Genomic DNA, 229,193 nt, shown 5'->3' on the forward strand with positions numbered 1-229,193 from the left:
CATCGCCGAGGCCACCGCCCGGGTCAGCTACGAGCACGGCGGGGTCACATACCGCCGGGAGTACATCGCCAGCAACCCCCGTAACGTCGTGGTCGCCCGGCTCACCGCGAGCCAGGCCGGGCGGGTGTCGTTCGTGCTGCGGCACACCTCGCCGCACGCCGGCGCGGCGGTCACCGTCGCGGGCGACCGCATCACCGTCCGGGGCACGCTGCCCAACAACCGCATGGTGTACGAGTCGCAGTTCCGCGTCATCACCGACGGTGGCACCCGCACCAGCGGTACCGACCGGATCACCGTCTCCGGCGCCAACAGCGCGACGATCGTCTTCTCCGCCGGCACCAACTACGCCCAGGCGTACCCGAGCTACCGGGGCACCGACCCGCACGACCGCGTCACGGCGGCGGTGGACGGAGCCGCGGCTCAGTCGTGGGACGCGCTGTGGGCCCAGCACGTGACTGACTACAAGGGACTGTTCGACCGGGTGACGCTCGACATCGGACAGCAGATGCCGAACATCCCGACCGACAACCTCCGCTCGGCGTACACCGGCGGCAGCAGCGCCGCGGACCGCGCCCTCGAAGCGCTGTTCTTCCAGTACGGACGGTACCTGCTCATCGCCTCGTCCCGCGCCGGCTCGCTACCGGCCAACCTCCAAGGCGTGTGGAACAACTCCACGAACCCACCCTGGGCCGCCGACTACCACGTCAACATCAACCTCCAGATGAACTACTGGCCCGCCGAGATCACCAACCTCGGTGAGACGACCGCGCCGCTCTTCGACTTCATCGACGGGCTGCGGCCGCCGGGCCGGGTGACCGCGCAGTCGATGTTCGGGGCGCCCGGCTGGGTGGTGCACAACGAGACGACCCCCTTCGGGTACACGGGTGTGCACGACTGGCCGACGTCGTTCTGGTTCCCCGAGGCGGCCGCGTGGCTGTGCCAGCACCTGTACGACCACTACCGGTTCACCAACGACACGGCGTTCCTGCGCGACCGGGCGTACCCGGCGATGAAGGAGGTCGCCGACTTCTGGATGGCCAGCCTGCACACCGACCCGCGGGACGGCAGGCTCGTCGTCTCGCCCAGCTACTCCCCGGAGAACGGTGACTTCACCGCCGGCGCCTCGATGTCCCAACAGATCATCTGGGAGCTGCTGAGCAACACCGTCGCGGCCAGCGCCACGCTTGGCCTCGACGCCGCCGCGCGGGCGCAGTGGCAGTCCACACTGGACCGCCTCGACCCCGGGCTACGGATCGGCTCGTGGGGCCAGCTCCAGGAGTGGAAGGGCGACTGGGACAACCCGGGCGACACGCACCGACACGTCTCGCACCTCTTCGGCCTGCACCCCGGCCGCCAGATCTCCCCGCTGTCCAACCCCTCGTACGCCACCGCGGCCCGGGTCTCGCTCAACGCCCGCGGCGACGGCGGTACCGGCTGGAGCAAGGCGTGGAAGATCAACTTCTGGGCCCGGCTGCAAGACGGCAACCGCGCGCACAAGCTGCTCCGCGAGCAGCTCACCGGCTCCACCCTGGCGAACTTGTGGGACACGCACCCGCCGTTCCAGATCGACGGCAACTTCGGCGCCACCTCGGGCATCGCCGAGATGCTGCTCCAGAGCCAGACCGGCGTCGTCGACGTGCTCCCGGCCCTGCCCGGAGCGTGGGCGAACGGCGCGGTGACCGGGCTGCGCGCCCGCGGCAACGCCACGGTCGACGTCGCCTGGAGTGGCGGCGCGGCCACCCGGATCACGATCGCCGCCGGCAGCACCGGCAACCTGACCGTCCGCAATCCCTTGCTGGCTTCGGCGAACGTGGTCGACCTCACGACCGGGCAGCCGGTGACGCTGACCCGGAACGGTCCACAGGCGACGTTCGCCGCCGTGGCCGGACACCGGTACCAGACGGCGTCCGGGGCGACCCCGCCGCCCACGACCTCTCCCCGCCCACCACCCAGCCACCGACCTCGTCGCAGCGCGTCGAGGCCGAGTCGTACACCTCCCAGTCCGGCACGCAGAACGTCGCGGACGGCAACGCCCACGGCGGCACCCGGGTCGGCTACATCGACAACGGCGACTGGCTGGCGTACGCGTCGGTCAACCCGTCCGGCCGTACCGGCATCACGGCGCGGGTCGCTTCGGGCGGCACCGGCGGCACCATCCAGGTCCGCACGGGCTCGCCGACCGGCCCGCTGCTCGGCACGCTGAACGTCCCGAACACCGGCGGGTACGGCACCTTCGCCGACGTCTCCACGACGCTGAGCGCCGGCTCAGGCCCGCTGTACCTGGTGTTCAACGGCACCGGCACGGGTGGACTGTTCGATGTGGACGACTTCACCCTGACCGGCGGCGGAGGTCCGACCGACCCGCCACCAGCGCCGGTCAACCTGGCACTGGGCAAGCCGGCCACCGCGGACAGCTCCTGCGCCGCGATCGAAGGCCCGGAGAAGGCGGTGAACGGCAGCGTGTCCGGCGGCAACGCCGACAAGTGGTGCTCGGTGGGAGGGTCGAAGTGGTGGCGTGTCGACCTGGGCACGGCGACGACGGTGGGCCGCTTCGTGGTCAAGCACTCCGGCGCGGGTGGCGAGAACGCGGCCTGGAACACCCGTGACTTCGACATCCAGACCAGTGTGGACGGTGCCACGTGGACGACGCGGGTGCAGGCCCGCGCCAACACCGCGAACGTCACGACCCACACGATCGGGCCGGTGAGCGCCAGGTACGTGCGGCTGAACGTGCTGGCGCCCACGAGCAACACCGATATGGCCGCCCGCGTCTACGAGTTCGAGGTGTACGCCTCGTAGCTGTCAGACCGAACGCGTAAACGCGGTCGCGGCGCCCAGCCCGGTCGGTCCACGCAGGGCCGGCACGGGTGGCGCCGCGACCGCGCGGGTGCTCACCGCAGCGGCGGCGGGACGTCGCGGTAGCTGTCCGTGTAGTAGGTGCCCACCCGATCCCGGTACTCGGGCGTGGCGAACGTGTCCTTGTCGTACTCCGGCGAGGACTTGATCTGCTCCTTGGTACGGTCCACGTAGACCTTGCGCTCGACGTGGTCCACGTGCTGGACCGTGCCGGCCGGCAGCAGCACCTTGCGTCCGAAGATCCACGGGCCGGTGTCCACGACGAGGTACGCCTCGCCGACCGCGTAGCTGGCCTCGTCGATCGAGCCGATGCCGCCGTCGGTCGCCTCGACGTCGTAGCCGGCCAGGCTCGCGTGCGCTTCCTCGTCGGCCTCGAGGCTCTCGTCGCGCCGCTTTAGCAGCGTGGGGTCCTGGCCCATCAGCAGTCCCGGATCGCGCCAGGCCCAGGGGATGAAGGGTTGCATCATGACTACCTCCTCAACTTCCCCTTCGAGGTACCCGGCGGCGCGTCAGCCCAACCGTGGGGTGTACCGCACCTGGCCGTACCCGACGACCCCGAGCCCGCGCGGCCCGGGCAGGTCGAGGTAGGGACACTTGTCCACACCCTGCCGCAGGGTCGCCGACTCGTCCCCAGGAGTTATCCACAGGAGTGCACCGGTGCCGATCCACGGCTCCAGGTCGAAGTCGTACCGCTCCACGCCCGACCTCTCCCGCTCCCAGCCCGTCCACAGGCCGTCCTCGACCACCGGGTACGAGTCGCCGCCCCACAGGTTGACAAGCCTCGTACCGGCCGCCGGCCGCCCGAAGTAGCTGATCGCCCAGCCGGTGTGCCGCCCCACGGCCACCTCGGCGATCACCGCGCGCACCTCCGGGGCCGAGCCCAGGATCCGCGGCACCACGAACGGCGCGCCCGGCCCTGGCACCACCGGGAACGGGGTGTACTCCACCGGCTCGGCCAGCCGCATCGCCCCGGTCATCGCCACCCACGTCGGCGGCCGCGTGCGGGGGTGGCGGCGCGCTCCGCTCGGGTACTCCCAGAACCATCCGTCCAGCCCGGCCGTGTCGATCGGCCACCAGACCGGCGCGTCGGTGAACGGGCAGCGCGCGACCGGCACCTCGGGCAGCAGCTCCCGGTAGCGCTCGGTGACCTTCTCGAAGGCGCGCCACAGTGGAGCGGCTTCCAACGCCGGGCGGATCCGTGCCTCGGCGCGCAGCCGCTCACCCTCCTCCAGCAGGAGCGTCCGTTCCCGCACGGGCCCAGCGTGGCAGAGCAGGTGGCACCCGGTACACGGACGGAATCGGGCCATCCGGCGAAGCGTCAGGGCTGGTAGGTAACTATGTAGCGGAGGAATGCCGGCACGGTTACCGTGTGTCGTGCGCATCAACCACCTCGGCCTGCCGGTACGCGACCAGCAGCGGAGCGTCACCTTCTACCAGCGCTACTTCGGCTTCGACCCGGCCACCGCGCAGCGGTACCCCGACGGCACCGTGTTCGTCCGGGACGCCGACGGGTTCGACCTCGCCCTGCACGCCGTCGAGGAGGTCGGGCAGTCGCCGGAGTTCCTGCACTTCGGCTTCCGGCTGCCGGCGCCCGACGACGTCCGCGCGCTGCTAAGGCGGCTGGACGCCGACGGGGTCGAGGTCGTCGAGCGGTACGACGAGCCGGAGTACACCGCGTTCAAGTGCCTCGACCCCGACGGCCACCGCGTGGAGGCCTACTGGGAGCCACCCGCGCGCTAAGCCTGTTTGCCCGCCCGGGCGCCGCGCCGCCGGCACGGGCTTTCACCGCGGCGCCGCCCGGGGCCGGCAGGTCCGGCACGGGCTTTCACCGCAGCGCCGCCCGGGGCCGGCAGGCCCCAGGCAAGGGGCTTTCACGGCGGCGCCGCCCGGGCGCAGCATGTCCGGCGCGGGCTATTCGCGGCGGCGCCGCCCGGGACCGGTCCAGCAAGGGCTTTCGCGGCGCTGCCGCCCCGGGCGGCAGCTTCTCGGGAGCGGGGCCTAGGCCGCCGCGCGGTCGTCCACAGGGCGGCGGCGCCGGTTGACGTCGGCCAGGTACGGGGTCTGCCAGGCGCCGTCGGCCCGGTACAGGTCGGTGCCCGGCGGGACGATCTCGTCGATCCGGTCCAGGGTGGCGTCGTCGAGGGCCAGCGTCGCGCCCTTGAGCAGGCCCTCAAGTTGTTCCATCGTGCGCGGGCCGATGATCACCGAGGTGACCGCCGGGTGGGCCGCGGCGAACGCGACCGCCAGCTCCGGCAGCGTGCACCCCAGGTCCGCGGCGAGCGCCACGAGCTTTTCCACAGCCTCGAACTTGGCGGCGTTCCCAGGAATGGACGGGTCGAAGCGGCCCGGGTTGAGCCGCGCGCGGCCCGTGGTCATGTCGACGGGCTGGTCCTTGCGCACCTTGCCGGAGAGGAAGCCGGAGGCGAGCGGGCTCCAGGTGAGCACGCCCATGCCGTACCGCTGGGCGACCGGCAGCACGGCCGCCTCGATGCCGCGGGCCAGGATCGAGTACGGCGGCTGCTCGGTGCGGAACCGGCCCAGGCCGCGCCGCTCGGACACGTGGTGGGCCTCGACGATCTCCTCGGCGGGGAAGGCCGAGCAGCCGAACGCCCGGATCTTCCCGGCCCGCACCAGGTCGGTGAGCGCCGAGAGGGTCTCCTCCACATCGGTCGTGTGGTCCGGCCGGTGGATCTGGTACACGTCGATCCAGTCGGTGCGCAGGCGGCGCAGGCTCGCCTCGACCTCCTGGACGATCCAGCGGCGCGAGTTGCCACCCATGTTGGGGCCCTCGCCCATCGGGAAGTGCACCTTCGTGGCGAGCACGACGCTGTCCCGCCGGCCCTCCAGCGCCTTGCCGACAATCTCCTCCGACTCGCCGGCGGAGTACATGTCCGCGGTGTCGACGAAGTTGACCCCCTGGTCAAGTGCGGCGTGGATGATCCGGGCCGAGTCGTCGTGGTCGGGGTTGCCCACCGAGCCGAACATCATGGTGCCGAGACAGTGGACACTCACGTGAATACCGGTGCCCCCGAGTACGCGGTAACGCATGATCGTGAGCGTAGGAGTTAGAGAACGCTCGAAGTCAAGCGGCGACGCCCGCCGACGGCTGCGGGGCGCGGGCCGCTTCCACCGGAGCCCGGCGAAGCGCCAGCGGGCGGGCCACGGCGGCGGCGCCGGCCAGCGCGAGCACCGGCATCAGCGCGGTCACCGGGCGCAGGCCGCTCACCGGGTCGGCGGTCATGGAGAGCACGAGCGCGGCCGCCACGGCGCCGAACGCGAGCGGTACCGCCGGCTCGTCCCGCCAGGCCCGCACGCCCACCACCGCGACGAGCGCGACCACCGCGACCACCATGAAGTCGGAGGCGAGCGCTATCCAGGCGAGGACCAGCGCCGGGTCGCCCGCGGCCGTGCTGACCAGGTCGCGGCCGGAGGCGGCGCGCGACCCCAGCGCGACGGCGATAGCGATGGCGCCGGCGAGCGGATACGGCGCCCACGGGTTGCGCGCCCCCCGGTCCAGGCGGGTGGCCCAGGCGGCGAACGCACCGGCGACGACCACCCCGGCGAACGGGTCCAGCGCGGTCGCGAGCAGCACCCCCGAGCCGAACCAGAACGGGCCGCCCCGGGGCGCTCGCTCCTGCCATGGCAGCGCGCACAGTCCTGCCGCGACGGCGAGGGCGGCGAAGGGTTCGAGGAAGTCCGGCCGGGCGAGCGGCACCATCACCGTCGGCACGAGCATGAGCGCGCCGGCGACGAGCCCCGACCGGCCCCAGAGGCGGCTGCCCTGCCAGGCGACGAGCGCCACCGCCGCGCCGTACGCGAGGATCGGCGTCGCGCTCTCCGGCCAGGTCGCGACGATCGGGTCGGCCAGGGCGGGACCGCTGCCGACCGAGGCCTTGCGAATGTTGATATTGCGGAGGACGAGCGACAGCACCAGGTACCCGATGCCAAGGGCGACCCACGCGGTGACCGGCACCCGCGACGGCGTCTCGGGCGGCGGACCCGATGGCGGCGACTCGGTCGCGGTGGACGGGCGGCGGCCGGCGGTGAGGTCGGCGAGGAGGGCGACGGCGGCGAGCACGTACACCGGGTAGTTCGGGGTGTGGTACCGGAAGATCGAGTCGTCGTTGACGATCAGGTTGAGCGCGAGCGTGGTCCCGATCATGCCCACCACCAGCGCGGACAGCTCGCTGCGGAACCGCCACCCGACGCTCAGCAGCGTGGTCAGCAGTACGGCGGTGAGCACCAGGTCGGTGCGGATGTGGTCCCAGTCGCCGGCCACGATGCGCGCGGCGGTCGCCGGCACCGAGGCGGCCACCTCGGCGAGCCCCTTCGTGCCGGTGTTGGCCTCGTATGTGGCGAATGTGGAGAAGCTGCCCGCGTACGAGGCGGTCATCTGGCCCTGTACCCACACAATGGCGCCGGTGGCCGCGACGCCGGCGGCGGCGAACGGCGCCCAGGCGTTCCGCACCTGCCGGTCGCGCACCGCGACGACGAGCCAGGCCAGGGCGGTGCCGACGGTCACCGAGACCGCGAACTGCCTGGTGAACAGCCCGAACCCGAGCAGCACCACGAACGCCACCACGTCGGGCCAGCCGGTGCGGCGGCGCAGCGGCAGCGCGAGCATCGCCGCGGTGGTGAACGCCATCGCGAGCGCCTCGGTGTTCGCGTGCACCGCCCAGTTGGCGGCGAGCCACGGCGTGATCGCGAGCGCGCCGGCGAGCAGCCCCCACCGCGGCCCGAACATGCGGGCGGCGAGGACGGCGAGGCAGGCAACACCCGCCGCGTACGCGACGACGGAGAGCGCCACCATCGACCACGGCCCGAACACCGCGACGAACGGGACAGAGAGTAGCCGGGTCATCACCCGCGGACCGACGGTCGCGGCGTAGTCGCCGGCGAAGTACATCTGGTAGTTCTCGGCGTGGCACCACGGGAGGCTCGACGTGGCACAGTCGATGCCGTCCTTGTCGGCCAGGAACTCGACGGTGCGCCGCACCGCCTCCGGCTCGGAGTCACCCAGCAGCCGGAATGTCCACGCCAGATGGAACGCCGTGTCCGGGCCCCACTGCACCCGGGTCACGATCGTCACGTAGACCGTCGCGACGTACAGCACCGCCAGGAAGAGCCAGCCGAGCAGCGGAAGCGACGTGGCCGGACGCCTCGTCACCGCACGTCCTCTCGCCACCTCGACCGCACGACATCAAGCTATCAAGCCGGCCGATCTGCGGAAACGCCAAGGTGACGGGGATGTTTCGCGCTGATCGGTCATGGTGGAACGTTCTCACGCCCCGCGACTCCACGTGTTTTTGTGGCGACAGAAAGTAGCGTCCGGGTGACCCGGATTGTCGCTTTGTTGGTAGCGTGCCGCCGTGGGGTTCGAGGGACTGATCGAGCACGTGGCCCGCGGCTTCGAGCTGGCCGGCGTCGCGGTGCTGATCGTCGGCCTGGTCTGGTCGGCCGCCGTCGCGGTCCGGCTGTGGCGCCGCGCCGGGGGCCGCCGGGCATACCAGGCGGTGCGCGAGTTCTTCGGCGGCTCGCTCCTGCTCGGGCTCGAAGTGCTGGTCGCCGCCGACCTGATCCGCACCGTCGCGGTAAACCCGACGCTGGAGAGCGTCGCGGTGCTGGGGCTGATCGTGCTGATCCGGACGTTCCTCAGCTTCTCGCTCCAGATCGAGATCGACGGTGTACCCCCGTGGCGCCGCGCCATGACCAGCGGCGCGACGCTGATGGCGCGGGGCGCGTCGCGCGCCAACTCCTCAGCTGACCCCTCTCCTTCTGGCTCCTCTTCTAGCTCCGATTGACGGCATATACCGATCGACGGTACGTTGCTCGGCATGGCAATGCAGGAGCCGACGTTTTTCATCTTGACCGCGCTCGCCGAGGAGCCCCGGCACGGCTACGGCGTGATGCGCGCGGTGGGCGACCTCTCCGAGGGCCGGCTGTCGCTACGCGCCGGCACCCTCTACGCGGCACTCGACCGGCTGACCGAGGACGGGCTGCTCACCGTCGACCGCGAGGAGGCGGTCGACGGCCGGCTGCGCCGCTACTACCGGCTCACCGACGACGGCGCCGCCGCGCTGGAGCGCGAGGTGGCCCGCCTGCGGGCGAACGCGTCTCTGGCCGCCGCCAAGCTGCGCCGCGCCGGGTTCGCCTTCGGCGCGATCGGCTGAACGGGTGGAGACGCGCGGCCCCCTGGAGCGGGCCTACCGCCGGCTGCTGCTCGCCTACCCCCGGCGCTACCGCCGCGAGCGCGGCACCGAGATCCTGACCACGCTGCTCGACGCGGCCCGCCCCGACCAGCGCCGCCCGTCCCCGCGCGACGCCCTCGACCTGGTGCTCGGTGGCCTGCGCCGCCGGCTGGCCATCCCGCGCGGCCCGCTCCCGGCGGCGGCCGCCACCGTGGTCGCGCTGCTGGCCGCGCTCGGCGCCGCCGCCGGCACCGGCTGGCGCGCCGCCGCGCCCGAGCCCGACCCGGGGCGGCCCGCGCGGTGGTCGAGGCCGCGATCCCGCACGAGCCCGCCGGGGATCAAATCACGGACAACCAGCCGCTGTACCTCGCGCCCGGCGCCAACTTCGACCCGGCGTCGGCCTGGGTGGGCTTCTCCTACGCGGTACCGGCCAGCGCGATCCCTTCCGAGGTAGCCGGTGCACGCGAGCGCCTGGTGGCCCAAGGGTGGGAGGCGACCCCGATCCGCGACGACCACGGCCTGGTCTCCTTCTGGGCCGCCCATGGCGAGCACGTCGTGCAGGTCGGCGGCTACCCCGGCGGGACGGAGCCGCTGTGGGCGAACGTGCACGGCCGCGCCCCCGGCTGGTTCACCGCCGTGGTCCTGGCCGCCGCAGCCGCCGGCGCCCTGATCGGCTGGCTGGCGGCGGGATGGACACTGCGCCGCCGACGCCCGGCGGTCACGGTCCTTGGTGGCCTCGGCGTGTTGACCGGCATCCCGGTGCTGCTCTCCGCGACCAACCACGCCGTGGCCGCCGTCGTGACCGGCGGCTGGTCCACGATGGACGCTCTGTTCCCGGCGACCGCCGTGTCCGCGGTCCACCCGCTGGGCATCTTCGCCGCGGCGTGGCTGCTGCTTGCCGCGCTCACCGCCGGCCTGCGCGTCCGGTCATCCCGCGGCGTAAACCCCTGGCCGCTCAGCCTGTGGACGGCGGCGGCCGCGCACCTGGCGTTCGCCGCGGCATGGTGCCTGGTCGTCGGTCTCTATCTGACCCGCCTGGCCGCGAACGGCGGCGACCGCCAAGGCATGCTCGGCGGCGCGTACGACCCGAAGGACCTCGTGCCGTTCGGCAGTGGCCCGATGAACCCGTTCGTCTGGGCGTACGACCTGCTGAGCCTGATGTTCGTGCTCGGCTTCCTGGCCAGCCCCGGCCTGCTCAGCGTATCGGTACCGCTACTGGTGGCCAGCCGCCGCACGGTGGCCGCGGTCTCCGGCCGTGTGGCGTGGCGCGTGCTGCTGGTGGCGGCCGCGACCGCGCTCGCCCTGCCGCTGGCGGTGGCGACGCCGCTGGGCCGCGATGCACTGACGTGGTGGCTGGACTGACGGTCTTTGTTGGCTCACACCAGGATGGCTCCGCTCGCCTCCAGGACTTCGAGCGCGGCGGCGTCGAGGCCACAGTCGCGGGAGAAGGTCGCGCCTTCCAGGCGCGAGGTCAGGATCGCCCGGGACATGAGCTCACCGGTATCGAGCCTGCGTCGGACGATCTCGCCACAGTTAGTGGCATAGAGGAATGACTCCCCGTCCGGATGGGACGTGTATGCGTATGCGCCGAGCGCCAACGGTACCTGCCAGCGTGGTGGCCCTCCCCGCAGCGGCCAACCCTTGATAAGCCTTTCCCGGAAGGTGAGCACCGTGTCGCCCGGTGCGTAAAGTGCCAACCCTTCCCCGTGGCCATGCCGGGCTCCGATGCCCTCTGCCCGCCAGATCAGCACGCCTGCCATGTCGTACAGCAGTGCGGTGTCGCGGTCGTCCAGGCTGCACCACACGGTGTCCCGACCGAAGATCGTTCGTCCACGCGGGACCCGCCAGCGAGCCAACTCCTCCCACCGGCCGGAACCCTCATCATAGCGATCAACGACGATGTCCTCGCCGGCCATCGAAGCGTTGCAGATACCGTGCGTGTCGCCATACATGGAGTGGTAGATCCCCAGCGTCCCTGCTTTCTCCGGCGGGAACGGCAGTACGGCTTCCACCGCCAGATCGGGCAGCCTGTGGACGGCAAGGCGGGCCGGATCGCCCACGAGCATGGCGGGCACGCCCTGCCATCGAATGGGCCACGCACGCCGGATCGGGCCTACGGGCGTCATCTGCCCGGTGCCCGCACTCACGATCGCCTGGTAACGCGCACCGCCATAGAACCGATCACCGCTGAGCGCGAGAATGGTTCGTGACTTCGCGAGGACCAGTCCCGGGCGGGGTGTGGCGAGCTGGCGGGGAGCGCCACTGAGGTCGCCGCCGTCCCATGCGAACAATGCCTGGTCGGTGTCCGCGACGATCGTGCCGTCCTCGGTGACGACGACACCGTCCACACCGATCGGGCTCTCGAGGATCTCCGGGCTGTCGAGCCGCGCGCCGACGAGGCACGCCCCGCGCAGGTCGACCTCGGCGAGGCCGGCCTCTGTGAGATCGGTGTCCCGCAGGTCCGCGCCGGCCAGCGACAGCCTTCCCCGCGGGGGCACGAGCCCGACCAGACGCGCGCCGGCGAGCTTGAGCCGCTCCCCCGGCAGCCCGGCGGCCATAACGCAGTTGGCACCAGCCACACCGGCGCTGGCGCCGACCGGGCCTGTGGCCCGGGCGATCGCGAGCATCCGCTCCGCACCCTCCGGATGCGCCGCGACCATCGACCGCAGGAACCCGGCGACCGTGGGATTGACCCGGGTCTGGCCGAAGGTCTCCGCGAGCCGTGGCATCGCCTCGGTGGTGAAGCCGGACAGCGGCGGCAGCGTGCCATCCGGCCGCCGGTCGGCGAAGTAGGTCGACCAGAGCGCCGGCGCCCCGTCCGCGGAGACCGTGCCCAGCAGGTCGAGGAACGCCCCGCCGAGCACGCCGAGCTCGGCCGCGAACTTGTACGCCACGAACCATTCCAGAAGCGACCGGTGCGCCGGCGTGTACTGGCCGGCCGCGTCGCGGTTGAGCAGCGTCTGGGCCCGCATGTCGTGTTCCCAGTGGTCGAGGTCGCGCTCCGCCGCGACCGCCGCGCCGAAGTAGGCGCGCAGCCGCTCCGGGAACTCCCGGTAGTGCATGCTCAGCGTGCTCGTCGACTCCATCTCCCAGGCAAGCTCGCTCAGGAAGTACACCTTGTCCGCCCGGCTGGTAAAGGTCCGCTCCGCCTTGATGTCCTCGTCGAGCTTGTGCCGGATCGCGTAAAGGTAGACGTGCGACAGGTCGACCGGCCCGCCGGCCCGGATCTCGGGCAGCGCGGTGAGCACGAGGTCGGACATGACCGGGCGGCGAAGCAGGTCGCGCAGGCCGGGATCGCCGGTGACGAGCCTGATCACCTCCACGTCGGCCGTACGCCCGCGGATCATCCGGTCGATCTGCGCGTCGTCCAGCGGCGAGATCTCCACGACGTCGAAGCGGGGCTTCTCACCCTCGGGCGGGGCCGCCGCCGCATGCACCTCGCCGCTGAGCAGGCGGCGTGTCTCGTCGGCGTCCGGGAAGTGCTCGGTACGGCTGCTCAGCAGCACCTTAGTACCGGGGTGGGTGACCTTGGCCAGCTCCCAGAAGTTGGCCACCATGGTCTGCCGGTCGACGCGCGCGGCCATCTCGTCGAAGCCGTCGAAGATCAGCAGGAAGCGCCCGGTGCGGTTGAGGTACTCGAAGACGCGCTCGTTGAGCGCGATGTTGCGTTCGAAGAGGAACTTGGAGACGACGGCCGCCACGTCCGCCGCCTTCGCGTAGTCCCGCAGCGGGATCAGCAGCGGCAGCCGTGGGCGGACCCGGCGCTCCTCGCGCGCCGCCCGCCACAGCTTCGCGAGCTGCCACGCCAGGTGCAGGCTGAACCAGCTCTTGCCGCTGCCGAACTCGCCGAGCACCGACAGGTGCTCCCGCGCCGTGTCGTCCAGCCACCGCTCCGCGTACTTGTCGAGGCCGCCGCTGCCCCACGCGTACTCGCTCGACGTCCCGTCCGGGTCGTCGCGGTGGCAGGAGAGCGGGACGTAGCGGTCGGGCAGGCCGAGGCGCTCCACCTCCTGGTCCAGCCAGTCGACGTACGGCTCGAAGTCCGCCGCCATGTCGACAAGGTCGTCGAACGTCAGGCAGAGCACCGAGCCGTCCTGCTCGGCGGCTCTCTCCGCCGCGGTGCTGATGCGGCGGCGGGCGACAAGCCAGACGCCCTGCGCGCCCTGCCGTGCCTTCTCCGCGAGCGCCCAGGCGACCTGGCCGGCGAGCAGCTCACCGTCCACTCCGATCAGCACGACGCGGCCGAACCGACCTGGGGTGACCGGCGCCTTGACGAGCCAGCCGACCTGTCCGCCGGGCACCTCCAGGCGGTCGAGCACGGGATGGTTCGTGGCGGCGAGCCATTCGACGATGTCCGACTCCAGCCGCTCGAGGGACGTGGCCTCGCGGCGTGCCGGCTCCCGCTCCTGCCGGGCCTCCTCCTCGCTCTGCCGGACCTGCTCGATCCGCCCCAGCCCGGCACGGATGTCCTCCGCGAGCCGGTCGATCTTGCGGTCCGTGACAACCTGCGCGGGATTGCGGGTCCGCGCCACAAGACCCTCGAACACCGGGATGAACCCGTCGATCTCCTCGGCGTCCCGGTTGTGCAGGCGGCCGTACTCGCCCGTCTCCCGGTTGCGCTCGACCGCGTCCCGCACCTCGGCCCGGACCCGGTCCCAGTCGCCGGTGGCGAACGACTTCTCGAACGTGTCCCGCACCCACTCGTCGCCCAGCAACCGCACCACGGCCTCGGGCTTGCCGTCGCAGTAGTCCGCCAGCGCCCGAGCGTAGACGCTGCGAAAGTCGGCCGGCGGCACGTCGCCCGCCAGACCGAGCTTCTTGAGCACGCCGACAACTTCGGGACTGCGAAGCGCGCGCTTCTTCGCCGGGCCGGCAGCCACCGTCAGGAGGGCACGCGCCACCGCCAGGATCGGATCGGTCACCCCTCCGGGATACCACGCCATCCACAGCGGACGGCCGCTGTCCCGCCGCCGTGTCGAAGTCGGCCTTCTGACATCGCCGCCGTTGTGACGGCGCCCCGCCTGCCGCCCACCGCCTTGTGTCCGTCAGCCCTCCGACATCGCCGCCGTTGCGACGGCGCGCAGTGTGCTGCCCGCCGCGTCTCTCAGCCCTCTGACATCAGGGCCGTCGTGACGGCGCACCGCGTGCTGCCCGCCGCCTCCGACATCGCGGCCGTTGTGACGGCGCACCGCGTGCTGCCCGCCGCTACAGCGAAGTCGGCCCCTCTGACATCGTGGCCAGCATGACGGCGCACCGCTTTCTGTATCTGGTCCGGCACGGCGACGCGGTGGACGATGGCGACCTGAGCGACGCCGGTCGCGAGCAGGCCACGCTGCTTGGGCGGCGACTCGCCCGGCTACCGATCGCGGCTGTCCATCATGGACCGCTGCCGCGCGCCGCACAGACCGCCGCACTGATCGCCGATCATCTGCCGGGTGTCCCGGTGCGCAGCGCCGAGGAGGTAGGCGACTACGTGCCACCGGTGCCCGACCCGGCCGCGCTGCCCGAGCCGTACGCCCGCTTCCTCCTCGATGTGACTCCCGCCGAGTACAAGCGCGGCGCCGACCTGGCCGCCGCCGCGATAGCCCGGCATGCGGGCACAGAGGGCCGGTCCCACGAGCCGATCGTCACGCACAGCTTCACGGTCGCGTGGTTCGTGCGGCACTCGCTGGATGCTCCGGCCGCACGGTGGCTCGGCCTGAACGCGGCCAACACCGGCCTCACGACGATCCTCTACCGGCCGGAACGCCCACCCGCGCTGGTGGCATTCAACGACCTGAGCCACCTACCGGAGCGGCTCCGATGGACCGGCTTCGCGCCGGAGGTTCGCGCTGCCTTCGGCGCCTGACGCTCACCCTGCTCAGACCGCCATGAACATCGACGCCCACCATTTGCCGGTCGCGCAGCGGCGATTGCGTGGCCGCGTCCGGGCTGGACCCCACTGGCGCCGGGAGGCAGGTGCCCGCTCACCGTCCACATGCCCGGGGCGACGCGCCGCCCGGGCACTATCCACATGCCCGCGGCCACGCGCCCCGGGCGCTATCCACACCTCGGGCTCCTGTGCGCACTCTTCCCGCTCGCCACCGCCGGTCGCCCGGCGACGGCCCGATCCGCCCCGGCGCGCGCCTCACCAACTCCACCGCCACGCCGATCGCCCTGTCCCGGCTTAAGCTGCGGCACGGGGTTCACCCGCGACCGCGGCGCACCCGCTCCACACCTGGGTCGGCTGCGACGCGGTGACCAGGTGCGTCGTGCCGCTGTCCACACCCGGCGGGGCGCCGACGCCTAACTTGAGGTCGGCTTCACGAACGCGGCGGGCACGCTCCACGGCTCGTCGGCGACCGGCCCGGTGCAGCTGCGGGTGGCCAAGCGCGACAACACGCATTCGCGGAGGGGAACGACTACAGCTGGACGCCCGAACGCGCCGTCGACGGCGTCCGGATCGGCGGCACCGAGCCCTGACCGCGGTCACCCGTGTTGAGGTGAGTAAATGAAAGGTGCCTGTGGTGTGATTGCAGCGTGACGGCTCCAGCCTGGTACCAGGTGGCCGCCGAGCAGGCCGGCGACGGTTCGCTGTTCGCCGCGACCGTGCTCGTCCTGGCCACGATGACGACCGGCGTCGTGACCGGCGTCTTCGGCCTGTACGCGAACACGATCATGCCGGGATTGGGCAAAACGGACGATCGTACCTTCGTCGGCGCGTTCCAGCAGATCGACCGGGCGATCATCAACCCGCTGTTCATGGCGTTCTTCTTCGGGGCGCTCATCCTCACCGGGCTGGCCGGCGCGCTGCATCTCGGCGACGCCGGCCGCCGGGCACTGCCGTGGATCGCGATCGCCTTCGGGCTGTACCTGATCGTCGTGATCATCACGATCGCGGTGAACGTGCCGCTCAACGACGCCATCAAGTCGGCCGGCGACCCCGACCGGATCAACGACCTTGCACAGGTGCGCCGCGACTTCAACGAGGACCGCTGGCGGGCGTTCAACTGGGTGAGGGTGGTGCTGAGTACGAGTTCGTTCGCGCTGCTGTGCGTCGCACTGCTCCAGCACGGACGGCAGGGTTAGGCGCGTCGCGGTGCCCTGCGTCGCGCCGCTTTGGCACGGCCGGCACACGGACGTCCGGTGTCCCTGCCGCTCTGGCACGGCAGGAGCGCGGGCGTCAGGCGTCCCGGCGGGTGTACTCCGCGGGGCCGAAAAATACCAGCACCGTCAGGTCTTCGGTGATGTCGGTGAAGCGGTGCTCCTCGCCCGCCGGCACGAACACCACCGATCCCGGCCCCACGTCCACCGTTCCTGACTCTGCGGTCAGCCGGGCGCGGCCGGCGGCGACCACGTACACCTCGTCCTCGGTGTGTGGGCTCTGGGTGTCCTCGCCGCCCACCGGAATGCAGTATGTGCCGACGCTCAGGTCGGGCACGCGCAACTCCTCGGTGTACCGCCGTCCCTCCCCCGGGTCGGGTGGCGCGAATCGGCCGGCGCTCGACAACACCTGCATGGGCCGAGGTTAGCGGAATTGAGTCGCGGACCAGGCGGGTGTCCGGGCTATGGTCGGTGCCGTGGTCGAGTTGGTCGAGGTGGGTCCGGACGACTGGCGGCTCTGGCGCGAGCTGCGGCACAAGGCGCTCGGCGAGGCGTCGTACGCGTTCAAGAGCACCCTCGCCGAGTGGCAGGGTGACGGCGACCGTGAGCAGCGGTGGCGCGACCGCCTGGCGATTCCCGGCTCGTACAACCTGGTCGGCGTCGTCGACGGGCGGCCGGTGGGCATGGCCAGCGGCTATCCAGAGGACGACCCGGAGGTCGTGTGGCTGCATTCGATGTGGGTCGACCCGGCCGCGCGCGGCGTGGGCGTCGGCGATCGCCTCATCGCCGCGATAGTTGAGTGGGCGGCCAAGTCCGGCGCGCGGAAGATGATGCTCGGCGTGGTGGAGGGCAACACCAACGCCGAGGCGCTCTACGTCCGCCAGGGCTTCGCGTACACCGGTGAGGTCAACGGAATGATGCCGGACGGTGTACGGCGGGACCTGGCGATGGCCCGGACGCTCAACGCCTAGGGTGGACGTCGTGACACGCGAGGTGTGGGCGCGCGGAGACGCGTACGAGGCGTATGTCGGGCGGTGGAGCCGGCGGGTGGCGGCCCAGTTCGTGCGGTGGCTGGATGTGCCGGCCGGCCGCCGCTGGCTGGACGTGGGGTGCGGCACGGGGGCACTCAGCGCAACTGTGCTGACACTCACCGACCCGGCCGAGGTGACCGGGGTCGACCCCTCGGACGGATTCCTGGCCACGGCCCACGCGCAGGTCGCCGACCCGCGCGTGTCCCTTATGGCCGGTGACGCGCGGGCGTTGCCGCTGCCGCCCGCCCGCTTCGACGCGGTGGTGAGCGGGCTGGCGCTCAACTTCGTACCCGAGCCGGCGCAGGCGGCCGCCGAGTGCGCCCGGGTCGCCGCACCAGGCGCGGTCGTCGCCGCGTACGTGTGGGACTACGCCGAGGGCATGGAGCTGATGCGCCAGTTCTGGGACGCCGCGGCCGCCCTCGACGCGGCGAGTGTCGAGCTCGACGAGGGGCGCCGCTTCCCGATCTGCCGACCGGGCCCGCTGCGGGCACTGTGGACGGACGCGGGTCTGGCTGACGTGTCCGTCGAGGCAATCGACATCCCGACGGTGTTCATCAGCTTCGAGGACTACTGGGAGCCGTTCCTGGGCGGGCAGGGGCCGCGCCCGCGTACGCGGTGTCGCTCGGCGAGGAGCGCCGCGCCGCGGTGCGCGACCTGCTGCGCGACCGCCTACCGTCCAACCCGGACGGTGCCATCGTGCTCTCCGCCCGCGCGTGGGCGGTCCGCGGTCACGTCCCCTCCGCCTGACCGGTCGCTCAGCCCTCCGCCTTCCTGGCCGGTCGGCGTGCCCGCGTTGTCGCCCAGCGCCACACCCTTGCTGGTCGGTTGGTGTTACGCCTCACTGGTCGCACAGCGCCGTGCCCGGCTGGTCGGTCGGTTTTCCACCTGACTAGGCGCTCAGCGCCGTCCCTGGCTGGTGGGTCGGTTTTCCGCCTGATTGGGCGCTCAGCGCCCAGCCTGACTGGTCGGTCGGTGCCCGCCTGACTGGGCGCTCAGCGCCGTGCCTGAGGTGTCGCTTTGCGCGGTGCCTGACTCGGCGCTCAGGGCGGCGGCACGCTGGAGCGCGACCGCCGCGAGGAAGCCGAACGAGATCGCCGACCCGGCCACCAGGCGAAGGCTCAGGCTGTCGAGGTGGGGCCAGGCGGCAACGATGAGGTACGCCAGCGGAGCCAGCAGGCACGCGACGGCCCACCTACGCCGGCCCTCGGCGACGAACCGCCGCCGGAGCACGAAACACACGGCCAGCCAGGAGGCAGCCGTCGCCGCGAACCCGACCTCGTGCAGCGCGCCGTGCCAGCTGATCCGCTCCGGCGCTCCCTCCGGTGCCCCGGGCGGGAAGCCGGCCCCCGCGTCGGTCACGAAAACGCCGGCCAGGATCAGCCCGATCCCGTTGACCGCCACGAGTACCGGCCCCCAGGTACCCGCCCGGCCGGGGCGCAGCACCCGTCGCAGGCCGGCGGCGCAGGCCAGCAGCAGGGCGCCACTCGCCACGAACGTGGCGATTTGGACCCAGCCCAGGTCGCCGAGGCTCAGCAGGCTGATCGGGTGGCGGGCGGGGTCGTAGCCGTCCCGGGTCAGCGCCTGCACCAGCCAGGAGCCAAGGAACACCGGCCCGGCGAGCACTCCGCACCACAACAGCGAACGCGTCGACATCGCGCGCTCCTCTCCGCTCGGGCGCCCCGTCCTGAGGCGCCGCTCAGCGGGGACGTCGGAGCGGAGGTACGCGAACGGACATCAGAGGCCGCGGGCGCGCAAATCCTCGACAAGCTGGCCGGTGACCGGCACGTCGATTCCGTAGCGGGTCGCGGCGCGGAGCACCGCCCCGCCGATCGCGTCGACCTCGGCCGGGCGCCCGGCCTCGACGTCGCGCAGCATAGAAGACTTCATGACCGCCGGGACCCGGTCGAAGAGGCCGATCACCGCACCGGTGTCCACAGTGGCCCCGGCGGCCCGCGCCACCGCCACCACCTCGTCCGCGACAGCCTCCAGGTCGGCGCGGCGCTTCTCGCGTACCTCGCCGGCGGTCGCGCCGTACGCCGTAGTGAGCAGCGCCAGTGGCGCCAGGAAAGCGAGCTTGTTCCAGAGCAGGGCGGCCTCGAAGTCACGCACGGAGGCGTCGATACCGGCCGCGCGCAGCTGGACGGCGAAGTTTTCCAGCTGTGTCCGCTGTGTCTGGTCGCCGGCTACGTCGACCTCGCAGAACGGGCTCGTGTGCACAATCCTCCCGGCCGCCACACGAGTCGACTCGACCCGAATCGCACCGGCGGCCACCTACGCGGCCGGGAACGACCTGCGCAGGACCGTCATGTGGTCGACGCCGTTGAGCAGTGGCAGCAACAGGCTGTCGCCGAGCACCTGCGCCGGTACGCAATCGAGGGCCGCGCCGAGCGTGGTCGCCTTGACAGCGACCACGCACACGTCGACTGGCGAGGCCAGCCGCGGCACGGCGGCGGCTGGCACGTGGAAGTCGCCGTACTGGACGCTGGACACGTCCAGACCACTGGCGGTCAGCGCGGCCACGGTATCCGGCCGCGCCACGTACACCACGGGGTGACCGGCTCGGGTCAGCAGGGCGCCGACCAGACCGCCGACGCCACCCGGCCCGACTACCGCCACGCTCCACGGCGACTCCGTCACGTGTCCTCCGTCAAGCCGCGAACGGTGTCAGCCCTGGCGGCCGGCGAACCGCGGGTTGACCCGGTTGACCACACGCACCCGGCCGCCGCGGCGAACCACCACCGCGCCAGGCTTGCGGGCCAGCGAACGTAGCGAACTACGAACCTTCATCATGGTCCCCTTTCCGATCCGCGTCGACCTTGCGGTCGGCGCCGGGATACGGAACGTTGAGGGCCCCGTCAGGATTCCCCGGTACGCCGGAAGACCCCAGACGGGTCGTAGGCCGCCCGAATCGCGTGGAGGCGGTCCGTGTTACGCCCGTAGTACAGGCTGTCCGGCAGCCCGGCCTCCGGGAAGTTCGGGTACCTGCCACCCGTCCCGTACGGCTCGACGATCTCCCAGGCGCGCGCGAGCCACTCCTCGCCGGGGTCGCTGGCCGTCAGCTTGAGCAGGAAGCGCTCCGCCCGGTGTGGGAAGGCGGTCGCCTCCTCGGGCACAGCGTTGTACGCCCCGCCCCACGGCGAGAAGTCCAGCTCACGGGCCTGCCCCGGCACCCGCGCGGCGACCAGGTGGTCCACCAAAGCGGCGACCGCGCGGTCCGGCAGAGGACGGCGGAAGTACGACGACCGGCACCGGTCCGGCAGCTCGGGTGGCTTGACCGGACCGTCGCCGTGCACGTCCAGCTCGGAGAGGAAACGCTTGACGTCCCGGAACGTTCCGGGCCGCCGTACCCGCGTGCGAGGTCCGTGCCCGACCGCGGCCGTGACCCGCGCCTCCAGCTCGCCCAAAACCACCATGGCTTGTGCGGCGTCGGCCACGCCGCTTCGCGCGGCGGGGAATGCCGCGTTGACGGCGGCATTGCCTTGCGCGGCTTCGGCCACGCCGCTCCACGCGTTGGCGGTGGCGCTGTCTTGCGCGACGGGTGCGGCAGTGCCTTGTGTGGCGCGTTGGACGGCAGCGGCGGCGCTCCCTTGTCCCGCTGGCGCGTCGCTGCCCATCGCGGCGAGTGGGGCGGCAGGGTCGGCGCTGTCTTGTCCGGCCTCTGCGGCGGGTGGCCCAGCGGCCGCGTTGTCGTCTTGTGTGGCGATTGGTGCGATGGCGGCGCCGAAGAGGCTGACCACCGGCGGCCGTGCCGGGTCGGCGGCGGCCGAGACGACGAGGCTCGCGGCGACACTGGCGGGTGCGTCCGGCGCGATGGCCTGCCAGGCCACGGCAACGGCGGCCGCGTGCTCGGGCGCCCACGTCAGGTGGAAGGCGACGGCGTCCGGCGCCGGCACCGTCGCGAACGTCAGCCGGGTCACGACGCCCGGCGCTCCCCCGCCCCGCAGCATCCAGAAGAGGTCCGCGTGCCGCTCGGCGTCGCACTCCACCACGCTCCAGCGCCGGAACGGGCTCGGCCCGCCGCCTCCATCGCCTGCCGCGCGCCGCGAGAGCCCAGACTCGCCGGCGGCGGCCGCGGGTCGCTGCTGGTAACCAGTCCCACCGGAGCCGACCTCGCCGATGGCCGCCCAAGCACTGTCCTGCTCACCACGCCCGGCGTCGGCCGCCGCAGCGCAATCCGGATGGCCAGGCCCGCCGTCAGCGGCTGCGGCGTCCACCACGACGCGGGCAGCGCGGAGGAAGTCGCAGGTGAGGCCATGGGTCCGGCCGAGGATGCCGAGCCCACCGCCGAGCGTGAGGCCGGTGATCCCGACCGTCGGGCCGCAGCCGGCGGGGATCGTCAGGCCGTGCGGAGCGAGGTGGTCGTAGAGGTCGCCGAGGCGCACGCCGGCGCCGACCGTCACGGTGCCGTCACCGATCTCGACCGCGTCCATCGGCGATACGTCCAGCACGACGCCGGTCGTCGAGGAACGGCCCGCGAAGCAGTGGCCGCCGCTCCGCACCGCGACCGGCAGTCGAGCGGCACCAGCGAAGTTGAGAGCCGCCTCAACATCCTCCTCAGTTGCGCACAGCACCACCGCCGCCGGGCGCACCTCGCGGTACCGCACGATCGGCGGTCGCCGCGCCTCGTCGTAGCCGGGCCGCCCCGGCCACAGCACCATCCCCGTGATCGCGCCGTCCAGCGCCGCCCAGTCCGCCATCCACCAGAGGCTATCCCCTCGGATTCTTGCGAGAGTGTTGTCGCGAGATTTCGAGTATTGGTTCAACTATTGCGAACATGTGTCGAGTCCTGGCACGATGACCGTCGATCCCTCAAGCCCGCACACCCCCTGAGGAGCGCCGACATGGCGGTATCGCGCCGTACCTTCGTGACGTCCGTGGCCGCCGGCTCCGCCCTGGCCGCCGTCTCGACGACCGAGATCGTCTCGGCCCTGACCAGCGCGGCCAGCGCCGCGAGCCCGCCCGGCGACGTGGTCGGGAAGATCTCCGTCGGCTACCAGGGGTGGTTCGCCTGCCCCGGCGACAGCGCCTCGATCGGCGGGTGGTGGCACTGGAGCCGCGACCGGTTCCAGCCGCCCTCGCCGAGCAACACCACGATCGTCTCCTGGCCGGACATGCGCGAGTACACGCGCGGCTACACCACCGCCTACCCCAACCTAGGCAACGGGCAGCCCGCCCAGCTCTTCTCCTCGTACGACCAGCAGACCGTCGACACCCACTTCCGGTGGATGCAGGAGAACGGGTGCGACACGGCGGCACTGCAACGGTTCAACCCGTTCGGCGACGAGGGGCCGACCCGCGACGCGATGGCGGTCAAGGTGCGGGACGCGGCGGAGCGCTTCGGGCGCAAGTTCTACATCATGTACGACGTCACAAGCTGGACCAACATGCAGTCCGAGCTGAAAACTGACTGGACCACCAAGATGTCGGCGCACACCGCCTCACCCGCGTACGCCCGGCAGAACGGCAAGCCGGTCGTGTGCATCTGGGGCTTCGGCTTCAACGACTCCGGCCGCCCGTTCGCGCCGGCGCCCTGCCTCGAGGTGGTCAACTGGTTCAAGGCGCAGGGCTGCTATGTGATCGGCGGCGTCCCCACGTACTGGCGGCAGGGCATCAACGACTCCCGGCCCGGCTTCCTCGACGTCTACCACGCGTTCAACATGATCTCGCCGTGGATGGTCGGCCGCACCGGCACGCTCGACGGCCTGGACTGGTTCTACGCCAACGTCAATGTGCCGGACCAGGCCGACTGCAACGCGCACGGCATCGACTACCAGCCCTGTGTGATGCCTGGTGACCTGTCCACCGGAGCTCGCGCGCACGGCGACTTCTACTGGCGGCACTTTTACAACATGGTGCGGGTCGGTTGCCAGGGCATCTACATCTCGATGTTCGACGAGTACAACGAGGGCAACCAGATCGCCAAGACCGCTGAAACCGCGGCCACCGTGCCGGCCGGCAGCGGGATCCGGCCGCTGGACGAGGACGGCACGTTCTGCTCGTCCGACTACTACCTGCGGATCACGGCGGACGGCGGCCGGATGCTGAAGGGCCAGCTCGCGCTCACCCCGGTGCGGCCCACGCCACCGGTCGCCGGAGGCGGACCCGACCCGCAGCCCGGCGGCAATCTGGCGGCGGGCCGGCCCACGTCGGCCAGCAGTCAGAACGGTGCCTTCGTCCCCGCCAACGCGGTGGACAACAACGCCGGCACCTACTGGGAGAGCGTCAACAACGCCTTTCCCCAGTGGCTTCAGGTAGACCTTGGGACGGCCGCGCAGGTCAACCGCGTGGTGTTGAGGCTGCCCTCAAGTTGGGGGACGCGCACCCAAACGCTGTCGGTACGCGGCAGCACCAACGGCTCGACGTTCACCACGCTCGCCGCCTCAGCCGGCCGAGTCTTCGACCCCGCGTCGGGCAACACGGTGACGCTGACCTTCCCGGCGACCAGCGCACGCTACGTCCGGATCGAGGTCACGGCCAACACCGGCTGGCCGGCCGCCCAGCTCGCCACCCTTGAGGTGTACGCGGCCACGGGCCAGCCCACCGACCCGCCGCCCACCGCGCCGGGCAACCTGACCGTCACCGCGAAGTCGTCGACCAGCGTGTCACTGTCCTGGACCGCGAGCACGGACAACGCGGGCGTGACCGGATACCAGGTGCTGCGCGGCGGCGCGGTCGTGGCGACCACCGCGGGGACGTCGGCGACCGTGACCGGGCTGAGCCCCGCGACGGCGTACAGCTTCCAGGTCACCGCCCAGGACGCGGCCGGCAACACCTCGCCGCCCTCCAACACGGTCAGCGTCACCACCGACCCCGCGCCGCAGCCGGGCGGCAACCTGGCGGCGGGCCGGCCAGCGACCGCGAGCAGCCAGACTCAGAGCTACGGGCCGGGCAACGTCGTGGATGGCAACGCGGGCAGCTACTGGGAGAGCGCGAACAACGCGTTTCCACAGTGGATTCAAGTGGACCTCGGGTCGGCGCTCTCGGTCGGCCGTGTGGTGCTCAAGCTCCCGCCGCCGGCCGCCTGGGCCACCCGCACGCAGACGCTCTCGGTGCAGGGCAGCACCAACGGCTCGACGTTCACGACGCTGGTCGCCTCGGGCGGGCGCACCTTCAACCCGGCCACCGGAAACCTGGTGACGCTCACGTTCCCGGCGGCGGGCGTCCGCTACCTGCGCGTCCAGATCACCGCGAACACCGGATGGCCGGCGGGCCAGCTGTCCGAGCTGGAGGCCTACGCCTCCTGACTCTCCGCTCAGCCCGGCCGCGGCCGACGTCACCGCACTGGTGGTCGGCCGCGCCGCCCTTCGCACTCATGCCTGCGGCGCGCCTCCGCGCTGGCGGCAAGGGACAGACCGGCCCGGTCCAGCACGACCAGACATCGGTGGCAATCTCGCCCGTGGTGGAGACTGCACGACCGGACATCGGTGGCGGTCTCGCCCATTGGCGAGACCGACGCTAACCCCAAGGCGCCTCCACACCCAAGGAGGCGCCTTGCGCCACTGCGCACGCGAACGCCTCGCCCGCCGCCCGCCCGAGGCCTCCGGACTCGCGGCCGCCCCGGCGCCTCCGCGCCCCGGACACCTCGGCCATGGACTGTCGGTGCCCCACAACCCCGGACACTCCGTGCCTCCGCTCCTATGGACGTCTTTCCGTGGACGCCTGGCACCTCCGCGCCCGCACACCCGGCGCCTTCGCTGCGCGGACGGCCGCCATCCCTGCGACCAGCCTTTACGTCAACAAGACGATTAGCTAGCATGGCCGCCGTGAGCGGACCGCAGCCGCAGTTCTTTGGGATGGCCGTGACCGTCGACGTCGTCGTCCTGACGATCCGCGACGACGAGCTGCAAGTGCTCCTGGTCGAGCGGGGGGTCGAGCCATTCCGGGGAGCACTCGCGCTGCCCGGCGGGTTCATCGGGCCGGACGAGGACGCCGAGCCCGCCGCCCGGCGCGAGCTGGCCGAGGAGACCGCGCTCGATCGCGGCGGCCTCTATCTTGAGCAGCTCCGCACCTTCGCCGCGCCGGCCCGCGACCCGCGCGGCCGGGTCGTCACGGTCGCCTACCTGGCGATCGCGCCCGACCTGCCGGTGCCGGTGGGCGGCAGTGATGCCCGCGCCGCCCGCTGGCAGCCGGTGTGGTCAGTGCTCTCGGGCCATGTCAAGCTCGCCTTCGACCACCTCGGCATCGTCGAGTACGGGGTCGACCGCGCGCGCTCCAAGCTGGAGTACACGACCCTCGCCACCGCCTTCTGCCCCGAGGTCTTCACGATGACCGAGCTGCGCCGGGTGTACGAGGTGGTGTGGGGCGTCTCGATCGACGCCCGCAACTTCCATCGCAAGGTCACGAACGCCGCCGACTTCCTCGAGCCGACCGGCGAGCGGCGGGTCCTGGAGACCGGACGCCCGGCCGCCCTCTACCGCCGCGGGCCGGCGAGGACCTTGTTCCCCCCGATGCTGCGCGGAGCGTTCCCGCCGGTGCCGCTCGCCGACTCTGGGGCGTAGGGCAGCGCCACGGCGGCGGCGACGAACCGCTGGATCTCGTGGGCCCGCCACAGCCAGGCCACGTCCCGGCTGAAGGACCAGATCAGCAGCGCCAACGCCGTACCCACGACGGCCATCGCCATCGGGTACGGCAGTATTCCGGAACTCGCCGCCGCCAGCACCACACCCTGGATCGCGGCGACGGTCTTGCGGGACATCCGATGCGGCAGGGCGGCCCGCAGCCACGGCAGCGCCCAGCTGGCCGCCACGAAGGCGTACCGGAACGCGCCGATGGCGAGCACCCACGGGCCCAAGAACTGGGCGACGACCGCGCTCAGCACCAAAATGAGGACGGCGTCAACTTCCATGTCGAAGCGCGCGCCGAGCGCCGAGGTGCTGTTGGTGCGGCGGGCCACCTGGCCGTCCACAGCGTCGAGTGCGAGCGCCACCGCGGCCAGCGTCACGAAGACCACGACCGGCACGGCGTGCCCGGTGAGCCAGTCCGCGGCCAGCGCGGCCACGCCGCCGACGAGCGTCGCGCGGGCAAGCGTGACCTGGTTGGCCGGGCCGAGGAACGTGGTACCGGAGCGGCGGAGGGCCCGCCCGAGGAGCACCCACGTGCCGACCGCGTACACCACGCCGACCGCCCAACCGGCCGCGTTGAGGCCCACCCCGCGGCCAGCATGCTCAGGAGAACGAACTGCACCGCCAGTCCCGCTGTGTGCCCATCGACGGTGGGGTGGTTTCGAGGGGCCGGTCGCTGACAGTCAACGTTCCTCCGTAGTTGTCTGGCGGGTAGGGCCCCACCACGTATGGTTACCTGGGCCCTTGGACTGGAAAACGGGAAACGGGCCGGTTTGGTTCATCGGCCACGGAAGGAGATCCATGACGCTCCGTGGTCGAGCGTTCTGGCTCAGGTCTCCCGGCGCCGGTGAGATCCGCCCTGTCACCCTCGCGCCGCCGGGTCCGGACGAGGTGCTCGTGCGTTCGCTCTGGTCGGGCGTGAGCCGGGGGACAGAGACGCTCGTCTTCCGTGGCGGGGTGCCCGAGAGCCAGCACGCGGCCATGCGCGCACCGTTCCAGGAGGGCGATTTTCCGGCCCCCGTCAAGTACGGCTACCTGAACGTCGGCCTTGTGGAGGACGGGCCGGACGAGCTGCGCGGGCGCGCGGTCTTCTGCCTGTACCCGCACCAGACCCGGTATGTCGTCCCCGCGTCCGCCGTCACGCCGGTACCGGACAGCGTGCCTGCGCGACGGGCCGTCCTCGCCGGCATGGTGGAAACCGCCGTGAACGCACTGTGGGACGCGACCCCCTCGTCGGCGACCGGGTCACCGTGGTCGGTGGGGGCATGGTGGGGTGCAGTGTCGCCGCGGTGCTGGCCCGCTTCCCCGGTGCGCGGGTGCAGCTTGTCGACGCCGACCCGGCCCGCGCGGTGACCGCGGCCGCTCTCGGCGTGGAGTTCGCCGCGCCTGAGGGCGCGGCCGGCGACCGCGACCTGGTCATCCACGCCAGCGCGACGTCCGCCGGTCTGGCCCGTTCGCTGGAGCTGCTCGCACCGGAGGGCACGGTGGTCGAGCTGAGCTGGTACGGCGACCGCACCGTCACGGTCCCGCTCGGGGAGCACTTCCACTCCCGCCGGCTCACCGTGCGCAGCAGTCAGGTGGGCACGGTGTCACCGGCGGTGAAGGGGCGGCGGACGTACGCGGACCGGCTCGCGCTCGCGCTGGAGTTGCTCGCCGACCCCGCGTTCGACGCGCTGCTGACGGGCGAGTCAACTTTCGACGAGCTGCCCGCGCTGCTGCCCAAGCTCGCCGGCGGGGAGCTGCCCGCGCTGTGCCACCTCGTACGCTACGACACCGACCCGGCGCCGGCGCCGGCCGATCCGGCGAACCCGTCGACCGGAGCTGGCGGCGCACCCACCGACACTGCCCCAGGAGGTTGAGGGTTTGTTCAGCATCACCGTCCGGGACCACATCATGGTCGCGCACAGCTTCCGCGGCGAGGTGTTCGGCCCGGCGCAGCGGCTGCACGGCGCGACGTTCGTGGTCGACGCGACGTTCCGCCGGCCCGAGCTCGACGCCGACAACATCGTGGTCGACATCGGGCTCGCCACCGCGCAGCTCGGCGAGGTGCTGGGCGATCTGAACTACCGCAACCTCGACGACGAACCCGCGTTCGCCGGCATCAACACGTCCACCGAGTTCCTGGCCAAGGTGATCGCGGATCGTCTCGCCGACCGGGTGGCCGCGGGCGCGCTCGGCGAGGGCGCGCGAGGGCTGTCCGGGATCACGGTCACGCTGCACGAGTCGCACGCCGCGTGGGCCAGCTACGAGCGGCCCCTGTGAGCGAGCGACCGGGCCCAGTACCGCGAGGCGCCGCGGCCCGCGCACGGCGCGCGGGTCAGCGACGAGCGACCCCTTCGAGCGAGCGTTCCGGCCCGGCACCGCGAGGCGCCGCAGTACGAGCGGCAGCACGGCCGGACGCCGCGGCCCGCCCGCGTAGACCGCAACGGCGCGGCGTGGGGCGGAACGGGGAAGCGCCGTGACCACCCTGCACGTAGTGCTCCCGGCCGGTGTGGACGACCCGGCGGGCCCCAGCGGCGGCAACCGTTACGACCGGCGGGCCTGCGACGAGCTGGCCGCGCAGGGCTGGCGGGTCGTCGAGCACGCCGCGGACGGCGACTGGCCGCGCCCGGACGCCGCACAGGTCGCCCGCCTGGCGGCCACCCTCGCAGCGGTACCTGACGGTGGTCTCATTTTGCTGGACGGCCTGGTGGCGTGCGCGGCGCCCGACGTGGTGGTACCCGCGGCGGCGCGGCTACGGCTTGCCGTTCTGGTGCACCTCCCGCTCGTGGACGAGGCCGGCGACGGCGACCTGGACGCCCGCGAGCGGGAGACCCTCCGGGCCGCGGGCGCCGTCATCGCGACCAGCGAGGGCGCCGCCCGGCGCCTGGCCGCACTGCACGGTCTCGATGGCGTACGGGTCGCCGCCCCTGGGGTGGACCCGGCACCCCGGTCAGCGGGTACCGCCAACGGCTCACGCCTGCTCTGCGTCGCCGCAGTGATCCCACGCAAGGCGCAGGATGTGCTGGTCTCCGCCCTCGCCTCCGTCGCGGAACTCGACTGGACCTGCGACTTCGCCGGCGCGCTCGACCGCGACCCACCGTACGCCGCCCGTGTGGCCGCAGCGGCCGACGAACTTGGCGGGCGGGTCAACTTCGCCGGCCCGCTGGTGGGTGCGGAGCTAGATGCCCGCTACGCCGAGGCGGACCTCCTTGTCCTGCCGTCGCGCGCGGAGACGTACGGCATGGTGGTGACCGAGGCTCTCGCCCGCGGCGTCCCGGTGCTCGCGACCGACGTGAGTGGCGTACCGGAGGCGCTCGGCTGGGCACCGGCACCGCCGGATCAGGCCGACCCGCCCGACTCGGCAACCCCGTCCGGGCGACTCGCCGATGACGCCAGCCAGCCGCGGCCGGCCGACCCGTCATCGTGGTCGCTGACGAGGCCGGGTGGAGCCGGCGCCAGCCAGGCCGGCACCGGCGCGGTGGCGGGTGGTGGAGCCGGCGCGGCCGCGCGACAAGGCGTCGACACCCCGGGCGAGCCGGCCGGGTCGGGGTGGGTACGGCCGGGGATGCTGGTGCCGCCCGGCGATTCGGCGGCGCTCGCAGACGCGCTGAGGCGGTGGCTCACGCAACCTGAGGTGCGGGTCAAGTTGCGCGCGGCGGCCGCGGCTCGCCGCTCCACGCTGGACGGCTGGGACGCGACCGCGCGGGCACTCGCCGCCGTGCTGGACGCACTGTGACAGTCCACGCGGGCCGCGCCGCAAGCGGTGCGCCAGGCGTGACGAGATAGCAAACGACATGGGGACGCCACGCTCCGTGCCACTGAACGGCTCGGGAGGCTGGACGGCTGCGGCGCCCGGAAGCGTGACAACGGCGCGCTGCGCGGACCGCGCCGCGGAACGGCACCCGACGCGTGACAAAGGGTAGGGCGCACGCGGGGCCCGACCACCGAACGAGGGAGGCACGTTGAGCGAGTTCACCCCGGCCTGGCTGGCGCTGCGGGAGCCGGCCGACGCCGACGCCCGCGCTGTCGAGCTGCTGGACCCTCTGCGTGAGTACCTCGACGGCACCACCCGCCCGGTGATCCGCGACCTCGGCGCCGGCAGTGGCTCGATGGGGCGCTGGCTGGCGCCCCGCCTCGGCGGACCACAGCACTGGGTGATGCACGACCGCGACCCCGGGCTGCTCGCGCTCGCGGCGGCCGGTATGTCACCGTTCCCGATGGTCACCGTCGAGACGCGGCAGAGTGACGTCACCGGCCTGACCGCAGCGGACCTGGCCGGCGCCTCTCTGGTCACGGCCTCGGCGCTACTCGACCTCCTCACCGCCGAGGAGGTCGACGGGCTGGCCGAGGCGTGCACGGAGGCCGGCTGCCCAGCGTTGTTCACTCTGTCGGTGGCCGGACGGGTGGAGCTCTCCCCCGCCGACCCCCTCGACGACGAACTTGAGGCCGCCTTCAACAACCACCAGCGCCGTACGCATGGCGCTCGCGCACTGCTTGGGCCGGACGCGCCCGGGGCGGCGGTGGAGGCGTTCACCCGGCGTGGCGCGACCTTGGTCGAGCAGCCCAGCCCGTGGCGGCTCGGTCCCGAGCAGGCGGCGCTCGCCGCCGAGTGGCTGCGCGGCTGGGTCGGCGCGGCGGTCGAGCAGCGCCCCGAGTTGGCCGAGCCCGCGGCGGCGTACCTGCGTCGCCGTCTGGACGCGGTCGCGGCGGGCGACCTCCGCGCGGTGATCGACCACGTCGACCTGATCGCCTTCCCCTCGCGACCGAGATGAACCGTTCCCCTCGCTCTTCCCGTAGTTGCGGGAGAGATCTGAGCGAGGGAGAGCTGCGTGGCACGGTCGGTGTGGGCCTGGGTCAAGGTACTTGGGGGGTTGGCCATATTGGGCGCGCTCGTGTGGCGCCTCGGCACCGGCGCGTTCCTCGACGGGCTCTACGTGATCGACGGCAGCACCCTCCTCGCCGCCCTCGGCATCGGGCTGCTCACCACCGTGCTCAGCGCCTGGCGGTGGTGCCTTGTCGCGCGCGGCCTGGGGATCCAGCTCCCGCTGCGGGGCGCGGTCGCTGATTACTACCGCGCGCTGTTCCTCAACGCCGCGCTGCCCGGTGGGATCCTCGGTGACGTGCATCGGGCCGTCCGCAACGGCCGCGACACCGGCGACGTTGGCCGCGGCGTCCGCGCGGTCGTGCTCGAACGCTCCGCCGGCACCGCCGTCTTCGTCGTCGTCGGCCTGTCCGTGCTGCTGGTACTCCCGTCGCCGATCGTGCCCCGCAACCAGCTCGTCCAGATCGCGGCCGCCGTCGTGCTCGCCGCCGCGGTGACCGGCGGGCTGGTCGCGTGGGCCCGGCGGCGACAGGGTGCGTCGCTGGTCACCCGAGCACTTGGAACGGCCGCCGCCGACATCCGCCGCGGCCTCCTCGCCCGACACGTGTGGCCGGGCATCCTGGTGTCCTCGGCGCTGGTGATCGCGGGGCATTTGGCGACGTTCCTGGTGGCGGCGCGGGCGGCCGGTTCGACCGCGTCGTTCGCCCGGCTGGCGCCGCTGATGTTGCTCGCGCTGCTGGCGATGCTCCTCCCGCTCAACGTGGGCGGCTGGGGTCCGCGCGAGGGTGTGACGGCGTGGGCGTTCGGCGCGGCCGGCCTGAGCCCGAGCCTGGGCCTGACGATCGCCGTCGTGTACGGGGTGCTCGCCTTCGCCGCCAGCCTCCCCGGTGCGGCGGTCCTTGTGGTGCGGTGGCTCCGGCCGGCGACTCCGCCGGCTGAGCAGGCCACACCCGCGTAAGCCACGCTCCGAGCCAGCCCCGGCGCGGGCTGGGCCGTGCCGGCGTCCGCTGGAGTTTGCGGGGTGGGGTTCCGGCTGGAATCGCACCGAGGGATGCGCAACCAGCCGCGACACCGGCACCCGTGTGCGTAAGCCCCACTCAGGCCATTGGCGAAGGCTGCGGCAGTGCGAAGCCGCACCCAACAGCCACACGGCCACGCAGGGCGGGCCGCGCCAGCCCTCAGCCGGCCCAACCAGCCACACCCGGGGGCCAGATCATCCGGGACGGACCACGCCAGCGCGAAGCGGCACCAACCACCCACACGGACAGATCGACCGAAGCGGGCCGCGTCAGGGCTAAGCCGCGCCTAACGGCCACTTAGCGAGCCAGCCCTTAGCCACACCCAACCACGTACGGGCTTCGCATACGGATGCGGGCCGCGCCAGCGCTAAACCGCGCCTAAACAGCCACTTAGCCGCACCCAACCACGCACGGGCCGCAGGCCGACCGAAGCGGGCCGCGCCAGCGCTAGGCCAGACTGAAACCAGCCGCTCAGGCCAGGCAGGCCGCCCGTGCCGGCCTCATCGGCGTAGGCCGCGCCCAAGCCGGTGTCGACCGCGGCCATACGAGGCGGTCCCGTCCCCTCGCATGGCCGCGGTCTCTGTCGCAGGCCGAGGCTGGTCTCTTCCGAGCGCCGGCGGTGCTACTCGCCCGTCGTCGGCCAGCGCCGCGCACCCGGATCTGAGTCCTGCGTCAAGTCCTGCCAGCGGCTCTGCCGCTGGGTCGGCACCAGGCTGTGCGCACCCTCGCCCGACCACCGCGACGCGGCGCCCACGGGCATCCTCTCGGGATCCACGACGCGGTCCGGAGCCGGCAGGTCCAGCCCCTCCACACCGAGCGGCTGCTCTACCACGAGGTCGTCAGCCTCGCTCGCCGTCTCCGGGCGGCGCCACCGGCCCGCGCTCACCACCGCCAGCAGCAGCGCGGCGCCCAGCACCATCGCGGAACCCGTACGGAGCGGCGTCTCGAGGTCGGCCTCCCGGCCGGCCAGGGAGATCTGACCCGGCAGGAAGTTGAGGACCGCGTCAGGACTCGCCAGCAGCGCGAGGTAGCTGCCTGTGTACACAAGCCCGGTGAGCACCGCGCCCGCCGGGGAGACGCGCAGGGTCCCCAGGAGTCCCAGCAGCAACCCGGTGGCGGCCAGGCAGGACGCGGGACGGATGAAGTCGCCGTTCTGGAACGCCCCCGCGGCATCCTCGTTCAGGAAGGCCTGGATCGAGCGGTCCTGCCCGTAGGCGAGCAGCACCCAGGCGAGCGGCGCGATGAAGATGGCGGCAATCAAGGTCCAGAGGTGTCGCATGTCGGACACCGTAGTGCCATCGATATGGGCTCACACCAGGCGAAACCCCCAGTGGATCTCTAGTTTCGCGACTGGTGCGAACATCGCGCGACGGGTGTAACGCGGACAGCTCGCGGGACGCCCTTGCATCCGCGCCACCAGACTGCCGATAGCGTTTGGATCATGTTGCAGCGCTACGACGAACGGAACGCCGACATCCGGTACTGGGTCGACGGCGTGCTCCGCCACCGTGACGAGCCGGGCATCTCGCCCTTCGATTCCGTGGTACAGGGTGGTGACGCGGTGTGGGAAGGGCTCCGCCTGTACGAGGGGCGGATTTTCGGCCTCGACGCCCACCTGGAACGGCTGCGGCGGTCGGCGACCGCACTCGGCTTCGCCGGCATCCCCTCGCCAGCGGAGGTGACCGCCGCGGTCGCGGAGACGTTGCGGGCCAACGATATGCGCGACAATGTCCACATCAGACTGACACTGACCCGCGGCGTCAAGGTGACCAGTGGCATGGACCCGCGCCTCAACCAGAGCGGCTGCACTCTCATCGTGCTGGCCGAGCACAAGCCTCCGGTGTACGACACCAGCGGCCTCCGCCTGATCACCTCCAGCGTCCGCCGACCGGGACCGGACGTGCTCGACCCGAAGATCCACCACAACAACCTGCTCAACTCCATCCTCGCCAAGATGGAGGCCACCGTCGCCGGCGCGGATGACGCGCTGATGCTGGACGGCCGCGGCTTCGTCGCCGAGACGAACGCCACCCACCTCTTCGCCGTCCACAATGGATCGCTGTCCACTCCGAGCACCGCGGCCTGCCCCGAGGGCATCACCCGCGCGACGGTACTGCGCCTGGCCGAGGCCGCCGCCATCCCGGCCGCCGTCCGCGACATCAGCCTCACCGAGATGTACACGGCGGACGAGGTCTTCTGCACCGGCACCATGGGCGAGATCGCCGGCGTGACGGAGATCGACGGTCGGGTGATCGGCGCTGGCGAGGTAGGGCCCATGACGGGGCGGATCGCGGACCTCTACGTGACCCACGCCCGCGCGAACGGCACCCCCGTGGTCTGAGCTTCAGACACGGTGGGGGTACAGCTCCTCGTAGTACGGCTGGGCCGCCTCCACCAGCGGCACCAGCCGCTCCGGCACCGGCCCGTCGGGCGGTGCGTACGGCCCGAACCTGGTGGACGCCTCAACTCCCGCATACCAGTGCTGAGCCCACACCCCGTCAGTCTCCCGCCGCCCGGGTGCCCAGCTCAGCATCGCCTGGTCGTACCCGATGCCGAGCGCCACGCACAGCCGCTCCAGCACGCCGGCCGGGTCGCGCAGCAGGTCGGCCGCGTCCACCACAGGACCGCCGTGGGCGCGGAAGATCTCCACCTGCTGCGCGTACCCCAGGTCGGCCAAAGTTGGGGCACCCCTCACCTTGGCGTACGAGGCGACGACGTGCACCGGGTCGCGGATCAGGTACGCGTGCGCGAGCCCTACAAGCCAGTCGCGCCCGACGCCCGGCAGCAGGTGGTGCGCCATGTGCTTCTGGTAGAACACGGCGATGTCCGGCGGGAGCGGGCTGGTGAGGTCGGCTGCCACCTCCTCCCAGCGGCACGGTTGGCTGGCCAGCACATCGTCGCGGCCCGGGTGGTCGAGCCCGGTCGCGTCCAGGTAGTACGCGTACAGGGGCTCGTCGACCACGAGCGTGTCCGCCCGCGAGCCGAAGCTGCGCATCAGCGCCGTCGATACGTTCCGCGGCCCCGACCACATCGCCACCCGGGTCACCACAGGGTCAGCCCTCCTCGAACCGGCCGCACCCGGCACTCTCGTCGAACCGCTCGGACAGCGCGTACCGGAGCAGCACCACGTCACCGATCTGGCGCACCTCCACCAGCGCGGCCCGTCGCTCCGGACCCCATGGGAACGCCCCGTCGCCGACGAACCGCGGCGCCCGGGAGTCCCCCACGAAGAACGGCGCGATCACCAGGTGCAGCTCGTCCACCAGTCCCGCGGTGAGGAACTGGGTGTGCACGCGCCCACCGCCCTCGACCATCAGCCGGCGCACACCGCGTTCGTGGAGGTCGGTCAGCATCTGGCAGAAGTCGACCGGCTCACCGGCGTCCACCACGGTCGCCGCATCGCCCAGCCGCTTGCGGGCGCTGTCCACAGCCTCGCTGGCGCAGTACACAAGCTTGTCCACAGCCCCGGTACGGAAGAAGTCGGCGGACGGGTCAAGTTCGCCGCGCCCGGTCACCGTCACCTTGATCGGCGTGGGGTGCAGCCCGCGAGCCACCCGCTCCGAACGACGTTCGGCTGAGCGGACCAACAGCCGTGGGTTGTCCAGCCGGACCGTGCCCGCGCCGACCATAATGGCGTCGCAGCTCGCCCGCACGTCGTCCACCCGGTCGAAGTCGGCGTCGTTGGAGAGCAGCAGTCGCTTCCCACCCGCATTGTCCAGGTAACCGTCGATGGACATGCCGCAGCTGAGCAGGATGTACGGCCGCTCACCCACTTATCGAGCCCTCCTCGCGAATGCGTCCACAGATACACAGGATGGTCTACAGATACACACGTACGGGGAAGACAACCCGATCACGAACTTACCTGGGGCACGCGTCGCGGCGCCGCCAACCGGCGACTGCCAGCCGGAAGAGACAGCCCACCGAACAAACCGCCGTCAGGCCCCAGCACGACGACCGAGCGCGGGACTCATCCCCCGACAAAGGCGCGGGGCGGCCGACCGGCGGCAGAGACGGGTCACTGAACAGGCGGTCATTGGCCGGCGAGGGCGACCCGGGCAGCGAACATACCCGGACACAGTGCGACACCGCCGACCTGCGCAAGAAACCGGTCCCCAACAGGCGTTCATAGACCCCGCCGAGAGCGGCCGGGCAGCGAACATACCCGGACACAGTGCGACACCGCCGACCAGCGAAAGAGACCGGTCACCGAACAGGCGGTCATAGACCCCGCGAGTGTGGCCGAGCAGCGAACATACCCCGGACTCCTCGAACAGGTCAGGCAGGTCGGCGAGCGTGGGCTGGGGCGGTCAGGCGCGTCCTCGGTCAGGTCGTCGTCGCGGGACATAGGTGCGGCGCCGCCGATTGGCGAACGGAAGCAAGGGTCACCAAACGGGCCGACCAGGCCCGGCGCGAAGGCCGAACAGGGAAGATTCCGGGTCGTACGGAGCGGCGCCAGCCAAGCCCGCACGTCGTCTCACGCGGCGCGGCCTGACAACGACGCGGCCAGCGGCACGCCGGGCGGGCGGAGGGAGAACGCGTTGCGGCGGGCGTGGTCGGGGCTTCCAGCACGGTTCCCAGTGCCGCGCAGGGCGCCCCGACCACCAAGGGAAGCTCCGTGAGGCCGCGACCACTTCCGGTGGTGGCTGCGCCAGGGAGGCGGTGCCGCCGAAGGGCGTTACAAGCCCCGGCCCGACACCAGGCGCCCGCTCACCACGAGCAGGTAGCGTTCAAGATCCCCCACGGTCTCCCCACGACCCCGACCGGCTTTCCAGCCGCGCCAACGAATGTACCGGCGTTACCCCCAGGCCGCCCGACGGATATCCGACACGATCTCACGTTGCGAACGACGCCGTCCGCGCTATGGCTGGCCGGCGATCAGCCATTCGGCGGCCGCGATCTCGCGCCGCGTTGCCTTCAGCGCGTCGATCGCGGAGCCGATACGTCGCTCCTCGAAGGCGAAATGGGAGTCCATGATGGCGGCTAGCCCATCCAGCTCGCCCGCGACCGCCGCCGGATCCGCGTTGTGGGCGGTGGCCAGCTCGCCGACCCGTCGCAGGATGCCGGCGATCAGCCAGTGATCCTCGGCCAGCTTGTCGATCATCGGCGCGAGCTCGGGAAACTTCCGCCGCAGCGCGGGAAAGAGCCCGCCGTCCTCGCCGGTATGGTGCCGCTCCAGCGCATCGCAGAAGCTGGTGCAGTGTTCGAGCAGGTCAGAACCGGCCGGCGGCCCGCCCTGGCCGCCGGACCGCAGCTGGTGGCGCAGCACGGCGACGCGTTCGCGGAGAGCCTGATGGGTGAGCGTGAGCTGGATGCTGAGCGCGGTGGCGCGGTCGTGGGTGACCACAGCGGACCTTCCGGTTTGGCGCCTCCATGCCTGACGCTGCCCGTCACCGGCACGCGACGCTGACACCCACCCTAACAACGGCCCACGCGCGTCCCCAAAAAACGCACGCCGGCGCCTAGCCGCGAGTCCTCTAAACCCAGACCGGCCGTGCCGCAGCGAGTGCGGCGCCAGCTTCGCGCGCCGGGATGCCGGCCTCGCGCCAGCCGGAACACCGCATGCCGACGAAGATCGACCGGCGGCCCGGCCAGGACTGGCCGGCCGCTCAGTCCACTGTGTCCACGGCGCACACGGAGAACTTGTTCCCCTCGGCCACGCCACCAGCAAGGTGATCGTCACCCCCAGACCGGGGTCGGCGGTGCCGATCAGGGGGCCTGCGGGGCGGCCCAAGGGCCGGAACGCCGCATCGGCCAACATCAGCCCGGAGGGAAGTCCGCCAGGTAGCGGCTAAGGTGGGCGGCGCCGTCGAGGAGAGCCGCCGACCTGCGAGTGAGCTCGGCCTGGCGGTGCGCGACGGCCTCGCGCAGCGCGTCGCTGCTGCCGGTGCGGCGCAGGCCTTCGAGGATCGGGGCGATCCGCGGCAGGGGATACCAGCTCTGGCGCAGCATCCGGATCATCCGGGCGTCGCGGACGTCGGCCGGACCGTAGCGGCGGTATCCGGTAATCCGCTCCCGTCGCGGCGACAGCAGGCCGGCCGCCTCCCACACCCGCAGTGCCGACGGCCGCACCCCAAGCTCGGCGGCCAGCTCGCCAACGCTGAGCTCGATCCCGCCACCGGGCGCCGCGACGCCGTCGGCGCCCGGACGCCCACCGCCTACAGCCCCAGCACGACCCCCAGGGCCGCTGTCCACAAGACGAGGCCCGTCCACAGACCCACCATCCACAGGGCCGACACCCGCGACAACCGGACCACCGGCAGCGGCGGCCACCGCCGCGCGAAGAGAGGCAGGACCACCGTCCACCGGGACGGCGCCCGCGGCAGAACGACCACCGGGAGCGGCGGCAACGGCCTCCAAGGCGGCCGCCGTCGTGCGGAGGGAGGCGCGCTCCTCGTGCAGGGCGGCGTGGCCGGCATCGACCAGGGCGAGTGCTCCCGCGACGTCGCCAGCCAGGACCGCGTGCATGATGCCGCGGGCGGCCTCGGGGCCGTGGCCGGCGGCCAGGGCGCGGTAGGCGAGCACGGCCTTCAGGTGGCGTTCGTCGAAGGTGCGGTAGCCGCTGTCCGTACGGGGCACCGGCGGCAGCAGGCCGGCCTCCTCGTAGTTGCGGATCTGCTGGGTCGACACGCCCGCCGCGCGCGCCAGGTCGACCGTGCGCACTCCACCGCCCCCTTCCATAACGTGTTGAGGGTTTGAGCACCAGCATACGAGGCAGAGCGCACAGAACCCTCTACGGGAGCTTCAATGAGAGACTTGAAGGTATGGAATGGATCACGGTCACCGGGGCGCGGCTGCACAACCTGAAGAACGTCACCCTCGCCGTACCCAAGCGCCAGCTTGTCGTCCTCACCGGGCTGTCCGGGTCGGGCAAGTCGACGCTCGCGTTCGACACGTTGCACCGCGAGGGGCAGCGGCAGTACCTCGAGTCGCTCGGGATGGTGACCGCTTTCGTGAGCAAGCCGGCCGTCGACTCGATCACCGGGCTCTCCCCCTCCATCAGCATCGACCAGCATCTGACCAACCGCAGCCCGCGCTCCACAGTGGGCACCGCCACCGAGGTCTTCACGTACCTGCGGCTGCTCTGGGCCCGCATCGGCCACCGGCCCTGCCCCTCCTGCGGCGCCGACGTACCACCCGGGTATGACGTGGCCAGCGACGACGACTGGGACGAGGCGGCCACCGACGCCCTCCCGTGCCCGCACTGCGGCGCACCGGTGCCGAACCTGGTGATGGGCGACTTCTCGTTCAACAAGCCGGCCGGCGCCTGCCCCACCTGCACCGGCATCGGCACCGTGCACCGCGCGGACGCCGCCCGCCTCGTGGACGAGGAGCGGAGTGTCGACGGCGGCGCGGTGCTCGGCTGGCCGCCGGCCCTCACCGAACACAACATCGCGGTGCTGCGGGCCGCCGCCCGCCACTACGGCTTCGCGTTCGCGCCGGGCACGCCGGTCAAGCACCTGGCGCCGGCAGCCCGCGCCCTCCTGCTGCACGGCGCCGGCAGCGCCGAGTTCACCCGGCACTTCCCGGACACACCGCCGCCCGCGACCGTCGCGAAGGGACGCTTCGAGGGGGTACTGACGAACGTGCTGCGCCGGTACGCGGACCGGGTCGAGGACACCGCCTACCGGGAGAAGATGGAGCAGTTCCTCACCACCGAGACCTGCCCCGAGTGCGAAGGCACCCGCCTCAAGCCGGAGAGCCGCCGGGTCACGGTCGCTGGACTGTCCATCGTGGACGCGGCCCGCATGCCGCTGGGCGACCTCGCCACCTGGATAACCACCATGCGGGCGGCCGATGAGGAACGACGCTTCGCCGAGCCGGTCATCGACGACCTCCGCGAGCGCGTACGGCGGCTCGTCGACGTCGGCGTGGAGTACCTGACGCTGGAACGCGCCACACCCAGCCTCTCGGCCGGCGAGGCGCAGCGCCTCCGGCTCGCCGCGCTGCTCGGTTCGGGGCTCACCGGCGTGCTGTACGTGCTCGACGAACCCACCATCGGCCTGCACCCCGCCGACACCGAGCGGCTTGTCGAGGTGCTCCGCCGGCTGCGCGACCTCGGCAACACCGTCCTGGTCATCGAACACGACCTCGACGTGCTCCGCGCGGCCGACCACGTCATCGACGTCGGGCCGGGTGCCGGGCGGGACGGCGGGCGGATCGTGGCCGCCGGTACCCCGGAAGAGGTCGCCGCCACCGCGGGCTCGGTGACCGGCGACCACCTCGCGGGCCGGCGGACCGTGCCGGTGCCCGCCACCCGCCGCGCCGCCGGCGACCGCGCCCTTACCGTCCGCGGGGCCAGGGCCCACAACCTCAAAGACATCACGGTACGGCTGCCGCTCGGCCTCCTCGTCGCCGTCACCGGTCCGTCCGGCTCGGGCAAGTCGTCATTGCTTCTCGACATCCTCGACCGGGCCGCCCGCCGCCACTTCCACGGCGCCGGCGACCCACCGGGCCCGCACGACGGGATCGACGGGTGGGAGCACCTCGACAAGGTGGTGACAATCGACCAGCAGGCGATCGGGCGGGTGCCGCGGTCCAACGCGGCGACGTACTCAGACCTGTTCACGCCGATCCGGGAGGCGTACGCGGCAACGGAGGACGCGCGGAAACAGGGACTCTCGGCCGGGCACTTCTCGTTCAATGTCGCGGGTGGACGGTGCGAGCGGTGCACCGGCGCGGGTGTGCTGAGCGTGTCGATGCACTTCCTGCCGGCCGTGGAGGTGCGCTGCCCGTCGTGCCGTGGGCGGCGCTTCAACCGCCAGGTGCTCTCGGTGAAGTACCGGGGACACGATATCGCCGAGGCCCTTGATATGACGGTGGCCGACGCGCTGGACGCCTTCGCGGACGTGCCCGGCGCGGCCAACCGGCTGCGGCTGCTCGCCGACGTCGGGCTCGGCTACCTGCCGCTCGGGCAGCCGGCCACGACCCTGTCGGGCGGCGAAGCGCAGCGCATCAAACTGGCCAAGGAACTCGCCCGCAAGTCCACCGGCCGGACCATCTACCTGCTGGACGAGCCGACGACCGGGCTGCACCCCGCCGACACCGCCCGGCTGCTCGGCGTGCTCCAGCGGCTCGTCGACGCCGGCAACACCGTGCTCGCCATCGAACACGACCTCCACGTCATCCGCGCCGCCGACTGGGTGGTGGATCTGGGTCCAGGCGGTGGGTCCGCGGGCGGCGAGGTGGTCGCGGAAGGCACGCCCGAGCAGGTGGCGGCAAGTGGGTCACGGACCGGAAAGCACCTGCACATGGCAAGCTCAAACTCATGACGGATCGGATCGAGGCACGCTTCGAGGTTCTGGACGAGCGCTTCGCGGGGTACGGCGGGGACGCGTACCTCGTCAAGCTGCACACGGGCGGCCGCTGGCTGGAGGGCCCGGCCTACTTCGCCGCCGGGCGTTACCTCGTCTTCAGCGACATCCCCAACAACCAGATCCTGCGGTGGGACGAGACGACCGGCGCGGTCGGCGTCTTCCGCGCCCCGTCCGGATACGCCAACGGCAACACCGTCGACCGGCAGGGGCGCCTGGTCACCTGCGAGCACGGCAACCGCCGGGTGACCCGCACCGAGCCGGACGGTTCGGTCACCGTGCTCGCCGACCGGTACCAGGGCAAGCGGCTCAACAGCCCGAACGACGTCGTGGAGCGCGCGGACGGCTCGATCTGGTTCACCGACCCCAGCTACGGCATCGACAGCGACTACGAGGGCTACCAGGCGGACAGCGAGATCGGCGCCTGCAACGTCTACCGGATCGACCCGGGCAGCGGCGAGGTACGGCTTGTCGCCGGCGACTTCATCCGGCCGAACGGGCTCGCGTTCACTTTGGACGAGCGCCAGCTGTACATCGTGGACACGCGGGAGAAGCACATCCGGCTGTTCGACGTGGACGACCAGGGGGCGCTGAAGGAGCAGGGCGTCTTCGCCACCTGTACCGCCGGCTCCTTCGACGGCCTGCGCCTGGACCACCGGGGCAACCTGTGGGTCTCCGCGCACGACGGCGTGCACGTCTTCGCGCCGGACGGCACGCTCATCGGCAAGCTGCTCGTACCGGAGGTCGTCGCGAACCTCGCGTTCGGCGGGCCGCGCCGCAACGACCTGTTCATCACGGCCACCAGCACGGTCTACTCGCTGCGCGTCAACGTGACCGCCGGCCGCTACCGGTGAGGGAGACCCGCCGCCCCGGTCACCAGCTGGGGCGGCGGGAGTCAACAAAGGACAGAACCCTACGGCGCCCAGGGCGCCACGATATTCCAGGTCGCGTCCGCCGCCCACGGCGCGGGCGAGTTGTACGCGGCACCGCCTGACCCGTCACCCATCCACACCTCGGCGTTCGCGTGCCGCAGGTACGAACCGCGGTAGTTGTACGACTCCAGTGACACCCCGCCGCCGGTCAGCCCGCCGCGCGCGCACCAGGTGGCGTCGGCCCGCAGGAGTGCGCTGCCGTCGTTCACCGAGTTTTGCACCCGCGAGTTGGCGTGGCGCAGGAACTGCCCGGGGAAGTTGACCGACTCGAACGAGTAGCAGCTCGCGTCGGCCAGGCCGGCCCGGACGGTGTACGTGGCGTCGTTCTTCAGCAGCGCCGGGCTGGCCGCGTTGACCACCTCCGTGTACGCGAGGCTGTTCTGGTGCCGCAGGTACCGGTCGGTGTAGCCGGGCGTGGTGACCTGGAACGAGACCCGGCCGTTCACCGGAAGCTGCACCCGCGCGGTGCTCGGCAGCGAGCGGGACGCGGCGATGAGCGCCTGGTTCGCCGCTCGGACGCGGGCCTGGTCCATCTTGACCACCTGCCGGTCATAGGTGAGGAAGCCGTTCAGCTCCCCCTCCAGGTCGGTGATCTCGGTGTACACGGCGGCGCTCAGGCCCTTGCCGACCATCAGGTTCTGTACACCCTGCACGAGTCCCACGTACCGGTTGGTGAGCGCGGTCGAGTCGGGCTGCCACTCGTACGCGAAGAAGCCACCGCTCGGGCTCCACTCGTGGCCGGGCGTGTGCAGGCCGAGCCCACCGAACTCGCCGAGCACCGCGACCCGCGAGGCGGACGGCAGCGGCGAGGCCGGACCGAGGTACATGTGCCAGTCGTCGATGTCGCCGTTGCCCGGGTTGCCCAGCGACTGGCAGCAGTTGTAGCCACTGTGGACGTTGACGAGTCGGGTCGGGTCCTGGGACTTGACCGCGTTACCCACCCGCTGGGTGTCGGCGAGGGCCCGCTCGCCCCAGCCCTCGTTGTACACGGTGTACGCGACGACCGACGGCGAGCTGCGGTGCTCGTTCACGATCTCCCGCGCCTCCGCCTCGAACTGGGCCTGCTGCGCGTTGTCCGCGTTGACGTCCTGCGCGGTCAGCGACGGGATGTCCTGCCACACCAGCAGCCCGAGCCGGTCGGCGTGGTAGAACCACCGCTGCGGCTCCACCTTGATGTGCTTGCGGACCATGTTGAAGCCCAGGTCCTTGTGCTTCTGGAGGTCGAAGGCGAGCGCCGCGTCGGTGGGCGCGGTGTAGACGCCGTCCGGCCAGTAGCCCTGGTCGAGCGTGCCGGTCTGGAAGACGAACTGTCCATTGAGGAGCGGCCGGAGCACGCCGTTCACCATGCCGACGCTGACCTGCCGCATGCCGAAGTAGTGCGTGGTCTGGTCCACCTGCGCGCCGGACGCGTTCCGCAGCGTGACCCGCAGGTTGTAGAGGAACGGGTCGTCCGGCGTCCAGCGGCGGGCGTTCGGCACCGGCACGGCAAACTCGGCGAAGCCACCGGTCGCGCTGCCCACCACCGTGCCGCCGTTGAGCGCCTCGGCGAGCACGCTGTGCCCGGTCACGTCGCCGCGGGTGAAGACCCGTACCCGGATGGTGTTGTTGGAGAGGTTCGGGTTGAGGTCGACGCTGCTGATCGACGAGACAGGGGTCGGCTCCAGCCACACCGTCTGCCAGATGCCGGAGCTGGGCGTGTAGAAGATGCCGTTCGGCGTCTTGGTCTGCTTGCCGATCGGCGGCAGGCTGCCGTTCTGCCGGGTGTCGCTCGGGTCCCACACCTTCACGACGACCTCGTTGGTACCGCCGTTGAGCTGGGGCGTGATGTCGAACGTGAAGGCGTCGTAGCCGCCGCTGTGCGCGCCGACCTGGCTGCCGTTCAACCACACGGTGGTCTGCCAGTCGACCGCGCCGAAGTGCAGCTGCACCCGCCGCCCGGACCAGCCCGCCGGCACGGTGAACGTGCGGCGGTAGAAGAGGTAGTTGCGGTTGTCGCCGGCCGCGCGCATCACGCCGGAGAGGGCGGACTCGACCGGGAAGGGTACGTTGACGCGCTCGGGGAGGGTGGTGTTGAACTGCGGGGCGTCGTCGGTGGCCGACTGCCGCAGCTGCCACTCCCCGTTGAGGTTGAGCCAGTCGGGGCGGGTCATCTGCGGGCGGGGTACTCCGGCAAGGGCGTGCCGTTAAGCGCTTGAGCGGTCCAGGGGGTCGTGAGGGGCGGGGTCTTGGCGGGTGCGGCCTGCGCCGGTGACGGGTACACGAGCAGGCCGGCGACCAGGATCATGACCGCGAACAGTGGTCTCATAGTGCGTCCTTAAAAAAGACCGAGCCTTAGAGGATCAACCAGGTGTGGTCGGGGGTGCCGTTGTCCTGGTACTGCTCCACGTTGGCCGAGTCCAGCGTGGACATATCGTGGACGGCAAGGACCTTGCCGCTGTGCCGGTTCTGGATCCGGAGGGTGCCCGGGCCGCCGGTGACCACGCGCAGCCGCCACTCGTGGTCCGCGGTGCCGTTGTCGTCGTACTGCACCACCTGAGCCGAGTCCGCCGTGGACATGCCGTCGACGCCGAGCACCTTGCCGGAGTGCTGGTTGCGGATCCGGTACCAGCCGTCCCCGGAGGGCAGGAACGACCAGACGTGGTCCGGGGTGCCGACGTCCGTGTACTGCTGTGCCCGCGCGGAGTTGGCTGTGGACATGCCCTCCACCGCGAGCACCTTCCCCGAGTGCCCGTTCAGGATCTTGACCGGGCCGTCGGGTACGAGCCGCCACTCGTGGTCGGCGGTCCCGTTGTCGTCGTACTGCACCACCTGAGCCGAGTCCGCCGTGGACATGCCCGCGACGCCGAGCACCTTCCCACTGCCCAGGCAACGCAGGCGGAAGTGGCCGTCGCCGCTGTCGACGAGCTGCCACCGCTGGTCCGCCGACCCGACGTCGGCGTACTGCTGGACGCGGGCCGAGTTGGCCGTGGACATGCCCTCCACGGCGAGCACCTTGCCCGAGTTGGCGCACTGGAGCTTCACGTAGCCGCCGCCGGCGTCGACGATCCGCCAGAGGTGGTCGGCGGTGCCGCTGTCGGCGAACTGGACCACGTTCGCCGAGTCCTGTACGGACATGCCGTCGACGCCCAGCACCTTGCCCGAGTGCTTGTTCCAGATCCGGAAGGCGGCACCCTGCCGGCGCCACGCGCGGGTGCCGCCGGTCTGCGGGAAGCTCGTCACACGGAGCCGGGCGGCACCCATCGGGATCAGCGTGACCTGCTCGACCGGTGCGGTCGAGGCGACCGGACCGTCCTGGAGCGGGCCGACCACCCGCTGCTGGTCGGCCTGCCAGGCGGCGATCCGCTGCCCGCTCGTGGACAGGCGCACGGGCGCGTTCGCCACGGTGAACGGGTCGGTGAGGCTGCCACCGGTGGAGACCGCGACCGCGGCGCCCGGGACAAGGCCGTAGTTCCACGGCGAGCCGGCGTGCACGTCGTACTCCGGGAACTGGTCGGTGCCGCCGGTGCGGGTCCAGCTTTCCGTGATCCGGAGCGAGAAGGCCAGCGCGCCATAGTGGACGGAGACCGCGTTGTGCTGGCGTGGCCAGGTACGCACCACCGGTCGCATCGGCAGCCGCAGCGTGACGGTGTCGCCGTCCCGCCAGGTGCGGTGGACGGTCACGAAGCGCGGCCCCGGGCCGGCCGACACTACCGCGCCGTTGATCCGCAGCTCAGGGTCGAGGCACCAGCCCGGGACACGTACGGAGAACGGGAAACCTACCGCGGACGGCGTGCGCAGCCGGAACGTGACGGTGTCGCTGAACGGGTAGCCCGTCTCCTCGGTAACCGTGACGGAGACGCCGGCACCCACGCGCGCCGTAACAGTGGACGGGCCGTACAGGGCCGCGCACAGGCCACCGTCCGGAGTGGCCAGCCACATCTCCTCGGCGTAGTACGGCCAGCCCATGCCGTAGTTGTGCGGGCAGCACCGGTACTGGTCGACACCGGCCTGGTAGGACTGCATCGCGAACGCGTTGCTGTACTGCCCCTGCGGCTTCGCGACGTTGTCCAGGTCCACGCTGTTGGCGCTCGTGACATAGTGGACCGCCCGGCCGGACGGGTCGAGCGCGGCGGGCAGCGAGTTGAACGCGAGCTCTTCAGTGCGGTCGGCCCACACCGGGTCGCCGGTGATCCGGGTGAGGATCTCGTGGCTGAGCATGTACTCGACGATGCCGCAGGTCTCGAATCCCTGCCTCGGGTCGACCAGCGCGGGCCGCATGTTCTCGTCGCCGGCGAAGCCGCCGCCCGGAAACTGGCCGTAGTCCCGCTGAATCCCGTCGTACAGCGTGTAGGTGGCGGCCCGGTCGGCGTCCACTCCGGACAGCACCCAGTACTGGGCCGGCTCGCGGAAGCCCTGGGTGACGTTCACGTTGTGGAGGTTGGGCAGCCCGTCGCGCCAGTTGGCCGAGTTGGCGTGGATCTTCCGCACGAGGTCGAGCAGGAACGCGGCGCCGGTGCGGTTGTAGAGCCAGTAGACGACGTCGATCGTGTCGCCCCACCGCCAGGTGCCCCAGCCGTCCCGGAAGACCGCGGCCGGCTGGGCGTTCATGTACTGGAAGAAGCGGGTCAGGAACGGGTCCACCCGGCCGTCCCCGGTGTACTCGGCGTGCGAGCGGAGCGCGTGCAGCATCGGCATGTGCGGCCACAGGTCGGCGTGCCCGTTCAGCGCGGTCCGCAGCCCGCCGGGGCCGAAGTAGCCGTCCGCCGCCTGGGTGGCGAGCACGCCGTCCATCCAGCGCCGGGCGGTGGCGAGCACGGTGGGATCGCCGGTGACGTACCCGAGGTCGACGAGGCCGCGCAGCCAGTACGGCACCTCCTCCCAGCCGCCCAGCGCCGGGTTGGTCCAGCCGGTGCTCTCGTACCGCAGGAAGTGCGAGGTCTGGTCGAGGCGCCCGTTCAGGCCGGCGACCTGCCGGGCCAACTGAGTGCTCAGCCAGCCCTGCGCCCGCACGGCACCAGGCGGGAGCCTCAAAAAGGCGGCCGGGCGAAGCGGGGAACGGTTCGCGACGACCGCGGGGCCCCCAAACACCACCGCCCCAAGAGCGAGGAGCTGACGTCGATTAATCGACATGTCCAGATCCCTTCGAGGTAGAGCTCCGCCTAGCCAAGACAGAGCTCGGGTCAGGACAGGTGCTGGGCGCGGTGCAGGAGGCGCTGCACCACGACGACGAGCGCGAGGAAGGCGCCGCTGACGACCTGCTGGAACGAGGACGTGAGCGTGCCGACCTGGTTGATGAGGCTCTGGATGACGCCGAGCAGCAGCACGCCGGCCATCGTGCCGGTGAGGCCGCCGGCACCGCCGGTGAGCAGGGTGCCGCCGATGACGACGGCGGCGATGACGTCCAGCTCCAGCCCGGCACCGAGGATGGTGACGCCGGAGGAGAGCCGGGCCGCGTTGAGCGCGCCAGCGAGGCCGGCGAGCAGCCCGGAGATGACGTACACGAGGGTCTTGACCCGGGCGACCGGTACGCCCATGAGCGCGGCCGCCTCCTCGTTGCCGCCGATCGCGTACACACTCTGCCCGAAACCCGTACGCTGCAACAGGATCGCGCCGAGCACGAAGAGGCCGAGCGTGATGTAGACCGGTACGGTCAGGCCGAGAAACGACGCCTGACCGAGCGAGGCGAAGGCGTCGTCCTCGACAAGGTAGGTGTTGGCGCCCTCACCGGAGACGGCGAGCATGAGCCCGCGCATGCCGAGCAGCCCGGCGAGCGTGACGATGAACGGCGCCATCCCGGTGCGCGCCACGAGCAGCCCCTGTACCAGGCCGATCGTGCCGCAGACCGCGAGCGGGAGCAGGAGCGCGACGAGCACGCCGTACCGGGAGCCGTAGGCGGCGAGCACCCCGGCGAGCACGAACGACGACCCGACCGAGAGGTCGATGCCGCCGCTGATGATCACGAACGTCATGCCGATCGCGATGATGGCGATGAACGACGACGAGACCGCGATGTTCGCCGCGTTCTGCGGGGTGGCGAACGAGTCGAACGCGATCGCTCCGATGAGGACGGTCGCGGCGAGCACCATGAGCGCGCCGTGGTGCTGGAGGATCTGGCTGGCCCGCTCCCCCTTCGCGGGCGCGGCGGGAGCCGCCGCCTCGACGGTAGCGGTCACTTCTTCCTCCCGCGGGCGGCGTACACGGCGGCCAGGATGATGACGGCCTGGACCATCTGGGTCCACGACTGGGGCAGGTTGTGCTTGATGAGCGTGGCCTGGAGCAGCTGGATGAGCAGCGCGCCCATGACCGTGCCGAGCACCCGCACCCGCCCGCCGGTGAGCGGGGTACCGCCGACCACCACGGCCGTGATCGCGGACAGCTCCATCAGCAGGCCGAGCGAGGTGGGGTCGCTGGCCTGGAGGCGGGCCGTGGCGAGCACACCGGCGACGGCCGCGAGCAGTCCACTCAGGACGTACACGGTGACCAGGATGCGGCGTACCGGAAGGCCGGAGAGCTTGGCGGCGGCCCGGTTGCCGCCGACGGCGACGAGCTGCCGCCCGAAGATCGTGCGTTTGACGACGAACGCCACGACCGCGGTGAGCACCGCCGCGATGATCACCACGAGCGGCAGCCCGAGGACCGAGCGGCTGCCCAGCGTGATCAGTGTCGGGTTGCGAAACTCGGTGAGCTGCGGGACCAGCACGTTCGCCAGGCCGCGGATGCCGACGAGCAGCGCGAGCGTGGCGACGATCGGCTGCACCCCGGCGTACGCGACGAGCGCTCCCCCGCTCGCGCCGACGATCGCACCGGCCACCAGTGCGGCGACGATCGCGACCGGCGCGCCGTACCCGAGGTAGAGCACCACCATCGCGGACGACAGCGCCATCACCGAGCCGACCGAGAGGTCGATCCCCTCGGTACCGATGACGAGCGCCATGCCGAGCGAGACGATGACGATCGGCGCGACCTGGATGAGCTGGGTGCGGAAGTTCGCCACCTCCAGGAAGTGCGGGGTGAACGCCACATTGAACAGCAGCAGCGCGAGCACCGACGCGTAGACGCCGTACCGCTGGAGCCAGGCGAGCGCGCGGGTGCGGCTGCCGAGCGGCTTGGGCAGCACCGCGGCCGTGTCAGCCATCGACCCCTCCCCCTTCCGCGATCGCGTTCATGATCGCCTCCTCGGTCACCTCGTCACCGGAGAGCTCCCCCACCACGGCACCGTCGCGCAGCACGACGACCCGGTCCGAGCCCTCGACGAGCTCCTCCAGGTCGGAGGAGATGAGCAGTACGCCGAGCCCTTCCGCGGCCAGCTCGTCGATGAGGGCCTGCACCTCGGCCTTGGCGCCGACGTCGATGCCGCGGGTCGGCTCGTCGAGCAGCAGCACCTTGGCGCCGGTGGCGAGCGAGCGGGCCAGCAGTACCTTCTGCTGGTTGCCGCCGGACAGCTCGGAGACCTTCTGGTGCGGGCTGGTCGCTTTGATCCGCAGCCGGCTCATCAGCGTGGCCACCACCCGGTCGAGCTTCGCCTCAGAGACGATCCCGGCCCGGGAGAGGCGCGGCAGCGCGGCGAGCGCGATGTTGTCGCGGACCGACATCGTCGGCACGATCCCTTCGGCCTTGCGGTCCTCGGGCAGCAGGCTGGCGCCGGCCCGGATCGCGGCGGACGGCGAGCCCTTGCGCACGGGATGCCCGGCGACGACCACCGCCCCGCCGTCGAACGGCAGCGCGCCGGCGATCGCCTTCGCCGTCTCGCTGCGCCCGGCGCCGAGCAGCCCGCCGAGCCCGACGACCTCGCCGGGGCGTACCCGGATGGAGACGTCGTGGAGCTGGTGGCGCCGCGACAGCGCGCGGGCCTCGACCACCGGCTGCCCGTTCTTCGCGGTGTGCCGGCCCGCGAACTCGGTCTGGCCGCGCAGCCGCACGTCGGTGGTGTCCCGGCCGAGCATCAGCGCGATCAGCTTGACCCGCTCCAGCTCGCCGAGCGGGCCGGTGTGCGCCACCCGCCCGTCGCGGAGCACGGTCACGCGGTCGCAGATCCGGTACAGCTCTTCGAGGCGGTGGCTGACGTACACGACGGCGATTCCTTGAGCGCGCAGATCGCTGATCACGCCGAAGAGGGTGTCGACCTCGCGCGGTTCCAGGGCCGAGGTGGGTTCGTCCATGATGACCACCCGCGCGTCGATCGAGACGGCGCGGGCGAGCGCGACCATCTGCTGCGCGCCCATGCCGAGCGAGCGCAGCGGCCGCCGCACGTCCAGCCGCAGCCCCATCCCGGCCACGAGGTCGGCGGCGAGCGCGTTGAGACGGCTCGCGTCGATCACGCCGAGCCGGCCGCGCGGCTCCCGCCCGAGCAGCAGGTTGTGCGCCACGCTCATCTGCGGGACGAGGTTGACCTCCTGGTAGATGGTCGAGATCCCGGCGCGCTGGGCCTCCAGCGGCGTGCCGAACGACACCTGCCCGCCGTGCAGGCGCAGCTCCCCCCGGTCCGGCTGATGCACACCGGTGAGCACTTTGATGAGAGTGGACTTGCCGGCGCCGTTCTCGCCGACCAGGGCATGCACCTCGCCCGCCGCGAGGCGGAAGGAGACGCCGTCCAAGGCGAGGACGCCGGGGAACCCCTTCGAGATTCCCCGGGCCTCGAGTACGGGAGCAGGGCCGTCCGTCATCAGTACGCGTGCCCCAGGCTTTCCTTCGCGTTCTCGGTCGTGTACTCGCGGTCGCTGATGATCGTGGTGGCCGGGATGGCATCGCCGGCGACGAACTTCTGCGCGGTCTGGAAGGCGAGCGGCCCAAAGCGCGGGTTGGACTCGATCACGGAGTACAGCCAGCCGTCCACGATGCCCTGCACCGCCGCGCGGGTACCGTCGATCGAGACGATCTTGACCTGCCCGGGAGTCTTGCCGGCGCCCTTGAGGGCGGTCACCGCGCCGAGGGCCATCTCGTCGTTCTCCGCGTAGATGCCGCTGGTACCGGGCCGGGACTGGATCAGCTGCTCGGTGACCTGCTGGCCCTTCTCCCGGGTGAACTCGCCGGTCTGCTCGAACGTGATCTTGATGTTCGGCGCCTTCTCGGCGATGCGGTCCTTGAAGCCGGCCGTGCGGTCGGTGGTGACGTTGTTGCCCGGTGCGCCGAGCAGGATCGCCACCTCGCCGGTGCTGCCGAGCGCCGCGATCATCTGGTCGGCGGCCCGCTTGCCCTGCTCGTAGAAGTCGGAGCCGATGAACGTGAGGTAGTCCGTGCACGGCTGGGCGTTGATCTTCCGGTCGATCGTGATGATCGGGATCTTCTTCGCCGCGGCCTGCTTGAGCACCGGCTCCCAGCCGTCGGAGTTGAGCGGGGCGATGACCAGCAGCTTCGCGCCCTGGGCGATGAGCTGCTGCACGTCCGAGATCTGCTTGGAGAACTGGGACTGCGCGTTCGTCACCCGCAGGTTGGCGACGCCGAGCGCCTTCGCCTCATCCTTGATCGACTGGGTCTCCGCGATCCGGAACGGGTTGGCCTCCTTCTCCGACTGGGAGAAGCCGACCGTCGCGGTCTTCACGTCGAACGCCTGGCCGCCGAAGCTCTGCAACGTGCAGGTCGGGCCGTCCGCGGCGGCACTCTGCGCCACCTGCTGCCCCTCGGTGCCGACCGGAGCGGGGGTATCGGGAGTCTCCTCGCCCTTGGCGCACGCGCCGGTCGCGAGCAGGGCGGCCACCGCCAGCGCCGCCCATCCACGTGTTCTACCCATGATGATCCTTTCGTGGGTGGGACCGACGCGCGCCATCGGTTGGACTCAATGAAGCACCCACGGACGAACAAAGTCAATACCAACCGATCAGGTTCGGTCTCGAACTCGATCTGAAACGGTCACGGCCGTGGTCGCCCACTCTCCCGACGCCGCCTGGGTACGATCAGATCCGAAGTCATCCGATCACAAGGGGTGGAGCGTGGCGGCGGACGACTCCCGGGGACAGGTGGAGACGCGGCGGGCGATGTTCGCGGCCGAGCGGCGCCAGCGCATCCTCGAGGTGATGCGGGCCAACGGTGCCGCCTCCCTGCGCGACCTCGCCGAGGCGGTGCAGTCCTCGGAGGTCACGGTCCGGCGCGACCTGCGGGTCCTCGAGGCGGACGGACTGCTCAACCGGCACCACGGCGGCGCGACGCTGCCCGGCGCGCTGTCCCGCGAGCCGACGTACGCGCAGAAGGCCCACGTCGCCGCCGCCGAGAAGGCGGCGATCGGCGAGCTCGCCGCGTCGCTCGTCGAGGACGGCGACGCGATCGTGATCGGCGCGGGTACGACCACGCAGGTCTTCGCCCAGCACCTGGCCCGGCACGCCGAGCTCGCCGTGGTGACCAACTCGCTGCTCGTCGCGCAGGCCCTGGCCGCCGCGCCGCGGGTCGAGGTGGTACTCACCGGCGGCACGCTGCGCGGTTCGATCCACGCGCTCGTCGGCAGCGCGGCCGAGCGGTCGGTGGCCGGGCTGCGGGTGCGGCGGGCGTTCATCTCCGGCAACGGGCTCACTCCCGAGCGCGGCGTCTCCACCCCGAACATGCAGGTCGCGAGCGTCGACCGGGCGCTCGCGGCGGCCGCCGAGGAGATCGTCGTCCTCGCCGACCACACCAAGATCGGCGTCGACACGATGGTGCAGACGGTACCCACGGACGAGATCGACCACCTGGTCACCGACGACGCCGCACCCCGCGAGGTGCTCGACGAGCTGGCCAGCCGCGCGGTCCGCCTGCACGTCGCTCGGATGTAAAGGGCTCTTTACGATTCCGCGCGCATAGGGAATCATTCCGGTCAGTCTTCTGCGAGGGGGCACCCGTGGCGGACGCGATTCTCGATATGGCGGGTGTGGTCCGGGACTTCCCCGGCACCCGCGCGCTGGACCACGTCTCGTTCGCCCTCGGCCGCGGCGAGGTGCACGCCGTCGTCGGGGAGAACGGCGCCGGCAAGTCCACATTGGTCAAGGTGCTGGCCGGCGTACAGCAGCCGGACGCCGGGATCCTGCGGGTGGCCGGCGAGCGGGTCCGCCTCGCCTCGCCCCGCGACGCCGAGCGGGCCGGGATCAGCGCCGTGCACCAGGACGCCAACCTCGTGCCGCAGATGAGCGTCGCCCGCAACCTCTTCCTCGGCCGCGAGCCGCGCCGCCACGGCCTCATCAACGTGGCCAGGATGAACGCGCTCGCCGCCGGCATCGTGACCGGACTCGGGCTGCGGGTCGACGTCCGCCGGCCGCTCGGGGCGTACGAGACCGGGGTGCGGCAGATGGTCGCGGTGGGGCGCGCGCTCTCCGCCGGTACCCCCGTCGTGGTTTTGGACGAACCGACGGCCGGGCTGGAGCCCGCGGAGGCCGACCGCCTCTTCGCCGCGATCGCCGCCGTGCGGGCCGAAGGCCGCTCGGTGGTCTACGTGACCCACAAACTGTCCGAAGTGGAGGCCGTCTGCGACCGCGTGACGGTGCTGCGGGACGGTCGGATCGTCCACACCGGACCTGTCGCCGGCCTCGACCGGCTGCGCCTCGTCTCGCTGATGCTCGGGCGGCGGGTCACTCCCGGGCCGACCGCGGTGCTCGGTGTCCCGGCGGACGAGCCGGCCGACGAGCCGATCCTCCAGGCGACCGGCCTCACCCGCCGCCACGTGCTGACCGACGTCTCCATCAACCTGCGCCCCGGCGAGGTCGTCGGGCTCAGCGGGCTGCTCGGCGCCGGCCGCACCGAGACCGCGCGGGCGATCGCCGGCGCGCTGCCGCTCGACTCCGGACAGGTCACGGTCTCGGGTGCGAGCCTGCGCAAGCGTTCGATCGCCGGCGCGATCCGGGCCGGTGTGGGTCTGCTGCCGGACAACCGCAAGGCCGAGGGGATCGTCGGCACGCTGTCGGTCCGCGACAACATCGCACTCGCCGCCCTGCCCCGCCTCGCCCGCGCCGGGATCGTCTCGGAGGCCCGGCTGGACAAGGTGGTCGGCGCGCTGATGAGCCGGCTGCGCATCAAGGCGACGAGTCCCTACCAGCCGGCCTCCGAGCTGTCCGGCGGCACCCAGCAGAAGGTGCTGCTGGCCCGGTGGCTGGCCACCCACCCGCGGGTGCTGATGCTGGACGAGCCGACCCGCGGCATCGACGTGGGCAGCAAGGCCGAGGTGCAGTCGCTCATCGACGACCTGGCCGTCGACGGGCTGGCGGTCATGCTCATCTCGTCCGACCTGGACGAGATCGTGGGCACCTGCGACCGCGTGGTGGTGCTCCGCGACGGCGCGATCGTCAGCCAGCTCAGCGGCCCCGACATCACCGAGAAGAACATCATGTCCCTGCTCGCCGGCTGACTCTTTCGATGCCGGCGCGGGTGCCCGGCAGGCATCCGGCCCCGCCGCCGCGGCCTAGACGGCGGCCGCGAGCTGCGGGTAGAGCGCGGACACGTCGGCGGAGAGGCCGCGCTTGACGTTTCGGGTGACCTCGTCGGCGAGCACCTCGTGCGCACCGGCCTCCACGCCGTCCAGCGCCTGCCGCACGACCTCGGCCGGGTCGGACTTGGGCTCGGTGACCGCGGCGGCCATGTCGGTGTCGACGTAGCCGACGTGCAGCCCGGTCACGCCGACGCCCTTCGGCGCCAGGTCGACGCGGAGCGCGTTGGTCATCGACCACAGGGCCGCCTTGGTCGCGCTGTACGAACCGCTGAGCGCGAGCCAGGAAAGCACCGAGTGCACGTTGAGCACGTGACCGCCGCCCGCGACAAGCGCCGGCGCGAACGCGCGGGTGACCAGCAGCGGGCCATAGAAGTTGACCTCGAACTCGCGGCGCACGTCGTCGACCGGCGAGGTGAGGTAGTTGGCCCCGACAAGGCCACCGGCGTTGTTGACCAGGATCGTCACGTCGCCGGCCTGGGCCGCCGCGGCGGCGACGGACTCCGGGTCGGTGACGTCGAGGGCGAGCGGGACGGCGCCGGGCGTGGTGACGGCGCGCGGGTCGCGGGCGGCCGCGTACACCCGGGCGGCGCCGGGAGGGTGTCGCGCCGGTCGGCGTGGAGCGGCTCTGCCAGACGGCCGGCGTGTCGAAGCGCTCGATGTACCAGCTCTTCGCCACGAAGGATGACCTCGTCGCGGAGAGCCTGCGGGTGCACGGCCCGGCGATCGTCACCGGCTACTTCCCCGCCTCGGACGCCGAGCTGAGCCCGCGCGAGCGCATCCGGTACGTGTTCGAACGCCTCGACGAGCAGAGCGGCACGCCCGGGTTCTACGGCTGCCCGTTCGTCAACACGGCCGTGGAGACCCGCGACCCCGACCATCCGGCGGCGGCCGTGGCCCGGGCGTTCAAGGACCAGCTCACCGCCTACTTCGCCACCCACGCCAAGACCGCCGGGGCCGGCGACCCGGAAGGGCTCGCGGTCCAGCTCACGATGGTCTTCGACGGTGCCGCGGTGCGCGCCGTCATGCGCGGCACGACCCTGGACGGCGCCGCGACCCGCACCGCCGACGCCCTGCTCGCCGCCGCCGGAGTCCAGTAGCGAAAGCCGGAGAGTCGCGGAATTGCAGCTCCGTGCAATCTATTTGCGAACGGCTGTGCGATTTCTTACGCTGCCCGGGTGAGTGACGATCTTCTCGTCGAGGCGCGCGGCCTCGTCAAGCGGTACCCGCCCCGGGACCGGCACGGCTCGCCCTTCGTCGCCGTCGACGGGATCGACTTCGAGCTGCGGCGGGGCGAAGCGTTCGGGTTCCTCGGGCCGAACGGGGCCGGCAAGTCCTCCACCATGCGGATGATCGCCTGCGTCTCCCCGCCCACCGGGGGCACGCTGCGGGTGCTCGGCATGGACCCGGCCATCGACGGGCGGCGGATCCGGGCGCGGCTCGGCGTGGTGCCGCAGGACGACGCGCTCGACCGCGAGCTCTCCGTCCGGGAGAACCTGCTCATCTACGGCCGCTACTTCGGGCTGCCCAAGGCGGTGATCGCCGAGCGAAGCACTCGGTTGCTGGAGTTCGCGCAGCTGGAGGAGCGCGGGGCGGAGCGGGTCGACTCGCTCTCCGGCGGCATGCGGCGGCGGCTCACGATCGCCCGTTCGCTCATCAACGAGCCGGAGATCCTGCTGCTGGACGAGCCGACCACCGGCCTCGACCCGCAGGCCCGGCACGTGCTGTGGGACCGCCTCTTCCGGCTCAAGCAGCAGGGGTGAGCCTGGTGCTCACCACGCACTACATGGACGAGGCCGAGCAGCTCTGCGACCGGCTCGTGGTGCTCGACAAGGGAAAGATCGTCGCGCACGGGTCGCCGGCCGAGCTGATCGCCACGTACTCCACGCGCGAGGTGCTCGAGCTCCGCTTCCCGATCGGCGAGCAAGCCACCGCCGTGGAGAAGCTGCGCGCGGCACGACCTGCCGACCGGATGGAGGAGCTGCCCGACCGGCTGCTCTGGTACACCGCCGAGGGGGACGCGGCGCTCTCCGCCGTACACGAGCTTGGTTTGCGACCCGCGACGGCGCTGGCGCGGCGGGCGAGCCTGGAGGACGTCTTCCTCGCCCTCACCGGCCGGGCGCTGGTGGACTGATGGGGGCGAGCATGGCGCTGCGCGCCTTCCGGTACTGGCTCCTGCGCTACCGCCGCACCTGGCGCGGCACCGTCGTGATCAGCGTGGCCAACCCGCTGCTCTTCCTCATCGCGATCGGCGCCGGGCTGGGCCAGGTCGTCGCGCCGGACACGGACGCGCTCGGCGGGGTGAGCTACCTGGCGTTCTTCGCACCCGGCATGCTCGCCGCCGCCTCGATGCAGAACGGCCTTGTCGAATCGGCCTTCCCGGTCAGCTTCAGCAGCCGCCCCGGCGGCACCTACCCGGTCGCCGCGGCCACCCCGCTGGAGCCGTCCGACCTGCTGCACGGGCACGCGATCTTCATGGCGATACGGGTGACGATGAGCGCCGCCGCGTTCCTCGCCGTGATGGTGGCGCTCGGCGCGGCACAGTCCACTTTGGTACTGCTCGCGCTGCCGGCGGCGACCCTGACCGCGATGGCCTTCGCGCTGCCGGCCGCGGCGTGGGCGGTCACGCTGTCCGATGTGGAGCCGGTGGGGCGGGTCTTCAAGTGGGTGGTGATGCCGCTGTACCTCTTCTCCGGCACCTTCTTCGCGGTCACCCAGCTGCCCGAGGTGCTCCGCCCGATCGTGTACGTCACTCCACTGTGGCACGGCGTCGACCTGTGCCGCTCGCTGAGCCTCGGCACAGCCACGTGGGCCGGGTCGCTCGGCCACGTCGCGTACCTGACCGCCATGGTCGCCGTCGGGTACCTGCTGGCCCGCCGCAACTACCGCCGCCACCTGCACGCCTGAGGAGCCACCGTGTCGTCCGCGCACCTGATCGTCGTCCGCCACCTGTGGGTACTGCGCCGCGGCCGCCCGTGGAACCTGCTCGTCGAGGGCATCTTCGAGCCGTTCCTCTACCTGCTGTCGATCGGCATCGGGGTGGGCCAGCTCGTCGGCACCTTCACCGGCGCCGGCCCGGAGGTCACCCGGTACGCCGCGTTCGTCGCGCCCGCGTTGCTCGCCACCTCGGCGATGAACAGCGCGGTCAACGAGACCACCGGCTCGTTCTGGTTCCGGGTCCGGTTCGAGAAGCTGTACGAGGCGATCGTCACCACGCCCATGCGGGTCGGCGACATCGCGGCCGGCGAGATCGCCGCCTCGGTGCTCCGAAGTGGACTCTCCTCCACCTGCTTCCTGCTCGTCATCACCGCGCTGGGCATGGTCCGCTCGTGGTGGGCGCTGCTCGCGATACCGGCGGCGGTGCTCGTCGGGTTTGCCTTCTCCGCGGCCGGGCTGGCGGTGGCGACGCTGATGCGGGACTTCCACCACCAGCAGTACCTCCAGTTGTGCATGCTGCCGATGTTCCTGTTCGCGACCACGTTCTTCCCGCTGTCGGTCTACCCGCCAGCACTCCAGCCGGTCGTCGTGGCGCTCCCGCTCTACCAGAGCATCGAACTGGTCCGCGGCCTCACCACCGGAACGATGGGCGCCGGCACGCTCGCCGCCGTGCTCTACCTGAGCGCCATGGGCGCGATCGGCTGGTTCTTCACCCACCGCCGGCTGGGACGCATGCTCCTCACGTAGAAAGATATTTGAGCTACCGCGACGTCCGCGGTGGTCCGGACCGCTGCTCCCGCGGCCTCACCCTCCGCGATTCACAACCCAGATCTACGGCTCGACCGACAGCGGCTCGTAGGTGTTGCGGACGACGCCGTTGCGGAAGGTCGTGGAGTGCTTGGGCTTCATCCCTGCCTGACCAGCTCGAAGGCGAACTCGCCGCACCCGTAGGTCAGCAGGTCAACTATTTACAGTGACATGCCCGGCCCGCCGGTGACGCTGCGGGTCGGGCATGTCACTGATTGGTCAGACAGGCGTCACGGTGTACGTGGCGCCGGACTGGGTGGCGAACGTGATGACGTCGCCGCTGACCGTGTGGCTCACCGTGCCGCTGCCGACCCGGTTCACCACGACGTTGCGCCCCGGCCACGCGTGCTGGAGCCGCGCCTGGCGCCCCGCCTGGCTGGTGACGTCGACGTACTGCACCTGTCCACCTTGGAGGCTGGACGAGACGAGGAACGCGTCCTTCTCCCGAAGGTTGACGAAGCTGGCGTTGCGGCTCGTCGGCCAGACCGGGAAGACCCGCATCACGCCGTCGTCGCTCTGGAGCAGCAGGTTGTTGACCGCCTCGATGGCGCCGGCCTTCTCCAGCCCGTGGTGCGGGTCGAAGACCCGGAGGTTGGCCACGGACTTGGCGTTGATCTGACCCTTGAGCTGGTCGATCAGTGTCTGCCCGGGGTAGCCGACGCGGGCCGCCTGGGTGAACACCTTCGGGAAGCTGTTGTCCTGTCCCCACGAGTTCATCGCGTTGACCGTGTCGATAGCCCGCTGGCGGTCGGCGGCCGGGGAGCGGATGCCGAGCACCTCACCCGGGTGGACGAACTCCAGGTTGACGGTGTTGTCGCCCGGGTGGAACGGTCGGGTGTCCCCGCCGGAGAACGTGCCGGGGTCGCCGAGCGCGTACACCGTCTGCCCGTTTTGGACAGTGGTGGGGATCGGGGCGAGCCGCTGAAGGATCGTCGTCCAGGTGGCGCGCAGCGAGGCGTCGGTGTTGAGGTCGACGCTCGCGTCGACGAGCGCGGCAAGCAGGTAGCGCAGCATGCCGAGGTCGGCGCTGGAGTTACGGGCCCAGGTCCCCTCGTGCGGGCCGGTCCAAAGGTTGTACCGCTGCGCACCCGCGTCGTACTCCAGGTAGTGCTGGAAGAACGCGGCGACCTCCTTCATGAACGGGTACGCCGTGTTGGCCAGGAACGTCGTGTCCTGCGTGTAGTCGTAGTAGGCGATGAACTGGGTGACCGCGAAGAGCGAGTTGCCGACCTGCTGGTGGTAGTTGTCGTCGGCGGTCGAGCCGAACGGCGCGATGCCGACCGGGAAGAGCACGCCGCTGGGTACGCCGCCGCTGGGGAAGCGGGCGCCGACGTAGTCCGGCTTGACCCGGCGCAGGTCCTGCTGCGCCCGCCGCCGCGCCTCCGGCACGTACGCGAGGATCAGGTCGTGGTACGGTCGGGCGAACTCGGCGCGGTTGCTGGAGTACAGGCCGTAGAAGTTCGCCATGAAGTTGTAGTTGAGGTGCATGTCGCCGCTGAAGCTCGGCGAGTCCGAGGTGGCCCAGACACCGTAGAGCCCGGGTGCGGTCTTGCCCGCACGGGTGGACGAGCCGAGGAAGTACAGGTGCGCGTAGTAGAAGCGCTCCAGCACGTCGTCGTTGAGGTCCACGTAGGAGCGTAGCCAGTACTGCTTCCACCACTCGACGTGCTCGGCGTACCGGGTGTCCAATGTGGCGCCGCTCTGCGCGTTAGCGAGGCTCTGCGCGGAGCCGGCCGTACCGGACGGGTTCTGGCCGCCACCCGCCACGGCGGTGACGAGGCGGATGGTCTGCCCCGGCGCGAGGTCGAACACCATCCGCGCGGTCGCGCCCGACGCGGTCGGCGTCCCGGCCAGGCCGCCACCGATCAGGCGGGTGGCGAGCGACGCCTCGGAGACCCACCGGCTGCCGGACGGCGTGCGGCGGGTGGCCCACGTGGTGCTGCCCGCGACGCCGGCGGTGTTGGTGAACCCGGTGCGCGCGTCCTGCACGCCGGACCAGGTCTCCGCGCGCAGCCGGACGGTGGACGAGCCGGTGGACTGGATCTGGGTGACGACGAGGTTGTCGTTCGCGGCGGTCCAGGTGCGCATCGTCACCGGTACCCCGCCGACGGTCATGGTGGTGTCGACGTCGCCGCGCAGGATGTTCTGCTCCTCGCGGAACGGTCCGGAGGGTGCCGGGCCGCCGGTGCCGTTGTACAGCTCGAACTGGCCGATCCGCGCGCGCGGGTTGTTGATCGAGTCGGCCGTGGTGCCCTGGGTCGGCTCGGTGAGGTGCACCCGCACGTACCGCGCGGTGCGGCTGGCGATGGTCCGGTCGGTGGTGCCCGCGGTGTTGTTGGTGACGGTGTCCACTGTGGTCCAGGTGGAGTTGTTGTCGCTCACCTGGAGCGTCCAGTTCTTGCTGTTGTTGGCCGTCTCGGCGGGGCGGGCCGCGGCGTCGTGGCGCAGCAGGTACCGGCTGAAGGTCTTGGCCGTGCCGAGGTCGAGCGTTATCCACTGTGGCTTGCCGACCTCGGAGACCCAGCCCTCGTACCCGCTGCCCCAGCCGCCGTTGACCGCGCGGCCCGGCGGGAAGCTCGGGTGTGAGCTCGACGCGCTCGCGGTCGCGCCCAGCGCGAGGTTGGCCGAGCCGCCGCCGGACTCCGCCGCGACCGTGACGCCGCCGAGGGCGACGAGCGACGGGTTGGGATTACCCGCCCAGAAGTTGCCCTTGGAGACGTAGAACGTCTTGAAACCGTTGCCGCCGCCCGACGTCACGCCGATGTCGCCGTTGCCGAGCAGGGCGGTGTTGGGCATGGTGCGGCTGACCGCGCCGGCGTAGTCCTGCGTCGTCCACACGCCGCGGATGCCGCCGAGCAACGCCTGCACCTCGGTCCACTGCTGGGCCGGTGGCGGTGCCGCGGCCCGTGCTGGGGCGTCGCGACGGCGAAGGTCGCGACGACGGAGACGGCCGCCGCCGCGGCCAGGGTGGTTTTCCTTCTCATCGAACGCTCCCGTGCTACCTCTGGATGCCAATCCTCGACACACGCGCGTGACAGGTAGTTAACATCGGAGGTTTCCGATCGTCAATGCTTCGCGATGAGGTCGGATGAGTGCGGTTTGCCCGCGTCGCCCGGCGCAACGAGAGGACGAATGCGCAGGACATCGGAGGTATCGGCGGTCAGGCGACGGTCGGAGCGGGCAAGGCGCCCGAGAGGTCGGACCATCGGGCACCCGACCGGGCCGTCATCAGCGGCCGAAGCGGCGGGTGACCCTGCGTAAGCTGTAGAGCCCGGTGCTGGTCACGCCGTAGAAGATCGGAAGCGCGACGAAGAACGCGAGCGCCAGGAGCGGCTCGACCAGGTAACCGATAAGGGCGCCGACCGCGTACAGGACGACGCCGACCAGCGAACGCAGCCGCTCGCCCCGGAAGAACGGGGTCTCCACCTCCTCCGCCGAGATCTCCGGGTGCCGCATGAGGTACTGGAAGAACATCGCCCAGCTCACCGAGAGCAGGATGTTGGCCAGCGCGTAGAGGACGACGGCGGTGCGCTGGTCGGTGAGGTTTTCGTCCTGGAGCGCGCGCGAGACGACCGCGGTCGGAAACGGCAGCAGCACGGTGGTGAACAGCACGAAGAGGTTGGCCCACTGAAGGCCGCGGGAGCTGCGGCGGAGGCGGGCGAACGCCGCCCTGTGGTTGAGCCACACCACGGCCACGTTTCCGAACGAGGCGACGTACGCGACGTAGGCGGGCCACTGGTCGAGCAGCCCCTCGCGCAGGTCACCCGGCTCGGTCACCGGAACCCGCAGGTTGAGCACGAGCAGCGTGATGACGATCGCCAGGACCCCGTCGCTGAACGCCTCGGCGCGCCCCGTGTCCGGACGCAGGCCGCCTGGCTCCCCATTCGCCATGGGCGAGGGCTACCCGCGCGCCGGCCCGCCTAACGGTCGGTGTACTGCTCCGCGAACTCCCCACTCGGGGCGATCGGGGTGATGACGTCGATGAGCACGCCACCCGGGTCGGCCACGATGAAGTGCCGCTGCCCGAAGTCTTCGCTGCGCAGCTCCAGCTGCGCCGGGAGCCCGCCGTCGACCACCAGGCGCCGCCACTCCGCGTCCACATCGGACACCTCGAAGTTGAGCAGCAGCCCGGCTGCCGGCTTGCCGAAGCCCGCCGGGATCGTCGGGTGCGTGTGGTCCAGGAGCGCGAGCTCCTGGGGCGGGTCGCCGGGGCGGCGCAGGCTCACATACCAGTCCGCCTCGAACGTGGTCTCGAACCCGAACCACTCCGCGTAGAACGCGTGCGACTCCTTCAGCCGCGCCGTGCAGATCACCGGGTAGAAGCTGGTCAGCAGCATGATTCACTCCATTCGCATACCATCGGTATGTGAAGCCACGATATTGGCGTACCATCGGTATGTCAATCATGGTTGGAGACGGACCGGGGTGGGAGGCGCGTTGCGGCGGGCGGAGCAGCGGGAGCAGACCCGGCAGGCGCTGGTGCGGGAGAGCCGGCGCCTCTTCGCGACGGTGGGGTACGGCGCGGTCGGCCTGTCCCAGATCGTCGCCGCCGCGGGCGTGACGAAGGGCGCGCTCTACCACCACTTCGACAGCAAGGCCGCGGTCTTCCGGGCCGTGCTGGAGCAGGTGCAGCAGGAGGTGGCCGAGCAGGTGGTCGCGGCCGCCGAGGCACAGTCGGGCTCGTGGGCGAGGCTGACCGCGGGGTGCCGCGCGTTCCTGACCGCGAGCACCGCCCCGGAGGTCCAGCGCATCATGCTCGTCGACGGGCCGGCCGTGCTGGGCTGGGCCGAGTGGCGCGCCCTGGACGAGGCCGCCTCGGCGCACCACCTCGCCGAGGCGCTCGCCGACCTCGTCGCGGACGGGACGATCGCCACGCAGCCGGTGGCGCCGCTGGCCCACCTGCTCTCCGGCGCGATGAACGAGGCGGCGCTGTGGCTGGCCACGACGACAAGCCCGTACGCGCTGGAGCAGACCTGGGCGGCACTAGCCCGCCTGCTCGACGGCCTCCGGACGGCGTGACCGGCCGCCTGCGCGGCCGGCCGACCGTCCACAGTTGAGCGTCAGAAGGTCGCCGGCAGCGGCGCCGACTCGGGCCGCGCGCCGGCCGGGGTGGCGGTCGCGCGGGCCAGCAGCCCGTACGCGGCCAGCAGGAGCAGCGGCGCCACAAGGCCCGGCACCCGCCCGACCGTGAGCATGAAGAACGCCACGACGCCCACACCGGCCAGCACCGGCACCGGCCAGCGCACGAAGCCGGCGCGGGCCGCGGCCACCGGTACCAGGATCAGCCCGAGCAGCGCGCCCAACATGCCCGGCATGGCCACGCCGAGCGACAGCGACGCGTACCCCTCCACGCGTGCCGCCACCGCTTCCACCCGCGCCGGGTCGAGCACCTGCTCGGCGGCCAGCCCTGCGTAGTCGCCGACCATCAGGCCGTTGAAGTGCAGCAGTCCCAGCAGCGCGACCGCGCCCGCGACCTGGGCAAAACGCCAGCCTCGGCCGGTGAGGCGGCCGGTGACCTCGATGACGGCGGGGATGAACAGCAGCCACGCCAGATGCAGGAAGAACGCGCTGGCCTGCGCCGCCGCCGGATCCGAGGCGAAGTCGGCGGAGATGTGGAAGGCGCCACCGGGGAGCGTGGCCATGCCCGCGGCCAGCGCGAGCGGCGCGCCGATCAGGCAGACCACGCCGATGGTACGGCGGAACGCGGCGAACCCCTCCCCGGCGGCCTCACCGTCCAGGCTCGCCGGCGACCACAGCCGAGCGGCGAGGACCACGTTGGCGACCGTGAGCAGCGCCGGCCCGGCCAGCGACAGCGGCGGCTCCTCGATGGCGAAGAGCAGGTACAGCACGAACCCGGGTACCGCCGTGGCCGGGTACCACCAGCCGGTGTGCCCGGCCCGCGCGGCGGCGAGCGGGGTGAGCAGCAGCGCGAGCGCCCAGCCGAGCAGTCCGGGCACCTGCCAGCCGGCGGCCAGCCACCCGTACTGCCCGACCTGCTCCTCGACCCGCTCGAACGTGGCCACGTCCGTGACCTCGAGAACGGCCAGGCCGAAGTAGTCGGAGAGGGTGAGCCCGGCGAACGTGGTGAGCCCCAGCACGACGGCTGGCCAAGCGATCGTGGCGAGTACCCGGCCGCGGCGGCGGATCGGGGCGAGCAGTGCGAGCAGCCCGGGTACGAAGAGCACCCAGGACCAGTGCAGCAGCATTGTGTGCAGGCGGGCCGCGCCAGGGTCGGCGGCGATCGCCGGGCCGAACTCGACGTCGCCGACCGCCGGGTCCACGGCCGTGGCAGCGGTGAGCAGGATGGGCGCGGCGACCAGGCAGGCCAGGCCGGCGGGGCGGCGGGCCAGGCGGGCGGGTGACAGCATGTCATCGTTCCTTTCGACGGCCCGGCACGGCGGGCCATGAGGGCGGCCGGCGTGCCTGGGCGGCTACGGTTGGCGACGCTAGGCCCGGCACGACCCCAAGATCGCCCTCACGGGGAGTTATCGTGGGTCCCCCACCAGGCGGACCGCGGATCCCCCGCGGGTGGGCGAAATCGCCGCTACCCGGCCCGTACGCTCGGCAAATGCGGCTGTGGCGGATCAAGCGCGTCGACCTCGTGGTCGCTGTCGTGTTCCTGACCATCGCGCTGGTCGAGGAGCTGACGGCGCCGCACCGCCTGCCGTTCTGGTGGCTCCGCCTCGGCTTCGCCGCCGTGCTCGTGGTGGTGCGCCGGCCCGCGCCGCTGGCCACGCTCCTGCTCGACGTCGCGGTGGTGCAGGTGCTGTGGCTGCCGAGCGAGGTCGACGACTACCGGGTGTGGCAGGCGTTCTGCTTGTTCATCGGCCTGCACACGGTCGGCCGCGAGATCATCCTGGTCGGCCCAGACCGCGACCCGCTGTGGCGCCGGCTGCTGACCGCCGCGATGCTCGTCACGACCATGGCGGTGCTGGTCGGGCAGCGCACCACGATGACGTCCGATGTGTTCGCCTCGGCCGGCTACACGGCGGCGGCCTGGCTCTCCGGCCTGCTGCTCCAGATCCAGGCCCGGCGCAGCGCGGAGCGGACCGCCGCGCTCGCCGCCGCCCAGGCGCTCCGCGCCGACCAGGCACTTGCCGACGAGCGCGCCCGCATCGCCCGCGAGCTGCACGACATGGTCGCCCACAGCGTCACCGTGATGGTGCTCCAAGCGGCCGCCGTGCGCCGCCGCCTCGACCCGAGGCAGGAGGCCGAGCGCGACCTGCTGTCCGGTGTGGAGCAGGCCGGCCGCGACGCGGTGACCGAGCTGCGCCGGACGCTGGGCCTCCTGCGCGGCGCCGAGCCCGCCGGCACCGTCCCGCAGCGCGGCCTCGCCGACCTCGACGAGCTGCTCGACCAGATCCGCGAGGCCGGGCTCGCGGTCGGCCTCTCCACCGAGGGCGAGCCACGGCCGCTGCCGGCCAGCCTCGACCTGTCCGCCTATCGGATCATCCAGGAGGCACTGACCAACGTGCTGAAGCACTCCGCCGCCCGCCAGGCCACCGTCACGATGGCGTACGAGCCGGACGACCTCCGCCTCACGATCACCGATTCCGGCGGCGGCCGCCCGCCGGCCAGCGACACCTCGGGCGGCGGACACGGGCTTGTCGGGATGCGGGAGCGGGCGGCGATGTTCGGCGGGCGGCTGGTGGCGGGGCCGGAGCCCGGCGGCGGATACCGGGTCAGCGCGACGCTGCCGCTGGCCCGCGCCCACGTGTTCGCGGAGGTGCCCCGGTGATCCGGGTCGCGCTCGCCGACGACCAGGCCATGATCCGCGCGGGCCTGCGCATGGTGCTGGAGACCGAGCCCGACCTCCAGGTGGTGGCCGAGGCCGCCGACGGTGCCGACGCGCTCGCCGTGACCCGGCGCGCCCGGCCCGACGTGGTGCTGCTCGACATCGCGATGCCCCGCCTCGACGGGCTCGCCGCGGCCCGGCAGATCGCCGCGCTTCCGGCTCCCCCGCGGATCATCATGCTGACCACGTTCGACAGCGACGACAACCTGTATGCGGCGCTCCGGGCCGGCGCCAGCGGCTTCCTGCTCAAGGTCTCGCCGCCCGAGCAGCTCGTCACCGCCATCCGCGTCGTGGCCGGCGGGGCCGCGCTGCTCGACCCGGCGGTCACTACCAGGGTCATCGCGGCGTTCGCGCACCAGCCCGCGCCGCAGCCGCCGCCCGAGCTGGCTCAGCTCACCCCGCGCGAGCTCGACGTGCTCCGGCTGCTCGCCCGCGGACTGTCCAATTCGGAGATCGCCGACCACCTCACGCTCGGCGAGGCGACCGTGAAGACCCACGTGGCACGCGTGCTGATGAAGCTCGGCCTGCGCGACCGGGTCCAGGCCGTGGTGTATGCGTACGAGAACGGCGTCATCCGGGTCGGCGGGTGAGGCCGAGCAGAAACTCCGCGTTGCTGCCCGTCTCGGCCAGCCGTTCCAGCAGGTGTTGCAGGGCCTGCTGCGGGCTCTGCCCGTGCAGCGCGCGGCGGAGGCGGCCGACGATGGCGGCCTCGTCCGGGCCGAGCAGGAGGTCCTCCTTGCGGGTGCCGGAGGCGAGCACGTCGACGGCCGGATAGAGGCGGCGTTCGGCGCTGGTGCGGTCGAGCCGGAGCTCGGCGTTGCCGGTGCCCTTGTACTCCTCGTAGATGAGCGTGTCCCCGACCGATCCGGTCTCGACGAGCGCGCTGGCGACGATGGTCAGCGACCCGCCGTCCTCGATGTTGCGGGCCGCGCCGAGGAGCCGCTTCGGCGGGTACAGCGCGGTCGTGCTGATGCCGCCGGAGAGGATGCGTGCCGACGACGGCGCGATGTGGTTGTACGCGCGGCCCAGCCGGGTCAGCGAGTCGAGCAGCAGCACCACGTCGTGGCCGAGCTCGACGAGGCGCTTGGCGCGTTCGACGGCCAGCTCGGCGGTCGCGGCATGCTCGTGCGGCGGCCGGTCGAAGGGTGACGCGATCACCTCGCCCTTCACCTCCCGCCGCATGTCGGTGACCTCCTCCGGCCGCTCGTCGACGAGCAGGACCATGAGGTGGCAATCGGGGTGGTTACGGGTGATGGCCGCGGCGATCGCCTGAAGCACCATCGTCTTGCCGGCCTTGGGCGGGGAGACGACCAGGGCCCGCTGGCCCTTGCCGATCGGCATGACAAGGTCGATGACGCGGGTGGTGAGGATGTGAGGTTCGGTCTCGAGCCGCAGCCGTTCGCGCGGGTGCATCGGGGTGAGGTCGTAGAAGTCGGGCCGCGACCGGGCCTGCTCGGGCGGCATGCCGTTGACGCTGTCCAGCCGGACCAGCGGCGGAGGCTTGCCCGGCCGCCGTCCCCGCTGATCGCGGCCGGCGCGAGCGGCTTCCTTCTCAGGGACATCCGCCCGGCCAGGCTGGGCGGCGGCCGGGTCGGACATGGCGCCGGTCACCAGGTCGCCGGGACGTAGCCCGTACCGACGGACCAGCGCGGCGGGGAGGTAGGCGTCCCCGGGACCGGCCGTGTAACCGCCGGTGCGCAGGAAGCCGTGATCGCCGGTGATGTCGGCGATGCCGGTGGCCGGAGCCACCTCTTGGTCGTTCAATGGGTTCTCCTCAGGGCGTGAGAGAGCGTGCGGTGACACCCCGAGCGGGAAACCTGTCGCGGAAACACAAAAGTGGGCTTGACAAGGCCAGACCGGACCGACACGTCCTAATCGGGGTGAAACACCCGGGGCGGGCGGCATATGTGCCGGCATCCGCAGCGGGCGGTTGCACCCAGGTTAGGCCGCGCCGGGCCGGAACGCAACCAAGGCCCTACGGAGCGTCGGGCCGGAAGTCGCCGGCGTGGTCGGCGGCCCACTCCGCGAACGTGCGCGCCGGCCGCCCGGTCAGCTCCGCCACGGTACCCGTCACGCGCTCCGGACTGTCCACAAGGGACGCCCAGTACGCCAGCGCCCCGTCGGCGAAGTCTGCGTCCGCCCACGCCAGCATCGCCGCGCGCGCCTCGTCCCGCGTCGCCTCCTCCACCGGGACCGGGCGGCCGGCTGCCGCGCCGAGTATCCGTACCTGCTCCGCCTGGGTGACGGCGGCCGGACCGCTCAGCACGTACGCGACATCGCGGTGTCTGGGCGACGTCAGGGCGCGCACGGCCACGTCGGCGATGTCCCGCTCGTGGATCAGCGACCGCGCCGCCTCCGGGTATGGGATGCGCACCGGCCGCCCAGCCCTGATAGCGTCCGCCCACTCCAGCGTGTTGGTGGCGAAGCCGGTGGGACGCAGGAACGTCCACTCCACGCCGCTGCGCCGTACAGCGTCCTCGACCTGCCCCCAGAGCCCGTTCTCGGCCGGGGTACGGGCGTCGTCCACGTTCGCCGCCGAGACGTAGACCACATGGCGGGCGTACTCCGCGATCGCCCGCGCCACCTCCTCCACGCCCTCGGCCGACAGGAAAGGCCAGAGCAGGAACACGGCGTCCACGCCGGCCAGCGCGTCGCGGAGGGTGTCGGGGCGGGTGAGGTCGCCGGCGACCGCCTCCACGCCGTCGGGCAGCCCGGCCAGCGCCGGGGTACGGGTCAGCGCGCGTACGGAAACACCCCGGTCCAGGAGGCCGGCGACGACGTGGCGCCCGATGTTGCCGGTGGCGCCGGTGACGAGGATCTGCTTGGAATCGGTCATGCCCCAAGCCTCGAACTTAAACAAATGTTGAAGTCAAGCTAGGCTGGCGCGATGGTGGCGGAGATCGCGGCCGAGCTGACGGTCGGCCAGCTCGCCGAGCGCAGCGGCGTCTCCACGTCGGCGCTACGCTTCTACGAGCGGCAGGGCCTCATCCACAGCCGGCGCACGGCGGGCGGCCAGCGGCGGTACGACCGGACGACGCTGCGCCGGGTCGCGTTCATCCGGGCCTCGCAGAGCGTCGGCATACCGCTCGCGCTCATCGGCGAGGTGCTCGGCTTCCTACCCGAGGGCACCCCGCCGACGAAGGCCTTCTGGGTGCGCGCCTCGCAGTGCTGGAGTGACGCGCTCAACGAGCGGATCGCCAAGATGGAGCGGATGCGCGACCGCTTCACCGCCTGCATCGGCTGCGGCTGTCTGTCCCTTGAGGAGTGCGCGCTGGTCAACCCGGACGACGCGCTCGCCGCCGAGGGTCCCGGCGCGCACCTGCTGGACGCTACCGCACAGCGGCGACGAGCGCGCCGGCCGAGAGGGCCGGCGGGCGGTCGCTGACCTGGCCATCTCCCAGCTCCACGACCCGCCACGCACCATCGGACCGCCGCGCCAGATCGACCGTCACGAAGGGAAGTCCCAGCGCCGCGACGGCCGGCACGACGCCGGACAGGTCCACATCGGACGGCGCGGCCGTGTCCGGGGCGTCCGGGTGCGGGCCGACGAACCGGCACTCCCCCGCCACCCACCAGGTCCGTACCTCGGGCCGGTCAGCTCCTCGTACCGCCGCAGCACGAACCCGCCGGCGAAGTCGTCCTCGCGCAGCTCCCGAAACCTGGCCGCCACCGCCCACGCGATGTCCCGGTCGGCGGTGTCGGGGATGTACATCGCCTCGTCCCAGTAGTGCTTCATCGACTTCGTGTAGTCGCGCAGCACCGCCGGCCCGCCGCCGAGCCGGGCAGACGCCTCCTCGAACGCGCTCCGCTCCGCGCCGACCGTCCACACTGAGCGCGGCGTCACCTCTGCCAGCGCGCCGTACCAGCCGGGCAGCTCGTGCGCCTGGCGGTACTGCGCGGGGCTCGTCCGCAGCACCACGCCGCGCGCGGCCAGCGCGGCGGCGAACGCCCGGTACCGGTCGGCGGCGAGCATCCAACCCCGGTACACCGCCTCCCCCGTGCCGGACACCCGGGCCACGCCGTGCCCGGCCGGTGACCGGCGGCACCACCTCTAAGCATCCTAGGAGGCTGGGTCAGTGTTCAACCGCGGTGGAGGCGGCCCAGCTCTTCCGCCGCAGCGTCGAAGAAGACCAGCTGGTCACCGTCGATCGCCGCGAGCCGGGCGTCAAACAGCCACCCGCCCGCCGGGTGGTTGTCGCACCCTATGTTGGTGCTCGGCCTGATCGTGGCGAGCAGCGTGCCGCCGGAGCCGGCGATCCAGCGGCCGCGCGAGGGGTTGCAGCCGTCCGAGCCGGACCAGGTGCTATCCGCGTTCAGCTCGACATGGGGCTCCACCTGCTGATGTACACCGGCGTCCGCGACCCAGCGGCCGACCAGCGTCTCCGCGGTGGCCGGGGTGAGGCCGGCGGGCAGCGGCGCGCCCGGCCTGAGCCCCTGCCGGTCCTCATCCGTGACGACCGGCGGCTTGGCCGCGTCGGGCAAGTACAGCTTCGGGTTCACCGGGATCGGCTCGGTGGCCGGAACCAGGCGGGCGACCACTGCGCCGCCGGCATCGAGCAGCTCGCGGTCCGCGCCGTCCAGCCGGTACGCGGTCACCCGATCGAGCCAGGACGGCGAGGGGACGGTGTTCCGCGCACACAGGGTGGGGCTCGGCACATCGGCGAGGAACATCCCCGCCCCGTCCGCGCGCCAGCCGCCGCCGAGCTGCCCGCACGACCGCCACAGCGACAGGTCCGACACCTGCGACGGGCCCGCGAGGCGAAGGACCGTACCCTCCTCCTCGTCCGCGCCGATCACCAGCCAGTTGCCGATCAGCGCGACCGGGTCGGCGGCCTGCGCGGGGACGGCGTCGACGATTGGACCGGCGCGGTCGGCGCAGCCCGCGAGGAGGACGACCAGGAGTACGGGAACGGCGATGAGTCGCATACCCCATGGGACGCTACGCCTCCGGACCGCGTTCCGGGATATTCCGATGCGTACGGCGCCGCCCCTCCCGCACCATGACCGGTGTGCATTCCACGATCACTGTGACGCCGGGCCAGCTGCCGGACGTGCTCCTGCACGTCGCGGTGGTCCGGCCTGTCTTCGTGTGGGGTGCGCCGGGGATCGGCAAGAGCTCGCTGGTCCGCGACTTCGCCGCCTCGCTCGGTCTCGATTGCGTCACGCTCGTCGGCACCCAGCTCGCCGCGGAGGACCTCATCGGCGTGCCTGAGCTGCGCGACGGCCGCAGCCGCTTCGCACCGCCTGAGTCGATCGCGCGGGACGAGCCCTACTGCCTCTTCCTGGACGAGCTGAACGCCTCCACACCCGAGGTGCAGAAGGCGTTCTACTCGCTGATCCTGGACCGCAGGATCGGGTCGTACGCGCTGCCGCCCGGCTCGATCGTCATCGGCGCCGGCAACCGCTCCACCGACAACGCGCTCGCCCGGCCGATGGCCTCGGCCCTGGTCAACCGCCTCGTCCACGTGCACCTGCGGGCGAGCGTCGACGACTGGCTGGCCTGGGCGGCCACCGCCGGCATCCACCCGTGGATCGTCGCCTACCTCACCGAGCGCCCCAACCAGCTCTGGTCCGAACCTCCCAAAGTGGAGGAAGTCTTCTCCACCCCGCGCAGCTGGCACATGCTCTCCGACGCGCTGAAATCGTACGGCGAGGCCATCTCCGAGCGGACGCTGCGGTTGCTCGCCGCCGGCACGCTCACCCCCGCGCACGCGTCGGCGTTCTGCGGGTACGTGAAGATCGTGCGCCACCGCTACGGCCTGGACGCCGTGGTGCGCGGCGACGCGGGTTGGCCCACCACGCCCGCCGACCGCGACCTGCTCTACTTCCTGGCCGAGTCGTTCCGTGCCCGGCTCGTCAAGGAGCTGCCCGCCGGCAAGCAGCACGCGTCGCCGGCCACGCGCCAGTTCGCCCACCGGGCCAAGGCGCTGCTGGTCGAGCTGGCCGAGATCTCGCTGGAGTGCGCCCAGCTCGTCATCGCCACCGGTGAGGACGGCACGCCGGTGCTGCCCGCCTGGTTCCTGGTCGAGGTGAGCCGCGACCTGCCCCGCCTCGTCGCCGCCCGGGCGTAGCGATGCCGAAGAAGCGCAAGGAGCAGGTCGACCCGAATGTCGCGGCGTTCCAGGCGGCGTGGCAGGCGCTATGCGTCCACCCGATGTTCGCACCGATGCGATACGTCAACACCGGCGCGTGGCGGCGGGACGGTGTCCAAGCGGCTCTCGTCGACCACGCCGAGCTACGCGACGCGAAGACGATCGCCCGGGTCGACCAGAGTGGACGGCTCACGGCCAGCCGCGCACACCGGCTGGACGAGAGCGGCTGGACCTGGGCACTCGCCCACTGCCTGCTGCACCTGGGTTTCGGGCACCTGGCGCTGGACCGCTACGCGGACGACCAGGCGTACGCCGACGTGGCATGTCTCGCGGTCACCCGGTTTCAGCGGGCGGTGAAGCTCGGCGTCGAGCCGCTGCCACTCCCCGCCGAGTTGCCCACCGCAGAGGAGTCCGTCCTGTTGCGACAGTGGCGCGAAGCCGGCGTGCCGCCACCGCTCGCCCACTGCGGCCCGGGCGGCCACGGCTCCGACCTCGTACCCGTACTGCCGCCGGAGAAACTGGGCCTGCGGTCCAGTGTCGACTGGCCGGCACACTTCGCGATCGGGCTGGCCGCCGCGGCCACCGCCGCTGTGGAGGTGGCCGGCGGGCTGCGGACGACCCTGACCGGCGAGGCCAGCCGGCACGAGGCGTGGGACCTGGCCCGCTCCTGGTTCCTGTCGTCGTTTCCGCTGCTGGGCGCGCTCGCGTCCCGGTTCACGCTGGTCGCGGACGCCGACCTGGCGCGGCGCTGGGACATCGCGATCGCCGCGGTCTCGCCGGCCGCGGGTGAGATCTACGTCAACCCGCTCCGGAAGCTGAGCGGTCCGGAGTGGAGGTTCGTGCTCGCGCACGAGATGCTGCACGCCGCGCTCCGCCACGGCGACCGGGTCGGGGCGCGCGACCCGTACCTGTGGAACGTCGCCGCTGACTACGTCATCAACGGTTGGCTCCTGGAGATGGGCGTCGGCGAGCCGCCGGACGGGCTGCTCCACGACCCGGAGCTCGCCGGGTTCTCCGCGGAGGCGGTCTACGACCGGATCGCCACCGACCTGCGCCGGCTGCGCAAACTCGCCACGCTGCGTGGCACCGGCCTCGGCGACGTGCTCGGCGCGCCGCTCCCCTGGCCGGGCAGCCCGGGGCGGGGCGTCGACCTGGACGACTTCTACCGGCGGGCGCTGCTGGACGGGTACGCGTACCACCAGCGGGCCGGGCGCGGCCTGCTGCCGGCCGGGCTGGAGGAGGAGATTCGGGTCCTGGAGCATCCGCCGCTGCCGTGGGATGCGCGGCTGGCCCGCTGGTTCGAGGAGTACGTGCCGTCGCCGCAGCGCACCCGCTCGTACGCCCGCCCGTCACGGCGCCAGGCGAGCACGCCCGGCATCCCCCGTCCGGGCTGGCGGTGGCCGGACGAGGCGGTCGTGCGGACCACGTTCGGCGTGGTGCTGGACACCTCCGGCTCGATGGACCGCGAGTTGCTCGGCAAGGCGCTCGGGGCAATCGCCTCGTACGCCATGGCACGGGACGTGCCGGCCGCCCGGGTGGTCTTCTGCGACGCGTACCCGTACGACGCCGGCTACCTGCCCATGGAGCAGGTGGCCGGCCGGGTGCGGGTGCGCGGCCGCGGTGGCACCGTGCTCCAGCCCGGCGTTGACCTGCTCGAACGGGCCGCCGACTTCCCGCCCACCGCACCGATCCTGGTCATCACCGACGGATGGTGCGACGTGATACGCGTCCGGCGCGAGCACGCCTTCCTCGTGCCGGAGGCCGCGCGGCTCCCGTTCACGCCGCGCGGCCCCGTGTTCCGGCTCCGCTAGTCGCGCCGACGTCCGCGGGGCAGGACCTACAACATCGGGAACGCGCGCGCGGCGCCGCGCACCGCGACGGTGACCGTGTCGCCCACCGCCAGGGGTGGGGTGGAGTCGAGGATGCGGGCGGTGACCTCGGTGCCGTCGGTGAGGCGGAGCTGCACGAGCGCGTCGTGCCCGTGGAAGTCGTGCCGGACCACCGTCGCGGCCGTACCGCCGCCGTTCGCGGACACCCGCATCTGCTCGGGGCGGAGCAGGACCGTGACCGCCCCGTCTCCCGCGGTGCCGTGCAGTGGCAGGCGGCCGAGCGGGGTCACCGCGTCCGGTCCGTCCACTGTGGCCGGTAGCAGTACCGCCTCGCCGACGAAGCGGGCGACCCACGGGCTGGCCGGCTCGCGGTAGACGGTGGACGGTGGTCCACTCTGGACGATCTGGCCGTCGTGCATCACGGCCACCTGGTCGGCCATCGAGAGTGCCTCGCCCTGGTCGTGCGTGACGAGCACCGCCGTGGCACCGTCGGCCCGCAGCGCCTCCCGTACGTCCCGGCGCAGGTCACCGCGGAGCCCGGCGTCCAGCGCGCTGAACGGCTCGTCGAGCAGCACGAGCGGCGGTCGCGGCGCCAGCGCCCGGGCCACCGCGACCCGCTGCTGCTGGCCGCCGGAGAGCTGGTGCGGCATGCGCTCGCCGTACCCGGGGAGGCCGACGAGCGCGAGCACCTCCTCGACCCGCCCGGAGCGGCGGGCCGCGCGGTCCAGCCCGTAGCCGACGTTGCCGGCGACCGACAGGTGCGGGAAGAGCGCGCCCTCCTGCGGTACGACCGCGACCCGGCGGCGGTGCGGCGGCATGTGGGTGCCGGTGTTCGCCACGGTGCGGCCACCGACGGCGATGGTGCCACTGTGGACCCGCTCGAAGCCGGCCACGCACCGCAGCAGCGTGGTCTTTCCGCACCCGGACGGGCCGAGCACGGCGGCGAGCGTACCGGTCGCCACCTCCAGGTCCGCGCCGTCGAGGGCGACGACGGATCCGTACGCCTTGCGCAGGCCGGCGACCGACAGCATCACAGTCCTCCACGTACGGTCAGGAACCAGGTGGGCACCGCGGCGAGGACGACGAGCAGCGCGGCGTAGGGCGCGGCGGCGGCGTACGAGGCGGTGTTGGTGTGCGTCCACAGCTCGGTGGCGAGCGTGTCCATGCCGGTCGGGCGGAGCAGCAGCGTCGCCGGCAGCTCCTTCATGCAGGTGAGGAAGACCAGCGCGGCACCCGCGCCGATGCCGGGCAGCGTCAGCGGGAGCGTGACCGTGCGGAACACCTGGAACGGTCCCCGGCCGAGCGAGCGGCCGGCCTCCTCCAGCGACGGCGGCGACTGGGCGGCGGCACCGGCGACCGCGCCGACCGCGAGCGGGAGGAAGAGCGTGGCGTACGCGAGGGCGAGCAGCCACACGCTCTGGTAGAGCGGGTACACGACGTTGATGCCGAAGAACACAAGGGACAGTCCGATGACGACACCGGGCAGGGCGTGCGCCACGTACGTGAGCCGGTCCAGCAGCGTGGCCAGCGCGCCCGGTGCCCGCGCGGTGAGCAGGCCGACCGGCAGCGCGAGCAGCATCGTGAACGCGGCACCGGACAGCGATACTGCGAGGGAGTTGCCGGCGGCGGTGGCGACCTCGCCGAGTGACCCGGGTCGGGAGACGCCCTCGACGAGCCACCGCGCCAGGCTGGCGGCGGGTACCCCGAGCGCGAGCACCGCGACCGCGGTGAGCGCGGCGGCGGCCGGCCAGCGCGCGGCCCGCAGGTGCAGCCGGGTGGGCGGGCGGCCGGCACCGCCGACCCGGGCGTACCGGGCGCCGCGGGCGCGGGTGAGCAGCTCGCCGCCGATCAGCAGCACGGTGAGCACGACGAGGACGGTGGAGAGCACGAGCGCGCCGGTGCGGTCGAAGCCGACGTTGAACGCGGTGAAGATGGCCCGGGTGAACGTGTCCACCCGCAGGATCGAGACGGCGCCGAAGTCGGAGAGTACGTACAGGGCGACGAGCAGCGCACCGGCCGCGATCGACGGCCGCACCTGGCGCAGTGTCACGTCGGTGAACGTGCGCCACGCGCCCCGACCCAGCGAGCGGGAAACCTCCTCCTGCGCGGGATCCGCACCGGCGAGGGCGGCCGCGACGGGGAGGAAGACGTACGGGGACGAGCAGAGCGTGAGCACCAGCGCGCCGGCCCAGAAGCCGGCGAACGAGTCCACAGTGGAAATCCAGGCGAAGCCGGCCACATAGGTCGGTACGGCCAGCGGCAGCGCGGCGAGCACACCGAAGAACCGCCGCCCGGGCAGATCCGTACGGGTCACCAGGAACGCCCCGGCCACGCCCAGCGCGGTGCAGGCCGTGGTCACCACCCCGACCAGGGCGAGGCTGCGCGCGGCGAGCACCGCCACCCGTTCGGTGAAGAGCTCGCCCACGATCCGTGACCAGCCAGCCTCGCCTGTCCGTACCCCCAAATAGATCAGCGGGATGAGGGCGACCGCCACCGCGGCGGTCGATGCCACCGCGAGCGCCGGGCGGGGTAGAAGCCGCCGCGCGGCCCAGCGGGCCGGCGCGGCGGCCGGTTGCGTCGTGCTCAGGCCAGCCCCGCTTCCGTGATCATCGAGACGGTGGCGTCGAGCGTATCCAGGTCGTTCAGGTCGATCTGGGGTGCCGCCAGGCTGTCCAGCGCGGGCAGGCCGGGCGCGGTCGGCACGCCGGCGATCAGCGGGTACTCGAAGGTCTCCTCGGCGAAGTACGTCTGGCCCTCGCCGCCGAGCAGGAAGTCGATCAGCGCCTTGGCGTCCGGGTCCTCGGCCGCCTTCGAGAGCAGGCCGACGCCCGCGACGTTGACCAGCGCGCCGGTGTCGCCGTTCGGGAAGAAGTGCAGCTTGGCCGTCATCTTGTCGGCCGTGATGCCCTTCTCCTTGGCCTGCTCGTAGACGTAGTAGTGGTTGACCAGGCCGGTGGCGAGCTTGCCGTCGTTGACTTCCTGGACGATCTGGATGTTCGACTCCCGGATCTGCGCGTCGTTCGCCTTCAGGCCGGTGAGGAACTCCTTCGCCTTGGCGTCGCCGTGCTGCACCCGCAGCGCCGTCACGAACGCCTGGAACGAGCCGTTGGTCGGCGCGACGCCGACCTTGCCCCGCCACTGCGGGCCGGTGAGCTCGAAGACGGAGGCGGGCAGGTCGTCCTTCGGCACCATGCTCTCGTTGTACGCGAGCACGCGCGACCGCCCGGTCACGCCGACCCACTCGCCGGCGCGCGACTGGTAGACCGCCGGCACCTTGCCGAGCACGTCGGCGGGGAGCTTGGCGAAGAGGCCGCGCTTGGCGACCTGGCCGAGCGCGCCGGCGTCCTGGGCGAAGAAGACGTCGGCGGGGCTCTTGTCGCCCTCCTCCTCGATCTGGGCGGCCATCTGGGCGGTGGTGCCGTAGCGCACCTTGACCGTGATGCCGGACTGCTGCTCGAACTTCTCGAGCGCCGGCTTCACGAGGGATTCGCTGCGGCCGCTGTACACGGTGATGGTCTTGTCACCGGGGTCGCCGCTGTCAAATTCGTCGCCGCCACAGGCGGCCGTGACCGCGAGGAGGGCGCTTACAGGCAGGAGGGTCCAGAGTCGACGCAAAAGCACAGGTAAGGCATACCTTACTGAGGGTAGGCTTGGCAATCGTTCTCCCAGCTCACAATGTGAGACTTCCCAGGTAGGTCAGATTTAGGCAAGGCTTGCTTAAGCTCCGGGACGTGACATCCGCGCTCCATGCTGTCCCTTTTGTACAGAACCTGGCTTCGTTCGGTGACCGGCCGGCCTTGATCACGGCCGCCGGGTCGATCTCGTACGCGGATCTCGCTTCGCGGGTGGGCGAGATGGCGCGGCGCCTCGGCGGTCAGCGGCGGCTCGTTCTCCTCGAAGGGGGCAATTCGGTCGACGCGGTGGTGGCCTACCTCGGGGCGCTCGCCGGCAACCATCCCGTGCTCCTGGTGCCGCCGGGCGCCGCCGGCTCGGCGCTGGCCGACGCGTACGACCCGGACGTGGTGATCCGGCCCACCGGCCTCGTCGAGCTGCGCACCGAGTCCGCGCACGACCTGCACCCGGACCTCGCGCTGTTGCTGAGCACGTCGGGCTCGACCGGCTCCCCCAAGCTCGTCCGCCTCTCGCACGAGAACCTGCGCGCGAACGCCGCCTCGATCGCCGAGTACCTCGACATCCGCGCCGACGACCGGGCCGCCACCACGCTGCCGATGCACTACTGCTACGGGCTGTCGGTCGTCAACAGCCACCTGCTGCGCGGGGCCGGGCTGATCCTGACCGACCTGTCGGTGGCGGACGCGGACTTCTGGGAGCTGTTCCGGTCCGCGCGGGGGACGTCGTTCGCGGGCGTGCCGTACACGTTCGACCTGCTCGACCGCGTGGGTTTCGCCTCGATGCGGCTCCCGGCACTGCGGTACGTGACGCAGGCCGGCGGCCGGCTCGAGCCCGAGCGGGTCACGCGGTACGCGGCGCAGGGTCGGCGGGACGGCTGGAAGTTCTTCGTCATGTACGGCCAGACCGAGGCGACCGCGCGGATGGCGTACCTCCCGCCGGAGCTCGCGCAGTCGCGGCCGGCGGCGATCGGGGTGCCGATCCCGGGCGGGTCGTTCCGCATCGAGGCCGGATCCGGCGAGCTTGTCTACTCAGGACCGAACGTCATGCTCGGGTACGCCGAGCGCTCCGCCGACCTCGCTCTGGGCCGGACCGTGGCGGAGCTGCGCACCGGCGACATCGCGCGGCGGGGCGACGACGGGCTGTACGAGATCGTGGGACGGCGCAGCCGGTTCGCGAAGATCCTCGGCCTCCGGATCGACCCGCGGCAGGTGGAGGCGCTGCTTTCGCGGCAGGGTGTGAAGGCAATCTGCTCGTCGCGGGACGACCTGCTGGTCGTCGCGGCCCTCGCCCCCGCGGACCCCTCGTCGGTACGGCGGCTTGTCGCGGAGGCGTGCCGGTTGCCGGCGCGGGTCATCCGGGTGCACGTGCTGGACGAGCTTCCCCGCCTGCCAACAGGAAAGCCGGACTACGAGGCTGTCCGGTCGCTGGACGGCCCGACAGCTCCCCCGGACGCGCCCACCGACTTGTGCGCGCTATTCGAGCAGGTCCTGGACACCACCGGCGTCACGCCCGACGACAGCTTCGTCACGCTCGGCGGCGACTCGCTGTCCTATGTAGACATGTCGCTGCGGCTGGAGAAGGCGCTCGGCCACCTGCCGCCCCAGTGGCACACGATCCCCATCCGCGAGCTGCGACCGGTGCCCGGCGGCGGTCGCCGCTCCCTGGAGACGAGCGTCGCGCTCCGCGCCGCCGCGATCGTGCTGATCGTCGGTACCCACGCGACGCTCTTCAACATCTCCGGTGGCGCGCACATGCTGCTCGGCGTGGCCGGCTTCAACTTCGCCCGCTTCCACCTCACCGACGCCGGCCGCACCGACCGGCTGCGCCACATCGCGACCGGCATGGGCCGTGTCGTAGCACCGAGCATCGCCTGGATCGGGGCGGCGATGGTGCTGCTCAACGCGTACGAGTGGCCGAGCCTCTTCCTGCTCAACAGCGTTTTCGGCCGGCGCGAGGGCGGTACGGGCTGGCACTTCTGGTTCATCGAGGCACTCGTCTACATCCTGCTCGCCACGACCGCGCTGCTCGCGGTGCCCGCCGTCGACCGCTTGGAACGCCGCTTGCCGTTCGGCCTGCCGCTGGCCGTCATGGCGCTAGGGCTGGTCACCCGCTACGACCTGCTCGACCTGCATCCCCGCTACCACCTACCGTCCGCGGTACGGGTCTTCTGGCTCTTCGCCATCGGCTGGGCCGCCGCCAAGGCCACGACGAGGTGGCAACGCGTGGCCGTGACGGCGGCCATCCTGGGCACGGTGCCCGGCTACTTCGGCGACCCCTCCCGCGAGGCGGTCGTGGTGGCGGGCCTGGTGCTACTCGTGTGGGTGCCCAGCCTGCCGAGCACCGGCGCGGTCAACCGGGTGGCCGCGGTCCTGGCCGGCGCCTCGCTGTACATCTACCTCACCCACTGGCAGGTGTACCCGCACCTGGCCCACCACAACACCCTGCTCGCGGTCGCCGCCTCCCTCGCGGTCGGGATCAGCTACGCCGCACTGGCCGGCCGCGTCCAACGCCAGGCTGCCGCGCTCTACCGCCGCCTCTCCCCCACCGTCGCTTCCGCCCGCCGCCGCTAGCGGCGACATGCCGTCCGTCCACAATGGTGGTCGCGGATCTGATTCAGGATCGAGATTCGAGCTACCGCGACGTCCGCTGTGGTCCAGACCGCTGCTCCCGCGGCCTCACCCTCCGCGGTTCACACCCAAGCCCGGCCGGCACGGCCGGCGGCGAGCCTTCCTGGTCGAGCTCCGGCGCGCAATCCGGGCCACCCGGCAACCTCGTTGGTCCCGCGCTAGCGGGACCGCGCCGGCGGCTCCGTGGACAGCAGACGGAGCGTCTCGTCGTAGAGGCGGTCGGCGAGCGTCTCGTCGATCGCGTACGGCGCGATGCCGCTCCCACCGGTCGTCGGCTCCAGCTGGGGCGCTGCCTCGGCGCAGTCCTCGAAGTAGCGGCCCGTGACCCCCTCCACCAGCGGCGAGGCGGCGAGCAGGACCGACGTGGCGGCACCCTGCTGCTGGGTCTTCCAACCCGGCGGCACCTCCAACGGCTTGCCCTCGTCGTCGGTAGCGCCCACGAAGCGGAGCTGGGCGTCGTCGAGGTGGCGCTGGAGGTTGGTCATGATGTAGCCGGGGTGCAGGGCGTTGACCGTGATGCCGTCCGCGGCCCACCGCTTGGCCAGCGCCCGCGTGAACAGGATCATCGCCGTCTTGGACTGCGCGTACGCCGTCCACCTCTCGTACGGCCGCCGGGCGAAGTGGATGTCGTCGAAGTCGACCGGCGACATCAGGTGCGCCGACGAGCTGACCGTGACGACGCGGGCACCCGGGGCCGCCGCCAGCGCGCGCTGCAAGCCCAGCGTGAGCGCGGCGTGGCCGAGGTGGTTGATCGCGAACTGCCGCTCCCAGCCCTCCGGCGTGAGGGTCAACTCGGGCAGCGCCATGATGCCGGCGTTGTTGACCAGGATGTCGAGCGGCCCGGTCCAACTCCCGGCGAACGCGTCGATGCTCGCCCGGTCGCCCAGGTCGAGATACGCCACCCGAACCTGACCCGGCCCGCCGCCCGCCAGGCCCGCGCGGCTCCCGACCCGGGCCGGGCCGTCACTGAGGTCGCTTGTCGGCGCGGCGCCGGCGGCTGAGCTGGCTCCCGCCTGGGCTGTGGCCGCGACCCGCGCTGCCGCGCTTGCCGCGTCTGCGGCGTCGGCGCGCCGGGCAAGGCCAGCGGCGCCGGCGAGGACGCCGTCTTCCGCTGCGTCCGCAGTGTCGGCGGGCCGGGCTGGGCCAGCGGCGCCGGCGAGGACGCCGTCTTCCGCTGCGTCCGCAGTGTCGGCGGGCCGGGCTGGGCCGGCGGCGCCGGCGAGATCGCCGTCCGTCGGAGTCTGACCGGCGGCTGACTCGCGGATCAGGGCAGCGGCGCGCTCGCCGGCCGTCAGGTCGCGGACGGCCAGGGTGACGTCGGCGCCGGCGCGGACGAGGGCCAGCGCCGTGTGCAGTCCGATGCCGGAGGTGGCGCCAGTGATCACGGCGCGCTTGCCATCCAGGCGGACGCCGTCGATGACCTCGCTGGCGGTGGATTGGGCATCGAACGGGGTGGTGATGAGGGACATGAGCTGTCCTTCCGGACACGAAACCAACTGGATGGTTTAGAAGCTACGCGGCGCCCGAGCTGGATGTCAACCAGGTAGTTGGTTTAGTCTGGGACGCATGGCCTACGACTCCGCCGCGACCCGCGCCCGCCTGCTGGACGCGGCGTTCGACGAGTTCGTCGAGCGCGGGCTGGCCGGCGCCCGGGTCGACCGCATCGCCGCCGCGGCCTTCGCCAACAAGCAGGCCATCTACGCCTACTTCGGCTCCAAGGACGCCCTCTTCGACGCGGTCCTCGACGCGCGGCTTCAGGTGCTGGCCGACCTCGTGCCGTTCACGCCGCACGACCTGCCCGGCTACATCGGCGCGCTGTTCGACCAGCTCATGGCCGACGGGCGACTGGTGCGCCTCACCCAGTGGAAGGCGCTGGAGCGGCCCGACGCGGCTCCCGCCGAGCTCGAGGCCCACCTGTCCAAGGCCGGCGCACTGGCCGCCGTGCACGGCACGACGGTCGAGCGCGGCATGGACGCGCTGATGGCGGCGCTCGGCGCCGGGCTGGCCTGGAGCACGACCGCACCCGGCATCCGCAACCCGGACGCCGGCGCCGAGAAGGCCCGCCTCCAGCGTCACCGCGCGGCGATCGTCACCTCGGTCGCGGCGATCGTCGACGCGTTACTCACCGAGCCCAGCTGACGGCCGCGCTACCCGGCGCGGACCAAGACCACCCCGTCTATGTCGTCCCGGCCATTGCCGCTCCCCTGACGACGACCCGGAAGGCCGGCCGCGCGAGGACGGGGAGGGGCAGCGGCCGGACTCGTCGTCACGGGACCGAGGCCGGGGCCTCCACCGGGCGCGGCCCCTAGCGACGGCCGCGGAAGGTCCGGCGGAGGTCGTCCACCCATTGGTCGGGGACCTCCCAGGGGATGAAGTGGCCGCCGCGGTCGTGGGCGGTCAGGTTGACGTGGTTGTACCAGGCGGCGCGATCGCTGGCCAGGAAGTGCGCCACCCGCCGCTCCGTGGTGACGCCGGGCGGGTTCTCGTACGCCTGTGGATGGCTAGTAGCTCGTCCGGGTACTTGTGGCCGAGCTGGCCGGTCACCAGTGCGCCCACGTCGCAGCCGGCGGCGGCGTAGCGCTCGAACCCCAAGACCGAGCGCATGAGGGTATGCCAGATGTCGGCGACCTTCCAGAAGTTCATGTCCGGGCGGTTGGGCAGCGGGCCGGAGAAGCCGAAGCCGGGGAACGAGGGCACGATCACGTCGAACGCCTCGGCGGGATCGCCACCGTACGCGCCCGGGTCGGCGAGTGGATCGACCACTTTGGACCAGTGCCAGAACGTCCACGGCCAGCCGTGCGTGAGGATGAGCGGGGTGGGTGCGGGACCGATGCCGGGGCGGCGCATGAAATGGACGGGCACGCCATCGACGTCGACGCGGTAGTGCTCGTACGCGTTGATGGCCGCCTCTGCCGCGCGCCAGTCGTACGCGTCGCGCCAGTACTCGACCAACTCCTGAAAGTAGCGCCGCTCGACGCCGTAGTACCCGCCGTCGTTGCCGGCGTCGTCCGGCCAGCGGGTCAGCGCCAGCCGCTGCCGTAGGTCGTCCAGGACCTCGTCCGGCACGTGGATCGGAACCCGGGCAACCGGAAGCGTCACGACTCCCCCTTCGCGAGCTCGACCATGCGGGTCAGCTTTCGTACCCCCACTGGGGCAGCGCCTTGTCGAGCGCCCGCTCCATCGCGGCCACCTGGGCTGGGGTGAGCTCACGCCGGTACGCCGCGTCCCGCTCGGTGTGGAAGTGGTGCCGCGCGAAGCCGGCCTCGAACGTCGGCGTCCACTCCAGACCGAGGAAGCTGAGCATCCGCGCGGTCTGCTCGTTGGGCGCGCGGACCAGGTCCTCGTACCGCACGTCGAGCCACTGTGCCGCCGGGTGCACGGCTCGGGCCTGCGCGTACGCGTCCATCAGCATCCGCCAGCCGAGCGCGGCGAGCACCTGGAACGACCGCCCGGAGTCCTCCCACTCCTGGCGGAGCGGGGCGGGCAGCGGCCCGTACAGCCAGTTGTCCGGGCCGCGCCAGCCGTCCCACCAGCCCATTTGCAGCCACGAGTTGGCCACCGCGCGGCCGTCCCGGATCACGTTGATGACCCGCAGGTCACCGAACGCGGCGTGCAGGAACCCGGTGCGCGGCCAGCCGGTCAGGTGTTGCAGCAGCACCTCGCAGCCCTGCCGCTCGATCCGCCGCTGGAAGAACGCGTGCAGCCGGGTGGCCATGCGTGGCGTCAGGTCTTCGGCGAGCAGGTCCCGGCAGGGGCGGGAGAAGCCGGCGAAGACGTGCCGGTCGATCAGCCGGTACGCCTCCGAGGGGGCCACCCGCAGCCGGCCCCGCTCCAGCAGCCCGGTGCTGTGCTTGAGTGAGGTCATGCCCGGCGGGCGGGGTGCCATCCGCCGGTAGACGCGGCCGTTGAACCGCCCGTCGAGGTTGAGCCGGGAGAGCTTGTCGTCGACGCCGGAGATGAACCCGACCGCCGGATGGCGGGTGAGCAACTCCTGCACCAGCGTCGACCCGCACCGCCCGGTGCCCACGACGACGGCTAACACGGCCTCATCCTCCTGTTGCCCTGGTCCCGACGCCAGCCGGAGAGCCCGCGGCGGCGCGGCGCAGAGGGTAGCGCCAGCGCCACAATAAGGGCGCGGTGATCGCCGTGACCAGAGCGAAGGCGGATCGGGACAGGCCGCGCACCCATTCGTCGTCGGGGACGACGGCCACGTCCCCGGTGCGGTGCCGGGACGGGTTGCCGGCGACCGCGTGGGTGGGTGCCAAGTGGACGGTGTTTCCGTCGAACGTCACGCCGGGCACACCGGCGAAGTCGGCGATCCGCCGGGTCACCCCGGCCGGGTCGGCGACGAAGTCCTCGTACCGCACGCGCATGTAGCGGCCTGAGCGGCGCCACAGCAGCGCGGTCGTGGCATTCCACACCAGCCAGAGGAGGGCGGCCTTGGCGACCGGCGGGCGGCTCATGAACGTCACGTCGTCCGGCCCGTCGAGCCTCTTGCGCCGGCGCCAGGAGAACGCGGCGGCCCGCGGGTCGCGCACGAGGTGCAGTACGCGCATGTCGACTCCAGGTAACCCGTCGACGAGCAGCCCGTACGGCGGGAGCTTGGAGGAGTCGACGACCACTTCGGACCCCAGGGCGGCGTAGAGCGCGGCGATCCCCGGGTGGGCCTTCGCCCGCCGCCGCCACAGCATCGCCGGCAACCGCCGCATCCGCAGCCGCCGCCGGAGCGTGTCCACCACCGCTGGCGGGTCGGTGTCGACTTCCTTCATCACCTGAGTCCACACCGGACACTCCGTGAAGGACTGTCCGCAGCCGCACGGTCGATCCTCCATCGCCCCGCGCTGCCACAGGTATCGCAGCTCACCCGCGGCGAAGACACCGTCGGCCTGGCCGAGGACGTTGGTGACCAGTGTGGACCCGCTGCGGCCGCTGCCGGCGACGAAGAGCACCCGCGTCACGCCGGAACTCCACTGTAGACATCGCGAAGGCGGGAGATGTGCACGTCCGGCGCGAAGTCACGCTCCACCTTCGCCCGGCCGGCCTTGCCCATCGTGAAAGCGCGCTCCGGATCGGCCGCCAGTGGGGCCAGCGCGGCGGCGAGCGCGGCCGGGTCGTCGGCCGGCACGATCGCGCCGTCGACGCCCGGCTCCACAAGCTCGGGCAGCCCGCCGAGCCCGGTCGTCACCACGGGCAGCCCGCAGGCGAACGCCTCGAGTACCGCCATCGGCTGGTTTTCGTGCCACCGGGACGGCGCCGCCGCCACCCGGGCCCGCCGCATCAGGTCGTGCAGGTCGTCCTTGGCGAGCCGGCCGTGAAACGTCACCAGCCCGGGCGCAGCCTCGGCCGCCAGCCGCTCCAGCTCGGCCCGGGCCGGCCCCTCCCCCGCCACGTCGACGCGGAACCCACCGAGCCCGGCGGCGGCGATGAGAGTGTCCACACCCTTTTCGTCCACCAGCCGTCCGGCGAACACCACGCCGTCACCGGGGGACGACGAAGGCGCGATGACGGAACCGTCGACGAAGTGGCTCACCACGCGGAGCCGGTCCGGGTAGACGCCCGCCTTCGCCATCACGTCGGCCAGAAAGCGGCTCGGGCTGATGAACGCCCGCACCGGCCCATACGCGTCGGTGACCCGGTGCAGCCATGTCTCGGCGGCGAGAACCGCGCTGTGCCCGAGCGAGCCGTCCTTGCACCGGGTGCGCAGCGCCTGCCATGGACCGCCCGTGACACAGGCGTCACAGATCGCACGCCCGGCCAGCAGTTGGTAGCTCGGGCAGGCGAGCTTGTAGTCGTGCATCGTCAGCACGCACGGCACGCCCGCGTCCGCCGCCGCACGCAACACCGACGGTGACAGCTGGTGGTACACATTGTGCGCGTGCACCACATCCGGCCGGAAGTCGGCGATCGCCTTCGCCAGCCCGCGCCGGCTGGCGGGCGAATGGAGCATCCGGCCGACCGCGGCGGCGCGCTTGGCGATGCCCGGCGGCGGTGGCTCCAACTGGACGTGCGGCGGGAAGAAATGACCGTACCGCTGAGGCGAGTCGTTGTCCGGATGCGTCATGCCGAAGTAGGCCACCTCGTCGCCCCGGGCACGCTGAAGCGCGGCGAGGTCGAAGAGGTAACCCTCGGCGCCACCCCGCCGGTACAGGAACTTGTTGACGTGCAACACGCGCATCGACCGTGAGGCTACAGCCATGCGAAGATGCTGTGCGTGCCAGCAGCCGACCAATCCCACGCCGTGGCGTACACGGCTCGCCGCATCGCGCGGCACGTGCGCTGGGCGCGCACCGAGGGCCTGCGGCGGCTCGTCGAGGAAGACCGGCTCAATCCGGTCGAACGCGCCACAACCGCGTGGGCCAAGCGCCGCTGGCGACGCGCGCACGGCGTCACGCCGGGCCAGGCCACGCCGGTGTACGTGGTGGGTCTGCAACGTTCCGGCACCAACATGCTGATGCGCGGCCTCGACGCGGCACCCCAGTTTCAGGTGCACAACGAAAACGACCGCCGGGTCTTCCACCGCTTCCAGCTCCGGTCCGACGCCGTGCTCAGCGGCGCGATCCGGTCCAGCCGCCACGCGTACGTCATCGTCAAGCCACTCTGCGAGACCCACCGCGTCGACGAGCTGCTCGCCCTGCCTGACCTGCCGGCCGGCCGCGCGCTGTGGGTGTGGCGCGACGTCGACGACCGGGCCCGCTCGGAGGTGGCGAAGTTCGGCACGTCCAACCTCGACGCGCTACGCGCCATCGCCGAGGGCACGATCGGCGCCGGCTGGCAGGGGCAGCGGCTCGACGCGGAAAGCCGGGCGCTGATCGGTGACTTCGACTACATGGCGATGAGCCCACACACGGCGGCCGCCCTCTTCTGGTACATCCGCAACGGTCTTTTCTTCCGCCTCGGCCTGGCCGGCCGCGACGACGTGCTGTTGTGCTCGTACGACGCGCTGGTCGCCGACCCCGAGGCCGCCACCCGCCGGCTCTGCGCGTTCCTCGACCTGCCGTACGACCCGCGCCTCTGCGCCCACGTCGAGCGGCGCACGCCGGCCCGCCGCCCGCTCGACATCGACCCCGGGTACGGGCACTCTGCGACGAGCTGACCGAGCGGCTGGCCGCCCATGTCTGACGCGCCCATCTTCCTGCTCGGCTGCCAGCGTTCCGGCACCACGATGCTGCGCCTGGTGCTCGACTCGCACTCGCGGATCAGCTGCGGCCCGGAGACCCGCTTCCTCACCGACATGCAGCGGATCGTCGGGCGCGACTGGGAGCGGCTGGCCCGCTTCGGCTTCCCGCGCGAGGATTGGCTGCGCCGCATCCGCGAGTTCTTCGGCGGCATCCACACCGACTACGCGGCCGGGCGCGGCAAGGCCCGCTGGGCCGACAAGACCCCGTTGTACGCGCTCGCGATCCCGTTCCTCACCGAGGTCTTTCCCGACGCGCAGATCGTGCATGTCATCCGCGACGGTCGCGACGTGGTCGTGTCGCACCGCAAGCGGTTCGGTTACTGGTCGGCGGTCAAGTGCGTGGTGAAATGGCCGCGCTACATCCGGGTCGCCCGCGCCGCCGGCCGCGCGCTCCCGCCGGAGCGCTATTTCGAGCTGCGGTACGAGGAAGCGGTGCGCGAGCCGGAGAAGGCGCTGCGGGGACTCTTCGAGTTCCTCGGCGAGCCGTGGGAGCCGAGCGTGCTCGAGTACGGCGACAAAGAGCACGACGTGGCCGACAAATACACCACCGAGGCCGACAAGCGCCGCGCCGCCGCCCGCACCGACGCACAGATCTACGGCTCCCGGGTTGGTACGTACCGGCGCGAGCTCGACCCGTTCCTGCGCGTTCTGGTCTGGGTCTTCTCCCGCCGCACGCTCCGCGAGCTGGGCTACCGATGAGGCGCCTGCTCGTCGGTCTTGCCGCTCTCGTCCTCGCCGGCTGCACGTCATCGTCGCCCGCACCGGCGCCTTCGCCGGTTGTCACGAGCGTCCCTCCACCCGTGGCCGCAGGTACGACCCCGTTCGGCGCGCACTGGGACTGGAACCGGTACGAGCAGTTCACCCCGTTCCTCCGCAAGATCGCCGGTTCGGCGACGTACCACGAGCTGAGCTGGTGCGACATCGAGCGGGAGCAGGGCAAGCCGGACTGGAGCGCGGTCGACCGGGTGGCCGAGCGGAGCCGTTCGCTGGGCATCACGCTGCATCTGAAGATCCGCACCGGGGTCTGCTGGGCCACCGGCGGCACCGCTCAGCACGTGCGCGGGCAGGCCAACAAGACCGAGTCGGCGATGCCCCGCGACCTCGGCACGTACAAGTCCTTTGTAGACAGTTTGGTGCGCCGCTACGCGCCGTACGGGGTTCGCGAGTACGCGGTGGAGAACGAGGTGAACGCCCCGCAGTACTGGGCCGGCAGCCCCGCCGACTACACGACACTCGTGACCGCCGCGGCCGAGGCGATCCGCGCCGCTGACCCGCAGGCCCGCGTGGTCGACTCGGGCATCAGCAGCGTGGCGTACGGCTGGGGTGTCGCTGACCGGCTGCTCAGGGCCGGGCAGGAGGCCGAGGCGGTGCGCGCGTACAACGCGTACTTCCAGCGCCGGATCGGCACGCGCGGCAAGCAGATCCCGGCCGTCTCGACGCCGGCCGACCTGCGCGCGGCACTCACCGTGCCGCAGAACGCGCGCAACCTGGAGTACCTCGCCGCGACCGAGAAGCTGCTCGACGAAAAGGTGGTCGACGTGCGGCAGGTGCATTTCTACGAGCACTGGAGCGCGGTCCCCGACCTGCTGGGCTACCTGTCCGCGGAGACGCCGGCCGGTACCCCGGTCGCGGCGTGGGAGGTCGGCCAGTTCTGGCGCGACGGCGACGCCGACGCCGCGTCCCGCTCGGCAGAGATGGTGAAAGCGGTCGCGCAGCTGGCGGCGGGCGGCCTGCGTGAGGTGATCTGGCTGCCGCTGGCGTACAACCCGGACAACCGGCAGGGCAGCGAGGTGCGCTACGGCCTCCTCGACCCGGACGGCAAGGAGCGCACGGCCGGCCAGATGCTGGCCGGCTTGGCCGCGCTCGCCCAGGGAGCGACCGCCGAGCCGGTAAGCGACAAGGGCCTAGCCGGCGCCGCCTTCCGCAAAGGCACGGACACGGCACTCGTAGTGTGGGCAACCGGAAACCCGGTCGCGGTGCCCGCCGCCGCTGGCCTGACGAGCGGCACACTCGGCGCCGCGGCGGCCGGCTCTGGCCCGGTACAGGTCACCGACACGCCTGTGGTGCTGACTGCCAAACGCCCGCCGGCCGACATGCTCTCCGGCATCCGCCAAGGCGGCTGATTCGGGCAGTATCCTCGCGGGGTGGCCGCCAAACGCCCTCCGTACCTGCTCAGGCTCAAGGTCGGAAACTTCCGGAGCCTGCGCGACGTCGAGGTGCACCTGGGGCCGCTGAACGTCCTCGTCGGGCCGAACGGATCGGGCAAGTCCAATCTATTGGACGTCATCGCATTCCTCGGCGACGCCGTCCGCACCGACCTCGCACCCGCACTCGACGCCCGTGGCGGTTTCGACCGGGTGCGTTTTCGCGGCACAAGAAGCAGCCCCTCGATCTCGATCGAGGCCGAGGCGTCGGTAACGAAGAACAGCGGCGCTGGCGCGACCGACGACTACTCGCTCACAGTCACTCGCGGTCGATCCACACAGCGCCCCGAGCTGAGGCGTCAGGAGAGATTCGAGTTCAACCGGCCTGCCGGGCAGGACCAGCAGATCGTCGTCAACGGCGGCCACATTACGTTCACCCGCAAGGGCGACCGTACAGCAAGCCTCCGTGAAGGGGCGCTCGGTCTCGCCAGCCTGCCAAAGTTGTTGGAACCGGAAGAAGGCGGCGACCAGGTGCTGGAGCTGGCCGAGCTCTTCGCCAGCGTCAGACTCTTCGACATCGACGTAGCCAGCGCCCGCCTGCCGTCCCGGGAGAGATACAGCCGCACGCTCGCGCCGAACGCAAGCAACCTGGCCGCCTTTCTGGCGTATATCCACGAGGAACACCCTGACCGCTTCCAGGCCCTCGGCGACGACGCGCGGGCGTTCATACCTGGGCTCGAAGTACTTGAGTTCGTGCCGGTCGGCGGCGCCGCTGAAGGCATGGTGCTCAACCTCGTCGAACGGGGCCTGTCCGGCTCCACGACGCTGGGCGAGGCGTCCTACGGCTCGGTCCGGGCACTTGCCCTCCTCGCCCTGCTCTACGACCCCTCGCCGCCGCGGCTGACGTGCATCGAGGAGATCGATCACGGACTCCATCCGCACATCCTCGACCGCTTGGTCGACCTTCTGCGGGAGGCATCGAGCCGCACCCAGTTCCTCATCGCCACGCACTCGCCCGCGCTGGTCAACCGGCTCTCGCCGGACGAGCTGATCGTCTGCGAGCGGGGCGAGAACGCCGCTTCCCGGATACCGGCCATCGAGCCGCGACTGGTCCGCGAGATGGAGCGCGAGCTGCGCGGCGAGGTCGGACTCGGCGAGCTGTGGTTCACGGGCGCTTTGGGCGGGGTGCCGTAGGTGGCCGAGGGCAGCAGGAAGCCGGGTGAGCGGATCGTCATCCTCGGCGAGGACGACAACGACCGCAAGACCCTCAAGGTGCTGATCGCGGCGCTCCGCCCTGATCTGCCGGCGGGATCGCTTCGGGACCTGCGGGAACCGATCACCTTGGTCAAGGGTGTTCCGCCGGAACGGCTGCCGACGAAGGCGACCAAAGTCTCCGCGGTGTTGCGCGCCTACAACCGCCGCGAGCCGATCCGCTGCGTGTTCATGCACGAAGACGCGGATGACTTCGACCCAGCGCACGTGCCGCTCATCGAGAAGATCGAGAAGACGTACCGGTCGCTCCCTTGGCCGGTGCATGCCGTGGTACCCGCCTGGGAGATGGAGACCTGGTGGTTTCTCTTCCCGACCGCGGTCGCGTCGCTCCACCGGTCGTGGCGTGCGCCGGATCAGTACCTCGGCAAAGACGTCGGCAGGGTCAGGGATGCCAAGGAGCGGCTTCGTCAGTGTGTGCGTCCGGCCGGCAACCGGTCGACAGCATTCCGCTCGTACGCCGAGTCCGACAGCGTTCACATCGCGAAGAAGGTCGTCGAGCTTGGCCTGCTGACGCCACCGTGGGCGGCGAGGAGCGCGAGCTGGCTGGCTTTCCTCGAGAAAGTCGAGGCGGCGTAGCCGGTCAGGGCGTGCCGGCGGAGCTGCTCAAGGGTGTGCGGTAGGCGCCTGGGTGGCGGCCTGCGGGAAGTACAGGTCTAGCTTGCGGCGCAGGTGTCCGGAGTAGACGAAGCCGAGCATCGTCATGCGGCGGAAGGTTGCCACGGCGCCGGTCGTGACGTCGACGGCGACTGGGCGGGCGAAGCTGCCGAAGCGGAGTAGCTGCCGCTGCGTCCATGCCATGGCCGCCGGGTCTACGTGCGTGCCGACGAGGCAGGGGAAGACGGCGACGCCGGACTGGAGGCCGCGGAACTGTCCCTTCCGCGTCTGGGCGTAGTCGAACGCGCCGTTGGTGAAGCCCTCCAGGACCTGCTGGCTGACCGAGGCTGCGGGCCCGACCACCGTCATGAGATGCAGCTTCGTCGCCATCCACCGGAGGCGGAAGTCGGCGCGGTAGCCGACCAGCACGGGCGTGCCGCTCCAGTCCTCCGTGTACACCTCGCAGCCGTCGGCCTTCAGCCGTGCCGCGGTCGCCCGGATGTACGCGTTTACCGCCTCGTCCGCCATGGCACTGTCCTCCCTCGTGTGGGTACAGCTAACCGGAGGGCCAGGTCCGCGGCCACCCCAGCAGCTCGGCCAAACGGTCATTGTGCGGGGCGAAGTGCTCGCGCAGCCGGCGAGCCGTGTCCTCGGGTGCGGCGGATCTGTCGGCGCGGCGGGTGTGTACCGCGAACTCCGGCGGGGTGAACGGCTCCAGGTCGAGGAACGCCAGCACCTCGGCGTAGACCTCGGCCGGGTCGGCGTACATGTCCTCGCTGCGGATTACGTGGATCCGCTCGCGCGGCACGTGCGCGAACCACCGTTCCAGCTGCTCGGCGTAACGGCCGCGGGCGGCGTAGGAGTAGCGGCGCCAGCCGTCCGGTGACGCCGCGACGCGGTCCTGCTCCGCCGCCAGGGCGTCCGCGAAGTCCAGCGGCTCCTGGCCGTACGAGCGGGTGTGCAGGTAGTGCGACCAGGCGCGCTCGACCGGGTCGCGGAGCAGCGCGATGTACCGGCCGTCTGGCAGCGTCGCCGCTGCCCGGGAAGGGGCCTCAGGGTGGAAGAGGTAGAGCGGGCTCGCCTCGAAGGACACCGTTTCCTCAGACGGCGGCGGGAAGTGGCCCCGGTACCAGCGCTCGCCGCGTCCATAGTGGAGGCTGAAGTACTGGAGCTCCTTGCCGCTCGCCGCGCGGACCTGGGGGTGGGCGGCGAGGTAGCTGTGCAGGGACGTCGTGCCGGACCGCTGCGCGCCGACGATGAGGAAGCCGGGCAGCGCGCCCGGTGTCGCGGCCCACGCTCGGGCGGTCCGGACGGCGCGGCGGAGGGCGTCGACCGCGGGCCGCCGACTCATGCCGCCTCCTCCGCTCGGTCAAAGCCGGCGCTCGCGCAAACCGCAAGACCCAGGGGCCGGCTCACGCGCGGGCCCGCCGGCGCTTGGCGAGGGCCCGCAGCACCATCGTGTCCTCTTTGGACAGCCGCAGGGCGAGGACCGCGGCGATGTACACCAGCACGATCGCGGCGAGGCCGAGCACGAGCCGGGCCGGGCCGTCGGGCAGCAGCGTCCGGACGGCGAGGGCGGCGGCGAAGGACAGCGCGCCGGCCAACAGCCCCTTCGCCAAACCGGCGGTCACCGGCACCGCGCGGACCAGCCACCAGACCTGGATGACCCGGGCCAGGTTGACCGCGATGAGCGAGGCGCTCCAGGCGACCGCCGAACCGACGATGCCGTACGCCGGGATGAGCCACAGGTTGAGGCCGATGTTGAGGACGAGCGCGCCGACGTTGTCGAACATGTTCAACGAGACGCGGCCGGACATGTTCAGGAGCGTGCCGCACGGGCCGGTCGCGGCGTTGACGAGCTGGCCCACGGCGAGGACCACCGTGACCGCGGCACCTTCGGCGAAGCCCGGGCCGAAGAGCGGCAGCAGCGACGACGGGAAGACGAGCAGCGCCACGAACGCGGGCAGCGACAGGCGCACCACCCAGCCCGTCGCGGCGCTGTACACGCGGCGTACCTCGGCCAGCTCGTCGCGGTGGTAGAGGTACGCGATGTACGGGCCGAACGCCGCGTTGATCGGGGCCAGTACGAAGATGGCGACCGTCACCAGGCGGGTGGCCACCGTGTAGACGCCGATGTCGTCGTTGCCGAACGCGCCGAGCAGCAGCGTGTCGATCCAGATGAGCCCGGTGGAGGCCAGCGACGAGGCCCAGCTGACCGTGGAGAAGCTGAAGAGCTGCCGGGGGCGGTACGCGGCCGGAGCCGGCGCCACCGTACGCATCAGGCGGAGCAGCGCGCCGAGCGCGAGCACGGCGGCCGTCCACGCGGCGACCACCACCGCCCACAGCGCACCTGTCACGGCGAGCCCGGCCAGCAGCGCCAACCCGGTCAGCACCAGCCGCGCGCCCGGCTCGTAGAGCTGACCCACCAGCGTGAACGGCCGCTGCGTGCGCCAGCCCCGCGTGGCCGCGAGCGCCGCCTCGCAGATGACCGCGGCCGGCAGGGCCAGCGCGACGAGCCGCAGGCCGCCGGTGAGCCCCGGGTCGTGCAGGACCTCGGCCAGGGCGGGCGCGAAAACGGCGAGCACGGCCGCGATCAGCACGGCGCCGAGGCCGGAGATGGCCAGCCCCAGCCGGACCGTGCCGCGGATGCTCGCCGGGTCGTCGTCGGCCAGGTGTACGGCCACGAACCGGGTGAGCCCGGCCCGGAAGCCGGACAGCGACAGCAGCCCGAGCAACGCCAGGAGGGCGTAGCACTGGGCGTACCGGCCCACCTCGGCCGTGCCAAGCTCGCGGGCGAGCAGCAGCATGACCAGGAAGAGCGCGCCCTGGCTGCACAGCGCGCCGAGCAGGTTGAGACCGCCGCCCCGGGCCATGCCGCGCACCTGGCGGTCACCGTAGTCCGATGTGGACTCCGGCGGTGAGGTGGTGGTCTCGGTCGTCACGCCGCGCGGGACAACATTGTCGGCTGCCCGGCGGCGGCCGCCGGCTGGGCCCGCCGGGACAGCAGCTCGAGCACCACGACGAGCAGCACGGCCAGCAGCAGCCCGGCGGCGGCCGCCGGCGGCACGGTGGTAGCCAGTGCCCGTACCCGGGAAACGACGCGGACCTCGCCCACGCTCGCCACCTGGGCCGGATCCGCGGCCTGGGCCTGTGCCCTTGCCCCCTGAAGGCCCTGCCGCGCCTGGGAGAGCGCGCCGGTCGCGGCGTCGCGCTGGGCCAGCAGCGACTGGTACTCGGGCAGCTTCGGGCCGATCGCGTCGATGCGCTTCTGGGCGGCGGCGAGCGCGCTGCTCGCGGCGTCGGCGCCGCGGCTGTTGCCGACCGCCTCCATGGAGAGCTTCTGCTGCCGCAGGTTGGCGATCTCGGTGAGCGTGGCCTGGTAGAGCTTGTCCGGCTGGGAGACCTTGTTGGTCCGCTCCCAGTCGGCGATCGCCGCCGTCGCCGCGGTCACGTCGGCGTTGGCGGCGGTCACCTGCTCGGTGGCGATGTTGACCTGGGAGGAGAAGAGGAAGGCGAGCGCCAGGCGGGCAGTCGCGGTGAGCACCGGCTCGACGGTGTCCCGCTTCGCCGCGGTGTACTTGAGCGTGAGCTGGCTGCTCGCCCCGACCTGCGCCACCGCGAGCCCGTCGCGGAGGGTGCTGGCGGAGACACCGGTGTCCGCCGCGACGTCCTCGAGCACCCTCGGCGAGGTGGCCGCCGCCTTGAACGCGGCGACGAACTGGCTCGCCGCCTGCGTTCCCGTGTACTGCTGGGCGGCGGCCCCACCGACGAGGGCGGGCGCGGCCACGTAGCAGGTGGCGCTGTACCGCTGCGGCGACAGGCCGACGAACAGGCCGACCGCGAGCGCCGCGGCGAGCGGCACGCCCACCAGCACCCACAGCCGCCGCCGGGCGACCCGCAGGTAGTCGACGATCTCCACGCTAGTGCTCCTCCACAGGGCGGCGGGCGGCGACCAGGCCGGCCATCGCCGCGAACGCGACGAAGTACCACAGCGTAACGACATTGGATATGACGTTGGACGCCGCACTCACCGCCACGAACGCCACGGCGCAGCCGGCGAAGCCGACCGCGATCCCCCGGTCGAACGTCCCCGGCGGCGCGCGGCGCAGGGCCAGCGCCGCCGTGTGCAGGCAGAGCACGATCAAGCCGAGGTACGCGAGCAGGCCGAGCACGCCGGTCTCCACGTATGCGCGGAGGAAGTCGTTGTGCGGCTTCTTGGCCTCGTCGGTCTCCCGCTGGGTCATGTTGGGGCCGATGCCGGTGAGCGGGTTGCGGTTGGCGAGGGTGACGACCTGTGACCAGTAGTCGGCACGCCAGGCGAGCGTGTTGCCGGTCGGGCCGCCGCCGACCTCGCGGGCCTCACCGAGCTGGGCGAAGCGGTCGGCCACCCCGGGCGCGACCGCGATCGCGGCGACCGCGGCGAGGCCGAGCGTCACGAGGAGCCGGGCACTGCGGTGCAGTACGGCCACGACGACAAGGCCGATCGCGGCGCCGAGGATCGCGCTGCGGGTGTTGGTCAGCGCCAGGAAACCCAGCGACAGCACGAGCAGCACGCCGAGCCCGACCTTGGCGCGACGGCCGAGGAACCTGTAGATGGCGCATCCGAAAATCACCATGAACATGAGGTATCGGCCGAACGTGGTGGACTGGCTGAACGGCCCACTGATCCGGGTGAAGCTCCCTTTAACCTCGGACGGCGGCGACCCGAGAAGCGACATCACGAGCGTGTACGCGAGCGCGAGGGCGAGCGAGAGGTACACGGCGAAGAGCACCCGCCGCACCATGCCCCGCCTCGGCAGCAGCTGCTCCAGCACGAGGAACATCGCCACGACCGTGAGGATCCGCAGTATCTCCAGGGTGCTCGACTGCGGCTGGGCCGAGCCGAGCGTGCTGACCGCGCCGGTCGCCGCGACGAGGATCAGCGCTATGCCGAGCGGCGAGGTCTTCGCGCGCTTTCCAGCGCGCGCCTGGGCGGCCAGCCACAGGCCCGCGGCGAGCAGGAAGAGCACCCCGACGAGCGTGGACGGGTCGAGCGCCCGGGCCGAGCCGCCGTCCGAGCCGGTGCCCGCGGTCGGCCCGCTCAGCTTGAACAGGTCGAGTAGGGGGCGCACGGCGAGCATCAGCAGCACGTACGCGGCGAACCGGGTCAGGGCGAGCACCCCGACAAGCACGCCGCCGGCGACCGCGAGCGGGAGGACGGCGAGGGTGCGGCTGCCGCCGTCGATCGCGAAGGCGGACACCACCGCGGTCGCCGCGGCCGCCAACGCCGCGACGGCGGTCAGCGCTGTCCCAGCCGGTTTCACCGGGGTTCGTAGGAGTACCGTCACACTGCTCTCTTGCTCATAGTTCTGTTGCGCCCCGCAGGGACCCTAGCGCTTCGTGGCCAGATCCAGGTAGAGCCGTTCGAGCTGGCGTGCGGCCGCGTCCCAGCTGTAGTGGGCCATCACCCGGCCGTGCAGCCCGAGCGCGCCGGCCCGCTCGGCCCTCGGGTTGGCGAGCGCCGCCTGGAGCGCGCGCACCAGGTCGTCCTCGTCGCCGTCCCGGAACAGCCGGTGGCCGGGCCCCTCCCGCTCCAGCACCTCCACGTGCGGGGAGATGTCGCTGGCCACCACGGGCAGGCCGTACGACGCGGCCTCCAGCAGGGTCAGCGGCAGGCCCTCCACATGGGACGGCTGCACGAAGACGGCCGCGTGCGAGTACAGCTCCGCGAGCAGGTCACCGTAGGCGAAACCGGTGAAGACCACCCGGGGGTCGCCCTCCGCGGTCGCCTTCAGGTGGGCGACGAAATCATCGGTGTACGAGGAGCCGCCGACCACCGCGAGCTTGACGTCATCAGGACCCTGCCCATTGGCTTCCAGAGGAAGACGCCGGAAGGCGCGGATGAGCAGGTCGGCCCGCTTCTCCGGGACGAGCCGGCCGACCAACAGCACGTACCGCCCCGGTGTGAGGCGGAAGCGGGCAGTGATCTGGTCCGGCGGGACCTTGTTCGCCGGGTTGACCCCGTTGGGCTGGTAGCGGGTCAGCCGCCCGAACTCCGCGTCGTAGTGCGCCGCGAGCCCCCGGGACACGGCGATCCGGGCGTCCGGCACGTGACCGCTGAACCAGTACGCGGTGTTGAGCACGGTACGCGCCGCCCGGCCCCACTTGGCCCGGGTGTGGTCGAGGCCGTGCACGGTGAGTACCACCTTGGCGCCGGAGAGGTACCGGGGCAGTGGCGCGACCAGACCCGGACCGAGCCCGTGGTAGTGGACGACGTCCGGCTTCTCCCGCATCGCCACCATCGTCGACGCGGCACTGTGGACAATCGCGTCGAGGTGCTTGCTCGCAACGGTCCGCACGCGACGCAGCCGGACGCCACGGTGTGTTTCCGTTGTCAAATCGCCGTAACTGTCACGACAAAACACCGTCACCGTGTGGCCGTAGGAAACAAGGCGACTGCCAAGCTCCTCGACGTGCCGCTCCACCCCTCCGTAGGTGGCCGGCATCCCCTTCTGCCCGATCATCGCGATCGAGAGTGGCCGCCAGTCGGTGTCGGGCGCGGTACGCTGCCGTGGGATCGAATGTGCGGTTTCTCGGCCGAGCTGCTGCAGATTTGCGGCGACTTGCTCGCTAGCCGTCATCAGTCCTCCTCGTCGAGGTCGGCGGAGCAACCGCCGCGCCGACGACGGTGTGGAGGTGAAGATCGTTCCGGATGGGACGCTAAGCCATACGGCGGCGTCGCGCCACCCCCTGAAACCACAGGTCCGGTGTCCACAGTGGCGCTGCGCGCGTCGGCCCGCCGGGCCGACGCCGAGCGGTCCGGTGAGCCGGAAACAACCGAGAAACCCCGCCGACATCACGCGTGCCACAGCATGTAAGCCAGCAGAAGTTGTTGACATTAAACGCCGATGACCGTCCGGAGGCAACACCCTCCGCCACGGAGATCGCCGCCGCGGGCATCATGGACGGGTGACGATGGCGGATACGTATGTCGAGTTCGGGGTCCGGGAGGCGCGCGGGGTGTCGGCCGCGTACGAGCGGCTGGCGCTGGCGGTCGCGCGGGACGAAAAGATTCTCGGGCTGGTGGCGACGCTGCCCGAGGGTAAGCGGCAGCCCAACCTGCTCTTCGGCGTCGTGCGGCTGCTGGGCGGGCCGGTCGAGGACCCGGATGCCTTCCTCGCGTACGTGCGGGCGAACTGGCCGGCGATCGCGGCCGAGACGAGCGTCCGCATCACGCAGACGAACGAGGCCGGCCGCTGCGCGCTGCTCATGCCGGTGCTGGCCGCGCTCCCCCAGCCGCTCGCTTTGCTGGAGGTGGGCGCCTCGGCGGGGCTGTGCCTCTACCCCGACCGGTATGGCTACCGCTACGGCGACCGGGTGGTCCGGCACGGTGAGCCGCTGTTGGAGTGCTCGGTGCAGGGGCTGGAAGTGCCGCCGAACGTACCAGAGATCGCCTGGCGTGCCGGTCTGGACGTGAACCCGCTCGACGTGGCCTCCCCGCGGACGTCGCGTGGCTTGATGCTTTGATCTGGCCGGAGCACGCGCACCGGCGGGCCCGGCTGCGGGCCGCGGCGGCCGTGGCCGCGGCGGACCCGCCGTTGCTCGTCCGGGGTGACGCGGTGGACGACCTGCCGGCGCTGGCCGCGCGGGCGCCGGCCGGGGCGACGCTGGTGGTGTTCCACAGTTCCGTGCTGTACCACCTGCCTGCGGCGCGGCGAGCGGAGTTCGTGGAGCTTGTGCGCGGCCTGCCCGGCCACTGGGTGTCGATCGAGTCGCCGGACGTCGTGCCGCACGCCGGCCTGCCGGAGCCGCCCGACCCGGCGCACCACAACGTGCTCGCGCTGGACGGGGTGCCGCTCGCCTGGACGCGGGGGCACGGTCAGGCGATGACCTGGTTCGGCCCGAAGCTCTAGGGAGCTTTGGGAGTTGGGGTGGCCTTGGCGTCATGTCGCAGACAAAAATCCAAAACCAAAAGGATTGAGCTACCGCGACGTCCGCGGTGGTCCGGACCGTCGCTCCCGCGGCCTCACCCTCCGCGGTTGGCCAAGCTCACCCCCGGTCGCGCGGTCAGCCGACCGCGACCCTCGCCGCCGGTCCGCGTCCGCGTCACCCGCGCGGTTCCCGGGGTGTCGTGCCCGAAGGGCTGTCGAGCTGGGCGCGTCGATGCGCCCGGCATGATCCCAAGTCCGAAGCCAAGGTCGTGGTTGCGGGTGTGTTGCTGGGCGCGGCCACGCGCCCAGCTCGACAGGTCGCGGAAACAGGAACCCCGGGGGTTGGGGCTTGGACCGCGGACCTGACAGCGGAGGTCGGGGATCTCGGCGAGCGCCAGCGAGCCGCCGACCTGCGCGGTGCCCGCGGGAGCATACGGTCTATGACTGACGCGGACCGGGGAAAACAGGCTGTTTCAAGAAATCGAACGCTACCCCGACCCGGATGGCCCGTACCTGCACGACGACGAGCAGGTACGGGACTGGCTGCACACCTTCCGGCACAAGGCCGATCAGTCGCGGACGTAGTAGTGGCCGTTGGTGTCGTCGTAGCGGCCGCCGGTGCGGCAGCAGCGGCGGAAACCGGCGCCCGGAGCCGCACGGACAAGGGTCCTTGCCACCGAGCTTCTCGACAAGCTCCTTGCCTTCGCCGACCACCCGGTGGCCGCGCTTGACCTGCGTCTCGCTAGAGGGAACCCCCTACGGCGCTTGCTGGTCGGCTCAAAAGGACGCCTCGGCGTCGTGGTCGCGGTACATGACGGCCTCCCTCGTTGGGCTTCTCGCTCGCGGCGAAGGATAGGGACCTGGGGCCGGGCGCCGCGACCGATATCGGGTTCGTCCGGGCACGCGGCGGGGTGGGCCTCAGTCGATCCTGGCGCCGGCGCTGAAGTTGAGGGCCGCGCCGGTGATCGTGCGGGCCCGGTCCGAGGCGGCGAACGCGGCCACCTCGCCGACATCCGCCAGTGTGGCCGTGCGCCCGGTGAGCGTCTGGCCGTTCAGCCATTCGGTGATCGCGTCCCGGCCGTCGTACCCGGCCGGGATTGTCTCCGGCAGGCCGCCGGTGCAGAGCGTGACCGCGCGGATCCCCTTCGGGCCGAGCTCCGCGGCGAGCTGGCGGCGCAGCGACTCGACCGCGTCGAAGGTCACACCCATCCCGCCGACGCTGAACCGCCGCGACACCGTCCAGTCGAACATGCCGCCGAGGAAGATGATCACACCCGAGCCCTGCGGCGCCATGTGGCGGGCGGCGGCGCGCGAGGTGAGGTACTTCGACCGCAGCGACACCTGGATCGGCCGCAGGTAGTCCTCGACGTTCATGTCGACCATGGGGATGCCCTGGAGGTCCTGGTCGCTGATGACGTTGACGGAGATGTCCAGGCGGCCGGAGGCCTCGGCGACCGCGTGCGCGTGCGCGTCGACCGCCGCCTCGTCCAATGCGTCGACCACCGCCACGTGCGCGCGGCCGGACGGGAGGCCGGCCGCGACCTTCTCCAGCGAAGCGGCGGTACGCCCGGCCAGGTGCACGACCGCGCCCTCCCGGACGAACGCGCTGGCGATCGCGCCGCCCGCGTGCCCGCCGCCACCGTAGATCACTGCCACTTTGTCCTGCAGAAGCACTGTGCTCTCCTCCGAGTCGCCCGAACCTTCCAGCGGTACAACCCGGGGAGGTGGGGTCAACTCATCGTCCTCGGCACCCCGAATTCCCCGAGGTCGTCGACGAGGAACGCGGTGATCGCCGTGATCCGCCCGTCGCGGAGGGTGAGCAGGTCGACGCCCTCCCCCACGTACAGGCCGCGGGACTCGTCCCACCGGTAGCCGGCGACCGTCAGCTGCCCGTTCGCCCAGGTGGGAACCATCCGCCAGCGGTACGTGATCGGGCCGGCCAGCAGCGCCGCGCGCACCGCCGCCGGACCCTCGTACCACTCCGGCGTCGGCGGCATCTCCAGCCGCACGTCCTCGGCGAGCATCGCGACGAGCGCGTCCACGTCGGCGGCCTCCCACGCGGCGGCGTACCGCTCGACGACCGCCCGGACCTCGGGGCCGAGGTCGGCTAGCTCTCGCTGCTGCGACCGGGCCGGCGTACGCGCCTCGACCACCGCGCGGGCCCGCTGCAGCGCGCTGTTGACCGCTGGCACGCTCGTCTCCAGCAGCTCGGCGACCTCGCGGGCCGGAAACTCCAGTACCTCGCGGAGCAGCAGCACGGCCCGCTGCAAGGGTGAGAGCCGCTGGAGCGCGGCCACGAACGCGAGCTCCACCCGCTCCCGCGCGACGACCCGCGCCTCCGGGCCGAGCGCGTCGAGCCCGAGCCGCGCGTCCGGGTACGGCTCCAGCCACTCGACCTCGGCCCCGGGCAGCGCGTCCGGCGACAGGTCGGTGGGCAGCTCCCGGCGCCGCCGCGTCTCCAGAGAGGTCAGGCAGCGGTTGGTGGCGATCCGGTAGAGCCAGGGCCGCACCGGCTGGCGCCCGTCGAACCGCCCGATCGCCTTCCACGCCCGCAGCAGCGACTCCTGTACCGCGTCGTCCGCGTCGTGCACCGAGCCGAGCATCCGGTAGCAGTGCTGGTGCAGCTCCCGCCGGTGCGGCTCGACCAGGCGCTCGAACGCCCGCTCGTCCCCGCCGCGCGCCGCCTCCAGCAACTCCGCCGTCTCCATCACACACCCATTCCTACGCCACCGCCCGCCCCGGCCGGCCGGGTGGTCGGCCGGGGCGGTCCGAGAGCATGATCCACACACTGGTGTCCGGTACCTACGATCTTCCTTGTGGACGGCTCGTTGGTTGGCCGCGACGCCGTGTACGAGCGGGCGTGGCAGGCACTCGGCGCACACCACCCGGTACTCCTCGAAGGGCCTGCGGGCATCGGCAAGACGGCGGTGTGGCGGGCCCTCGTCGCGGCCGCTGAGCGCGCCGGCTGGCAGGTGCTCACCTGCGCGCCGACCGAGGCGGAGGCGGCGCTGCCGTTCGCCGCGCTGGCCGACCTGCTGCGGCCGCTCGCCGACCGGGTGCCCGACCTCCCCGCGCCGCAGCGGGTCGCCGCCGAGGCGGTACTGCTGACCGCCGACACCGCCGAGGACGTCGCCGACGAGCGGGCCGTGGGCGCCGCCACCCACACCCTCCTGGCGGCGGCCGGCCCGCGGGTCCTCGTCGCGGTGGACGACGCGCCGTGGCTGGACCCGTCGAGCGAGCGGGCGCTCCGGTACGCGCTGCGCCGCCTCGGTGACCGGGTCGCCGTGCTGGCCGCGTGCCGTACCGAAGGCACTCCCCTCGGGCTGGACGAGACGCGGCTCACCCGGATCCCGCTCACCCCGCTCGGCGTCGGGGCCCTGTACCACGTCGTCCGGGCCCGGCTCGGCGTCTCGCTCAGCCGCCCGATCGGGGCCCGCATCGCGCGCGAGTCCGGTGGCAACCCGCTGCTCGCCATCGAGCTGTCCCGGGCGGTCTCCCGGCTCCCCCGCCCACCGCTGCCGGGTGAGGAGCTGCCGGTCGGCTCGTCGCTGCGCCAGCTGCTGCGGGACGCGCTGGCCGCGCTGCCGGAGGTGAGCCGGGACGCGGTGCGCCGGGCCGCGCTGCTCACCGTGCCCACGCTCGCCGACCTGGCCGCGGCCGGCGTGGCGGCGGACGCGTTCGACGCGGCGGAGGAGGCCGGGCTGCTCGCCGTCACGGTGTCCACTGTGGAGTTTGCGCACCCGATGTACGCGGCCGCGGTCGTCGCCGGCATCCCGCCGGGGGTACGCCGCCGGCTGCACCGCGCGCTCGCCGACGCGGTGGCCGACCCGGACGAGCGGGCCCGGCAGCTGGCCCGCTGCACCGACGAGCCCGACGCGGCCGTGGCCGCCGAGCTGGCTGCCGCCGCGGACCGGCAGCGGGCCCGGGGCGCGCCCGCGGTCGCCGTCGACCTGTACGAGCGGGCCGCCGCCCTCACTCCCGCCGAGGCGGGGACCGACCGGGGCGCCGGCGACTGGCCGCGGTGCGCTGCCGGCTGGACAGTGGCGACTACGCCGCCGCGGGCGCGGCGGCCGACGCGGTGGCCACCGACCACAGTGGAGAGTCGCGGGCCGAGGCGCTGCTGCTGCGCGCGATGGTGGCGTGGTGCGCCGACGACCTCCCGGGGCCGTGGCGGCCGGCGAGCGCGGGCTGGCGGCGGCACCCGCCGATACGCCGCTGGCCGGCCGGGTCCACGCCCACCTGGCGCTCTTCTACGACGCGCCCGAGCCGGCCCGGCGGCACGCGGAGGCCGCGATCGCTCTGATGTCCGCTGTGGACGGTGACCGCGCGCTGCTGGCGGGCGCGCTGTTCCAGCTCTTCTTCCAGGAGGTACGCGCCGGGCTGCCGGCCCGCACCGAGCTGCTCGACCGGGGGCTGGAGCTGGAGGGCGGCCGGCCGTCGTGGCTGGCCGGCACGGTACCGGCGATCTGGTGGAAGGCGATCGACGAGCACGACCGGGCCCGGGAGCGGCTGGACACGCTGCTTCGCCATGCGGTCGCGGCCGGGGACGAGCCGTGGCAGCACGAGCTGCTCACCCACCTCGGCGAGGCGGAGCTGGTGGCCGGGCGGTGGGACGCGGCCGCCCGGCACATCGCCGCCGCCCGCGAGCTGGGCGAGCAGCTCGGCACCGGGATGGTCGGCGAGACCTGGCTGGGCGGGACGCTCGACGCGTACCGGGGGCGGCTGGCCGCAGCCCGCCAGGTGGCCGAGGACGGGCTGCGCCGCGCCGACGAGCTGGGCGACCCCTGGTCCCGCCGCATCCACCTCCAGCTCGCCGGCTTCGTCGCGCTCTCGGCGGGGCAGGCGGGCGAGGCGGTGGCCGCGTACCGGGAGCTTGTCGCCACCATCGGCGACGCCGGCATCGCCGAGCCGCTCGGGCAGCGGTTCGAGCCGGACTGGATCGAGGCGTGTGTGGGCGCTGGCGACCTGGACGCCGCCACGGACGGCCTGGCCCGGCTGGCCGAGCGGCACGCCCGCCAGCCGCGCCCGTGGACCGCGCTCGGCCTGGCCCGCAGCCGCGTGCTGCTGGCCGGCGCCACAGGTGCCGACCCGTCCGCCGAGCTGGCCGAGCTGGCCGCCGCCCGCGTGGCGGTGCCGGCCGGCGCGGTACCCCTGGATCGGGCCCGCTGCCTGCTGGTGGCCGGCATGGCGCACCGCCGCGCGCGGCGCAAGCGGGAGGCCCGGACGGCGCTGGAGGCCGCCGCGGCCGAGTTCGCGGCGATCGGCGCCGGGGCGTTCGAAGCCCGGGCCCGCGCGGAGCTGGCGCGGATCGGCGGGCGGACGGCCGCGCCGACCGAGCTGACCCCGACGGAGGAACGGGTGGCACGGCTGGCCGCCCAGGGGCGCACGAACCGGGCCATCGCGGACGCGCTCTTCATCAGCCCGAAGACGGTGGAGGCGAACCTCGCCCGGGTGTACCGCAAGCTCGGCATCGCCACCCGAGCCGAGCTCGGCGCCGAGCTGGGGCGGGAGGCCGCCCGCCATTAGGTAGGGAACTCCCTGATTCCTCGGCGCCCGCGCGCACCTACCGTCCGTGATGTGACCGATCGACTGTTCGCCCTGGAGCGGTACGACGTGCCGGGCAGCGAGCCGCGATCGCTGCCGGCGCTCGCCGGCGCCCGCCTGGTCGCGGCCGTGCACCTCCCCGCCGACCAGGTCGTGCTCGCCCTGGTGGAGGGCGAGGACGAGCAGTCGGTCGTGGACGCGGCCACCGCCGCCGGCTGGCGGGTGGACCGGCTCCACGCCGCCACCTGGATCTTCGAGAGAGGGAACCGATGAGACGAGGCTCTGCCGTCCTCGCCGCGCTGCTGCTGGTGGGGGCCATCACCGCGTGCGAGAGCGCCGAGGAGGCCCCGGCCGCACCGCAGCCGCCGGCCGCGGAGGCGCAGACCGAGGCACCGGCCGAGGAGACCGAGGCGGCCGAGGCCCCGCCCGCCGCCTCCACTGTGGACCCGTGTTCGCTGGTGACGAAGGCGGAGGCCGAGAAGTTGGCCGGCCTGAAGATGCAGGACGCCCGGGAGTCGCCCGAGTCGTGCGCGTACACCACTCCGCCGGAAGGCACCACCGGGCAGGTGGAGGTCTATGTCGGAGACGGCGCGAAGAAGCAGTACGACATCGAGCTCCAGCTCGACCACAACTACAAGGCCATCTCCGGCGCGGGCGACGAGGCGTACTCCTACCAGGACGGTCTGAGCGTCTTCGTCAACAAGGGCGGCGTGTGGACGTCGGTGCACCTGGTACGGATCGACGACCCGGCAAAGTACCGCCCGGCCCTCGAAGACCTGGCCCGCACGATGAGCACGCGGTACTGAGCGATGGCGCGGCGCTGGCTGGCTGCGTCTCTCGCCGTCGTGATGCTCGCCGGCTGTGGCATCGGCGACGCGAAGGGCGGCGGTGACGGCGACTCCGGGTACCGGGTCGGCGGGCACGAGCTGACCGAGGGCGAGTTCCGATACGGCCTCGCCCCGCAGCGGCACAAGGACGTCACGCTCCAGCCGGACGTAGTGCTCGTCGAGGGCGGCGCCGAGGCGGTCCGCTCGGTGACCGCCGACGGTCTCACGTGGACGATCGACGCCAACGCCAAGGGCGCGGCGGACCTGGTGCCGGGCAAGGTGATGTTCGCGACCGCGCGGGGCGTGGGGCGGGTCGTGGACGCCCAGCGCTCCGGCGACACGGTGGCGGTGACGATCGCGCCGGTCGAGTTCACCGAGGTGGTACGGGACGGCACGTTCGCCAGCGACGGCGCGGTGCCGCTGGACAACATCCTGTCGTACAGCTCCGAGGGCGCACTGTGGACGGACCCGCAGGCGGCCACGGAAGCCGGTGCGGCCGAGCCGTCTCCGGCCGGGCGCTCACTGCCGGTGGGCCGCGCCCTCCGCCGTGCCCCGGCCGACCGGGAGCGGGTGGAGATGCCCCGCCCGGTCGCCGGCGCGCCGAAGACCACGAAGACCAACGGCTTCGAGGTGACGCCGACGTGCTGCGCCAACGGCGTGGGCGCGGACCTGCGGTACGACGACAACGAGATCCGTATCCAGGCCAGCGTCAAGCTCATCATGAAGAGCCCGTCGGCCCGCTTCCACCTCGCGGTCTCCGGCGGCAAGATCACGATCGCCGAGCTACAGGTCTACGGCGGCGGCGGCATCAAGATCGACGTAAGCGCGGCCAGCGCGATCGGCCACCTGCGGCAGCTCGACCGCACGTTCACCATCCCGATCGACTTCAGCGTGCCGGTCGGGCTGATCCTGGGCATCCCGTTCACGCTCAGCGCCAACCAGGAAGTGCTGGTCAAGACCGCGTTCAGCGCGAAGGACGGCAATGTCCGGGCGTCCGGCGAGTACGCCATCGGGGGCACGCTCGGCTTCGGGTACCGGGACGGCAACTGGGGCGTGCACAAGGTCGACGGGCCGCACATCAAGAGCAGCCTGCTCGAGTCGGTACGCGGCGTGTCGGTCGGCGCCAACGGCATCGTCCTCGACTTCAAGACCAACTTCCGGCTGGGTATCGGGGCGCTCGGCTTCAGCGCCGGCCTCAACTTCGGCCTCGTGGTCTCCACCGGCGTGGCGCGCGGGTCGGCGCTGTCCCAGTTCTTCCCGCTCGTACCGGGTGAACGGAGCCTCGACTGCAAGGGCGCCTCGCTGACCGTCGACACCACGTACAACGTCGGCTACTCGATCCCCGCGATCGTGCAGAAGGTGGTGAACTTCTTCCTGCGGGTCTTCAACGCGAAGCCGATCGCCCGTTCCGGGGAATCCCCGACCCGCCGGCCCGCAAGAACATCTTCAGCCGGGCGCAGTACGAGCCGAAGGGCTGCCAGGCCTGATCCCACTGCGCCAGCCTGGTACATGTGTATGCCCGGCCATGGGTGCGCCTAGCGCTCCTACCCCTCCTCGCCGGCGCGCTGGCCCGGGTCTGGCAGTGGGCTCACGACCGGCCGCTGTGGCTCGACGAGCAGATGATCGCGATCAACGTGCGCGACGGCGGCGGGTTCCGCGGGCTCGCCGGCCCGTTGCTGCACCACCAGAGCGCGCCGCTGGGCTGGCTCTGGGCCGAACGCGGCTTCCTGCTCGCGTTCGGCAGCGGTGAGCGGGCGCTGCGCCTCCTGCCGCTGCTGTTCAGCCTGGCCACGCTGGTGGTCGTGGGGCTGGTGGTACGGAGGTGGTTCGGGCCGTTCGGCGCGGTGACCGCCGCCCTGCTGTTCGGCCTCGCGCCGTCCCTGATCCGGTACGCGGCCGAGGTCAAGCAGTACTCCGCCGACGCCTTCTGCGCCCTCACCCTGCTCGCCCTCGCCGCCCTGGCCGCCGAGCGCCCCCGCTGGACGAACCTCTGGTGGCTGGCGGCCGCCGCCGCGTCGTGGCTGAGCATGGACGCCATCCTCGTCACGCCCGGCCTGGCCGTGGTGCTGGTGGGCACGGCGTGGCGGCGGCACGGGTGGCGGGCCGCACCGCGCACGTTGTACCTCGCCCCGGTCTGGCTCCTCGCCGCCGGCACGCACTACCTCGTCGCGCTCCGGTACACGACCGGCGAGCCCCACCTGCGCCCCTGGTGGCAGGCGCGCGGCGGCTTCCCCGACGGCAGCCTCTGGGCCTGGCTCGCCGGGCGGCCGGCCGGGCTCGCCGGCGACCCGCTGCACCTGCCGGAAGGGCCGGTGACGGTCGGGTTCTGGCTGCTGGTGGCGGCCGGGCTGGCCGTCCTCCTGGTCCGGCGGACCGCGCTCGGCCTGCTGCTCGCCGCGCCGCTGGCCACCGCCGTCGTGCTCGGCGCGGCGCACGCCGTCCCGCTGGCCGGCCGGCTGGCGATCTGGCTGCTCCCGTCGCTCTTCCTGCCGATCGCCGCCGTGGTCGAGGCGGTCGCGGCGGTCGCCCCGCGCGCCCGGATCCCGGCCACCGCCGGGCTCACCGTGATCGCGGTCGGCGCCGGCTTCGCGCTTGTCCCACAGATGGTGTACGCGGTACGGCCGCCCCGCTTGGTCGACGGTGTGGACGACCGGGCCGCGATGGCGTGGCTGGCCGCCGAACGCCGCCCCGGTGACCTTGTGCTGGTATCCGTGTCGTCCATCCCGGCCGTCCGGTGGTACGCGAGCATGGGCGAACTCCGGCCCGGCCGCTTCGTCCGCCCGGTCCCGCCCGGTCCCGAGTGCTCGCCGGACGCGCTGCTGACGGCCCTCGCCGGGCAGCACCGGGTGCTCGCGTACGCCGGTACCCCCACCAACCCGGCCACCCCGGAGGTGATGGAGGCCCGGCTGGCCGAGCAGGGCCGGATCGTCGAACGCCGCGCCTTCCACGCCGGCGTCGGCTGGCTCGTCGAACTCCACCCGGCCTCGGCGCCGGCCGCCACGCTCCCCCACCTGACGACAAGCTGCCTGCAACTGTCCGCCTTCGGCCGGCGGTAGCGTGCCGCGGGACTTTGTCGAGAATCCATGCAACCCATCCGGTACGCCGTGCGCACCTACCCGGTGAAGGGAGCGGGATGCGAAGCGACGAGGATCAGGATCGGCGCCAGTTCAGCGAGTACTTCGCTGCCCGGCAAGACGTCGTGCGCCGCACGGCGTACCTCATGTGCGGGGACTGGCACTGGGCCGACGATCTGACCCAGTCCGCGTTCATCCGGCTGGCCGCCGGGTGGCACCGGATCCGCGACCCGCAGGCGGTGGACGCGTTCGTGCGGACCTGCCTGGTCCGGGCGTACCTGTCGGAGACCCGCCGCATGTGGCGCCGCCGTGAGCGGCCGGTGGCCGAGCCGCCCGACGTGGCCGGCGCCGACGACGACGCCGAGGCCGCGACCCGCCGGGTGGTCTTCGCCCGGGCGCTGCGCCAGGTGCCGCCGCGGCAGCGGGTGACCCTGGTCTGCCGCTTCTACCAGGGCATGGACGTGGCCGAGACGGCCGCCGTGCTGGGCTGCTCGGAGGGCACGGTCAAGAGCCAGACCGCGCGTGGCCTCGCCACCCTGCGCGAGATCCTCGGCGACGCGGTCACCGTCGCCGCGCCGGCCTGGGCGACGGAGGGAAGCGCATGACCGACGTGGAGGAGTTGTTCCGGGAGGCGGTCGCTGAGCCGCCGCCGAGCCGGCTGGTCGCCGGTGAGATCTACGCGGCCGGGCGACGGCGCCACCGCCGGCGTACCGTCTCCGCCGCCACCGCCGCGGTCGTGGCCGGCCTGCTGATGGTCGGCGGCGGGCTGCTGCTGCCGGGCGGGTCGAGCCAGGGTCTGCCACCGGCCGACGAGCCGGCGACCGCGACCCCCTCCGAGGACCCGATCCAGTGGGCGGAGGCCTTCGACGCCGCGCACCTCTACCTGGCGCGGATGGCCTGCCCGGATCGGAAGTGCCCGAAGACCGTGTTCCAGGTGCGCGGCTCCGACGACGGCGGGCGCACGTGGACCGACCGGGGCGAGCCCATCGACGTCTACGAGCTGTCCGTGGCGGCGGCGGAGACGTTGCTGGCCAGCGTGAATACCGGTAGCGGTGGCACCCGGCTACTCACCGCCAGCACGGACGGCGGCCGCACCTGGCGCCGGCTGCACGAGGCGCTGACGGTCGACGCGGTACCCAGCGGGAGCGTGCCGGTCTGCTGGGCGCGTTCCGGCGAGCCGTGCACACTGTGGTCGGTCGACCCGGTCGCGGGCCGGATGGCCCCGCTGCGCGACCAGCCGGCGCTGGTCCCCACCCACGACGAGCTGCTGCCGGTGCGGTGGAGCGGGCGGATCTGGGTCCGTGGCAGCGATCCCGTAACCGGTCGGCCGGCCGTCGCGGCAAGTGCGGATGCCGGGCGCACGTGGTCGGTACACGTCTTCGCCGACGCGCCGCCCTGCCCTTCCGAGGGTTGCCTTCCTATCTACTTCGCGCTCGGCAGCCAGACGGCGTACGTGGTCACGGTCGGCGCCTCGGCACGAGCGGTCTACAGGTACACATCGGACGGTCGCTGGGAGCGGGTGTCCGGCGCGGAGCGTGTGCCCGCCGACCGCCTCGGCGCGGGCGGGCCCTCGTTCGTCGCGGCGGACGGCACGCACGTGCTCTGCGAAACCGTGACCCAACCGAGCGGCCTGGACGGCGACCGCTTCTGGGCCGCTCGCGACGGCACGTACAAGCCGGTCGAGCTGCGCGGCCTGCCGGCCACCGTCTACCCGATAAAGCGCACCCAGGACGGCTGGTTGTACACGCACAGCTACACCGACCAACGGCTCTACGGCTCCACAGACGGCTGGACCTGGTCCGCCATCGCCGCCGGCTAGCCCTCCAACGAATTCCACAAAGGAGAGACGACGATGACGCGTGCCCGCGGAACGGGTGCGGCCCTCGCGCTGGTCCTCGCCCTCACCGCCTGTGATAGCGCGGCCGGGACGCCCGAGGTGGCGACCGCGGGCGGAGGGTCAGCATCGGTCGCACCGGCCGGCGACGTGGTGGCCGCCTACGTGGAGAATCAGCGCCAGCTCGCCAAGTGCCTGCGGGAGCGGGTTTCGAGGTGCCCGACCCGGACCCGAGCGGCCGCCTCGACCTGGGTCCGGCGATGGGCGGCCGCCAGAAGACCGACCCGAAGGTGCTGGCCGCGTGGAAGGCGTGCGAGGAGTTCAACGTGCCGATGCCGGCCGAGCTCCAGGACCGCCCGGAGCCGTTGACGCCGGAGCAGCTGGCCAACCGGCGCGAGTACGCGAAGTGCATGCGGGCCAACGGGATGCCGAGCTGGCCCGACCCCCACCCCGACGGATCGTGGCCGGAGGACATGCTGTCCGGCGAGCTGACCCCGCAGGAGCAGGCCGCCAACCTGGCCGCGCTACAGATCTGCGAGCCGGTGCTGGACGGCCGGCCGCCGACCACCGCCAACCCGAACGAGGTTCCCAAGGGATGACCGCCCGGGGATCGCGCTGGGCGCCGGCGCGCTGCTGCTGCTCGCCGTGGCCGGGGCCGCCACGCTCGGCCTCGGCGGGCGCGCGGCCACGGATCCGGCTCCAGAGCGCAGCGGGCCCGCGGCCACCGGGGTGGTCACCCGGCAGACGCTGGTACGGTCCGTGACGCTCGCCGGCGAACTCGGGTACGGTCCGACCGTCCCGCTCGCCTCGACCGCACCCGGCACGGTGACGTGGCTGCCCGAGGTGGGTGCCACGGTCCGGCGCGGCGAGGCGGTGCTGCGGGCCGACGAGCTGCCGGTTGTGCTGCTGTACGGCTTCCTGCCCATGTACCGCCCGCTCGCCGACGGTGTGAAGGGCTCGGACGTGCGGCAGTTCGAGCGCAACCTCGCCGCGCTCGGCTACGAGGGGTTCACTGTGGACGACGACTTCTCGGCGGCGACGGCCACGGCGGTGAAGCGGTGGCAGAAGGACTTGGCGCTGCCGGAGACCGGCGCCGTCGAGCGGGAGCGGGTGGCGTACGCGCCGGGCGCGATCCGGGTCGCCGAGCACCTTGTCCGCCCGGGAGCGGCGGCCGCGGCGGAGGTGCTCTCCTTCACCGGTACGACGCGGGTGGCCACCGTCTCCGCCGGCCCCGGTGAGGCGGCCTGGGCCGCGCGCGGGGTGGCGGTCACGGTGTCGCTGCCGACGGGTGGCTCGGTCGCGGGTGCGGTGTCGTCGGTGGGCCCGGTGACCGCCGCCGCGGCCGGCTCCGGCGACAGCGCGGCCGCCGTGGAGGTGACCGTCGCGATCGCCGACCAGAAGGCACTCGGCGCGCTGTCCGGCGCCCCGGTCGACGTGCGGTACGTGGCCGAGCGCGCCGAGGACGTGCTGACCGTGCCGGTGGACGCGCTGCTGGCACTCGCCGAGGGTGGGTACGGCGTGGAGGTGTCCGGCGACGCCGGTACCCGTGTCGTGGCGGTGAAGGTGGGGCTCTTCGCGGACGGGCGGGTCGAGGTGACCGGCGACGGCCTGGCGGAGGGCGTGCGCGTGGGGTACCGGAGTGAGCCTCGTCGTCGAGCTGACCGGCGTCTCCCGCGCGTACCCCGGCGGCGTCACCGCCCTGCGCGACGTCGACCTGTCCATCCACCATGGAGAGCTGGCGGCGGTGGTCGGCCCGTCCGGCTCGGGCAAGTCGACGCTGCTGCACCTGGTCGGCACGCTGGACCGCCCGTCCGCCGGCACGGTACGGGTCGACGGCCACGACGTCTCCGCCCTCTCCGACCGCTCGCTTTCCGCGCTGCGCGCACAGCGGATCGGCTTCGTCTTCCAGCAGTTCCACCTCGCGGCCGGCGTACCCGTGCTGGACAACGTCGCCGACGGCCTGCTCTACGCCGGCGTACCCCTGCGGCAGCGGCGCCGGCGCGCAACGGACGCCCTCGCCCGCGTGGGGCTGGCCCACCGCCTCGGCCACCGCCCGCACCAGCTCTCCGGCGGCGAACGGCAACGGGCCGCGATCGCCCGCGCGGTGGTGGGCGAGCCCGCGCTGCTGCTGGCCGACGAGCCGACCGGCAACCTCGACTCCGCCTCGGGTACGGCGGTGCTGGAGCTGCTCCGCGGCCTGCACGCCGGCGGCACCACGGTCCTGGTCATCACCCACGACCGGGAGATCGCCGCCGCCCTGCCCCGGCAGATCGTGCTGCACGACGGCCGGGTGATCTCCGCGTGACCGCGCTTCCTCGCCTGGGTCCGGCGGACGTGATCCGGCTCGGCTCGGCCGGGCTGCGCGCACGGCCGCTACGGGTATTCCTCTCGGCGCTCGGCGTGGCGATCGGCATCGCCGCGATGCTCGCGGTCGTCGGCATCTCCACGTCCAGCCGCGCCGAGCTCGACCGCACCCTCGACCGCCTCGGCACCAACCTGCTCACCGTCACGCCCGGCGAGACCCGCGGCGGGCAGCCGGCTACCTTGCCGGTCGAATCGGTAGCGATGGTCGGCCGGATCGGCCCGGTCGAGTCGGTCAGCGCTACCGGCGCGGTAGCGAAGGCGGTGTACCGCAACGACCACGTCCCCAGTGGACAGACCGGCAGCATCGCCGTCCTCGCGGCCGGGCCGGACCTGCTCGCCACCGTCCGCGCCACGACCCGGCACGGCACCTGGCTGACCTCGGCGACGGCGGCGTACCCCACGGTCGTCCTGGGTGCGACCGCCGCCCGCCGCCTCGACGTGCCCGGCGTGGGTACGCGGGTGTGGCTGGGCGGCGAGTGGTTCGCGGTGGTGGGCATCCTCGCGCCGGTGCCGCTCGCGCCGGAGCTGGACAGCGCCGCGCTCGTGGGGTGGGAGTCCGCGCGCCGGTACCTGGCCTTCGACGGGCACCCCACCCGCCTGTACGTCCGCACGACTCCCACCCAGGTCACCGCGGTACAGGCAGTGCTCGGCCGCACCGCCAACCCCGAGTCGCCCGACGAGGTCGCCGTCTCCCGCCCGTCCGACGCGCTCGCCGCCCGCCAGGCCACCGACCGCGCGCTGAACGGCCTGCTGCTCGGCTTGGGCGCGGTGGCCCTTGTCGTCGGCGGCATCGGCATCGCCAACACGATGGTCATCTCGGTGCTCGAACGCCGCGCCGAGGTCGGCCTCCGCCGCGCGCTGGGCGCCACCCGCCGCCAGATCCGCACCCAGTTCCTGGCCGAGTCGCTGCTGCTGTCCGCCCTAGGCTGGGCCGGCGGTGTGCTGCTGGGCGTCGCCGCGACCGCCGTCTACGCCCACACCCAGCACTGGCCCGTCGTGGTGCCGGCGTGGGCCACCGCCGGCAGCCTGGCCGCGACGCTGGTCATCGGCGCGGTAGCGGGGCTGCTGCCGGCGATCCGCGCCAGCCGCCTCTCCCCCACCGAGGCCCTCGCCACCCCCTGATCACGCTCGAGCACGTCATTCTCGACCGCGACTCCGTCGAGGTCCCCGATATCGTCGCAATAAACGAATAGCCAACTGTTGCCAGTCAATGCGGGCAGGTCCCAAGCCGCCGGGTCGTCTATCCTGCCCGAATAAACCATCGTCTACCCGGAGCTGTTACGGATCTGGATCAACCGACACCGATCCGCTGTGCCAGCGCGATCGCGGAGCGTTCTTCGAAATCGATCAGGACGACGCGCTACTCGCGCGCGTTGACAGGTCAAATGGGAGAGGACGTCGGAGTGGTACGCCGTCGGCGACGACGCAGAAAAGGCAACCAGAGCGCCCTGTTGCTGGTCGGCGTCGGGTTCCTCGCCGCCGCTGTCGCGCTGAGCTGGGGCCGTGACTTCGCCGCCACCCACGCCACCGCGATCGTCGTGGTCGCGGTCGCCGCCCTGCTCCTGGCTGCCGCGGCGGCTGTCCTCAGTGTCGTGGCCCGGCGCCGGCAAGCGGCCCGCCAGGCACAACGCGACCGAAACATCGCGGTCACCGACGCGATGACGGGTCCGCAGTTCGAGCAGTACGTGGCTCGGTTGCTGCGCCGCGACGGGCTACGAAGGGTGCACGTGAGCGGTGGCCCAGGCGACCTCGGCGCCGACATCACCGCCTACACAGCCGATGGCCGCAGAGTTGTGGTCCAGTGCAAGCGGTACGCCGGGTCGGTCGGCGACCCGCATGTGCAGAAGTTCAACGGCACCGCCTGGCACATCCACAAGGCCGATGTCGCGTTGCTGGTGACCACGGGTCGCCTGACCGTCAAGGCGAAGCAGCTCGCCCAGCGGTGCCGGATCGTCCTTGTCGACCGAGCCGCGCTGGCCACCTGGGCGACCGACGGCCTGCCGCCCGCCGTCCTGTCCACATCGACCAAGCCGCCGCGCTCAGCCGCTGCCCGGAGCGGCTGAGCGCCACTCCGACCCAGTCCTCCCTCTCGCCGCGGAGAGAGTTCTGATGATCTCCGCAGCGGCGGGTGCGACGAGTACCAGGCATTGACGTCCTTGAATTGAATCGTTACGATCCGGTCCGGAAAGCGCTTTCCGGGCGCTCCCCACGCCCGGCGGGCGCCGCGCCGACGACAACCCAGGAGGACATCGTGAGAAAACGGCACTGGCGGCTGGCGGTGGCCGGCCTTGGCGCGGCGATGCTCGCCGCCGCCGGAAGCGTGGTGGTGACGCGGGCGGCGGACGCGGCCACAGTGGACACCAACGCGACGTACGTCTTCGTCAACCGCAACAGCGGCAAGGCGATGGACCTGTACAACTGGTCCACTGCGGACGGTGCGCCGGTCAACCAGTTCACCCGCAACGACCTCGCCGTACAGCAGTGGCGCTTCGTCGACGTGGGCAGCGGCTACTACCAGGTGCGCTCGGTACACAGTGGCAAGGTGCTCGAGGTGCCGAACGCGAACGACGGCGTACAGCTCACGCAGATGCCCAGTGTTAGCGGTAACACCCGCCAGCACTTCCGGCTCGCCGACTCGGCCGGCGGGTACGTGCGCTTCGTCAACCGGCACAGCGGCAAGGCCCTCGACGTCTGGAGCTGGTCCACGGCGGACGGTGCGATGATCTCGCAGTACCAGGACCTCGACGGCGCCAACCAGCAGTGGCAGCTTGTCACCCTCGGCACCGGCGGCGGCGGTACCGGGTGCGGCAGCGGCTCGTTCAACGCCGAGGCGGTGCTGAGCGGCAGCACCTGGACCGCCCGCAACGGCAGCAGCACCGTCTACACCGGTACCGACATGCGGGCGGCCGTGCAGGCGGCGGTCAACAGCCTCACCGCCGGCCGTACCTCGAAGCAGCGCGTCGTCGTCCGCGGCTCCGGCTCGGTCAGCGCCGGCTCGCGCATCTCGCTGCCCAGCTACACGACGATCGACGTGTGCGGCACCATCAACGTGACCGGCTCCGGCTCGGGCGACCAGGCGCCGATCTACTCGCGCGGCACCACCCAGGTCGAGGTGCAGCACCTCAACGTCACCGGCAGCCCGCTCTACGGAATCTTCATGCGCAACGTCACCAACGTGATCCTCGGCCAGATCGACATGCGGCTCTCCAGCGGCCTCGGCGTACGCATCGACAACCGCGGCGACACGTCACAGTGGACGCGCAACGTGCGGATCGACAACGTGTTCGTCTCCGGGGCCAGCTCGCACGCCGTCGAGACGTACGGCGTGGACGGCATCACGATCGGCACCGTCACCGCCCGCAACGTCGGCGAGTCCGGCCTACTGCTCAACGAGACCATCAACGCCACGGTGACCACTGTGGACGCCGAGAACGCGGGCGCCGGCACCGGGTACGCCGCGTTCCGGATGGCCAACCGCAACGGCCGGATCGGCTCCAGCTACGGCACCAACATCCGGGTCGGCACGGTGCGGGCGCGCGGCGGCGGCCGGGGCATCTTCTGCGTCTCGGAGAGCGGCGGCGCTGCGATCGACCGGGTGGACATCGCCAACACCGGCAACAACGCCATCCTCGTCGAGAACTGCTACAACGTGAACATCGCCACGAACGGCGGGACGATCAGCGGCGGCGGCGAGGTGCGGCTGGCCGAGCGCACCGAGTTTGCCGGCAACCGTGACATCACGCTGCGCAACTTCACGCTTGTCAACAGCCGCATCGTGGAGAACCCCTGTGCCGACAACTTCACTGTCACCAACGTGACGCTCAGCAACTCCACAGTGGTCCGCTGCTGACCGCGCGGCGCGGGTGGGGGTGCCTCGGGCTCTCCCCACCCGCCACGGGCGATCCGGCCTCACCCCGGCGCTCCGGACGATGGCGGAAACACGCGCCCGAGGCAGGAGAGTCCACGTGACCACCTCAGTGCTGAGCACGAGCGATCGGCTGGCCGTGCCGGTGAACGACCAGGACCACATCCTGGGCCCGGACAGCGCGCCGGTGACGCTCGTCGAGTACGGCGACTACCAGTGCCCGTACTGCGCGAGGGCGCACCCGGTCGTCCAGCGGCTCATGCGGGAGCGCGCCGCCCAGCTGCGGTACGTGTACCGACACTTCCCGATCACCGACGTGCACCCGTACGCGGAGGTGGCGGCCGAGGCGGCGGAGGCGGCCGGCGTCCGCGGGCAGTTCTGGCGGATACACGACTGGCTTTTCACCGAGCAGGACCAGCTCACCCCACGGACGCTGATCACCGGGCTGGCCGGCCTCGGCCTGGACACGGACGTGGTCGCCGACGAGATCCGTTCGCACGTGTACCTGGCGAAGGTGCGAGCCGACTTCATCGGCGGAATCCGCAGTGACGTCCACGGCACGCCGACCTTCTTCGTCAACGGGATCCGCCACACCGAGGGGTACACGCTGCGCGAGCTGACGGCCGCGGTAGACCAGGCCACCTCGTAACGGCGGGGCCCGCGCCCACGCAAGGCTCCGGGATGTTGAGGTATCGCCCACCATAGTGATAGGCGACAATATGTCGGTCGCCGTTGCGCCGGATCCGTACGACGCAGCTCGTCACGTGCTCGCACACGAGGAGGTCGCCAGCGTGGTCGAAGACCATCCCGTTGCCGATGAAGTTGGGACGGGCCAGCAGCTCCACACCATTCGCCTCCGACCAGCGGTACCGGCCGTCGAAGCGGATGTCGCCGAAGAGAAGCGAGGCGGTCGCCGCGTCCCAGACCGGTCCCTCGGTGAAGGCGAAACCCCCGCCGAGGCGCCGGAATGACGCTCCCCGGTCCAGAAGGTCGTCAATCTCGCGCGTAGCGGCGGCAACGTTGAGCATCTTCGCTCTCCCTTGATCAACAGCGACTTGCCCTGCCGGCATCGGAGGCCGACGTGGCCCGCGGCCGCTGGCCGCAAGATCCCGACAAAATCCCTGTTTTTGCTGCCTCGGACGCGGGAGGAGGCAACAACATCGGGGATTTTGCTGCCTCCCACCTCGGCGGCGAGGCCGCACGGCCGCCGGAGGGCGGCATGCGGCCAGGTGCCCGTCGGCCATCGGGGCCAGCGGTGGCATCTCCTCGACACACTGGTCGGTCGCGAACGCAGGGCTTGGTCCGCGGGCCTGGCAGCGGAGGGCGGGGGTTTCGGCGAGCGCCAGCGAGCCGCCGACCGGAGCGGTGCCCGCGGGAGCATACGGTCCGCAGCTGACGCGGACGGGGGAAGACGGGTGGGAGAACGCCAGAGCACGCGACAGTTCCGCCTGCCCGACCTCGGCGAAGGGCTGACCGAGGCCGAGGTCCTGCGGTGATCAGGGCGACCCACGCCGAGCCGCCGCCGAACCGCGGCCGCTTCCGCCAAGCAGAGCAAATGCCCGTGGAACGCGGCCATCGGCGCGCCGAGGCCGAGCCTTCCCGCCCGCACGGTCACCCTCCCGTCGTGCCGTCCATCCGCGCCACCACGTCGGCGAGTGCGTCGTCGTCGCCCACGTTGCCGGCGAACACCACGTAGGGCTTGCCGAGCGCGCGCGGGTCCGCGGATCGGGGCCGCAGCAGCGAAACCATGCCCGGGAAGAGCTGGCCGGACACCTCGGCGCGGCGGATGCCCAGCCCGTCGACGGCGACCTCGTGCGAGGTGATGCCGCCCTTGGCGAGTACCCAGGCCGGGTTGCCGTCGAGCGCGGACCTGGCCACCGCGGCGACGGCGGCCGAGACGTCGCGGGCGATGCGCAGGCTCGCGTCGCGGTCGCCGGTGGCGACGAGGCCGCGGCTGGTCAGCACCAGCACGTGCGAGTCGCGCAGCGCTTGGGCGGCGGCCGCGCCGGCTTCGGCCGCGTAGGCCCGCCGTTCCTCAGCGTCGCGGGCGAGGAGCGCGGCGACGTCGACCTCGATCTCTTTCAGTGGTACCCGCTCGCGAAGCGCGGCGAGCTGCCGGCTGGTGCGGCCGACGTGTGAGCCGACGACGATGAGGCCGTGCCCAGCGGGGTGCCCGTCCGCCCAGATGTCGGTCGGTGCGAGTGGCGGCCGGGGGTCCTGCCCGGCGAGCGCGCGCACGAAGGACGGCCCGGTGCGGTACAGGAACGCTTTGCCGACTGACTGCACAGTCAGGGCGGCGAGGGCGACGGTATCGAGGTCGGAGTTGTCGAGCGCGTTCACGACGACGAAGCCGCCTGCCGGAGCCGCGTCGAGCAGCTCGGCCACCCGGTCCGGCCCGCCGGTGCGGATGTCGTCGAGGCCGATCGAGCTGACCCGTGACTCAGTCAGCGTGCCGCGTCCCATCTCCACGACGTAGTCGCGCAGGTTGGAGGAGCGGTACCCGAACGTGGCGTCCCGCGCGGACTCGGTCTCCCCCACCGGCAGCCACTCGTCGCCGGTCCGCGCCCAGTGGACATCGTGGACGGTCACCCGCCCGGCCTCCAGGTACGCCGGCACGACGAGCACCGCGTCGTGGCCTCGGCCGGTGGCGGTGCGGCGGGCGGCGTCGAGGGCCTCGATCTCGGCAAGGAAGTGGCCGCGCAGCGTGGAATCGCCGCGGCTGACCAGATCGAGTGGGGCGTCCCGCTCGGCGGCGATCCGGAACAGGTCGGCGGCCACCTCGGCGTTGACCGCGCAGGCCGCCGGCTCGGCCATGCCACGGGTGTTGGTGAGCACGAAGCCGGTGGGCGTGGGGCCGGGTAGCGCCGCCCGGTACTCCTCCGGGTCCCGCACGGTGACCACCTCGACGCCGTGTACCGACTGCGAGCCCGTCGGGTCGTCGTCGAGGGCTACGAGAATGCGGCCGGACGCCGCGCGGAGCCCCCGGATCTCGGCCGGCAGGTCACCACGCGCGACCACCTCGGGCAGGGATCCCCACGGCGTCATGCGGCAAATCTAGGCGAGCGGTGTTCGACACGTCACGCTCGCCAGGGGTGGCCGCGTGGTGGCGTTCGACGAGGTGTTCGCTGGCGGTGACCCTCACCCTGGCTGGTGCGTCCATGAACGTCGTCATCACCGGCGGTGCCGGCTTCCTCGGCCTCCGCCTCGCCCGTACGATCCTCGGCGCCGGCGAGCTGGCCGTGCGCGGGGCCGCGCCGGTACCCGTTCACCAGGTGACGCTGCTGGACCGCGTCGCACCCACCGGCCTCGACGATGCCCGGCTGCGCGCGGTCGTCGGCGACCTGGCACAGGTGGCGGCGGAGGGCGTGGCCGGCGCGGACGTTGTCTTCCACCTGGCGTCCGCGGTGAGCGGCGAGGCCGAGGCCGACTTCGACCTCGGCATGTCCGCCAACCTGCGCGCCGGGCAGGTGCTGCTGGAGGCCTGCCGCGCGCTGCCGAGCCCGCCGGTGCTCGTCTTCGCCAGCTCGCTCGCCGTGTACGGCCGCTGGCCGCAGCTCCCGCCGCTCGACGTGGTGGACGACGCGACGCTGCCGACGCCGCGCACGAGCTACGGCATCCAGAAGTTCGTGCTGGAGCAGCTCGTCACCGACTACACCCGCAAGGGCTTCCTGATTGGCCGCTCAGTCAGGCTGATGACCGTCAGCGTGCGGCCGGGCCGCCCCAACGCCGCCGCGTCCGGCTTCCTCAGCGGTATCGTCCGCGAGCCGCTCGCCGGCCGGCGCGCGGTCTGCCCGGTGCCGCCGTCCACGGCCGTCGCCCTGTCGTCGCCGCGCCGCACGATCGACGGGCTGCTGCGGGCGGCCGCCGCGTCCGAGGAGGAGTGGGGCGCGCCGATCGCGATGAACCTGCCCGCCCTCACCACCACGGTCGCCGAGATGGTCGACGCGCTCACCGCCGAGGTCGGGCCGGAGGTGGCCGCGCTGATCGACTGGGTACCCGACCCCGCCGTCGAGGCCATCGTCGCGGGCTGGCCGTCCCGCTTCGAGACGGCCCGCGCCGCCGTGCTCGGCCTGACCCCCGAGCCGGACTTCCGGGCGATAATCAGGGCGTACCGTTCGGAGTAGGCACAGCTGGTTCACAGCCGGGCCACAACGGGCTCACCGGCGCCGCGTCCACCGTGGAGTGCGGCGCCGGGTGGTGCCACGATGTGAACGGAGGAGCCATGCCGCACAAGCAGTACCAGGGACGCCCGCTGCCACGGCCGGACGAGGAGCTTGTCGACCAGGGCCTCGGCTTCGACCTCGGTACCCTGATGGGGCGCCGGCGGATGCTGAAGGCGCTCGGTCTCGGCATCACCGGCATGGGCCTGTCCTCCTGCGGCGCGAGCTCGTCGCCAGCGCCGCCGGCGGCCCCCTCCGCAGCCTTGACGCCCGCGGAGGCGGTTGCGAGCGCCAACGGCGAGATCCCCGACGAGACGGCCGGCCCGTACCCCGGCGACGGCTCGAACGGCCCCAACGTGCTTGACGACAGCGGCATCGTGCGCGGCGACATCCGCTCCAGCTTTGGCGAGACGAGCGGTACCGCCGAGGGGGTACCGATGACGCTGGAGCTGGTGATCCAGGACCTTGCGGGCGGCGGCAAGCCCTTCGCCGGCGTGGCCGTGTACGTGTGGCACTGCGACCGGGAAGGCCGCTACTCCCTCTACTCCGATGGCGCGCAGGACCAGAACTACCTGCGCGGCGTCCAGATCGCCGACGCCGCCGGCCGGGTGCGCTTCACGAGCATCTTCCCCGCCTGCTACGCGGGCCGGTGGCCACACATCCACTTCGAGGTCTATCCGGACCAGGGCAGCATCACCGACGCCGGCAACACGATCGCCACGTCGCAGGTCGCGCTCCCGGACGACGTGAGCAGGCAGGTGTACGCCCAGTCCGGCTACGAGCAGTCGATCCGGAACATGTCGGGGCTCTCCCTGCGCGGCGACAACGTCTTCCGCGACGGCGGCGCCAACCAGCTGGGCGCGGCGACCGGCAACGTCACGAACGGCTACACAATCTCCCTGACGGTGGGCGTCGACACGACCACAACCTCGCGCGGCGGCCGCTAGGTTGGGGCCTCTCTCAGAGCGTCACTTCCGGTAAATTCGGTCTGTGGCAGCACTTCTGGCGTACCTGGGGACTGCGGCCAGCATGGCGGCGGTCGCGGCTGGTCTGGTGTGGCTGGGTCGCCGGGTGCGTCGCCGCGGCGCGGGCGGCGAGGTCATGGGGCCGTTCGAAGAGATCTGGCACCCGGCTGCCCATCGGGCTCGGATGAAGGTCGAGGTCCAGGAGGAGTGCATGGTGCCGCTGCCGTCACCTGGTGACCCGTATCGGCGATAGGCCACCGACGTGGCACCGCATTCCTGATTCCTGGCACGTCGCCGAGCTTGGCGTCGCGCGTAACCAGCGTGATCCCTGGGGCCTTGGCGGGCACCGATTCCGCTAACGGGGATCATGCACGGTTTCGGTGACGGACGGAACGCATCCGCGAGCCGACTCCGCGCCTATGCGCCCGGCAGCGCCGCTACCCGGCTCGCAGGCGTGGAGTTATGTCCGATTACGCGACACCTGGGGTGAGTGTCGAGTAGCTCGGCGGAATGGCCGGCCGCCCGGCGTCGTTATATACCCGGCTCACGGAAAAGCGCGATCGGCCAGAGCCCGATGGAATGGCCGGCGGCCGGGAGTCGTTATACATGCGGCTCACGGAAAAGCGCGACCGGCCAGAGCTCGATGGAATGGCCAGCCCCGGGGTCGTTATACATGCGGCTCACGGAAGAGTGGGCCGGCCGAAGCTCGGCGGAATGGCCGGCGGCCGGGAGTCGTTATATATGCGGCTCACGGAAAAGCGCGGTCGGCCAGAGCTCGATGGAATGGCCAGCCCCCGGGGGTCGTTACATATACGGCTCACCGAAAAGCGCGGCCGGCCACAGCTCGGCGGAATGGCCGGCGGCCCGGGGTCGTTACACATACGGCCCGCGAGAGAGTGGGCCGGGAGTTCGGCCGGGAATGCCGGGCGGGGTCGGGTCGTTGACTAACCCGCGCCGGTGAAACAGACCGCCGGACATGTGCATCCCCCTGTTTTTGGTAGTGCCGAAATGGCGCTCGTATGCGCGTCTCCCCAATTCTTTTTGGTGGGTGGAGGCGTGCGCCTTTCCCGCTTGGAATGGAGATTCGAGCATGAACACGATGCTGCGTAAGACGGTTCACGCGTTCGCGGGGTTCGCCTTCGCCGGTGGTGCCCTGCTCGGACCGACCACCGCCGCGCTGGCTTCGCCGGCGCACGAGGCACCGGCTACGGCGGCTCCGGCCACGGTGGCGGTCGCCCAGGTGAAGACTGACAAGCCGGCGCCTAAGCCGGGTATGGACAAGCTGTCGCCGCACGGTGTGCAGGGTCAGCAGTCCTCCGTCAAGCTCAGCGATGAGCAGACCAAGAACGCCAAGGCGATCATCGAGGCGACCAAGAAGTCCGGCATGGACGAGCGCGCGGCCGTGGTAGCGATCGCGACCTCGCTTCAGGAGTCCAAGCTGGACAACCTGGGCCACCTCGGCGACATGAACGACCACGACTCGCTGGGCCTGTTCCAGCAGCGCCCGTCCTCCGGCTGGGGCTCGGCGGAGCAGATCACCAACCCCGAGTACTCGACGAAGGCGTTCCTGTCCGGCCTGAAGAATGTCGAGGGCTGGAAGGACATGCCGCTGACCGACGCCGCCCAGGCCGTCCAGGTGTCGGCGTACCCGGACCACTACGCCCAGTGGGAAACGCAGGCCGCCAACCTCGTGGCCGACCACTGGAACAGCTAACAACAAACAGACCCGCATGGCCGGGGCCCTCCATTGCGAGGGCCCCGGCCATCGTCATATCCGGAGCGGCGTCCGTCGTCGCCCAGGCCGGGGGCCACATAGCGCGCGATGTGCGAAGCCGTCGACTCCTGACCGGTCGTCTCCCACGATGGCTGCGTGCTCCGACCCGTCGCGCCGATCAGGGGCGATCGGTCGCGGTGGCCGGCACAGCCGGAAAGAGGGCGCGGCCTTGATCGGGAATGCACTGGTCGTCCGTGGCGAAAAATTGCCCCTGGAGGGGTAACTATTCGCCACGGACGCAGCGCGTAAGAGCACTGCTCGCGTCGATCAAGGAAAGGCCGCAGCCATCGACCATGGTCGACCTCATTCGGTGGAGAACCGATCCCCCAACGCAAGCTCTTAGACTCCAGGCGATCACCGGCGGTCGTCGCGGAGCGACGAATTGGGGATGGAGATCTGGATCTAGTCGACTTTATGTCGTCAGGGCAGCAGAAAGTCGACTAGATCTCTTGGGTTGACCGCGGCGCTGCCGGGGCGAGAACGTGTCGGCCGCCGAGGTGGAGCGCGTCATCTTCGACCACCCCGCGGCCGAAGAGGTGGCCGTGGTCGGCAGGCCGGACGCGTGGCTTGGCGGGCAAGGTGCCGAAGGTGCTCTTTGTACGGGAATGACCCAGGACGGACGCGACCAAATCCAGAAGCGAGCACCGAGAGTTCCGGCCTCATCGGACAAACGGGCTGATGCCGTCAGGAGATCCGTCCACGTAGGATTCGCGGCATGGTGGACCCCGACCTCGCGGACAAGCTCCAGGCCGACGTGCCGCACGCGGCGCGTATGTGGAACTACTGGATGGGCGGCAAGGACAACTTCCAGGCCGACCGCATGGCCGGCGACGCGGTTGCCGGCGTGTACCCCGAGATCGTGGTGATGGCCCGCGAGTCGCGGAAGTTTCTGATCCGCGTGGTCCGCCACCTGGCCGCGGAGGCGGGCATCCGGCAGTTCATCGACGTCGGCACCGGGCTGCCCACCATGCAGAATACGCACGAGGTCGCCCAGTCCGCACAGCCGCAGTCCCGCATCGTGTACGTCGACAGCGACCCGATGGTGCTCGTGCACGCCCGCGCGCTGCTGGCCAACACGACCGCCGAGGGCCTCACCACCTACGTGCCGTCCGACTACCACGACCCCGACACGATCGTGGCCGAGGCGCGGAAGTCGCTGGACTTCGACGAGCCGATCGCCGTGATGTTCATGGGCGTGATGGGCTACGAGCCGGACATGGACGTCGTCCGCTCCATCGTGGGTCGGATCAGCGGCGCCACCCCGTCCGGCAGCTACCTGGTGCTGTGGGACGGCACCAACACGAGCCCCGAGGTCGTCGAGGGTGCGGACAAGCTCGCCCAGAGCGGCGGCGTGCCGTACATCCTGCGCGACCCCGCCGAGCTGGCCACCTGCTTCGAGGGCCTCACGCTCGTCGAGCCCGGCCTGGTGCCGATCCCGCTGTGGCGCCCGGACGAGCCCGACGCGGTCGCCATCGACGCGTACGGCGCGGTGGCCAAGAAGCCCTGAGCCACCAGCCCCGCTAGGGTTGCCAGGCGCCGGCCTCCGTGGCGGCCTTGACGAAGTCGGTGAAGTCGCGGGGTTCGCGGCCCAGTGCCTCGCGGACGCCCGGAGAGATGTAGCTGTCGAGGTCACGCGGGATGGGGCTGATCGCGTCCGCGTAGTCCTCGGCGTCGGCCTTGGGCCAGCCCTGCTCTAGGAGTTCGGCCACGAAGTCCTCCCGGGACACCGGGACGTAGCGGAGCGGCCGGCCGGTGGCCGCCGCGATCGTCGCCGTCGCCTCGGTCAGGGTCAGGGCGCGGGGGCCCGACAGCTCGTACACGCGGCGTGTGTGTCCTTCGCCCGTGAGGGACTCGACCGCGACCGCGGCGATGTCCTCGGCATCGACGAAGCTGGCCGCCCCCTCGCCGGCGGGCAGGCGTAGCTCGCCGGTGAGCACGGCGTCGCGGAAGAAGCCCTCGCTGAAGTTCTGGGCGAACCAGCCCGGCCGCAGGACTGTCCACTCCAGACTCGACGAGCGCACCGCGTCGTCCCCGTCGACGTGGGTGCGGCCGGCGGGGCTGTCGTCGGGCAGGTAGCCGGGGACGTCGACGCCGCGGCCGGAGAGCAGCACGAGGCGGCGTACGCCGAGCGCGACGCACCGGTCGACGAAGGGGCGGGTCAGCAACTCGCCGTCGAGCGGGACGAGGTACACCTTCTCGACGCCGTCCAGGGCGCGATCCCAGGTGGCGCGGTCGGTCCAGTCGAAGGGTGGCGTGCCGGACCGCGAGCCCACGCGCACCGAGATGCCCCGCTGCCGCAGCTGTGACACGACGCGGCTGCCGGACTTGCCGGTACCGCCGGTGACCAGGATCGGTTGCTCCGTCATGCGTTCAAGTCAAGCCGTGGCGCGGTGTTCGAGCCATGGCTCAGGCGCTCGTACCGATTTTCGCGCGTCTACATTTGCCGGGTGGACGCGTTGGCGGGGTTGCTGGACGGGGTACGGGCCCGGGGTGCGCTGATCGGCCGCACAGTCCTGTGCGACAGCTGGTCGGTGCGCTTCGCGAGCGGGGCCCAGCTGAGCCTGCTCGCGATGCGCCGGGGCGAGGGGTGGCTGGTGCCGGGCGGCGGCGAGCCGGTGCGGATCGGGCCCGGCGAGGTGGCGGTGATCCGCGGCCCTGAGCCGTACACGGTCAGTGGTGACCCGGCGATCGCCCCCGGCCGGGTGGTCACCAGCGAGGACTACTGCGCCGACACCGCCCGCGCCCGCCTGCGGGACGGCCTCGACCTCGACCCGCGCACGTGCGGGTTCCCCGAGGAGGGGTCGGCGCTGCTGCTCAGCGGCGTGTACGAGGGGCCGGCCGCGATCGGGGACCGACTGCTCGACGCGCTCCCCCGCCTGCTGGTGGTCCGCGCGGACGAGCGCGACCGGACCACGGACACCGACCTGCCGGACCAGCTGGCCGCCATCGACCGGGCTGTTGCCGCCGACCTGCCGGGCCAGCAGGCCGTGCTGGACCGCTTGCTCGACCTGCTGCTGGTCTCGACGCTGCGGGCGTGGTTCGCCCGCCCGCGCGGCGACGTCCCGGGCTGGTCGGGCGCGGCCGGTGACCCGGTTGTGGCGCACGCCCTCCGCCTGCTGCACGCGGAGCCGGCACACCCGTGGACGGTCGCCGAGCTCGCCGCCCGCACCGGCGTGTCCCGCGCGGTGCTGGCCCGCCGCTTCACGGCCGCGGTGGGCGAGCCGCCGATCGGGTACCTGCTGGGCCGGCGGGTCGCGCTCGCCGCCGACCTGCTGCGCCAGACGGGTGACACGGTGGCCGCGATCGCGCGGAAGGTGGGCTACGCCAACGCGTTCGCGCTGAGTGTGGCGTTCAAGCGCAGGCGCGGCATGAGCCCGACGGAACACCGGGCGAGCTACGCGACCCTCACGAGGCGGTCTGGGTGAGGGCGTCGCCGGTGGGGGTGCGGCGGTAGTAGACCTCCTTGCCGACCCGCTTGCCGACCGCCAGCCCGCCGTCCCGAAGTATTGCCAGGTGCTGGCTGACCGCGCCCGTGGTCAGCGACAGCCGCCGGGCGAGGGCGGTCGTCGTGGCGGGCTCGGCGAGGGCGACGAGCATGCGGGCGCGGTTGCGGCCGATCAGCGCGGCGAGGCCGTCCGGCGCGGGCGGTGGCGTGTCGTCCCAGAGCGTGCCGACGCCGGCGACCGGGTACGCGAGCATCGACTGGTACGGCGGGCACATCACCGCGACCGACGGCCAGTGGAACGCGCTCGGCACCAGCACCAGGCCCTCGCCGTGCGGGGCCTCGACACTCATGTACGGACGGTCGACGTGCAGGCGGTCGCCGGTCCAGGTGACAGCCGGGTTGAGCGAGTCGAAGAGGGCGTGGGCGCCGCCCGCGGCGAGCGTACGGGTGCGCCGGATCACGTCGGCCTCGAGCAGGCCGTGCACCCTCGGCCAGTACTCGCGCAGGCACGCGTCCCAGTACCGGCCGAGCGTGGTGGCGACCCGGTCGATGCCCGCGGCCGGGTCGTCGAGGAACGCGCGGATCGCCGGCGACCGCCCCGGATCGAGCATGCCGACCTCGATGACCGCGACCTCGGGCGCCGTACCCCGGATGCGCGCCAACTCCGACGCGAAGGTCGGCGCCGGCGCCTCCGGTGGCGGGGTGAGGAAATCGGGCATGTAACCGTCCGGTGGCACCAGCGCGAAGACCTCGGCCAGGTCGGCGCCGAAGGTGGCCAGGCGCGGGCGCACGGCCGTGACCCAGGGGCGGTGGATGGCCTGCCGCGCGGGGTCACTCAGCGTGCGGAGGCTCGCGACAAGCTCCCACATCGGCGAGTACGCGAACCGGATGCGGGCCACGTCGTCGGGCCCGAGCAGCCAGGTGACCGTCATTCGTCTTAGCTTAGGCTAAGACGTTCGCCCCCGAGGCGCGGCGAGATCCACTCTGTGCGGGTGACGACGACCGCGCTCCCGGCGCAAGAGCAACTGCGGCTCCCCCGCCCCTTCTGGGCACTCTGGGCGGGCACGCTCGTCAACCGCCTCGGCACGATGGTCATGCCGTTCACCGGCGTGTACCTGACCCAGGCGCGCGGCTTCTCGGTAGCGGTCGCCGGCCTGGCGATGACGCTCTTCGGGGTCGGCTCGCTGATCTCGCAGATCGTCGCCGGCCTGCTGACCGACCGGATCGGCCGCCGCGCCACCCTCTCCGGCAGCATGGTCGCGACCGCGGTGGTGATGCTCGCGCTCGGGTACAGCACCGGGCTCGCCCCGATCCTCGTCGGCATGTTCGTGCTCGGACTGCTGATCGACGCGTACCGCCCGGCGTCCAGCGCGCTCGTCGCCGACCTCGTCGCGCCGGACCTGCGCCCGAAGGCGTTCGGCCTCATCTTCTGGGCCATCAACCTGGGGTACGCGGTGGCGATGGTCGCCGGCGGCTGGCTCGCCCACCTCGGCTTCTCCTGGCTCTTCTGGGCGGACGCGGCGACCTGCGCGGTGTTCGCGGTACTTGTGTGGCGGGCCGTACCCGAGACCCGCCCCGCGCACGACGGGACCACGACCGGCGGCTTCGGCACGGTGCTGCGCGACCGGACGATGGTGGCGTTCACGCTGATCACTTTCGGACAGGCGCTCGTGTACCTCCAGACGGTCACGATGCTGCCGGTAGCGATGACCGACGTGGCCGGGCTGGGCACGCGCGAGTTCGGCATGGCGATGGCGCTGAACGGCATCCTGATCGTCGCCTTCCAGCCGCTGGTCTCCGGCTGGCTGGGCCGCTACGACCTGTCCCGCGTGATGGCGCTGGGCCTCGCGGTGATGGCGGCCGGCTTCGCGGCAACCGCGTACGCGACGACTGCTGTGCACCTCGCGCTGACCGTCACGCTGTGGACCACCGGCGAGATCATCGCCGCCGGCATCGGTGGCACGATCGTGGCGGCGCTCGCCCCGGCCCACCTGCGCGGGCGGTACTCGGGGCTGTTCGGCTTCGCCTGGGCGGTGGCCTCGGTGGTCGCGCCGCTGGCCGGGAGCTGGCTGCTGACCGTGGGCATGGCGGCGCTGTGGTTTACGGTGGGCGCGGTCGGCCTGCTCACCGCCGCCGGCATGCTCGCGCTCGGCCCGGCCGTCCGGCACCGCACGGCCGGCGGCTAAGGCGCGGGCCAGCTCACTCCACGTCCTCCGATGGGATGTCCTCCGCCCGCACCATCTCGCCGTCGCGCTCCACCAGCACCTCGCCCGGCTGCTCCTGCGGCGCCACCTGCGCGGTCCGCCGGTTCGGGTCGTTGCCCGGACGCATCAAGACCGCGTCCGTATCGGAAGCCTTCTCCCGACTCTCCTCAGGCTGCGTCATCCATTCCTCCTAACTAGACAGCTTTGGGGTCAGGGTGGCCCCGGCGTCATGTCGCGGATAAAGATCCAAAACCAAGGAAATCGAGCTACCGCGACGTCCGCTGTGGTCCAGACCGTCGCTCCCGCGGCCTCACCCTTCGCGATTCACAACCCCCGGCAGATCGTGGTACCGAGCGGCCCCTCTGGGGGCAGTTGAATACCACGATCCCCGGGTCGACGCGCCCCCTGGGGTTGGGCTTGGACCGCGGAGGTGGCAGTGGAGGTCGGGGATTTCGGCGAGCGCCAGCGAGCCGCCGAGCGCAGCGGTGCCCGCGGGAGCATACGGTCCGCCACTGACGCGGACCGGGGCAAAGAGCGATCTTAAGAAATCGAATGTGACCCGGAGTCTGAAGGATCTCTAGACGGACGAGGCCGGGCTGTGGCATGCGTTCCTCCTAGATGGACGGGCCGGGGCGGCGCTGGATCGACGGGCGGGGCCGGGACCGGATCGACGGGCCGGGGCGGGGCGGGCCCTCGGGGGCCTGCGCCCGCCTCTGCGGGGCCTGCGGCCCGAAGGCGAGCGGGGTCAGGCGGCGGATCCGGTAGAGGCGGGCGGAGAGCCGATCGCGGACCTCGGGGCTGGCGTGGCGGCGGCGGGCCGGCGGGTGGTCCAGGTAGCCGAACGCGGCCATCTCCGGCCCGGCGATCTCCTCGATCGTGGCGGCGTCCTCCGGCGACAGCGTGTCCCGCCAGGCCGCGGTCCGGTCGGTGGTCACCGTCTCCAGCGCGGTGGACTTCCACCACTCCCACCCGTGCACGATCCCGTCCGGTACGGCTCCGCCACCGCCCGGCACCACGGCGATCAGGCTGCCGAGCTGGAGGCGGGCCTCGTCCGGGTCGGCCACCATGTCCTCGTACCGCAGCAGCAGGCAGCGCCCCGGCCCGAGGTGCCGGGCGGCGGCGCGCAGCTGGCGCTGGTCGAGCGCCCACTCCTCGGCGAGTACGGCGGGGTCCTCGATGCCCCACGGCACCGAGCGGTGCGAGGCGGCGACGGCGCGCGGGTCGCGCACCACGCCGATCAGCCGCAGCTGGGGGTCGGCGTCGGTGAGCGGGCGCCACCAGAGCAGGTGCTCGGGGGTCTTCTCGCCGTACCGGGCCGCGGGCGGGCAGAGCGCGACGACCACCGCCGCGAAGAACTCGAGCAGCGTCTCGCAGCGCCGCCCGATCACGTCCAGCACCTGGCCCGTGTCGAGGCGCAGCCCTTCGCTCGTGGGCAGGCTACGGAAGTCCTCCAGCTCCCGCTCCACCTCGGCCCGGCTGAGCGGGAAGCGGCGGCGGGCCAGCAAGCGCGGCGCGTACCGGTGCAGGAAATGGGTCTCCGGTGGCATCGCGACGCCGGGCAGCTCGCAGCAGAGCCGCTGGGTGAGCGTGGTCCCGGAGCGCGGAGTACCGACGACGAGGAAGGAGAGCGCACCCACCGCGCGGGCATACCCGGGCGATTCAGGGGCAAACGTCGCCGGTGACGATCCGGACCGCGATGATCACCGGCCCGGCGCCGGCCCACCTGGACGGCGTGAGCGACTACGCCGGCCGGCTGGCGGACGCGCTCGACGGTGCCGGCGTGGAGGTCGACGCCGTACCGCTCCGGCCCCCGGCACCCGGCCGCTGGCTGGCCGCCACGGTCGGCGCGGTCGAGGAGGTCCGGCGGATGCGGCCCGACCTCGTACACGTCCAGTTCGCCCCGTCGGCGTACCGCTTCTCCGCCCTCCCCGGCCTCCTGCCCCGCCTGCTGCCGTCGGGCACACCGCTGGTCACCACGATCCACGAGTACGGCTGGTGGGCCGCCCCGGGCTGGCTCCCCGGCCGCGCTTGGCGCCCGCTGGAACGGCTGCGGCTCTGGGACCGGGAAACCGCCCTGCTGGTACCGGCGAGCCACGCGGTCGTCGTCACGAACCCGGACCACGGCGCGGAGGTACGGCGCCGGACCGGGCGGCGGCCGGTCCTCATCCCCATCGCCCCAAACGTCCCTATCGCCCCGAACGTGGACCGCGCCGACTCGCCACCCGCCCGCGCCGAGACCCGCCGCCGGCTCGGGCTGGGCGGGGACGGCTTCCTGCTCGTGTTCTTCGGCTTCGTACACCCGGTCAAGGGCGTGCGGTACCTCCTCGAAGCCCTCCCCGCACTGCGCGCCGTACGCCCCGGCCTGCGCCTGGTGGTCGCCGGCGGGTTCACCTCGCAGGCGCTACCAGAGGGTGAGGCGCGTGCCTTCCGCCGCGAGCTCGAGGCGCTCGCCGCCCGGCACGGTATCGGGGACGCGGTCACGTTCACCGGGTACCTGCCCGGCCCGGAGGTGTCCGCGCTGCTCGCGGCGGCGGACGGCGCGGTGCTGCCGTTCACGGCCGGGGTCTCGGTCAAGAGTGGCGCGCTGCTCGCGGCGCTCGCGCACGGGGTGCCGACGGCTGTCACGGTCCCCGACGATCCGGACCCCCGGCTGCGCGACGGCGAGAACGTGGCCGCCATCGAGGCCCGCCGCGACGCCGCCGCGATCGCGACCACCCTTCGCCGGCTGATCGGCGACCCCGCACTCCGCACGCGGCTCTCCGCCGGCGGGCGGACGCTCGCCGCCGGACACACCTGGCCCGCCGTGGCGCGGGCGCACCTCGACCTGTACGAGCGGGTGCTGGCCCATGCGTAACCGGTATGCGGAGATCCTCGTCGTCGACCTGCTCGGCGGCATCGGTGACCTGGTCATCGCGCTGCCGGCCATCCACGCGCTCGCCGCCAGCCACCCCGGCGCCCGGCTGCGCGTGGTGACCCACGAGCCCGGCGCGGGCCTACTGCGCGGCGACCCGGCCGTCACCGGCGTACGCGTCCCCGCCCACTCCCGCGACGGCGCCGAGCGCGAGGCCGTGACGGCCGCGCTGGCCGAGCGGCGGCCCGACCTGGCGGTCACCACCACCCGGTACGGCGGCATCCCCGACCTGCTGCGCGACTCGGGCGCCCGGTGCGTCACCAACCTGTGGCGCGGCCCGCCGCCCGACGAGCTGGTCGGCAACCGCTACCTGCGCATCCTCGTCGAGGAGGGGGTGCTCGACCCGTCCGCGGTGGACCCCGTACCCCGGCTGCGGCTCAGCCCCGCCGAGCGCGCCGAGGGCGCCCGCGAGCTGGCCGGCCTCCTCGGCCCCACCCGCCGGCGGCCCGTGCTGCTGGTACCGGAGGCAGGCATGGCGGTCAAGCTCTGGCCCGAGCGGCGCTGGAAGGAGCTCGTCGCGATCCTCGACGGCATGGGCGTCCCGGTGGCGGCGGTACCGCAAGCGGGGAGCCTGCGCCGGCTGGCGGCCGTGTTCGCGGACGTCGCCCGCCGGGGCGGCGTGGTCGTGGGCGGCGACACGGGACCGCTGCGGGTGGCTGCGGCGAGCGGGGCCCGCACGGTGGCGCTCTTCGGCCCGACGCTGGCCAGCCGGTACGGCCTCGGCGACCCGGCCGCCGTGCACCTGCAAGGGCTGCCGGACTGCCCGCACCGCCGCCCGACCGCGATCACCACCCAGGTCTGCTGGTGGCACGCCAACTGCCCGCTCTCCGCCACCGACCCGGCCTGCATGGCGGACATCCCGGTAACGGCGGTAGCGGAAGCGGTCGTCCGGAGCATGTCGTAATGGAGCATCCCGCCACGCTCGCCGGACCGCCCGTCGACTGGGCCGCGCTGCGCCGCATCCTCGTCGTGCGCCCGGACAACCTCGGCGACGTGGTGATGGCCGGCCCGGCGGTACGCGCGCTGCACCGGGCCGCCCCCGACGCGCGGCTGGACCTGCTCGCGGCCCCCGCCGGGGCGGCCGTCGCACCCTTGCTGCCGCACCTCGGCGCGGTGCTCACGGCCGCGGTGTCGTGGCAGCAGCTCGACCCGGACGAGGTAGCGCCGGACGCCGACCGCGGCCTGATCCGCCGCATCGCCGGCGCCCGGTACGACGCCGCGGTCGTCCTCACCTCGTTCTCCCAGTCGCCGTGGCCCGCCGCGTACCTGTGCCGGCTCGCGGGTGTGCCGGTGCGGGTGGGCGAGTCGAAGGAGTTCGGCGGGGCGGGGCTCACCCACTGGGTCCCCGCCCCACCCGACGAGACGCACCAGGTCGACCGGATGCTGCGGGTGCTGGAGCGGGTCGGCGTACCCCCGGACGGCGCGCGGCTGCGGCTGGAGCTGCCGGCGGGCGCCCTTGAAGATGCCCGCGAGGTGCTCGCCCGGCACGGCATCGCGCCCGGGGAGCCGTACGCGCTGCTGCTCCCCGGTGCCTCCTGCTCGTCCCGCCGCTACCCGCCCGAGCGGTACGCCCGCGTCGCGCGGCTGCTGTCCAGTGCCGGGCTGCGTGTGGTGGTGGCGGGCTCGGCACGGGAGGCGGAGCTCGTCGAGCGGGCGGGCGGCGGCGAGACGGGGCTGGACGCACCCGGGCTGGCCGCGCTCGTCGCCGGCGCCGCGGTCGTGGTCTGCAACAACAGCGGCGGCGCCCATCTGGCGAGCGCGTTCCGCCGCCCGGTGGTGCTGCTCTTCGCCGGCACGGAACAGCTGTCCCAGTACGCCCCCGTTTCACACCGGCCGCGGTGCTCTCGATACCCACAGCGTGCGCGCCGTGCCGCCAGCTACGCTGCCCGTACGCCCTGGAGTGCCTCGACATCCCGCCCGAGCAGGTCGCGAAAGAGGCGTTACGGCTGGCCGACTAGCGGGTACCCAAGATCCGGTGAGCGACGACCTGATCACCGCGCACGTGCAGTCCCACCTCAAGGCTGGGGACGAGCGCGCCGGCGCGGACCACATCGTGCACGCCGTCCTCCGCGCCCTCGGCGACCGGCTACCAGCCGGCGAGGCCGCCTACCTCGCCGACGGGCTGCCAGCGGCGCTGCGCCCGTACGTGCGTCACCCCGGCGAACCGTCCACCTGGGACGACGGCCCGCGCAACCGCGAGGACCCGGTGGCCCGGATCGCGCTGGCCTGCGACACCGACGAGGACGAGGCCCGCCGCTACGCCCGCGCCGTGCTCGAGGAGCTGTCGGTGAACGTGCCGCCGTCCGCCATGTACGACGCGCAGGTACAGCTGCCGGACGACGTGCGCGAACTCTTCCCCGACCCGGTCCACGCCGTCGGCCACCAGCCCTAGAAGACAAAGACCAAGACCAAATTCTTGGGCTACCGCGACCCCCGTCGTGGTCCAGACCGCTGCTCCCGCAGCCTCACCCTCCGCGTGGGGCTGCGGGTAGGCCTGGTCGAGCAAATCGGCCAGTTCCGCTGCGCGCTAGCCTTTGGGTCGGTCTCTGATGCCGACCTGAACCTTGAACATCGCGCCGACAAGTGCCGTGACCCGGGCTACCGCCCACCGCTGGTCTTCGCTATAGCCGGCCGCCGCAGCGGGCCTCGTTCGAGCCGGGCGTTGAGCTTGGTCAACTGGACGTCGGACAGCCTCGGGTCCGGGCCGGGGCGCGCCCTTGGGACGCCAACGCGTCGACACCACCGGCCTACCAGGCCTGGCGCGGCGCCACAGGTCCGCCGACATCACCTAACGACTTTGCCGGGGGCCCTGGGTGTAGAACAACGGGATCCCCGACCGCCACGTGCCCGGGACGGGTCGTCGACGCGTACACGCCCAGACGTGTGTCCCGGTGAGCGGCGATAGTGCGCAGCACCGCTGGACTACGGCGGCCGGTGACCGGATCGATGTTGACGACAACGCACCGCTTGTCGCGACCATCGATACGCATCCCCGCCGTCCCGACCGTCAAGGCCCGTCCGACCCACTCGTCCTCGGGAAATGGGGCGGTACTGAAGGCCTCGATGACCAGGTTCGGCCGGAACCGCCGTACGTTCAACTCGGTCCCGAGCAGCGTTTCGAGGCTCTTGACGGTGCGTGTGGTGATCAGCGAGAGCGGTAAGGTGTCGAACGCTCCGCGGTCCAGCTTCATCACCCGGACGCCGGCGCCGAGCTCGGCCGCGAGGGCCGGCGCGGTGACGTCGAATTGGTCGCCGGTCGGTGTATGGACCACGAGTGAGGACCTATCCGGGCTCTCTGGCTCCACCCAACATGGGTGGTAGTCGTTCAGGTCGTTGCGGTGCCTCAACGTCAACCAGGGGAATCCGTTGCTGTGCACGTCGGGGCGCACGAACGCCCACCGTCGATCTCCGGACAGGCCGTGCCACGACACGTCAACCTGCTCGACAGGCTCGGCGGCCATCGACTTGACCGGGTAGCGCAGCACCGCTGCCACCCGTCCCACCACCACGCCGTCAATCACGAGGCGCCTCCTCTACGAGAAGGCGCCCTTCCTGATCGAGAGCCGGGGTAGAGCGTGGCGAACCGTGGTCCGTCGCAGCGCCTCTCCACCTCGGTAGCATCTACCAGCCCAGGAAGAATACCCGAGCCTGGCAGCCCTCGCGATGCCAAATGGCTCACGCCCGACTTGCTGCCACCAACATCGGCGCTTCAACTCCAACCCTCACAAGCCAGACACCGTCACCACTTTGCCGGGGCCCTGGCGTCACCCCGCAGGCGAACAGGTCCGCCGCTTGGCGGCGGATTCGTTGCGCCCGCACCCGTGCGGCTCGGTTGAGCCCGCCACCATCGCCACATCGCACGACGTCAGCCAAGCGGATAAGACAGCAGAAAGCGGCCCCGGGGAACGGCATGTGTCCACCCAGCTACCCCAACCCCGAACCTCTCTAGGCCGTGGTTATCACGTCCGGTGTTGGTAGAGGTTTCGACGTGGTCGCTGCCGCAGATCAACGTAAGCGGGCGGGACGAACTCCGGCCTGCCGTCCTCAGCGCGGAGCCGAACGATCCACTGTCCACGATGGATGATCCCGTGGTGATAGCTACACAACAGCACGCTGTTGTTCAGGCTGGTGGGTCCGCCGTCGGCCCATGCCTGGATGTGGTGCCCGTCGCACCAGCGCGGCGGCCGATCACAACCAGGAAACGCGCATCCCCGGTCACGCAGCTCCAGCGCCCGCCGCAACGACCCGCTGATCAGCCGCCGCGTGCGGCCCAGGTCGAGGACCTGCCCGTCACCGCCGAGCACCGCCGGAATCACCTGCGCATCGCAAGCCATCTGCCGCACCTGCGTGGGGCTGAGCCGCCCACCGGTGTCCAACGTGCCGACACCGAGCTGCTGCTGCACCACGTCAAACGGCATCGTGACCACCACATGCGGCCGCTGCCCACCGTTGTCCGGCAACCGCTCCGTCCGGGTGGCCAGGTGGCATACCTCGACGAGCGCGTCCGCCCGGCGCTGGGCGGGCGTGCGCGGCTCGTCGTTGTCATGCCGGGGCGCACAGAGCGGGTCGAGGGCGGCGTTGACGGTGGCGGCGCCGGCCTCGTCGAGCCAGCCCGTGAGCCTTACCCGTCCGTCGCCGAGGCGGGTGAGCTGGAACGCTCGGGCCTGCCAGGCGCGGGCCTCCTGCCGCTGCAAGGCGGCGGCATCACGGGCTTCGGCGATCTCGGGAGCTACGTGGGTCAGGATCCGCTCGCCGGCTTTGCGCAGGATGGTGGGCTCGAACTGCTCGGCCTGACCGATCAGCACCGCCTCCGCCTCATCCACCAGATCAGGGCCCAAGTCGGCGGGAAGGTCCCGGACGGTAGTGGCGATGACCGTGGCCTGCTCGGCGTTGACCGCACCCGCAGCCAAGGCGCCGTCTAGGGCTGGGCGCTCGTCAACCGCCTTTGCGAGGTCGGCCAGCCGTTTCGCGGCGTGAATGCTGATCCGTTGACGCTCCCGCAACCACACCGCGGTGCTGGAAGCGTGCTGCGCGATCGGCAGCCCGCGCCCGTCGATTTCCCGAATCAAATGCAGCTGGGCTGCGGTAAGTGTTTGCAGAGACTCGTGGATGGCGTCCAGGGAATCGACAAGCTCGTCATCACTCAACGTCCAGACCGACGCGGTAGCGCATTTGCTCGCTACCTCACTGAGCTGGTCTAACGCATCCCTGGACACCCACTAATTGTCTCGCACCATTACCAAGACCACCAGTTATATTCGTCGATCTAGGGATATTTGTATTGCAATCTTGCGACGTTCCGGATCCATTTTCGTGGGATGTCTTTATGGGTTTGTCAAGGTGCGAGTCGGGGTTCGTCCGCTGGTTTGGTGGCATTGGTTCGGGTGCGAAGCACGGCGTGGAGGACGTCGACGCGCCTGAGGGCGAGGCGTCGCGTTTCTTGCCTTCGGCGCGTTAGGCGGTCGTAGCAGGCGCGGCTTTCCGGGTCGGCCGACGCGGCGAACGCGGGCAGGAGAACGCGCATCAGGACCCCGACAGGAGGTCGCGCGCAGCAGGTCACGCAGGCTGTGGGCCAACCGGCCCCATGACCAGGCCCGGTATGTGCGCCGCAGCGGGCGACACCCATGCGCAGCGCGCCGATCACGGCGGCCTGGTAGACCACGACCAGGCTGCGGCCACGTCGGTCCAGTTTGTCGAACAAACCCCGCGCAGCCCGGCCTCGGCTCGCCCTGAGCTGCGCGGTTGGCGGGGCGGCGAGTTGCGCGTGTCTTGGCTATCGTCGCTTGGTCGCGATCGGTCGCACGACAGAGGGAGCCAACGTGGGTGTCCTGACCGACTACTTCCGTGCGCCGGGGTGGCCGTCGTGCGGGAGCAGATGGAAAAGCGTGACGGTGGTCCACTGGTGAGCGCGGACCGCGAGTCGGCGGCCTTCGACGGCGTCGAACTCAAGAGCGTGGATCCCGAGGTGGCGCTGGGCAAGTTGGTCGCGTTCGCGATGGACACGGAGTACAGCTCGGGCCTGGTCGACAATCGGCTGATCTGGCCTGAGGGCGGCGAGCAGGACACGGGGCATATGGGACCGTGGGTGGTCACTCTGGACGATAAGACCCGGGACACGCTGGCCGGCGTTCCGGCGCGGCGAGTGCCCGACCTGGCGCGGCGTTGGGCCGATATCGAGGAATTCGGCGGCCTCCTCACGCCTGATGACCTCCGCTCCGCGCTGGAACAACTGACGGCGCTGGCCACCCGGGCGCGGGACAACGGTGAGTCCCTGTACTGCTGGATGTGTCTCTGACCTATGGAGACCGTCGAACCGCGCCGCGGGTACACCCAAATCGTTGCTTGTTGTTGAGAACGTTGTGACTTGACAGCGCCTGTGGCAGCCTGGCCGCGTGCAACTTGTCACCGTGGATTCCGCTCCTTCGCCCGACACATCCTCGCCGGCGGAAGCCGGTCGCTCCGGGGCGATCTGGAGGTGGCTGGCTATCGGCCTCGTCCTGCTGGTCGGCATCGCCGGGCAGGTGCGGGTCTGGGCGAGCGATCGCGGTCTATGGGCCGACGAAATCTACATCGCGGTGAACCTGCGGGGTAAGAGCTGGTGGGAGCTGACCGGCCCGCTGGCATACTCACAGATCGCCCCGCCCGGCTGGCTGTTCACGAGCAAGCTGTTCTACCACAAGCTCGGCGGTGACGAGCAAGCCTTGCGGTTGGCCGGGCTACTTGGCGCGGCGATCACCCTCGTCCTGACCGCGGTCCTCGCTCGGCGGGCGATCGGTTGGGGTGGCGCCGTGCTCGCCAGCGCGCTGGCCGCGCTCAGCCCGGGGCTGCTCTACTACGCGGGAGAGCTCAAGCAGTACTCGACCGAGGCGGCAGCCGCGATGGTGCTGCTGCTGGCCATGGGGCTGTTCGTCGAGCACGACCAGCGATCGGCGGATCCGCGCCGGCGTTGGCTGTACGCCGCAGCGCTCGCGGCGACCGGGTTGGTGGTCGCGCCGTTCAGCTTCAGCGCCATCATCGTGGTCGCGGGCGCGACCGCCGGCGGGGTGCTGGTCCTGCTGCTGTCCCGCCGTTTCGGCACCGCGCTGGCACTGGGTCTCGCCGCGATACCCGCGCTTTCGGTGGGTGCGCTGATGGTCTGGCGGCGCATGCAGTACACGATCCCGGGAAACCAGTACTCGATCTTCCGCACCGGCTTCCCGCCCGAGCACGCCGGGCCGTCCGACCTGGTGGCCTGGCTGCCGCGGATGTGGTCGGGCTTCGCGACCGATCCGCTTGGCTGGCACTACCCCCTCGTCCTGCTGGTGCTCGTGATCGCCGGCCCGGTGGCGATGGCGCTGCGCGGCAAGGCGATCTGGGCCGGCCTGCTCGGCGGTCTGGGCGTCGCCGCGCTCGGCGCGGCCGCCCTACGGGCCTACCCCTGGGAGGGCCGGATCGCGGTCTACCTGCTGGCGCCGGTCCTGGTCGCGGCGGCGGCCGGTGTGGACGCGGCGGTTCGGGTCGCCGTACACACGGTGCGGTCCCTGCGCTCCGGCGACCGCGGGTGGCGCCCAGCGACGGCACTGGTGGCCGCGGCCGTAGCCATCGTCATGACGGGCGTGGCGGCTACCCCGTCGTTCGCCGACGGGGCGGACCAGGTGCGCGAGCCGCGCTACCGCGATCAGGGCCGCGACATCCTCAACGAGGTCGCCGCCCAACTGCGTCCGGGTGACGTCATCATCCTCTATCGGTTCAGCAGGCCCTTCGCCGATTGGTACGGCCGCGGCGGCAGGAAGCTGCCGATACCCGGCTTCTTCCGGCTGACCAGCGCGGACACCTGCCAACCAGGCTCGGTGGACACGGCGCTGGCCGGCGCCCAGCGGCTGTGGTTCGTGCGCGCGGCCCGCTTCTCCGGCGACCCGATCGACTACTTCGACCGGGTACTAGCCGCCCTCGACGACCGCGGCCGCGTGGTCGACTCCCACCTTTGGTCGCCAGGAGATGTCGACTCGTCGGGATGGACGCTGATCGACCTGACCGCGCCGCCCCAACCCAGCCAGACCACCTTCCCACCGGACCCCAGCCACGCATGCCTAGACGTCATCCAGTAGTCACAGCCTTTCTACAGAGCTTTGGAGTTGGGGCGGCCTCGGCGTCTTGTCGCGGATAAAGCTCCAAACCCAAGGAAATTGAGCTACCGCGACGCCCGCCGTGGTCCAGACCGTCGCTCCCGCGGCCTCACCCTCCGCGGTTGGCCAGGCTCACCCCGGGTCGTGGTCGGCCGACCGTGACTTCGCTGCCGGTCCGTCGCTCCGGCCCCGACCTAGCTCGTCGGTTTGTGCGGCGGGGGGGGGCGTCCAAACCAGACACGCGCCCAAAGGGCGCTCGGTTTGCCTTGATCGACGCTACGACGGGCCGCCGAATGGCAGATCGTGGTACTTAGCTGCCCTCTGGGGGCAGTTGAATACCACGATCTCCCGCGCACACCAACCCGACCCGCCGATCAAGGAAGCGGGTTGGGGTTGGGCTTGGACCGCGGACGTGGCAGCGGAGGTCGGGGATTTCGGGGAGCGCTAGCGAGCCGCCGGCCTGCGCGGTGCCCGCGGGAGCATACGGTCCCGCAGGTGACGCGGACCGGGGCAAATATCGATCTTAAGAAAAGTCGAATGTGATCCCTTCCAGTAGTTAGTCCTGGAGGGTTACTTCCCAGGCCTCGACGCGGCGGTCGGTGACCGTCGTGGGGACCTCGAGGTGGTAGGCGCCGCTTGGGACCAGGCCGGCGCCGCCGTGCCGCTCCAGCACCGCGAGCTGCGCTGCCGCGTCCTCGCCCTGGTGGTCGGGCGGGAGGCGGCGCCAGAAGTCGAAGCCGCCCGAGGCGACGAGCTTGGCGCGGTCGAAGAGTACGCAGCCGCCGATCCAGGAGACCTTGTACGCGCGCCACTCCCCCGGCGCCAGCCGCAGCTGCTCGGTGACGTGCAGCAGGTTGGCGGCGGCGTGCAGGCCGGCGCGCCACCACTCGGGGCTGCCCGGTCGCACCCGCTCCGGCTCGGGGCGGCGGTCCCACGGTTCGAACTGCCGGTGCGACTCGGGGCGTACGTCGTCCCGGTACGACAGGCCGTGTACCGCGTTGCCCACGAACCCGCACCGCAGCTCGCCGATCGCCGCCACGAGCCGGGCCAGCGTGGCCGGCTCCAGCCAGACGTCGTCGTCGAGGCAGAGCACGTAGCGGGCGGCGGAGCGGGAGAGCAGGTACGCGCGGTGCTCGGCCAGCCCGCGGCGCGGCAGGTGGCGTTCGAGCAGCACCGGGTGACCGCGGTGGCGCAGGATCCGGACCAGGCCGGCCACCGACGGGTCGGCCCAGCCGGGTGGCCCGTCGGACTGGTCGCTGACCACCACGCCGAACGCGACGCCGTCCTGCGCGGCGATCCCGGCGAGCGTCGCGGCGAGCGCGGCCGGCCGCTCGCGGGTGGGGATGAGCACGTCAAGCTCGCGCGGTGCCCGGAACCCCTCGACGTCACCCGGGTCCAGCGGTCTCACGAGGCCGGCTCCCGGCGGTGCGCCCGGATCCGCTCGATGATCGCGGAGGTGGATCTGTCCGGTACATACCCGAGTGTCCGCACCTCACCGCCCAGCCGCCGTACCAGCGCCGCCTCCGGCACCAGCTCGGGCGGGTAGTCGCCGCCCTTCACGTACACGTCGGGGCGGACCCGCTCGATCAGCTCGGCGGGCGAGTCCTCCTCGAATACCACGACGTGGTCGACGCACGACAGCGCGGCGAGCACGGCGACCCGGTCCTCCACGGGTACGACCGGGCGGTCCGGCCCCTTGAGGCGGCGTACCCCGGCGTCCGAGTTGACCGCGACGACGAGCAGGTCGCCCAGCTCGCGGGCCTGCCGCAGGTAGCTCACGTGGCCCCGGTGCAGCACGTCGAAGCAGCCGTTGGTGAAGACCACACGGGCGCCCTCGGCCCGCCGGCGCCGTACGATCCGGTCCAGCCCGTCCGCCTCGACGAGCGTGGCCTGCCCGGTGAGCGCCGCGCGCAGCGGTTCGATATCGCAGACGCAGGTGCCCTCGCACGCCACGCCCACGGCCGCGGCCACCTGCGCGATGTCGGCGGCGACCGGCATCGGCGCGCCGGTGGCGAGGGCGAGGGTCATGGCGGCTAGGTACGCGTCCCCGGCGCCGACCGTGTGCGCCTCGGGTGCCGCCTCGGCCCTTGTCGTGTGCGTGGTGCCCGCTCCCACGACCACGGCACCGTCGGAGCCGAGGGTGACCGCGACAACCCCGGCCGCGAAGTCTTCCCGCAGCACCTGGGCGAGCTCGGCGGCCGGCCGGGGCAGGCCCGTGGCGTTCGCGGCCTCCCCCACGCTCGGCGTCATGACGCTCGGCCCCAGGTCCCGCCACGGGCACAGGTCGTGCGCGTCGAGCGCGATCAGGGCGAACCGCTCGCGGTGCCGCACCAGCCACCGCCGTAGCGGCTCGGGCAGCCCGCCCAGCCCGTAGTCGGCGACGACGAGTACCTGCTCGGGCGCGCGTTCCAGCGTCCGGATCAGCGCCTTGACCGCGGCGGGCGGCAGCGGGCCACCGCCGGGCTCGTCCTCGCGCGCGACGATCTGCCCGCCGGCGTGCAGGCGCCGCTTGACCGGGGTGCTCCGGCCCGGTACCCGGATCATGCGGTCCTCGACGCCGTCGGAGGCGAGCCGGGCGGCGAGCCGTTCACCGGCGGGGTCGTCCCCCACCACCCCGCGAGTGCGGCGCGGGCGCCGAGCGCGGCCAGGTTGGCGGCCGCGTTGCCGCCGCCGCCGGCGGAGATCTGCCGGCGGCGGAGCGTCAGCACCGGTGCGGGCGCCTCCCGGGAGATGCGGTCCGCGTCCGCGAACCGCCACTCGTCCACCATCACGTCGCCGACCACGAGCACCTGGAGGCCGCCCCACGCGTCGAGGGCGGCCGCATGCCTGGACGCGTCCACGGGCGCGGGTTTCCACGTCGACGGCCGGATAAACGCGGCGATCACCGGGTAGCCCGATGACCATGGGCGGCCTCCTTGACGGCGTGGGGCGCATAGCGGTCCTGCGCGCCAACGCCCTCGGCGACCTCATGTTCGCGCTGCCCGCGCTCGACGCGCTGCGGGCCGCGTACCCGAGCGCCGAGATCGTGCTCCTCGGCGGCCCGCTGCACGCGGAGCTGCTCACCGGCCGCCCCGGCCCGGTCGACGGCGTGGCGATCCTCCCGCCGATCGAGGGGCTGCGGCCGCCGTCACCGGGCGAGGAGTCCGTGCCGGTGGAGGACTTCCTGGCGAACGCCCGCACCGCCCCCTTCGACCTCGCTGTCCAGATCCACGGCGGCGGCCGCACCAGCAACCGGATCGCGACCGCGCTCGGCGCGCGGGTCACCGCCGGCCTGCGCGCGCCGGGCAGCCCGCCGCTGGACCGCTGGATCCCGTACGTGTACTACCAGGCGGAGATCGCCCGCTACCTCGAGGTGGTCGGGCTGGTCGGCGCCACGCCGGTCACCGTCCAGCCGACACTCGCGGTCACGGCCGCCGACGTGGCCGAGGCCCGCCGCGTGGCGGGCCCGCCGTCGCGGCGCCGGGTGGTGATCCACCCGGGCGCCACCGACCCGCGGCGGCGCTGGTCCGCGGAGCGCTTCGGGCACGTCGCGCGCGAGCTTCTTTCGCAGGGGTACGAGGTGGTGGTGACCGGCACCACCGACGAGCGCGCGGTCGTGGCGCGGGTCGCCGAGGCGGACCGGCGGATCCGGACGCTCGTCGGCGAGCTGTCGCTGGGCGGCCTGGTGGGCCTGCTGGCCGGCGCGGCCGTGGCCGTGGCCAACGACACCGGCCCGCTGCACGTCGCGGCCGCGGTGGGTACGCCGAGCGTCGGCATCTACTGGGTCGGCAACGTCATCAACAGCGCGCCGCCCTACCGCGCCCGGCACCGCCCGATCCCGTCCTGGCGGGTCCACTGCCCGGTGTGCGGCGCCGACTGCACCCGCGACCTGTACCCGGCCCGGCCCGGCGACGGCTGCGTCCACAGTGACTCCTTTGTGGACGACATTCCGCCGGAGGAGGTGCTGCAAGCGGTCTACGACCTGACCGACCCGCGCCGCGCCGCCTCGGGCCCCATGGCGGGCCAGCGTGCGGGCATCGGCTACTGAGCCGCCGCTCAGCCGCTTCAGCTACTCAGGTCGCGCTCGCTGGTCAGGATCAGCACCTTGCCCACCGCGCTGTCCTGGACCGCGGCGTGCGCGGCGGCGGCCTCCATCAGCGGGTAGTAGTGCAGCGGCAGCCCGGCGTCCGGCCCGACCCGCAGCACGCCCTCGCCGGCCGCGGCGGCGACGTCGTAGACCGCCTTGGCCTTGGCCGCCTCCGCCATCGTGTAGACGAGCACGAACTGCCAGCGCGCGTTGGGACCCATCAGCGGGCGGACCGGCAGGGTCAGCGACCCGGCGCCGTCGCCGGCGTACACCGCCACGCAGGCGTTCGGGCCGACGACCCGCATGTCGGTCTCGGCGTTGGCGCCCGGCGCGACCTCGACGATGGCGTCCACGCCGTGCGGGGCGATCCGCCTGACCTCCTCGACCACGTCCTGCTGGCGGTAGTCGACCACGTGGTCGGCGCCCGCGGCGGCGGCCAGCTGGGCCTTCTCCGGACTGCTCACGGTGGCGATCACCGTGGCGTCCGCCCACCGGGCGAGCTGGATGGCCGCGTTGCCGACCGCGCCGGCCCCACCCTGGACCAGCACGACCCGCCCGTCCATCGCGCCGGCGTTGATCCGGTCCGGCATCGCCTCGCCGGCGGTCAGGCAGCGGTGCGCGGTCAGGAACGGGATGCCGAGGCTCGCGCCGAGGTCGAACGAGGCCGGACCGAGCCGTACCACCTGGCGGGCCGGCACCACCGTGTACTCGGCGGCGGTCCCCCACTGCCGCTGCCAGGCCGCCTCCCAGATCCACACGCGCTCGCCGACAAGCCCGGCGTCCACGCCCTCGCCGACCACCTCGACCACGCCGGCACCGTCCTGGTTGGGGATTTGCCAGCCGCCCGGCGGCGGGGCACCGGTGCCGCCGCCGCGCCGCGACTTCCAGTCGGTCGGGTTGACGCCGGAGACCGCCACCCGCACCAGGACCTCACCGGGGCCGGGCTCCGGGATCGGTCGCTGCACGACCTCCAGGACGGACGGATCTCCGGTACGGGTGTACACGACGGCTCTCATCGGCGCTCCTCCTGACTGCCTGCACGCCAGTTAACCGAAGTTCCCCGGCGCGCGGTGCACAATCTGCTCAGGCGGGCTTCGTGGCGACGAGTACGTCGCGGATGATGGCCTGGTCGACCCGGTGCCGCAGCTGCGCCCACGGTCCTTCGTCGCGCACCGTCAGCCCCGCGTTGGCGAGCGCCTTGGCGGCGTCCTCGCGGCGGGCCACATAGGTGTTCCACGAGATGCCGAGCGCGCCGCCGGGGCGCAGCAGCCCGGCCCAGACCGGCGCGGCCGCCGTCAGCAGGGCGAGCGGGTCGCGGGCCAGGCCCTTCGCGGGGGTACGGCTGCCGTGCTGCACCCCGTACGGCGCGTCGGCCACGACAACGTCCACAGTGCCCGGCCGGAAGAACTCGCCGGCCCGCGTGGTGTCCGCGTTGACGACGTCGAGCAGCTGGACCGCGCCGGCCCTCTGCTCCTCTTTGGACGGTGCCAGCTCGACCCGCAGCCGCCGCCCGACCACCTGCCGCTCGCGCCGTATCGGGCCGGACTCCAGCACCCGGTGCTTGACCCGCTTGCGCTTCAGCCACGTGGTGATGAACGCCTGGTACGCCTCGAAGTCCTTCTGGTCCAGGTCGACGCCGGCCGCGTCGAAGCCGTACATCAGTGCCTGGTTGAGGGTCGTGCCCCGGCCGCACAGCGGGTCGAGCACCCGGAAGCGGCGCTCCAGCAGCTCGTCGGCCCAAGCCGAGGCGAGCAGCGTGGCGTTGAGCAGCAGCTTGGTGAACTGCTCGTTGGTCTTGCCGGCGTACTTCTGGATCGTGATCAGGTCGTCGTCGTACCGGTCCAGGGGGTCCAGCTCGACCGGGCGGAGCAGGTCGCCGACCCGCTCGAAGAGCGCGAAGACCGAGGACATGTTGCCGATCAGCGCGAGGTCGCGCGGGCTCAGGGCGTCGGCCTCGAACGTGACGTACCGCACGCCGCCGATCGTCGCGACCTCTCCACCGCCGATCCGCCCGCCCAGCACCGCCTCGCTGAACAGGGCCAACTCGGTACGGGTCAGGTCGACGGCCGAGTCGGCGTAGACGCGGTTGGTGCCGGGTGAGATCAGGAGGGCGTACGCGGTCATAATCGGGCGAGTATCGCACAGTGGGTGGAGGGCCAATGGACAGCGACTGGGCACGCGGTGTCGACATCGACACGCCGAGCGCCGCCCGCATGTACGACTACTACCTCGGCGGCGGCCACAACTTCGCCGCCGACCGCAAGGCCGCCGACGCGGTGATCGCGGCGATCCCGGACCTGCCCCGGATCGCCCAGGCCAACCGGGCGTTCCTGCGCCGCGCGGTGCGGTTCCTCGTGGACTCGGGCGTGCGGCAGTTCGTGGACGTCGGCTCGGGCATCCCGACGGTGGGCAACGTGCACGAGATCGCCCACCGGCTCGACCCCGACGCGGTGACCGTGTACGTGGACCTCGACCCGATCGCGGTGTCGCACAGCCGGCAGCTGCTCGCCGACACCCCGCGTGCCACCGCGCTCCGCGGCGACCTGCGCGACCCGGTCGACCTGCTGGCCCAGCTGCGCCAGTCTCCGGCCGCCGAGGTGCTCGACCTGGAAAAGCCCGTGGCGGTGCTGCTCGTCTCGGTGCTCCACTTCGTACCCGGCGACGAGGCGTACCCGTGCGTGGCCACCCTGCTCGACGCGGTCGCGCCGGGCAGCTGGCTGGCTGTGTCGCACTCCTCCGTCGAGGGGTTCGCCGGCCTGGAGAAGGACGACTTCGACAGCGCCGAGCAGCAGTACAAGAAGACGACGACGCCGGTCGGGCTGCGCACCCGCGCCGAGATCGAGCGCTTCTTCACCGGCCTGACGCTCGCCGAACCTGGCCTTGTTTGGGTGCCGCAGTGGCGGACCGACGAGGCGGACGGCCCGTTCGGCGACGAGCCGCACCGCTCCGGCATGCTCGCCGCCCTCGGCCAGAGGTGACGGCGGGTGGTCCTCAGCGGGACTTGTCCTGCTTCCAGGAGAGCGGGCCAGGCAGGTCGAAGCGGTGCGCGCGGGCCCGCGAGTTCCACGACCAGCGACCGATCTTGATGCTCCACGAGGAGAAGCCGTTCTCGGTGAAGTTCAGGATCAGCGGGCCGAACTTCTTCCGCTTGCGAAACATGAGGCCCATCGGGCGGGCTCCTTCCGGGTCCGGGGGTGACGCGGAGAAAGATGCCCGTTCGACCGGATCGACAAACGCGTCGGCGTATTGGCCCCGGGCTCAGGCGTGCCACGTTTGTCCCGATCGAGGAGGGGTAGCCCCGACCCGGTAGGAAGTGACGCCGGGACCGGGAGGTGGCCGACATGACGGGCGGGTACTGGGGCGGCGGCCCGTTCGGGGAGGACCCTTTCGAGGAGTTCCTTTCGCAGTTCTTCGGGTCGCGGCAGGGGCAGCAGGGCCGGCGCATCGACCTGGCCCGGCTGATGAGCCAGGACGCCCGCGAGCTGATCCAGAGCGCCGCGCAGATCGCCACCGAGTGGGGCAGCCAGGACCTGGACACCGAGCACCTGCTGTGGGCGATCTGCCAGCGCGAGCCGCTGCGCCAGCTGATCGCCCGCGCCGGAGCCGACCCGGGCACGCTGGCCACCGAGATCGAGGAGCGGGCGCGGCGCGGCGAGCCCCGGCGGGAGCCGCCCACCCTCACCCCGGCGGCCAAGCGGGCGCTGCTCCAGGCACACCAGATCTCGCGTACCCTCGGCTCCTCCTACCTCGGGCCCGAGCACATCCTGCTGGCCCTCGTGGTCAACCGCGACTCCGAGGCCGGCCGTACGCTCTCCGCGCGCGGCGTCACGCCCGACTCGCTGCGCCAGGCGGCACAGAGCCAGGCCCAGGGCACCGCGGCCCAGCCCAGCGCCCCCACGGCGACACCGACACCGACCGTCGACCGGTACGGGCGAGACCTCACCGCGCTCGCCCGCGACGGGAAGATCGACCCGGTCGTGGGGCGGATGCAGGAGATCGAGCAGTGCGTAGAGGTACTCGCGCGGCGTACCAAGAACAACCCGGTCCTCATCGGCGAGGCCGGCGTCGGAAAGACGGCGATCGTCGAAGGTCTGGCCCAGCGGATGGTCGACGGTGAGGTGCCGCGGACGCTGGCCGGCAAGCGCCTCGTGCAGATCGACCTGACCGGCCTGGTGGCCGGCACCCGCTACCGAGGCGACTTCGAGGAGCGGCTGAAGAACCTGATCGACGAGATCCGCGCCAACACCGAGGACCTCATCGTCTTCATCGACGAGATACATTCCGTGGCCGGTGCGGGCTCGGCGGAGGGCGCCACCGACGCCTCCAACATCCTCAAGCCCGCCCTCTCCCGAGGCGAGCTGCACGTGGTGGGCGCGACGACGCTGGACGAGTACCGCCGGTACGTGGAGAAGGACGCCGCGCTGGAGCGGCGGTTCCAGCCGATCCTCGTCCCCGAGCCGAACGTCGAGGACACGGTCGAGATCCTGCGTGGGCTGCGCGACAGGTACGAGGCCCACCACGGCGTGCGCTTCAACGACGAGGCGCTGGTCTCGGCGGCGGAGCTGTCCGACCGGTACCTCACCGACCGCTTCCTGCCGGACAAGGCCATCGACCTGATCGACCAGGCCGGCGCGCGGGTCCAGCTGCGCAGCCGGGCACCCGCCACCGACGTGCGCGACATGGAACGCCGCATCGAGCAGCTCTGCCACGACAAGGACCAGGCGGTGGCGAACGAGCAGTACGAGCGGGCCAGCCAGATCCGCGATGAGGTCACCGAGCTGCGCCGGCAGATGACCGAAGCCGACGGTGGACCCAACGGGGTGTCCGAGGTGACCGCCGACGACATCGCCGAGGTGGTGTCGCGGGCCACCGGCATCCCGGCACAGCAGCTCAGCGAGGAGGAACGGCACCGCCTCGCCAACCTGGAGCAGCGGCTGCACGAGCGGCTCATCGGCCAGGCGGACGCGGTGGAGGTGGTGTCGCAGGCGATCCGCCGGTCCCGTACCGGCCTCGGCGACCCGAACCGCCCGATCGGCAGCTTCCTCTTCCTCGGCCCGACCGGCGTCGGCAAGACCGAGCTGGCCCGGGCGCTGGCCGAGGCGATGTTCGGCGACCAGGACCGCATGGTGCGGCTGGACATGAGCGAGTTCCAGGAACGGCACACCGTCAGCCGCCTGGTCGGCGCGCCGCCCGGCTACGTCGGGTACGAGGAGGCCGGCCAGCTGACCGAGGCGGTGCGGCGGCGCCCGTACTCGGTGATCCTGCTGGACGAGATCGAGAAGGCCCACCCGGACGTCTTCAACCTGCTGCTCCAGGTGCTCGACGACGGCCGACTGACGGACAGCCAGGGGCGCACGGTCAGCTTCAAGAACACCGTGCTCATCATGACCAGCAACCTCGGCTCCGAGATGATCACCCAGGAGCAAGGGCTCGGCTTCGCCAGCGAGCAACGCACCGACCAGGACGCCCGGGACCGCGTGATGCGGCGGCTGCGGGAGGAGCTGCGGCCCGAGTTCCTGAACCGGATCGACGAGATCGTGGTGTTCCAGCGCCTGACCGCCGAGCAGCTCGCCGAGATCACCGACCTGATGCTGGAGCAGACCCGCCGCCGCATGCACGCCCAGGACATCAACGTGCACTTCACCCGCCCGGCGATCGGCTGGCTGGTCGACCGGGGGTACGAGCCCCAGTACGGCGCCCGCCCGATGCGCCGCACCATCCAGCGCGAGGTGGACAACCGCCTGTCCGAGATGATGCTCGACGGCCGCCTCTCCCACGGGCAGGAGGTCCGCGTCGACGTCAGCGAGGAGGAGAAGCTGACGTTCGAAATCACCCCCGCCTGGCGGAAGCCCCAGCCCGCTAGGGCCTGTTGTCTCAGGCCCGTTCGAGCGCGGGGAGCTGGGTCGGTTGAGGCGGCGTGGGTGGCTCGGTCGGACGTACCAGTCCCTGGGCGGCCAGGATGCCGGCCGGCACCGCCACGAGCACGGCGCCGGGTAGGAGGGACAGCCCGTCGGCCTGCCAGCTGCTGCCGGCGACCGCGAAGAGAATGTTGGACGCGAACACCGAGAACATCAGGGCCGCCCACGCGATGACAGCACCCAGCACCGGGCCGCCGAGCACGAGCACCGTTGCCGCCACGACGGGACCCCACCGGCGGCGTGGCGGCCGGGCCAGGACGACTCCGACGACCACCAGGGCCAGCGGGCCGGTGAGCAGCATCCCGAGGACGGTGAGCTCGTACGGCACCCCGGCACCGGTCGCGGCACCCCAGGCGCCGAGCAGCAACGCGGGGACGGCGATGAGTGCGGCCAGCCGCGGCCGTGTGAGCCGCCTGGGTCGGGCCGCCGCGGCGGCGCACGCGGCGACCACCGCGAGCATGGCCACCAGGATCGCGGTCACCCCGGCGAGGCCGACCGGCAGGTACGGGTGGTTGACCGCCGCCGTGCCCTGCTCGAGCAGGATCGGTCCGCAGCAGGCGGCGACCGCCACCCAGGCGAGCCGCCGCCGGACGGACAACGCGTCCACGGCGTCGCGCGCCCCGGCGACCCACCAGGCGGCCGCCGCCGCGACGGCCGCGGCGGCGAGTGCCGTGCGCAGCCCGCCCGCTCCGGTGGCGTCCGCACGGGCGAGCATCCCGTCCGCGGCCAGCAGGACGGTCGTCTGCACGACCGCGGCGAGCGGGGCGGCGCGCCGGTCGGCGGCGGCCAGCAGCAGCCCGAGCGCGGCCAGCGTGATGCTCCCCCAGCGCAGTTCGGCCACCCACATGTACAGCTCGCCGTCGCCGCCGGGCATCGGCGCCGCCTGCCCCACCAGCGGCATCGCGGGGGTGAGGATCGCCAGTGTGTACGCCCACGAGAGCAGGCCCGCCAGCTGAGCCACCACACCGGCGGCGAGGGCACCCGCCGCGAGCACCCGGACCGGCGCCGGCCGGGCGGTGACGGGCCGGGTCGTGGCCGGCCCGCTCAGCCACCGGGGCTCCGGTAGGGCCGCGCCGAGGCCGTACCCGAGCGCCAGGCCGGTGAGCACAAGCAGGTGAACCGGGTACGTGCCGGTCGCGTTGAGCAGCGAGATCCCGTCCGGGGTCGCAAACCACGAACCGGCCTCGACGGACCAGGCGCGGCCGGACAGGAGCAGCGGCGCCCACGCCAGCGCCGTCAACGCGCCCGCGCCGCCGCCGAGTGTGGCCGGCAGGGCCGCCGCCGTTGTAGCCAGCTCCACGACAAGCGGTGTGCCGATCACCGCCAGCGCCGCGGCCAGCCACCGGCGCCCCGGCACGGCGAGCCGGACGACGGCGACCGCCAGCCCCGCGGTCAGCAGGACCCAGGCCAGCGCACCCGCGCCGAGGCTGGCGGCGACACCGCCGGTGCCGGCCTGCCGACCCACCACCAGGAGCGCGAACGCGACCGCCAGTGCCAGCGGGGCCACGACCGCCGATCCGAGCCGTCCTCCGGCCCACGGGATCGGCATGCGGCGGCCCAGCCACCAGGCCGCGACCGCGACGATCGGCACGGCCGGCAGGGATGTCAGGCCGGTGACGGCCGCGCTGGTGGGCCAACCGCTGTGGAACCCGAGGACGCCCAGCACCCACCCACCGCAGGCCTGGACGATCCCGCTGACCGGGCCCGCCGCCAGCAGCCCGGCGAGCACCAGCACCAGCAACGGCCGCAGGCCGCGACCCGCTCCGGGCAGGCCCTCCCGCCGGCCGCGGGGCACGCCGTCTTCGTCCTCGACCGGCGACGCGGCGGCGAGGCTGAACGCGAACCGCAGCTGACCGGCCGCACGCCGCATCCCGCGCGTGCCCGGTTCGCTCCGCAGCGCGTGCAACTCCGCGCCCCACTCCCGGGCCCGCTCGTCGCGTAGCTCCGCGGGCCACCGGCGCACCGCCAGCCGCAGCAGCGCCTCGGCGACCCGGTCGGCGGCGCTCACGCCGACCCCAGCGAGCCGTGCGTGGTCGGCGCGATGACCGCGCCCTTCGCGTCGTATCCGCGCGCCAGGGTCTCGTAGAGCGCCGCGACCGCGGCTCGCGCCGCCACGGTGCCGTCCGCGGTCAGCCGGTAGTAACGCCGCGCGGGCCGCCCGGCCGCCACCGGGTCGACCTCCTCCCAGTGCGCGGCCACCCAGCCGGCCCGTTGCAGGCGCTGCAGGATCGGGTAGAGAGTGCCGCTCGGGTGCCCGGTGGCCCGCATCAGATCCAGGCCATATCGATCAGCCCCGGGATCGGCGAGAAAAGCGGCCAACACCTTCGCCACCGCGGCGGTCACTTGCACCTCTGACACCATAGCCGGCACTCTACATAGCCCACAGCCGAACGTCTACATAGGGCTGTCCTCGGCGGGCTCGGTCTCGTCGGGCTCGACGATGACCGGGCGGAGCCAGGCCCACAGCACGAACAGCACCCCGAACACCAGCATCGCGAGGCCGGCCCACAGGTTGGCGTTCACGTCGCCGGTCTTGGCCCGGTCCTCGGCGGAGTCGGCGGCGACGCCCATGACGACCAGGACGACGCCGTAGAAGCCGATCAGCGCGCCGATCACGTTGCGTACGTCGGAGACGCCGGCCCGGCGCGGCACCGCCGAAGGCCGGCTCTCGGGACTGTCACTCATGGTGGGACCTCCTCAGCGGAAGACGACGTTCAGGGCGACGACGAGTACGAGCGAGATTCCGGCGAGCTTGACCGGCGACCGGAACCAGGGCAGGCGGCTCGCGGCCGGGTCCGTGCGCTGTTCCTTGGGGGTCTCGGAGTAGACGAGGCCGGCGAGCTCGGCCACCGGCTTCGGCGCGGTGGCCTTGCTGACCAGCACGCTGACCACCACGTCCACGACGAAGGCCGCGCCCGCCGCGACGAACGCCGCGCCCTGGCCGGGCAGGTTGTAGACGCCGCCCTCGTTCAGGCCCCACACGGTGACCGCGGCCGCGGTGCCCGAGACGAGGCCGACCCAGCCGGCGGTCGCGGTCATCCGCTTCCAGAACATGCCGAGGATGAACGTGGCGAACAGCGGGGCGTTGAAGAAGCCGAAGAGCGTCTGGAGGTACGTCATCAGGTTGCTGTAGCCGGAGGCGATGAACGCGGTGCCGATCGCGAGGACCGTGGCGCCCACCGTGGCCCAGCGCCCGACCTTCAGGTAGTAGTCGTCGGGCCGGTCCTTCTTCACGTACCGCTGCCACAGGTCGAAGCTGAAGACGGTGTTGAAGGCGGAGACGTTGGCCGCCATGCCGGCCATGAACGCGGCGAGCAGGCCGGCCAGCGCCACGCCGAGCAGGCCGTTGGGGAGCACGTCGCGGATCAGCAGCAGGATCGCGTCGTTGTACGTGGTACCGCTGCCGTCGCCGCCGGCCTTGAGCGAGGCGGTCTCGGCCACGAGCACGCCGGCGATCATGCCGGGGATCACCACCACGAACGGGATGAACATCTTCGGGAACGACCCGATGATCGGCGTGCTCCGCGCGGCGGACATCGAGTTGGTCGCCATCGCGCGCTGTACCTCGACGAAGTTCGTGGTCCAGTAGCCGAACGAGAGCACGAAGCCGAGCCCGAAGACGATGCCGAGCACCGAGAGAAACGAGCTGCCGAACCCGGCCAGCTCGTTGCCCGGCCACGAGTTGAGCTGCTCCGCGCCGCCGCCCGGCGCGTTCGTGACCTTGTCGATCAGGCCGTTGACACCGCCCACCCGGTGCAGGCCGATCAGCGTCAGCGGGAGCAGCGCGGCGACGATCACGAAGAACTGGAGCACCTCGTTGTAGATCGCGGCGGAGAGGCCGCCCAGCGTGATGTAACTGAGCACGATCGCCGCGGCCAGGACCAGCGCCACCCACAGCGGCCACCCGAGCAGGCTGTTGACCACGCTGGCCAGCAGGAAGAGGTTGATGCCGGCGATCAGCACCTGGGCCAGCGCGAAGCTGAGCGCGTTGACGAGGTGGGCGCCGGTACCGAAGCGCCGCAGCATGAACTCGGGCACGCTGCGCACCTTCGACCCGTAGTAGAAGGGCATCATGACGACGCCCAGGAAGAGCATCGCCGGTACCGCGCCGATCCAGTAGTAGTGCATGGTCGGCATGCCGTACTGGGCGCCGTTCGCGGACATGCCGATGATCTCGACCGCGCCGAGGTTGGCCGAGATGAACGCGAGGCCGGTGATCCAGGCCGGCAGCGAGCGGCCGGCCAGGAAGAAGTCGAGGCTGTCCGAGATCCGCCGGCGGGCGGCGAGGCCGATCAGCAGCACCACGGCGAAGTAGACGGCGACAAGCACGTAGTCGATGAAGCTGGCGCCGATCCTGAGCGGGTCTTCCACGTCGTCTCCTCAGCTCATAGCCGATGGCAACGACGCCACGTACCCAGGTGGATCAAAAAGGAATCATGGGGCTGGTGGGGCGTGCGTCCCCCGGAGTACCACGTCGGCGTGGAGCACGACCGACTCGGGCGCCGCGCCGTCCGCGTCCGGGCTGAGCTGGGACAGCAGCAGCCGCACCGCCTCGGCCGCCATGCGGCCGGCGTCGTGGCGCACCGTGGTCAGCGCGTACGGCTCCCAACCCGCCATCGGGATGTCGTCGAAGCCGGTCACCGTCAGCTCGCCGGGCACCGCCACACCGCGCAGCCTCGCCTCGTGCAGCACGCCCAGCGCGATCTCGTCGCTGGCGCAGAGGATCGCGGTCGGGCGGTGTGCCGTGTCCAGCAGGGACTGGGCGGCGGCGACGCCGGTCGCGTGGTCGTGCCCGCCGCGCAGCACCCGGGTCCGGACCGAACGCCCCGAGGCGAGCACGCTGCGGAATCCGGCCTCGCGGTCGAGGCTCGTGCTCAGCCGGCGCGGGCCGAGCACCAGCGCGACCTCGGTGTGGCCGAGACCGGCCACGAGCGCGGCGATGTCCGCGGCCCCCTGGCGGTTGTCGGCCACGCAGCTCGGGTGCCCCTCCTCGGGTACGAGGCGGTTGACCAGCACGTGCGGCACGCCGCTCGCGGCCAGGTGGCGCGGCACGGCCGAGCCGGTGTCGGTCGCGGTGAGCACGACGCCGTCCACCGAGCCGTCGGTGAGCTGGGCGAGCACCGCGGCGTCCTCGGTCTCGGCGAGCAGCGTCGTGCGGTATCCGGCCGCGGTGAGCGCCTGGTGCAGCGGCACGATCAGCTGCGGGTGGAACGGGTTGAGCAGGTCGTCCGGGCTGGACACCACCGCAATCCGCCGGGTGCGGCGGCTGCGCAGCACGCGACCGGACTCCTGCGGCACGTACCCCAGCTCCTGCGCCGCCTTGCGCACGCGCTCGCGGGTGGCCGGCGACACCTGCGGGTGACCGGCCAGCGCGCGGGACACCGTGGGCTGGGAGACGCCGGCGGCCTTCGCGACGTCTTTGCTGGTCGTTACCCGGGTCATCGGTGGCCCCTGACGTTGCATACGTATGCGGATACCGCCGCCCGGCGGCAGAGCAAGCGGAGGGATGTGGTTCTGGGGAGAAGCCTAGACGCCGGAAGGGTGGCCGCCGAGGATGCGGCCCTACGGTAAATCGCGCGAGTCGCCGGCGAATGCCGAGCCGCCGCGACCCGGATGCACAAGGGCCGATGCGCCCTCCGCCGAACCACCCCGATACCTTGACAGCGGGCGCCCCCTTATCGACTATCGATGTATCGCTTTTCGATAAGGGGGCACCGGCGATGGCGATCAAGGTGTACGCCGCCCGGCTGGACTGGCTAGGGCTGCTATTTCTCGGCCTTGTGGGCGGTTTGATCTTCACCAGCGTGGCGACCCTGTTCCAGGTCACCGTCTCGCCCAGCGCGGCCTTCACCGTCTGGGTGCCGCTGGACCAGGCCGGCTCTCTCACCGGCCCCAACCGGCTGCCTGAGGGCGTCTCGGTCCAGCCCTCCGCCCAGGTGCGGGCCCTGGTCGAGGAGCCGACGGCCACGCAGAGCCTGCTCCACATGGCCACCTCGCTGCCCACGAAGTGCGTCGTGATCGCGATGCTCTTCCTGCTGGTGCGCATCGTCCGGGAGGCGCGCCGCGGCGACCCGTTCACGGCGGGCAACGTGCGGCTGCTGCGCCGGCTCGGCGTCACGCTGCTCGCCGGCGGCATAGCCGCCGATCTGATCGAGGAGCTGGCCTACCGGGCCCTTGTCGCCCCGATCATCGACGGGCCGGTCGGCGGGTTCATCTGGAGCGGGTGGTGGCTGTCCGGGATCGCGTTCCTGGCCATCGCCGAGGTGTTCAAACGGGGCGTACGCATGCGCGTCGAGCTGGACGGCGTGATCTGATGCCGGCTGAGGAGGACCGCGTCGAGGTACACCTCGACAAGATGCTCGCCGACCGCGGCATGAGCCTGACCGAGCTCTCCACCGAGGTGGGGGTCACGCTGGCCAACCTGTCGATCCTCAAGAACGGGCGGGCCCGCGCGATCCGGTTCAGCACGCTGACCGCGCTGTGCGAGGCGCTCGACTGCCAGCCCGGCGACCTGCTCACGATCCACCCCGCGGCCCAGCGCCGGCGCCCGTCCCGCGCCGACGCCGGGTAGGCCCCCGCGGCCCGGCGGTACGGCTCTTGAGCGTCGCTAGAGGTTGGCGTGCCCCTTAGTCTTGTTGGCGTGGGCGGCTTCCGGCTCGGTGTCGACTTCGGCACCTCGCACACGGTCGCCGTGCTCCGCTGGCCGGACGGCCGGGCCCGCCCGCTGTTGTTCGATGGCTCGCCGGTGCTTCCGTCCGCGGTCAGCGCCGCGCCCGCGGGCGGCCTGCTGACCGGGCGGGACGCGCTCTACGCCGCCCGCTTCCGCCCCGAGGCGGTCGAGCTGCACCCGAAGCGCTGCGTCGACGACGGCACGGTGCTGCTGGGCGACGCGGAGTTCGCGGTGGTCGACCTTGTCGCGGCGGTGCTGCGCCGCGTCGCCGACGAGGGGGTACGGGTCAGCGGCGCACCGCCGCCCACCGTCGTCACCTGCCCGGTGAGCTGGGGTACCGCGCGCCGCGCGCTGGTCGCCGAGGCGGCCCGCCGCGCCGGCCTTGACCTCGCTGGCCTGGTCACCGAGCCGGTGGCGGCCGCCAGCTATTTCGCGGAGGCCGGCGGCGAGCGGCTCGGGCCGGCAGCGGCCGCGCTCGTGTACGACCTGGGCGCCGGCACCTTCGACGCGTCGGTGGTCCGCCGCTCCCCCGAGGGATTCACGGTCCTGGCCGTGGAGGGGCTGCCGGACACCGGCGGACTCGACATCGACGCCGCGGTGGTGGACGCGCTCGGCGAGGTGTACGCCAGCCGCGACCAGGCCCGCTGGCACCGCCTCCTCCGCCCCGCGACGGCATCCGACGCCCGTGACCGCTGGCTACTGTGGACGGACGTACGCACCGGCAAGGAGATGCTCTCCCGCACCGCCACCACCGCGGTGCCCGTGCCCCTCTTCGACGACGCGGCCGCGCTGGGCCGCGAGGAGCTGGAACGCCTGGCCCGCCCGATCCTCGACCGCACGATCCGGGCCGCACGGGCCGCGCTGGACGCCGCCTCGGTCAAGCCCGCGGAACTGGCCGGCATCCTCCTGGTCGGCGGCGGCAGCCGCATGCCGCTGGCGGCGTCGCTGTTGCACCGCGCCTTCGGCGTGGCACCGACGGCGCTGGAGCAGCCCGAGCTGGTGGTTGCGGAAGGCGCCCTCTACGCCACCCCCAACCCCGCACCCCCATACGTCGTGCTCCCGCCAGCGCCCGTCCAGGACCGCCCCGCTGTGGACCCGGCACGGGCGACGGCGACCCTGCCGACCGCGATCCCGCCAGCCGCCACGCCACCGCCAGGTCCCGCGCCGGCACCGCCGCCGGTCGACCGGATGTCCGCGCCAGACGACCCCGCGACCGCAGCCGCCCACACCGCGACGGCACTAGCGGAGCCCAAGCCCACGTCGGCACCCGATGCTGGGCCATCGCCATCGCCATCGCCAGCCGACGATGCGGCAGCCGAGGGCCACCCCGCGACCGCAGGAGCCGGCACCAAGGCGGCGTCAGTGAAAGCCGAGCTAGCCACGGAGCGCGAGCAGGCGCCGGCGCCGCACGAAGAGGCGGCCACAGTGGATGGTGCGGCGGCGGTGGACGGGCGGGAGGGGATGCGGCCCGGGGCGCGGTCAGGGCGGCGGGGGCGGGGACGAACGTACAAGATGAGGCCGAAGCGGCGACCACGACGGCGGTGGCCGTCCTCGCGGAGGCCGAGGAAACCAAAGACCGGCGCCGGCATCTGGTCGCGATCGCGGTGACCGTCGCGGTGCTGGTGTTGCTCGCGGCTCTCGGCGTTCCGTCCATCCTGGACCGCGGCGGCCGGCCCGAAGCCACGCGGACACAGGGACCTACAAGCCAGCCGTCCGCCAGCGCGTCGGCGGGGAGTGGCGGGTCGGTCAGCGATCGGCTTGTGGCGCCAGCGCTGGCGGTCGTGTTCAACCCGCGCGACGACAACATGCTCGCCGCCGGTGGAGAGGACCGGGTCGTGCGCCTCTGGGACGTGCGTAAGCGGGAGGTGGCGGCGGAGCTCCGGGGGTACGGCGGCGATGTCTACCACCTGGCGTTCAGTCCGGATGGGCGGTACCTCGCGGTGGCCGGCGAAGTGGCGGACGTGTGGCTGTGGGACGTGCGGCGGCGGCAGCGCGTCGCGGCGCTGAAGCATCCGACCGACCGCGGGTGGGCCGGGGTGTCCGACGTCGCCTTCAGTCCGGACGGCAAGACGCTCGCCACCGTGGGCGCGGACAGCCGCATCCGGCTGTGGGACGTGGGCACGCGGCGGCAGAAGGGCGGGCCGCTCACCGGCTACCCCTACTACGCGGACCGGCTGTCGTGGAGCCCGGACGGTACGCGGCTCGCGTTCCGCGACATGCTCGCACCGGACGACGGCGTGGTGATCTGGGACCCGGTCAACCGGCGGCAGATCAGCCAGATCAAGCCTCCGCGCACCAACTCCAACGCTTTGGCCTTCTCGCCGAAGGCCGCGCTGATCGCGATCCCGGTCGAGGTGCCCAGTGGCGGCACGGTCGCCCAATCGGTGCCGGAGACGCAGCTGTGGGACTCGGCGAAGGGGCGGAAGGTCGCGTCACTCCGGGGTTCTGGAGGGCCGGTGCAGTTCAGTGCGGACGGGCGGCTGCTGGCGACCGGCTACAGAGGACTGCGAGTGTGGGACGTGAGCACGCGGCAGCTTGTCGCCGACCCGATGCCGATCGAGAAGCACGTCGAGGAGATCGCGCAGGACCTGGCGTTCAGCCCGGACGGCAAGACGCTGGCCGTCGCCCGCAAGACCGAGGTACGGCTCGTCGACGTGGGCGCGATGACGGCGGCACGCTAATCGTCCATAATGGCCCGCTCGGCCTCGGCGACGAGCTGGTTGATGTTTTGGACGGCGTCCGCCTTGAACTCGGGGATCTGGTCCAGCGAGGCGCCGTCCGTCCTGGTCGCGTTGTCCTCCGCCCACTTGATCTGGGAGTCCAGCGCCGCGAGCTGCACCGCGAAGTTGGACTTGAGGGCGATGACGACGCCGGCGCAGGCGTACAGGCCGAGGGCCACGAGCGTGGCGGCTGTCGCGCCGTGCTCCAGGTTGGTGCTCGGGGCCTGCGGAGCCGTCCAGGCGGCGCCGACCGCGGCCACCGACTGGCCCTGGCTGCCCAGGATCATCTCGCGCAGGCGGCCGTCCGCGGTGCCGACCTCGCCGCGGAGCTTGCCGTCCAGGCCGGCCCACAGGTCGCCCAGCGCGCACAGGCGGTCCTCGTCGGTGTCCGGCCACTCCAGTCTGAGTTCGGCGATCAGCGGGCCCCACTGGCCCGGCCCCATACCCATCAGCCCAGCCCCTCCCCAGCTGCCGGGTCAGGTCGGCGCTCATCTCGCTGGCGCGCTGGAACCGCATCCCGAGCGTGCGCACGTCGCCGCCCTGCGCGCCGAGCGCCTGGATGTTGTCCCGGTACGTGTCCAGGGCCTCCGTGCGTACGTCGCCGTAGCAGCCGGCGATGGCCCGCCCGATCCGCCCGGTACCGAACGCCTGCTCGGGGCCGGCCAGCTCGGCGGTGAACACGCGCAGCACCTCGGCCAGCTGGTCGGCCGAGAGCGCGACGCCCGAACCCGAGCGGGTCACCTGGCCCGCGCGGACCTCGGTCACATTACCGTCCATCGTGCACACCTCCGTCGTCGTCGGGCCCGTGCGGGCTGGCCATGATGGCAGCCAGCGACGCCGAGTACACGCGCATGTGCTCCAAGCTCTGGTCCTGCATCCGGCGCACCCGGCGGGCGAAAGTACCGGGGTCCACAGCGGACGGAGGCGAGCCGGTCGACAGTGCCCCGTTCGCCGCGGCCGCGATCCGCTCGGCCAGGTCCACCGAGGGCAGGCGCATCGCGGACGGGTCGATGTCCACGCGGCCGAGCCGTCCACCGTGGACGTCGACGCTGACACCGTCGACGGCCGGTGGCTCGGCGGGCGGTCCCGGTGCGAACAGCTCCGCCACGTCGCGGATCGTCTCGTCGAGCAGCTGCTCCAGCCCGTACGGCCCGGGATCGCCCTGGATGCCGGTCTGCTCCGCGATCCGGGCCATCGCCTCGTCCATCGACCGGGTGACCCGCTCCATGCCCCGCGCCGCCTGGTCGCGTACCTCGGTCAGGCGGTCCACGATGGCCGCGGGGTCGGCTCCCGCGGAAGTGCCGGCGGGCGCGGCGTCGAGGGCCGCGTTGGCCGCCTCGCGGACGTGGCGCCCCAGCGTCGCCCCGTCCTGCCGCATCACCCACGGGTCGAGCCGTACCGCGTCGATCCGCCCAGCCACGGCGGTGACCCGTACCCGGCCGTCGTCCGCCTCGCCAGTGCCGAGCGTGTCCACAGTGGTCACTTTTCCGGCTGGTCGGGCACGTACTCCGGCCCGAGCTGCGCCAGCCGGTTGGCCATCCAGCGGCGCGCCTCCGGCAGCGCCACCGACCACTGCCACGACAGGCTCTCGGCCAGCGCGACCTCGCGGGCCGCGGGGTCGGGCGTGGCGAGCGCGCCGGCCAGCCGGTGGCAGGTGTCGGCGAGCATGTGGATCCGGGCCACCGCGTCGGTGTCGAAGGCAGACTCCGGGTCGGGCTGCTCACCGGCGATGAACACCTCGCGGCTCGACGCCATCATCCTGATTTCCAGCAGCGCGCTGGTCAGGAGGTGGGTGGCCGCCGTCGAGGCGGGGCCGGGCTCGGTCGGGTTGACCACGGCTGACCGTCCAATCAGTCCAGGAACTTGACGTAGATCTGTGTCTGTGGCGAGAAGGTGCTGCCCGGTGGGCGTGGCGTGCCGTCAAGCATCCCAGCCCGGCGGAGCATCTCGTAAAGACGGTGGTTGCCCTCGACCACCCGGCCGTCCCGGTACGCCGTGATGTACGCGCCGTCCCTCGGCTGGAGCACCGCGTCCTCCAGCTCCCAGTCCCGGAGCCGGCCGAGCTGGTCGAGCTTCTGGTCGCTGCGGCGTACGAAGTCTCGGGACGCGGGGTTGCGAGGGTCGGCCTGCCGCCAGACGTCCCCGAGCTTGAAGTCCTTGAGGTCCTCGAGCCGGGTGTTCGGCTGCCGCCGCGCGGGCAGGCCCCGGATCCGGTCGAACAACGTACGTTTGCCGTCCGCCCGAGGGCGGCGGAGCCACTCCCATACCGCTTTGAAGATGCCGCTGCCTCTGCCGCGCCGCACGTCCACCTCCGTCCCGCGTCGGCCCGCTCATGCCGCGGCCCGCACGGACACTACGGCGGTACGCGCCATCGGGTTCAGGACGAGTGCGGCGGCCGCCGCCGGCAAGGCGAGCGCCGCGAAGGCGACCTGCCAGCTCGTGTACTGGGCCAGCGCGGCACCGAGCGGAGCGGCCAACATGGAGCCACCGAAGATCGCGGTGTTCTGCACGGCGAGCGCGGTCGCGGCGTAGCCCGGCGCGGCGAGCTCACCCGCGGCGCTGAACGCGAGGCCGTTCCAGCACAGGATCGTCGCGCAGAGCAGCAGCAGCGTACCGACGAACGGCAGGCTCGGCGCGTCGACGAGCATGGCGGTGAGCAAGGCCAGCGGGACGGCGGCCACGGCCACGATCTGTACCGGACGCAGCCGCGAACCGATCGCGTCCGACCACACGCCGGCCCCGATCCGGCTGGCGACGCCGGACAGCTGCGCCATCGTCACCATCGCGGACGCCGTGGCCACGTCCGCACCCCGGTGCTCGACAAGGAATAGCGCCAGCAGCGCGGTGATGCCGACCTGCGGCAGCACCAACAGTCCACTCGCGAGCGACAGCCGCAGCAGCCGGGGATCGCCCACTGTGGACTTTCCGCCGCCCCGGACCGGCAGGGGCACACCACCGTCGGGCTCCCGTACCACCGTCACCACGACGATGCCGGCCACCAGGCAGGCGGCCGAGAGCACGCCGAACGCGGCGGAGAGCGTGGCGTGGTGGGCGACGATGGGCAGTGTCGCCGCGGCCAGGGCGGCGCCGGCGGGCAGCCCGCAGGCGCGTACACCCATCGCGAGGCCGCGCCGCTCCTTGGGGAACCAGGCCATCACGGCGCTGCCGCTGGCGACGCAGACGCTCGCGGTCGCGGCCCCGGCCACCGCGAGCAGGACCGCCACGGCCACCGCCGACGGTGTCACGCTCGCGGCCGTCGCCATCAGCAGGCCGGCCAGCGCGAGGCCGACGCCCATCGTGTTGTGCTCGCCCCACCTGTCGCAGATCCGCCCCCACAGCAGCAGCGCCGAGACGACGCCGAGCATCGGGCAGGCGAGGACCACGCCGACCGCCGCGAGGCTGAGCCCGAGCTCGGTGCGCAGCACCGGCCCGATCGCCGGTAGGCCCTGTATGAACGCACCCGCCGTGATCTGCGCCGCGGTGCCCGCGCAGAGTACCGCCCACCGATAGTGGATCACCCCGTCCGTCACAGCCACCATTCAGGGCCACCTAACCGCTCCGGACAACGACGCCCAGGTATCGAAGGAGTGAAGAATCTGACTGGCCGCCGGTTGACGGCCTGACACAATGGACGGGTGCGCGGTGACCTGACCCGGTCGCTCTTCGCGGCCCTGATCGCAGTCGCTACCGTCGCCGCCCCCGCACCAGCCCGGGCGGCGTCGCTCGACTGCGGGCGCCCCATCCCCGACCCGCTCGCCGAGGCGCCGGCCGCGCTGACCCGGCTGCGGCCCGATGCCGCCTGGCCGCTCAGCACCGGCGCGGGCGTGACGGTCGCGGTGATCGACTCCGGCGTCTCCGCCGACCACCCGACGCTCACCGGCAAGATCCGCCCCGGGCGCGACTTCATCCTGGCCGGCGACGGCCCCGGTGACTGCGACGAGAACGGCCACGGCACACTCATCGCCGGCATCATCGCCGGGCGCGAGGCGACAAGCGCGGGCTTCCGGTTCTACGGGGTCGCGCCGGACGCGTCGATCGTGCCCGTGCGGGTGCTGCGCGACCAGCGCCGCTCGGAGGAGCCCGACCTCTCCGACCGCATCGCCGAGGCGGTGCGCTGGGCGGTCGACGAGGGCGGCGCCGACGTCGTCAACCTGTCGCTCACCACACCGGACACGCCCGAGCTGGCGGCCGCCGTGCGGCACGCGCTCGACCGGGGCGCAGTCGTGGTGGCCGCCGCGGGCAACGACGGCGAGGCGGCGAGCGGTCAGGTCGCGTTCCCGGCGGCGTATCCGGGTGTCCTGGCGGTCGCCAGCGTCGACGAGAAGGACGCGCACGTGAATAGCTCCTCCCAGGGCGACTACGTCGACGTGGCCGCGCCCGGCACCCGGATCGCCGGGCCCGCGCCGGCCGGCGGGGGTTACCTCTTCACGGCCGAGGGCGGCACGAGCTTCGCCGCGGCGTACGTGTCGGGGGTGGCCGCGCTGATCCGGTCGTACGCGCCGGACACGACCCCGGAGCAGGTGGCCAGCCGGATCACCGAGACCGCCGACCACCCCGCCGACCTGTGGAACCCGCAGGTCGGCCACGGCGTCGTCAACCCGGCTCGCGCGGTCGGCTCGCTGCGCGGCGCAGACGTCGCCACGGACGCGAACGCCGTGCGGCTCAAGCCGGAGCCGGTCGAGTCCGACCCGCTGCGCGCGATCCGGGTCGCCGCGCCGTGGATCGCGGTGGCCGGCCTGGGTGTGGCGGGGCTGGTCCTGCTCGCGGTACCGGTGACCCGGCGGGGGCGCCGCCGAGGCTGGCGCCCCTGACCGTCCCTTGTGGTCAGCCGCGGAGCACACCGGGCGGGGCCCAGCGGTGCGGCGAGAGGATGTCGCTGTCCTCGCGCAGCAGATTGCCGTCGGCGTCCACGCCGCCCTCACCGCCCTGGCCCGCGCCGTACCCCCACCGCCCGCCACCGGCGCCCCGGTGAAGCCGGGCGTTCCGTTTCCGCCTGGGGTACCGCCGACCCGCGCCTGCTGGCCGGCGCCCGCCTCGTTCAGCGCCGCCACCATGCTCTCCGGCGGCGAGAAGGCGTCGCCGATCGGTGGCAGCGAGCCGGCCCCGCCCAGGCGACCGACGCCGGCGAGCGCGCTCCCGCCGCCCGGGAGTTTCGGTCCGCCGCCCGGCGAGTCCCCGGGATTGAAGGGGTCGAACGGATCGAGCGGATCCAGCGGGTCGAAGCCGGGCCGCTCGATGGGCGGCAGCTCCGGGTCGTCCAGGCCGGGAAAGTCCGGTACGGAGTCGTCGGGCAGCGTCGGGGACGCCGGAGGGGCGGCCGGCGGCGTGGTGTTGGCCAGGGGTTCGTCAGCGGGTTCGCCGGTGCGGTCGCCGGGTTTGTCGCCGCCGCGGTCTTCGGCTGCGCGCCGTTGCCTCTGGACCGTCCGCCTTCCCCGGGCTTGACTCCCGGTACCGCCACGGGTGTACCCCGCGGCATGCCGGCCATCTCGAGGGCGTAGTCGGCGCAGAGCTTCTGGTATGCCGCCCGCGCGCGCTGCTCCCCCATGCGGAAGAAATCCTCCGCCTCCTGGAGCGCGGCGGCCCCCAGCGGGGCGCCCGCGGTCTGCCGGTGCATCCAGTCCAGCAGGCCGTTCCAGAACTCGCCGGCCCCCATCTCCTGCAGCACGCCGTTTTGCGCGAACGCGACCTGCTTCTGCCGGACCTCCGCGAACTTCCAGCTCGGTATCGGGATCGCGCGGATCGCCCGCTCCAGATGGCTGGCGCAGGCGTCGATGTGGACGGCGACGCGCTCGTGGGCGAGGACGTTCTGCTCGGCCGCGTCGGCGAGCTTGCCGACGTGCGCGCGGAACGCGTCCGCCGCGCCGCCCTTCCAGCTCGTGCTCTTGTTCTTCAGCCTCTCAAGCGAGCTGTGCAGGGCGATCGAGCGCCGGAAAGCCATCCCCCACGCGCCGGCGGAGCGGGTCACCTCCCGGTAGTTGGCCGCGATGGTGACCCGGTTGACGATCTCTTCCCAGCTCAGTTGCTCAGCCTGCACGGCGACCGCCCTTACTGGTCGAGGAGCTTCTGGAGCGCCGAAACCGCGAGCCGGTTCCGCGCTTCCACCGACTTGTACTTCTCGGCGAGCGTCGCCACGGCGTCGCCGGTCTTGTCCAGTCCGGCGGCGAGGTCCTTGAGGTTGTTGTCGAGGATCTCGTGCATCCGCCCGATCTGCGCGTGCATGGATCGGACGACCTCGATGTGCTCGCTGCCGAGCGCGCTGCGCCCCTGGTCGCCGCCGGTACGCAGCGCCTTGTCCGCGGCTTTGAAGTCCTCCCGGTACTCCGGGATGGCGCCGCGCACGTCGGCCAGGTACGTCTTGATGTTGCCGAGGTGCCGGACGTTGACCTCGACCCGGTCCGCCCGCGCGATGGCCTCCTCCGCGCTCATGCCAGGCCGCCGATCACGCCGCTCGGCGCGTTCGGCCCACCCCAGGTCTCGCCGTCCTCGAGGAGCCAGTCGTTGCGGCTGTGCTCCCCCTCTTCGCTGTGCGGGGCGTGGCCGGCCGCGCCGCCGCCCATCATCGGCGGGGGCACCGCCGGCGCGCCGCCCCTGCCGGCCGCGGACCCGGGTACGAGCTGGGCGGGACCGCCACCCACGGCGCCGCCGCTGAGCGCGCTGCCCGGCGACAGCGAGGTCGCCGCGACGGCGGCACCGCTGAGCGCACCGGCCCCGCCAAAAGCACCCGCCCCACCGAGCGACCCCGCGCCGGCGAGCTGCGTGCCGGGAAGGCTGGTGTCGGACCCGGTGGGGGTGAACGCCGTCGCCGGTACCGTGCCGGGCAGCGGCTGCCCGGACGTGGGCGGGAGCGGCGTCAACGGGGGCAACGGCGGCAGCGGAGGCAGCGGCGTGGTGGGCGGGAGCGGGACCGTCGTGCCCGGTACCCCGGTGGCGGCGCCGTTTTTGTTGAGCATGCCACCGAGCACGTCGACGGCGACCTTCGCGATGGTCAGCGCGAGCTGGGCGTCGGCCACGTTGGTCTGCGCGTGCGCGGCCTTGATGATCGCCGTGTGCTGGGCGGCCCGGGCGTACAACGCCGGCTTGATCTCGGGCCGGGCCGCCGCGGCCGCGCGCAGCCGCGGTCCGAGGATGACCGCGCCGGTGGGCAGCACCTTGAACCCCTCGGCGGTGGCCAGCATCACGGCCGCGTCCATCGCCGCCTTCGACGCCTGTATCTGCGCACCACCGGCGGCGACCGCCGTCTGCGTCTGCGCCATGCCGCCGATCACCTTGCTCAGCTGGTCGAACAGCGTGGCGGCTTTGTTCTGCGAGAAGGCGTCCTTGGCGGTACCGCTCCAGGTGGGTAGCGCCGAGGCGGCCGCGATGGTCGCCTGTACGTTGCCGAGGTCGACCCCGGCTTTCTTCAGCGCGACGACGGCCACGGTCCCGAGCAGTTCCGGCTTCGCGGCGAGAGCCTCCAGGAACGAGGGCATCACCGCACCTCCCCGCGCACGTGGACGCCGGGGTCGTCGCCGACCGGAAGCGCGCTGGTGAGCCGGGTGCGGACCAGTCCGCGCCCCTCCTCTTGCGCCTCCAGCGCCTTCTCCCCCATCGTCTTCAGCAGCTGGGAGCCGTCGTCGGTCTCGGCGCGCACGCCGCCGACCGCCTGCGTGTAGTCACCGGTGATGACCGTCCGCAGCGCGGCCGCGGTGGCGAAGCCGGGGTCGCGGTGATCATGAGCAGCGCGGCGTTCACCGCGCCGGCGATCGTGTTGGGCAGCTCGTCCGCGGCGCCGGCGTACGTCTTGCTGGTGCCGAACACATCGGACGGCACCATCTCGAACGCGCCGCGGGCACCGGGTGTGCCGGTGGTTTGCTCGTCCACGAAAGTCCTCCCCAGATGGCGGTGCCGCGTCAGGCCGGCGGGCACCGGTGTTTTCCGTGCGAAGATGGTGCGGTGGCTGATCCGATGGGAGACCTGGCCCGGTTGCGCGCGGCGACGTATGCCGGCCGCGACCCGCGCGGGCTGGCCGCCGCGACGGTCGACGGCGACGGCCTCGTCGTCGAGGTGACGTTCGCCGACGGGATCGGGCGCCACCAGCCGGCCGCCGTCGGTGAGGCGGTGCGGCTGGCGGTCAGTGACGCGCGGCAGCGGATGGCGGCGGCGTACCGCGCGCTGGCCCCCGAGCCGGCCGAGGAGCCCAGCGCCCCACACCTGCTGGGCGGGGCGACGCAGGAGCGGGAGGCGCGATGAGCGCGCGAGACCAGGCTTGGCTCGACGAGATGGCCGACGCGGAGCGTCACGAGCAGCTGGCCCGGGCGGCCACGTCGGCCATGGAGGAGTACGGTGCGGGCGCCGCCCGCCTCGCCTCCTCCACTGTGGAGGGCCGCACCCGGGACGGCTGGGTGGTGGTCAAAGTGGACGGCACCGGCGAGGTGCACCAGGTGACCCTGCGGCCCGAGGCGGTGACGCGGTATTCGCCGAGCGCGCTCGGCAAGGTGGTCACCCACACGCTGCGTACGGCGCAGCTGCGCGCCCGCGAGGCGTTCGAGCGGGAGGTGGCCAAGCTCTCCGAGCCGCCCGCGCTCGCCGAGAGCGACGAGCTGCTGCGCCGCGCCCGCTTGGATTGACATCACCGCCTCATCTCTGCCGCATCGCCGGCGCGCCACCCTCTAGGATCACCTTGCCGTCCGGGCCGATCCTCGGCCGGGCAAACTCGACGGCCCGGAAGGGGTTGGGCCACGCCACGTCCCGGGCGTTCATGCCCGGCCGGCCGCTCGCCACCGTGGTCATGAGCTTGCCCTCGTCACGGCTGATCGTGTTGGCCAGCCCTTCCGCGGCGGTCGCCTGCAGGAGGAGTCGGGTGAGGGTACGCCACTCCTCCTGGCCATTCCGCAGCCACTGCCGCCAGCCCTTCGTGAGCAGGCTACCCGCGTGGAACGCCAGCGCCGCCCAGGCGGCGTAGACGGCGACCGACGCGGCGAACACCTTGGAAAGCGTGTTGGCCGTGTCCTTGGCCACCACCGCCAGCCGCTCGGCGGCCATGTGCTGCGGCACCACCTGGCTCTTGTAGGCGTCCGCGAACGGCCCGTTCCAGCTCGAGCTCGCGGCCGTCCCCTGGAACTCCATGTGTGGGAAGTCCGGAAGCTCGGTGCTCTCGCTGATCGACTGCGCGCGTTTGTGGATCTCCAGCCAGAGCTGGATGTCGTGGTGCATGGCCAAGGGTGCGAAGGCGTCCTCGACAAGATCCTTCACCCGCTGCAAGATCTCCTTCGCCTTGGGCAGGAGCGAGTCGAAGAGCTCCTTGAGCTCGCGCTGGGCCCACTCCCACCAGGAGAGCCACCACAGGATGTCGTTGGCCCACTTTTCGAACTCCGCGATCAGCTCAGGTGCCTTGCGCAGGAACTCGCGCAGCTTCTCGAGGTCCTGCGTGAAGTCGTTGAAGAGGGCGGGCACGTCGGCCGCGGTGACGGCGGCGATCTGCTGGCCGGTCACGGTCATCGCGGCAGCCGCCTCTCCAACTGCCGGACCAGCTCGGCCGCCTCGGCCTCGGCGCCCTTGTACTTCAGGATCGCGATCCGCAGCACCTGCTCCATCATCGACCAGACCTCGGCGCCTTCACGGCACCGCGCCACCAACGTCGTGACCAGTTGGTCGTGACCCTGCTGGGCCGCCGCGAAGCTGATCGTCGGCGTCTTGCGGAACTTCATCAGCTCCAAGAGCGTCACGATCCCGTCCTCGTTCTCGTCGCCCTTGTCCAGCCGCGGCCCCTGCGTTCCCCAGATCACGCGGTGCTTCTCGATCTCCGAGTAGACGACTACCGTCTGTCTATCCGCCATGGCTGTCGCATCCCTTTCACGGGTACGGGTCGGGGGCGCCGCCCATCGCGGCGCGCATCTCGGCGACGAGGTCGTTGAGGCGTGCCCCGAGATCCGGGGCCGGCTCGGTGACCGGGGGCAGCCCGGCGCGGGCGGACGCGAGCGCGGTGTTGAGTGCCGATACGAGCTCGTCGGTGTCCTGTTCGGACACCCAGTACGGATCCGCCACACAGGACAATCGGCCCTCGGCGGTCACCGTGATCGTGAGGGCACCATATCCGGCCGCCCCCACCTGCGGCTCCGGCCGGAACGCGATCGGCGCCTCGTCCATCGTGCGGTGCAGGTCGCGGATGACCGTGCTGAGCGAGCGCGACGTCGCGGGCACCTCGGGCAGGCCCGGCTCGTCCAACGGCTCGAACGGCGGCGGGCGCTGCGCGGCCACCGCGTCCGCGAGTACCGTCATCCCCTGCCGGACGGCCACCGCGGCAGCCTCGGTCACGGCCGCCGCGAGCCCTTCCGAGCCGATCGCGCGGAGCCAGCCCGGCTCCACCGCGATGGACTCGGGCAGCCCGTCGGCGTCCACAGTGACCCGTACGGTGCCGCTGGCGTCGGTCGCCTCGACCGGGTCGCGCGGGAGTCGTTCGAAAAGGGCAGGGTCGAGCATGGCACCCCCATGAAAGTGGATCGCGCCGGCGGCCGCTCCGAAGTGGACGGACCGGCCGCCGGGCGCGCGGTCACGCGTGGAACGCGTGCTTGCCCCAGGTCTCCACGTCGTTGTACAGGCCGCTGACGTCGCGGACCGTACCGCCGCTGCTGTGCACGATGGCGACAAGGTTCCGGTACGCGATGCGCCACCGTCGCATGAGGATCTCGAACTCCTCGCGCCCGCCGTCGCTCCAGTCGACCGCGGCCAGCCGCTTCTCGAGCGTCGTCACCTCGGTCTCCAGCGTCTTGGCGACCTGGACGAGCGTGCCGGCACTCTGCTCCATCCCGTCGTACTTGACGAACAGGGAATCGTCATTCATGGCAGGTCCTCCCTCAGACCGACATCTGGCCGCTGTAGTTGGCGGCGGCGGTGCCATCAACCTGCTTGCCGACCGCCGCGACCTGGGTCTTGGCCTGGTCCTGGGCGGCGACGAGGCGCTTGTTGTACTTCTGGAGCAGCTCGGCGACGTCCTGGACCGTCTGCAGGAGCCGGTTGAGGTTCGACCGCCACCGGATCATCGTCTGCTCGAAGTCGCGCGCGGCCATGTCCTTCCACTCGCGTTCCCGCATCTGGTTCATCGTGGCCTCGACGCGGCCGCCCTCGCGCGCGATGACCGCCTTCCTGTCCATCACCTCGATGGCGGCCTTGTTGGTCGCGCCTCCGCCGTGAGTGATTCCTCCGGGTGCCGTCACAGCCGTACCTCCCCATCCTGGTTGGCAACCGCTACGACAGCACTACGAGCAGATCCTCAATCCGGTTCTGTGAACGCGGTCTGAATTAAATTGACGCCGTCCGATCGGCGGACGAGCGTGCCCCGGCCGGCCGGCTGGGGCCCCGGTCGCACGTCGCCGACCAGCGGACCCTCCTCGCGGTTGCCGGACATGACAAGGCCGGGTGAGTCCAGCTCGCGCAGCCCCTGGATCATCGGTTCGAAGAGGGCCCGCCCGGCACCGCCGGACCGTCGCGCCAGAATCACGTGCAGGGCGACATCGCGCGCCTGGGGCAGCAGCTCCTCCAGGCCGCCGAGCGGGTTGCGGCTGCCGGTGGCGACGAGGTCGTAGTCGTCGACGATCAGGAACAGCCTCGGCCCGCGCCACCAGCTGCGCTGGCGCAGCTGCTCGGTGGTCACGTCCGGGCCGGGCAGCCGGCCGGTCATCACGTTGTGCACGCCGCCCGCCATACTCTCGGCGACCTGGGCGGAGGGCGCGTAGTCGAGCAGGTGGTCGCCCTCCACGACGCCGAGCAGCCCGCGCCGGTAGTCGACGATCGCCAGCTTCGCCTCGGCCGGCGTATACCGCTCCACTATGGACCGGACGATGAGGCGGAGCAGGTTTGTCTTGCCGCACTCGGCGTCGCCGAAGACGACGAGGTGCGGCTCGACGTCGAAGTCGAGGTGGACCGGGGCCAGGTACGTCTCGTTGAGGCCGATCGCTATGCCGGGCCGCTCCCGGTCGACCACCCGGGCCAGGTCGGCGGCGGGCAGCACGCGGGGCAGCAGTCGCAGCTTCTGTGCCGGCGGGCCCGGCCACGCCGCGCGTACCCGCTCGACGAGGTCGGCCGTGCCGCCGGGCAGCTCCTCGTCGCCGACCCGGCCGTCCACTCTGGGCACCGAGGCGAGGAAGTGGAGCTTGTCCCGAGTGAGGCCACGACCCGGCGTGCCCTCCGGCACGTTGGCGGCGGCGCGGCGGTCGATCTCGGAGTCGCTCGGGTCGCCGAGCCTCAGCTCCAGCCGGGAGGAGAAGAGGTCGCGCATGTTGTACCGCAGCTCGGCCCAGCGGGTCACGGTCAGCACCACGTGGATGCCGAAGCCCAGGCAGCGGCCGGCGAGCTGGGTGACCGAGCCGTCCAGCTCCTCGAAGTCCTGCCGCAGCGTGCCATACCCGTCGATGACGAAGAACACGTCGCCGAAGGGCTCGTCCGCGAGCTCGCCGCGGGCGCGCCGGTCACGGTACCCGTCGATCGAGTCGATACCCAGCTCGGCGAAGCGCGCCTCACGCTCGTCGAGCAGCACGCTGACCTCGGCGACGGTCCGGCGGACCGACTCGATGTCGCGCCGTCCGGCGACGCCGGACAGGTGCGGCAGCCCTTCGAGGGAGCGCAGCGTGCCGCCGCCGAAGTCGAGGCAGAAGAACTGGACCTCGCGCGGCGTGTGGGTGAGCGCGAGGGAGCAGATCAGCGAGCGGAGCAGCGTGCTCTTGCCGGTGCGCGGGGCGCCGATGATCACCACGTTGCCGGCGGCGCCGTCGAGCTGCACTTCCATCGGGTCGCGGCGCTGCTCGTACGGCCGGTCGACCTCGCCGACCGGCACGGTGAGCTGCTTGCCGGCGCGCCACCGCGGCGCGTGCAGGCCGCGCTCCGGGGTGGTGGCCAGCTCGCCGAGTACGGCGTCGAGGCCGGGCGCGGTGGCCAGCGGCGGCAGCCACACCTGGTGCGCCGGCACGCCGTGGCCGCGCAGCCGGCTGACGATGACGTCGAGCATCGTGGTGCGGGCCGGGCCGCTGGTCTCCTCCTCGCCCGCGGGCGCGGCGGCCTCGGCGGGCGGCGCGGGCGCTTCGGGTACGCGGGTCAGCACGTACGGCACGATGCGGCGGCGGACCGTGGCCTGCGACCGGTGCGCCACGGCACCCGGGTCGCGGTACGCACCCGACACGTACGCCGCGCGGAAGCGCAGCATCGTCTGGGTGCCCACCTTGAGGTAGCCGTGGCCGGGCGCGTTGGGCAGCTCGTACGCGTCCGAGACGCCGAGCACGATCCGGCTCTCGATCGCCGAGAACGTGCGCAACCCGATCCGGTACGACAGGTGGGTGTCCAGGCCGCGCAGCCGCCCCTCCTCCAGCCGCTGGGAGGCGAGCAGCAGGTGCACGCCCAGCGACCGCCCCACCCGCCCGATCATCACGAACAGGTCGATGAAGTCGGGCTTCGCGGCCAGCAGCTCGCTGAACTCGTCGCAGATGATCAGCAGGCTGGGCATCGGGGAGAGCGGCGTGCCGGCCCGGCGGGCCCGCTCGTAGTCGTGGCGGGAGACGAAGTTGCCGGCCGCGCGGAGCAGCTCCTGGCGGCGGACCAGCTCGCCGGCGACCGCGTCCTGCATGCGGTCCACCATGGAGAGTTCCTCGGACAGGTTGGTGATGACCGCGCTGGTGTGCGGGAGCACGTCGAGCGAGGCGAACGTGGCGCCGCCCTTGAAGTCGATGAGCACGAAGTTGAGGTCTTCGGACGAGTGCGTGATGGCCAGCGAGGCGACGATGGTGCGCAGCAGCTCGCTCTTGCCGGAGCCGGTGGCGCCCACGATGAGCCCGTGCGGGCCCATCCCGTCCAGGGCCGCCTCCTTGATGTCCAGCTCCACGACCGAGCCGTCCGGGTTGATGCCGAGCGGGATGCGCAGCCGGTCACGGTCGGCCCGGGGCTGCCAGGTGACCCCCGGGTCGACGGCTGAGGCGTCGCTCAGCCCAAGCAGCTCGGGCAGCTCCATCACCCGCGCGGTCGCCTCCACCGCCTCGACGTGGTGGGAGAGGCGGAACGGCGCGAGCTGCCGGGCGATCCCGCTGGCCTGCTCGACGGTGAGCGTGTCCGGCCGGCCCAGCGGGGTGGCCTGCTCGCCCCGGTCGACCGCGAGCGCGTCGGCCGTGACGTCGAGCGCGAGCAGCCAGCGGCCGGCGTCGCGGGGCACCATGCCGGACAGGTCGAGCACCGTCACGCCCTGCACGCCGGTACCGCGCAGCGGGCTGGCCGGGCCCATCTCCCCGCCGTCGAGCACCACGAGCAGGTGGGCGCCGCCGGTCCAGGGCTTCGCGTCCGGGGAGTGCCGCGGGCGCACGCTCAGGTCGTCGTCGAGCGCCTCCTCCAGCGCCGCCGTCGACTCGAACACCATCCGCGCCGGGCCCGCGCCGTCGGCATTACGGTCGTCCTGCACGTGCGGCAGCCATTTGAGCCAGTCCCACTGCGGGCGGCGCGACGACGGCGCGACGAGCGCGATCCGGATGTCGTCCGGCGAGTGGAAGGCCGCGACCTGGCAGATCATCGCGCGGGCGAGGGCCGCCGCCGCGTCGCGGTCACCGCGCAACACCACCCAGCTGAACGCGCGCAGCTGGATCGCCAGCGGCAGGTCCGGCACCACCGAGTGGGTACGCACGAAGCGGCGCAGCGCCACGGCGGTCAGCGGCTCCAGGTCTTCGACCGGGCGGGTCTCCGGCGGCACGATCGTCACCGCGAGCTTCTGCGTGCCGGCCGCGACCCGTACCTCGGCGAAGTCGTCGTCGGTGCTGCGCCGCTCCCACAGCCGCCGAGAGGCGGCGACCGACCAGAGCGACACCGGCTCCGGATGCCGCCACAGCAGCGCGCTGCGCTGGCGGTCGGCGGCCCGCCGCACCTGGCGCCGGGTCTGGGCGAGATAGCGCATGTACTCGCGGCGCTTGGCGTCCAGCTCGGCTCGGCGGTTGCCCTGACCCCCGCCGCCGAACGACATGCCGAACATGCCCAACATGGACAGTCCGAAAAGGCCACCCGTCACGTACGTCAGTGCGCCGCCGCCGCGACCGGAGTAGAGAACCGCCATCGCCGCCATGCCTGCCACCATCGGCACCACCATGAGCAGCTGGAGCATGCTGCGTTGCAGCGGCTCGGGCAGCTCTGGCGGGGGCTCCATGACCAGCTCGCCGCGGGGCAGCTGGGGGGCTGGCTGGCGGGGCGGACGTCGGACCAAGACCGTGCCCACGCGGGCTAGTATATCGACGCTAGCGATGGGGGAGGTTGGCGTGGCCACAGGGCTGAGCCGGGTCACCGTGGTCGCCCCGCGGGTGCGGGTCGACCTGGCACTTCCGTCCGACGTCCCGGTCGCCGACCTGCTGCCCACGGTGCTGCGGTACGCGGGTAACGACCTGGCCGACGATCCGACCGCGCGCAACGGCTGGACGCTGTCCCGCCTCGGCGGCCAGACGCTGGACAGCTCCCGTACCCCGGCGCAGCTCGACGTCCGCGACGGCGAGCTGCTCTACCTCCGACCGCACGGCGACGACGCGCCCCAGCCGGTCTTCGACGACGTTGTCGACGCGGTGGCGACCGCGGCCCGGGATCGGGCCGGGCGCTGGGATACCGCCGCGACCAAGGTTTTCGGCCTCACGGCCGGCGTGCTCGCCCTGCTCGGCGGCGCGGCCGTGGCGCTGCTGGCCGGCCCGCCGCAGGTCGCCGGCGGGCTTGTCGCGCTCGGCATGTCCGTGGCCCTGCTGGTCGGCGCGCTGGTGCTGGCCCGGGCGCTCGGCCAGGTGGGCGCGGCCACCGCGCTCGGCCTCGTCGCGATCGCGTACGCGGGGGTGGGCGGGCTGATCGTGCTGGCCGGCGACCTCACGCTCGGCGAGCTGCGCTGGGCGCACATGCTCGTCGCGGCGACCGCGGCCGTGGTCGCCACCGCGGTGGCCGCCGTCGCGGTCGCGGCCGCCGCCCCGGTCTTCCTCTGCGCGGGGGCCTGCGTCGCGGCGGTACTCGTGACGGCCGCGATCGGCGCGGGCTTCGGAGCCGATGTCGGGGCGGCCGCGCCGGTGACCGCCGTGGCCGCGTTCGCCACGCTGCCGGTGCTGCCGATGCTCTCGTACCGGCTGGCCCAGCTGCCGGTGCCGGCCGTGCCGGACGCGCGGGAGAGCCTGCGGCAGGACGACGAGACCGTCGACGGGCTGCGCGCGCTGGCCCGGGCGGACCGGGCGGACGCGTTCCTCGCCAGCATGCTCGGCGCCCTGGGCGTGATCGGCGCGGGCGCCGCGGTCGCGGTCTGTACCGACGGCGGCCCCGGCCTCGCGACAAGCGCGGTGATCGGGCTGCTGATGGTGGCCCGGGCCCGCTGGTTCCTCGGCCGGGCCCAGCGGCTCCCGCTGCTCGCCGGCGGTGTCGTGGCGCTGGCCGCCGCGACGGTCGCCGGTTTCCTCGCCGCCGGCCCACTGCTCCGGCTCACCGCCGTGCTCGGCGCCGCGCTGGTGGCGGCCGGGGCCAGCATCGGGTTCGCGCTGGCCGGCGGGCGGCGGCCGAGCTCGCCGATGTGGGGCCGGGCGCTCGACATCGTGGAGATCGTGCTGATCCTCGCGCTTGTGCCGCTGGTCACCTGGACGAGCGGCCTCTACGGCTGGATCCGCACGATCCGCGGTTGAGCCCGCCCTGACAGCCGCCCGCCTCGCCGCAGGGTGATCAGCCGAAAAGGTGGCGCTCGATCGGGGTCGGGGTGAGCCACGCGTACCGCACCGAGCCGGCCCCGAACGCCGCCACCATCTCGTCGTCCATCGCGGGGAGCCGGGAAACCAGGTCGGCGCGGGCGCCCAGCGCGGAGCCGAGCAGCGCCGCCTCGGGCTCGGGCAGGCGCTGCACGAGCAGCACGTCCGCGGCGGCGAGGAGCGGCACGCTCGCCGGGGTCACCTGGGGCAGCACGGTCAGGCCGGTCTGCCACGGGCGCGGCAGGCGGCCGGCCGGAAACTCCGGACCCAGGTCGTGTACGCGCAGCAGGGGCCGCGCCGGGCCGGCCTGCGGTCCCTCGCTCCCCGGTGCCGCGAGCGTCACGTGCCCGCGGCCGGCGGCCTGGTCGAGCGTGAGCCAGTGCGCGGTGTCGGCGACCGAGCCGGGCCGCGCCGGATCCCGCGGGTCGCGGGCGGCGACGGTCACCGCGGCGCCGTGCGCGAGGCAGCGGAACAGCAGCAGCCGCGCCGCCCACCAGCCGCCCACGAACGCCACCGACATCGGCTCGCGCGCGAACAGCCGGACGAGTACCGCCCGGCCGGCGCTGTCCCGGCCGAGCACCACGCCGGACGGCTCGACGCCGACCGCCAGGTGGGCGAGCGTCTCCGCCGGTACCGCCCGCGCGGGTGCCACCGACCGGCCCGCCCTCACCACGGGACCAGCCCCGTCGTCGCGCCGGTCGGGGCGGTCGCGTAGACGCCGGCCGCGTGCTCGCCGTTGAGCCGTATGAGCCGGATGCCGAGCCCGGCCGCGCTGGTGCGCAGGTGGCGCACGCACGCCGCCATGCGGTCGGGCGCGGCGACAAGCCGGACCACGGCCTGTGCGGCCACGCCGCCCCTGCCGGCCCCCAGCAGGACGGCCGTGTGCACCGCGGCGGCGTCGGGCACCTCGGCGAGCCGGGCGAGCAGGCCGTCGGCGCCGCGGGCGGGCCAGCTCCGTACCGCGAAACTGATGTGCGAGTCAGGGCTGGCCTGCCAGCGCGACCAGCTCTCGCCCGGCGGACGCGGGCCCTGTCCACATGCGACGCCGAGCGCGTCGCGGAGCCCGGCGGCGTCGAGCACCCGGTGGGCCAAGCCCATGCCGGCCAGCTCGCTGCCCAGCCGGGAGACGGCCGCGGCGAGCGCCCGGTGCACCCCGGCCGCCCCGCCGCCACGGTCCGCGGCGGCCGCCGCGCCGTCGCGCACGCCGAGCCGCACCGCGATCCAGACGTCCAGCGGGGCGGGCACCCCGAGCGCCTGGCGCAGCTCCACGTAGGACCGTGCGTAGGCGGACCGCGGATCGCCCGCGAACGGCACCCGCCGCGTCACCACCTGTAGCAGTGCGGCCGGAAACGCGGCGTCCGTCGCCAGCCGGGCCAGCCGGTCGAGCCGCAGCTCGGTGCCGCTGCCCCGGGCCAGGCCGTCGTGCGGCACCACCGCCACCGCGGCGAACCAGCCGAGCGCGTCCGCGCCGACCCCCACCGCCCCGGACCTGTCGGTCGCCGTGGCCAGGCTCAGCTCCGGCGCCAGCACGGCGAGGGCGTCCCGGGGCGCCGCGGCCCGCGCCGCGCCACGCCGGCGCCACAGCCGCCAACGCGCGGCGGCCACCTCGTAGCCCCAGCGGCCCTGGAACCGCAGCACCGCACCGAACAGCACCACCACGCCCACCGCGCCGGTCACGCCGGCGGCCACCGGCGGGAACGCGTAGGCCGCCGCGGCCAGCGCGATCGCGACCTCGACCGCGACGACCTGGGTGGCGCCCACCCGGCCCGCCGGCCGGGCGACCGCCGTCGACACCGCCATGGCCAAAACCCTACTGGCAAATCGTGAACCCATCGACGCCGCACGACGTAGCTAGTGTGTCGTCCGGCTGGAGGAGCGGGAGTGCGATGTGGTCTCGGCGTGAGCAGGTGCAGGCGTACCGGTTCCTCACCCGACGGATCGGTTCCGCGCTGCTGTCCGGCGAGCCGGAGACCAACGAGCTGCCGATGCGGCGGTTCGGGATCTCGGTCGCGGGCAGCATCGCGATCGCCGGGCTGGTCTTCGCCGGCGTCGCCGTGTACGGGCTGCTCCGCCCCGCCGGCCGCGAGCCGGTGGCGAACGCCATCATCGTCGAGCGCGAGACCGGCGCGAAGTACCTGTACCTCAATGGTCTGCTGCACCCCGTGCTGAACTGGACCTCGGCCCGGCTCGTCCTCGGCGAGGCCCAGCCGGCGGTACGCACGATGGCCGGCGCCTCGCTGCGGGACGTGCCGCGCGGCCGACCGGTCGGCATCCCGGACGCGCCCGACGCACTGCCGGGCAAGGGCAGCCTTGTCGGCGCGCCGGTCACTGTCTGCACCGCGCCCCGCGCGGCGAACTCGGTCACGCCGGCCACCCACGTCCTCGTGGGCCGGGTACCGGCCGGTGGCACCGCGCTGGGCGAGGACGATGGGCTGCTGGTCACCGCCGGCGACGAGCGCTATCTACTGTGGCGGGACACGCGGCTGCGGATCCGGGACAACGCCACACTGGCCGCGCTCGGCTGGGCGGCGGTGCGACCGACCACTGTGGGCCTCGGCTTCCTCAACGCGGTACCGGCGGGTCCGGACCTTGTCGCGCCCAAGGTGCCAGGTGCCGGCGCGACCGCCCGGACCCAGGTCGCGGGCGCGGCGGCCGACGTGGGTGACCTCTTCCGGGCCGCCGGCCAGTCGTACGTGATGGTGCGCGACGGCCTCGCCCCGGTCGGCGAGGTCGCCGCCCGGCTGGCCGCGGCCGGCGGGGCCCAGGTCACCGACATCACCCCGCAGGAGGCCGGCGCGGCGCTCGTCGAGGGCGACGTCGAGCCGCCGGGGTACCCGACCGACGTGCCGAAGGTCCGGGGCGCCGAGTTCGCGATGGCGTGCGCCACCCCGCTCGCGACCTACGACACTGTGGACAGTGAGCTGACCCTCACGCCGGAACAGGTCGCGCCATCCCGCACGGGCGCCGACGGGGTGCTGACCGCCGACCGGGTCGCGGTACCGGGCGGGCACGCCGCGCTGGTCAAGGCCGCCACCGGCCCGGGCGCCACATACCTCGTCACCGACCAGGGACTCAAGCACCCGCTGCCGGCCGAGGAGCGCGACGCCGTGCTCGCCGCCCTGGGGTACGCGGGCGTAGCCCCGGTGCCGGTACCGGACATCGTCCTCGCGCTGATACCCACAGCGACCGCGCTCGACCCGAAAGCCGCGACGCTGCTCGCCCCACCGGCGACCGTCGCGCCGCGGCCCACACCTCCTGGGGAAGGTACGTGATGGCAGCGGACGAGACGTCAGTAAGCATCCTGTCGCTGGAGGACTTCCGGCAGCGGCTGGAGCGACGGATGGAGGAGGCGGGGGCGGCTCTGCTCGCGGTGCTCACCCCGCCCGGGTCCGAACCGCCGGCGCTGGGCGAGTTCCACCACGCCAAGGAGACCGCGCTCCGGCACGGGACCCTGAACGACGAGTACGCCGACGGCCTGCGCCGGCTGGTCGGCGCGCTCTCCGCCGCGCAGACCGCGACGGCCCAGGTGGTCGAGCGGTACCGCACAGCGGGCGACCTCGCGAACGCGCGGGTCGCGGAGCTACAGGCTGTCCTGCGTCCCGTGGAGGAGGCGCTCAATGGCGGACAAGACAATGGCTGACGAGTTCTACGAGCGGTACCGGCACCTGAGCCACCAGGAACTCTTCACCCAACTTCAGGCCGGCTCGCCCCGGCAGGTGGAGAAGGTGATCGGCGCGTGGCGGGCCGCCGAGGAGGCCGCCGAGGCGGTCGCCACCACGCTCGGCCGTGACCTCGGCGCGCTGTCGCTGACGTGGAACAGCGTCGCGGGGCGCGAGTTCCAGTACCGGCTCGGCCTCATCTCCGCGTACGCGCGCAAGCTCGCCGACGAGGCCAGCGCGATCCGTACCGGCCTCGCCGTCATGTCGACCGCGCTGCGCCAGGCCCAGCGGCAGGCCGAGCCCGAGCAGGCCGACGTTGTTGTGGGTCCTGCCTCCGGCGTCGTCGGCCCAGCGTTCGGGCACACGATGGTCGAGGAGGAGCGGGCCAAGTCGCGGGAACGCCTTGCCGTGCTCGTCGCCAACCTCGCCACCGAGTACGTGCTGACCGACCACGGTGCCTGGCCCCGCTCGGTCCCCGCCCCGCCACCGGACCTGCCGGCCGGCGTGGGGCTCCCGCCCGCGCTCACACTACCGCCGGCGACCGAGCTGGCGGGGGCGACCACATTGGACACGGCACCCCGGCCCGCACCGCTGCCCGGGGGTGGCGGTGGCCTGGCCGCGGCCGGGATCGGGTCCGGGGGCGGCGGTCCGGTACTGGACCTCTCCCCCACGACTGCGGCGGCTTCTGCCCCGGCACACACGCTGGGCGGCGTGCTGAGTGGCGTGAGCGGCGGCGGCCGGGGCACGACGGAGAACGTACGGCCCGAGGCCCGAGGCGGTGGCTCCTCGGCCGCCACGGCACCGATGGCCCCGATGGGCGGGGTACCGCCGGCGGGCGCGATCGGCGCCGCACCGGTCGGCCGCACCCCCGACGGGTACGTCGTCAACGACCCCCGCTACGCGGACGACGCCGCGTCGTGGTCCAACGTGGACAACGTGGAGTGGGACGACGGCGCCAGCCCACCCCCGTCCGTCATCGGCGACCCCCGCACGACGGCGTAGCGCACGGCCATGTCGCAGACTGAGCACCAGATGCCCGCGCCCCCGCCGGACGAGCCGATGGGCTGGCCCGCGGAGCCGACCCCGATGTCCGCCGACGACCCTTCGGCCCGCGCGGCCGCCGCCGAGCTACGCGCCCGCCCGCGCTCCCCGTGGGAACCCGCCGTCGTGGCCCCCCGCCCCGTCCGGTGTGGACGTCGCCGACCACACCCGACACCTTCAGGGCGGCGGCACCCTCGCGCCCGGCGCCGCCGGCCACAGCGCCCATCTCCCCCGTCCCGGCTCCCGCACCGGTCAGCCCGCCGCCAACTTGGGCCGCACCGGTCGGCCCGCCTTTGGCCCCAGGTGGCCGGGTTGCCTTGCCACCGGCGACCGCGGGCCCAGGCGCCGCGCCCCCGGCCCCAGTCGCGCCGGGTCCCGGCGTGCCAGTCGCTCAGGCCGGCCCGCCGCCGGCTCCGGGTGGCCCGATCGCCTTGCCAACCGGGACCTCAGGTCCCGGCGCGGCGGCGCCGGCCACCGTCGCCCCGGTTGTTGGCTTGCCGGCCGCCCAGGCCGCCCCCGTGTCAGCGCCCGCAGGCTCGGTTGCCCAGCCACCAGCGACAGCGAACGCTGGTGCGGCGGCACCGGCCACGGTCGGTCCGCCTTGGGCCTCCGTCTCCTCGCCGCCGTCCCCCGTCTCCCCGCCTGCACCGGCGCGGCTGAATGGTTCGCCGGTTCCGATCAGTCCGGCGGCCACCATCCCGCCTCCGCCGGTGGTGTCCGTGCCGCCGCGGACCGTGCCACCCGCGCCGGTCGTGGTCTCGCAGCGGCCGCTTCCGCCACCGCCGACGGTCACCGTGCCGCCGCCCTCCCGGCGCCGGCAGGCCATGCGGGCGCCGCGCGAGATCCCGGGCCTACCGCCGCCTCCGATGGTGCCGGCCACGCCGTCGTCGCCGTCATCGACGCCACCGGTAGTCGCGCCGGCGCCGCCGCCGACGGCGTTCCTGTCACCGCCGCCCGCGTCACCGGGCCTGTCCGCCAGGCTCGCGCCGCAACCGGCTCCGGCACCGCCACCGACGGCGCCCCTGTCACCGGCGCCGATGTCGCCGTCCGTGGCGTCTCTCTACCAGCGACCTACGTCGCAGTCACCGGGCCTGGCCGCCGTGGTCGCGCGGGCTGTGGTCGTCCCGGCAGTAGCGCCGGCGCCGACCGGCAAGCCCGACCTAGCCGAACCAGCCGCCCAGGCCGCGCCAGTACCACCGACCAAGAGCAAACCTGACCTGGCCGAAGCCACCGTCCAGGCCGCGCCAGCAGCGGCGCCAGCGCCGACCGGCAAGAGCAACAAACCCGACCCGGCGGGAACAGCTGCCCAGGCCGCCCCGGCAACGACGCCAGCGCCGCCCACCAAGAGCGACAAACCCGACCCGGCCGAAACCACCGCCCAGGCCGCGCCAGCAACGACGCCAGCGCCGACCGGCAAGAGCAACAAACCCGACCCGGCGGGAACAGCAGCCCAGGCGTCGACGCCGACACCGGGCACCAAGAGTGACAAGCCGGGCCCGGCCGAAACCACCGCCCAACCCACCCAGGCCGCGCCAGCAATGACGCCGACGCCAGCAGGCAAGCCCGACTCGGCGGGAACAGCTGCCCAGGCCGCGCCGGCAGCGGCGCCATCGCCGACCGGCAAGAGCGACAAGCCAGACCCGGCCGAAACCGCCGCCCAGCCCACCCAGGCCGCCCCGGCAGCGGCGCCGACCTCGGCAGGCGCGAGCGGCAAGAGCGACAAGCCCGACTCAACCGAAACCGCCGCCCTGCCGGCCCAGGTCGTCCCGGCAGCGGCGCCGACGCCGCCCGGCAAGGGCAAGCCGGACCCGGACGAGACCGCCGCCCTGCCCGCGGTGGTGAGCACGTCGAGTGCAGTGCTCCCGCCGCCGACGGTCGTCATTCCGCCGCCGGGGCCGGCGCGGCTCGGATCGGCGGCGGGGCTGCGGGCGGTGCCCGCACCACAGCCGGTGCGGCTCGGGCCGCTGCCGCCGCGTATCGGGAGGCCACCCGTCGTGGCCCCGGCGACGATGGTGCCAGCCGTGCCTGCGACGACGGTGCCGGCCGTGGGGCCGGCCACGATGGCGCCCGCCATGATCGTGGCCGCTGTGGAGCCGACGACGGCGGTGCCTCTGACGGCCGTGGTGGTGGACGCCGCCGAGAAGCGCCGGAGCCGGCCGGCCAGCCGGATCCTGCTCGGCCTGCTTGTCGGGCTGCTCGTCGGATTCCTCGTCTTCGGGGCTGCCGGCTACCGGGTCGGCGTGCGCAACCCGGTCGCCAGCGGCGGCGAGGGCGGGGGGCGACAGTCTACGGTGGATCCGTTCGGCGAGGACAAGGCGCTGGCCGCGTTCGCCGCCGCCTGGCTGCCTGACGCGACGGGCTGTGCGAGCGCCGCAGGCGAAGAGGGCGAGCAGTCCCGCGTCTCGTGCACGCTCGGCAAGCTTGGCCTCCACTTCGTACGCTTCGCGTCGGCGGCCGAACGGGACACGGCCCGGCTCACCCGCCGGCAGCAGCACGACGACGCCCAGCGGCTGGCACCGGGCGCGACCCACGTGCTCCGCCGGCCCAGCGCATCGCAGCGTACGCGCGGTGAGTACATCGAGTTCGCCTACATCTCCGGTACCGGCGCGGACGCCCCCATCGTCGCCGGCATCTGGTGGGACAACGGTGACGAGCCGATCGCCGCGTACCTCGAGGCGCCGCTGGCGAAGGATCTCGACGGCAGTTGGGCACCGCTCCGCGACGCCTGGAACCGCTACAGCTAACCGGCGACGCCAATGCCGCCCACGAAACCGCAACCCACCGGGCCGCACCATAGAGTTTTCGGGGTCGGGATTTCTTTCGCGGACTCTATTCCATGGTGAAGATTTGAGCTACCGCGATCGCCATCGCGGTCCAGGCCGTTGCTCCTGCGGCCTCACCCTCCCGGTCAACAAATGACGCGACCGCTGCTCGCCACACGCCCGTGGCTGCGGGCCTATCACGTCTCCGAAAAGGGCATTCGAATATCCCTAGATCGACGAATCTAAACTGGTGGTCTTGGCGGCAGCACGAGACAATTATTAGGTGGACGAGGACACGTTAGCCCAGCTCACCGCCCTTGCGGCCAAATGCGCTGACGCCTCGGTCTGGCCCCTTTCCGACGACGCGCTCGTTGATTGCCTGGACACCATTCACCAGATCACACAAACGCTCACCGCCGCGCAGTCGCATTTGATCCGAGAAATTGATGGGCGGGGTTTGCCGGTCGCAGGACATGCGTCGAGTATGGGCGTGTGGTTGCGGGAGCATTTGCGGGTCAGTATGCATGCGGCGAAGCGGATGGTCGAGTTGGCCCGGGCGGTGGATGAGCGTCCCGCTCTGGACGCCGCGTTGGTCGCCGGTGTGGTGAATGCTGAGCAGGCGGCGGTCGTGGCCGCGGCGATCCGGGACCTGCCCGTCGAACCAGGGTTGGTCGACCGGGCTGAGGCGGTGCTGATCGGTCAGGCGCAGCAGTTCGAGCCGGCCATTCTGCGCAAGGCCGGGGAGCGGGTCCTCGCTCATGTGGCGCCGGAGCTCGCTGATGCCCGGGATGCTGCGGTGTTGCGGCGGCAGGAGGGTCCGGGCGTGGCAGAGCCGCGCGTTTCAGCTGACCCGGTTGGGTGATGGGCGGGTGCGGGTGACCGGTTGGTTGGACGAGGTCGGCGCCGCCACCGTCAACGCCGCCCTGGACCCGTTGTGCGCCCCGCGCCATGACGGCGACGAGCCGCGCACACCCGCGCAGCGGCGAGCTGACGCGTTGGTCGCCGTGTGTGACCTGGCCACCCGCACCGAGCAGTTGCCGGACAACGGCGGCCAACGGCCGCACGTCGTCGTTACCGTCCCCTTCGCCGCGCTGCGCGAGCAGGTCGGGGCCGGCACGCTGGACACCGGCGGCCGGGTCAGTCCCGCACAGGTCCGGCAGCTGGCCTGCGATGCGCAGATCATTCCGGCGGTGCTGGGCGGCGACGGCCAGGTCCTGGATCTGGGTCGGACCCGGCGGCTGATCACGGGGTCGTTGCGGCGGGCGCTGGAGCTGCGTGACCGGGGGTGTGCGTTTCCGGGCTGTGACCGGCCGCCGCGCTGGTGTCACGGGCACCACATCCGCGCCTGGGTCGAGTCCGGGCAAACCTCGCTGGACAACAGCGTCCTACTGTGCGGCTACCACCACCGCATCATCCACAGCGGACAGTGGACCGTCCGGCTCGCGGCCGATGGGTTGCCGGAGTTCATCCCGCCCAGCCATGTTGATCCGCACCGAGAGCCACGCCGCAACCTCTACCACCACCGCGCATGACACACCCACGCGTCCGACCATCAACACCGACCCGTGGCAGGCAACAGCGCCCGGGCCGCAGTGAGCGGCACCGCCATCCGGGTGACCTTTGTCGACCTCAAGCACCCCGACCGACTTCCGAGACCAGCACGACTCGGCGCACCAGGGCGTTGGCGGGCGGCATCAAGCAGTCGATCGGCTCCGGGCCGTCTCAGGGGCCGGGCGGAGGTGGAGGAAGTCCGTTACGCCGATCGCCGCGAGCATGGGGCGGACCGGGGTGGCACGGCGGCGCGGGTCGGGTCGTGGACGAGGCGCGGGTCGGTCAGGCGGACCGGGTGGCGGCGGATCTCGACCACGCAGTCCCCGGCGGCCAGCACGTTGCGGGTCCAGTCGCCGACGCCGTAGACGAGCGCGACCGCGTACCCGTCGCGGGTCTTGAAGATGTTGACGGGCGTCCGGTATTCGCGGCCGCTGCGGCGGCCGTGATGGACCACGATGCCGAAGCCGGGCAGCTGCCGCACGATCGGGCCGAGCACATGGTTGCTCGCCACGCGGTTGATCCTGGCCATCCGGCGGGGAAGGACCATCCGCTCACCATACGCGCGTGCCGGGTGAGAATGCTGCCATGACCGGACTGGGCGCCGCATCCGGTCCTGGACACGCCAGACAAGAAGGCACGCAAACGGACCGCCCAGGACATCGCACACACGCATCCCGCGGGGCGGCACCGAGCTGGGCTGGTCCGCGACGGGCGGTAGGCCCCGCCGCGGCGGGGTAAGAAGAAGCAATGGCGCCGACCAGGACCAAGTCGGGGCGTGAGGAAACGCTCGACGAGTACCGGAGCAAGCGCGACTTCACGCGTACGCCCGAGCCGTCCGGCGACGGTGGTGGCCCGGAGCCGGGTGCGCCGCTGTTCGTCGTGCAGCGCCACCGCGCCCGCCGGCTGCACTACGACTTCCGCCTCGAGATCGACGGTGTGCTGGCGAGCTGGGCCGTGCCGAAGGGGCCGACGCTCGACCCGAAGGCACGGCGGGCCGCCTTCCACGTCGAGGACCACCCGATGGAGTACGCCGACTTCGAGGGCATCATCCCGGCGGGTGAGTACGGCGGCGGTGACGTCATCGTGTGGGACACCGGCACCTGGCAGCCCGCCGAGGGGGTGGACGACCCGGGGCGCGCGCTGGCCGGCGGCGAGCTGCACCTGGACATGTACGGGGAGAAGCTGCGCGGCCGCTTCGTGCTGGTCCGTACCGGCAACGACAGCAACCGCGAGCGGTGGCTGCTGCTGCACAAGAAGGACGAGTTCGCCAAGGGTGGCTGGGATCCGGAGGAGCACCCGCGCTCGGTGCTGAGCGGCCGTACCAACGAGGAGGTCAAGGCCGACCCGGACCGGATGTGGCAGTCCGACCAGCCGCCCGCCCGCGCCGCCGTACCCCTGAAGGCCGCCGCCGACCCGGCGGGCGACGACGAGCTGCGCGAGCTGGACGAGCTGCGCGCCTCCGGCGGTACGTGGCACGTCTTCGGCCGCGAGCTCAAGGTGACCAACCTCGACAAGGTGCTCTTCCCGGGCGGCCCGGCGAGGAGCCGGTCACCAAGCGCGAGCTGCTCCGGTACGCGGCCCGGATCGCGCCCACAGCGCTGCCGTACCTGAGACGGCGGGCGTTCAACATGCACCGCTACCCGAACGGGGCGGAGGAAAAGGGCTTCTGGCACAAGGAGCTGCCCAACCACGCGCCGGACTGGCTACCGCGCTGGAACAACCCGGACGCCGACCCGGGCGAGACCCAGACTTACCTTGTCGTCGACGAGCCGGCCGCACTCGTGTGGGCGGCCAACTTCGGCGCGCTGGACTGGCACGCCTGGACCTCCACAGTGGACCACCCGGACCGGCCGACCTGGGCGCTCGTCGACCTCGACCCGGGCGACGACACGAGCTGGGAGGACATGCTCGCGCTCGCCCGCCTGCACCGGACCGCCCTGGAACACGTCGGCGTACGCTCCCGCCCGAAGGTCACCGGCCGGCGCGGCATCCAGATCTGGGTGCCGATCGCGCCGGGCCCCGACTTCGCCGCCACCCGCGCCTGGGTGGAGAAGCTGTCGCGCACCGTCGGCGCCGTCGTGCCGGAGCTGGTGAGCTGGAAGTGGGAAGTGAAAGAGCGCAAGGGCAAGGCGCGGCTGGACTACACGCAGAACGCGGTCAACAAGACGCTCGTCGCGCCGTACAGCCCGCGCCCGGCCCCGGGTGCGCCGGTGTCGGCCCCGATCGACTGGACCGAGCTCGAAGATCCCGGCCTGCGCCCGGACGGCTTCACGATCCGATCCATCGTGGACCGGATCGCGGAGCGGGGCGACCTCTTCCAGGAGCTGCTGGACCACCCGCAGAAGCTGCCATCGCTGGACTGACGCGCCAGGGCCTAACCCTTCGCGGAACGCCGGTGGCGGGCGAGCCGCCGGGTCACGATGACCACGGCGACCGCCACGACGGAAACGGCGAGCAGCGCGAGGACGACGCGCCCATAGATGCTCTCCACCCGCCGCCACGATCCGCCGGCCAGGTAGCCGAGGAGCGTGGAGGCGATTCCCCAGGTCACACCGCCGAGGATGTTCCAGAACAGGAAGTGCGGGTACGGGATGCGGGCGGCGCCGGCCACGGCGGGTACGAGCGTCCGGGCGAAGCCCACCCACCGGCCGAGGAAGACCGAAGCGCCGCCGTACCGCCGCATGAACGCCTCGGCCCGGTCCCACCGCGACGCCCTGACCCAGCGGCCCAGCCGGGTCGAGCGCAGCCGGGGGCCGAGGCGATGGCCGATCCCGTAGCCGATGGTGTCGCCGATCACCGCGCCGGCGATACCGCAGGCCGCGACCGCGGCGACGTCGACGTGCCCCAGGCCGGCGAGCACGCCGCCGAAGATCAGTACGGTCTCGCCGGGCAGGACCAGGCCCACGAAGATACCCGCCTCGGCGCACACCACGGCGAAGATCACCAGGTACACCACCCAGTCGGGGGTGCCGGCGAGCCAGTTGACCAGCGCGGTCACGCGCTCGACAGTACGGCCCGGCGGGCGGCTCCGGGGCGGATCCGGCCGACTGTCGAATCCGGCCCCGGTCCGGTCATCATCGGGTAGGAGGTAACTATGTTCGACGAGCTGTTTCCGATCCTGACCACCGCCGACCTACCGCGCGCGCTGCGCTTCTACCGGGACCTGCTGGGCGGCACGGTGACCTACCAGTTTCCGCCCGAGGGTGAGCCCGGCTATGTCGGGCTCGATCTCGGCGGCTCGCACCTGGGCATTGGCCGCCAGGAGGAGCCGGGGGAGCTCTTCAACGACCGGGTCACGCTGTGGCTCTACGCGTCCGACGGCGACACCGCGGTGGACAAGCTCCGCGCCGCCGGGGTAAAGGTGCTGGCGGAGCCCACCGACCAGCCCTGGGGCGAGCGGATGGCCACGGTCGCCGACCCGGACGGCAACCGGGTGATCATCGCCACGCGGGCCACGATGAAGTGAGCGGAGGGGCCGCTAGGCGGGGACCGCGGCGGTGACCTCGACCTCCAGCACCGCCCCGGGCAGGAAGAGGCGGCTGACCTCGACCGTGGTGCTGGCCGGCGGTACGGTCGCCGGCGTCGCGGGGAAGAGGGCGCGGCGGACCGCCCCGTACGCGGGCAGGTCGTCCAGGTCGGTCATGAACGTGCGGATGTGCGCGACGTCGGCGAGCGTCGCGCCGTGCGCGGCGAGGATCCCGGCGATGATCTCGAAGATCCGCTCCGCCTGGGCGCCCGCGTCACCCGGCGCGACCACCTCGCCCGCGTCGTCCACCGCCACCTGGCCGGCGAGTAGCAGCAGCGCGCCGCCTCCGCCTGCGTCCAGGCGCGCCACGTGGGCGAAGCGGTCGCCGAACGGCGCGGCCACGCTGGGTGGATTGTCCAAGTTGAGGTCCATGTCGCTCCAGTCCGATAGGTACCGCAATGTCCGTGCCACCGGCTGGTGCCCCCGTGGCCACCAGCCGGCGCGGCGCCCACGCTAGGGCCGCTCCTCCCATGCGACCAACGAATGTCCGGAATCGCAGCGATGCGTGACTAGCATGACTTCGTGGATACGCGGCTGCTGGAGGTGTTCCGGGCCGTCGCGCGGTACGGATCGATCACCACCGCCGCCCGGCAGCTCAGCTTCACCCAGTCGGCCGTCTCCCGCCAGATCGCCGCGCTGGAGGCGGAGCTCGGCGCGCGGGTCTTCGACCGGCTGCCGCGCGGCGTGGCGCTCACCGAGGAAGGCCGGGCGCTGCTCCCGCACGCCGAGGCGGTGCTCGACCGGCTCACCGCGGCCCGCCGCGACCTCGACGCCCTGCGCGGGCTCGGCGGCGGCCGGCTGCGGGTCGGCGCGTTCCCCACCGCCGTGGCGGCGCTGGTCCCGAGGGCGCTCGCCACCTTCCGCGAGGCGTACCCGGATGTCGCACTGTCCCTTGTGGAGGGCACCACGCCCGTACTCCTGGATCGGCTGGCCGCCGGCGACGCCGACGTCGCGGTCGTGAGCTTCTCCCCCACCGGCCCGATCGACCAGGCCCGGTTCGAGCTGCACCACCTCCTCGACGAGCGGCTACTCGTCGCGGTCGCCCGCGGGCACCGGCTGGCCCGCCGGCGCACGGTCCGCCTCGCCGACCTGACCGGCGACCCGTTCGTCGTCGGCTCCGCGACCGCCGAGGAGACACTGCTGCGGGCCAGCCTGCCCAGCGGCTTCCAGCCGCGGATCGACCTCGTCGCCGCCGAGTGGACCGGCAAGCTCGGCCTTGTCGCCGCGGGCCTGGGCGTCGCGCTCGTGCCGGCGCTGGCCGTGCGCGGCACGCCCGCCGACGTCGCGCTGCTCCGCCTGCACGCCGACGACGAGTCGGTCCGCCGGGTCTTCGCCGCCACCGCCGCCGGCCGCACCGTGCCGCCCACCGTGGCCCGCTTCCTGACCCACCTGCGCGGGCCGCCCAAGCTTTCCGCACCACGCGCCGATGAGTTTGCGCGCGCCGGGTCGTCTAACCCGGCAAGTAGCCAGAAGGAGAGATCATGACCAGCCCTGAGACGCACACCGTCGAGGCACCCGGCGCCGTCATCACCTATGACGTACGGGCGGCGGCGGAGAGCACCGAGCCGACGCTTCTGATGATCGGCTCACCCATGGACGCGGCCGGGTTCGCCGCCCTGGCCGTGGAGTTCCCGGACCGTACCGTGGTCACCTACGACCCGCGCGGCACCGGGCGGAGCGAGCGCTCCGAGTCCGGCGAGGCCACGCCCGAGCAGCACGCCGACGACCTGCACCGGGTGATCTCCGCGCTCGGCGGCGGGCCGGTCGACGTCTTCGGCAGCAGCGGCGGCGCTGTCAACGGGCTGGCGCTGGTCGCCCGCCACCCCGAGCAGGTGCGCACGCTGGTGGCGCACGAGCCGCCGTCCGCCGCGCTGTTGCCGGACCGTGAGACGGCGCTCGCCGCCGTCCGGAGCATCCGCGACACGTACCAGCGCGAGGGCTTCGGCAACGGGATGGCCAAGTTCATCGCGCTGGTCGGGATCAAGGGACCGGTGCCGGCCGAGTTCGCCGAGCAGCCCGGGCCGGGCGCGGCCGCCTTCGGCATGCCCACGGAGGACGACGGCAAGCGCGACGACGCGCTGCTCGCGCAGAACATCATCACCTGCACCCAATACGAGCCGGACTTCGGCGTGCTCGCCAGCGCGTCGACCCGGATCGTGGTCGCCGTGGGCGCGGACTCGGAGGGCGAGCTGGCGTACCGCGGCGGTCTGGCCGTCGCCGAGCGGCTCGGCACCGAGGCGGTCACCGTGCCTGGCGGCCACGGCGCCTACCTGCCGGCGGAGTTCGGCATGGGCGGCGACCCGGCCGGCTTCGCGATCGCGCTCAGCAAGATCCTGAACGAGCGCTGACGGTACCGCCGACGAGCGCGGCCGGCAGCACGCTGGTCGCGCTCGTCGACGCTTCGCTAGATCTCGTCTAGCGGAGATCTAGCGCCCCTGGGGCAGCAGACTGACGAGGGGCGACACGATGAGAGTGGCATCGAAGGACGGCACGCCGATCGAGTACACCCGGGAGGGCAGCGGTCCGGCGGTCATCCTGGTGGGCGGTGCGCTCGACGACGGTGCGGAAAACGCGGCGCTCGTGCCCGCGCTGGCGACCGACTTCACGGTCGTCAACTACGCGCGGCGCGGGCGGGGCGGCAGTGGCGACACGCCGCCGTACGCGGTCGAGCGGGAGATCGAGGATCTCGCGGCGCTGATCGCCGAGGCCGCCGAGCCCGCCCACCTGTACGGCGTCTCGTCCGGCGGGATGTTCGCGCTGGAGGCGGCCGCCGCCGGGCTGCCGGTCGCGAGGCTGGCGCTCTACGAGGTGCCTTACGACCCGTCGCCGGGCGCGGCGCCACGCTACGACGAGTACCGCGAGCGGCTCGCCGAGGCGCTCGGGGCGGGGCGGCGGGACGAGGCGCTGGCGCTGTTCATGCGGCTGGCCGGCTCGTCGGACGACGACATCGAGGGCGCCCGCACCTCGCCGTACTGGTCCGCGCTGGAAGCCCTGGCACCGACGCTCGCGTACGACGCCGTCCTCTACGGGCCACCCCCGGCCGAGCGGCTGGCCACCGTCACCCAGCCCACGCTGGTGGCGACCGGCGGCGCGAACGAGTTCTTCGGGTACGCGGCGGACGCGGTCGCCGCGCTGCTGCCGTCGGCGGTGCGGGAGACGTTCGGCGGGCAGGGGCACGTCGCGGACCCCAAGGTGGTGGCACAGGCGCTGCGCCGCTTCTACCTATGCTGACCGGAAACACAGTCGACCTACCCCGGCCGGTCGTGCACGATCTTGCTTTGTGAGGGGCCTGCTGCGCCGGATGGCGCTCGACGTCACGCCGCTGCGTACCTCGCGGGACTACCGGCTGCTCTTCGCTGCCAGCGGGGTGTCGGGCTTCGGGTCGTTCATCACCTACGTCACGATCCCCTTCCAGGTGTACGCGCTCACCGACGACCCCCTCCTCGTCGGCCTGCTCGGCGTCTGCGAGCTCGTACCGCTGCTGTTCATGGCCTTTGTCGGCGGCGCGCTGGCCGACTACCTCGACCGCCGCGCGCTGGTCTTGGGCGCGGAGGTCGCGTTCACCGCGCTCTGCGGCGTGCTGCTGGTCAACGCGCTGCTGGACCGGCCGCACCTGTGGCTGCTCTACCTCGTCGCCGGGCTCACCGCGGCCATCGACGGCATCCAGCGGCCGGCGTTGGAGGGGCTCACGCCGCGCGTCGTCAAGCCCGACGAGATCCCGGCGGCCAGCGCGCTCAACGGGCTGCGGATGCAGATCGCCCAGCTCGCCGGCCCCGCGCTCGCCGGGGTGCTGATCGCCTCGATCGACATGGCCTGGGTGTACGCGGTCGACCTCGCCACGTTCGCGTTCTCGCTGGTGTGCCTGTCGCTGATCAAGGCGGTGCCACCCCCGCCGGACGCGGAACGCCCCTCGCTGCGCTCGGTGGTCACCGGCCTGCGGTACGCGCGGAGCCGCCCGGAGCTGCTTGGCACGTACCTCGTCGACATCAACGCGATGTTCTTCGCGATGCCGCAGGCGCTGTACCCGTTCATGGCCGGAAGGCTGGGCGGCCCGGCCGTGCTCGGCCTGCTCTACGCGGCACCCGCGGTCGGCTCGCTGCTGGCGACGGTCACGTCCGGCTGGACCGGGCGGGTACACCGGCACGGGCTGATGGTCGTGATCGCCGCCGGCCTGTGGGGCGTGGGCATCATCGGCTTCGGGCTGGCCAACTCGCTCTGGCTGGCCCTGCTCTGCCTGGCCTTCGCCGGCGCCGCCGACATGGTCTCGGGCATCTTCCGGATGACCATCTGGAACCAGACCATCCCCGACCACCTGCGCGGCCGCCTGGCCGGCATCGAGATGATCTCGTGGGCGACCGGCCCGCTGCTGGGCCAGCTCCGCTCCGGCGTCGCCGCGCGGTACATGGGCATCGGCGGCTCGGTCATCTCCGGTGGCATCCTCTGCGTGGCCGGGACGCTGGCGCTGGCCGCCGCCATGCCGGCCTTCCTCCGGTACGACGGTCGCGACGGTGCGGCCAAGAAGAAGACCGCGGACGAGGAGTGGGCCGCCCGGGCGTCGACCTCCGTGGCTTAGGAGGCGGCTCCAGTCCACCCCACATCCTGCCCGACCAGAGTCTGTCCACAATGGCATTCAGGATGGGGATTAGAGCTACCGCGACGTCCGCGGTGGTCCGGACCGCTGCTCCCGCAGCCTCACCCTCCGCGCTTCACACCCCACCCGTCCTCGGCCCGACGCAGGCATCTATCTCGCCGTAGGCAAATATCGGGGTAGCCACCAGACCGCACGACGCACGAACCTTGATGCCAGAAGGTCTTCAGAAGCCGGAGACTGGGTTCTCTTTGTTGATCTCGCTCATCGCGGTGTCCGTCCAGTCTCCGTAGTCGATGTTGCGCTGCCGGAGGCGGCGGGTCCAGCGGCCGCCGTCCAGCAGGCCGGCGCTGCGGGCGGCAACCGGCGCGATGGCCAGCAGGGCGGCGTCGCCGTACAGGGCGACCACGGCGCCGACCCGGACCGGCGACCACGCCTCCACGTCCGCCGTGCGCGCCTCAAGGTCGGCGACGTCGGCCGCGTACTCACCGCGGAGGCGGCGTAGCGTCCGGGCTCCGGCTATGGTGCGGCGGGGCAGGAACCAGACGCCCGCGGCGGCGCAGACCACGACCGCGAGGACGCCCGTCGCGGGCGGGAGCACGTCGAACGACACCAGCCGGGCGGTCGCGACGCCCGATACCACCGCGAGCGCGAGCGGCACCGTCACCCGGACCCATACGCGGCGCAGCAGCCCGCGCCGCTCCAGGCCGCGGCGCACCTCGCCGACGGTGGCCCGGACGCGGGGCATCTCGCCGACCTCACGTGCGCCGCGCCAGCCCAGCAGCGCCGCGAACAGCACCTTCTCCAGCGGCTCCCCGTCCCGCGGCGAGCTGCCGACGCGCTCGATCCGGCCCCGCCGGTTGCTGTTGAGCCGCCCGCGCCGCAGCAGCATGACGAGCCCGGCCCGGATCGTCGCCCACCGGCCGCCGGCGAGGCAGGCGATCTCCGTCACCAGCAGCTCGCCGTCCCCATGCGTACCCCTCATGCCGGCAGTGTGCGCCACACCCGCCCGTCGGATCCCTACCAAAACGCGGCCGAAGCCTCAGCCCCGCCCAGCGAGGTCACCTGTGGCGGTCGCGCCGGCTTCGGTGGTCTTGCGGAGGAAGTCGGCTAGGAGCTTGAGCTGCTCCTCGTCGTAGCCGGCGCAGATGTCGTCCATCGCCCCGTTCATCCCGGCGTAGAGCGCGAACACCTCCCGCCCCCGCTCCGGCAGCGCCCGCACCGTGACCGCGCGCCGGTCGGCCGGGCCGCGCTCGCGGGCGACCCATCCGGCCTGCTCGAGCCGGTCGAGGATGCCAGTCACCGTGGCCGGGTGCACCCCCGCCTGGCGGGCGAGCGCGGTGGGGCTGAGCGGCCCGTGCCGGCTGATCAGGTCGAGGCAGTCCAGGTCGACCTCCCTGAGGTCGAGGTGGGTACCGACCTGGCGGTTGAGCATCGAGAGCTGGTTGCGCAGGTCGCGGACCGAGTCCTTGATCTGCGTCGTGAGCTGCCGACGGGCGCGCTGGTTTCCAGATGTTACGGGGCTCATATTGTCTGGACCTCAAACTCAAATATTATGGAACTCGTATCGTACGGCACCGAGAGGACAGCACCGATGAAGCTCACGGTCGTGGCCGCCACCGGCGGTATCGGAAGGCACCTGGTGGAGCAGGCAGTCGCCGCTGGACACGAGGTGACCGCGGTCGCCCGCCGCCCGCGGGGGCTGCCGGAGGGCGTACACCCTGTCGCAGTCGACCTCGCCGCCCCCGCCATGGCGGCGCTGGGCGCGGCCGTGCGCGGCGCGGACGCCGTCCTGTCCGGGCTCGGCCCCCGCGACCCGCGCGCCGACGTGGGCATCACCTCGCGCGGCACCCGCGCGATCGTCGCCGCGATGCAGGCCGAGCACGTGCGGCGCATCATCGTCGTCAGCGCCGCGCCGGTCGGCCCGGTGCCCGTGCCGGGCGAGCCGGCGCCACCTCGGCACGACCCCGGCGACGGCTTCTTCATGCGGCATCTGGGGGCCCGGTTCGCCCGAGCCATGTTCGGCCGGCACTACGCGGACCTCGCGCTCACCGAGCAGATCCTGCGCGAGAGCGGCCTGGAGTGGACGGTCTCCCGCCCGCCGAAGCTCACCGACAAGCCGCTGACCGGCCACTACCGCGTCGCCCTCAACCGCAACATCCGGGGCGGCTTCTCGGTGCCCCGCGCCGACGTCGCGCACCACATGCTCCGTATGCTCGACGAGCCGGAGACGGTCAAGCAGGTGGTCGGCATCGCCAGCTGACTCATACGCCAGCCTGCTGAATCGCATCTCATTCTGCTGTTGGACGGCACAGGCCCCGGTGGCGATAGTAAGATCATGAGTTACGTCGCCGCATCGGACCGCTACAGCAGCGGTATGCAGTACCGCCGGACCGGCCGCTCGGGCCTCGACCTGCCAGTCCTGTCGCTGGGCTACTGGCACAACTTCGGCGATGACAAGCCCTTCGAGACGCAGCGGGCGATCACCCGGCGCGCGTTCGACCTCGGCATCACGCACTTCGACCTGGCCAACAACTACGGCCCGCCGTACGGCTCCGCCGAGGTCAACTTCGGCCGCCTCGTGCGCGAGGACCTGCGGCCGTACCGGGACGAGATCGTCGTCTCGACGAAGGCCGGCTGGGACATGTGGCCGGGCCCGTACGGGCAGGGTGGCGGCGGCCGCAAGTACGTGCTGGCCAGCCTCGACCAGTCGCTGGGCCGCATGGGCTTGGAGTACGTGGACATCTTCTACTCGCACCGGTACGACCCGGACACCCCGCTGGAGGAGACCGCCTCCGCGCTGGACGCCGCGGTCCGCGCGGGCAAGGCGCTCTACGTGGGCATCTCCTCCTACGACGCCGAGCACACCCGCCAGATGGCCGCACTGCTGCGCGAACTCGGCACGCCGCTGCTGATCCACCAGCCGTCGTACTCGATGCTGAACCGCTGGATCGAGACCGAGGGCCTGCTGGACGCGACCGCCGAGGTGGGGGCCGGCGTCATCGGCTTCACCGCGCTCGCGCAGGGCCTGCTCACCGACAAGTACCTGACCGGCATCCCGGACGGCTCGCGGGCCACCCAGGGCAAGTCGCTTGACCCGCAATCCATCGACCAGACCCGGGTCGCCCAGCTCAACGCGCTCAACGACCTGGCCGGTGGCCGCAGCCAGAGCCTCGCCCAGCTGGCGCTCGCCTGGGCCCTGCGCGACCCGCGAGTGACCTCGCTGGTGATCGGTGCGAGCAGCGTGGGCCAGCTGGAACAGAACGTGGCCGCCCTGGACAACCTCGCCTTCACCGACGACGAACTGTCCACGATAGACAAAATCCTGGACACCGGTACCGCCTCCGTCGACATGTGGCGCGCCGCCCGGGAAGGCACCCTTTAGACTAAATTCCAAACAGCGAGGTATTGGCCCCGGTCCGCGCCAGTCGCAGACCGTATGCTCCCGCGGGCACCGCTGCGGCCGGCGGCTCGCTGGCGCTCCCCGAGATCCCCGACCTCCGCTGCCACGTCCGCGGTCCAAGCCCAACCCCGACCCCGGCGCGGGAGATCGTGGTATCGAACTGCCCCTCCAGGGGCAACTAAGTACCACGATCTGCCCGGCGGCGTCCGTCGTCGCGCCGATCAAGGCAAACCGAGCGGGCTTCGGGCGCATGCCTACCCTTTGGGTAGACCCCCGCCCGACCGCCGAGCTAGGTCAAGGTTGGGCTTGGAGCGCGGACCAGGCAGCGAAGGTCGTGGTCGGCCCGACCACGCCCCCGGGGTGAGCTTGCACAACCGCGGAGGGTGAGGCCGCGGGAGCGACGGTCCGGACGACCGCGGACATCGCGGTAGCTCAATCTCCTTGGTTTTGGACCTTTGTCCGCGACAGGACGCCGACCCTCTGAAGAGGCATGGGATGGGTGAGGCTTGCGCAGGTGGCGCACAATCCGGGCGTGGTGTGGTGGCGGCGCAGGCCTGAGTGTCCGGTACGGCCGGTCGAGCAGGACTGGATCGAGCGGTCGATGGACTGGTTCGTCGCGGAGTTCGGTACGGCGGTGCTCGCCGGCCCGATCGTGCTGCCGACGGACGACTACTTCCCCGGCGCCTACGTGGGCAGCCGGGCGGATGTCGAGCGGGTGATGGGGCTCCTCTGCGGGCACATGGGCGTCGACCCGGAGCGGGTGGAGCTGGAGCATTTCTCGGACGAGGATAGGACGGAGCTCTCCTCGCACGTGCCGCTCAACACGACGTGGTCCGGGGCGGCGGGCCATCACCGGATGCGCGATGGGCGGTCGGTCATCGGGATCCGGGAGCAGCAGGCGCGCCGGCCGATGGCGCTTGTCGCCACCATCGCGCACGAGCTCGGGCACGCCCTCCTGATCGGCAGCGACCGGATCTCCGTCGGCGAGCGGGAGGACCACGAGCCGCTCACCGACCTGCTGACCGTCTACTTCGGACTGGGTATCTTCACCGCCAACGCGGCCTTCGAATTCTTCCACGAGGCGCGCGGCGGGATCACCTACACCGGCCGGAACACCTACACCAGGACGTCCCGGCTGGGCTACCTGACCGAGCCGATGTACGGGTACGCGCTGGCCCGGTACGCGTGGCTGCGCGGGGAGAGCGACCCGGACTGGGCCGACCACCTCGACACGAACCCGCGCTCGTTCCTCATGCGCGGCCTGCGCTACCTGGCCACCATCGAGCCGGCCGGCCGGGCGTAACGCGAGCGCGGCCCGCTCGACCACCGTGGCGATCGAGCGGGCCGCGAACCCGTCAGGTCACGCCGGGCCGCTGATGATCGCGGTCAGCGCGTCGATGTCGCGGGTCAGCACCACGCGTACGTCCGCGTCCGGCACCAGCGCGGTGTCGGTGGCCAGCACGCGGAGCGCGGCGAGCTGCTGTAGCGCCCGCTTGTCGTTGCCGGCCGCCTCCGATACACGGGCGGCCTCCAGCTTGTTCGACAGCTTCTGGTGAGCCGACTTGGAGAGCTGGCCCGTGCTGCGGAAGCGGTCGATCAGGTTCTGCACGTCGCGGAACGACGTTTCGACGTAGAACCGGACCGTCGTGGTCGTGCGGTTGCCGGCCTTGTCGGTGGCGGTGACGGTCAGCTCGTGCATGCCCAGCCCGAGGTCGTACAAGGGCTGGACCCGCCCGCTGGCGTACGCCGCGCCGTCCATCGTGCCGACCGTCGTGGCGATGCCGGACGTCGGGTCGACCGCCTGGTACGTGATCCGTACGTCCAGGCTGTCGCCGTACACCCCGCCGTCGGCCACGCCGGCGACGATGGTGGTCGGCCTGGTGCCGTCGACCTTCACGATCGCCGACTTGAGCGCCTCGGCGTTGCCGGCCGCGTCCGTGGCCCGGTAGCGCAGCTCGTGCTCGCCGTCGCCGGTGATGTCGACCGGACCGGTGTACGCGGTCCACGGGCCGCCGTCGAGCGACCACTGGGTCGTGGCCACGCCGGCACCGCCGTCGGTCGCGGTGAGCGTCACGGGTACCGCGCCCGCGTGCCAGCCGTTGTCGTTGGCCGGCGCGAACGCGGCGGTCGTGAGCGGTGCCGTCCCGTCGGTGCGCAGCGTCACCGTACGGGTCTGCTCGACGTTGCCGGCCTTGTCGGTGGAGCGGAAGCGCACCTCGTGCTGACCGTCACCGGTGACGCCGAACGGTCCGGTGTAGACCGTCCACGTCGTACCGCCGTCCACCTGGTACTGCGTGGACGCGAGGCCGCTGCCGCCCGGCTCGTCGGAGGCGGCCAGCGTGACCGTCGCCGCGCCGGTGTACCAGCCGCCGGACTGCGGGCCGGTCAGCGACGCCTGGGTCGACGGGGCGGTGGTGTCCGCGCCGCCGGTGGGTGCGCCGTAGACGTTCAGGTCCCACAGCGAGTAGCCCCACTCGGTGCCGCGCTCCGCGCAGTACACCCGCACGTAGCGACCCACGCCGGCGACCTCGATGTCGTCGATGCCGCCGTCGCCGTTCGTGGTGCTGTACACCGGGGCCCAGTCGGTGCCGTTCGTCGACGTCTGGATCTCGTACGACTTGGCGAACGCCGCCTCCCAGTTGAGGCGCACGCGGCTGAGGTCGTACACGGCGCCGAGGTCCACGCTGATCCACTGTGGATCGCTGTGGACACTCCCCCACCGGGTGGAGGCGTTGCCGTCGACCACGTTGCCTGGCACGTGCGTGCTGTCCGGCTCCACACTGGACGCCTCGGTCGGCTTGCCACGGGCGAGGTCGTCGCCGGTGGTACCGCCCGCGCGTACCCGGATGTTCCGGTAGCTGATCTCCAACCCGGCGCCGTCGTTCTGCACGCCGATGTAGCCGTTCGCGATGGCCCGGTTGCTCATGTAGTCGGTGATCTTTACGCCGTTGAGGTAGACCTCGACGTGCTGCCCGCTGACCCGGATGTCGTACGAGTTCCATTCACCGGGCTCGTTGAGGTTGGCCTCGCGCAGTGCGGTGTCCGGCCCCTTGAAGCTGTACACGCTGCCGGTCGTGCGGGTCGGGTCGTTGTCGGTGGCGTCGATCTGGATCTCGTGTCCGCTGTCGACGGGTTTCCACGGGTCGTCACCGGGGTCGGGGAAGCCGATGAAGACACCGCCGTTGTCGTCGCCCGGCATCATCCAGTCGACCTTGAGCGAGTAGTCGCTGAACGTCCGGACCGGGAACCACAGCAGGCCCATGCCGCCGACCGAGCTGATCGTGCCGTTGTCCAGCGTGAACCCGCCCGGACCGGCGTGCTGCCACTGGTCGAGGCTGGCCTGGGTGCCGTCGAAGAGCGGCGTGTAGCCCGCTTCCGGCCGGCAGTCCCCGGCCGCGTCGCCGGCGGCCAGCCGGATGCCGCCGAGCAGCATCTTCAGGTAGTTCTCGTCGGCGAACGACTCGGTGGTGTGCCCCATGCCGGTGTACCAGGAGCGGCCACCGTCGTAGCGCTGGCACCACGTGATCGGGTGGTCGGCACCCATGCCGCCGCCGCTGTAGCTGGACTCGTCGAGGTTGGCGAGCACCTTCACGTTGCCGCGCGGGTTGGTGCGGTAGTTGTACCACTCGTCGGTGCGGGTCCAGGTCGGCGGAAGGTGCGCGGTGGACGGGTTGGCCCGGTCCTCGAAGCGCACGGTCGCCTGCTGGGTCGCCGGGTGCGACTGGAAGTACGCGCCGACGAGGCCGCCGTACCACGCCCAGTCGTACTCGGTGTCGGCCGCCGCGTGGATGCCGGCGTACCCGCCGCCGCCCCGGATGTAGCCCTCGAACGCCGCCTGCTGGTTGGCGTCGAGCACGTCACCGGTCGTGGAGAGGAAGATGACCGCCTTGTACTTGGCGAGATTTTCCGGGGTGAAGGCGGCCGCGTCCTCGGTGGCGTCGACGGCGAAGCCGTGCTGCTCGCCGAGCCGCTCGATCGCCGCGACGCCGGCCGGGATGGAGTCGTGCCGGAAGCCGGTCGTCTTGGAGAAGAGCATCACCCGGTAGCCCGGCGGCTCGCCGCCCGTCGTCTCGCCGAACACGTTGAAGTCGAACAGCGAGTAGCCCCAGGCGGTGGTGCGCTGGGTGCCGTGCATGCGTACGTAGCGGCCGGATCCCTCGAACCGGATGTCGTCGATGCCGCCGTCGCCCGCGGTCGTGCTGTAGACGGTGGTCCACTCCTGGCCGTCGTTCGAGGTCTGGATCTCGTACGCCTTGGCGGAGGCGGTCTCCCAGCTCAGCCGTACCCGGCGTAGCTCGTACACCGAGCCGAGGTCGACCTGGATCCACTGTGGATCGGTGTACTCGCTGGACCAGCGGGTGGTGGCGTCGCCGTCGACGACCAGCTCGGGCACCCGGTACGCCTCGTAGGTGGAGGAGGCGACCACCGGGCGGCCGCGGGCGAGGTCGCCGTTGCCGGTACCGCCGCCGAGGAACGTGAAGCTGTCCACGTTGAACAGGTCACTGCCGGCGGCGCCGCTGAACGTGAGGTACATGCTGCCGGTGCCGGCGGGAGCGGCGATCGCGGCGTTCACCGTCGTGAAGTTTTCCCAGCCGCCGGTGCCGGGCACGGTGAGCGTGCCGGCGACCGGGCCGTCCGGGGATCCGGTGCGCACCTGGATCTGGCCCCCGCCGCCGGCTCCGGCGGAGACGACCGCGCTGATGCCGGTCACCCGGTCCAGGTCGTACGGGCTGAAGCCGACCCACTCACCATTGTGGATGGAGCCGACGAAGCTCCCCTCGGCGCGCGGGCTCGCGGTGACCGCGACGTTGCCGCTGGAGGTGGCGAAGTGCTCGGCCTGCCGGTGCCTCGGCTGGATGACGATCTGCGAGTTTCCGGCGAGTCCACCGGCGTCCGTGTACGACGCGTCGATGACGCCGAAGAGGTTGTCGCTCGCGTTGTGCTCGCTGTTCGCGGTGGTGTGCAGCACGCCGGTGCAGCCGGTCTCGCTCGTGATCGGGTGGCCGTGCTGGTCGTGCCCGAGCACGAAGCTCACCGTCACCTTTGAACAGTCCACCGTGGAGTCTTCCGGGTCGGAGACCGTCACGGTGTACGGGATCGCGTCGCCGAAGCCGAAGACCGAGCCCTCGACCGGCGCGGTGATGGTGACCGTCGGCGCGGTGTTGCCGACCGTGACGGTGACCGTGGCGTTGCCGAAGTTGCCGGCCGTGTCGGTGACGGTCACCTTCGCGGTGTAGCTGCCGTTGTTCTGGTACGTGTGGGTGGGGCTGGCCGCGGTGGAGGTGCCGCCGTCGCCGAACGTCCAGGCGTACGAGAGCTGGTCGCCCTCCGGGTCGGTGGAGCCGGTCGCGTCGAACGCGACGGTCAGCGGGCCGGTGCCGGAGGTCTTGTCCGCGTCGATCACCGCGGTCGGCGAGCGGTTGCCGCCCGGCGCGGTCTCGATGCGGTACAGGGCGGAGTGCTCGTCGCCGTTGAACCAGCCGGCGCCGTAGTCGAGCACGTAGAGCGCGCCCTCCGGGCCCATCGCCATGTCCATGATGTGCTTGTGGGTCCACGGGAAGGCGGCGATCGTACCGGCGCTGCCGTCGCCGTCCGCGGTGATCGTCTTGATCCAGTCCTGGGTGAACTCACCGGCGAAGAACTTGCCGTCGAAGCTTTCCGGCAGCTTGGTCGCCGAGTCCAGGCCGGCGTCGAAGCGGTAGACCGGGCCGGCCATCGGACCGCCGCCGTTGCCCAGCGGCGAGGACATGCCGCCGTCGTACGCGATCCAGGCCGGCTGCGCCGGGGGCAGCTCGCGGAGGCCGGTGTTGTGCGGTGACTCGTTCACCGGCGCGGCGCAGTCGAACTTGGGGCCGGAGGTGCCGGTGGCGAAGTCGTAGTCGTTGTAGGGCGTGTTGTAGCCCTGGCAGTACGGCCAGCCGAAGTTGCCCGGCCCGGTGATCCGCTCGAACTCCTGGTGCCCGCCGTCGCCCCGGTTGGGGTCGGCGGCCTCCGCGTCGGCGGCGTAGTTGCCTACGTACACCGTGCCGGTGGCCTTGTCGACGGAGAGCCGGAACGGGTTGCGGAAGCCCATCGCGTAGATCTCCGGGCGGGTCCGCGCGGTGCCCGGCGCGAAGAGGTTGCCGGCCGGGACCGTGTACGTCCCGTCGTCCTCCGGGTGGATCCGGAGCACCTTGCCGCGCAGGTCGTTGGTGTTGCCGGCGGTACGCTGCGCGTCGAAGTCCCAGCTGTACCCGTCACGCTCGTCGATCGGCGTGTAGCCGCTGGACGACCAGGGTTGGGTGTCGTCGCCGGTGCTCAGGTACAGGTTGCCCTGCGCGTCGAAGTCGATGTCGCCGCCGACGTGGCAGCACATGCCCCGGTCCGCGGTCACCTGGAGCAGCTTCTTCTCGCTGGCCAGGTCCACTGTGTTGTCCGGCCGCAACGTGAAGCGGGACAGCTGGTTGTGGCCCTGCCAGCGGGCGAAGTCGGCGTCGGTGCCGTTGGACGGCGCGTCACCGGCCGGTGTGGAGGCGAGCACCGGCGCGTAGTACAGGTAGATCCAGCGGTTCGACGCGAAGTCGGGGTCGGCCGCGATGCCTTGCAGCCCCTCCTCGTCGTGCGTGTACACCGGGATCGTCGCGGCGAGCTTGGTGCCGCCGACCGGGTCGGTGGCGAAGATGCGCCCGTCCCGCGACGTGTGCAGTGCGGTGCGGTCGGGCAGCACGGCCAGGGACATCGGCTCGCCCATGGCGGCCGGTCCCTTGGCGAGGGTGACCTCTTGCAGGATCGGTTCGGCGGCCTTGGCCTGCGCGGACGCGGGGGTGGCCGGAACGGTGAGTGAGGTGAGGACGAGTGCGGCACAGGCCAATGGCGCCAAAAGGCGACGGCGCATCGCGCGCTCCTTCCCGTTGAGTGATGACTCAGCGGATCGAAGTGGGACAGGGCGCGCCGCCGCACCTGGAACAGGCCGTAAGAACAATGTGGACAATCCGGTCAGGGGCCACCGTGCCACCGCGCGGCCAAAGATCGGATGTGTGCTGACGCGAATGTACCGGCGGCCCGGTGACCCGTCAACGAGTGATCAGCAGGCCGGCGTAGTCCCCGGCACGTGTGGCCGGAAGATTTGGGCTACCGCGATGTCCGCCGGGCACCGGACCGCTGCTCCCGCGGCCTCACCCTCCGCGGTTCACAACCACAACCCCGGCCGGTCTGGTCGACGCGGTCGACGCCGCCGTGAGATATGGGCCGAGCTGGAGGCCGCCGACGCATCCCGGTGGCCCCGGCCCGCCGGGCCGGTGCTGTTTTGGTTTGTGTAGCGCGGAGGGTGAGGCCGCGGGAGCAACGGTCCGGACCACCGCGGACATCGCGGTAGCCCAAATCTTGAAATAGATCCTCTCGTGCTCTCGAAATAAGCGTCCGCGACGCGCACGGCAAGCTCCGCCTCCAGCTCGCCCTCGCGCTCCGGCGCCTCCACCGCCATCCCGGTTAGGTTCGGAAGAAGATGTTGACGCAGACGGTGGCCACGACGGACAGCACCAGCGACGCCACGATCATCAGCAGGCAGCCGGGCCCGCCGCCGAGCGACCTGATCTCCACCTTTCCGATGCGCACGTACCCGAATACCCCGGACGGGCGGCGCTAGTCGGGGGTCAGCGGGCGTCGAGGAACGTGAGCACCGCGAGCACCCGCCGGTGGTCGTCGTCCGCCTCGGCCAGCGCGAGCTTGGCCAGGATGTGCCGCACGTGCTTCTCCACCGTGCCCTCGGTCAGCCAGAGGCGGCGGGCGATGCCCGCGTTGGAGCGCCCCTCCGCCATCAGCGACAGCACCTCGCGCTCCCGCGAGCTGAGCGCGGCGAGCGGGTCGTTGCGGCGGCGGGCGGTGACCAGCTCCTGGATCAGCGCCGGGTCGACCACCGAGCCGCCCCGCCCGACCCGGCCCAGCGTGTCGATGAACTCGGCCACGTCGCTGACCCGGCTCTTCAGCAGGTAGCCGACCGCGCGTCCGCTGGCCAGCAGCTCCATCGCGTGGTCGAACTCGGCGTGCGCGGAGAGCACCATGATCGCCATGTCGGGGTGCTCCTGGCGGATGGCGCGGGCCGTGTCAAGCCCCTCGGTGGTGTGCGTCGGCGGCATCCGGATGTCGATGACCGCCAGGTCGGGGCTTGTCTCCCGGACCAGGGCCAACAGCGCCGTGCCGTCGCCGGCCTGGCCCACCACCGCCAGGCCGGAGCGCTCCATGAGGCTCGCCAGCCCTTCGCGGAGCAGAATGTCGTCATCGGCGATGGCGACCCGCAACGGGGTCGCCTCGCCGTTCGCTGTCATGGTCAGGATTATCGGGCATGCGCCACCCGCGCGGTGGCCTGCCTCCGCCAGCGCAGCCACAGCAGCACCACGCCCACCGCGGCGTCCGCGGCCAGCAGGCTCCAGTTGAGGATCGTGTACAGGTGCACCTGGGTCTGCGTTACGCCGGGCGCCTGGCCGAGCTCGATCATCCGGAGCTGGCTGGCGGTGCCGGTCAGCAGCAGCGTGAGCCACACCGCCACGATGCCGGCCGCGTCCCACATCGCGTGCAGCGCCGAGACCACCAGGAACCAGCCGAACACCGAGCCGCGCGGCCTGGGCCGGCCGTTGCGGGCCCGTGCCGCGGTGGCGAAGAGCACGCCGCCCAGGATCGCGGTCCACAGGCCGTGGCCGACCGGGGCGAGGGCGCCGCGCAGGGCCTCGGTCTCCACGACGTTCAGCAGGGAGAGGCCGCTCGGGGTGAAGAGTGAGGTGAACGCGTAGCCGGCGCTCTCCAGGGCGGCGAACCCGAAGCCGACCGAGGCGCCGAGCACCATCCCGTCGCGGACCGTGTAGCGGGTCAGGTGGCGGGACAGCAGCCACAGCGCGCCGAGCTTCACCGCCTCCTCGATGAGGCCGACGCCCACGAAGCCGAGCCCCGAGGGTTGCCGTAGCAGCGCCGACTCCAGCACCGAGGCGCCCAGCACGCCGAGCACGCCGCCGACCACGAACGCGGTGAAGATCCGCTGCGGGGTCAGCACGCCGTCGGCGCGGGCGAACGCGAACGCCACGAACGTGACCGGCACCAGGAAGCTGCCGAGCAGGATCACGGTCGGGACCAGGTTGACGTTGAGCGTGGCGAAGGTGATCAGCACGGTCGCCGCCCACAGCGCGGCGCCGACGAGGAAGAGCTTCAGCCAGCTCGGCATGTGACGGCGGTGCCGGACCGCCGCCTGGGGGTAGGCCGCCGGGTACGGTGCCGGCTCGACGAGAGAGGTCATAGCGCTCATACGAAGAGGCTCGCAACGAGGGCGCTCTCCGCGCTTCGCTGCCAGCCTCCGTTTCGAGTACCCGCTAGCAGGTACTTGCCTTACCGGGTATCCCTCTACCGGGTAAAGGAGGGGCGCGGGATGTTGCGGAGGTTGGCCGCGGCGAGGTCGACCATCTTGCCCACCCCGCCTTGGAGCACGACCTTCGTGGCCGCCAGCCCGAAGCCCTTCACCTCGCCGGGCGTGACATGAGGCGGGATGGCAAGCGCGTTCGGGTCGGTGACCAGGTCGACAAGCGCGGGGCCGGGGTGGTTGAGAGCGTCACGGAACCCGCCCAGCACCTCGACCGGGTCCTCGATCCGCACCGAGTGGATGCCGAGCGCCCGCGCGACCGCCGCGTAGTCGACCGGGCCGGTGTCGGTCGCGAAGTCGGGCAGGCCGTCGACCAGCATCTCCAGCTTGACCATGCCGAGCGAGGAGTTGTTGAACACCACGATCTTCACCGGGATCTGCTGCGTGGCCACGGTGATCAGCTCGCCCATCAGCATTCCCAGCCCGCCGTCGCCGGACATCGAGATCACCTGGCGGCCGGGGTAGGCGAGCTGGGCGCCGATCGCGTGCGGCAGCGCGTTCGCCATCGAGCCGTGCACGAAAGAGCCGATCATCCGGCGCCACCCGTTCGGCGTGAGGTACCGGGCCGCCCAGACGTTGCACATGCCCGTGTCGACCGTGAAGATCGCGTCCTCGGCGGCCAGCTCGTCGAGCACGCGGGCCGCGAACTCGGGGTGGATCGGCATGCTGTGGTCGATGTCCCGGGTGTATGCCTCGACGACGTCGCCCAGCAGCTCCGCGTGCCGCTGGAGCATCCGGCGCAGGAAGCCGTCGTCCTTCTGCTCCACCAGCGGCGTCACCGCGCGCAGCGTGGCCTCGACGTCGCCGTGTACGGCCATCTCGAGCGGGGTGCGCCGGCCGAGGCGGGTCACGTCGTGGTCGACCTGGATGGTGTGCTTGCCGGGCAGGAACGCGTCGTACGGGAAGTCGGTGCCGAGCATCAGGAGCAAGTCGGAGTGGTGCATCGCCTCGTAGCAGGCGCCGTACCCGAGCAGCCCGCTCATCCCCACGTCGAACGGGTTGTCGTACTGGATCCACTCCTTGCCGCGCAGCGTGTGCCCCACCGGGCTGGAGAGCTTGGTGGCCAGGTCGATGACCTCGGCGTGCGCGCCGCGGGTGCCCGCACCACAGAAGAGCGTCACCGAGGTCGCCTCGTTGAGCCGCTCGGCCAGCTCGCGTACCTGGTCCTCGGCGGGCGCCACCCGGCCGGTCGCCGCGACCTGCACGCTCGCGCCGGTCGGGTTCTGGGGCGCGACGTGCATGAGGTCACCGGGGAGGACGAGCACGCTGACCCCGCCGCGGCCCAGCGCGTGGCCGATCGCGACCCGGGCCAGCCGGGGCAGCTGCACCGGCCGGCTCACCAGCTCGCAGTAGTGGCTGCACTCGCCGAACAGCCGCTCCGGGTGCGTCTCCTGGAAGAAGCCGGTACCGAGCTCGCTGGCCGGGATCTGCGACGCGATGGCCAGCACTGGCGCGCCGCTGCGGTGCGCGTCGTACAAGCCCTGGACCAGGTGGGTGTTGCCCGGCCCGCAACTGCCGGCGCACACGGCGAGGCGGCCGGTCAGCTGCGCCTCGGCGGACGCGGCGAAGGCACCCGCCTCCTCGTTGCGCACGTGGACCCAGTCGATGCCGTCCGTACGCCGGATCGCGTCCACGACGGGGTTGAGGCTGTCGCCCACCACCCCGTACACCCGCTCGACACCGGCCTGGCGCAGGACGTCGATCAACTGCTGAGCCAGAGTCGGATCACTCATCAATCCGACTTTAGTGGCGAATCGCCCAGCTCACCGGGTGAACCGATTACCTGCTACCAGGAATGCGGGTGCCTCGTACCGCTGCCATGATCGGGGGCATGCTACGGCGCTGCCTGATCGTCGACGACAACGAGCGGTTTCTGGCCGTCGCCCGCACGAGCCTCGAGCGGGACGGCCTCGAAGTCGTGGGCACCGCGTCGACGGTCGCGGACGCGCTGGACAAGGCCGACCGGCTGCGGCCGGACGTGGTCCTGGTGGACGTCGCGCTCGGCGCGGAGAGCGGGTTCGACCTGACCCGCCAGCTCGTCGAGCGCCACCCCGACCTGCGCGCCCGGGTGGTACTGATCTCGACCCGCCGCGAGGAGGACTACGCCGACCTGATCGCGCTCAGCCCGGCCGCCGGGTTCGTGTGGAAGGCGCAGCTCTCCGCCGGTGCGGTGCGCGAGCTGGTGGCGGGTAGACCTTGACGACCGCCGGGCTGGCCCTCCGCGTGGGCGCGGGCCGCTGGCTCGGCGGGTTGCTCGCCGGTGCGGTGGGCGTCGCGGCGGTGACCACGGTCGTCGCCCTCCTGGAGCCGAGCCTGCCCGCGCTGGGTCTGCTCCCGCTGTACCTGCTGGCGGTCCTGCCGGTCGCGGTGCGCTGGGGTGCCGGCCCGGCGGCGGTGGTCTCGGTGGCCAGCACGGTGCTGCTCGGGTACCTGTTCCTGCCGTCGAGCCGCCGCCTGTGGTTCGCCGAGGTGGACAACGCCGCCGCGACCGGCGTCTTCCTGGTCACGGCCGTCGTGGTCGGCAACCTCGCGGCCCGGCTGCGGCGGGCGGCCGAGCACTCGGCCCGCCTCTCCGCCGAGCAGGCCGCGCTGCGGCGGGTGGCCACGCAGGTGGCCCGCGAGGCGCCGCCGGAGGAGGTGTTCGCGACGGTCGTCGGCGAGATCGGCCGCCTGCTCGGCGCCGACTCCGCCGCGATCGTCCGCCTCGACCCGGACGGGCTGAGCACGGTCATCGCCCAGGACGGCGACGGTCCGGAGCGGCTGCCGGTCGGGAGCCGCTGGTCGATCGAGCCGCCGCTGGCGCTCGGGGTGGCGCTGCGCACCGGCGAGCCGGCCCGCCGGGACGGCTACGAGGAGGTACCGGGCGAGTTCGCGGAGCTGCTCCGGCAGGTGGGCGTCCGCTCGTCGGTGGCGATCCCGGTGGTGGCCGGTGGCCGCACCTGGGGCGCGCTGGGGGCGCAGCGGCGCGGCACCGCGTTTCCGGCCGACGCCGAGCAGCGGATCGCGGAGTTCACCGAGATCGTGGCGATCGCGATCGCGAACGCGGAGAGCCGTACCCAACTCGCCGCCTCCCGGGCCCGGATTATCGCGGCCACGGACGCCACGCGCCGGCGACTGGAGCGCGACCTGCACGACGGGGCGCAGCAGCGCCTTGTCTCGCTGGCGCTGGAGCTGCGCCAGGTGGAGAGCGCGGTACCGGCGCAGGTGCGCGCCGACCTCGACCGGATGGCCGGCGACCTGACCGAGGCCCTCGACGAGCTGCGCGAGCTGTCCCGGGGCATCCACCCGGTGGTCCTCTCCGAGGGCGGGCTGGGTCCGGCGCTGCGCGCGATCGCCCGCCGCGCGCAGGTGCCGGTCGAGCTGGACGTCCGCACGGCCGAGCGGTTTCCCGAGCCGGTGGAGGTGGCCGCGTACTACGTCGTCTCCGAGGCGGTCACGAACACCACCAAGCACGGCGGCGCCTCGTACGTCGAGGTCACGCTCGACGCCGGTGCGAATGCGCTGGCATTGCGGGTACGCGACGACGGCGCGGGCGGTGCGGACCCGGCCCGCGGCTCCGGCCTCACCGGCCTGCGCGACCGTGTCGAGGCGCTGGGCGGCTCGATCCACGTGACAAGTCCGGCCGGTGCGGGTACGACGATCGAGGTGTCGCTCCCGTTGGCCCGGTAACCGCCAGCCACCGTGATCTACTCTCCGCGTCCGACCGGTACCATGCGGTCGCGTGAGCCAACGGCAGCTTCAGGTCGTCCGCCCCAACCAGGTCGTCGGCTGGAGCGCGGCGGTCGTCGCCGTCGGCGCCGCGGGCACGGCGGGTTTCCTCTCCGACCCGCTGTGGATGCGGCTGCTGTGGACCGGCGTCATGCTGCTGCTCCTGGAGGAGCTGTGGCGGTACGACCTGCGCCCCCGTCTGCTGTGGAATGACGGCGGCCTGGTGCTCGTGGACGGGCGGGGCGTGCACCGCCACACCTGGGCCGAGGTCAAGGCGATCGGCGTACGGGACAACCGGGTCTCGGTCCGGACGCCGGACGGGGTGCTGGAGGCCCGCTTCGACCGGCCCTGGTGGCTGGCCCGGGTGCATCGGTCCACACGCGACCTGCCGGTCACCATCGAGGCGCGGTTGCGGGCCGCGCAGGACGCCGGGCTGGCCGGCTCCGCGCAGGAGCCGCCGCCGGCCCCACGGGTACGCCGTCCGGTCCCGCTCTACCTGCTGGCGGCGGCCGGCGTCCTGGTGGTCGCGCTCGCCAGCGTCTGACCGGAGACCGCAATCGACGGTCGGCCGCCTCGATCCTGCGATTGAGGCGCTCGGCGGCCGACCGTGATTGCGGGGGCGGCGTGTTCTAGAAGAAGATCAAGAACCCGACATCATCCGCGGGCTGGACGTGGCCTTCCACGTCACCGCCCGCGGCCGCGTCGACGCGCTGCTTGATGCTGCTGAGCACGTCGACCTCCTCCGTGGAGAGACCGTCGATCACGGTCCGCTGCTCCTCGGTGGCCGTGGACAGGTCGAGCCCCAGGGCCGCCAGTCGAGAAGTCTGCGACATTCGAATCACCTCCTTTGTCCTCACAGTTCGGCCGGTGCTCTTGCGGTCACACCGGACGTCTCTTCAGCGGCTGGGGCGACATCACCCGCCGCCGATCGAATGGGCACTGGTCGAATGGGCACTGGTCCAACGGGCACGGAACGCTGTCGTACGAACGTCGCGGCCGAGAGCAGCGCGAGCACCACGCCCACCGTGACGAAGAGCCACCCCACGCCGAGAAGGTGCGCGAGCGCGGCGCCCAGTGCGGGCGCGAAAAGCTGCATGACGGTGGGCACCGCGTCCACGACGGTCCACGCACGACCCATCAGGTGGTCCGGCGTAGCGCCCTGCACGACGCTGGGGAACCCGACCATCACGGCGGCACCGGCGAAACCCAGCAGTGCCGGTGCGAGGAGCCACACCGGGCCCGGGTCGGCCGGTCGCGCCAGGACGCCGGTGCCCAGGAGCGCGACCATGGTTCCGCCGAGCAACTGTCCGGCGCCGACCAGGACGAAGGGCCGCAACGCGGTACCCCACTGGGCGATCACCACCGAGCCCGCGACGCCGCCGACGCCGACCGCCGCCACGATGTAGCCGAGGCGCGAAGGGGGTAGGCCAAGGTCGATCAAGGCCAGCGCCATCATGGCGTCAACGAGGAACACGAGGAAGAGCGTCGCGCCAAGTGCCTCGATCGCGAGCCGGAGCGCCGGGCTGCGGAAGACGAACCCGACTCCTTCGCGCAGTTCCGCCAGGTAGCTCGACCTGGTGGCCGCTCTGGGTGTCGCCGGTACCCGCAGACCGACCAGGACGACCGCGCTGAGCACGAAGGTGACGGCGTTGACCGCGATGATCGTCGTCGGTTGGAGGAACGTGAGCAGGACGCCGCCGGCGGCCGGGCCCGCGACCTTCGTGCCCTGCTGGACGACCTGGATGACGGCGTTGGCCTGGACGAGCTGCGCCGCCGGTACGGCCCGCTTGAGTGCCACCTGCCGCGCGGGCCCGAAGGCCACCGAGCACGCGGACCGGATCACCACCAGCGGCAGCAGCCAGAGGATTCCACCGGCGAGCACCATGCCCGCGGTGGCCGCGGCCCGGACCAGGTCGGCACCGACCATCACGGCCCTGGGCGGTGCGCGGTCGACGAAGACCCCGACGAACGGGGCCGCCAGCCGCGGCAGGCCCATCGCGATGACCACTGCCGCCAGTCCGGACGCGCCCTCCCGCCACACGACCGAGACGAGGACGAGGAGGGCCACCGCGTCCAGCCAGTCCCCCACGGCGGAGGTCGCCGTGCTGGTGAACAGGACGCGGTAGTTACGCGAGCGGAAGGGCGCCAGTGCGGCCAGGCTCACCTGGCCCCGGCCGGCACGCGGCCGTCGCCCGCGGCGCGGATCGACAGGTCTCGCGTTATCTGGCGGATCCCGGCGGCGGTGTGCAGGGCGCTGACGCCGATCAGCGTCTCGTGGTGGGACTCCAGGGGCAGCGAGTCGATCACTCGGTGCAGGTCGGCCCGGTGCCGCTGGTCGAGCACGGCGTGGCGCTCCAGCGTCTGGAACGCCGAACGCGGCAGGCCGCTGCGCGCCGCGAGGTGGTCCACCGTCTCCACGGCGGGCGGGAATCCTTCGAGCACCGCGATGTATCCGAGGAGCGCGACCGGGTGCACGTGGCGCACCCAGTAGTACTGGGCACCCACGAGGCCGGCGACCGCGCCACCGACCGTCATGTCGCGCAGCTCGCCCGGGTCACCGCCGGCCGTCTGGTAGTCCTCGGCCACCCAGTCGTCGTGGCCGTACTCCTCACGGATGTGCTTGCCGAGGTAGCTGCCGAGCGCGCTCGCGACAGGGTCGTCAGGACGCCGCAGGCATGTCTCGACGCCCACCAGCATCAGCGGCACGGACGCGCGGACGATGCCGTGCATCACCCGCAGGTACTCCACATAGGTGGCGCGGACGTCGCCGCCCTCCCACATCGAGCCCAGCCCGCCCGTCGTCGGTGGCATGGCGAGCCGCAGCTTCGCCGTCAGCCGCTCCGTGGTGGTTGTGGACATTTCCATGTCTCCCTCCCCTTGCCGTGCCAGATAACCGTCGCAGCCGTGGCTTGTCGCCAGGTATGTCCGCGGTATGCGCGCGGCGGCCTTCACCACCGCTCGGGCGCGGCCTCGACAAGCTCCAGTAGCCGGACGTCGCTTTTGAGCCGGACCGCTGCCTGGACCCGCTCGCCGAACGCGGCGACCAGCGACAGGTCCCCGAGCCGGCGCGCCACCCGTACGCACGTCAGCAGCACGCCGCTGCGCACGCCCGCGCCCCTGACCCCGTCGAGGACGCGCAGGACGTCCGCGAGCGGGGTGGCGTCGCCGTCCCGGAGCGCGGCGACGACCAGAGCCAGTACCTCGTCGGCCCAACGAGCGGCCCGGACGTGCGGGGTGGGCAGCTGTGACGGGGACTGCGAGCCGGCCAGCACCGCCATGACGGCCTGCCGTGCTCGGGCCCGGCCCGCTGGATCGTTGAGGCCCGCGTGCCCGTACACATCGGCGGCCATGCCCAACAGCTCGGCGGCCCGCGGCAGGTCGTCGTCCCGCTCGGCGAGCGCCGCGCGGAACGAGTAGACGGCGGCGAGGCCGTGCCGATGGCCGAGCTCGTCGCAGACGCTGCCGGCGGTGGAAAGAGTGTCCACCGCGGCCTCCGGATGACCCGCCATGTGCTGGAGATACGCCATCGGACAGCTGATGGCGACGCGGAGCAGGTCGGCGCGGCCGGCCTCACGGTAGAGGCGTTCGCAGGTCTCCAGCGCCGCCGCCGCGGGCTGGTCCCCGTTGGCGAGGCAGAGCGCGAGATTGCCGTAGATCTCCGCGCGGGACAGGGATCCGCTCGCCTGCCGCACGAGCGTGGCGGCCTCTTCGAGGGCGCTCTGCGCCGCCGGGATGTCCCCGGTCTCGATCGCGCCGTACGCCTGGAACAGCAGCGCGCGCGAGATCGCCCCGGGATCGCCGCTGCGCCGCGCCAGTGCCTGCGCACGCGCGATCCGGGCCCGGTCCCGCTCGCCGTCGAAAAGTTCCGCGGTCGCCGCCGCGGTGAGGATCAGGTCGGCGGCGGCCGCCCGGTGCGACTCCGGGTCCACGTCGCGCAGCGCCGCCTCCACAAGGGAACGCGCCACCTGCGGCTCGCCGCTGGCGAATCGGGCGTACGCCTCGACCGCCGCGAGTTCGAGTACCGTCGTCGCGTCGTCGACGTCCACGTCCCGTGCCATCGTCACGTAGCCCAACGCGACCGGGATGGCGCTGTGGAGGATGGCGAAGCGTCCAGCGGCGCAGAGCGACCGCGCGGCGTCCGTCGCGGCACGGCGCTCGTCGTCCGAGCCGGGGTTGAATTCCCGCCAGGCCGTGTAGGCGGACGCGGCGTGGTGGGCCACGCGTTCGACCTCGGGCGGGTCCCGGACCACGCGCGGGCGCAGCAGCTCGGCGACCTTTTCGTGTACCGACGCCCGGTCGCCGACGGTCAGCCGCCGGTACGCCACCTCCGCCGCCATCGGGACGGTGCACTCGGCCGCGCCGTCCGCGAGTACCGCCAACCGCCGCTCGACAAGCTGGGCGAGCGGGTCCTCGACGGCGAAGTCCAGTGTGGACGCGGCCTCGGTCAGGTCGGCCACCGTAGCCCGGCCGGCGAAGGCCGCGAGGAGGGCCAGCAGCCGCCGCGCCGGTTGGGAGAGCAGGTCGAGGTTCGCGCCCACCGCCGCCTCCGCCGAGGGCGGGAAGAGGTCGGGGCGCCCGTCGGACTCTCCGGCCAGGGTCGCCAGCTGCGTGAGGTAGAGCGGGTTTCCGCCGCTGCGCTCCACCATCTGGTTCAGCGTGTCGCCGTCGTGCAGCTCGATGTCGCCGCACAGGAGGGTGGCCAGCCGTCGCGAGTCGCCGGGATCGAGCGGTGGCACCGGGAAGCGCCGTACCGTCGTGGCCTGGCCCACCGGGATCGGCACGTCGCGTCCGATGAGGACGGTCGCGAGCCGTGGTACCGGAGACGACACGAGGTCCGCCAGAAACTCCATGAGCGCGGGTGCCACCCACTGCGTGTCCTCGACCACCAGGAGCACCGGACGCCGGGCCGCCAGCGCGGTAAGGCGTCCGCGTATCGCCCACCGGACCTCGCCGAGGGTACGGGCCGAGACGCCCGCGCCTTGCGACTGAGCCGCTCGGCCGTCGACCCTCGCCAGCGCCTCGTCCAGCCCCAGCAACGACCGCAGCCCGACGTGGCTGCCGTCCGCCGTACAGCGCACCACGACCCGGTCGACGTCGCCGGCCAGATCCTGCCAGCACCGGTCGAGCAGGCGTGACTTGCCGATGCCGGCTTCGCCCTCGACCAGCGCCACCGCCGGGTGCCGGGCGTCGAGGCCGCCCCGCAGGTAGCCGGCCAGGCGCGACAACAGGTCGTCCCGGCCGACGAACGCCGGGTCGGCGTCCGGCTGGGCCGGGGCCTGCGCACCGTCCACCCGCCAGGCCCGCAGCCCGCTGGGAAAGCCTTTGGCCGGGACCGGGCTGAGCGCGGTGGTCGTGACCGCGCCGCGGGTCAGCAGCCAGGTCCTCGCGTCCACCACCACCTCGCCCGGCGCGGCGGCGCTCTGTAGACGCGCCGCCCGGTTGAGCACGTCCCCGATGGCGAAGGAGGAGTCCCGGTGCGCCGCCACCGCCACGCGTCCCGAGGCCACGCCGAGCCGCACCGCGAAGTCCAGGCCACGGGCGGCGCGAAGGCGGTTTCCCTCCGCGACGGCGTGCTCCCGGATGGCGCACGCGGCCCGTACCGCGTGGGCCGCGTCGTCCTCACGGGCCTGCTCGGCTCCGAACACCGCGACGATCGCGTCGCCGATGAACTTCTCGACGCGCCCGCCCACCCGGGACAGCGCCTCGGTGGCGGCGGCGAAGTAGCGGCTCAGGATCGCGCCCCACACGTCCGGGCTGAGCCGGGTGGACATCTCGGTCGAGCCGACCACGTCGCAGAACACGACCGTGACGAACCGGAGCTCGCTCGGGGCCGGCTCGGGCACCTCCGCGAGCCGGGCGCCGCACGCCGTACAGAACCGACCTCCGGCGGCTACCGGTGTGGCGCATCGCGGGCAGTTGCCGGTCACGGCAGCATCCCGGCCAGCGCGGCCACCGCGGCGGAGGTCCGCGGGTCCCGGGCGACGATGTCGTGCGCCCGCCAGCACGGCGCGCAGATGTTGTCGTACGGGCGGTCGCCGAGCTCGGCGAGACCGGGCAGCTCGGCCAGCATGGACATCGGCACGGCCGCGACCGCCCGCAGCAGCGGTGCCGTTTCGAAGGACCGCAGCGCCGCCGAGACCTCCGCCCGGTTACGCGCCCGGCGCCGCAGCTCCTCCGGCCCGGCGCCGAGGATGAGCGCCTCGTTGCAGCAGCCGATGAGCACGCCGTCGTACCTGATGGTGGGTGCTTTCGTGGCCCGGCACGGCTTCCACCGGTCGAGCGGGCGGCGCGGCTGGATCTGGAATACGTCACGCCCCCGACCCACCCGCAGCGCCGGGATGAGGTTCACGTCGGCGTGCCGCTCCCAGTCCGCGCCGTACAGCTCGGTCAGCGTCTCTCGCACGAAGTCCTGGGTTTCCGGCTGGTCGAGCAGCTGCACGACGATGCGGCAGCCGGCATCGGCGACGAACCCCGCGGCCCGCCGGAACCGCTCGCGGTTCACACTGCCGAGGTGGAAGCTGTCGGTACTGAGGAAGACGGTGCCGACCTGCCGCAGTACGGCCGCGATCCAGGGCTGGCACCGCTCGCCCGAGGCCCAGTAGCCACTCGTGAAGACGGTGACGTCCTTACCGCCCTCGCGCAGCCGGCTCACCGCCAGGGGCAACGCCCGCCGCTCCACGAAGGGCTCGCCACCCGAAATGCCCACCAGCTCGATCCCGGGCGTGTCCAGGATGCCGGCCAGGACCTCGTCGAAAAGCTCGTAGTCCGTCACCATCGGGCTGTCCGGCCGCGAGTCCACCGAACAGTGCGCGCACCCGACCGGGCACCGATCGGTGATGAAAAGCAGCACCGACTTCCCGTACTGCGTGCGCAGGTCGTCGATCTCGGCGAACGTCAGGCGTCGCATGCCGGCTACCGCCAACCGAGCGTGGCCAGCTCGCGGTGCGCCGCCACGCCGTAGGTGCCGAGATATGCCTGGTCGCCGGCGTGCTTGGTGACGGCCAGCGCGGCGGCCTCCAGTGCCCGGCCCTTCGGCGACTCCAGAAACCGGGTCACCTCGACGTCGAGTTCGGCGCTGTCGCCCAGCCTGGAGCAGGTACCGCAGTAGTTTCCGGTGCCGTCCCCCGCGCCGAACCGCCGTCGCAGCTCCAGCGGACCGAACATCCGGACTCCGCGCAGCAGATGTGTCGTCAACGCCCGCTGCCGCAGCACCGGCCACGAATCGACCGCGGAGTCGCCGAGCACCAGGTGTGCCGGCCGGTGCGGTGCCGCCGCGTGCCGCGAGGGACAGGCCAGGACGGTGCCGTCATACCCGACCAGCGGCCAGGACGCCTGGAAGCAGGGCTCGACGCCGGCGGCCGGCACCGGGGCGGCGTCGGTTGTGAACCACTCGCGGGCGCGGCCGACGGAGGCGAGCGTCGTCACCAGCATCGGCACCTCGTCCGCGAACTCCCGCCGGACGTCCTCGATCAGCTCGACCAGGTACGGGTCGTCCGGGCCCTCGCCGGTCAGCTGCATGCTGACCCCGGGCACCAGCTCCCGCACCTGGTGCAGTGCCCGGAACATGTCGCGCCGAGGCACCTCCCGCTCGTGGAAACGGTCGTAGCTGGCGGTGAGGTGGTCGAGGCTCTCGATCGCGCGGCGCAACGCCGGCGTGATGCCCTCGCCGGTGCGGGCGAAGTACATGCCGGACATCGCCAGCGCGCGGGTGCCGACGCGGCGGGCCGCCTCGGCGAGGTCACGCACCAGGCTCGCGCGCAGCAACGCCTCGCCGCCGGACATCCCGATCACCTCGGGGCGGCAGTCCGGCGTGAAGGAGTCGACGATCCGCCGGAACGGCTCGTCGCCGTACTGCTCGCTGCTCAGTGAGGACTCGGTGCTGCAATGCGCGCACGACAGCGGGCAGCGCCGCGTCAGGGCGAAGTAGACACCGGCGGCCGGTACCATCCGCAGTCGCAACATTTCCACCAGATGCACTCCGGCCTCCTCGCGTAGTCCTCGTGCCAGGCTCTAATCGCGCGCTTGCGTGCCGGTATGCCGCCGGTATCGCGCTAGCCGACGTCGCCGTGGCGGGCGGCGATGAGGTTGTCCAGCGCGTCGACGAACTGGCGGACCGCCGGGCTCTCCCCCGCCTGCGTACGGCTGAGGGTCTGCTCCAGCCGGATCCACGGCTCCCGGTGCGGCTGCCCGTCGATCGCCCGCTGGACCGTGCGAGCCGCCTGGAGCAACGACATCGACGCGGCGAGATGGTCGGCGAGCGCCGTGAGAATGTCCATCGCGGTCAGGTCGTCGAAGCGGGCGGGAGCGGCGTCCAGGACTTCGAGTACGCCGATGGGCTCGTCGAGGATGAGCGGGGCGGCGACGATGGCCTCCGGCACGTACCCGGTCGCCTCGGCCGTGCTGCGGTCAAACCGTGTGTCGTTGCCCAGGTCGTTGAGCGCCATCGTCTGCCCGGTCTGGAAGACCCAGCCGGCGACGCCGTGGTCGGACGGGATCCGCACACCGATGATGCGATCCTCGCCGCGCCCGGACGCCGCCTCGAAGACGAGGGCGTCACGGCCCGGGTCGTGCAGGAAGATCGATGCCGCGGCGGCGCCGAAGACCAGCCTGGAAAGCCGCACCGTGGAGCGCAGCAGTTCGGTGTGGACATGCGGGTCCACCAGCCGCCCGAAGCCGGACGCGGGAAACTGGTCGGTCATGACGACTCCTCAGGTGAGGTTGTTGGCGATGCCGGCGAGCACGGCCTTGAGCTGTGGTGCGCCAAATCCGGGATGGCGGTTGAGGATCCGCGCGCACATGCCGGTGACGTGCGGCGCGGCGAAGCTGTTGCCCGACAGCCGGACCCGGCGGTTACCCGGCTGCGCGGCGAGGACGTTGATGCCCAGGGCGAAGAACTCGACCGGCGGCGCGGGGTTGACCTCGATGTGCTCGCCGTCCTGGGTCGCGTGCGAGCCGACCGAGATGACCGCGGGGAACCGCCACGGGTAGCTGGCGACCGGACGGTTGTTGGCCGCCGCCACGATCGTCGTACCGCCGAAGTACGCCCGGTCGGAGAGGTCGCGGATCGCGTCCCGGAAGTCCGGGTGGCGCGTGGACAGGCTCATGTTCACGATGTCGAAGCCCTCGTCCAGCGCCCACTCCAGCGCGGCGATGAGCGCGTCGCCGCGCCCCCGCAGCGCGCCGCCCAGCACGCGGACACTCGTCATCTCGCAGGCCGGAGCCAGCGCGCGCACGATGCTCGCGCAGGCGGTGCCGTGTCCGGCGACGTCCCCGTCGGCGTCGGGCACGACGGTGTACCCGCCGGACCCGTCTGCCTCGGCGACCTGGTAGGCGGCCAACGGTCCGCCGACGTCCGGATGGGTGGCGTCCACCCCACTGTCCAAAATGCACACGCGTACGCCGGCACCCGAACCGTCGCCGAATGCCCACTCGCGGGTGAGCGGGTACGGCGCCGCGATCGCGCTTCTGGCCACCGGCCGTCCCTCGGAGGCGTAGGCGGGAGCCTTCAGCGGAGTTACGCCATGACCTTCCGCTTCCATCAGCCGTTCCCCTTGGCGACCGCGAGCTCGTCCCCGGCCAGGATCGCCTTGTACACGTTCGTCAACGGTTCGCCGGGGTCGACGCCCACCTCCTCGGCGAGGGCGCACCGGGTCCGGTGGAACACCGCGAGCGCCTCGGTCTGCCGCCCGTCGCGGTACAGTGCGGTCATGGCCTGGCCGACGAGGCGCTCCCGGAACGGGTGCTCGGCCAGCATCGCGAGAAGGTCCGCCACAAGACCGTGATGGCGGCCGGTGCGCAACCGGACCTCGTTGCGTGCCTCCAGGGCCACCAACCGCAGCTCCTCAAGGCGCAGCGCCTCACGCCGCGCGGCTCCGGCGAAGTCCAGATCCGTGAACGCCGACCCGCGCCACATCGCCAGCCCCGCGGAGAGCAGCTCGTCCGCGCGGCGCAGCTCGCCCCGGCGCGACGCGTCCTGCCCGCCGTCGACCAGCCGCTCGAAGCGCCAGGCGTCGATGGTGCTCGGCTCGGCGCGCAACCCGTACCCGGTCGACCCGGACGCGATGAGGTCCGCGTCGCCCAGCGTGCGGCGCAGGTGGTACACGTGCACCTGGAGGTTCTTGCGGGCCGTGCGGGGCGGGTCGTCACCCCAGACCGCGTCGACGAGCCTGGTGGCGGGGACACTCTGGTTGGGATGGCACAGCAACGTCGCCAGCACCCTGCGACGCTGCGCCGGGCCGATCGGCAGCTGCCTGCCGTCGCGACACACGGTCAACGGCCCCAGCACACAGAACTCCACGTCGTCCTCCCCCTCGCCGGTCGACGCGGGGAACGGACCTGTCAGCCCGCCGCGTCGCACTGCCCCATCGCAGGCTCGGCTTCAGAGGTGGCGGGTTTCGTGCCAGGAAGCTTGCGGAGACCTTGCGGCGCCCGTCAGCGGCGTAGGTGGCCGATGTCGTGGGCGCTGAGCCAGGCGACGGTGCGGGGTACGAAGCCGGGCGCGCTCGCGTCCGCGGTCACCTCGGTCGCGACGAGCGGGACCTCGGCGGCGACCGGGAGCAGGGTCGACCGCCAGCAGGCCGGGGTGGCGCAGGCCGAGCGGTTGTCGACCCGCCAGGCGGCGGCCACGTTGCGCCCGTCGGGGTCGGCGGGGCGGAATTCGAGCCAGCGGCTCAGGTCGTTGCCACCGTCGAGGCCGGCGGCGAGGACCAGGTTGAACGACCCGTGCAGCCGCAGGAGGCGGATCTGCTCCTGTACGCGGAAGTTCGGCAGCCCGTTGTCGAAGCAGGCGGGGCCGCCGTCCTGCCAGCAGGTCCACGCGGCCGCCGGGTCGACGGTGCCCGCGGCCGGGAAGCCGTAGTGGGTCACGTCGAACACCACCGCGCTGTCCTCGCCGAACCGCTGCGCCGCCGAGCCCCAGAGGCCACGGGGGCCCAGGATGTCGCTCGGGCGGACCGACACGATCGGCGTGATGCCGGCCCGGGTGAGGCGGGTGATGTACGCGGCCGCCTCGTCGAGGTAGGCGGTGCGGTACTCGTGGTAGGTCGGGCCAGGGGTGTAGATCCAGCAGGCGTCGTTCAGCACCACGCGCACCGCGTTGACGCCGCGTGACCGCAGCGCGCGCACGGAAGCGTCGTCGACCGGACCGTCCCAGGTCACCGCGCCCGCCACGCACCCGGTCTCCACAGTGGACCGCACGATGCCGCGCGGCCGGTACTCCCGGGAGGCGCGCTCGACGGTCACGATCCGGTCGCCCGATACCTTGAGCGGGGGCGCGGCACCCGGTGCGGAAGGCTTGAGCACCCGGACGCCGCGGACCTCGGCGGTGGCGCTGGCCCCGGCGCTGTCGTACGCGGTCGCGGTGACCCGGGTCCCGCTGTTCGGCGGCACGCCCCGCCAGTCGAACGCGTACGGCGCGGTGGTGTCGACGGCGAGCAGCGTGCCGCGCTCCCGGAACTCGACCCGCTCGATCCGCCGTCCGGGGGTGGCGGTCGCCTCGGCGCGGATCGGGATCGTGCCCGGCGCGGCAAAGAAGTCGTTGGGCAGCGGCGAGGTCAGCGCGACGGACGGCGGTGCCGGATCGGGAGACGGAGCCGGCGGCGACGAGGGACGGGGTGGGCTGGACGACGGTAGGTCCACATTGCACGGTTGGGCGCCGAGGAAGTATTCGATCGGCTCGGGGTTGGCGCTCGTGTAGGCCCCACCGAACCGCACCGTGACCGAGCCGCCGGTCGCCAGCGTGGAGCCCCGCGACGGGGTGAGGAAAGCCAACGGGTACAGCTCGCCGCTACCCACGAAGTATCCGGGCGGGAGGCTGTCGAGCAGGCTCACTATCTGGCCGCTGCCGAGCCGGAACCGGAGCCGCCAATCCGTGACGGGCGCGCCGAGGTTGGTCAGCTTCATCTCGGCCATCCAACCGTTTGACCACTCGCGCGTGATCTTGTAGTCCACAGTGCACGCCATCGCCGCGTACGCCGGGCGCAGCACCATCGCCAGCGTACCGGCGACCACGACCGCGATGGCCGCCGCCAGCGCGAAGATCCGACGTCGCATGCCAGCCCCCGTGGATATTGACAGCAGTCGCTACCTACTCCACCATCGGCGGCGGGGGCCCCGCTGTCAATACCTGGTCAAGGGGTGAACGGCACCGCCGACGGGCGCTCCACAGTGGTGGTCAGCTCGATGCGGCGCCCCTGCGCGGCCGAGTCGAGGAGCGAGGTCATCACCTCGAGTACGTGCAGGGCCAGCTCGCCGCTCGCCCGTCCCTCCGAGGTGACGAGGTCGATCAGGCCGATGCCCCGGGCGGCACCGGCGTAGCCGGCGGACAGTTGGAACCGGTGCCACTCGCGGCCGGCGAGCGGGAAGAGGCGGGACTCGCCGTCGAACTGGTTCGGGTCGGGGACGGAGAGCGTGCCGGCCTCGCCGTGTACCTCGATCGGCGCCGCCGTCGTCGCCACAGCGTCGAAGCTCGTCGTGATCGTGGTGAGCGCGCCGCCGGCGTGTTCGAGCACGCCGCTGACGTGGCTGTCCACCTCGACCGGGATCCGCTCGCCGGCCCGAGGTCCGGAACCGATCACCCGCTCGCCGCGCAGCCGGCTGGCCGCCCCGGTCACCGCCCGTACCGGTCCGAGCAGGTGGATCAGCGCAGTGATGTAGTACGGCCCCATGTCCAGCAGCGGGCCGCCGCCGGCCACGTAGTAGAAGTCGGGTTGGGGTGCCACCGCTCGTGTCCGGGAGTGACCATCGTCGCCGACGCCGCGATCGGCCGCCCGATGAGGCCTGCGTCGATGGCGGCGCGCGCGGTCTGGGTACCCGTGCCGAGCACTGTGTCCGGCGCGCATCCCACCCGGACGCCGGCCGCGGCGGCCGCCTCGATGATCGATCTGCCGTCCGCGAACGTGACGGCGAGCGGCTTCTCGGCGTACACATGCTTGCCGGCGGCGATCGCGCCCAGCGCGATCTCGGCGTGCGCCGCGGGGATGGTCAGGTTGAGCACCGTGTCGACGTCCGCGCTGGCGAGCAGCCGCTCGACCGGCATCGCCTCGGCGCCTGGGATCTCCGCCGCGGCGGCCTCGGACCGGGCCGGGTCGAGGTCGGCCACCGCGGTTATCCGCAGGCTCGGGTGCCCGACGAGCGTTTTCAGGTACGCGCGGGAGATGACGCCGAGGCCTACGATGCCGACGCGGTGCGGCTCGCCCACAGGATGCCCCTCTCGATGACGGTACGGACGCTGGGGTGCTCCAGCACGTCCAGGCTGTGCCCCGGGGTGGTCACCACGACGCGCCCGGCACCCCACTGCCGGGTCCAGATCGCCGGCGACGTGATCGGGCGGTGCCACGGGTGCCACGGCTGTACCGGGTGCGTGGTGGTGGCGAGCACGTCGCTCAGGTCGTCGTGCAGCACCCAGTACTGCTCGGTGACCAGGTCGAAGTCCTCGACCCCGACGGTGATCGGGTGCTCCCGGCCGAGCGCGGTCATCTCCACCGTGTGCGGCAGGTAATTGTCTTCCTGCCCGCCCTGCCGCTCGCACGGCTCCTTGCCGGGGTGCGTGGCGAACTGGCCGCCGACAAGCTGGAGGTAGTCGGAAGAGGCGCGGTACGAGTCGACGATGCCGCCGTGCCAGCCGGTGAACCCGGTACCCGCCTCGACGGCCGCGCGCAGCCCGGCCACCTGCTCGCTCGTGATCTGGGACATCGTCACGCACTGGAGGACGAGATCGGTGGCGGCCATCGCGCCGGCGTCGCCGTACACCTCGGGCGAACCCTCGACACGCACCTCGTAGCCGGCCCGCTCCAGGAACGGGATGAACATGTCGGTCGCCTTGACCGGCTGGTGGCCCTCCCACCCGCCGCGGACCACCAGAGCTTTCAGCGTCACCGTCAACTCCCCCGGAACTGCTTGCCGATCACCGCGAGCATCGCGTCGTGCGTCTCCTGGTCGGCGGAGGCGACGAGGCCGCCCGCGCCCTCGTACGCGGGCTGGCCGCGCAGGCCTGTCACCACACAGCCGGCCGCCCGGCAGATGGCGACCGGGCTGGCGAAGTGCACGTTGTCGCGCAGGTCACTGTCGCTCACGAACGCGGCCCGCCGCCCGGCCGCCACCCACAGCAGCGCCAGCGTCGACGACGTCACCCGCGTGCCGAACCGCTGGCCGAACGCCACGTCGCTCATGACCCGTACGGCCCGGAAGCCCGGCCCGTTTTCGAACGGCGGCTCGAGGTTGAAGTCCACGAGCGCTATGCCGCCGTCGGGCCTGAGTGGGTGGTCGGCGCCCTCCAGGCGCACCCGGGCCACATTGCGGTCGGTCCAGTAGACCTCGCCGCTGAACGGGTCCGCCGACGCCGCGGCGGTCACCTCGCCGTTGACGCGCAGGGCCACGTTGACGGCGACGAGCGGGGTACGGGCGGCGAAGTTGTGGGTGCCGCAGAGCGGGTCGACGAGCCACACCCGCTCCGCGTCGGGATCGCCGTCGCTGCCCGACTCCTCGGCCAGCACCGCGTCGCCCGGGTGGGCGGACCGCAGTACATCGAGGATCATCTTCTCCGACTCGATGTCGGCGGCGGTCGCGAAGTCCCGTCCGGACTTGGCGAACCGGTCCAGCGGCTGGCCGAACCGGGCCCGCACGACGGCGGCACCCGCCTCCGCCGCGGCAATGGCGAGTTCCGCGTCTGACATGGCTTGATCCTAACGGTGTGCGCCCCGGCATCCACCGCTCAGAATGCCGCCGCTCAGCCCGGGGCGCCGTACCGCTCGTTCAGCTCCCGGTACGCGGCCAGGACGGCAGCGATCTCGTCCGCCAGCTCGAGGCCGGAGTCCGGCGTGCCCGGAAGGGGGGTCGGCGCCAGGCTGGCGAGCGTCTGGTCCACCCGGCTCGTCACCTGGTGGATCTCCCGCTCCCGCATGAAGTTTTCGCTGGCCACCGCCGTGGCCTCCAGCTCACCGAGCCGCCGCGCGACCTCCGCGTCGAGGTCCGACAGCGCCTGCTTCAACCGGTCCCGCTGGGCCATCAGCTTGCGTGCGGCCGGGCTGTCAGCCGGCAGGCCGCGATGCCGCTGCCGGCGCAGCTCGATCAGCAGGGTGCGCACGTCCTGCCGGTGCTGCAACACCTTGGCGAGGTCGAAGAGCGCGGATGCCAGCAGGCGTTCGGCGGCATCGGTGTCGACCATTCCGGCGAGCGACGGCAGCGTCCGGCAGATCCGCTTTCCGATGTTGAGCGCCGCCCCCAGGGCGTTGCGGTCCTCCGGCGCGGCCAGCAGGCAGTAGTCCGGCGCCTCCCGGTCGAACCCCGGAGCGAGGATCCGGCCCGGCCGCCGCCGCGCCCCTTCGCGCTGGCCGGAGGCGATGAGGGAGGCGAGCCCGCCCATCGCCACGACCAGCCCCAGGAAGCTGCCGAACGCCGCGACGCCGGCCGCCGCCACGAAGAGCACGATGGCGAGCACCAGCAGCTGGCGCGCCGCCGCTCCGGCCGGCACCGGACCCGGCACCAGCTCGGCGACACTGCCCCACCGGTGCGTGCCGGCGCCACCGCGGTCGACTTTCAACGGCCGCCTCGAGACGACCGTCAGCGCGGGATTATGACCGATGTAGAGCGCTGGTGGATCTTGAGAAGTCACCGCCGCGCACTCCCCCTCGTGACTGGTGGTCAAGTGTAGTGGTCGCGGGAAACCCTCCAGGCGACTTCGCCGGCTCGAGCCCGGTCGAGTCATCCGATGTCTCGTGCGTCCGAAGGTGATCAAGGCGGCCGAAGGGATCGACATCGGGGGATTGACGCGTCAAGACGTCCCAGGTTAACTACGGTCACACTGTGGCCGCCCACTCGGCGGGTGGGGGTCGCGGACCAATCCAGCCGAGCATCGGCGGCCCGGCTCCTTGCCCAACCCCACATGTGCGGAGGAGCAGTGTTCAAACGTCTGGCGGCCGGCCTTTTCGGGCTGGTCGTACTCGTGGTAGCGGCGTTCGTGGCACCGGCGTCGCCAGCGGCCGCGGCGCCGGTCACGAAGGTCCTGGTGTTCTCCAAGACGGCCGGATTCCGGCACTCGTCCATCCCCAACGGCATCGCGGCGATCCAGCAGCTGGGCGCCGCCAACGGGTTCACGGTCACAGCCACCGAGGACGCGGCCCAGTTCACCACCGCCAACCTGGCGCAGTACCAGGTGGTGGTCTTCCTCTCGACGACCGGCGACGTGCTCAACGCGGCGCAGCAGACGGCTTTCGAGTCGTACATCGCCAGCGGCAAGGGGTACGTCGGCATCCACGCGGCGGCCGACACCGAGTACAGCTGGGCGTGGTACGGCGGCCTGGTCGGCGCCTACTTCGCCTCGCACCCCGCCATCCAGCAGGCCACAATCCGGGTCGAGGATCGCTCGAACGTGATGACCTCGCACCTGCCGGCCGACTGGACCCGCTCCGATGAGTGGTACAACTACCGCACCAACCCGCGCCCGAACGTGCGCGTTCTGATGCGGCTCGACGAGAGCACGTACAGCGGTGGCTCGATGGGGGATCATCCGATCTCCTGGTGCCAGCAGTACGGCGGCGGCCGCTCGTTCTACACCGGTTTGGGGCACACCGAGGCGACGTACGCGGAGAGCAACTTCACCCGCATGCTGCTCGGCGCCATCCAGTGGACCGGCGGCGCGCAGACCGCCACCTGCACCCCGACGACCAACCCGGTCAGCGGCACGTCGTGGCGGGCGAGGGTAAACAGCCGGTTCGTCACCACGAGCGCCGGCAACCTGATCGCCAGCGCGACCACCGCGTCGACCAACAACGAGCGGTTCGACATCGTGGACCTCGGCGGCGGCAACGTGGCCTTCCGGTCGAAGGCCAACGGCCAGTACGTCTCGGCGGGCACGGGCACCACCGCGCTCATCGCCAACCGGACGACGGTCGGCCCGTCGGAGACCTTCGCGCGCGTCACCAACTCCGACGGCAGCGTCAGCTTCCGCGCCCAGGTCAACGGCCGCTACGTGGTCGCCGAGAACGCCGGCGCGGCCGCGCTGATCGCCAACCGCGCCGCGATCGGCTCCTGGGAAAAGTTCGACCTGGTGAACTGAAAATCCGTTCCAAGAAAGAGATGTGAGCTACCGCGACGTCCGCGGTGGTCCGGACCGCTGCTCCCGCGGCCTCACCCTCCGCGGTGCACAACCCGCCCGGCGTTGCGTCGCTTCGCGACGCAACGCCGGGCACCTTGATTTCAAGGGGCGCGCGCCCAATCAAGGTGGTGGGGTCGCGCTGCGTCGCTGGGTTGCGGTCACCCCATTTCTTGCCTCCGGCGGGGATCTCCGGCCTCCAGGATGGGGGAAAGTGCCATCCCGTCGGCCCTCGACCCGTCAAGAGCAGAGCAGACCGACGCCCGGGGCGCCAGCGTCCGTGCCGTGCGTTGCGGGTTTGTGGGTGGTGGCGCCCCGGGCGTCGGCCCGCTCCAAGAACAAGCGGGTCGAGGGCCGACGGGATGGCACTAAGGGGTGGGGTGCGCTGGGTGCGCGACTGGCGTCGCTGCCGGTGGTGATCTCACTGGTGATCGTTCGCCCGATACCTACACGACACGCCGACCGCGCCGCGGATTCTGGCCGAACGATCACGGCGAGAATGGCTCGCCCGGCTTTGTGATGACCTATTGCTGCCAGGGCAACCACAAGTCCTCACAAAGTCACCTCTCGCGACACGGCGACGGACATCGCGGCGACTCAAATCCCAACGCGAAAGCCAAGACGCCGATCATGGCCTTTGGCCGCGGTTTTTCCTTGATCGGCGAAAGCGCGTCGTATCGCGCTGCGATTGTGGCGAAAAATTGCCCCTGGAGAGGCTGTTGCAGAATCGTCAGATTCGACCGAACCGAGGGTCGCGTTGACCCTCGCTGGCCGCCGTTTGGCGGCCCACGGCCGGCACAGCCGTGTTTTTCTCGATACCCGCTGTAGCCGGGCTATTTTGCAACAGGCTCTGGAGGGGCAATTTCTCGCCACGGACGACCAGAGCACCCCCGATCAAGGCCGCGCCTCACCGCGGCCATGCCGGCCGGGTTTGGTCGTCGATCGCGGAGGGTGAGGCCGCGGGAGCAGCGGCCTGGACCCCCAATGCCACTCGGCCTACAGTGATCAAGGCGATGACCTGGTCATTCTCCGCGCGGCCCGCGCGGAGTGCCGGGTTGGGTCGGGTCGTTGAGGGTCGGTCGGGCTTTGGGGAAATCTGTTGCTGCCATAGCGGCCGTAGCTTTTCCCGGAATGGTTTCCGGCGCCGAGCCTGCGCACTCCCGACGGAAACTCTGGATCTAGTCGACTTTCTGCCGTCAGGACGACAGGAAGTCGACTAGATCGCGCGGGCTTGGCCACAGCGACACCTTGGGTTGGGCTCTTTAGCCGGTTTGTCCGCATGCCGGTCGGAGCACGTTAGTGATCGTGGTATTTAGCTGTTGCTATAGCAACAGCTAAATACCACGATCTGCTGGATAGCGTCCGGGTGCGGCACCCGGTCGAGCGTTCACGATTCGGCCGGCTTTGATCGGTGCGCGCATGCGTGGGGGTCGCGGCCCTTCACCGCCGGCGATGCCAGCCGGGGTTTGGGTTGTGGAACCGCGGAGGGTGAGGCCGCGGGAGCAGCGGTCTGGACCACCGCGGACGTCGCGGTAGCTCATCTCTCGATCCTGAATGGAGCTTGGAGCCCCTTCGCGGATCGTGGTACGTAGCCGTGGGAACAGCTACGTACCACGATCTGATGCCTGCCGTCAGCTGATCGGCTTCCAGGGGCCGTTGCGGTCGCCCGGGGCCTGGTTGCGGGTGTACCACTTGGCCTCGTAGACCTTGCCCTGGTAGGTCACCCGGTCGCCGGCGTTGTACACCGTCGTGGGCGTCCAGGCAGCCGGGCTGCCGTCCGCCGGCGGCGGGGCTAGCTCCTCCCACGGGCCGTTCGGGTCGCCGGGCTTCTGGTTGCGGGTGTACCAGCGGGCCCGCCACCGCTTGCCCTCGTGCACCGCGACGTCGCCGCTGTTGAAGATGCGCGACGGCGTCCAGAGCGCGGTGCCCTCCTCGGTCATGGCGAGTTCCTGCCACGGGCCGTTCGGGTCCCCCGGCTTGTTGTTCTTCGCGTACCAGGAGGCCGTGAAGACCTTGCCCTGGTACGTGACCCGGTCGCCGGTGTTGTAGACCTTCGACGCGCTCCACGCCGCCGGCAGGTTGACGGTCACGGTGACCGTGCCCTGCGCGGGGTCGAGGGTGTCGCTGCCGGAGTACGACGCGGTCAGCGTGTGGGTGCCGCCGGCGAGGCCCACCGGGAGGGTGAACGTCGCCGAGCCGCCCGATAGCCCCGCCGAACCGCGGACGGTCGTGCCCTCGCGCAACTCGACCGTGCCGGTGACCGGCGCCGGTGCGGCGTCCACCTTGACGGTCACCTTCGCCGCGACACCCCAGTCGACCGGGGTCGAGGTGGCGGTCACGGTCGGCGTGCCCTTGGTGGTACGGAACACCGCCGGCTGGGC

General features: G+C 72.3%; 202 protein-coding genes and 12 pseudogenes (2 of these 214 running past the window's edge). 101 read left to right on the forward strand and 113 right to left on the reverse strand.

What is annotated here, in order from left to right; all coding sequences use genetic code 11:
• The 3 genes and pseudogenes from Pflav_RS45295 to Pflav_RS45300 all read left to right on the forward strand — a co-directional run.
• A pseudogene (locus Pflav_RS45295) lies at positions 1-1,840 on the forward strand (glycoside hydrolase family 95 protein); its annotated part reaches 365 nt to the left of the window's first position; the annotation flags it as partial.
• 197 nt (positions 1,841-2,037) lie between these two features.
• Positions 2,038-2,280, forward strand: a pseudogene (locus tag Pflav_RS48640) (carbohydrate-binding protein); the annotation flags it as partial.
• Between the two features lie 3 nt (positions 2,281-2,283).
• On the forward strand, positions 2,284-2,799 hold the full coding sequence (locus tag Pflav_RS45300; RefSeq protein ID WP_232071281.1) for a discoidin domain-containing protein: 516 nt from the start codon (positions 2,284-2,286) through the stop codon (positions 2,797-2,799).
• 92 nt (positions 2,800-2,891) lie between these two features.
• Here the strand turns inward: Pflav_RS45300 and Pflav_RS11945 are convergent, their stop codons facing one another.
• A complete protein-coding gene (locus Pflav_RS11945) occupies positions 2,892-3,320 on the reverse strand; it encodes a PRC-barrel domain-containing protein (protein WP_173042383.1) in 429 nt (142 codons plus the stop codon).
• Between the two features lie 45 nt (positions 3,321-3,365).
• Entirely contained in the window at positions 3,366-4,109 is a 744-nt protein-coding gene (locus Pflav_RS11950) for a hypothetical protein (RefSeq protein ID WP_173036214.1), read from the reverse strand.
• Between the two features lie 121 nt (positions 4,110-4,230).
• On the opposite strand from Pflav_RS11950, the gene Pflav_RS11955 reads away from it, so the two are divergent.
• A complete protein-coding gene (locus Pflav_RS11955) occupies positions 4,231-4,596 on the forward strand; it encodes a VOC family protein (RefSeq protein ID WP_173036216.1) in 366 nt (121 codons plus the stop codon).
• Positions 4,597-4,854: 258 nt separating this feature from the next.
• On the opposite strand, the gene Pflav_RS11960 is transcribed toward Pflav_RS11955, so the two are convergent.
• Both Pflav_RS11960 and Pflav_RS11965 read right to left on the reverse strand, forming a co-directional pair.
• On the reverse strand, positions 4,855-5,904 hold the full coding sequence (locus Pflav_RS11960; protein ID WP_173036218.1) for an aldo/keto reductase: 1,050 nt from the start codon (positions 5,902-5,904) through the stop codon (positions 4,855-4,857).
• Positions 5,905-5,938: 34 nt separating this feature from the next.
• Complete coding sequence (locus Pflav_RS11965) at positions 5,939-8,023, reverse strand: ArnT family glycosyltransferase (protein WP_173036220.1); 2,085 nt, start codon at positions 8,021-8,023, stop codon at positions 5,939-5,941.
• Between the two features lie 202 nt (positions 8,024-8,225).
• Between Pflav_RS11965 and Pflav_RS11970 the strand changes: the two genes are divergently transcribed.
• The 4 genes from Pflav_RS11970 to Pflav_RS11985 are packed head-to-tail and all read left to right on the forward strand — an operon-like array spanning position 8,226 to position 10,406.
• A complete protein-coding gene (locus Pflav_RS11970) occupies positions 8,226-8,657 on the forward strand; it encodes a DUF1622 domain-containing protein (protein WP_173036222.1) in 432 nt (143 codons plus the stop codon).
• Between the two features lie 39 nt (positions 8,658-8,696).
• Positions 8,697-9,026 carry a PadR family transcriptional regulator gene (locus tag Pflav_RS11975; protein WP_173042384.1) on the forward strand — a complete coding sequence of 110 codons (330 nt, stop codon included), beginning with the start codon at positions 8,697-8,699 and terminating at the stop codon, positions 9,024-9,026.
• Between the two features lie 4 nt (positions 9,027-9,030).
• The gene (locus tag Pflav_RS11980; protein ID WP_173036224.1) at positions 9,031-9,498 is read left to right on the forward strand and encodes a hypothetical protein; all 468 of its coding nucleotides are present in this window, start codon (positions 9,031-9,033) and stop codon (positions 9,496-9,498) included.
• Between the two features lie 20 nt (positions 9,499-9,518).
• Positions 9,519-10,406, forward strand: a complete 888-nt coding sequence (locus Pflav_RS11985) for a hypothetical protein (RefSeq protein ID WP_173036226.1) — start codon at positions 9,519-9,521, stop codon at positions 10,404-10,406.
• Between the two features lie 14 nt (positions 10,407-10,420).
• On the opposite strand, the gene Pflav_RS11990 is transcribed toward Pflav_RS11985, so the two are convergent.
• Positions 10,421-13,966: an NACHT domain-containing protein gene (locus Pflav_RS11990; RefSeq protein WP_173036228.1), complete on the reverse strand. Its 3,546-nt coding sequence runs from the start codon at positions 13,964-13,966 to the stop codon at positions 10,421-10,423.
• A 320-nt stretch (positions 13,967-14,286) separates the two neighbouring features.
• On the opposite strand from Pflav_RS11990, the gene Pflav_RS11995 reads away from it, so the two are divergent.
• Complete coding sequence (locus tag Pflav_RS11995; protein ID WP_173036230.1) at positions 14,287-14,892, forward strand: histidine phosphatase family protein; 606 nt, start codon at positions 14,287-14,289, stop codon at positions 14,890-14,892.
• A 671-nt stretch (positions 14,893-15,563) separates the two neighbouring features.
• The gene (locus Pflav_RS12000; RefSeq protein WP_232071283.1) at positions 15,564-16,112 is read left to right on the forward strand and encodes an anthrone oxygenase family protein; all 549 of its coding nucleotides are present in this window, start codon (positions 15,564-15,566) and stop codon (positions 16,110-16,112) included.
• A 94-nt stretch (positions 16,113-16,206) separates the two neighbouring features.
• On the opposite strand, the gene Pflav_RS12005 is transcribed toward Pflav_RS12000, so the two are convergent.
• Positions 16,207-16,542: a cupin domain-containing protein gene (locus tag Pflav_RS12005; protein ID WP_173036233.1), complete on the reverse strand. Its 336-nt coding sequence runs from the start codon at positions 16,540-16,542 to the stop codon at positions 16,207-16,209.
• Between the two features lie 61 nt (positions 16,543-16,603).
• Between Pflav_RS12005 and Pflav_RS12010 the strand changes: the two genes are divergently transcribed.
• Both Pflav_RS12010 and Pflav_RS12015 read left to right on the forward strand, forming a co-directional pair.
• Positions 16,604-17,098: a GNAT family N-acetyltransferase gene (locus tag Pflav_RS12010; protein ID WP_173036235.1), complete on the forward strand. Its 495-nt coding sequence runs from the start codon at positions 16,604-16,606 to the stop codon at positions 17,096-17,098.
• A gap of 10 nt (positions 17,099-17,108) precedes the next feature.
• Positions 17,109-18,047: a methyltransferase domain-containing protein gene (locus Pflav_RS12015; RefSeq protein WP_232071285.1), complete on the forward strand. Its 939-nt coding sequence runs from the start codon at positions 17,109-17,111 to the stop codon at positions 18,045-18,047.
• 56 nt (positions 18,048-18,103) lie between these two features.
• Here Pflav_RS12015 and Pflav_RS12020 read toward each other — a convergent pair whose 3' ends face one another.
• The 5 genes from Pflav_RS12020 to Pflav_RS12035 form a co-directional block, all read right to left on the reverse strand.
• Complete coding sequence (locus tag Pflav_RS12020) at positions 18,104-18,811, reverse strand: DUF998 domain-containing protein (protein ID WP_173036237.1); 708 nt, start codon at positions 18,809-18,811, stop codon at positions 18,104-18,106.
• 81 nt (positions 18,812-18,892) lie between these two features.
• Positions 18,893-19,375, reverse strand: coding sequence for a ketopantoate reductase family protein (locus Pflav_RS43505; RefSeq protein ID WP_197938357.1), 483 nt, complete (start codon positions 19,373-19,375; stop codon positions 18,893-18,895).
• A 54-nt stretch (positions 19,376-19,429) separates the two neighbouring features.
• Positions 19,430-19,795 (reverse strand): 2-dehydropantoate 2-reductase N-terminal domain-containing protein, encoded by a 366-nt coding sequence (locus Pflav_RS43510; protein ID WP_197938359.1) that lies wholly within the window; start codon positions 19,793-19,795, stop codon positions 19,430-19,432.
• Between the two features lie 27 nt (positions 19,796-19,822).
• Positions 19,823-19,945 (reverse strand): 50S ribosomal protein L36, encoded by a 123-nt coding sequence (locus tag Pflav_RS12030; RefSeq protein ID WP_173036239.1) that lies wholly within the window; start codon positions 19,943-19,945, stop codon positions 19,823-19,825.
• A 68-nt stretch (positions 19,946-20,013) separates the two neighbouring features.
• The gene (locus Pflav_RS12035; protein WP_173036241.1) at positions 20,014-21,855 is read right to left on the reverse strand and encodes an FAD-dependent oxidoreductase; all 1,842 of its coding nucleotides are present in this window, start codon (positions 21,853-21,855) and stop codon (positions 20,014-20,016) included.
• A 144-nt stretch (positions 21,856-21,999) separates the two neighbouring features.
• On the opposite strand from Pflav_RS12035, the gene Pflav_RS12040 reads away from it, so the two are divergent.
• Together Pflav_RS12040 and Pflav_RS12045 are read left to right on the forward strand one after the other, a co-directional pair.
• Positions 22,000-24,402 carry a discoidin domain-containing protein gene (locus tag Pflav_RS12040; RefSeq protein ID WP_173036243.1) on the forward strand — a complete coding sequence of 801 codons (2,403 nt, stop codon included), beginning with the start codon at positions 22,000-22,002 and terminating at the stop codon, positions 24,400-24,402.
• Between the two features lie 549 nt (positions 24,403-24,951).
• Entirely contained in the window at positions 24,952-25,656 is a 705-nt protein-coding gene (locus tag Pflav_RS12045) for an NUDIX hydrolase (protein WP_173042386.1), read from the forward strand.
• Here Pflav_RS12045 and Pflav_RS12050 read toward each other — a convergent pair.
• Complete coding sequence (locus tag Pflav_RS12050) at positions 25,569-26,306, reverse strand: CDP-alcohol phosphatidyltransferase family protein (protein ID WP_197938361.1); 738 nt, start codon at positions 26,304-26,306, stop codon at positions 25,569-25,571. The genes Pflav_RS12045 and Pflav_RS12050 overlap by 88 nt on opposite strands.
• A gap of 214 nt (positions 26,307-26,520) precedes the next feature.
• On the opposite strand from Pflav_RS12050, the pseudogene Pflav_RS12055 reads away from it, so the two are divergent.
• From Pflav_RS12055 to Pflav_RS12075, 5 genes and pseudogenes are all read left to right on the forward strand, one after another.
• Positions 26,521-27,491: pseudogene (locus Pflav_RS12055) on the forward strand (zinc-dependent alcohol dehydrogenase); the annotation flags it as partial.
• A 91-nt stretch (positions 27,492-27,582) separates the two neighbouring features.
• A complete protein-coding gene (locus Pflav_RS12060; RefSeq protein ID WP_173036245.1) occupies positions 27,583-27,981 on the forward strand; it encodes a 6-pyruvoyl trahydropterin synthase family protein in 399 nt (132 codons plus the stop codon).
• A 196-nt stretch (positions 27,982-28,177) separates the two neighbouring features.
• Positions 28,178-29,437: a glycosyltransferase family 4 protein gene (locus Pflav_RS12065; RefSeq protein WP_232071287.1), complete on the forward strand. Its 1,260-nt coding sequence runs from the start codon at positions 28,178-28,180 to the stop codon at positions 29,435-29,437.
• A 226-nt stretch (positions 29,438-29,663) separates the two neighbouring features.
• Positions 29,664-30,473: a class I SAM-dependent methyltransferase gene (locus Pflav_RS12070; RefSeq protein ID WP_173036247.1), complete on the forward strand. Its 810-nt coding sequence runs from the start codon at positions 29,664-29,666 to the stop codon at positions 30,471-30,473.
• Between the two features lie 57 nt (positions 30,474-30,530).
• On the forward strand, positions 30,531-31,481 hold the full coding sequence (locus Pflav_RS12075; protein ID WP_173036249.1) for a lysylphosphatidylglycerol synthase transmembrane domain-containing protein: 951 nt from the start codon (positions 30,531-30,533) through the stop codon (positions 31,479-31,481).
• Between the two features lie 683 nt (positions 31,482-32,164).
• Here the strand turns inward: Pflav_RS12075 and Pflav_RS12080 are convergent.
• On the reverse strand, positions 32,165-32,821 hold the full coding sequence (locus tag Pflav_RS12080; protein WP_173036250.1) for a hypothetical protein: 657 nt from the start codon (positions 32,819-32,821) through the stop codon (positions 32,165-32,167).
• A gap of 162 nt (positions 32,822-32,983) precedes the next feature.
• On the opposite strand from Pflav_RS12080, the gene Pflav_RS12085 reads away from it, so the two are divergent.
• Positions 32,984-33,883: an aminotransferase class IV gene (locus Pflav_RS12085; RefSeq protein ID WP_173036252.1), complete on the forward strand. Its 900-nt coding sequence runs from the start codon at positions 32,984-32,986 to the stop codon at positions 33,881-33,883.
• Positions 33,884-33,886: 3 nt separating this feature from the next.
• Here the strand turns inward: Pflav_RS12085 and Pflav_RS12090 are convergent, their stop codons facing one another.
• The 4 genes from Pflav_RS12090 to Pflav_RS12105 form a co-directional block, all read right to left on the reverse strand.
• Entirely contained in the window at positions 33,887-34,573 is a 687-nt protein-coding gene (locus tag Pflav_RS12090) for a sulfotransferase-like domain-containing protein (protein ID WP_173042388.1), read from the reverse strand.
• Between the two features lie 22 nt (positions 34,574-34,595).
• On the reverse strand, positions 34,596-35,315 hold the full coding sequence (locus Pflav_RS12095; RefSeq protein ID WP_173036254.1) for a RibD family protein: 720 nt from the start codon (positions 35,313-35,315) through the stop codon (positions 34,596-34,598).
• Positions 35,316-36,403: 1,088 nt separating this feature from the next.
• Positions 36,404-36,889, reverse strand: a complete 486-nt coding sequence (locus tag Pflav_RS43515) for a hemerythrin domain-containing protein (protein WP_197938365.1) — start codon at positions 36,887-36,889, stop codon at positions 36,404-36,406.
• A gap of 413 nt (positions 36,890-37,302) precedes the next feature.
• Positions 37,303-38,205, reverse strand: coding sequence for a MerR family transcriptional regulator (locus tag Pflav_RS12105; RefSeq protein ID WP_197938367.1), 903 nt, complete (start codon positions 38,203-38,205; stop codon positions 37,303-37,305).
• A gap of 101 nt (positions 38,206-38,306) precedes the next feature.
• Between Pflav_RS12105 and uvrA the strand changes: the two genes are divergently transcribed.
• Both uvrA and Pflav_RS12115 read left to right on the forward strand, forming a co-directional pair.
• Positions 38,307-40,814 carry an excinuclease ABC subunit UvrA gene (gene uvrA / locus Pflav_RS12110; protein ID WP_173036258.1) on the forward strand — a complete coding sequence of 836 codons (2,508 nt, stop codon included), beginning with the start codon at positions 38,307-38,309 and terminating at the stop codon, positions 40,812-40,814.
• Complete coding sequence (locus Pflav_RS12115) at positions 40,811-41,710, forward strand: SMP-30/gluconolactonase/LRE family protein (RefSeq protein ID WP_173036259.1); 900 nt, start codon at positions 40,811-40,813, stop codon at positions 41,708-41,710. The genes uvrA and Pflav_RS12115 overlap by 4 nt, the downstream gene beginning before the upstream one ends.
• Before the next feature lie 59 nt (positions 41,711-41,769).
• Here Pflav_RS12115 and Pflav_RS12120 read toward each other — a convergent pair whose 3' ends face one another.
• The 7 genes from Pflav_RS12120 to Pflav_RS12145 form a co-directional block, all read right to left on the reverse strand.
• Positions 41,770-43,938 (reverse strand): AbfB domain-containing protein, encoded by a 2,169-nt coding sequence (locus Pflav_RS12120; protein ID WP_197938369.1) that lies wholly within the window; start codon positions 43,936-43,938, stop codon positions 41,770-41,772.
• Positions 43,935-44,093, reverse strand: a complete 159-nt coding sequence (locus Pflav_RS43520; RefSeq protein ID WP_197938371.1) for a hypothetical protein — start codon at positions 44,091-44,093, stop codon at positions 43,935-43,937. The genes Pflav_RS12120 and Pflav_RS43520 overlap by 4 nt, the downstream gene beginning before the upstream one ends.
• A gap of 26 nt (positions 44,094-44,119) precedes the next feature.
• Positions 44,120-46,777 carry an RICIN domain-containing protein gene (locus Pflav_RS12125; protein ID WP_197938373.1) on the reverse strand — a complete coding sequence of 886 codons (2,658 nt, stop codon included), beginning with the start codon at positions 46,775-46,777 and terminating at the stop codon, positions 44,120-44,122.
• Between the two features lie 170 nt (positions 46,778-46,947).
• Positions 46,948-47,940: an ABC transporter permease gene (locus tag Pflav_RS12130; protein WP_232071289.1), complete on the reverse strand. Its 993-nt coding sequence runs from the start codon at positions 47,938-47,940 to the stop codon at positions 46,948-46,950.
• Entirely contained in the window at positions 47,937-48,902 is a 966-nt protein-coding gene (locus Pflav_RS12135; protein ID WP_173036261.1) for an ABC transporter permease, read from the reverse strand. Before Pflav_RS12135 ends, Pflav_RS12130 begins: the two co-directional genes overlap by 4 nt.
• Positions 48,895-50,430 carry a sugar ABC transporter ATP-binding protein gene (locus Pflav_RS12140; protein WP_173036262.1) on the reverse strand — a complete coding sequence of 512 codons (1,536 nt, stop codon included), beginning with the start codon at positions 50,428-50,430 and terminating at the stop codon, positions 48,895-48,897. The genes Pflav_RS12135 and Pflav_RS12140 overlap by 8 nt, the downstream gene beginning before the upstream one ends.
• Positions 50,430-51,494 (reverse strand): ABC transporter substrate-binding protein, encoded by a 1,065-nt coding sequence (locus tag Pflav_RS12145; protein WP_173036263.1) that lies wholly within the window; start codon positions 51,492-51,494, stop codon positions 50,430-50,432. The genes Pflav_RS12140 and Pflav_RS12145 overlap by 1 nt, the downstream gene beginning before the upstream one ends.
• Positions 51,495-51,693: 199 nt before the next feature.
• On the opposite strand from Pflav_RS12145, the gene Pflav_RS12150 reads away from it, so the two are divergent.
• Both Pflav_RS12150 and Pflav_RS12155 read left to right on the forward strand, forming a co-directional pair.
• Positions 51,694-52,506 (forward strand): DeoR/GlpR family DNA-binding transcription regulator, encoded by an 813-nt coding sequence (locus Pflav_RS12150; RefSeq protein WP_197938375.1) that lies wholly within the window; start codon positions 51,694-51,696, stop codon positions 52,504-52,506.
• Positions 52,507-52,571: 65 nt separating this feature from the next.
• Positions 52,572-54,068, forward strand: a complete 1,497-nt coding sequence (locus Pflav_RS12155; RefSeq protein WP_232071290.1) for a sugar ABC transporter ATP-binding protein — start codon at positions 52,572-52,574, stop codon at positions 54,066-54,068.
• A 54-nt stretch (positions 54,069-54,122) separates the two neighbouring features.
• On the opposite strand, the gene Pflav_RS12160 is transcribed toward Pflav_RS12155, so the two are convergent.
• The gene (locus Pflav_RS12160; RefSeq protein WP_173036264.1) at positions 54,123-54,728 is read right to left on the reverse strand and encodes an SDR family oxidoreductase; all 606 of its coding nucleotides are present in this window, start codon (positions 54,726-54,728) and stop codon (positions 54,123-54,125) included.
• A 26-nt stretch (positions 54,729-54,754) separates the two neighbouring features.
• On the opposite strand from Pflav_RS12160, the pseudogene Pflav_RS12165 reads away from it, so the two are divergent.
• The 4 genes and pseudogenes from Pflav_RS12165 to Pflav_RS12180 all read left to right on the forward strand — a co-directional run.
• A pseudogene (locus Pflav_RS12165) lies at positions 54,755-55,246 on the forward strand (TetR/AcrR family transcriptional regulator); the annotation flags it as partial.
• 78 nt (positions 55,247-55,324) lie between these two features.
• A pseudogene (locus Pflav_RS12170) lies at positions 55,325-56,280 on the forward strand (ABC transporter ATP-binding protein).
• Entirely contained in the window at positions 56,280-57,053 is a 774-nt protein-coding gene (locus Pflav_RS12175; protein WP_173036266.1) for an ABC transporter permease, read from the forward strand. The pseudogene Pflav_RS12170 and the gene Pflav_RS12175 overlap by 1 nt, the downstream one beginning before the upstream one ends.
• Before the next feature lie 9 nt (positions 57,054-57,062).
• Positions 57,063-57,830 (forward strand): ABC transporter permease, encoded by a 768-nt coding sequence (locus tag Pflav_RS12180; protein ID WP_173036267.1) that lies wholly within the window; start codon positions 57,063-57,065, stop codon positions 57,828-57,830.
• Between the two features lie 279 nt (positions 57,831-58,109).
• Here Pflav_RS12180 and Pflav_RS12185 read toward each other — a convergent pair whose 3' ends face one another.
• The 3 genes from Pflav_RS12185 to Pflav_RS12195 form a co-directional block, all read right to left on the reverse strand.
• Entirely contained in the window at positions 58,110-60,758 is a 2,649-nt protein-coding gene (locus Pflav_RS12185; RefSeq protein WP_173036268.1) for a discoidin domain-containing protein, read from the reverse strand.
• A 360-nt stretch (positions 60,759-61,118) separates the two neighbouring features.
• Complete coding sequence (locus Pflav_RS12190; RefSeq protein ID WP_173036269.1) at positions 61,119-61,781, reverse strand: TMEM175 family protein; 663 nt, start codon at positions 61,779-61,781, stop codon at positions 61,119-61,121.
• Between the two features lie 29 nt (positions 61,782-61,810).
• Positions 61,811-62,227, reverse strand: a complete 417-nt coding sequence (locus Pflav_RS12195) for a VOC family protein (RefSeq protein WP_173036270.1) — start codon at positions 62,225-62,227, stop codon at positions 61,811-61,813.
• Positions 62,228-62,315: 88 nt separating this feature from the next.
• On the opposite strand from Pflav_RS12195, the gene Pflav_RS12200 reads away from it, so the two are divergent.
• Positions 62,316-62,909 (forward strand): TetR/AcrR family transcriptional regulator, encoded by a 594-nt coding sequence (locus Pflav_RS12200; RefSeq protein ID WP_232071292.1) that lies wholly within the window; start codon positions 62,316-62,318, stop codon positions 62,907-62,909.
• A 41-nt stretch (positions 62,910-62,950) separates the two neighbouring features.
• On the opposite strand, the gene Pflav_RS12205 is transcribed toward Pflav_RS12200, so the two are convergent.
• On the reverse strand, positions 62,951-64,258 hold the full coding sequence (locus Pflav_RS12205) for a hypothetical protein (protein ID WP_173036272.1): 1,308 nt from the start codon (positions 64,256-64,258) through the stop codon (positions 62,951-62,953).
• 200 nt (positions 64,259-64,458) lie between these two features.
• Between Pflav_RS12205 and Pflav_RS12210 the strand changes: the two genes are divergently transcribed.
• Together Pflav_RS12210 and Pflav_RS12215 are read left to right on the forward strand one after the other, a co-directional pair.
• A complete protein-coding gene (locus Pflav_RS12210) occupies positions 64,459-65,628 on the forward strand; it encodes a sensor histidine kinase (RefSeq protein ID WP_173036273.1) in 1,170 nt (389 codons plus the stop codon).
• Positions 65,625-66,275 (forward strand): response regulator, encoded by a 651-nt coding sequence (locus Pflav_RS12215; RefSeq protein WP_173036274.1) that lies wholly within the window; start codon positions 65,625-65,627, stop codon positions 66,273-66,275. The genes Pflav_RS12210 and Pflav_RS12215 overlap by 4 nt, the downstream gene beginning before the upstream one ends.
• Here Pflav_RS12215 and rho read toward each other — a convergent pair.
• Positions 66,256-67,443: pseudogene (gene rho, locus Pflav_RS12220) on the reverse strand (transcription termination factor Rho); the annotation flags it as partial. The gene Pflav_RS12215 and the pseudogene rho sit on opposite strands and share 20 nt — an antisense overlap.
• A 217-nt stretch (positions 67,444-67,660) precedes the next feature.
• Positions 67,661-68,521, reverse strand: coding sequence for an NAD(P)H-binding protein (locus Pflav_RS12225; RefSeq protein ID WP_173036276.1), 861 nt, complete (start codon positions 68,519-68,521; stop codon positions 67,661-67,663).
• A gap of 51 nt (positions 68,522-68,572) precedes the next feature.
• Between Pflav_RS12225 and soxR the strand changes: the two genes are divergently transcribed.
• A complete protein-coding gene (gene soxR / locus Pflav_RS12230) occupies positions 68,573-69,070 on the forward strand; it encodes a redox-sensitive transcriptional activator SoxR (RefSeq protein ID WP_173036277.1) in 498 nt (165 codons plus the stop codon).
• On the opposite strand, the pseudogene Pflav_RS47910 reads toward soxR, so the two are convergent.
• Together Pflav_RS47910 and Pflav_RS12240 are read right to left on the reverse strand one after the other, a co-directional pair.
• Positions 69,015-69,658: pseudogene (locus Pflav_RS47910) on the reverse strand (ATP-grasp domain-containing protein). The gene soxR and the pseudogene Pflav_RS47910 sit on opposite strands and share 56 nt — an antisense overlap.
• A 107-nt stretch (positions 69,659-69,765) precedes the next feature.
• Entirely contained in the window at positions 69,766-70,611 is an 846-nt protein-coding gene (locus Pflav_RS12240) for an META domain-containing protein (RefSeq protein WP_173036278.1), read from the reverse strand.
• Positions 70,612-70,712: 101 nt separating this feature from the next.
• Between Pflav_RS12240 and Pflav_RS12245 the strand changes: the two genes are divergently transcribed.
• A complete protein-coding gene (locus Pflav_RS12245; protein WP_197938951.1) occupies positions 70,713-71,756 on the forward strand; it encodes an ATP-binding protein in 1,044 nt (347 codons plus the stop codon).
• 2 nt (positions 71,757-71,758) lie between these two features.
• On the forward strand, positions 71,759-73,588 hold the full coding sequence (locus Pflav_RS12250; RefSeq protein WP_173036280.1) for a vWA domain-containing protein: 1,830 nt from the start codon (positions 71,759-71,761) through the stop codon (positions 73,586-73,588).
• Positions 73,589-73,614: 26 nt separating this feature from the next.
• Here the strand turns inward: Pflav_RS12250 and Pflav_RS12255 are convergent, their stop codons facing one another.
• From Pflav_RS12255 to Pflav_RS12265, 3 genes are all read right to left on the reverse strand, one after another.
• On the reverse strand, positions 73,615-74,637 hold the full coding sequence (locus Pflav_RS12255; protein ID WP_173036281.1) for an ABC transporter ATP-binding protein: 1,023 nt from the start codon (positions 74,635-74,637) through the stop codon (positions 73,615-73,617).
• Positions 74,637-76,118, reverse strand: coding sequence for an ABC transporter permease (locus Pflav_RS12260; protein WP_232071296.1), 1,482 nt, complete (start codon positions 76,116-76,118; stop codon positions 74,637-74,639). The genes Pflav_RS12255 and Pflav_RS12260 overlap by 1 nt, the downstream gene beginning before the upstream one ends.
• A 71-nt stretch (positions 76,119-76,189) precedes the next feature.
• Positions 76,190-77,227 (reverse strand): iron ABC transporter substrate-binding protein, encoded by a 1,038-nt coding sequence (locus tag Pflav_RS12265; protein ID WP_173036282.1) that lies wholly within the window; start codon positions 77,225-77,227, stop codon positions 76,190-76,192.
• Between the two features lie 110 nt (positions 77,228-77,337).
• Between Pflav_RS12265 and Pflav_RS12270 the strand changes: the two genes are divergently transcribed.
• The gene (locus Pflav_RS12270; protein ID WP_173036283.1) at positions 77,338-79,809 is read left to right on the forward strand and encodes an AMP-binding protein; all 2,472 of its coding nucleotides are present in this window, start codon (positions 77,338-77,340) and stop codon (positions 79,807-79,809) included.
• A 215-nt stretch (positions 79,810-80,024) separates the two neighbouring features.
• Here Pflav_RS12270 and Pflav_RS45310 read toward each other — a convergent pair whose 3' ends face one another.
• Positions 80,025-81,335, reverse strand: coding sequence for an SDR family NAD(P)-dependent oxidoreductase (locus Pflav_RS45310; RefSeq protein ID WP_232071298.1), 1,311 nt, complete (start codon positions 81,333-81,335; stop codon positions 80,025-80,027).
• 97 nt (positions 81,336-81,432) lie between these two features.
• Between Pflav_RS45310 and Pflav_RS12285 the strand changes: the two genes are divergently transcribed.
• Positions 81,433-82,005: a TetR family transcriptional regulator gene (locus Pflav_RS12285; RefSeq protein WP_173036284.1), complete on the forward strand. Its 573-nt coding sequence runs from the start codon at positions 81,433-81,435 to the stop codon at positions 82,003-82,005.
• 258 nt (positions 82,006-82,263) lie between these two features.
• On the opposite strand, the gene Pflav_RS12290 is transcribed toward Pflav_RS12285, so the two are convergent.
• From Pflav_RS12290 to Pflav_RS12305, 4 genes are read right to left on the reverse strand one after another with little or no spacing between them, the layout of a single operon-like run.
• Positions 82,264-82,965, reverse strand: a complete 702-nt coding sequence (locus tag Pflav_RS12290) for an epoxide hydrolase family protein (RefSeq protein ID WP_197938378.1) — start codon at positions 82,963-82,965, stop codon at positions 82,264-82,266.
• 31 nt (positions 82,966-82,996) lie between these two features.
• Complete coding sequence (locus tag Pflav_RS12295; RefSeq protein WP_173036285.1) at positions 82,997-83,908, reverse strand: sulfotransferase family protein; 912 nt, start codon at positions 83,906-83,908, stop codon at positions 82,997-82,999.
• A 4-nt stretch (positions 83,909-83,912) separates the two neighbouring features.
• Positions 83,913-84,824 carry a sulfotransferase family protein gene (locus tag Pflav_RS12300; protein ID WP_173036286.1) on the reverse strand — a complete coding sequence of 304 codons (912 nt, stop codon included), beginning with the start codon at positions 84,822-84,824 and terminating at the stop codon, positions 83,913-83,915.
• The gene (locus Pflav_RS12305; RefSeq protein WP_173036287.1) at positions 84,821-86,041 is read right to left on the reverse strand and encodes a glycosyltransferase; all 1,221 of its coding nucleotides are present in this window, start codon (positions 86,039-86,041) and stop codon (positions 84,821-84,823) included. The genes Pflav_RS12300 and Pflav_RS12305 overlap by 4 nt, the downstream gene beginning before the upstream one ends.
• 36 nt (positions 86,042-86,077) lie before the next feature.
• Here Pflav_RS12305 and Pflav_RS12310 point away from each other — a divergent pair, with 36 nt between their 5' ends.
• The 5 genes from Pflav_RS12310 to Pflav_RS12330 all read left to right on the forward strand — a co-directional run bounded on the left by Pflav_RS12310 (position 86,078) and on the right by Pflav_RS12330 (position 91,035).
• Entirely contained in the window at positions 86,078-86,959 is an 882-nt protein-coding gene (locus Pflav_RS12310) for a sulfotransferase family protein (RefSeq protein ID WP_173036288.1), read from the forward strand.
• 18 nt (positions 86,960-86,977) lie between these two features.
• Entirely contained in the window at positions 86,978-87,742 is a 765-nt protein-coding gene (locus Pflav_RS12315) for a sulfotransferase family protein (RefSeq protein WP_173036289.1), read from the forward strand.
• A gap of 101 nt (positions 87,743-87,843) precedes the next feature.
• Positions 87,844-89,166 (forward strand): hypothetical protein, encoded by a 1,323-nt coding sequence (locus Pflav_RS12320; RefSeq protein ID WP_173036290.1) that lies wholly within the window; start codon positions 87,844-87,846, stop codon positions 89,164-89,166.
• A gap of 21 nt (positions 89,167-89,187) precedes the next feature.
• Entirely contained in the window at positions 89,188-90,381 is a 1,194-nt protein-coding gene (locus Pflav_RS12325; protein ID WP_197938380.1) for an AAA family ATPase, read from the forward strand.
• Entirely contained in the window at positions 90,382-91,035 is a 654-nt protein-coding gene (locus Pflav_RS12330) for a hypothetical protein (protein ID WP_173036291.1), read from the forward strand. It begins immediately after the preceding gene.
• Between the two features lie 27 nt (positions 91,036-91,062).
• Here Pflav_RS12330 and Pflav_RS12335 read toward each other — a convergent pair whose 3' ends face one another.
• The 6 genes from Pflav_RS12335 to Pflav_RS12360 all read right to left on the reverse strand — a co-directional run bounded on the left by Pflav_RS12335 (position 91,063) and on the right by Pflav_RS12360 (position 97,931).
• Positions 91,063-91,581 carry a levansucrase gene (locus Pflav_RS12335; RefSeq protein ID WP_173036292.1) on the reverse strand — a complete coding sequence of 173 codons (519 nt, stop codon included), beginning with the start codon at positions 91,579-91,581 and terminating at the stop codon, positions 91,063-91,065.
• A 28-nt stretch (positions 91,582-91,609) separates the two neighbouring features.
• The gene (locus Pflav_RS12340) at positions 91,610-92,404 is read right to left on the reverse strand and encodes a sulfotransferase family protein (protein WP_173036293.1); all 795 of its coding nucleotides are present in this window, start codon (positions 92,402-92,404) and stop codon (positions 91,610-91,612) included.
• Between the two features lie 61 nt (positions 92,405-92,465).
• Positions 92,466-93,995 (reverse strand): flippase, encoded by a 1,530-nt coding sequence (locus tag Pflav_RS12345; protein WP_173036294.1) that lies wholly within the window; start codon positions 93,993-93,995, stop codon positions 92,466-92,468.
• Positions 93,992-94,972: a Wzz/FepE/Etk N-terminal domain-containing protein gene (locus Pflav_RS12350; RefSeq protein WP_173036295.1), complete on the reverse strand. Its 981-nt coding sequence runs from the start codon at positions 94,970-94,972 to the stop codon at positions 93,992-93,994. The genes Pflav_RS12345 and Pflav_RS12350 overlap by 4 nt, the downstream gene beginning before the upstream one ends.
• 1 nt (position 94,973) lies before the next feature.
• On the reverse strand, positions 94,974-96,356 hold the full coding sequence (locus Pflav_RS12355; RefSeq protein WP_173036296.1) for an O-antigen ligase family protein: 1,383 nt from the start codon (positions 96,354-96,356) through the stop codon (positions 94,974-94,976).
• 66 nt (positions 96,357-96,422) lie between these two features.
• Positions 96,423-97,931 carry a glycosyltransferase family 4 protein gene (locus tag Pflav_RS12360; protein WP_332107750.1) on the reverse strand — a complete coding sequence of 503 codons (1,509 nt, stop codon included), beginning with the start codon at positions 97,929-97,931 and terminating at the stop codon, positions 96,423-96,425.
• A gap of 70 nt (positions 97,932-98,001) precedes the next feature.
• Here Pflav_RS12360 and Pflav_RS12365 point away from each other — a divergent pair.
• Positions 98,002-98,945 (forward strand): annotated as a pseudogene (locus Pflav_RS12365) (DUF2332 domain-containing protein).
• A gap of 936 nt (positions 98,946-99,881) precedes the next feature.
• On the opposite strand, the gene Pflav_RS12375 reads toward Pflav_RS12365, so the two are convergent.
• Both Pflav_RS12375 and Pflav_RS12380 read right to left on the reverse strand, forming a co-directional pair.
• Positions 99,882-100,637 (reverse strand): SDR family oxidoreductase, encoded by a 756-nt coding sequence (locus Pflav_RS12375; protein WP_173036298.1) that lies wholly within the window; start codon positions 100,635-100,637, stop codon positions 99,882-99,884.
• A gap of 56 nt (positions 100,638-100,693) precedes the next feature.
• A complete protein-coding gene (locus Pflav_RS12380) occupies positions 100,694-101,671 on the reverse strand; it encodes a sigma-70 family RNA polymerase sigma factor (protein ID WP_173036299.1) in 978 nt (325 codons plus the stop codon).
• 108 nt (positions 101,672-101,779) lie between these two features.
• Here Pflav_RS12380 and Pflav_RS45315 point away from each other — a divergent pair, with 108 nt between their 5' ends.
• The 10 genes and pseudogenes from Pflav_RS45315 to Pflav_RS45325 form a co-directional block, all read left to right on the forward strand.
• Entirely contained in the window at positions 101,780-103,285 is a 1,506-nt protein-coding gene (locus Pflav_RS45315; protein ID WP_232071300.1) for an AAA family ATPase, read from the forward strand.
• Positions 103,266-104,489 carry a helix-turn-helix transcriptional regulator gene (locus tag Pflav_RS45320; RefSeq protein WP_232071302.1) on the forward strand — a complete coding sequence of 408 codons (1,224 nt, stop codon included), beginning with the start codon at positions 103,266-103,268 and terminating at the stop codon, positions 104,487-104,489. The genes Pflav_RS45315 and Pflav_RS45320 overlap by 20 nt, the downstream gene beginning before the upstream one ends.
• A 51-nt stretch (positions 104,490-104,540) precedes the next feature.
• Positions 104,541-104,780 carry a hypothetical protein gene (locus Pflav_RS12390; protein ID WP_173036300.1) on the forward strand — a complete coding sequence of 80 codons (240 nt, stop codon included), beginning with the start codon at positions 104,541-104,543 and terminating at the stop codon, positions 104,778-104,780.
• Positions 104,777-105,313, forward strand: coding sequence for a DUF3558 domain-containing protein (locus Pflav_RS12395; protein ID WP_173036301.1), 537 nt, complete (start codon positions 104,777-104,779; stop codon positions 105,311-105,313). Before Pflav_RS12390 ends, Pflav_RS12395 begins: the two co-directional genes overlap by 4 nt.
• A gap of 3 nt (positions 105,314-105,316) precedes the next feature.
• The gene (locus Pflav_RS12400) at positions 105,317-106,873 is read left to right on the forward strand and encodes a hypothetical protein (RefSeq protein ID WP_173036302.1); all 1,557 of its coding nucleotides are present in this window, start codon (positions 105,317-105,319) and stop codon (positions 106,871-106,873) included.
• Complete coding sequence (locus tag Pflav_RS12405; protein WP_173036303.1) at positions 106,864-108,390, forward strand: glycosyltransferase family 39 protein; 1,527 nt, start codon at positions 106,864-106,866, stop codon at positions 108,388-108,390. The genes Pflav_RS12400 and Pflav_RS12405 overlap by 10 nt, the downstream gene beginning before the upstream one ends.
• A gap of 77 nt (positions 108,391-108,467) precedes the next feature.
• Entirely contained in the window at positions 108,468-109,013 is a 546-nt protein-coding gene (locus tag Pflav_RS12410) for a SigE family RNA polymerase sigma factor (RefSeq protein WP_173036304.1), read from the forward strand.
• Positions 109,010-110,227 (forward strand): sialidase family protein, encoded by a 1,218-nt coding sequence (locus Pflav_RS12415; RefSeq protein ID WP_173036305.1) that lies wholly within the window; start codon positions 109,010-109,012, stop codon positions 110,225-110,227. Before Pflav_RS12410 ends, Pflav_RS12415 begins: the two co-directional genes overlap by 4 nt.
• Before the next feature lie 230 nt (positions 110,228-110,457).
• On the forward strand, positions 110,458-110,841 hold the full coding sequence (locus Pflav_RS12420; RefSeq protein WP_232071304.1) for a hypothetical protein: 384 nt from the start codon (positions 110,458-110,460) through the stop codon (positions 110,839-110,841).
• Positions 110,842-111,166: 325 nt separating this feature from the next.
• Positions 111,167-111,280: pseudogene (locus Pflav_RS45325) on the forward strand (peptidoglycan-binding domain-containing protein); the annotation flags it as partial.
• Here the strand turns inward: Pflav_RS45325 and Pflav_RS45330 are convergent.
• Positions 111,241-111,513: a hypothetical protein gene (locus Pflav_RS45330; RefSeq protein WP_232072825.1), complete on the reverse strand. Its 273-nt coding sequence runs from the start codon at positions 111,511-111,513 to the stop codon at positions 111,241-111,243. The pseudogene Pflav_RS45325 and the gene Pflav_RS45330 sit on opposite strands and share 40 nt — an antisense overlap.
• Before the next feature lie 368 nt (positions 111,514-111,881).
• Here Pflav_RS45330 and Pflav_RS12430 point away from each other — a divergent pair, with 368 nt between their 5' ends.
• The 5 genes from Pflav_RS12430 to Pflav_RS12450 all read left to right on the forward strand — a co-directional run bounded on the left by Pflav_RS12430 (position 111,882) and on the right by Pflav_RS12450 (position 117,120).
• On the forward strand, positions 111,882-112,547 hold the full coding sequence (locus tag Pflav_RS12430) for an ABC transporter ATP-binding protein (RefSeq protein WP_173036307.1): 666 nt from the start codon (positions 111,882-111,884) through the stop codon (positions 112,545-112,547).
• Entirely contained in the window at positions 112,544-113,728 is a 1,185-nt protein-coding gene (locus Pflav_RS12435; RefSeq protein ID WP_232072663.1) for an ABC transporter permease, read from the forward strand. Before Pflav_RS12430 ends, Pflav_RS12435 begins: the two co-directional genes overlap by 4 nt.
• A gap of 281 nt (positions 113,729-114,009) precedes the next feature.
• Complete coding sequence (locus Pflav_RS12440) at positions 114,010-114,669, forward strand: restriction endonuclease (protein ID WP_197938384.1); 660 nt, start codon at positions 114,010-114,012, stop codon at positions 114,667-114,669.
• A 236-nt stretch (positions 114,670-114,905) separates the two neighbouring features.
• Positions 114,906-116,456, forward strand: coding sequence for an RICIN domain-containing protein (locus tag Pflav_RS12445; protein WP_173042397.1), 1,551 nt, complete (start codon positions 114,906-114,908; stop codon positions 116,454-116,456).
• A gap of 115 nt (positions 116,457-116,571) precedes the next feature.
• On the forward strand, positions 116,572-117,120 hold the full coding sequence (locus Pflav_RS12450) for a DsbA family protein (RefSeq protein ID WP_232071306.1): 549 nt from the start codon (positions 116,572-116,574) through the stop codon (positions 117,118-117,120).
• Here Pflav_RS12450 and Pflav_RS48645 read toward each other — a convergent pair.
• Entirely contained in the window at positions 117,047-117,733 is a 687-nt protein-coding gene (locus Pflav_RS48645) for an SMP-30/gluconolactonase/LRE family protein (RefSeq protein ID WP_415624317.1), read from the reverse strand. The two genes, Pflav_RS12450 and Pflav_RS48645, sit on opposite strands and share 74 nt — an antisense overlap.
• A 349-nt stretch (positions 117,734-118,082) precedes the next feature.
• Complete coding sequence (locus Pflav_RS12460) at positions 118,083-119,516, reverse strand: four-carbon acid sugar kinase family protein (RefSeq protein WP_173036311.1); 1,434 nt, start codon at positions 119,514-119,516, stop codon at positions 118,083-118,085.
• Between the two features lie 86 nt (positions 119,517-119,602).
• Here Pflav_RS12460 and denD point away from each other — a divergent pair, with 86 nt between their 5' ends.
• The 5 genes from denD to Pflav_RS12485 all read left to right on the forward strand — a co-directional run bounded on the left by denD (position 119,603) and on the right by Pflav_RS12485 (position 124,877).
• A complete protein-coding gene (gene denD / locus Pflav_RS12465) occupies positions 119,603-120,595 on the forward strand; it encodes a D-erythronate dehydrogenase (protein WP_197938386.1) in 993 nt (330 codons plus the stop codon).
• Between the two features lie 98 nt (positions 120,596-120,693).
• Positions 120,694-121,578, forward strand: coding sequence for an intradiol ring-cleavage dioxygenase (locus tag Pflav_RS12470; protein ID WP_173036312.1), 885 nt, complete (start codon positions 120,694-120,696; stop codon positions 121,576-121,578).
• Between the two features lie 43 nt (positions 121,579-121,621).
• Entirely contained in the window at positions 121,622-121,849 is a 228-nt protein-coding gene (locus tag Pflav_RS12475) for a hypothetical protein (protein ID WP_197938388.1), read from the forward strand.
• Positions 121,850-122,686: 837 nt separating this feature from the next.
• Positions 122,687-123,310 carry a hypothetical protein gene (locus Pflav_RS12480; protein ID WP_173036313.1) on the forward strand — a complete coding sequence of 208 codons (624 nt, stop codon included), beginning with the start codon at positions 122,687-122,689 and terminating at the stop codon, positions 123,308-123,310.
• Positions 123,311-124,085: 775 nt separating this feature from the next.
• A complete protein-coding gene (locus Pflav_RS12485) occupies positions 124,086-124,877 on the forward strand; it encodes an SAM-dependent methyltransferase (RefSeq protein ID WP_173036314.1) in 792 nt (263 codons plus the stop codon).
• Positions 124,878-124,890: 13 nt separating this feature from the next.
• On the opposite strand, the gene Pflav_RS12490 is transcribed toward Pflav_RS12485, so the two are convergent.
• On the reverse strand, positions 124,891-125,736 hold the full coding sequence (locus Pflav_RS12490; RefSeq protein WP_173036315.1) for an NAD(P)H-binding protein: 846 nt from the start codon (positions 125,734-125,736) through the stop codon (positions 124,891-124,893).
• 81 nt (positions 125,737-125,817) lie between these two features.
• On the opposite strand from Pflav_RS12490, the gene Pflav_RS12495 reads away from it, so the two are divergent.
• Positions 125,818-126,795, forward strand: coding sequence for an AraC family transcriptional regulator (locus Pflav_RS12495; protein ID WP_173036316.1), 978 nt, complete (start codon positions 125,818-125,820; stop codon positions 126,793-126,795).
• Here Pflav_RS12495 and Pflav_RS12500 read toward each other — a convergent pair.
• A complete protein-coding gene (locus Pflav_RS12500; protein ID WP_173036317.1) occupies positions 126,776-127,747 on the reverse strand; it encodes an ArsR/SmtB family transcription factor in 972 nt (323 codons plus the stop codon). The genes Pflav_RS12495 and Pflav_RS12500 overlap by 20 nt on opposite strands.
• A 60-nt stretch (positions 127,748-127,807) precedes the next feature.
• On the opposite strand from Pflav_RS12500, the gene Pflav_RS12505 reads away from it, so the two are divergent.
• A complete protein-coding gene (locus Pflav_RS12505; RefSeq protein WP_197938390.1) occupies positions 127,808-129,001 on the forward strand; it encodes an MDR family MFS transporter in 1,194 nt (397 codons plus the stop codon).
• A 13-nt stretch (positions 129,002-129,014) separates the two neighbouring features.
• Here Pflav_RS12505 and Pflav_RS12510 read toward each other — a convergent pair whose 3' ends face one another.
• Complete coding sequence (locus Pflav_RS12510) at positions 129,015-129,200, reverse strand: hypothetical protein (protein ID WP_173036318.1); 186 nt, start codon at positions 129,198-129,200, stop codon at positions 129,015-129,017.
• Between the two features lie 433 nt (positions 129,201-129,633).
• A complete protein-coding gene (locus Pflav_RS12515; RefSeq protein ID WP_173036319.1) occupies positions 129,634-130,656 on the reverse strand; it encodes a sulfotransferase family protein in 1,023 nt (340 codons plus the stop codon).
• A gap of 41 nt (positions 130,657-130,697) precedes the next feature.
• On the opposite strand from Pflav_RS12515, the gene Pflav_RS12520 reads away from it, so the two are divergent.
• The 4 genes and pseudogenes from Pflav_RS12520 to Pflav_RS12535 all read left to right on the forward strand — a co-directional run bounded on the left by Pflav_RS12520 (position 130,698) and on the right by Pflav_RS12535 (position 134,322).
• A complete protein-coding gene (locus Pflav_RS12520) occupies positions 130,698-131,873 on the forward strand; it encodes a glycosyltransferase family 4 protein (protein ID WP_173036320.1) in 1,176 nt (391 codons plus the stop codon).
• Entirely contained in the window at positions 131,866-132,834 is a 969-nt protein-coding gene (locus Pflav_RS12525) for a glycosyltransferase family 9 protein (protein WP_173036321.1), read from the forward strand. Before Pflav_RS12520 ends, Pflav_RS12525 begins: the two co-directional genes overlap by 8 nt.
• A gap of 95 nt (positions 132,835-132,929) precedes the next feature.
• Positions 132,930-133,721 (forward strand): annotated as a pseudogene (locus Pflav_RS48650) (glycosyltransferase family 9 protein); the annotation flags it as partial.
• Between the two features lie 184 nt (positions 133,722-133,905).
• Positions 133,906-134,322, forward strand: coding sequence for a DUF2267 domain-containing protein (locus tag Pflav_RS12535; RefSeq protein WP_173036322.1), 417 nt, complete (start codon positions 133,906-133,908; stop codon positions 134,320-134,322).
• A gap of 355 nt (positions 134,323-134,677) precedes the next feature.
• Here the strand turns inward: Pflav_RS12535 and Pflav_RS12540 are convergent, their stop codons facing one another.
• Both Pflav_RS12540 and Pflav_RS12545 read right to left on the reverse strand, forming a co-directional pair.
• Positions 134,678-135,451 (reverse strand): MOSC domain-containing protein, encoded by a 774-nt coding sequence (locus tag Pflav_RS12540; protein WP_197938392.1) that lies wholly within the window; start codon positions 135,449-135,451, stop codon positions 134,678-134,680.
• Between the two features lie 438 nt (positions 135,452-135,889).
• Entirely contained in the window at positions 135,890-137,077 is a 1,188-nt protein-coding gene (locus Pflav_RS12545) for an HNH endonuclease signature motif containing protein (protein WP_232071310.1), read from the reverse strand.
• A gap of 716 nt (positions 137,078-137,793) precedes the next feature.
• Here Pflav_RS12545 and Pflav_RS12550 point away from each other — a divergent pair.
• Both Pflav_RS12550 and Pflav_RS12555 read left to right on the forward strand, forming a co-directional pair.
• Positions 137,794-138,225, forward strand: coding sequence for a hypothetical protein (locus Pflav_RS12550; protein WP_173036324.1), 432 nt, complete (start codon positions 137,794-137,796; stop codon positions 138,223-138,225).
• A gap of 97 nt (positions 138,226-138,322) precedes the next feature.
• Positions 138,323-140,017 (forward strand): hypothetical protein, encoded by a 1,695-nt coding sequence (locus Pflav_RS12555; protein WP_232071311.1) that lies wholly within the window; start codon positions 138,323-138,325, stop codon positions 140,015-140,017.
• A 574-nt stretch (positions 140,018-140,591) separates the two neighbouring features.
• Here the strand turns inward: Pflav_RS12555 and Pflav_RS12560 are convergent.
• Together Pflav_RS12560 and rfaE2 are read right to left on the reverse strand one after the other, a co-directional pair.
• Complete coding sequence (locus Pflav_RS12560; protein ID WP_232071313.1) at positions 140,592-141,443, reverse strand: glycosyltransferase family 2 protein; 852 nt, start codon at positions 141,441-141,443, stop codon at positions 140,592-140,594.
• Positions 141,440-142,803, reverse strand: a pseudogene (gene rfaE2, locus Pflav_RS12565) (D-glycero-beta-D-manno-heptose 1-phosphate adenylyltransferase). Before rfaE2 ends, Pflav_RS12560 begins: the two are co-directional and overlap by 4 nt.
• A 128-nt stretch (positions 142,804-142,931) precedes the next feature.
• Here rfaE2 and Pflav_RS12570 point away from each other — a divergent pair.
• Positions 142,932-144,062 (forward strand): glycosyltransferase family 9 protein, encoded by a 1,131-nt coding sequence (locus tag Pflav_RS12570; protein ID WP_173036326.1) that lies wholly within the window; start codon positions 142,932-142,934, stop codon positions 144,060-144,062.
• Positions 144,063-144,079: 17 nt separating this feature from the next.
• Here the strand turns inward: Pflav_RS12570 and Pflav_RS12575 are convergent, their stop codons facing one another.
• Positions 144,080-145,117: an NADPH:quinone reductase gene (locus Pflav_RS12575; RefSeq protein ID WP_173036327.1), complete on the reverse strand. Its 1,038-nt coding sequence runs from the start codon at positions 145,115-145,117 to the stop codon at positions 144,080-144,082.
• A 67-nt stretch (positions 145,118-145,184) separates the two neighbouring features.
• Positions 145,185-146,225 carry a TRM11 family SAM-dependent methyltransferase gene (locus Pflav_RS12580; protein ID WP_173036328.1) on the reverse strand — a complete coding sequence of 347 codons (1,041 nt, stop codon included), beginning with the start codon at positions 146,223-146,225 and terminating at the stop codon, positions 145,185-145,187.
• A gap of 35 nt (positions 146,226-146,260) precedes the next feature.
• Between Pflav_RS12580 and Pflav_RS12585 the strand changes: the two genes are divergently transcribed.
• Positions 146,261-147,079 carry an SAM-dependent methyltransferase gene (locus tag Pflav_RS12585; RefSeq protein WP_173036329.1) on the forward strand — a complete coding sequence of 273 codons (819 nt, stop codon included), beginning with the start codon at positions 146,261-146,263 and terminating at the stop codon, positions 147,077-147,079.
• A gap of 13 nt (positions 147,080-147,092) precedes the next feature.
• Here Pflav_RS12585 and Pflav_RS12590 read toward each other — a convergent pair whose 3' ends face one another.
• Positions 147,093-147,269 carry a DUF4236 domain-containing protein gene (locus Pflav_RS12590; RefSeq protein ID WP_173036330.1) on the reverse strand — a complete coding sequence of 59 codons (177 nt, stop codon included), beginning with the start codon at positions 147,267-147,269 and terminating at the stop codon, positions 147,093-147,095.
• A 173-nt stretch (positions 147,270-147,442) separates the two neighbouring features.
• Between Pflav_RS12590 and Pflav_RS12595 the strand changes: the two are divergent.
• Positions 147,443-149,932 (forward strand): annotated as a pseudogene (locus Pflav_RS12595) (ATP-dependent Clp protease ATP-binding subunit); the annotation flags it as partial.
• 43 nt (positions 149,933-149,975) lie between these two features.
• Here Pflav_RS12595 and Pflav_RS45345 read toward each other — a convergent pair.
• The 5 genes from Pflav_RS45345 to Pflav_RS12615 form a co-directional block, all read right to left on the reverse strand.
• On the reverse strand, positions 149,976-152,027 hold the full coding sequence (locus tag Pflav_RS45345) for a hypothetical protein (protein WP_232071315.1): 2,052 nt from the start codon (positions 152,025-152,027) through the stop codon (positions 149,976-149,978).
• The gene (locus tag Pflav_RS12600; RefSeq protein WP_232071317.1) at positions 152,024-152,368 is read right to left on the reverse strand and encodes a PadR family transcriptional regulator; all 345 of its coding nucleotides are present in this window, start codon (positions 152,366-152,368) and stop codon (positions 152,024-152,026) included. Before Pflav_RS12600 ends, Pflav_RS45345 begins: the two co-directional genes overlap by 4 nt.
• 45 nt (positions 152,369-152,413) lie before the next feature.
• Positions 152,414-152,704 (reverse strand): hypothetical protein, encoded by a 291-nt coding sequence (locus tag Pflav_RS12605; RefSeq protein WP_173036333.1) that lies wholly within the window; start codon positions 152,702-152,704, stop codon positions 152,414-152,416.
• Positions 152,705-152,716: 12 nt separating this feature from the next.
• Positions 152,717-154,390: a sodium:solute symporter family protein gene (locus Pflav_RS12610; RefSeq protein ID WP_173036334.1), complete on the reverse strand. Its 1,674-nt coding sequence runs from the start codon at positions 154,388-154,390 to the stop codon at positions 152,717-152,719.
• A gap of 63 nt (positions 154,391-154,453) precedes the next feature.
• Positions 154,454-155,461, reverse strand: a complete 1,008-nt coding sequence (locus Pflav_RS12615) for a LacI family DNA-binding transcriptional regulator (RefSeq protein WP_173036335.1) — start codon at positions 155,459-155,461, stop codon at positions 154,454-154,456.
• 278 nt (positions 155,462-155,739) lie between these two features.
• Here Pflav_RS12615 and Pflav_RS12620 point away from each other — a divergent pair, with 278 nt between their 5' ends.
• The 4 genes from Pflav_RS12620 to Pflav_RS12635 all read left to right on the forward strand — a co-directional run bounded on the left by Pflav_RS12620 (position 155,740) and on the right by Pflav_RS12635 (position 159,370).
• Entirely contained in the window at positions 155,740-156,333 is a 594-nt protein-coding gene (locus tag Pflav_RS12620; protein WP_173036336.1) for a DUF2975 domain-containing protein, read from the forward strand.
• The gene (locus tag Pflav_RS12625) at positions 156,333-156,590 is read left to right on the forward strand and encodes a helix-turn-helix domain-containing protein (RefSeq protein WP_173036337.1); all 258 of its coding nucleotides are present in this window, start codon (positions 156,333-156,335) and stop codon (positions 156,588-156,590) included. The genes Pflav_RS12620 and Pflav_RS12625 overlap by 1 nt, the downstream gene beginning before the upstream one ends.
• 69 nt (positions 156,591-156,659) lie before the next feature.
• Complete coding sequence (locus Pflav_RS12630; RefSeq protein WP_173036338.1) at positions 156,660-158,297, forward strand: Hsp70 family protein; 1,638 nt, start codon at positions 156,660-156,662, stop codon at positions 158,295-158,297.
• The gene (locus Pflav_RS12635) at positions 158,231-159,370 is read left to right on the forward strand and encodes a WD40 repeat domain-containing protein (RefSeq protein WP_173036339.1); all 1,140 of its coding nucleotides are present in this window, start codon (positions 158,231-158,233) and stop codon (positions 159,368-159,370) included. The genes Pflav_RS12630 and Pflav_RS12635 overlap by 67 nt, the downstream gene beginning before the upstream one ends.
• On the opposite strand, the gene Pflav_RS12640 is transcribed toward Pflav_RS12635, so the two are convergent.
• From Pflav_RS12640 to Pflav_RS12660, 5 genes are all read right to left on the reverse strand, one after another.
• A complete protein-coding gene (locus Pflav_RS12640; protein WP_173036340.1) occupies positions 159,367-159,858 on the reverse strand; it encodes a hypothetical protein in 492 nt (163 codons plus the stop codon). The genes Pflav_RS12635 and Pflav_RS12640 overlap by 4 nt on opposite strands.
• Before the next feature lie 317 nt (positions 159,859-160,175).
• On the reverse strand, positions 160,176-160,892 hold the full coding sequence (locus Pflav_RS12645; protein ID WP_173036341.1) for a hypothetical protein: 717 nt from the start codon (positions 160,890-160,892) through the stop codon (positions 160,176-160,178).
• Complete coding sequence (locus Pflav_RS12650) at positions 160,889-161,245, reverse strand: hypothetical protein (protein ID WP_173036342.1); 357 nt, start codon at positions 161,243-161,245, stop codon at positions 160,889-160,891. The genes Pflav_RS12645 and Pflav_RS12650 overlap by 4 nt, the downstream gene beginning before the upstream one ends.
• A gap of 14 nt (positions 161,246-161,259) precedes the next feature.
• The gene (locus Pflav_RS12655) at positions 161,260-161,712 is read right to left on the reverse strand and encodes a hypothetical protein (RefSeq protein WP_173036343.1); all 453 of its coding nucleotides are present in this window, start codon (positions 161,710-161,712) and stop codon (positions 161,260-161,262) included.
• Positions 161,713-161,739: 27 nt separating this feature from the next.
• Positions 161,740-162,948, reverse strand: coding sequence for an MFS transporter (locus Pflav_RS12660; protein WP_173036344.1), 1,209 nt, complete (start codon positions 162,946-162,948; stop codon positions 161,740-161,742).
• A gap of 96 nt (positions 162,949-163,044) precedes the next feature.
• Between Pflav_RS12660 and mycP the strand changes: the two genes are divergently transcribed.
• Positions 163,045-164,220, forward strand: a complete 1,176-nt coding sequence (mycP, locus tag Pflav_RS12665; protein ID WP_173036345.1) for a type VII secretion-associated serine protease mycosin — start codon at positions 163,045-163,047, stop codon at positions 164,218-164,220.
• 227 nt (positions 164,221-164,447) lie between these two features.
• Here the strand turns inward: mycP and Pflav_RS12670 are convergent, their stop codons facing one another.
• Genes Pflav_RS12670 through Pflav_RS12690 form a run of 5 tightly spaced genes read right to left on the reverse strand, consistent with a single transcriptional unit; the run spans position 164,448 to position 167,269 of the window.
• Positions 164,448-165,443 (reverse strand): hypothetical protein, encoded by a 996-nt coding sequence (locus Pflav_RS12670; RefSeq protein ID WP_173036346.1) that lies wholly within the window; start codon positions 165,441-165,443, stop codon positions 164,448-164,450.
• An 11-nt stretch (positions 165,444-165,454) separates the two neighbouring features.
• Positions 165,455-165,835: a hypothetical protein gene (locus Pflav_RS12675; RefSeq protein WP_173036347.1), complete on the reverse strand. Its 381-nt coding sequence runs from the start codon at positions 165,833-165,835 to the stop codon at positions 165,455-165,457.
• Complete coding sequence (locus tag Pflav_RS12680) at positions 165,832-166,878, reverse strand: hypothetical protein (RefSeq protein ID WP_173036348.1); 1,047 nt, start codon at positions 166,876-166,878, stop codon at positions 165,832-165,834. Before Pflav_RS12680 ends, Pflav_RS12675 begins: the two co-directional genes overlap by 4 nt.
• Entirely contained in the window at positions 166,878-167,039 is a 162-nt protein-coding gene (locus tag Pflav_RS12685) for a hypothetical protein (protein ID WP_173036349.1), read from the reverse strand. Before Pflav_RS12685 ends, Pflav_RS12680 begins: the two co-directional genes overlap by 1 nt.
• Positions 167,003-167,269: a hypothetical protein gene (locus Pflav_RS12690; RefSeq protein WP_173036350.1), complete on the reverse strand. Its 267-nt coding sequence runs from the start codon at positions 167,267-167,269 to the stop codon at positions 167,003-167,005. The genes Pflav_RS12685 and Pflav_RS12690 overlap by 37 nt, the downstream gene beginning before the upstream one ends.
• Positions 167,270-167,341: 72 nt before the next feature.
• Between Pflav_RS12690 and Pflav_RS12695 the strand changes: the two genes are divergently transcribed.
• Entirely contained in the window at positions 167,342-167,638 is a 297-nt protein-coding gene (locus tag Pflav_RS12695) for a hypothetical protein (RefSeq protein WP_173036351.1), read from the forward strand.
• On the forward strand, positions 167,635-168,015 hold the full coding sequence (locus Pflav_RS12700) for a YbaB/EbfC family nucleoid-associated protein (RefSeq protein ID WP_173036352.1): 381 nt from the start codon (positions 167,635-167,637) through the stop codon (positions 168,013-168,015). Before Pflav_RS12695 ends, Pflav_RS12700 begins: the two co-directional genes overlap by 4 nt.
• Positions 168,016-168,025: 10 nt before the next feature.
• Here the strand turns inward: Pflav_RS12700 and Pflav_RS12705 are convergent, their stop codons facing one another.
• The 6 genes from Pflav_RS12705 to eccCa all read right to left on the reverse strand — a co-directional run bounded on the left by Pflav_RS12705 (position 168,026) and on the right by eccCa (position 174,623).
• Entirely contained in the window at positions 168,026-168,886 is an 861-nt protein-coding gene (locus Pflav_RS12705) for a hypothetical protein (protein ID WP_173036353.1), read from the reverse strand.
• On the reverse strand, positions 168,883-169,224 hold the full coding sequence (locus Pflav_RS12710) for a hypothetical protein (protein ID WP_173036354.1): 342 nt from the start codon (positions 169,222-169,224) through the stop codon (positions 168,883-168,885). Before Pflav_RS12710 ends, Pflav_RS12705 begins: the two co-directional genes overlap by 4 nt.
• A 16-nt stretch (positions 169,225-169,240) precedes the next feature.
• Positions 169,241-169,867, reverse strand: coding sequence for a hypothetical protein (locus Pflav_RS12715; protein ID WP_173036355.1), 627 nt, complete (start codon positions 169,865-169,867; stop codon positions 169,241-169,243).
• Positions 169,868-169,937: 70 nt separating this feature from the next.
• On the reverse strand, positions 169,938-170,228 hold the full coding sequence (locus Pflav_RS12720) for a WXG100 family type VII secretion target (protein WP_173036356.1): 291 nt from the start codon (positions 170,226-170,228) through the stop codon (positions 169,938-169,940).
• Positions 170,229-170,241: 13 nt separating this feature from the next.
• On the reverse strand, positions 170,242-170,601 hold the full coding sequence (locus Pflav_RS12725) for a WXG100 family type VII secretion target (protein ID WP_173036357.1): 360 nt from the start codon (positions 170,599-170,601) through the stop codon (positions 170,242-170,244).
• A 56-nt stretch (positions 170,602-170,657) separates the two neighbouring features.
• Positions 170,658-174,623 (reverse strand): type VII secretion protein EccCa, encoded by a 3,966-nt coding sequence (eccCa, locus tag Pflav_RS12730; RefSeq protein WP_173036358.1) that lies wholly within the window; start codon positions 174,621-174,623, stop codon positions 170,658-170,660.
• A gap of 40 nt (positions 174,624-174,663) precedes the next feature.
• On the opposite strand from eccCa, the gene eccD reads away from it, so the two are divergent.
• Positions 174,664-176,043: a type VII secretion integral membrane protein EccD gene (gene eccD / locus Pflav_RS12735; RefSeq protein WP_232071319.1), complete on the forward strand. Its 1,380-nt coding sequence runs from the start codon at positions 174,664-174,666 to the stop codon at positions 176,041-176,043.
• 37 nt (positions 176,044-176,080) lie between these two features.
• Here eccD and Pflav_RS12740 read toward each other — a convergent pair whose 3' ends face one another.
• Positions 176,081-176,755 (reverse strand): hypothetical protein, encoded by a 675-nt coding sequence (locus Pflav_RS12740; RefSeq protein WP_173036360.1) that lies wholly within the window; start codon positions 176,753-176,755, stop codon positions 176,081-176,083.
• A 14-nt stretch (positions 176,756-176,769) separates the two neighbouring features.
• On the reverse strand, positions 176,770-177,903 hold the full coding sequence (locus Pflav_RS12745) for a type VII secretion protein EccE (protein ID WP_173036361.1): 1,134 nt from the start codon (positions 177,901-177,903) through the stop codon (positions 176,770-176,772).
• Positions 177,904-177,989: 86 nt separating this feature from the next.
• Here Pflav_RS12745 and eccB point away from each other — a divergent pair, with 86 nt between their 5' ends.
• Genes eccB through Pflav_RS12760 form a run of 3 tightly spaced genes read left to right on the forward strand, consistent with a single transcriptional unit; the run spans position 177,990 to position 180,764 of the window.
• Positions 177,990-179,375: a type VII secretion protein EccB gene (gene eccB, locus Pflav_RS12750; protein ID WP_173036362.1), complete on the forward strand. Its 1,386-nt coding sequence runs from the start codon at positions 177,990-177,992 to the stop codon at positions 179,373-179,375.
• A complete protein-coding gene (locus Pflav_RS12755; protein WP_173036363.1) occupies positions 179,375-179,743 on the forward strand; it encodes a hypothetical protein in 369 nt (122 codons plus the stop codon). The genes eccB and Pflav_RS12755 overlap by 1 nt, the downstream gene beginning before the upstream one ends.
• Entirely contained in the window at positions 179,721-180,764 is a 1,044-nt protein-coding gene (locus Pflav_RS12760) for a hypothetical protein (RefSeq protein WP_173036364.1), read from the forward strand. The genes Pflav_RS12755 and Pflav_RS12760 overlap by 23 nt, the downstream gene beginning before the upstream one ends.
• Positions 180,765-181,194: 430 nt before the next feature.
• Here Pflav_RS12760 and Pflav_RS12765 read toward each other — a convergent pair whose 3' ends face one another.
• A complete protein-coding gene (locus Pflav_RS12765; protein WP_173036365.1) occupies positions 181,195-181,683 on the reverse strand; it encodes a hypothetical protein in 489 nt (162 codons plus the stop codon).
• Positions 181,684-181,852: 169 nt separating this feature from the next.
• On the opposite strand from Pflav_RS12765, the gene Pflav_RS12770 reads away from it, so the two are divergent.
• From Pflav_RS12770 to Pflav_RS47920, 3 genes are all read left to right on the forward strand, one after another.
• Positions 181,853-183,547 (forward strand): hypothetical protein, encoded by a 1,695-nt coding sequence (locus tag Pflav_RS12770; protein ID WP_173036366.1) that lies wholly within the window; start codon positions 181,853-181,855, stop codon positions 183,545-183,547.
• Positions 183,548-183,848: 301 nt separating this feature from the next.
• Positions 183,849-184,427, forward strand: coding sequence for a DUF222 domain-containing protein (locus tag Pflav_RS47915; RefSeq protein ID WP_332107751.1), 579 nt, complete (start codon positions 183,849-183,851; stop codon positions 184,425-184,427).
• Complete coding sequence (locus Pflav_RS47920; RefSeq protein WP_332107867.1) at positions 184,354-185,097, forward strand: HNH endonuclease signature motif containing protein; 744 nt, start codon at positions 184,354-184,356, stop codon at positions 185,095-185,097. The genes Pflav_RS47915 and Pflav_RS47920 overlap by 74 nt, the downstream gene beginning before the upstream one ends.
• Before the next feature lie 221 nt (positions 185,098-185,318).
• Here the strand turns inward: Pflav_RS47920 and Pflav_RS12780 are convergent, their stop codons facing one another.
• Positions 185,319-185,663 carry a nitroreductase family deazaflavin-dependent oxidoreductase gene (locus tag Pflav_RS12780; protein WP_197938401.1) on the reverse strand — a complete coding sequence of 115 codons (345 nt, stop codon included), beginning with the start codon at positions 185,661-185,663 and terminating at the stop codon, positions 185,319-185,321.
• A 200-nt stretch (positions 185,664-185,863) separates the two neighbouring features.
• On the opposite strand from Pflav_RS12780, the gene Pflav_RS45350 reads away from it, so the two are divergent.
• Positions 185,864-186,727, forward strand: coding sequence for a DNA polymerase ligase N-terminal domain-containing protein (locus tag Pflav_RS45350; protein WP_232071321.1), 864 nt, complete (start codon positions 185,864-185,866; stop codon positions 186,725-186,727).
• The gene (gene ligD / locus Pflav_RS45355) at positions 186,724-187,479 is read left to right on the forward strand and encodes a non-homologous end-joining DNA ligase LigD (RefSeq protein WP_332107868.1); all 756 of its coding nucleotides are present in this window, start codon (positions 186,724-186,726) and stop codon (positions 187,477-187,479) included. Before Pflav_RS45350 ends, ligD begins: the two co-directional genes overlap by 4 nt.
• Positions 187,480-187,490: 11 nt before the next feature.
• Here the strand turns inward: ligD and Pflav_RS12790 are convergent, their stop codons facing one another.
• Complete coding sequence (locus Pflav_RS12790; protein WP_173036367.1) at positions 187,491-188,114, reverse strand: DedA family protein; 624 nt, start codon at positions 188,112-188,114, stop codon at positions 187,491-187,493.
• 96 nt (positions 188,115-188,210) lie between these two features.
• On the opposite strand from Pflav_RS12790, the gene Pflav_RS12795 reads away from it, so the two are divergent.
• Complete coding sequence (locus Pflav_RS12795) at positions 188,211-188,582, forward strand: VOC family protein (protein ID WP_173036368.1); 372 nt, start codon at positions 188,211-188,213, stop codon at positions 188,580-188,582.
• Positions 188,583-188,594: 12 nt separating this feature from the next.
• On the opposite strand, the gene Pflav_RS12800 is transcribed toward Pflav_RS12795, so the two are convergent.
• Positions 188,595-189,014 (reverse strand): RidA family protein, encoded by a 420-nt coding sequence (locus tag Pflav_RS12800; protein ID WP_173036369.1) that lies wholly within the window; start codon positions 189,012-189,014, stop codon positions 188,595-188,597.
• 150 nt (positions 189,015-189,164) lie between these two features.
• Between Pflav_RS12800 and Pflav_RS12805 the strand changes: the two genes are divergently transcribed.
• The 4 genes from Pflav_RS12805 (at position 189,165) to Pflav_RS12820 (ending at position 193,215) form a co-directional block, all read left to right on the forward strand.
• The gene (locus tag Pflav_RS12805) at positions 189,165-190,127 is read left to right on the forward strand and encodes a LysR family transcriptional regulator (RefSeq protein ID WP_173036370.1); all 963 of its coding nucleotides are present in this window, start codon (positions 189,165-189,167) and stop codon (positions 190,125-190,127) included.
• On the forward strand, positions 190,124-190,990 hold the full coding sequence (locus Pflav_RS12810; RefSeq protein WP_173036371.1) for an alpha/beta fold hydrolase: 867 nt from the start codon (positions 190,124-190,126) through the stop codon (positions 190,988-190,990). Before Pflav_RS12805 ends, Pflav_RS12810 begins: the two co-directional genes overlap by 4 nt.
• A gap of 118 nt (positions 190,991-191,108) precedes the next feature.
• Complete coding sequence (locus tag Pflav_RS12815; protein ID WP_173036372.1) at positions 191,109-191,873, forward strand: alpha/beta fold hydrolase; 765 nt, start codon at positions 191,109-191,111, stop codon at positions 191,871-191,873.
• Between the two features lie 49 nt (positions 191,874-191,922).
• The gene (locus Pflav_RS12820) at positions 191,923-193,215 is read left to right on the forward strand and encodes an MFS transporter (protein WP_332107752.1); all 1,293 of its coding nucleotides are present in this window, start codon (positions 191,923-191,925) and stop codon (positions 193,213-193,215) included.
• 241 nt (positions 193,216-193,456) lie between these two features.
• Here Pflav_RS12820 and Pflav_RS12825 read toward each other — a convergent pair whose 3' ends face one another.
• Positions 193,457-194,233, reverse strand: coding sequence for a TIGR04222 domain-containing membrane protein (locus tag Pflav_RS12825; RefSeq protein WP_269474495.1), 777 nt, complete (start codon positions 194,231-194,233; stop codon positions 193,457-193,459).
• 39 nt (positions 194,234-194,272) lie between these two features.
• Complete coding sequence (locus tag Pflav_RS12830; protein ID WP_173036374.1) at positions 194,273-194,758, reverse strand: MarR family transcriptional regulator; 486 nt, start codon at positions 194,756-194,758, stop codon at positions 194,273-194,275.
• Positions 194,759-194,824: 66 nt separating this feature from the next.
• Between Pflav_RS12830 and Pflav_RS12835 the strand changes: the two genes are divergently transcribed.
• The 3 genes from Pflav_RS12835 to Pflav_RS12845 all read left to right on the forward strand — a co-directional run bounded on the left by Pflav_RS12835 (position 194,825) and on the right by Pflav_RS12845 (position 197,936).
• On the forward strand, positions 194,825-195,493 hold the full coding sequence (locus Pflav_RS12835) for an NAD(P)-dependent oxidoreductase (RefSeq protein ID WP_173036375.1): 669 nt from the start codon (positions 194,825-194,827) through the stop codon (positions 195,491-195,493).
• A 75-nt stretch (positions 195,494-195,568) separates the two neighbouring features.
• A complete protein-coding gene (gene mgrA, locus Pflav_RS12840; RefSeq protein ID WP_173036376.1) occupies positions 195,569-196,615 on the forward strand; it encodes an L-glyceraldehyde 3-phosphate reductase in 1,047 nt (348 codons plus the stop codon).
• 532 nt (positions 196,616-197,147) lie between these two features.
• On the forward strand, positions 197,148-197,936 hold the full coding sequence (locus Pflav_RS12845) for a hypothetical protein (RefSeq protein WP_173036377.1): 789 nt from the start codon (positions 197,148-197,150) through the stop codon (positions 197,934-197,936).
• 57 nt (positions 197,937-197,993) lie between these two features.
• On the opposite strand, the gene Pflav_RS12850 is transcribed toward Pflav_RS12845, so the two are convergent.
• The 5 genes from Pflav_RS12850 to Pflav_RS12865 all read right to left on the reverse strand — a co-directional run bounded on the left by Pflav_RS12850 (position 197,994) and on the right by Pflav_RS12865 (position 207,748).
• Complete coding sequence (locus Pflav_RS12850; RefSeq protein WP_173036378.1) at positions 197,994-203,507, reverse strand: ThuA domain-containing protein; 5,514 nt, start codon at positions 203,505-203,507, stop codon at positions 197,994-197,996.
• 593 nt (positions 203,508-204,100) lie between these two features.
• A complete protein-coding gene (locus Pflav_RS47355) occupies positions 204,101-204,226 on the reverse strand; it encodes a hypothetical protein (protein ID WP_269474496.1) in 126 nt (41 codons plus the stop codon).
• Positions 204,227-204,264: 38 nt separating this feature from the next.
• The gene (locus Pflav_RS12855) at positions 204,265-204,909 is read right to left on the reverse strand and encodes a response regulator (protein WP_197938953.1); all 645 of its coding nucleotides are present in this window, start codon (positions 204,907-204,909) and stop codon (positions 204,265-204,267) included.
• Between the two features lie 35 nt (positions 204,910-204,944).
• Positions 204,945-205,904, reverse strand: a complete 960-nt coding sequence (locus tag Pflav_RS12860) for a PrsW family intramembrane metalloprotease (protein WP_232071325.1) — start codon at positions 205,902-205,904, stop codon at positions 204,945-204,947.
• Between the two features lie 95 nt (positions 205,905-205,999).
• Positions 206,000-207,748 carry a pyruvate dehydrogenase gene (locus Pflav_RS12865; RefSeq protein ID WP_173036380.1) on the reverse strand — a complete coding sequence of 583 codons (1,749 nt, stop codon included), beginning with the start codon at positions 207,746-207,748 and terminating at the stop codon, positions 206,000-206,002.
• 98 nt (positions 207,749-207,846) lie between these two features.
• Between Pflav_RS12865 and Pflav_RS12870 the strand changes: the two genes are divergently transcribed.
• The 3 genes from Pflav_RS12870 to Pflav_RS12880 are packed head-to-tail and all read left to right on the forward strand — an operon-like array spanning position 207,847 to position 210,267.
• Positions 207,847-208,215 (forward strand): response regulator transcription factor, encoded by a 369-nt coding sequence (locus tag Pflav_RS12870; RefSeq protein WP_197938403.1) that lies wholly within the window; start codon positions 207,847-207,849, stop codon positions 208,213-208,215.
• Positions 208,212-209,684, forward strand: coding sequence for a sensor histidine kinase (locus Pflav_RS12875; protein ID WP_173036382.1), 1,473 nt, complete (start codon positions 208,212-208,214; stop codon positions 209,682-209,684). Before Pflav_RS12870 ends, Pflav_RS12875 begins: the two co-directional genes overlap by 4 nt.
• A 52-nt stretch (positions 209,685-209,736) precedes the next feature.
• Entirely contained in the window at positions 209,737-210,267 is a 531-nt protein-coding gene (locus Pflav_RS12880) for a hypothetical protein (RefSeq protein ID WP_173036383.1), read from the forward strand.
• An 85-nt stretch (positions 210,268-210,352) separates the two neighbouring features.
• Here the strand turns inward: Pflav_RS12880 and Pflav_RS12885 are convergent, their stop codons facing one another.
• The 15 genes from Pflav_RS12885 to Pflav_RS12950 form a co-directional block, all read right to left on the reverse strand.
• Positions 210,353-210,556: an aroma-sacti cluster domain-containing protein gene (locus Pflav_RS12885; protein WP_173036384.1), complete on the reverse strand. Its 204-nt coding sequence runs from the start codon at positions 210,554-210,556 to the stop codon at positions 210,353-210,355.
• A gap of 20 nt (positions 210,557-210,576) precedes the next feature.
• The gene (locus Pflav_RS12890) at positions 210,577-211,887 is read right to left on the reverse strand and encodes an MFS transporter (RefSeq protein ID WP_173036385.1); all 1,311 of its coding nucleotides are present in this window, start codon (positions 211,885-211,887) and stop codon (positions 210,577-210,579) included.
• Positions 211,884-212,582, reverse strand: coding sequence for an iron-containing redox enzyme family protein (locus tag Pflav_RS12895; RefSeq protein WP_173036386.1), 699 nt, complete (start codon positions 212,580-212,582; stop codon positions 211,884-211,886). The genes Pflav_RS12890 and Pflav_RS12895 overlap by 4 nt, the downstream gene beginning before the upstream one ends.
• Before the next feature lie 89 nt (positions 212,583-212,671).
• A complete protein-coding gene (locus Pflav_RS12900; protein WP_173036387.1) occupies positions 212,672-215,650 on the reverse strand; it encodes an AAA family ATPase in 2,979 nt (992 codons plus the stop codon).
• Positions 215,647-216,630, reverse strand: a complete 984-nt coding sequence (locus Pflav_RS12905; protein ID WP_173036388.1) for a radical SAM protein — start codon at positions 216,628-216,630, stop codon at positions 215,647-215,649. The genes Pflav_RS12900 and Pflav_RS12905 overlap by 4 nt, the downstream gene beginning before the upstream one ends.
• A 5-nt stretch (positions 216,631-216,635) precedes the next feature.
• Positions 216,636-217,700 (reverse strand): radical SAM protein, encoded by a 1,065-nt coding sequence (locus Pflav_RS12910; RefSeq protein ID WP_173036389.1) that lies wholly within the window; start codon positions 217,698-217,700, stop codon positions 216,636-216,638.
• 74 nt (positions 217,701-217,774) lie between these two features.
• Entirely contained in the window at positions 217,775-218,422 is a 648-nt protein-coding gene (locus Pflav_RS12915; protein WP_173036390.1) for a GAF domain-containing protein, read from the reverse strand.
• Between the two features lie 9 nt (positions 218,423-218,431).
• The gene (locus Pflav_RS12920) at positions 218,432-219,196 is read right to left on the reverse strand and encodes a S8 family serine peptidase (protein ID WP_173036391.1); all 765 of its coding nucleotides are present in this window, start codon (positions 219,194-219,196) and stop codon (positions 218,432-218,434) included.
• 65 nt (positions 219,197-219,261) lie between these two features.
• Positions 219,262-220,080, reverse strand: a complete 819-nt coding sequence (locus Pflav_RS12925) for an AfsR/SARP family transcriptional regulator (protein ID WP_173036392.1) — start codon at positions 220,078-220,080, stop codon at positions 219,262-219,264.
• Positions 220,081-220,154: 74 nt separating this feature from the next.
• Positions 220,155-221,774, reverse strand: coding sequence for an Ig-like domain-containing protein (locus Pflav_RS12930; RefSeq protein ID WP_173036393.1), 1,620 nt, complete (start codon positions 221,772-221,774; stop codon positions 220,155-220,157).
• A 77-nt stretch (positions 221,775-221,851) separates the two neighbouring features.
• Positions 221,852-222,442 (reverse strand): Gfo/Idh/MocA family protein, encoded by a 591-nt coding sequence (locus tag Pflav_RS47925; protein ID WP_332107753.1) that lies wholly within the window; start codon positions 222,440-222,442, stop codon positions 221,852-221,854.
• Positions 222,361-222,921: a Gfo/Idh/MocA family protein gene (locus Pflav_RS47930; RefSeq protein ID WP_332107754.1), complete on the reverse strand. Its 561-nt coding sequence runs from the start codon at positions 222,919-222,921 to the stop codon at positions 222,361-222,363. Before Pflav_RS47930 ends, Pflav_RS47925 begins: the two co-directional genes overlap by 82 nt.
• Positions 222,891-223,598 (reverse strand): ThuA domain-containing protein, encoded by a 708-nt coding sequence (locus Pflav_RS12940; protein ID WP_173036394.1) that lies wholly within the window; start codon positions 223,596-223,598, stop codon positions 222,891-222,893. The genes Pflav_RS47930 and Pflav_RS12940 overlap by 31 nt, the downstream gene beginning before the upstream one ends.
• A 2-nt stretch (positions 223,599-223,600) precedes the next feature.
• Positions 223,601-224,395, reverse strand: a complete 795-nt coding sequence (locus Pflav_RS12945; RefSeq protein ID WP_173036395.1) for an inositol monophosphatase family protein — start codon at positions 224,393-224,395, stop codon at positions 223,601-223,603.
• Positions 224,396-224,448: 53 nt separating this feature from the next.
• Positions 224,449-225,261 (reverse strand): hypothetical protein, encoded by an 813-nt coding sequence (locus tag Pflav_RS12950; RefSeq protein WP_232071327.1) that lies wholly within the window; start codon positions 225,259-225,261, stop codon positions 224,449-224,451.
• A gap of 342 nt (positions 225,262-225,603) precedes the next feature.
• Between Pflav_RS12950 and Pflav_RS12955 the strand changes: the two genes are divergently transcribed.
• Positions 225,604-226,776, forward strand: coding sequence for a ThuA domain-containing protein (locus tag Pflav_RS12955; protein ID WP_173036397.1), 1,173 nt, complete (start codon positions 225,604-225,606; stop codon positions 226,774-226,776).
• Between the two features lie 1,667 nt (positions 226,777-228,443).
• On the opposite strand, the gene Pflav_RS12960 is transcribed toward Pflav_RS12955, so the two are convergent.
• A protein-coding gene (locus Pflav_RS12960) for a carbohydrate-binding protein (protein ID WP_173036398.1) crosses the window boundary here: on the reverse strand, positions 228,444-229,193 show its end. 4,179 nt of this gene lie beyond the right edge of the window; the window shows 750 of its 4,929 coding nt (coding positions 4,180-4,929); its start codon lies beyond the right edge, outside the window — the gene reads right to left on this strand; it ends in the stop codon at positions 228,444-228,446.

Source organism: Phytohabitans flavus, from assembly GCF_011764545.1.
GTDB classification, from domain to species: domain Bacteria; phylum Actinomycetota; class Actinomycetes; order Mycobacteriales; family Micromonosporaceae; genus Phytohabitans; species Phytohabitans flavus.

Excerpts from the sequence above, each read along its gene's own strand:
- Pflav_RS12090 (WP_173042388.1), bottom strand. The coding sequence starts at position 34,573 with ATGTGGTCGGGGCCGCGGAACGTATCGACGGCGCTGATGCGCAGCTTC.
- Pflav_RS12585 (WP_173036329.1), top strand. The coding sequence starts at position 146,261 with ATGGACAGCGACTGGGCACGCGGTGTCGACATCGACACGCCGAGCGCC.
- Pflav_RS12410 (WP_173036304.1), top strand. The coding sequence starts at position 108,468 with ATGCGAAGCGACGAGGATCAGGATCGGCGCCAGTTCAGCGAGTACTTC.
- Pflav_RS12250 (WP_173036280.1), top strand. The coding sequence starts at position 71,759 with ATGCCGAAGAAGCGCAAGGAGCAGGTCGACCCGAATGTCGCGGCGTTC.
- Pflav_RS48645 (WP_415624317.1), bottom strand. The coding sequence starts at position 117,733 with ATGCCACCGCTGGCCCCGATGGCCGACGGGCACCTGGCCGCATGCCGC.
- Pflav_RS12915 (WP_173036390.1), bottom strand. The coding sequence starts at position 218,422 with ATGACCGACCAGTTTCCCGCGTCCGGCTTCGGGCGGCTGGTGGACCCG.
- Pflav_RS12485 (WP_173036314.1), top strand. The coding sequence starts at position 124,086 with ATGGTGGACCCCGACCTCGCGGACAAGCTCCAGGCCGACGTGCCGCAC.
- Pflav_RS12240 (WP_173036278.1), bottom strand. The coding sequence starts at position 70,611 with ATGCGACTCATCGCCGTTCCCGTACTCCTGGTCGTCCTCCTCGCGGGC.
- mgrA (WP_173036376.1), top strand. The coding sequence starts at position 195,569 with ATGAGTTACGTCGCCGCATCGGACCGCTACAGCAGCGGTATGCAGTAC.
- Pflav_RS12480 (WP_173036313.1), top strand. The coding sequence starts at position 122,687 with ATGAACACGATGCTGCGTAAGACGGTTCACGCGTTCGCGGGGTTCGCC.
- Pflav_RS12815 (WP_173036372.1), top strand. The coding sequence starts at position 191,109 with ATGAGAGTGGCATCGAAGGACGGCACGCCGATCGAGTACACCCGGGAG.
- Pflav_RS12865 (WP_173036380.1), bottom strand. The coding sequence starts at position 207,748 with ATGAGTGATCCGACTCTGGCTCAGCAGTTGATCGACGTCCTGCGCCAG.
- Pflav_RS12680 (WP_173036348.1), bottom strand. The coding sequence starts at position 166,878 with ATGCCCTCGTTCCTGGAGGCTCTCGCCGCGAAGCCGGAACTGCTCGGG.
- Pflav_RS12570 (WP_173036326.1), top strand. The coding sequence starts at position 142,932 with ATGACCATGGGCGGCCTCCTTGACGGCGTGGGGCGCATAGCGGTCCTG.
- Pflav_RS12400 (WP_173036302.1), top strand. The coding sequence starts at position 105,317 with ATGGCGCGGCGCTGGCTGGCTGCGTCTCTCGCCGTCGTGATGCTCGCC.
- Pflav_RS45310 (WP_232071298.1), bottom strand. The coding sequence starts at position 81,335 with ATGTCCCTCATCACCACCCCGTTCGATGCCCAATCCACCGCCAGCGAG.
- Pflav_RS12035 (WP_173036241.1), bottom strand. The coding sequence starts at position 21,855 with ATGGCGGACTGGGCGGCGCTGGACGGCGCGATCACGGGGATGGTGCTG.
- Pflav_RS12315 (WP_173036289.1), top strand. The coding sequence starts at position 86,978 with ATGTCTGACGCGCCCATCTTCCTGCTCGGCTGCCAGCGTTCCGGCACC.
- Pflav_RS12590 (WP_173036330.1), bottom strand. The coding sequence starts at position 147,269 with ATGGGCCTCATGTTTCGCAAGCGGAAGAAGTTCGGCCCGCTGATCCTG.
- Pflav_RS12120 (WP_197938369.1), bottom strand. The coding sequence starts at position 43,938 with ATGACCCGCCCCGACTGGCTCAACCTCAACGGGGAGTGGCAGCTGCGG.
- Pflav_RS12575 (WP_173036327.1), bottom strand. The coding sequence starts at position 145,117 with ATGAGAGCCGTCGTGTACACCCGTACCGGAGATCCGTCCGTCCTGGAG.
- Pflav_RS11960 (WP_173036218.1), bottom strand. The coding sequence starts at position 5,904 with ATGCGTTACCGCGTACTCGGGGGCACCGGTATTCACGTGAGTGTCCAC.
- Pflav_RS12810 (WP_173036371.1), top strand. The coding sequence starts at position 190,124 with ATGACCAGCCCTGAGACGCACACCGTCGAGGCACCCGGCGCCGTCATC.
- Pflav_RS12895 (WP_173036386.1), bottom strand. The coding sequence starts at position 212,582 with ATGTCCACAACCACCACGGAGCGGCTGACGGCGAAGCTGCGGCTCGCC.
- Pflav_RS12040 (WP_173036243.1), top strand. The coding sequence starts at position 22,000 with ATGGCGGTATCGCGCCGTACCTTCGTGACGTCCGTGGCCGCCGGCTCC.
- Pflav_RS11995 (WP_173036230.1), top strand. The coding sequence starts at position 14,287 with ATGACGGCGCACCGCTTTCTGTATCTGGTCCGGCACGGCGACGCGGTG.
- Pflav_RS12745 (WP_173036361.1), bottom strand. The coding sequence starts at position 177,903 with ATGGCGGTGTCGACGGCGGTCGCCCGGCCGGCGGGCCGGGTGGGCGCC.
- Pflav_RS12145 (WP_173036263.1), bottom strand. The coding sequence starts at position 51,494 with ATGGGTAGAACACGTGGATGGGCGGCGCTGGCGGTGGCCGCCCTGCTC.
- Pflav_RS12395 (WP_173036301.1), top strand. The coding sequence starts at position 104,777 with ATGAGACGAGGCTCTGCCGTCCTCGCCGCGCTGCTGCTGGTGGGGGCC.
- Pflav_RS12640 (WP_173036340.1), bottom strand. The coding sequence starts at position 159,858 with ATGGGTATGGGGCCGGGCCAGTGGGGCCCGCTGATCGCCGAACTCAGA.
- Pflav_RS12335 (WP_173036292.1), bottom strand. The coding sequence starts at position 91,581 with ATGGCGGACGAGGCGGTAAACGCGTACATCCGGGCGACCGCGGCACGG.
- Pflav_RS45350 (WP_232071321.1), top strand. The coding sequence starts at position 185,864 with ATGGCGCCGACCAGGACCAAGTCGGGGCGTGAGGAAACGCTCGACGAG.
- Pflav_RS12705 (WP_173036353.1), bottom strand. The coding sequence starts at position 168,886 with ATGACCGTGACCGGCCAGCAGATCGCCGCCGTCACCGCGGCCGACGTG.
- Pflav_RS12905 (WP_173036388.1), bottom strand. The coding sequence starts at position 216,630 with ATGCGACGCCTGACGTTCGCCGAGATCGACGACCTGCGCACGCAGTAC.
- Pflav_RS12945 (WP_173036395.1), bottom strand. The coding sequence starts at position 224,395 with ATGTCAGACGCGGAACTCGCCATTGCCGCGGCGGAGGCGGGTGCCGCC.
- Pflav_RS12340 (WP_173036293.1), bottom strand. The coding sequence starts at position 92,404 with ATGAGTCGGCGGCCCGCGGTCGACGCCCTCCGCCGCGCCGTCCGGACC.
- Pflav_RS12760 (WP_173036364.1), top strand. The coding sequence starts at position 179,721 with ATGGCGGACAAGACAATGGCTGACGAGTTCTACGAGCGGTACCGGCAC.
- Pflav_RS12780 (WP_197938401.1), bottom strand. The coding sequence starts at position 185,663 with ATGGTCCTTCCCCGCCGGATGGCCAGGATCAACCGCGTGGCGAGCAAC.
- Pflav_RS12210 (WP_173036273.1), top strand. The coding sequence starts at position 64,459 with ATGCGGCTGTGGCGGATCAAGCGCGTCGACCTCGTGGTCGCTGTCGTG.
- soxR (WP_173036277.1), top strand. The coding sequence starts at position 68,573 with ATGGTGGCGGAGATCGCGGCCGAGCTGACGGTCGGCCAGCTCGCCGAG.
- Pflav_RS12085 (WP_173036252.1), top strand. The coding sequence starts at position 32,984 with ATGTTGCAGCGCTACGACGAACGGAACGCCGACATCCGGTACTGGGTC.
- Pflav_RS12625 (WP_173036337.1), top strand. The coding sequence starts at position 156,333 with ATGCCGGCTGAGGAGGACCGCGTCGAGGTACACCTCGACAAGATGCTC.
- Pflav_RS12470 (WP_173036312.1), top strand. The coding sequence starts at position 120,694 with ATGCCGCACAAGCAGTACCAGGGACGCCCGCTGCCACGGCCGGACGAG.
- Pflav_RS45320 (WP_232071302.1), top strand. The coding sequence starts at position 103,266 with ATGTCCGCTGTGGACGGTGACCGCGCGCTGCTGGCGGGCGCGCTGTTC.
- Pflav_RS11975 (WP_173042384.1), top strand. The coding sequence starts at position 8,697 with ATGCAGGAGCCGACGTTTTTCATCTTGACCGCGCTCGCCGAGGAGCCC.
- Pflav_RS12205 (WP_173036272.1), bottom strand. The coding sequence starts at position 64,258 with ATGCTGTCACCCGCCCGCCTGGCCCGCCGCCCCGCCGGCCTGGCCTGC.
- Pflav_RS12605 (WP_173036333.1), bottom strand. The coding sequence starts at position 152,704 with ATGAGTGACAGTCCCGAGAGCCGGCCTTCGGCGGTGCCGCGCCGGGCC.
- Pflav_RS12445 (WP_173042397.1), top strand. The coding sequence starts at position 114,906 with ATGCTCGCCGCCGCCGGAAGCGTGGTGGTGACGCGGGCGGCGGACGCG.
- Pflav_RS12190 (WP_173036269.1), bottom strand. The coding sequence starts at position 61,781 with ATGGCGAATGGGGAGCCAGGCGGCCTGCGTCCGGACACGGGGCGCGCC.
- Pflav_RS12500 (WP_173036317.1), bottom strand. The coding sequence starts at position 127,747 with ATGACGGTCACCTGGCTGCTCGGGCCCGACGACGTGGCCCGCATCCGG.
- Pflav_RS12715 (WP_173036355.1), bottom strand. The coding sequence starts at position 169,867 with ATGCTCGACCCTGCCCTTTTCGAACGACTCCCGCGCGACCCGGTCGAG.
- Pflav_RS12830 (WP_173036374.1), bottom strand. The coding sequence starts at position 194,758 with ATGAGCCCCGTAACATCTGGAAACCAGCGCGCCCGTCGGCAGCTCACG.
- Pflav_RS47920 (WP_332107867.1), top strand. The coding sequence starts at position 184,354 with ATGCTGCGGTGTTGCGGCGGCAGGAGGGTCCGGGCGTGGCAGAGCCGC.
- Pflav_RS12020 (WP_173036237.1), bottom strand. The coding sequence starts at position 18,811 with ATGTCGACGCGTTCGCTGTTGTGGTGCGGAGTGCTCGCCGGGCCGGTG.
- Pflav_RS12525 (WP_173036321.1), top strand. The coding sequence starts at position 131,866 with ATGCGTAACCGGTATGCGGAGATCCTCGTCGTCGACCTGCTCGGCGGC.
- Pflav_RS12005 (WP_173036233.1), bottom strand. The coding sequence starts at position 16,542 with ATGCAGGTGTTGTCGAGCGCCGGCCGATTCGCGCCACCCGACCCGGGG.
- Pflav_RS12285 (WP_173036284.1), top strand. The coding sequence starts at position 81,433 with ATGGCCTACGACTCCGCCGCGACCCGCGCCCGCCTGCTGGACGCGGCG.
- uvrA (WP_173036258.1), top strand. The coding sequence starts at position 38,307 with ATGGAATGGATCACGGTCACCGGGGCGCGGCTGCACAACCTGAAGAAC.
- Pflav_RS12795 (WP_173036368.1), top strand. The coding sequence starts at position 188,211 with ATGTTCGACGAGCTGTTTCCGATCCTGACCACCGCCGACCTACCGCGC.
- Pflav_RS12135 (WP_173036261.1), bottom strand. The coding sequence starts at position 48,902 with ATGGCTGACACGGCCGCGGTGCTGCCCAAGCCGCTCGGCAGCCGCACC.
- Pflav_RS12460 (WP_173036311.1), bottom strand. The coding sequence starts at position 119,516 with ATGACGCCGTGGGGATCCCTGCCCGAGGTGGTCGCGCGTGGTGACCTG.
- Pflav_RS12080 (WP_173036250.1), bottom strand. The coding sequence starts at position 32,821 with ATGCGACACCTCTGGACCTTGATTGCCGCCATCTTCATCGCGCCGCTC.
- Pflav_RS12620 (WP_173036336.1), top strand. The coding sequence starts at position 155,740 with ATGGCGATCAAGGTGTACGCCGCCCGGCTGGACTGGCTAGGGCTGCTA.
- Pflav_RS12675 (WP_173036347.1), bottom strand. The coding sequence starts at position 165,835 with ATGAGCGCGGAGGAGGCCATCGCGCGGGCGGACCGGGTCGAGGTCAAC.
- Pflav_RS12885 (WP_173036384.1), bottom strand. The coding sequence starts at position 210,556 with ATGTCGCAGACTTCTCGACTGGCGGCCCTGGGGCTCGACCTGTCCACG.
- Pflav_RS12860 (WP_232071325.1), bottom strand. The coding sequence starts at position 205,904 with ATGAGCGCTATGACCTCTCTCGTCGAGCCGGCACCGTACCCGGCGGCC.
- Pflav_RS12615 (WP_173036335.1), bottom strand. The coding sequence starts at position 155,461 with ATGACCCGGGTAACGACCAGCAAAGACGTCGCGAAGGCCGCCGGCGTC.
- Pflav_RS12660 (WP_173036344.1), bottom strand. The coding sequence starts at position 162,948 with ATGGTGGCTGTGACGGACGGGGTGATCCACTATCGGTGGGCGGTACTC.
- Pflav_RS12850 (WP_173036378.1), bottom strand. The coding sequence starts at position 203,507 with ATGCGCCGTCGCCTTTTGGCGCCATTGGCCTGTGCCGCACTCGTCCTC.
- Pflav_RS12835 (WP_173036375.1), top strand. The coding sequence starts at position 194,825 with ATGAAGCTCACGGTCGTGGCCGCCACCGGCGGTATCGGAAGGCACCTG.
- Pflav_RS12930 (WP_173036393.1), bottom strand. The coding sequence starts at position 221,774 with ATGCGACGTCGGATCTTCGCGCTGGCGGCGGCCATCGCGGTCGTGGTC.
- Pflav_RS12140 (WP_173036262.1), bottom strand. The coding sequence starts at position 50,430 with ATGACGGACGGCCCTGCTCCCGTACTCGAGGCCCGGGGAATCTCGAAG.
- Pflav_RS12115 (WP_173036259.1), top strand. The coding sequence starts at position 40,811 with ATGACGGATCGGATCGAGGCACGCTTCGAGGTTCTGGACGAGCGCTTC.
- Pflav_RS43520 (WP_197938371.1), bottom strand. The coding sequence starts at position 44,093 with ATGAGACCACTGTTCGCGGTCATGATCCTGGTCGCCGGCCTGCTCGTG.
- Pflav_RS11945 (WP_173042383.1), bottom strand. The coding sequence starts at position 3,320 with ATGCAACCCTTCATCCCCTGGGCCTGGCGCGATCCGGGACTGCTGATG.
- Pflav_RS12710 (WP_173036354.1), bottom strand. The coding sequence starts at position 169,224 with ATGGCGGATAGACAGACGGTAGTCGTCTACTCGGAGATCGAGAAGCAC.
- Pflav_RS12415 (WP_173036305.1), top strand. The coding sequence starts at position 109,010 with ATGACCGACGTGGAGGAGTTGTTCCGGGAGGCGGTCGCTGAGCCGCCG.
- Pflav_RS12030 (WP_173036239.1), bottom strand. The coding sequence starts at position 19,945 with ATGAAGGTTCGTAGTTCGCTACGTTCGCTGGCCCGCAAGCCTGGCGCG.
- Pflav_RS12360 (WP_332107750.1), bottom strand. The coding sequence starts at position 97,931 with ATGTCAACAACTTCTGCTGGCTTACATGCTGTGGCACGCGTGATGTCG.
- Pflav_RS12255 (WP_173036281.1), bottom strand. The coding sequence starts at position 74,637 with ATGCTGTCGGTCGCCGGCCTGCGCAAGGCGTACGGATCCGTCGTCGCC.
- Pflav_RS12175 (WP_173036266.1), top strand. The coding sequence starts at position 56,280 with ATGGGGGCGAGCATGGCGCTGCGCGCCTTCCGGTACTGGCTCCTGCGC.
- Pflav_RS12490 (WP_173036315.1), bottom strand. The coding sequence starts at position 125,736 with ATGACGGAGCAACCGATCCTGGTCACCGGCGGTACCGGCAAGTCCGGC.
- Pflav_RS12800 (WP_173036369.1), bottom strand. The coding sequence starts at position 189,014 with ATGGACCTCAACTTGGACAATCCACCCAGCGTGGCCGCGCCGTTCGGC.
- Pflav_RS12755 (WP_173036363.1), top strand. The coding sequence starts at position 179,375 with ATGGCAGCGGACGAGACGTCAGTAAGCATCCTGTCGCTGGAGGACTTC.
- Pflav_RS12700 (WP_173036352.1), top strand. The coding sequence starts at position 167,635 with ATGAGCGCGCGAGACCAGGCTTGGCTCGACGAGATGGCCGACGCGGAG.
- Pflav_RS12380 (WP_173036299.1), bottom strand. The coding sequence starts at position 101,671 with ATGGAGACGGCGGAGTTGCTGGAGGCGGCGCGCGGCGGGGACGAGCGG.
- Pflav_RS12045 (WP_173042386.1), top strand. The coding sequence starts at position 24,952 with ATGGCCGTGACCGTCGACGTCGTCGTCCTGACGATCCGCGACGACGAG.
- Pflav_RS12225 (WP_173036276.1), bottom strand. The coding sequence starts at position 68,521 with ATGACCGATTCCAAGCAGATCCTCGTCACCGGCGCCACCGGCAACATC.
- Pflav_RS12305 (WP_173036287.1), bottom strand. The coding sequence starts at position 86,041 with ATGCGCGTGTTGCACGTCAACAAGTTCCTGTACCGGCGGGGTGGCGCC.
- Pflav_RS12195 (WP_173036270.1), bottom strand. The coding sequence starts at position 62,227 with ATGCTGCTGACCAGCTTCTACCCGGTGATCTGCACGGCGCGGCTGAAG.
- eccB (WP_173036362.1), top strand. The coding sequence starts at position 177,990 with ATGTGGTCTCGGCGTGAGCAGGTGCAGGCGTACCGGTTCCTCACCCGA.
- Pflav_RS12720 (WP_173036356.1), bottom strand. The coding sequence starts at position 170,228 with ATGAATGACGATTCCCTGTTCGTCAAGTACGACGGGATGGAGCAGAGT.
- Pflav_RS12510 (WP_173036318.1), bottom strand. The coding sequence starts at position 129,200 with ATGACGCAGCCTGAGGAGAGTCGGGAGAAGGCTTCCGATACGGACGCG.
- Pflav_RS12580 (WP_173036328.1), bottom strand. The coding sequence starts at position 146,225 with ATGACCGCGTACGCCCTCCTGATCTCACCCGGCACCAACCGCGTCTAC.
- Pflav_RS12955 (WP_173036397.1), top strand. The coding sequence starts at position 225,604 with ATGTGCGGAGGAGCAGTGTTCAAACGTCTGGCGGCCGGCCTTTTCGGG.
- Pflav_RS12870 (WP_197938403.1), top strand. The coding sequence starts at position 207,847 with ATGCTACGGCGCTGCCTGATCGTCGACGACAACGAGCGGTTTCTGGCC.